Annotated in this window: 228 protein-coding genes, 4 tRNA genes and 1 riboswitch (2 of these 233 running past the window's edge); of the genes, 156 read left to right on the top strand and 76 right to left on the bottom strand. The window is 56.1% G+C overall.

The genetic code is table 11. From position 1 onward, the window contains the following. The 4 genes in view from glp to ACK4FF_RS05885 are tightly spaced (at most 28 nt apart) and all read left to right on the top strand, a layout consistent with a single transcriptional unit that may run on beyond the window. Positions 1–1,032: the 3' portion of a gephyrin-like molybdotransferase Glp gene (glp, locus tag ACK4FF_RS05900; protein ID WP_409705837.1), read on the top strand. Its footprint begins 198 nt before the window's first position; the window shows 1,032 of its 1,230 coding nt (coding positions 199–1,230); its start codon lies beyond the left edge, outside the window; it ends in the stop codon at positions 1,030–1,032. Further along, a complete protein-coding gene (gene moaD, locus ACK4FF_RS05895) occupies positions 1,023–1,280 on the top strand; it encodes a molybdopterin converting factor subunit 1 (protein ID WP_409705834.1) in 258 nt (85 codons plus the stop codon). Before glp ends, moaD begins: the two co-directional genes overlap by 10 nt. A gap of 28 nt (positions 1,281–1,308) precedes the next feature. Beyond that, a complete protein-coding gene (gene moaE, locus ACK4FF_RS05890; RefSeq protein ID WP_409705831.1) occupies positions 1,309–1,761 on the top strand; it encodes a molybdopterin synthase catalytic subunit MoaE in 453 nt (150 codons plus the stop codon). After that, positions 1,758–2,150: a fluoride efflux transporter FluC gene (locus ACK4FF_RS05885; protein WP_409705828.1), complete on the top strand. Its 393-nt coding sequence runs from the start codon at positions 1,758–1,760 to the stop codon at positions 2,148–2,150. The genes moaE and ACK4FF_RS05885 overlap by 4 nt, the downstream gene beginning before the upstream one ends. Here ACK4FF_RS05885 and ACK4FF_RS05880 read toward each other — a convergent pair. Then, positions 2,123–2,590, bottom strand: a complete 468-nt coding sequence (locus ACK4FF_RS05880; protein ID WP_409705825.1) for a rhodanese-like domain-containing protein — start codon at positions 2,588–2,590, stop codon at positions 2,123–2,125. The genes ACK4FF_RS05885 and ACK4FF_RS05880 overlap by 28 nt on opposite strands. A 336-nt stretch (positions 2,591–2,926) precedes the next feature. On the opposite strand from ACK4FF_RS05880, the gene glnA reads away from it, so the two are divergent. The 4 genes from glnA to ntrC all read left to right on the top strand — a co-directional run bounded on the left by glnA (position 2,927) and on the right by ntrC (position 7,760). Beyond that, positions 2,927–4,339, top strand: coding sequence for a type I glutamate--ammonia ligase (gene glnA, locus ACK4FF_RS05875; protein ID WP_409705822.1), 1,413 nt, complete (start codon positions 2,927–2,929; stop codon positions 4,337–4,339). Between the two features lie 180 nt (positions 4,340–4,519). Next, a complete protein-coding gene (locus ACK4FF_RS05870) occupies positions 4,520–5,035 on the top strand; it encodes a DUF4124 domain-containing protein (RefSeq protein WP_409705819.1) in 516 nt (171 codons plus the stop codon). Positions 5,036–5,070: 35 nt separating this feature from the next. Continuing rightward, positions 5,071–6,162, top strand: coding sequence for a nitrogen regulation protein NR(II) (glnL, locus tag ACK4FF_RS05865; RefSeq protein WP_409705816.1), 1,092 nt, complete (start codon positions 5,071–5,073; stop codon positions 6,160–6,162). Between the two features lie 35 nt (positions 6,163–6,197). Further along, positions 6,198–7,760 carry a nitrogen regulation protein NR(I) gene (gene ntrC, locus ACK4FF_RS05860; protein ID WP_409705813.1) on the top strand — a complete coding sequence of 521 codons (1,563 nt, stop codon included), beginning with the start codon at positions 6,198–6,200 and terminating at the stop codon, positions 7,758–7,760. Here ntrC and ACK4FF_RS05855 read toward each other — a convergent pair. The 6 genes from ACK4FF_RS05855 to ACK4FF_RS05830 form a co-directional block, all read right to left on the bottom strand. Next, positions 7,757–9,841 (bottom strand): methyl-accepting chemotaxis protein, encoded by a 2,085-nt coding sequence (locus tag ACK4FF_RS05855; protein ID WP_409705810.1) that lies wholly within the window; start codon positions 9,839–9,841, stop codon positions 7,757–7,759. The genes ntrC and ACK4FF_RS05855 overlap by 4 nt on opposite strands. A gap of 107 nt (positions 9,842–9,948) precedes the next feature. Next, a complete protein-coding gene (gene xth, locus ACK4FF_RS05850; protein WP_409706600.1) occupies positions 9,949–10,728 on the bottom strand; it encodes an exodeoxyribonuclease III in 780 nt (259 codons plus the stop codon). A 29-nt stretch (positions 10,729–10,757) separates the two neighbouring features. Continuing rightward, entirely contained in the window at positions 10,758–12,833 is a 2,076-nt protein-coding gene (locus ACK4FF_RS05845) for a M3 family metallopeptidase (RefSeq protein WP_409705807.1), read from the bottom strand. 22 nt (positions 12,834–12,855) lie between these two features. Then, the gene (gene folD, locus ACK4FF_RS05840; RefSeq protein WP_409705804.1) at positions 12,856–13,713 is read right to left on the bottom strand and encodes a bifunctional methylenetetrahydrofolate dehydrogenase/methenyltetrahydrofolate cyclohydrolase FolD; all 858 of its coding nucleotides are present in this window, start codon (positions 13,711–13,713) and stop codon (positions 12,856–12,858) included. Between the two features lie 105 nt (positions 13,714–13,818). Further along, the gene (locus ACK4FF_RS05835; RefSeq protein ID WP_409705801.1) at positions 13,819–14,436 is read right to left on the bottom strand and encodes a response regulator transcription factor; all 618 of its coding nucleotides are present in this window, start codon (positions 14,434–14,436) and stop codon (positions 13,819–13,821) included. Between the two features lie 63 nt (positions 14,437–14,499). Then, positions 14,500–16,806: a PAS domain S-box protein gene (locus ACK4FF_RS05830; protein ID WP_409705798.1), complete on the bottom strand. Its 2,307-nt coding sequence runs from the start codon at positions 16,804–16,806 to the stop codon at positions 14,500–14,502. 242 nt (positions 16,807–17,048) lie between these two features. Here ACK4FF_RS05830 and aceE point away from each other — a divergent pair, with 242 nt between their 5' ends. From aceE to ACK4FF_RS05795, 7 genes are all read left to right on the top strand, one after another. Then, entirely contained in the window at positions 17,049–19,748 is a 2,700-nt protein-coding gene (gene aceE, locus ACK4FF_RS05825) for a pyruvate dehydrogenase (acetyl-transferring), homodimeric type (protein ID WP_409705795.1), read from the top strand. Beyond that, positions 19,660–21,120: a dihydrolipoyllysine-residue acetyltransferase gene (aceF, locus tag ACK4FF_RS05820; RefSeq protein ID WP_409705793.1), complete on the top strand. Its 1,461-nt coding sequence runs from the start codon at positions 19,660–19,662 to the stop codon at positions 21,118–21,120. The genes aceE and aceF overlap by 89 nt, the downstream gene beginning before the upstream one ends. 10 nt (positions 21,121–21,130) lie before the next feature. Then, on the top strand, positions 21,131–22,897 hold the full coding sequence (gene lpdA / locus ACK4FF_RS05815) for a dihydrolipoyl dehydrogenase (RefSeq protein ID WP_409705790.1): 1,767 nt from the start codon (positions 21,131–21,133) through the stop codon (positions 22,895–22,897). Between the two features lie 101 nt (positions 22,898–22,998). Continuing rightward, positions 22,999–23,190 carry a YqaE/Pmp3 family membrane protein gene (locus ACK4FF_RS05810; RefSeq protein WP_409705787.1) on the top strand — a complete coding sequence of 64 codons (192 nt, stop codon included), beginning with the start codon at positions 22,999–23,001 and terminating at the stop codon, positions 23,188–23,190. 54 nt (positions 23,191–23,244) lie between these two features. After that, positions 23,245–23,901, top strand: coding sequence for a ribose-5-phosphate isomerase RpiA (gene rpiA, locus ACK4FF_RS05805; protein WP_409705784.1), 657 nt, complete (start codon positions 23,245–23,247; stop codon positions 23,899–23,901). Between the two features lie 155 nt (positions 23,902–24,056). Beyond that, the gene (gene phoU / locus ACK4FF_RS05800) at positions 24,057–24,758 is read left to right on the top strand and encodes a phosphate signaling complex protein PhoU (protein ID WP_409705781.1); all 702 of its coding nucleotides are present in this window, start codon (positions 24,057–24,059) and stop codon (positions 24,756–24,758) included. A gap of 19 nt (positions 24,759–24,777) precedes the next feature. Beyond that, positions 24,778–25,437, top strand: a complete 660-nt coding sequence (locus tag ACK4FF_RS05795; protein ID WP_409705778.1) for a hypothetical protein — start codon at positions 24,778–24,780, stop codon at positions 25,435–25,437. A gap of 405 nt (positions 25,438–25,842) precedes the next feature. Here ACK4FF_RS05795 and ACK4FF_RS05790 read toward each other — a convergent pair whose 3' ends face one another. After that, on the bottom strand, positions 25,843–26,955 hold the full coding sequence (locus ACK4FF_RS05790) for an IS1595 family transposase (RefSeq protein ID WP_409705775.1): 1,113 nt from the start codon (positions 26,953–26,955) through the stop codon (positions 25,843–25,845). 201 nt (positions 26,956–27,156) lie between these two features. Between ACK4FF_RS05790 and ACK4FF_RS05785 the strand changes: the two genes are divergently transcribed. Beyond that, positions 27,157–27,384: a DUF6471 domain-containing protein gene (locus ACK4FF_RS05785; protein WP_409705772.1), complete on the top strand. Its 228-nt coding sequence runs from the start codon at positions 27,157–27,159 to the stop codon at positions 27,382–27,384. A 57-nt stretch (positions 27,385–27,441) separates the two neighbouring features. Here the strand turns inward: ACK4FF_RS05785 and ACK4FF_RS05780 are convergent, their stop codons facing one another. Next, complete coding sequence (locus ACK4FF_RS05780; RefSeq protein WP_409705769.1) at positions 27,442–28,458, bottom strand: Abi family protein; 1,017 nt, start codon at positions 28,456–28,458, stop codon at positions 27,442–27,444. A gap of 636 nt (positions 28,459–29,094) precedes the next feature. On the opposite strand from ACK4FF_RS05780, the gene ACK4FF_RS05775 reads away from it, so the two are divergent. The 8 genes from ACK4FF_RS05775 (at position 29,095) to ACK4FF_RS05740 (ending at position 37,710) form a co-directional block, all read left to right on the top strand. After that, entirely contained in the window at positions 29,095–29,910 is an 816-nt protein-coding gene (locus tag ACK4FF_RS05775; RefSeq protein WP_409705766.1) for a TIGR04255 family protein, read from the top strand. Positions 29,911–30,441: 531 nt separating this feature from the next. Further along, the gene (locus ACK4FF_RS05770; protein ID WP_409705763.1) at positions 30,442–31,182 is read left to right on the top strand and encodes a hypothetical protein; all 741 of its coding nucleotides are present in this window, start codon (positions 30,442–30,444) and stop codon (positions 31,180–31,182) included. Between the two features lie 1,231 nt (positions 31,183–32,413). Beyond that, positions 32,414–33,826 (top strand): TolC family protein, encoded by a 1,413-nt coding sequence (locus ACK4FF_RS05765; RefSeq protein WP_331132281.1) that lies wholly within the window; start codon positions 32,414–32,416, stop codon positions 33,824–33,826. A gap of 17 nt (positions 33,827–33,843) precedes the next feature. After that, positions 33,844–35,259 carry a copper oxidase gene (locus ACK4FF_RS05760; protein ID WP_331132282.1) on the top strand — a complete coding sequence of 472 codons (1,416 nt, stop codon included), beginning with the start codon at positions 33,844–33,846 and terminating at the stop codon, positions 35,257–35,259. Positions 35,260–35,269: 10 nt separating this feature from the next. Continuing rightward, on the top strand, positions 35,270–35,794 hold the full coding sequence (locus ACK4FF_RS05755; RefSeq protein ID WP_409705759.1) for a plastocyanin/azurin family copper-binding protein: 525 nt from the start codon (positions 35,270–35,272) through the stop codon (positions 35,792–35,794). After that, positions 35,791–36,318, top strand: coding sequence for a DUF411 domain-containing protein (locus tag ACK4FF_RS05750; RefSeq protein ID WP_409705756.1), 528 nt, complete (start codon positions 35,791–35,793; stop codon positions 36,316–36,318). Before ACK4FF_RS05755 ends, ACK4FF_RS05750 begins: the two co-directional genes overlap by 4 nt. Positions 36,319–36,334: 16 nt before the next feature. Beyond that, the gene (locus tag ACK4FF_RS05745; protein ID WP_256763421.1) at positions 36,335–36,700 is read left to right on the top strand and encodes a copper-binding protein; all 366 of its coding nucleotides are present in this window, start codon (positions 36,335–36,337) and stop codon (positions 36,698–36,700) included. 770 nt (positions 36,701–37,470) lie between these two features. After that, complete coding sequence (locus ACK4FF_RS05740) at positions 37,471–37,710, top strand: sterol desaturase family protein (protein WP_349256618.1); 240 nt, start codon at positions 37,471–37,473, stop codon at positions 37,708–37,710. Positions 37,711–37,814: 104 nt separating this feature from the next. Here the strand turns inward: ACK4FF_RS05740 and ACK4FF_RS05735 are convergent, their stop codons facing one another. The 11 genes from ACK4FF_RS05735 to ACK4FF_RS05685 all read right to left on the bottom strand — a co-directional run bounded on the left by ACK4FF_RS05735 (position 37,815) and on the right by ACK4FF_RS05685 (position 49,148). Continuing rightward, on the bottom strand, positions 37,815–38,090 hold the full coding sequence (locus tag ACK4FF_RS05735; RefSeq protein ID WP_409705751.1) for an oxidative damage protection protein: 276 nt from the start codon (positions 38,088–38,090) through the stop codon (positions 37,815–37,817). A 2-nt stretch (positions 38,091–38,092) separates the two neighbouring features. Then, positions 38,093–38,665 carry a dihydrofolate reductase gene (locus ACK4FF_RS05730; RefSeq protein WP_409705748.1) on the bottom strand — a complete coding sequence of 191 codons (573 nt, stop codon included), beginning with the start codon at positions 38,663–38,665 and terminating at the stop codon, positions 38,093–38,095. Positions 38,666–38,667: 2 nt separating this feature from the next. Continuing rightward, positions 38,668–39,462: a thymidylate synthase gene (gene thyA / locus ACK4FF_RS05725; protein ID WP_409705745.1), complete on the bottom strand. Its 795-nt coding sequence runs from the start codon at positions 39,460–39,462 to the stop codon at positions 38,668–38,670. Between the two features lie 51 nt (positions 39,463–39,513). Beyond that, positions 39,514–41,364, bottom strand: a complete 1,851-nt coding sequence (locus ACK4FF_RS05720; protein WP_409705742.1) for an ABC transporter transmembrane domain-containing protein — start codon at positions 41,362–41,364, stop codon at positions 39,514–39,516. Positions 41,365–41,374: 10 nt separating this feature from the next. Beyond that, positions 41,375–42,493, bottom strand: coding sequence for a lipocalin-like domain-containing protein (locus tag ACK4FF_RS05715; protein WP_409705739.1), 1,119 nt, complete (start codon positions 42,491–42,493; stop codon positions 41,375–41,377). Continuing rightward, a complete protein-coding gene (locus ACK4FF_RS05710; protein ID WP_409705736.1) occupies positions 42,490–44,991 on the bottom strand; it encodes an FtsX-like permease family protein in 2,502 nt (833 codons plus the stop codon). The genes ACK4FF_RS05715 and ACK4FF_RS05710 overlap by 4 nt, the downstream gene beginning before the upstream one ends. A 51-nt stretch (positions 44,992–45,042) precedes the next feature. Next, positions 45,043–45,777: an ABC transporter ATP-binding protein gene (locus ACK4FF_RS05705; RefSeq protein ID WP_409705733.1), complete on the bottom strand. Its 735-nt coding sequence runs from the start codon at positions 45,775–45,777 to the stop codon at positions 45,043–45,045. Positions 45,778–45,807: 30 nt separating this feature from the next. After that, complete coding sequence (gene fabI / locus ACK4FF_RS05700; RefSeq protein WP_409705730.1) at positions 45,808–46,593, bottom strand: enoyl-ACP reductase FabI; 786 nt, start codon at positions 46,591–46,593, stop codon at positions 45,808–45,810. A 100-nt stretch (positions 46,594–46,693) separates the two neighbouring features. Further along, positions 46,694–47,824 (bottom strand): glycosyltransferase family 4 protein, encoded by a 1,131-nt coding sequence (locus ACK4FF_RS05695; protein WP_409705727.1) that lies wholly within the window; start codon positions 47,822–47,824, stop codon positions 46,694–46,696. A 2-nt stretch (positions 47,825–47,826) separates the two neighbouring features. Next, positions 47,827–48,720 carry a UDP-2,3-diacylglucosamine diphosphatase gene (locus ACK4FF_RS05690; RefSeq protein WP_409706597.1) on the bottom strand — a complete coding sequence of 298 codons (894 nt, stop codon included), beginning with the start codon at positions 48,718–48,720 and terminating at the stop codon, positions 47,827–47,829. Positions 48,721–48,878: 158 nt separating this feature from the next. After that, positions 48,879–49,148, bottom strand: coding sequence for a hypothetical protein (locus ACK4FF_RS05685; protein ID WP_409705724.1), 270 nt, complete (start codon positions 49,146–49,148; stop codon positions 48,879–48,881). A gap of 231 nt (positions 49,149–49,379) precedes the next feature. Between ACK4FF_RS05685 and ACK4FF_RS05680 the strand changes: the two genes are divergently transcribed. The 10 genes from ACK4FF_RS05680 to ACK4FF_RS05635 all read left to right on the top strand — a co-directional run bounded on the left by ACK4FF_RS05680 (position 49,380) and on the right by ACK4FF_RS05635 (position 57,337). Continuing rightward, a tRNA-Val gene (locus tag ACK4FF_RS05680) sits at positions 49,380–49,456 on the top strand. Positions 49,457–49,596: 140 nt separating this feature from the next. Continuing rightward, positions 49,597–51,504: a threonine--tRNA ligase gene (gene thrS, locus ACK4FF_RS05675; RefSeq protein ID WP_409706594.1), complete on the top strand. Its 1,908-nt coding sequence runs from the start codon at positions 49,597–49,599 to the stop codon at positions 51,502–51,504. A gap of 30 nt (positions 51,505–51,534) precedes the next feature. Continuing rightward, positions 51,535–52,053: a translation initiation factor IF-3 gene (infC, locus tag ACK4FF_RS05670; RefSeq protein ID WP_409706591.1), complete on the top strand. Its 519-nt coding sequence runs from the start codon at positions 51,535–51,537 to the stop codon at positions 52,051–52,053. Positions 52,054–52,230: 177 nt separating this feature from the next. After that, positions 52,231–52,428: a 50S ribosomal protein L35 gene (gene rpmI, locus ACK4FF_RS05665; RefSeq protein WP_409705721.1), complete on the top strand. Its 198-nt coding sequence runs from the start codon at positions 52,231–52,233 to the stop codon at positions 52,426–52,428. Positions 52,429–52,444: 16 nt separating this feature from the next. Next, positions 52,445–52,801, top strand: coding sequence for a 50S ribosomal protein L20 (rplT, locus tag ACK4FF_RS05660; RefSeq protein WP_409705718.1), 357 nt, complete (start codon positions 52,445–52,447; stop codon positions 52,799–52,801). Positions 52,802–52,950: 149 nt separating this feature from the next. After that, positions 52,951–53,952, top strand: coding sequence for a phenylalanine--tRNA ligase subunit alpha (gene pheS, locus ACK4FF_RS05655; RefSeq protein ID WP_409705715.1), 1,002 nt, complete (start codon positions 52,951–52,953; stop codon positions 53,950–53,952). A 20-nt stretch (positions 53,953–53,972) separates the two neighbouring features. Next, complete coding sequence (pheT, locus tag ACK4FF_RS05650) at positions 53,973–56,405, top strand: phenylalanine--tRNA ligase subunit beta (protein ID WP_409705712.1); 2,433 nt, start codon at positions 53,973–53,975, stop codon at positions 56,403–56,405. Between the two features lie 7 nt (positions 56,406–56,412). Further along, on the top strand, positions 56,413–56,811 hold the full coding sequence (locus tag ACK4FF_RS05645; RefSeq protein ID WP_409706588.1) for an integration host factor subunit alpha: 399 nt from the start codon (positions 56,413–56,415) through the stop codon (positions 56,809–56,811). 37 nt (positions 56,812–56,848) lie between these two features. Further along, positions 56,849–57,232 carry a MerR family transcriptional regulator gene (locus tag ACK4FF_RS05640; RefSeq protein WP_409705709.1) on the top strand — a complete coding sequence of 128 codons (384 nt, stop codon included), beginning with the start codon at positions 56,849–56,851 and terminating at the stop codon, positions 57,230–57,232. 28 nt (positions 57,233–57,260) lie between these two features. Next, positions 57,261–57,337 (top strand) — tRNA-Pro (locus ACK4FF_RS05635). 80 nt (positions 57,338–57,417) lie between these two features. Here ACK4FF_RS05635 and ACK4FF_RS05630 read toward each other — a convergent pair. The 9 genes from ACK4FF_RS05630 to ACK4FF_RS05590 all read right to left on the bottom strand — a co-directional run bounded on the left by ACK4FF_RS05630 (position 57,418) and on the right by ACK4FF_RS05590 (position 63,470). Next, positions 57,418–58,278, bottom strand: coding sequence for a tyrosine-type recombinase/integrase (locus tag ACK4FF_RS05630; RefSeq protein ID WP_409705706.1), 861 nt, complete (start codon positions 58,276–58,278; stop codon positions 57,418–57,420). Positions 58,279–58,532: 254 nt separating this feature from the next. Beyond that, positions 58,533–58,769 (bottom strand): DUF4224 domain-containing protein, encoded by a 237-nt coding sequence (locus ACK4FF_RS05625; protein WP_409705702.1) that lies wholly within the window; start codon positions 58,767–58,769, stop codon positions 58,533–58,535. Beyond that, on the bottom strand, positions 58,766–60,076 hold the full coding sequence (locus ACK4FF_RS05620) for an RNA-directed DNA polymerase (RefSeq protein ID WP_409705699.1): 1,311 nt from the start codon (positions 60,074–60,076) through the stop codon (positions 58,766–58,768). Before ACK4FF_RS05620 ends, ACK4FF_RS05625 begins: the two co-directional genes overlap by 4 nt. 85 nt (positions 60,077–60,161) lie before the next feature. Beyond that, a complete protein-coding gene (locus ACK4FF_RS05615; protein ID WP_409705696.1) occupies positions 60,162–60,503 on the bottom strand; it encodes a four helix bundle protein in 342 nt (113 codons plus the stop codon). A 25-nt stretch (positions 60,504–60,528) separates the two neighbouring features. Then, positions 60,529–61,116 (bottom strand): DUF1566 domain-containing protein, encoded by a 588-nt coding sequence (locus ACK4FF_RS05610; RefSeq protein WP_409705693.1) that lies wholly within the window; start codon positions 61,114–61,116, stop codon positions 60,529–60,531. A gap of 26 nt (positions 61,117–61,142) precedes the next feature. Next, the gene (locus ACK4FF_RS05605) at positions 61,143–61,754 is read right to left on the bottom strand and encodes a hypothetical protein (RefSeq protein WP_409705690.1); all 612 of its coding nucleotides are present in this window, start codon (positions 61,752–61,754) and stop codon (positions 61,143–61,145) included. 61 nt (positions 61,755–61,815) lie between these two features. Next, positions 61,816–62,553, bottom strand: a complete 738-nt coding sequence (locus ACK4FF_RS05600; protein WP_409705687.1) for a DNA translocase FtsK — start codon at positions 62,551–62,553, stop codon at positions 61,816–61,818. Beyond that, positions 62,550–62,843, bottom strand: a complete 294-nt coding sequence (locus tag ACK4FF_RS05595) for a hypothetical protein (RefSeq protein ID WP_409705684.1) — start codon at positions 62,841–62,843, stop codon at positions 62,550–62,552. The genes ACK4FF_RS05600 and ACK4FF_RS05595 overlap by 4 nt, the downstream gene beginning before the upstream one ends. Positions 62,844–63,128: 285 nt before the next feature. Continuing rightward, entirely contained in the window at positions 63,129–63,470 is a 342-nt protein-coding gene (locus ACK4FF_RS05590) for a hypothetical protein (RefSeq protein ID WP_409705681.1), read from the bottom strand. A gap of 130 nt (positions 63,471–63,600) precedes the next feature. On the opposite strand from ACK4FF_RS05590, the gene ACK4FF_RS05585 reads away from it, so the two are divergent. After that, positions 63,601–63,825: a hypothetical protein gene (locus tag ACK4FF_RS05585; protein WP_409705678.1), complete on the top strand. Its 225-nt coding sequence runs from the start codon at positions 63,601–63,603 to the stop codon at positions 63,823–63,825. Positions 63,826–63,834: 9 nt separating this feature from the next. Next, positions 63,835–64,374 carry a GNAT family N-acetyltransferase gene (locus ACK4FF_RS05580; protein WP_409705675.1) on the top strand — a complete coding sequence of 180 codons (540 nt, stop codon included), beginning with the start codon at positions 63,835–63,837 and terminating at the stop codon, positions 64,372–64,374. Here ACK4FF_RS05580 and ACK4FF_RS05575 read toward each other — a convergent pair. Genes ACK4FF_RS05575 through ACK4FF_RS05565 form a run of 3 tightly spaced genes read right to left on the bottom strand, consistent with a single transcriptional unit; the run spans position 64,371 to position 67,332 of the window. After that, a complete protein-coding gene (locus ACK4FF_RS05575; protein ID WP_409705672.1) occupies positions 64,371–65,246 on the bottom strand; it encodes a DNA adenine methylase in 876 nt (291 codons plus the stop codon). The two genes, ACK4FF_RS05580 and ACK4FF_RS05575, sit on opposite strands and share 4 nt — an antisense overlap. A gap of 38 nt (positions 65,247–65,284) precedes the next feature. Then, complete coding sequence (locus ACK4FF_RS05570) at positions 65,285–66,652, bottom strand: hypothetical protein (RefSeq protein ID WP_409705669.1); 1,368 nt, start codon at positions 66,650–66,652, stop codon at positions 65,285–65,287. Positions 66,653–66,699: 47 nt separating this feature from the next. Further along, a complete protein-coding gene (locus ACK4FF_RS05565; protein WP_409706625.1) occupies positions 66,700–67,332 on the bottom strand; it encodes a hypothetical protein in 633 nt (210 codons plus the stop codon). On the opposite strand from ACK4FF_RS05565, the gene ACK4FF_RS05560 reads away from it, so the two are divergent. Further along, positions 67,275–67,532 carry a transcriptional regulator gene (locus ACK4FF_RS05560; protein ID WP_409706585.1) on the top strand — a complete coding sequence of 86 codons (258 nt, stop codon included), beginning with the start codon at positions 67,275–67,277 and terminating at the stop codon, positions 67,530–67,532. The two genes, ACK4FF_RS05565 and ACK4FF_RS05560, sit on opposite strands and share 58 nt — an antisense overlap. A 5-nt stretch (positions 67,533–67,537) precedes the next feature. On the opposite strand, the gene ACK4FF_RS05555 is transcribed toward ACK4FF_RS05560, so the two are convergent. After that, positions 67,538–67,987: a hypothetical protein gene (locus ACK4FF_RS05555; RefSeq protein WP_409705666.1), complete on the bottom strand. Its 450-nt coding sequence runs from the start codon at positions 67,985–67,987 to the stop codon at positions 67,538–67,540. Between the two features lie 135 nt (positions 67,988–68,122). Here ACK4FF_RS05555 and ACK4FF_RS05550 point away from each other — a divergent pair, with 135 nt between their 5' ends. From ACK4FF_RS05550 to ACK4FF_RS05535, 4 genes are read left to right on the top strand one after another with little or no spacing between them, the layout of a single operon-like run. After that, the gene (locus ACK4FF_RS05550) at positions 68,123–68,656 is read left to right on the top strand and encodes a phage regulatory CII family protein (RefSeq protein ID WP_409705663.1); all 534 of its coding nucleotides are present in this window, start codon (positions 68,123–68,125) and stop codon (positions 68,654–68,656) included. Positions 68,657–68,658: 2 nt separating this feature from the next. Next, positions 68,659–68,904, top strand: coding sequence for a hypothetical protein (locus tag ACK4FF_RS05545; protein WP_409705660.1), 246 nt, complete (start codon positions 68,659–68,661; stop codon positions 68,902–68,904). Beyond that, entirely contained in the window at positions 68,901–69,164 is a 264-nt protein-coding gene (locus ACK4FF_RS05540) for a hypothetical protein (protein WP_409705657.1), read from the top strand. Before ACK4FF_RS05545 ends, ACK4FF_RS05540 begins: the two co-directional genes overlap by 4 nt. Further along, positions 69,137–69,487: a hypothetical protein gene (locus tag ACK4FF_RS05535; protein ID WP_409705655.1), complete on the top strand. Its 351-nt coding sequence runs from the start codon at positions 69,137–69,139 to the stop codon at positions 69,485–69,487. The genes ACK4FF_RS05540 and ACK4FF_RS05535 overlap by 28 nt, the downstream gene beginning before the upstream one ends. A 17-nt stretch (positions 69,488–69,504) precedes the next feature. Here the strand turns inward: ACK4FF_RS05535 and ACK4FF_RS05530 are convergent, their stop codons facing one another. Continuing rightward, positions 69,505–69,813: an addiction module antidote protein gene (locus tag ACK4FF_RS05530; protein WP_409705652.1), complete on the bottom strand. Its 309-nt coding sequence runs from the start codon at positions 69,811–69,813 to the stop codon at positions 69,505–69,507. Positions 69,814–69,825: 12 nt separating this feature from the next. Continuing rightward, complete coding sequence (locus ACK4FF_RS05525) at positions 69,826–70,116, bottom strand: type II toxin-antitoxin system RelE/ParE family toxin (RefSeq protein ID WP_409705649.1); 291 nt, start codon at positions 70,114–70,116, stop codon at positions 69,826–69,828. Between the two features lie 312 nt (positions 70,117–70,428). On the opposite strand from ACK4FF_RS05525, the gene ACK4FF_RS05520 reads away from it, so the two are divergent. The 36 genes from ACK4FF_RS05520 to ACK4FF_RS05345 all read left to right on the top strand — a co-directional run bounded on the left by ACK4FF_RS05520 (position 70,429) and on the right by ACK4FF_RS05345 (position 98,022). Next, positions 70,429–71,157: a Bro-N domain-containing protein gene (locus ACK4FF_RS05520; RefSeq protein WP_409705646.1), complete on the top strand. Its 729-nt coding sequence runs from the start codon at positions 70,429–70,431 to the stop codon at positions 71,155–71,157. Next, entirely contained in the window at positions 71,147–72,226 is a 1,080-nt protein-coding gene (locus tag ACK4FF_RS05515; protein WP_409705643.1) for a hypothetical protein, read from the top strand. Before ACK4FF_RS05520 ends, ACK4FF_RS05515 begins: the two co-directional genes overlap by 11 nt. A gap of 370 nt (positions 72,227–72,596) precedes the next feature. Then, a complete protein-coding gene (locus ACK4FF_RS05510; RefSeq protein WP_409705640.1) occupies positions 72,597–72,995 on the top strand; it encodes a hypothetical protein in 399 nt (132 codons plus the stop codon). 98 nt (positions 72,996–73,093) lie between these two features. Then, positions 73,094–73,687 carry a phage tail protein gene (locus ACK4FF_RS05505; RefSeq protein ID WP_409705637.1) on the top strand — a complete coding sequence of 198 codons (594 nt, stop codon included), beginning with the start codon at positions 73,094–73,096 and terminating at the stop codon, positions 73,685–73,687. 123 nt (positions 73,688–73,810) lie between these two features. Further along, on the top strand, positions 73,811–74,305 hold the full coding sequence (locus ACK4FF_RS05500) for a MarR family transcriptional regulator (RefSeq protein ID WP_409705634.1): 495 nt from the start codon (positions 73,811–73,813) through the stop codon (positions 74,303–74,305). Further along, positions 74,229–76,268 carry a phage terminase large subunit family protein gene (locus ACK4FF_RS05495; protein WP_409706583.1) on the top strand — a complete coding sequence of 680 codons (2,040 nt, stop codon included), beginning with the start codon at positions 74,229–74,231 and terminating at the stop codon, positions 76,266–76,268. The genes ACK4FF_RS05500 and ACK4FF_RS05495 overlap by 77 nt, the downstream gene beginning before the upstream one ends. Then, entirely contained in the window at positions 76,268–76,828 is a 561-nt protein-coding gene (locus ACK4FF_RS05490) for a hypothetical protein (protein ID WP_409705631.1), read from the top strand. Before ACK4FF_RS05495 ends, ACK4FF_RS05490 begins: the two co-directional genes overlap by 1 nt. Further along, the gene (locus tag ACK4FF_RS05485) at positions 76,828–78,435 is read left to right on the top strand and encodes a phage portal protein (protein WP_409705628.1); all 1,608 of its coding nucleotides are present in this window, start codon (positions 76,828–76,830) and stop codon (positions 78,433–78,435) included. The genes ACK4FF_RS05490 and ACK4FF_RS05485 overlap by 1 nt, the downstream gene beginning before the upstream one ends. Positions 78,436–78,503: 68 nt before the next feature. Continuing rightward, positions 78,504–80,468 (top strand): phage major capsid protein, encoded by a 1,965-nt coding sequence (locus ACK4FF_RS05480; protein WP_409705625.1) that lies wholly within the window; start codon positions 78,504–78,506, stop codon positions 80,466–80,468. Positions 80,469–80,540: 72 nt separating this feature from the next. Continuing rightward, the gene (locus ACK4FF_RS05475) at positions 80,541–80,714 is read left to right on the top strand and encodes a hypothetical protein (RefSeq protein WP_409705622.1); all 174 of its coding nucleotides are present in this window, start codon (positions 80,541–80,543) and stop codon (positions 80,712–80,714) included. Between the two features lie 15 nt (positions 80,715–80,729). Next, entirely contained in the window at positions 80,730–81,044 is a 315-nt protein-coding gene (locus ACK4FF_RS05470) for a hypothetical protein (protein WP_409705620.1), read from the top strand. Between the two features lies 1 nt (position 81,045). Beyond that, the gene (locus ACK4FF_RS05465; RefSeq protein ID WP_409705617.1) at positions 81,046–81,585 is read left to right on the top strand and encodes a hypothetical protein; all 540 of its coding nucleotides are present in this window, start codon (positions 81,046–81,048) and stop codon (positions 81,583–81,585) included. A gap of 10 nt (positions 81,586–81,595) precedes the next feature. After that, on the top strand, positions 81,596–81,769 hold the full coding sequence (locus ACK4FF_RS05460; protein WP_409705614.1) for a DUF2635 domain-containing protein: 174 nt from the start codon (positions 81,596–81,598) through the stop codon (positions 81,767–81,769). After that, complete coding sequence (locus ACK4FF_RS05455; protein ID WP_409705611.1) at positions 81,769–83,247, top strand: phage tail sheath C-terminal domain-containing protein; 1,479 nt, start codon at positions 81,769–81,771, stop codon at positions 83,245–83,247. The genes ACK4FF_RS05460 and ACK4FF_RS05455 overlap by 1 nt, the downstream gene beginning before the upstream one ends. A gap of 12 nt (positions 83,248–83,259) precedes the next feature. Next, complete coding sequence (locus ACK4FF_RS05450; RefSeq protein WP_409705608.1) at positions 83,260–83,625, top strand: phage tail tube protein; 366 nt, start codon at positions 83,260–83,262, stop codon at positions 83,623–83,625. A 1-nt stretch (position 83,626) separates the two neighbouring features. Further along, a complete protein-coding gene (locus ACK4FF_RS05445) occupies positions 83,627–83,896 on the top strand; it encodes a phage tail assembly protein (RefSeq protein WP_409705605.1) in 270 nt (89 codons plus the stop codon). A gap of 128 nt (positions 83,897–84,024) precedes the next feature. Continuing rightward, positions 84,025–84,189 (top strand): hypothetical protein, encoded by a 165-nt coding sequence (locus ACK4FF_RS05440; protein WP_409705602.1) that lies wholly within the window; start codon positions 84,025–84,027, stop codon positions 84,187–84,189. Positions 84,190–84,255: 66 nt separating this feature from the next. Beyond that, positions 84,256–85,857 carry a hypothetical protein gene (locus tag ACK4FF_RS05435; protein ID WP_409705599.1) on the top strand — a complete coding sequence of 534 codons (1,602 nt, stop codon included), beginning with the start codon at positions 84,256–84,258 and terminating at the stop codon, positions 85,855–85,857. A 1-nt stretch (position 85,858) separates the two neighbouring features. Further along, complete coding sequence (locus tag ACK4FF_RS05430; RefSeq protein WP_409705596.1) at positions 85,859–87,028, top strand: DNA circularization protein; 1,170 nt, start codon at positions 85,859–85,861, stop codon at positions 87,026–87,028. Beyond that, positions 87,028–88,155: a phage baseplate assembly protein gene (locus tag ACK4FF_RS05425; RefSeq protein WP_409705593.1), complete on the top strand. Its 1,128-nt coding sequence runs from the start codon at positions 87,028–87,030 to the stop codon at positions 88,153–88,155. The genes ACK4FF_RS05430 and ACK4FF_RS05425 overlap by 1 nt, the downstream gene beginning before the upstream one ends. Then, complete coding sequence (locus ACK4FF_RS05420; protein WP_409705590.1) at positions 88,152–88,736, top strand: phage baseplate assembly protein V; 585 nt, start codon at positions 88,152–88,154, stop codon at positions 88,734–88,736. The genes ACK4FF_RS05425 and ACK4FF_RS05420 overlap by 4 nt, the downstream gene beginning before the upstream one ends. A gap of 3 nt (positions 88,737–88,739) precedes the next feature. Further along, positions 88,740–89,186 (top strand): phage GP46 family protein, encoded by a 447-nt coding sequence (locus tag ACK4FF_RS05415; RefSeq protein ID WP_409705587.1) that lies wholly within the window; start codon positions 88,740–88,742, stop codon positions 89,184–89,186. Between the two features lies 1 nt (position 89,187). After that, a complete protein-coding gene (locus tag ACK4FF_RS05410) occupies positions 89,188–90,252 on the top strand; it encodes a baseplate J/gp47 family protein (protein ID WP_409705584.1) in 1,065 nt (354 codons plus the stop codon). Next, complete coding sequence (locus ACK4FF_RS05405; protein WP_409705581.1) at positions 90,243–90,836, top strand: YmfQ family protein; 594 nt, start codon at positions 90,243–90,245, stop codon at positions 90,834–90,836. Before ACK4FF_RS05410 ends, ACK4FF_RS05405 begins: the two co-directional genes overlap by 10 nt. Before the next feature lie 12 nt (positions 90,837–90,848). Beyond that, the gene (locus tag ACK4FF_RS05400) at positions 90,849–92,114 is read left to right on the top strand and encodes a gp53-like domain-containing protein (protein ID WP_409705578.1); all 1,266 of its coding nucleotides are present in this window, start codon (positions 90,849–90,851) and stop codon (positions 92,112–92,114) included. A 9-nt stretch (positions 92,115–92,123) separates the two neighbouring features. Beyond that, complete coding sequence (locus ACK4FF_RS05395; RefSeq protein WP_409705575.1) at positions 92,124–92,588, top strand: hypothetical protein; 465 nt, start codon at positions 92,124–92,126, stop codon at positions 92,586–92,588. Positions 92,589–92,613: 25 nt separating this feature from the next. Further along, positions 92,614–92,982, top strand: a complete 369-nt coding sequence (locus ACK4FF_RS05390; RefSeq protein WP_409705572.1) for a hypothetical protein — start codon at positions 92,614–92,616, stop codon at positions 92,980–92,982. 1 nt (position 92,983) lies between these two features. Then, complete coding sequence (locus ACK4FF_RS05385; protein WP_409705569.1) at positions 92,984–93,301, top strand: hypothetical protein; 318 nt, start codon at positions 92,984–92,986, stop codon at positions 93,299–93,301. After that, positions 93,283–93,636, top strand: a complete 354-nt coding sequence (locus ACK4FF_RS05380; RefSeq protein ID WP_409705566.1) for a hypothetical protein — start codon at positions 93,283–93,285, stop codon at positions 93,634–93,636. The genes ACK4FF_RS05385 and ACK4FF_RS05380 overlap by 19 nt, the downstream gene beginning before the upstream one ends. 9 nt (positions 93,637–93,645) lie before the next feature. Then, positions 93,646–93,996, top strand: a complete 351-nt coding sequence (locus tag ACK4FF_RS05375; protein WP_409705563.1) for a hypothetical protein — start codon at positions 93,646–93,648, stop codon at positions 93,994–93,996. A 9-nt stretch (positions 93,997–94,005) separates the two neighbouring features. Beyond that, complete coding sequence (locus ACK4FF_RS05370) at positions 94,006–94,341, top strand: hypothetical protein (protein WP_409705560.1); 336 nt, start codon at positions 94,006–94,008, stop codon at positions 94,339–94,341. A gap of 39 nt (positions 94,342–94,380) precedes the next feature. Further along, positions 94,381–94,554, top strand: a complete 174-nt coding sequence (locus ACK4FF_RS05365) for a hypothetical protein (protein WP_409705557.1) — start codon at positions 94,381–94,383, stop codon at positions 94,552–94,554. Between the two features lie 166 nt (positions 94,555–94,720). Continuing rightward, on the top strand, positions 94,721–95,185 hold the full coding sequence (locus ACK4FF_RS05360) for a D-Ala-D-Ala carboxypeptidase family metallohydrolase (RefSeq protein WP_409705555.1): 465 nt from the start codon (positions 94,721–94,723) through the stop codon (positions 95,183–95,185). Further along, the gene (locus ACK4FF_RS05355) at positions 95,182–95,574 is read left to right on the top strand and encodes a 3TM-type holin (RefSeq protein ID WP_409705553.1); all 393 of its coding nucleotides are present in this window, start codon (positions 95,182–95,184) and stop codon (positions 95,572–95,574) included. Before ACK4FF_RS05360 ends, ACK4FF_RS05355 begins: the two co-directional genes overlap by 4 nt. A 638-nt stretch (positions 95,575–96,212) precedes the next feature. Continuing rightward, positions 96,213–96,391: riboswitch (yybP-ykoY riboswitch) on the top strand. Between the two features lie 3 nt (positions 96,392–96,394). Continuing rightward, positions 96,395–96,973: a TMEM165/GDT1 family protein gene (locus ACK4FF_RS05350; RefSeq protein ID WP_409705550.1), complete on the top strand. Its 579-nt coding sequence runs from the start codon at positions 96,395–96,397 to the stop codon at positions 96,971–96,973. Positions 96,974–96,990: 17 nt separating this feature from the next. Continuing rightward, positions 96,991–98,022: a class I SAM-dependent methyltransferase gene (locus tag ACK4FF_RS05345; RefSeq protein ID WP_409705547.1), complete on the top strand. Its 1,032-nt coding sequence runs from the start codon at positions 96,991–96,993 to the stop codon at positions 98,020–98,022. Between the two features lie 11 nt (positions 98,023–98,033). On the opposite strand, the gene ACK4FF_RS05340 is transcribed toward ACK4FF_RS05345, so the two are convergent. Further along, entirely contained in the window at positions 98,034–98,672 is a 639-nt protein-coding gene (locus tag ACK4FF_RS05340; protein WP_409705543.1) for a hypothetical protein, read from the bottom strand. A 135-nt stretch (positions 98,673–98,807) separates the two neighbouring features. On the opposite strand from ACK4FF_RS05340, the gene ACK4FF_RS05335 reads away from it, so the two are divergent. Genes ACK4FF_RS05335 through ACK4FF_RS05325 form a run of 3 tightly spaced genes read left to right on the top strand, consistent with a single transcriptional unit; the run spans position 98,808 to position 102,168 of the window. Continuing rightward, positions 98,808–99,938, top strand: a complete 1,131-nt coding sequence (locus ACK4FF_RS05335) for a putative solute-binding protein (RefSeq protein ID WP_409705540.1) — start codon at positions 98,808–98,810, stop codon at positions 99,936–99,938. A gap of 2 nt (positions 99,939–99,940) precedes the next feature. After that, a complete protein-coding gene (locus ACK4FF_RS05330; protein ID WP_409705537.1) occupies positions 99,941–101,140 on the top strand; it encodes a putative solute-binding protein in 1,200 nt (399 codons plus the stop codon). A 5-nt stretch (positions 101,141–101,145) separates the two neighbouring features. Beyond that, entirely contained in the window at positions 101,146–102,168 is a 1,023-nt protein-coding gene (locus ACK4FF_RS05325; protein WP_409705534.1) for a 2-dehydropantoate 2-reductase, read from the top strand. On the opposite strand, the gene ACK4FF_RS05320 is transcribed toward ACK4FF_RS05325, so the two are convergent. Then, positions 102,137–103,054 carry a LysR family transcriptional regulator gene (locus ACK4FF_RS05320; protein WP_409705531.1) on the bottom strand — a complete coding sequence of 306 codons (918 nt, stop codon included), beginning with the start codon at positions 103,052–103,054 and terminating at the stop codon, positions 102,137–102,139. The two genes, ACK4FF_RS05325 and ACK4FF_RS05320, sit on opposite strands and share 32 nt — an antisense overlap. A gap of 95 nt (positions 103,055–103,149) precedes the next feature. Here ACK4FF_RS05320 and ACK4FF_RS05315 point away from each other — a divergent pair, with 95 nt between their 5' ends. Further along, the gene (locus ACK4FF_RS05315) at positions 103,150–104,088 is read left to right on the top strand and encodes a DMT family transporter (protein ID WP_409705528.1); all 939 of its coding nucleotides are present in this window, start codon (positions 103,150–103,152) and stop codon (positions 104,086–104,088) included. On the opposite strand, the gene ACK4FF_RS05310 is transcribed toward ACK4FF_RS05315, so the two are convergent. Continuing rightward, positions 104,005–104,439, bottom strand: a complete 435-nt coding sequence (locus ACK4FF_RS05310) for a DoxX family protein (RefSeq protein ID WP_409705525.1) — start codon at positions 104,437–104,439, stop codon at positions 104,005–104,007. The two genes, ACK4FF_RS05315 and ACK4FF_RS05310, sit on opposite strands and share 84 nt — an antisense overlap. Before the next feature lie 124 nt (positions 104,440–104,563). Between ACK4FF_RS05310 and ACK4FF_RS05305 the strand changes: the two genes are divergently transcribed. Both ACK4FF_RS05305 and ACK4FF_RS05300 read left to right on the top strand, forming a co-directional pair. Then, the gene (locus tag ACK4FF_RS05305; protein WP_409705522.1) at positions 104,564–105,466 is read left to right on the top strand and encodes an SDR family oxidoreductase; all 903 of its coding nucleotides are present in this window, start codon (positions 104,564–104,566) and stop codon (positions 105,464–105,466) included. A 28-nt stretch (positions 105,467–105,494) separates the two neighbouring features. Continuing rightward, on the top strand, positions 105,495–106,166 hold the full coding sequence (locus ACK4FF_RS05300) for a cation transporter (RefSeq protein ID WP_409705519.1): 672 nt from the start codon (positions 105,495–105,497) through the stop codon (positions 106,164–106,166). Positions 106,167–106,174: 8 nt separating this feature from the next. Here ACK4FF_RS05300 and ACK4FF_RS05295 read toward each other — a convergent pair whose 3' ends face one another. The 10 genes from ACK4FF_RS05295 to ACK4FF_RS05250 form a co-directional block, all read right to left on the bottom strand. Further along, a complete protein-coding gene (locus ACK4FF_RS05295; RefSeq protein WP_409705516.1) occupies positions 106,175–106,798 on the bottom strand; it encodes an LON peptidase substrate-binding domain-containing protein in 624 nt (207 codons plus the stop codon). An 18-nt stretch (positions 106,799–106,816) separates the two neighbouring features. After that, positions 106,817–107,548 carry a hypothetical protein gene (locus ACK4FF_RS05290; RefSeq protein WP_409705512.1) on the bottom strand — a complete coding sequence of 244 codons (732 nt, stop codon included), beginning with the start codon at positions 107,546–107,548 and terminating at the stop codon, positions 106,817–106,819. 13 nt (positions 107,549–107,561) lie between these two features. Beyond that, on the bottom strand, positions 107,562–108,470 hold the full coding sequence (locus tag ACK4FF_RS05285) for an esterase/lipase family protein (protein ID WP_409705509.1): 909 nt from the start codon (positions 108,468–108,470) through the stop codon (positions 107,562–107,564). Continuing rightward, a complete protein-coding gene (locus tag ACK4FF_RS05280; RefSeq protein WP_409705506.1) occupies positions 108,467–109,582 on the bottom strand; it encodes an SAM-dependent methyltransferase in 1,116 nt (371 codons plus the stop codon). The genes ACK4FF_RS05285 and ACK4FF_RS05280 overlap by 4 nt, the downstream gene beginning before the upstream one ends. 15 nt (positions 109,583–109,597) lie before the next feature. Beyond that, entirely contained in the window at positions 109,598–110,374 is a 777-nt protein-coding gene (locus ACK4FF_RS05275; RefSeq protein ID WP_409705503.1) for a DUF1295 domain-containing protein, read from the bottom strand. A 112-nt stretch (positions 110,375–110,486) separates the two neighbouring features. Continuing rightward, a complete protein-coding gene (locus tag ACK4FF_RS05270; protein WP_409705500.1) occupies positions 110,487–110,894 on the bottom strand; it encodes a PaaI family thioesterase in 408 nt (135 codons plus the stop codon). Then, complete coding sequence (locus ACK4FF_RS05265; RefSeq protein WP_409705497.1) at positions 110,891–111,352, bottom strand: PaaI family thioesterase; 462 nt, start codon at positions 111,350–111,352, stop codon at positions 110,891–110,893. Before ACK4FF_RS05265 ends, ACK4FF_RS05270 begins: the two co-directional genes overlap by 4 nt. A gap of 102 nt (positions 111,353–111,454) precedes the next feature. Continuing rightward, the gene (locus tag ACK4FF_RS05260; protein ID WP_409705495.1) at positions 111,455–112,930 is read right to left on the bottom strand and encodes a hypothetical protein; all 1,476 of its coding nucleotides are present in this window, start codon (positions 112,928–112,930) and stop codon (positions 111,455–111,457) included. Positions 112,931–112,976: 46 nt separating this feature from the next. Then, positions 112,977–115,052 carry a TonB-dependent receptor family protein gene (locus ACK4FF_RS05255; protein WP_409705492.1) on the bottom strand — a complete coding sequence of 692 codons (2,076 nt, stop codon included), beginning with the start codon at positions 115,050–115,052 and terminating at the stop codon, positions 112,977–112,979. Positions 115,053–115,234: 182 nt separating this feature from the next. After that, a complete protein-coding gene (locus ACK4FF_RS05250; protein WP_409705489.1) occupies positions 115,235–116,587 on the bottom strand; it encodes an MFS transporter in 1,353 nt (450 codons plus the stop codon). Between the two features lie 208 nt (positions 116,588–116,795). Between ACK4FF_RS05250 and cyoA the strand changes: the two genes are divergently transcribed. The 8 genes from cyoA to ACK4FF_RS05210 all read left to right on the top strand — a co-directional run bounded on the left by cyoA (position 116,796) and on the right by ACK4FF_RS05210 (position 124,353). Further along, positions 116,796–117,803, top strand: a complete 1,008-nt coding sequence (gene cyoA, locus ACK4FF_RS05245; protein WP_409706580.1) for a ubiquinol oxidase subunit II — start codon at positions 116,796–116,798, stop codon at positions 117,801–117,803. Then, the gene (gene cyoB / locus ACK4FF_RS05240; protein ID WP_409705486.1) at positions 117,784–119,790 is read left to right on the top strand and encodes a cytochrome o ubiquinol oxidase subunit I; all 2,007 of its coding nucleotides are present in this window, start codon (positions 117,784–117,786) and stop codon (positions 119,788–119,790) included. The genes cyoA and cyoB overlap by 20 nt, the downstream gene beginning before the upstream one ends. Then, on the top strand, positions 119,783–120,415 hold the full coding sequence (cyoC, locus tag ACK4FF_RS05235) for a cytochrome o ubiquinol oxidase subunit III (protein WP_409705483.1): 633 nt from the start codon (positions 119,783–119,785) through the stop codon (positions 120,413–120,415). The genes cyoB and cyoC overlap by 8 nt, the downstream gene beginning before the upstream one ends. Then, positions 120,412–120,813: a cytochrome o ubiquinol oxidase subunit IV gene (gene cyoD, locus ACK4FF_RS05230; RefSeq protein WP_409705480.1), complete on the top strand. Its 402-nt coding sequence runs from the start codon at positions 120,412–120,414 to the stop codon at positions 120,811–120,813. Before cyoC ends, cyoD begins: the two co-directional genes overlap by 4 nt. Before the next feature lie 66 nt (positions 120,814–120,879). After that, positions 120,880–121,668 carry an SURF1 family protein gene (locus ACK4FF_RS05225; protein ID WP_409705477.1) on the top strand — a complete coding sequence of 263 codons (789 nt, stop codon included), beginning with the start codon at positions 120,880–120,882 and terminating at the stop codon, positions 121,666–121,668. A 55-nt stretch (positions 121,669–121,723) separates the two neighbouring features. Then, positions 121,724–123,103, top strand: a complete 1,380-nt coding sequence (locus ACK4FF_RS05220; RefSeq protein WP_409705474.1) for an ATP-binding protein — start codon at positions 121,724–121,726, stop codon at positions 123,101–123,103. Next, on the top strand, positions 123,100–123,639 hold the full coding sequence (locus ACK4FF_RS05215; protein WP_409705472.1) for a response regulator transcription factor: 540 nt from the start codon (positions 123,100–123,102) through the stop codon (positions 123,637–123,639). The genes ACK4FF_RS05220 and ACK4FF_RS05215 overlap by 4 nt, the downstream gene beginning before the upstream one ends. Before the next feature lie 6 nt (positions 123,640–123,645). Continuing rightward, positions 123,646–124,353 carry a VIT1/CCC1 transporter family protein gene (locus ACK4FF_RS05210; protein WP_409706577.1) on the top strand — a complete coding sequence of 236 codons (708 nt, stop codon included), beginning with the start codon at positions 123,646–123,648 and terminating at the stop codon, positions 124,351–124,353. 4 nt (positions 124,354–124,357) lie between these two features. On the opposite strand, the gene ACK4FF_RS05205 is transcribed toward ACK4FF_RS05210, so the two are convergent. Further along, positions 124,358–124,837 carry a DUF1178 family protein gene (locus ACK4FF_RS05205; protein WP_409705469.1) on the bottom strand — a complete coding sequence of 160 codons (480 nt, stop codon included), beginning with the start codon at positions 124,835–124,837 and terminating at the stop codon, positions 124,358–124,360. Positions 124,838–124,965: 128 nt separating this feature from the next. On the opposite strand from ACK4FF_RS05205, the gene ACK4FF_RS05200 reads away from it, so the two are divergent. From ACK4FF_RS05200 to ACK4FF_RS05160, 9 genes are all read left to right on the top strand, one after another. Then, on the top strand, positions 124,966–125,328 hold the full coding sequence (locus tag ACK4FF_RS05200; RefSeq protein ID WP_409705466.1) for a hypothetical protein: 363 nt from the start codon (positions 124,966–124,968) through the stop codon (positions 125,326–125,328). Positions 125,329–125,424: 96 nt separating this feature from the next. Next, entirely contained in the window at positions 125,425–126,813 is a 1,389-nt protein-coding gene (soxC, locus tag ACK4FF_RS05195) for a sulfite dehydrogenase (RefSeq protein ID WP_409705463.1), read from the top strand. Beyond that, the gene (locus ACK4FF_RS05190) at positions 126,813–127,835 is read left to right on the top strand and encodes a c-type cytochrome (RefSeq protein WP_409706574.1); all 1,023 of its coding nucleotides are present in this window, start codon (positions 126,813–126,815) and stop codon (positions 127,833–127,835) included. Before soxC ends, ACK4FF_RS05190 begins: the two co-directional genes overlap by 1 nt. 70 nt (positions 127,836–127,905) lie before the next feature. Continuing rightward, positions 127,906–128,382, top strand: a complete 477-nt coding sequence (gene soxY, locus ACK4FF_RS05185) for a thiosulfate oxidation carrier protein SoxY (RefSeq protein ID WP_409705460.1) — start codon at positions 127,906–127,908, stop codon at positions 128,380–128,382. Positions 128,383–128,411: 29 nt separating this feature from the next. Further along, on the top strand, positions 128,412–128,723 hold the full coding sequence (gene soxZ / locus ACK4FF_RS05180; protein WP_409705457.1) for a thiosulfate oxidation carrier complex protein SoxZ: 312 nt from the start codon (positions 128,412–128,414) through the stop codon (positions 128,721–128,723). Between the two features lie 25 nt (positions 128,724–128,748). Next, positions 128,749–129,561, top strand: coding sequence for a sulfur oxidation c-type cytochrome SoxA (gene soxA / locus ACK4FF_RS05175; RefSeq protein WP_409705454.1), 813 nt, complete (start codon positions 128,749–128,751; stop codon positions 129,559–129,561). A 13-nt stretch (positions 129,562–129,574) separates the two neighbouring features. Further along, a complete protein-coding gene (soxX, locus tag ACK4FF_RS05170; RefSeq protein ID WP_409705451.1) occupies positions 129,575–130,207 on the top strand; it encodes a sulfur oxidation c-type cytochrome SoxX in 633 nt (210 codons plus the stop codon). 95 nt (positions 130,208–130,302) lie between these two features. Then, positions 130,303–132,030 (top strand): thiosulfohydrolase SoxB, encoded by a 1,728-nt coding sequence (soxB, locus tag ACK4FF_RS05165; RefSeq protein ID WP_409706571.1) that lies wholly within the window; start codon positions 130,303–130,305, stop codon positions 132,028–132,030. Then, complete coding sequence (locus ACK4FF_RS05160; protein ID WP_409705448.1) at positions 132,030–132,527, top strand: thioredoxin family protein; 498 nt, start codon at positions 132,030–132,032, stop codon at positions 132,525–132,527. Before soxB ends, ACK4FF_RS05160 begins: the two co-directional genes overlap by 1 nt. Before the next feature lie 10 nt (positions 132,528–132,537). Here ACK4FF_RS05160 and ACK4FF_RS05155 read toward each other — a convergent pair whose 3' ends face one another. After that, complete coding sequence (locus tag ACK4FF_RS05155; protein WP_409705445.1) at positions 132,538–133,926, bottom strand: tetratricopeptide repeat protein; 1,389 nt, start codon at positions 133,924–133,926, stop codon at positions 132,538–132,540. Between the two features lie 270 nt (positions 133,927–134,196). On the opposite strand from ACK4FF_RS05155, the gene ACK4FF_RS05150 reads away from it, so the two are divergent. From ACK4FF_RS05150 to ACK4FF_RS05140, 3 genes are all read left to right on the top strand, one after another. Continuing rightward, complete coding sequence (locus ACK4FF_RS05150; RefSeq protein ID WP_409705442.1) at positions 134,197–135,234, top strand: hypothetical protein; 1,038 nt, start codon at positions 134,197–134,199, stop codon at positions 135,232–135,234. Positions 135,235–135,313: 79 nt separating this feature from the next. Next, positions 135,314–136,357, top strand: coding sequence for a putative solute-binding protein (locus ACK4FF_RS05145; RefSeq protein ID WP_409705439.1), 1,044 nt, complete (start codon positions 135,314–135,316; stop codon positions 136,355–136,357). A 154-nt stretch (positions 136,358–136,511) separates the two neighbouring features. Continuing rightward, a complete protein-coding gene (locus ACK4FF_RS05140) occupies positions 136,512–139,184 on the top strand; it encodes a TRAP transporter large permease subunit (RefSeq protein WP_409705436.1) in 2,673 nt (890 codons plus the stop codon). Positions 139,185–139,259: 75 nt separating this feature from the next. On the opposite strand, the gene ACK4FF_RS05135 is transcribed toward ACK4FF_RS05140, so the two are convergent. Further along, a complete protein-coding gene (locus ACK4FF_RS05135; protein ID WP_409705433.1) occupies positions 139,260–140,519 on the bottom strand; it encodes a putative Na+/H+ antiporter in 1,260 nt (419 codons plus the stop codon). A gap of 707 nt (positions 140,520–141,226) precedes the next feature. Next, entirely contained in the window at positions 141,227–141,448 is a 222-nt protein-coding gene (locus tag ACK4FF_RS05130) for a hypothetical protein (protein WP_409705430.1), read from the bottom strand. Positions 141,449–141,495: 47 nt separating this feature from the next. Here ACK4FF_RS05130 and ACK4FF_RS05125 point away from each other — a divergent pair, with 47 nt between their 5' ends. From ACK4FF_RS05125 to ACK4FF_RS05115, 3 genes are all read left to right on the top strand, one after another. Then, positions 141,496–142,620, top strand: a complete 1,125-nt coding sequence (locus tag ACK4FF_RS05125; protein WP_409705427.1) for a hypothetical protein — start codon at positions 141,496–141,498, stop codon at positions 142,618–142,620. Between the two features lie 130 nt (positions 142,621–142,750). Further along, positions 142,751–143,167 (top strand): hypothetical protein, encoded by a 417-nt coding sequence (locus ACK4FF_RS05120; RefSeq protein ID WP_409705424.1) that lies wholly within the window; start codon positions 142,751–142,753, stop codon positions 143,165–143,167. Positions 143,168–144,347: 1,180 nt separating this feature from the next. Further along, positions 144,348–144,764: a type II toxin-antitoxin system HicB family antitoxin gene (locus tag ACK4FF_RS05115; RefSeq protein ID WP_409705421.1), complete on the top strand. Its 417-nt coding sequence runs from the start codon at positions 144,348–144,350 to the stop codon at positions 144,762–144,764. Positions 144,765–144,861: 97 nt separating this feature from the next. Here the strand turns inward: ACK4FF_RS05115 and ACK4FF_RS05110 are convergent, their stop codons facing one another. The 3 genes from ACK4FF_RS05110 to ACK4FF_RS05100 form a co-directional block, all read right to left on the bottom strand. Then, positions 144,862–145,299, bottom strand: coding sequence for an integrase core domain-containing protein (locus ACK4FF_RS05110; protein WP_409705418.1), 438 nt, complete (start codon positions 145,297–145,299; stop codon positions 144,862–144,864). 45 nt (positions 145,300–145,344) lie between these two features. Next, positions 145,345–145,878 carry a DUF1153 domain-containing protein gene (locus ACK4FF_RS05105; protein ID WP_409705415.1) on the bottom strand — a complete coding sequence of 178 codons (534 nt, stop codon included), beginning with the start codon at positions 145,876–145,878 and terminating at the stop codon, positions 145,345–145,347. A 393-nt stretch (positions 145,879–146,271) separates the two neighbouring features. Next, a tRNA-Arg gene (locus tag ACK4FF_RS05100) sits at positions 146,272–146,346 on the bottom strand. Positions 146,347–146,572: 226 nt separating this feature from the next. Here ACK4FF_RS05100 and ACK4FF_RS05095 point away from each other — a divergent pair. The 3 genes from ACK4FF_RS05095 (at position 146,573) to ACK4FF_RS05085 (ending at position 149,303) form a co-directional block, all read left to right on the top strand. Next, positions 146,573–147,184, top strand: a complete 612-nt coding sequence (locus ACK4FF_RS05095; RefSeq protein WP_409705413.1) for an RNA polymerase sigma factor — start codon at positions 146,573–146,575, stop codon at positions 147,182–147,184. Positions 147,185–147,297: 113 nt separating this feature from the next. Beyond that, positions 147,298–148,638, top strand: coding sequence for a sigma 54-interacting transcriptional regulator (locus ACK4FF_RS05090; protein WP_409705410.1), 1,341 nt, complete (start codon positions 147,298–147,300; stop codon positions 148,636–148,638). 326 nt (positions 148,639–148,964) lie between these two features. Continuing rightward, the gene (locus ACK4FF_RS05085) at positions 148,965–149,303 is read left to right on the top strand and encodes a hypothetical protein (RefSeq protein WP_409705407.1); all 339 of its coding nucleotides are present in this window, start codon (positions 148,965–148,967) and stop codon (positions 149,301–149,303) included. A gap of 3 nt (positions 149,304–149,306) precedes the next feature. On the opposite strand, the gene ACK4FF_RS05080 is transcribed toward ACK4FF_RS05085, so the two are convergent. Beyond that, a complete protein-coding gene (locus ACK4FF_RS05080) occupies positions 149,307–149,750 on the bottom strand; it encodes a hypothetical protein (protein ID WP_409705404.1) in 444 nt (147 codons plus the stop codon). Continuing rightward, on the bottom strand, positions 149,747–150,325 hold the full coding sequence (locus ACK4FF_RS05075; protein ID WP_409705401.1) for an RNA polymerase sigma factor: 579 nt from the start codon (positions 150,323–150,325) through the stop codon (positions 149,747–149,749). Before ACK4FF_RS05075 ends, ACK4FF_RS05080 begins: the two co-directional genes overlap by 4 nt. A 288-nt stretch (positions 150,326–150,613) precedes the next feature. On the opposite strand from ACK4FF_RS05075, the gene ACK4FF_RS05070 reads away from it, so the two are divergent. Continuing rightward, positions 150,614–152,575 (top strand): DNA topoisomerase IV subunit B, encoded by a 1,962-nt coding sequence (locus tag ACK4FF_RS05070; protein ID WP_409705398.1) that lies wholly within the window; start codon positions 150,614–150,616, stop codon positions 152,573–152,575. Between the two features lie 19 nt (positions 152,576–152,594). On the opposite strand, the gene ACK4FF_RS05065 is transcribed toward ACK4FF_RS05070, so the two are convergent. From ACK4FF_RS05065 to lexA, 4 genes are read right to left on the bottom strand one after another with little or no spacing between them, the layout of a single operon-like run. After that, complete coding sequence (locus tag ACK4FF_RS05065; RefSeq protein WP_409705395.1) at positions 152,595–155,762, bottom strand: error-prone DNA polymerase; 3,168 nt, start codon at positions 155,760–155,762, stop codon at positions 152,595–152,597. After that, the gene (locus ACK4FF_RS05060) at positions 155,759–157,186 is read right to left on the bottom strand and encodes a hypothetical protein (protein ID WP_409705392.1); all 1,428 of its coding nucleotides are present in this window, start codon (positions 157,184–157,186) and stop codon (positions 155,759–155,761) included. The genes ACK4FF_RS05065 and ACK4FF_RS05060 overlap by 4 nt, the downstream gene beginning before the upstream one ends. After that, a complete protein-coding gene (imuA, locus tag ACK4FF_RS05055; RefSeq protein ID WP_409705389.1) occupies positions 157,110–157,904 on the bottom strand; it encodes a translesion DNA synthesis-associated protein ImuA in 795 nt (264 codons plus the stop codon). The genes ACK4FF_RS05060 and imuA overlap by 77 nt, the downstream gene beginning before the upstream one ends. 22 nt (positions 157,905–157,926) lie before the next feature. Continuing rightward, positions 157,927–158,610: a transcriptional repressor LexA gene (lexA, locus tag ACK4FF_RS05050; RefSeq protein WP_409705386.1), complete on the bottom strand. Its 684-nt coding sequence runs from the start codon at positions 158,608–158,610 to the stop codon at positions 157,927–157,929. A 281-nt stretch (positions 158,611–158,891) separates the two neighbouring features. Here lexA and yaaA point away from each other — a divergent pair, with 281 nt between their 5' ends. Genes yaaA through rlmD form a run of 5 tightly spaced genes read left to right on the top strand, consistent with a single transcriptional unit; the run spans position 158,892 to position 163,462 of the window. Beyond that, on the top strand, positions 158,892–159,662 hold the full coding sequence (gene yaaA / locus ACK4FF_RS05045; RefSeq protein WP_409705383.1) for a peroxide stress protein YaaA: 771 nt from the start codon (positions 158,892–158,894) through the stop codon (positions 159,660–159,662). Beyond that, a complete protein-coding gene (surE, locus tag ACK4FF_RS05040; protein WP_409705380.1) occupies positions 159,659–160,423 on the top strand; it encodes a 5'/3'-nucleotidase SurE in 765 nt (254 codons plus the stop codon). The genes yaaA and surE overlap by 4 nt, the downstream gene beginning before the upstream one ends. Before the next feature lie 2 nt (positions 160,424–160,425). Next, entirely contained in the window at positions 160,426–161,166 is a 741-nt protein-coding gene (locus ACK4FF_RS05035; RefSeq protein WP_409705377.1) for a protein-L-isoaspartate(D-aspartate) O-methyltransferase, read from the top strand. A 28-nt stretch (positions 161,167–161,194) separates the two neighbouring features. Further along, positions 161,195–162,013 carry a peptidoglycan DD-metalloendopeptidase family protein gene (locus ACK4FF_RS05030; RefSeq protein ID WP_409705374.1) on the top strand — a complete coding sequence of 273 codons (819 nt, stop codon included), beginning with the start codon at positions 161,195–161,197 and terminating at the stop codon, positions 162,011–162,013. Positions 162,014–162,064: 51 nt separating this feature from the next. Then, complete coding sequence (gene rlmD, locus ACK4FF_RS05025) at positions 162,065–163,462, top strand: 23S rRNA (uracil(1939)-C(5))-methyltransferase RlmD (RefSeq protein ID WP_409705371.1); 1,398 nt, start codon at positions 162,065–162,067, stop codon at positions 163,460–163,462. 181 nt (positions 163,463–163,643) lie between these two features. Here rlmD and ACK4FF_RS05020 read toward each other — a convergent pair whose 3' ends face one another. Next, on the bottom strand, positions 163,644–164,348 hold the full coding sequence (locus tag ACK4FF_RS05020) for a Bax inhibitor-1 family protein (RefSeq protein ID WP_409705368.1): 705 nt from the start codon (positions 164,346–164,348) through the stop codon (positions 163,644–163,646). Between the two features lie 219 nt (positions 164,349–164,567). Here ACK4FF_RS05020 and ndk point away from each other — a divergent pair, with 219 nt between their 5' ends. From ndk to der, 8 genes are all read left to right on the top strand, one after another. After that, positions 164,568–164,993: a nucleoside-diphosphate kinase gene (gene ndk / locus ACK4FF_RS05015; protein ID WP_409705365.1), complete on the top strand. Its 426-nt coding sequence runs from the start codon at positions 164,568–164,570 to the stop codon at positions 164,991–164,993. Positions 164,994–165,102: 109 nt separating this feature from the next. Beyond that, positions 165,103–166,239, top strand: coding sequence for a 23S rRNA (adenine(2503)-C(2))-methyltransferase RlmN (rlmN, locus tag ACK4FF_RS05010; RefSeq protein WP_409705362.1), 1,137 nt, complete (start codon positions 165,103–165,105; stop codon positions 166,237–166,239). A 241-nt stretch (positions 166,240–166,480) separates the two neighbouring features. Beyond that, entirely contained in the window at positions 166,481–167,665 is a 1,185-nt protein-coding gene (locus ACK4FF_RS05005; RefSeq protein ID WP_409705359.1) for a helix-turn-helix domain-containing protein, read from the top strand. Between the two features lie 22 nt (positions 167,666–167,687). Continuing rightward, positions 167,688–168,947, top strand: a complete 1,260-nt coding sequence (gene ispG, locus ACK4FF_RS05000) for a flavodoxin-dependent (E)-4-hydroxy-3-methylbut-2-enyl-diphosphate synthase (protein ID WP_409705356.1) — start codon at positions 167,688–167,690, stop codon at positions 168,945–168,947. A 43-nt stretch (positions 168,948–168,990) separates the two neighbouring features. Then, positions 168,991–170,316, top strand: coding sequence for a histidine--tRNA ligase (gene hisS / locus ACK4FF_RS04995; RefSeq protein WP_409705353.1), 1,326 nt, complete (start codon positions 168,991–168,993; stop codon positions 170,314–170,316). Then, positions 170,313–170,972 (top strand): YfgM family protein, encoded by a 660-nt coding sequence (locus ACK4FF_RS04990; protein WP_409705350.1) that lies wholly within the window; start codon positions 170,313–170,315, stop codon positions 170,970–170,972. The genes hisS and ACK4FF_RS04990 overlap by 4 nt, the downstream gene beginning before the upstream one ends. Further along, entirely contained in the window at positions 170,969–172,123 is a 1,155-nt protein-coding gene (gene bamB / locus ACK4FF_RS04985) for an outer membrane protein assembly factor BamB (protein ID WP_409705347.1), read from the top strand. Before ACK4FF_RS04990 ends, bamB begins: the two co-directional genes overlap by 4 nt. 10 nt (positions 172,124–172,133) lie before the next feature. Continuing rightward, positions 172,134–173,459, top strand: coding sequence for a ribosome biogenesis GTPase Der (gene der, locus ACK4FF_RS04980; protein WP_409705344.1), 1,326 nt, complete (start codon positions 172,134–172,136; stop codon positions 173,457–173,459). Here the strand turns inward: der and ACK4FF_RS04975 are convergent, their stop codons facing one another. After that, positions 173,460–173,774 carry an Mpo1-like protein gene (locus ACK4FF_RS04975; RefSeq protein ID WP_409705342.1) on the bottom strand — a complete coding sequence of 105 codons (315 nt, stop codon included), beginning with the start codon at positions 173,772–173,774 and terminating at the stop codon, positions 173,460–173,462. Between the two features lie 170 nt (positions 173,775–173,944). On the opposite strand from ACK4FF_RS04975, the gene ACK4FF_RS04970 reads away from it, so the two are divergent. The 22 genes from ACK4FF_RS04970 (at position 173,945) to ACK4FF_RS04865 (ending at position 196,202) form a co-directional block, all read left to right on the top strand. Beyond that, complete coding sequence (locus ACK4FF_RS04970) at positions 173,945–174,418, top strand: CBS domain-containing protein (protein ID WP_409705339.1); 474 nt, start codon at positions 173,945–173,947, stop codon at positions 174,416–174,418. A 95-nt stretch (positions 174,419–174,513) separates the two neighbouring features. Further along, positions 174,514–175,536: an NAD(P)/FAD-dependent oxidoreductase gene (locus ACK4FF_RS04965; RefSeq protein ID WP_409705336.1), complete on the top strand. Its 1,023-nt coding sequence runs from the start codon at positions 174,514–174,516 to the stop codon at positions 175,534–175,536. 42 nt (positions 175,537–175,578) lie between these two features. Then, positions 175,579–176,685 (top strand): chorismate synthase, encoded by a 1,107-nt coding sequence (aroC, locus tag ACK4FF_RS04960; RefSeq protein WP_409705333.1) that lies wholly within the window; start codon positions 175,579–175,581, stop codon positions 176,683–176,685. 18 nt (positions 176,686–176,703) lie between these two features. Next, a complete protein-coding gene (locus tag ACK4FF_RS04955) occupies positions 176,704–177,903 on the top strand; it encodes an MFS transporter (protein ID WP_409705330.1) in 1,200 nt (399 codons plus the stop codon). 80 nt (positions 177,904–177,983) lie between these two features. After that, on the top strand, positions 177,984–178,835 hold the full coding sequence (locus tag ACK4FF_RS04950; protein WP_409705327.1) for a M48 family metallopeptidase: 852 nt from the start codon (positions 177,984–177,986) through the stop codon (positions 178,833–178,835). 148 nt (positions 178,836–178,983) lie between these two features. After that, complete coding sequence (leuC, locus tag ACK4FF_RS04945) at positions 178,984–180,384, top strand: 3-isopropylmalate dehydratase large subunit (protein ID WP_409705324.1); 1,401 nt, start codon at positions 178,984–178,986, stop codon at positions 180,382–180,384. A gap of 23 nt (positions 180,385–180,407) precedes the next feature. Then, complete coding sequence (locus tag ACK4FF_RS04940) at positions 180,408–180,542, top strand: entericidin A/B family lipoprotein (protein ID WP_409705321.1); 135 nt, start codon at positions 180,408–180,410, stop codon at positions 180,540–180,542. A gap of 70 nt (positions 180,543–180,612) precedes the next feature. After that, positions 180,613–181,254 carry a 3-isopropylmalate dehydratase small subunit gene (gene leuD, locus ACK4FF_RS04935; RefSeq protein ID WP_409705318.1) on the top strand — a complete coding sequence of 214 codons (642 nt, stop codon included), beginning with the start codon at positions 180,613–180,615 and terminating at the stop codon, positions 181,252–181,254. A 63-nt stretch (positions 181,255–181,317) separates the two neighbouring features. Further along, entirely contained in the window at positions 181,318–182,403 is a 1,086-nt protein-coding gene (gene leuB, locus ACK4FF_RS04930) for a 3-isopropylmalate dehydrogenase (RefSeq protein WP_409706569.1), read from the top strand. Positions 182,404–182,472: 69 nt separating this feature from the next. Then, positions 182,473–183,591 carry an aspartate-semialdehyde dehydrogenase gene (gene asd, locus ACK4FF_RS04925; protein ID WP_409706566.1) on the top strand — a complete coding sequence of 373 codons (1,119 nt, stop codon included), beginning with the start codon at positions 182,473–182,475 and terminating at the stop codon, positions 183,589–183,591. Positions 183,592–183,757: 166 nt separating this feature from the next. Next, positions 183,758–185,827 (top strand): FimV/HubP family polar landmark protein, encoded by a 2,070-nt coding sequence (locus tag ACK4FF_RS04920; RefSeq protein ID WP_409705315.1) that lies wholly within the window; start codon positions 183,758–183,760, stop codon positions 185,825–185,827. Continuing rightward, the gene (gene truA / locus ACK4FF_RS04915; protein WP_409705312.1) at positions 185,820–186,629 is read left to right on the top strand and encodes a tRNA pseudouridine(38-40) synthase TruA; all 810 of its coding nucleotides are present in this window, start codon (positions 185,820–185,822) and stop codon (positions 186,627–186,629) included. The genes ACK4FF_RS04920 and truA overlap by 8 nt, the downstream gene beginning before the upstream one ends. Next, the gene (locus tag ACK4FF_RS04910; protein ID WP_409705309.1) at positions 186,626–187,267 is read left to right on the top strand and encodes a phosphoribosylanthranilate isomerase; all 642 of its coding nucleotides are present in this window, start codon (positions 186,626–186,628) and stop codon (positions 187,265–187,267) included. Before truA ends, ACK4FF_RS04910 begins: the two co-directional genes overlap by 4 nt. Before the next feature lie 17 nt (positions 187,268–187,284). After that, positions 187,285–188,565: a tryptophan synthase subunit beta gene (gene trpB / locus ACK4FF_RS04905; protein WP_409705306.1), complete on the top strand. Its 1,281-nt coding sequence runs from the start codon at positions 187,285–187,287 to the stop codon at positions 188,563–188,565. An 8-nt stretch (positions 188,566–188,573) separates the two neighbouring features. Then, a complete protein-coding gene (gene trpA, locus ACK4FF_RS04900; protein WP_409705303.1) occupies positions 188,574–189,386 on the top strand; it encodes a tryptophan synthase subunit alpha in 813 nt (270 codons plus the stop codon). Positions 189,387–189,482: 96 nt separating this feature from the next. After that, complete coding sequence (accD, locus tag ACK4FF_RS04895) at positions 189,483–190,343, top strand: acetyl-CoA carboxylase, carboxyltransferase subunit beta (RefSeq protein ID WP_409705300.1); 861 nt, start codon at positions 189,483–189,485, stop codon at positions 190,341–190,343. Beyond that, positions 190,340–191,737: a bifunctional tetrahydrofolate synthase/dihydrofolate synthase gene (gene folC, locus ACK4FF_RS04890; RefSeq protein ID WP_409705297.1), complete on the top strand. Its 1,398-nt coding sequence runs from the start codon at positions 190,340–190,342 to the stop codon at positions 191,735–191,737. The genes accD and folC overlap by 4 nt, the downstream gene beginning before the upstream one ends. A gap of 20 nt (positions 191,738–191,757) precedes the next feature. Next, positions 191,758–192,585, top strand: a complete 828-nt coding sequence (locus tag ACK4FF_RS04885) for an SPOR domain-containing protein (protein WP_409705294.1) — start codon at positions 191,758–191,760, stop codon at positions 192,583–192,585. Beyond that, the gene (locus ACK4FF_RS04880) at positions 192,582–193,094 is read left to right on the top strand and encodes a CvpA family protein (protein ID WP_409705291.1); all 513 of its coding nucleotides are present in this window, start codon (positions 192,582–192,584) and stop codon (positions 193,092–193,094) included. The genes ACK4FF_RS04885 and ACK4FF_RS04880 overlap by 4 nt, the downstream gene beginning before the upstream one ends. 9 nt (positions 193,095–193,103) lie before the next feature. Next, complete coding sequence (gene purF / locus ACK4FF_RS04875) at positions 193,104–194,618, top strand: amidophosphoribosyltransferase (protein WP_409705288.1); 1,515 nt, start codon at positions 193,104–193,106, stop codon at positions 194,616–194,618. A 157-nt stretch (positions 194,619–194,775) separates the two neighbouring features. Beyond that, entirely contained in the window at positions 194,776–196,032 is a 1,257-nt protein-coding gene (locus tag ACK4FF_RS04870) for an aspartate kinase (RefSeq protein WP_409705285.1), read from the top strand. Positions 196,033–196,111: 79 nt separating this feature from the next. Continuing rightward, positions 196,112–196,202 (top strand) — tRNA-Ser (locus ACK4FF_RS04865). A 79-nt stretch (positions 196,203–196,281) separates the two neighbouring features. On the opposite strand, the gene ACK4FF_RS04860 is transcribed toward ACK4FF_RS04865, so the two are convergent. From ACK4FF_RS04860 to trxB, 3 genes are read right to left on the bottom strand one after another with little or no spacing between them, the layout of a single operon-like run. After that, positions 196,282–197,193 (bottom strand): alpha/beta fold hydrolase, encoded by a 912-nt coding sequence (locus ACK4FF_RS04860; RefSeq protein ID WP_409705282.1) that lies wholly within the window; start codon positions 197,191–197,193, stop codon positions 196,282–196,284. 28 nt (positions 197,194–197,221) lie between these two features. Further along, on the bottom strand, positions 197,222–197,884 hold the full coding sequence (locus ACK4FF_RS04855; protein WP_409705279.1) for a Smr/MutS family protein: 663 nt from the start codon (positions 197,882–197,884) through the stop codon (positions 197,222–197,224). 21 nt (positions 197,885–197,905) lie between these two features. Further along, positions 197,906–198,871: a thioredoxin-disulfide reductase gene (gene trxB, locus ACK4FF_RS04850; protein WP_409705276.1), complete on the bottom strand. Its 966-nt coding sequence runs from the start codon at positions 198,869–198,871 to the stop codon at positions 197,906–197,908. 107 nt (positions 198,872–198,978) lie between these two features. On the opposite strand from trxB, the gene ACK4FF_RS04845 reads away from it, so the two are divergent. The 4 genes from ACK4FF_RS04845 to serS all read left to right on the top strand — a co-directional run bounded on the left by ACK4FF_RS04845 (position 198,979) and on the right by serS (position 204,750). Then, entirely contained in the window at positions 198,979–201,300 is a 2,322-nt protein-coding gene (locus ACK4FF_RS04845) for a DNA translocase FtsK (RefSeq protein WP_409705273.1), read from the top strand. A 38-nt stretch (positions 201,301–201,338) separates the two neighbouring features. After that, a complete protein-coding gene (gene lolA, locus ACK4FF_RS04840; RefSeq protein WP_409705270.1) occupies positions 201,339–202,001 on the top strand; it encodes an outer membrane lipoprotein chaperone LolA in 663 nt (220 codons plus the stop codon). Continuing rightward, a complete protein-coding gene (locus tag ACK4FF_RS04835) occupies positions 201,998–203,344 on the top strand; it encodes a replication-associated recombination protein A (RefSeq protein ID WP_409705266.1) in 1,347 nt (448 codons plus the stop codon). Before lolA ends, ACK4FF_RS04835 begins: the two co-directional genes overlap by 4 nt. Positions 203,345–203,463: 119 nt before the next feature. Then, positions 203,464–204,750, top strand: a complete 1,287-nt coding sequence (serS, locus tag ACK4FF_RS04830) for a serine--tRNA ligase (protein WP_409705263.1) — start codon at positions 203,464–203,466, stop codon at positions 204,748–204,750. Positions 204,751–204,831: 81 nt separating this feature from the next. On the opposite strand, the gene ACK4FF_RS04825 is transcribed toward serS, so the two are convergent. Together ACK4FF_RS04825 and ACK4FF_RS04820 are read right to left on the bottom strand one after the other, a co-directional pair. Then, entirely contained in the window at positions 204,832–205,401 is a 570-nt protein-coding gene (locus ACK4FF_RS04825; protein WP_409705260.1) for a hypothetical protein, read from the bottom strand. Positions 205,402–205,602: 201 nt separating this feature from the next. Next, the gene (locus tag ACK4FF_RS04820; protein ID WP_409705257.1) at positions 205,603–205,998 is read right to left on the bottom strand and encodes a GIY-YIG nuclease family protein; all 396 of its coding nucleotides are present in this window, start codon (positions 205,996–205,998) and stop codon (positions 205,603–205,605) included. 260 nt (positions 205,999–206,258) lie between these two features. Between ACK4FF_RS04820 and ACK4FF_RS04815 the strand changes: the two genes are divergently transcribed. Then, positions 206,259–206,981: an NYN domain-containing protein gene (locus ACK4FF_RS04815; RefSeq protein WP_409705254.1), complete on the top strand. Its 723-nt coding sequence runs from the start codon at positions 206,259–206,261 to the stop codon at positions 206,979–206,981. 67 nt (positions 206,982–207,048) lie between these two features. On the opposite strand, the gene ACK4FF_RS04810 is transcribed toward ACK4FF_RS04815, so the two are convergent. Then, positions 207,049–208,728, bottom strand: coding sequence for an AMP-dependent synthetase/ligase (locus ACK4FF_RS04810; protein ID WP_409705251.1), 1,680 nt, complete (start codon positions 208,726–208,728; stop codon positions 207,049–207,051). Between the two features lie 188 nt (positions 208,729–208,916). On the opposite strand from ACK4FF_RS04810, the gene ACK4FF_RS04805 reads away from it, so the two are divergent. Beyond that, positions 208,917–210,623, top strand: coding sequence for a hypothetical protein (locus tag ACK4FF_RS04805; protein WP_409705248.1), 1,707 nt, complete (start codon positions 208,917–208,919; stop codon positions 210,621–210,623). Positions 210,624–210,636: 13 nt separating this feature from the next. Here ACK4FF_RS04805 and ACK4FF_RS04800 read toward each other — a convergent pair whose 3' ends face one another. Genes ACK4FF_RS04800 through queF form a run of 6 tightly spaced genes read right to left on the bottom strand, consistent with a single transcriptional unit; the run spans position 210,637 to position 216,303 of the window. Next, a complete protein-coding gene (locus ACK4FF_RS04800) occupies positions 210,637–212,550 on the bottom strand; it encodes an ATP-binding cassette domain-containing protein (RefSeq protein WP_409705245.1) in 1,914 nt (637 codons plus the stop codon). After that, positions 212,547–213,479 carry a 50S ribosomal protein L3 N(5)-glutamine methyltransferase gene (gene prmB, locus ACK4FF_RS04795; protein WP_409705242.1) on the bottom strand — a complete coding sequence of 311 codons (933 nt, stop codon included), beginning with the start codon at positions 213,477–213,479 and terminating at the stop codon, positions 212,547–212,549. Before prmB ends, ACK4FF_RS04800 begins: the two co-directional genes overlap by 4 nt. Continuing rightward, entirely contained in the window at positions 213,476–213,838 is a 363-nt protein-coding gene (locus tag ACK4FF_RS04790; protein ID WP_409705239.1) for an ArsC/Spx/MgsR family protein, read from the bottom strand. Before ACK4FF_RS04790 ends, prmB begins: the two co-directional genes overlap by 4 nt. Before the next feature lie 8 nt (positions 213,839–213,846). After that, complete coding sequence (gene dapD, locus ACK4FF_RS04785) at positions 213,847–214,677, bottom strand: 2,3,4,5-tetrahydropyridine-2,6-dicarboxylate N-succinyltransferase (RefSeq protein ID WP_409705236.1); 831 nt, start codon at positions 214,675–214,677, stop codon at positions 213,847–213,849. Next, on the bottom strand, positions 214,674–215,867 hold the full coding sequence (dapC, locus tag ACK4FF_RS04780) for a succinyldiaminopimelate transaminase (protein WP_409705233.1): 1,194 nt from the start codon (positions 215,865–215,867) through the stop codon (positions 214,674–214,676). The genes dapD and dapC overlap by 4 nt, the downstream gene beginning before the upstream one ends. A gap of 16 nt (positions 215,868–215,883) precedes the next feature. Next, entirely contained in the window at positions 215,884–216,303 is a 420-nt protein-coding gene (queF, locus tag ACK4FF_RS04775) for a preQ(1) synthase (RefSeq protein ID WP_409705230.1), read from the bottom strand. A 118-nt stretch (positions 216,304–216,421) separates the two neighbouring features. On the opposite strand from queF, the gene smc reads away from it, so the two are divergent. The 5 genes from smc to ACK4FF_RS04750 are packed head-to-tail and all read left to right on the top strand — an operon-like array spanning position 216,422 to position 224,772. Then, positions 216,422–219,946, top strand: a complete 3,525-nt coding sequence (gene smc, locus ACK4FF_RS04770) for a chromosome segregation protein SMC (protein ID WP_409705227.1) — start codon at positions 216,422–216,424, stop codon at positions 219,944–219,946. Next, positions 219,943–221,001 carry a hypothetical protein gene (locus ACK4FF_RS04765; protein WP_409705224.1) on the top strand — a complete coding sequence of 353 codons (1,059 nt, stop codon included), beginning with the start codon at positions 219,943–219,945 and terminating at the stop codon, positions 220,999–221,001. The genes smc and ACK4FF_RS04765 overlap by 4 nt, the downstream gene beginning before the upstream one ends. A gap of 20 nt (positions 221,002–221,021) precedes the next feature. After that, positions 221,022–223,103 carry an NAD-dependent DNA ligase LigA gene (gene ligA, locus ACK4FF_RS04760; RefSeq protein WP_409705221.1) on the top strand — a complete coding sequence of 694 codons (2,082 nt, stop codon included), beginning with the start codon at positions 221,022–221,024 and terminating at the stop codon, positions 223,101–223,103. A gap of 42 nt (positions 223,104–223,145) precedes the next feature. Then, the gene (gene galU / locus ACK4FF_RS04755) at positions 223,146–224,021 is read left to right on the top strand and encodes a UTP--glucose-1-phosphate uridylyltransferase GalU (protein ID WP_409705218.1); all 876 of its coding nucleotides are present in this window, start codon (positions 223,146–223,148) and stop codon (positions 224,019–224,021) included. Positions 224,022–224,025: 4 nt separating this feature from the next. Beyond that, positions 224,026–224,772, top strand: a complete 747-nt coding sequence (locus tag ACK4FF_RS04750) for an S-methyl-5'-thioinosine phosphorylase (protein ID WP_409705215.1) — start codon at positions 224,026–224,028, stop codon at positions 224,770–224,772. 19 nt (positions 224,773–224,791) lie between these two features. On the opposite strand, the gene ACK4FF_RS04745 is transcribed toward ACK4FF_RS04750, so the two are convergent. Beyond that, positions 224,792–226,206: the 3' portion of a [protein-PII] uridylyltransferase gene (locus tag ACK4FF_RS04745; RefSeq protein ID WP_409706563.1), read on the bottom strand. Its footprint extends 1,081 nt past the window's final position; only the last 1,415 of its 2,496 coding nucleotides appear in the window; the start codon falls outside the window, past its right edge — the gene reads right to left on this strand; the stop codon is at positions 224,792–224,794.

Below are 226,206 nucleotides of genomic sequence, written 5' to 3'. Positions count from 1 at the left end.
GCGCCGATGTCAGTGTCTCAACGCATTCCAGCCGGTGCTAACCCCGGGCCATTGGCTGTTGGAACTGTCGCCCGAATTTTCACCGGGGCGCAGGTGCCTGAAGGCGCTGATGCGGTGGTGATGCAAGAACAGGTTCAGGAACTGGACGATGGCCGTGTGGTGTTGGCCAATCAACCCAAGTTTGGGCAATCTATTCGACGCCGGGGGGAGGACATCGCTGAAGGCGCTACTGTGCTGCACGCGGGCACGGTTCTGGGGCCTTTGCAATTGGGTTTGTTGGCCTCGGTCGGCGTGGCCAGTGTGCAGGTGTATCGCCCCTTGAAAGTTGGTGTGATGGTCACCGGCAGCGAGCTGCAGGCGCCCGGCCAGGCCTTGGGGCCTGGGGAAATCTACAATTCCAACGAGTTCGTGTGGGTGGGGTTTCTTTCTGGCATGGCTGTTGAAGTTCATACCATCGGCATTGTTCCTGACGATTTGCAGGCCACCGTGGAGGCTATCCGGAATTTGTCCAATCAGGATGTCATCATCAGCTCTGGTGGCGTTTCTGTGGGTGAGGAAGACCATGTGAAGCCTGCACTGGAACAACTGGGTGCCTTGGAGAGTTGGAAAGTGGCCATGAAACCGGGCAAGCCAGTGGCGTTTGGGCATGTCAAACGGCCCGATGAAAGCCGCTGCTGGTTTTTCGGTCTGCCGGGTAACCCGGTGTCCAGCGCTTTGTCTTTCCTGCTGATTGTCAAACCGTTTCTGGGCTTATTGTCTGGCCGCCGCAGCGCCGATTGTGATTGGCGCCTGGCCCTGCGCCCGGTGCAAGCCGGTTTTGACTGGGCTCGACCAGACCCTCGCAGGGAAGAGTTTCTTCGGGTTCACCACGGGCCTGATGGGGCGGTCTCCCTGTTTCCCAACCAAGGGTCGGGTGTGTTGAGTTCGCTGCATCACAGTTCGGCTTTGGTGCGCTTGGCACCCGGGCAACAGGTGGAAGAAGGGCAAACGGTGATGTGTGTAACTTTGCGGGATTTGATGGCATGGCAGTGACAGTCAAGTTTTTTGCAGGCTTGAAAGAGAAAGCCGGTGTGGACCAGATGCGGTTGGATGCGCAGTTTGAACCGATGACCGTGGCCGGGCTGAGGGCACACCTGTTGAGTACGCAGCCGGGCCTTGCCCGGGCATTTGAGGATGAAAGGCGCTTGAATGTGGCAGTCAACCAGGAATTGGCCCAAGACGACACCGAGATTGACGATGGTGCTGAGGTGGCGTTTTTTCCTCCAGTAACAGGGGGCTGACATGCCTGGGCTGATGCAAAGGCGAACCATGCGCGTTCAGACTGACGATTTCGACTTGGGCGCGGAAGTTGCAGCTTTGCGGGCAGGTTTGGCACAGGTGGGGGCGGTGGCCAGTTTTGTGGGCACGGTTCGGGATGTGAACGAATCGCAGGCTGTGCAGGCCATGACCCTGGAGCACTACCCGGGCATGACCGAGAAAAGCCTTGACCGCATTCTGGATGAGGCGGACCAGCGTTTTGATGTGTTGGCCGCCACGTTGATACACCGGGTCGGGCCTCTGTTGCCCACGGATCAGATTGTGCTGGTGGCTTGCGCCAGCGCCCACCGCGAGCAGGCGTTTTTGGCCTGCCAGTTCATCATGGATTATCTGAAGACGGAAGCGCCGTTCTGGAAGAAGGAAGACACTTCTGAGGGTTCGCGTTGGGTGTCTGCACGCGACAGCGACGATTCCGCGCGTGCGCGCTGGAGGAGCAGCCCATGACAGCATTCAACGCTTTCCTTGTGTTCATAGGTGCAGGTCTTGGGGGCCTGCTGCGTTGGGTCAGTGGGCTTGTACTGGGGCAACCCGCTTGGTTGCCTTTTGCGGCACCCACCCTGTTTGTGAATGCAGTGGGCGGCCTGTTGGCTGGCGTGCTGTTCGGCCTGTTCGGGGCCACTTGGCTGAGGACAGAGGCCACAGGCCTGTTTCTGATGACCGGCGTGTTGGGTGGGTTGACCACATTCTCATCGTTCACTGCTGAGGGCGCGCAATTGATGTTTCAGCGCCCCTGGCTGGCATTGGCCCATGCGGTGTGCCACGTTGGCATTTGCCTTCTGCTGTTCGTCGTGGGCCTGAAAATCGTTCAGTGCTGCTCCCAGGGCAGCCCGTGAAAACGCCAGCCATTGACGCTGCTGCGTTGATGGTTGTCATCCTTGTCGCCCTCGAAGCCTTCCAGCACATTGATGGCGAAATCAAATCCGTGTTTGGCGGCCAATGTGGCTGCGTGGTGCGAGCGTGCGCCGCTTCGGCACAAGAACAGCACCGGTTGATGTGGTTGAACCCGAGCCGCCAATTCTTCAATAAAACGGGTGTTCCGCGTGCCTTCTGGGTAAGTGCTCCATTCCACATGGGCCAGTCGGTCTTCTGAAAAACTCACCGAGCCCACCCAGTCCATTTCCGCCTGGGTTCGAACATCGACCAACACAGCGTCTTGGTTGGTTTGCAGCAAGGCCCAGGCTTCTTGCGGTGTGAGAGCCCCCAGATAGGGCAGGTCAAGGTTCGCGGCGCGTTCGCGCGCTTGATCGAGCAGGGCGGTGGGTTGGCTGACCATGGTGGCGCATCGGATGAGTTAAGTGACTATCGGATTATATGCAAATGCGCCAATAAAGTCTTTTGTTGAAATGCACCAATAGTGTGCGAATGCTTGTGTATGCCCAATTGTGGTGCGGACTTGTTTGATTGCCCCCAATAGGTGGCCTTGATTCCACTGAGGTTTTGGGTTAACCCGTCTTGGCACATGGTTTGCTACATCCTGCAAGTCGCGGCGTGAATTCATTCCGGTACAGGCATCAGCATCACCCGAACGTGCTATCTTTTCGCCTGTTATGGAGAGCTCACTCCCCACAGCGTTTTTGATCACTATCCACCCTAGTACCAGGAGATTTCAATGGCGACCGCCCAAGACGTAATCAAGATGGTTGCGGAACACGAAGTCAAGTTTGTTGATTTCCGCTTCACCGACACCCGTGGTAAAGAACATCACGTGTCAGTGCCCGTCAAACAGTTTGACGAAGGCAAATTCGAAAATGGCCACGCGTTTGACGGTTCCTCGATTGCCGGCTGGAAGGGCATTGAAGCCTCCGACATGCTGCTGATGCCCGATGCTGACTCTGCCCGCATGGACCCGTTCCGCGAAGAGCCCACACTGATTCTGACCTGTGACGTGATTGAGCCTACAGATGGCAAGGGCTACGACCGTGACCCACGTTCCATCGCTCGCCGCGCTGAGTCTTACCTGAAAGCGTCTGGCCTGGGCGACACCGCCTACTTCGGTCCAGAACCCGAATTCTTCATTTTCGACTCCATCACCTGGGGCGACACAATGCAAGGTTCCTTCGTGAAGATCAATTCCGAAGAAGCCTCTTGGTCCACTGGCATCGACTATGAACACGGCAACCTGGGCCACCGCCCAACCGTCAAAGGCGGTTACTTCCCCGTGCCTCCAGTCGATTCTTTCCAGGACATCCGTTCCGAAATGTGTCTGTTGCTGGAACAGCAAGGCGTGCCCGTTGAAGTGCACCACCACGAAGTGGCTGGCGCTGGCCAGAACGAAATTGGTACCGTGTTCTCAACACTGACCAAGCGCGCTGACTGGACTCAAATCCTGAAGTACACCGTGTGGAACGTGGCTGCCTCTTATGGCAAGACCGCCACATTCATGCCCAAGCCCATGTGGGGCGACAACGGTTCTGGCATGCACGTGCACCAGTCCGTGTGGAAAGACGGTCAAAACCTGTTCGCCGGCAACGGCTATGCTGGCCTGTCCGATTTCGCCCTGTACTACATCGGCGGTATCATCAAGCACGCCCGCGCACTGAACGCGATCACCAACCCATCCACCAACTCCTACAAGCGTTTGGTGCCTGGTTACGAAGCGCCTGTGAAGCTGGCTTACTCTGCCAAGAACCGTTCTGCTTCCATCCGTATTCCTTACGTTGCGAACCCCAAAGGCCGCCGTATTGAAGCCCGTTTCCCGGACCCCATGGCCAACCCCTACCTGGCGTTCTCCGCCATGTTGATGGCTGGTCTGGACGGCGTTCAGAACAAGATTCACCCCGGTGAAGCCGCCACGAAGAACCTGTACGACCTGCCTCCCGAGGAAGACGCATTGGTTCCAACCGTGTGCCACAGCCTGGAGCAAGCTCTGGAAGCCCTGGAAAACGATCACGAGTTCCTGACTCGCGGTGGTGTGTTCAGCAAAGACATGATCGAAGCCTACATCGCCCTGAAGATGGACGAAGTTCAGCGCTATCGCATGACTCCTCACCCCATCGAATTCGACATGTACTACGCCCTGTAAATCAGGCGTTGTGCTGATCGAATGATCTGAAGGATGGCCCTCTCATGAGGGCCATTTTTCTTGGCAGGCTTTGGGTGATGAAATTCATCACTCTGGTTGTGTCACCTTCGCTCTGTCGAGGGAGTGGTTGACTCGGTGAGTTCGGTATCATGGTCCAGTGTTTAACGTTTTGTCTGGATCATGGCGACTCTTGTTGGTTTTGCCCGTGTTATAGCCCTTGGGGCTTGCTTGGTTGGCGTTGGGGCAGTGCATGCCCGTGGCACCGAGATGTTTGTGTGCACCGGCGCTGACGGGGTTCGGACCTATCAGAACTCGGACAACGGTGAAGGGTGTGTGCCTTTGAACCTGAACCCGATCACGGTGGTGCCCACGCCAAAGCCAGCCATGAACAAGGGTGGGGCGGACATTGGGGTGCCCAGAAGCGCCCGGCGCAGCGCAGCGAACGATGGCCGCACCTCGGCCGATTTCAATGCGCGCGATGACCGCATGAAGATTCTGCAGGAAGAGTTGAGGCTGGAAGAAAGTAAACTCAAGTCGCTGCAAGACGAATACAAAAGTGGCCAACCCGACCGGTTGGGCAATGAACGAAATTACCAGAAGTACCTGGACCGCACGTCCAGGCTGGAAAAGGACATCAAGCTGACCAGTGAGAATATCCAGATTCTCAAGTCGGAGTTGATCCGTTTGTCTGAATAAACCAGTGCCCGCGTGGCGGTGTTCTCACCGGTGCCATGAGAGGCACGCAGGGTGGGGAAGCCGTGAACAAGGAACGATTTTCTGGTCTCGAATTGTTGGCCACCGCAGTGGTGGTGACCAACGACCTCGGCGTGGTTCTTTACGCCAATACCGCCGCTGAAACACTGCTTGAAGTCTCCCGTCGTACGCTGGACGGCCAGGCCATGCCAGGCCTGTTCACCGACCCGCTCGCGTTTCAGGCCTTTGTGGACCGCTTTATGGTGGACCCGTTTGGTGTAAAGCGGCAGGTGTTTGAATTGCTGCGGCTGACAGGCGGCACTGAGCATGTGCACGTTACCTTGTCCCGGCCGGATGTGGCCAGCCCGGTGACGCTGATGGAGCTTCGTGAAATTGAGCAGCAGCTCAAGGTTGACCGCGAAGCGCGCATGCTTGACCAGTCGATTGCCAACAAGGAACTGATTCGCAACCTCGCCCATGAAATCAAAAACCCGCTGGGTGGGATTCGTGGGGCTGCGCAGTTGCTGGAAATTGAGCTGAAATCTGCGGACCTGAAGGAGTACACCCAGGTCATCATCAAAGAATCGGACCGGCTCCAAACCCTGGTCGACAGGCTGTTGGCCCCGCACCGCAAGCCCCACATTGCGGTGGTCATGAACATTCATGAAGTCTGTGAGCGGGTGCGTTCGGTGATTTTGGCCGAGCACCCCAGGGGCCTGCGTATTGTTCGGGACTACGACACCTCCATCCCTGAGTTTCTCGGTGACTTCGAGCAGCTCATTCAAACTGTGCTCAACATTGTGCGCAATGCAGCCCAAGCACTGGCCCCCAAAATTGCACAAGCCAGTGCGGAAATTCGTTTGTGCACCAGAGTGGTGCGCCGTGTTACCCTAAACCGGAAACAACACAGGCTGGCACTGGAATTGCAAGTGATCGACAACGGTCCGGGCATACCACCGGACATCGTTGACCGTATTTTTTACCCACTCGTGTCGGGTCGGGAAGGGGGAAGCGGTTTGGGTCTGACACTGGCTCAAACATTCGTGCAACAACACGAAGGCACCATTGAGTGCGCTTCCCAGCCCGGCAAGACCGTATTCAAAGTGATTTTGCCTCTGCAGTTCGAGTAATCCTCTGGCTGTAGGGGTGTGAGGATTCAGATTTCATGCGACCAATTTGGGTTGTCGATGACGATCATTCGATTCGTTGGGTGTTGCAAAAGGCGATTTCCCGCGAGGGCATTGCCTGCGAGATTTTCGCATCAGCGGCCGATGTCCTGGAACGGCTGGAAACAGAAACTCCTCAGGTGCTGGTGTCAGACATCCGCATGCCTGGCCAAAGTGGCCTGACCCTGCTGTCCAAGGTCCGCGAGTCGCACCCTGATTTGCCCGTCATCATCATGACGGCCTATTCAGACCTGGACAGTGCGGTGGCTGCATTCCAAGGCGGGGCCTTTGAGTACTTGCCCAAACCCTTCGACATTGAGAAGGCCGTAGAGCTCATTCTGCGCGCTGTTCGCGAGTCGCAATCGGAAACGGTCAGTGAAGAGGCTTTGGGCACTGCCCCTGAAATTCTGGGACAGGCGCCTGCCATGCAGGAGGTGTTTCGTGCAATTGGCCGCTTGTCTCAAAGCAATGTGACCGTACTGATTACGGGCGAATCGGGCTCCGGCAAGGAGTTGGTGGCCCGTGCGTTGCACCGCCACAGCCCACGCTCAACACAACCGTTCATTGCCTTGAACACAGCGGCAATCCCCAAGGATTTGCTGGAGTCTGAGTTGTTTGGTCACGAACGCGGATCGTTCACGGGCGCTGCGGCCCAGCGCCGCGGTCGTTTCGAGCAGGCAGAGGGGGGGACGCTGTTCCTCGATGAAATTGGCGACATGCCCGCTGAGTTGCAGACCCGTTTGTTGAGGGTGCTGTCGGATGGGCATTTTTACCGGGTGGGTGGGCAACAACCCATCAGAGCCAATGTGCGGGTGATTGCGGCCACCCACCAGGATTTGGATGAGCGGGTTAAACAGGGTTTGTTCCGCGAGGATTTGTATCACCGTTTGAACGTGATCCGTTTGCGTTTGCCGCCGCTGCGTGAACGCCCGGAGGATGTGCCTTTGTTGGCCCGGCATTTCCTCAGTGTGTCCGCCAAGGAATTGGGCACGGAGACTAAGCGTTTGTCCGACGGGGCGCTCCAGGTGCTTTCCGGGTTTCAGTTTCCGGGCAACGTCCGGCAGTTGGAGAATATTTGCCGGTGGATCACCGTGATGGCACCAGCCCAGTTGGTGGAGGGGCGCGATTTACCTCCAGAGGTACGCCAGTCCGCCATCGGAGGGGTATTGCCCATGGAGGAACCGAGCGCGCCGACCACCGTGCCGGTGTTTGTGCAGGCGCCAGCGTTCGAGCGGCGCGACGACTTCAGCGCGCCTGAGCAAGAGGCTCAGGCTGGCGGCTATGGCATGCTGGCGGCCCCACCGAGTGCGTTGCCCTCAACACCGGTGGCCTTGCCTGCATGGCCCGAGTTGTTGTTTGCGCAAGCCGAGCAGGCCTTGCTGGATGGCCTGCCCAATGTGATGGATACGCTGACTGCCCAGTTTGAAACTACCGTGATTCAGGCTGCCTTGAAGGTGACCCATGGCAAACGGATTGAAGCAGCGCAACGCCTGGGCATTGGCCGCAACACCATCACGCGCAAGATTCAAGACTTGAACATTGACGTGAGCGACCTGGATTAAGCCTCGGTTTGTTGGCGTGGGCCATTGACTTGAAAACGCTGCAAGATGCCGTTCAAGTCGGTGGCCACGCTTTGCAAGCCCTCGACCGCTTCTCGTGCTTTCTGGGCCATATGCAGGTTGTTGTCGGACAGGTGGGCCACAATGTCCACCTGTTTGCCAATATTGCCCGAGGCCTGGTTTTGTTCAATCAGCGCAGCGTGAATGTCTTCCACGGCCATCGCAACAGCGGAAGAGTCTTGGGTGATCTGAGTCATGGCGTTGCCCGCTTTGTCGACGAGATCAACCCCTTTCTGCACGCTGTTCACAGCCAGTTCCATGTTGTTGACCGCTACCTCAGAGCTGTTCTGAATGGCTTGGATCATGCCGTGAATGTCGTCCGTGGATTTGCGGGTGCGCTCGGCCAGTTTGCGAACCTCATCGGCCACCACTGAAAAGCCTCGGCCTTGTTCACCGGCTCGGGCGGCCTCAATGGCTGCATTCAAGGCCAGCAGGTTGGTTTGCTCTGCAATGCCTTTGATGATCTGCGCAATCGCAGAAATTTCTCGGGATTGTTCGCCCAACTGGGCAATCACCTGGGCCGTGTTTTGTACATGGTCCGAAATGTGGTGCATTTGCTGGGTCGCGCTGTGAATGGCACCCAAACCGTCATCGGCCAGGTGCCGTGCTTTTTGGCTGACTGCTTTGGCGTCAGTGGCTGAATCACCAACCCGTGCAATCGACGAACTCATTTCTTCCACCGCAGCGGCCATGCCGGAGGCTGCGTCGCTTTCACGCGCAGCACCCTGGCTCAGCTCGTGGCTGGTTTGCACCAAGTTTCCCGAGGCACTCTGCACCCGCTCTGTGTTGGTTTTGACGGCACTCAAGGCCTGTTCCATGCTGTCGGCCATGCGGTTCATGCCACGGGCCAGCAAAGTCAGCTCGTTGCGCGTAGGCAGCGTGCCGTTGGTGAGTTCGTCCGGTGCACGGGCTGTCATGTCGCCATTGCCCAGCCGAAGGGCGAGGCTGGTCAGTGTTTTGGTGGGGCTGGTGATTCGACGGCTGATCCACAGCAAAGCAAGGCTGGTGGCCAGACATGCGATGAGCCCAACAAGGATCAGCGCCATGCTCAACTTGAAGATATGACCAAACACCTCTGACTTGAGCGCAGGCGCGACCACCACTGCACCAGGCCACACTTTGCTTTTGTTGAAAGCCGCCACTTCATTGACTGGGTCAGTGGACACTGGGCTTTGCCAGTTGAGCGATACAAGGCCCGACGGTGATGCGCTCACAGTGCTCATCAGGGCCTGCAGGTCGGGGTTTTTGGCCACCAGTTCTTTAAACTCAGCAGCCTTCAATGACTTGTGAATCAGCACTTCGCCAGCCCGGCTGCCTTCGGTCAACACGACGTAGGGCACACCACTGGCGCCTACGCGTGTGGCCAGCACGGTGTCCTGAAGTTGTTGGAAGAGGTTGCTCATGTCAAAACCCACAAACAGGATCAGGTCGTGTTTGTTGTCACTGCTGCGTATGGGCAGGTATTTGGTCATGTAGCGCTTGCCAAACAACACAGCGTCGCCGATGTAGGTGCGGCCCTCACTGACTGCTGCGAAGCCCGGGTGTTTGCGGTCCAATGCGGTGCCTACAGCCCTGCTGCCATCGTCTTTTTTCAGGCTTGTGGAGGCGCGGATGTAGTCGTCACCAACCTTGATGAACACTGTGGCAACACCGCCAGTGCTGGCCGTGAAGGCATCAACCAAACTGTATTGGCCGGTGATGGGTTGATTGTTCAACAGAATTTGAGGCAGGTTTTTATCACCCAATGTTACGGTTTGGGCTTCATCCACCACCAAGTTGCCGCGAAATCTTGATTCGAACACATCAGCCAATTTGGTGGCCGATTCTGAGGACAGGGCGTAGGCAATGTCGATGGAGCGGCGAAGGCTTTCGGCTTGGGTTGCAATGGTGTGTTCGGCAGCCCGCATGGCTTCCCGGCTACCCAGCCAGGCCACGGTGCCCACAAGAATCAGGATGATTGCTGCGGTGAGCGATGCACCGGCTAAGCTAACCTGTTTGGACAAGGGCATGGACTTGAGGGGCATGGCAACACTCTCCTGAGGGACAATGCCATGATGCTCTCACCCATGGGGGAGGATTAATCCCTCAATTAAGGGGTGGGTTGCCCCACCTATTCAGGGTTAATTGCCTTTCAGAGGCCGAGTGTGGCGACCGCCGGTGCGTGGTCTGAAGGCTTTTCCCATTTGCGGGGTGCCCGGTCAATCACGCTGGCTGTGCAACTGTCCGCCAAAGGGGCAGACAACAGCACATGGTCAATGCGCAGCCCTTTGTTTTTCTGGAAGCCCAGCATCCTGTAATCCCACCAGGAGTAGGTTTTTTCTGGCTGGTCGAACAGCCGGAAGCTGTCGGTCAACCCAAGGTTGAGCAAGGCCTGCCAGCGGCTGCGCTCGGGTTCAGAACACAGCACCTGACCGGCCCAAGCGGCGGGGTCGTGCACATCGCGATCGTCGGGTGCTATGTTGTAGTCGCCCACCAAGGCCAGTTTGGGGTAGCGCGCCAACCAGCTTTCGGTGTCTTTCAACAGTGCATCCAGCCAGGCCAGCTTGTAGCTGTATTTGTCCGAGCCCACTTCAGACCCATTCACCACATAGGCACTGATGAACCGAAGGTCACCGAAACTGGCCCCGATTACTCGCTTCTGTTCATCGGGGAAAGAGGGCAGGTTGACCGTGACGTCGGTGGGCTCTGGCATGCTGGCTTTGCGGTAGAGAATCGCCACACCGTTGTAGGTTTTCTGACCTGCAAACACGGCACCGTAGCCTGCCGCCTCGATGGCTTCCAGCGGGAATACGTCATCGGTCATTTTCAATTCCTGCAGGCCCAACAGGTCCACAGGGTTCGTTTCCAGCCAGCGCAGCAGGTGGTCCAGCCGTGCTTTCAAGGAGTTGACGTTCCAGCTTGCCAGTTTCAATGTGCTCATGTTCTGTGTCGGAAAGTCAGTCAAGCGTCGGAATGTTCCACCATGCCCGTGTGGCGAAGCAAGGCTTCCAGGCTGGGCTCGCGGCCTCGGAAGGCTTTGAAGGATTCGGAAGCAGGGCGGCTGCCACCGACTGACAATATTTCTTCGAGGAAACGCCGACCAGTTTGCGGGTTGGTGACGCCAGTTTCTTCGAACATCGCGAAAGCGTCTGCCGACAGCACTTCGGCCCATTTGTAACTGTAGTAACCCGCCGCATACCCCCCAGCGAAAATGTGGGTGAATGTGTTGGGGAAACGGTTGTAGGCTGGTGGCACAAGCACAGCCACTTCCGCGCGCACTTTGGCCAGCAGGTCCAGCACATTCGATTCGGTGTGGGGGTCAAATTCGGTGTGCACCAGCATGTCGAACAGGGAGAACTCGATCTGCCGCAGCGTCATCAAGCCGCTTTGGAAGTTTTTGGCGGCCACCATTTTGTCGAACAGGGCTTTGGGCATGGGGGCGCCGGTGTCTTCATGCGCGGTCAGGCTTTCCACCACGCTCCATTCCCAGGCGAAGTTTTCCATGAACTGCGACGGCAGTTCAACCGCGTCCCATTCAACACCGTTGATGCCAGCAACATCCAATTCGTCCACGCGCGTCAGCATGTGGTGAATGCCATGCCCGAATTCATGGAACAGGGTTTGCACATCGTCATGCGACAGTTGGGCTTTTTTGCCACCCACAGGTTTGGTGGTGTTGCAGGTGAGGTAGGCCACGGGGGTTTGCACGCCTTGGCTGCTGAGTTTTCGGCCACGCGCATCGTCCATCCATGCACCGGAGCGCTTGCTGGCCCGTGCATACGAGTCGAGGTAGAAGTGGGCAATCGCCTTGTCATTCTGGCGCACTTCAAAGAACCGAACATCCGGGTGCCAGGTGGCTGCCTGTGCAGGAACAATCTGCACGCTGAACAGGCGTTCGGTCAACTTGAACAGGCCGTCCAGCACTCGGTCTTCCTGAAAGTACTTGCGCACTTCCAAATCATTGAATGCGTACTTTTTTTCCTTGAGCTTTTCCGAGGCGTAGCTGACGTCCCAACTGTGCAATTGCTCCAGGCCCAGCTCAGCCTTGGCAAAATCGCGCAGTTCCTGAAGGTCGCGCTGCGCAAAGGGTTTGGCTTTCGCAGCCAGGTCGCGCAGGAACTTCACCACGCTTTCAGGGCTGTCGGCCATTTTGGGCACCAGCGACAGGTCACCGAAGTGTCGGTAACCCAGCATGCGGGCTTCTTCTTGCCGCAACTGCAACAGCTCGGTGATCAACGCGGTGTTGTCCAATTCGGCAGGCCCGAATTCCGAGGCGCGCTTGGCGTAGGCTTCGTACAGTGTCTCCCGCAGGGTGCGGTTGTGGCAGTACTGCAGAACCGGAAAATAGGATGGAAATTGCAGGGTGAATTTGTAGCCTGTTTTGCCTTCTGCAGCTGCAGCTTCCTGTGCGCCTTTGAGGGCATAGTCAGGCAGGCCGTCCAGTTGGGCTTCGTCGGTCACCAGCAATTCGTAGGCATTGGTGGCGTCAAGCACGTTTTCCGAAAACTTGGCAGTGATGGCCGCTTGGCGTTCTTGAATCTCGGCAAAGCGAGGCTTAAGCTCGGCAGGCAATTCTGCACCGCCCAGTTTGAAGCCCCTCAGGGCATTTTCAAGCACCTTGGTGCGTGCCGGTGAAAAGCCTTGGGCTTGCGGGCTTTGAGCAATTGCTTTGGTGATTCCGTACAGCCGGTCGTCCTGGCCCAGTCGGGTCCAGAAGTCGGTGATTTTCGGCAAGCAGGCGTTGTAGGCGGCCCGCAATTCTTCGGTGTCGGCCACGCCGTGCAGGTGGCCCACAATGCCCCAGGCTCGGCTCAGGTGTTCACAGGCCAGGTCCAGAGGGGCCAGCGTGCCGTCCCATGTGGCTTGCTCGGGCGGTGTGCCTGCGGTGGTCTGCAACTGGGCATCCGCCACTTCTAGCAGGTGTTCAATGGCCGGAACCACGTGAGTGGTTTGAATGGCATCGAAGCGGGGCAGGCCGGAGAAGTCCAGCAATGGGTTGTTGGACAAGTCGTTGTTACTTGGGCTGACTGGGTTCATGCTGCGTCCTCGGGTCAAGCGTTCAATGGTTGGCGATGGTTCGTTCAACGGCTTCAATGGTGTTTTGAAGCAGCATGGTGATGGTCATGGGGCCTACACCGCCGGGCACTGGGGTAATCCAGCCAGCCACTTGGCTGGCGCTTTCAAAGTCCACATCGCCGCACAAGGTGCCATCGGGTAGCCGGTTAATGCCCACGTCGATGATGACTGCGCCCGGTTTGATCATGTCGCCTGTAATCATGTTGGGGCGGCCCACTGCCACCACCAGAATGTCGGCACGTTGGCAATGCGCTTTCAGGTCGCGCGTTTTGCTGTTGCACAAGGTCACCGTTGCACCTTCCTGAAGCAGCATCATGGCCTGGGGTTTGCCCACGATGTTGCTGGCCCCAATCACCACCGCTTCTGCACCACGCAAGGGTACACCGGTCAACTCCAGCATTTTCATCACACCGTAGGGGGTGCAGGGCCGAAAGAGCGGTTTGCCGGTCATCAGCAGCCCGGCGTTGCTGACATGAAAACCGTCCACGTCTTTGTCGGCTGCAATGGCTTCGATGACTGCATGCGAATCCATGTGCGCGGGCAGTGGCAACTGCACCAAAATACCGTGGATGGTGGTGTCGTTGTTCAACTGCTCAATCAAGGCCAACAAGGTGGCCTGTGTGGAATCGGCTGGCAGGCGGTGCATGTCTGACTTGAAACCAGCCTTCTGGCAGGCGGCCACTTTGTTCCTGACGTACACCTGAGACGCGGGGTCTTCACCGACAAGCACCACGGCCAACCCCGGTTGGTGCCCCAAGGCGGTCAGTTCAGCCGCGCGGCTGGCAATTTGTTCACGGATGGTGGCGGCCAATGAGTTGCCGCTGATCAGTTGAGCAGACATGAGAATGAATCAGAGAGGGTTTCAGGGGCGCAGTGCAGTGTTGCACAATCGCGATTCCCTGATTTTACAGGACGGGGCGCCCCATCGGGTGCCCCTAGGTGGGTCTCAGGGTTGTGCCAGTTCTGGCGATTTGCGCAAGGCAATTTTCAAGAGGTCGGCCACGGTGGTGACTTGTAGTTTGTCCATGATGTTGGCGCGGTGGGCTTCCACCGTTTTAATGCTGATGTTCAGGTCGTCTGCGATCTGTTTGTTCAATCGGCCCGAGACGATTCGTTCCAGCACCTGCAACTCCCGCGTGGTCAGCTTTGAATAGAGGCGGTTGATGTGTTCGTCCAGCTTGAAACTCAAGGCCAATTCACGCGCCAAAGCCATATGCTGGCCAATCAGGCTTTTGATTTTGGTGTCATCAAAGGGCTTTTCCAGAAAGTCCAAGGCACCTGCTTTCATGGTTTCCACGGCCAATGTGACATCACCATGCCCGGTGATGAATACTGTGGGGATAGGAATGCCACGGTCTTTCAGAATCTTCTGAACTTCAAGGCCAGACAGCCCAGGCATGCGAATGTCCAGCAGCAACACCGCCGCTTGTGGCCACTGGACCGCGGAAAGAAAATCCTCGGGGTCCGCAAAGCAGCGCACTTGGTAGCCTTCGGTTTCCAGGAGCCACTGGAGCGAGTCGCGCACCGCTTCATCGTCATCCACGATGAATACGGTTTCCGTCATCTGTTCCGGTCTTTGTGTGTGCAACATATCCCTAGTCCCCTGTGTGTGAGCCTTGATGCAGGTTTAGCCGGTGGCTTTGGGCAATGTGAAGGTGAACACACTGCCTTGGTCCGGGGCTGGATCAACCCACAACTTGCCTTGATGGTATTCAATGATAGTACGACAGATATTCAGCCCCATGCCCATGCCTTCTGGTTTGGTCGTGAAAAAGGATTCAAACAGGCGGGTGCGAATCGATTCGGGCACCCCGGTTCCCCGGTCGCGAACCTTCACGACAATCAGTTGCTCGCTGTGCTCATCCACTGTGATTTCCACGAGCTTTTGATCGTCAGGCAAGTGGCTCATTGATTCCAGTCCGTTTTTGATCAGATTCATCAGCACTTGTTCAATCAGAACCGAGTCTGCCATCACTTGAAGGTCCGGGCATAAAAGGCGTTGCTCAATACGGGCACCCCGGTGGCTTGCTTCAAGTTGTGAAAAACCCACTGCGTCGTCAATGATTCGCCCCAAATGGCACGCTGAACGTTTGGGCTCCTGTTGCTTCACAAACTCTCGAATACGCCGAATCACATCGCCCGCACGTTGAGCCTGGATATTCACTTTTTCAAGCACGGGCAGCAGTTCTTCAGGGGTGACCTTGCCTGACTTCAAGCGGTTGACGCTGCCCATGTTGTAGTTGCTGATGGCCGCCAAGGGTTGGTTGATCTCGTGGGCCAGGCTGGAGGCCAATTCCCCCAGCGTGATGAGGCGCGAGGTGAACTGCAGCTTTTCCTGTTGTTGGCGTGACATGTCCTCGGCCTCTTTGCGGCTGGTGATGTCAGTGGCCACCTGCATGATCACCGTGGTGCCATCCACCCAGGATATGGATCGTCGGCGCACTTCGTACCACCGTCTCGAGTTTTCGCACAGCCATTCAAAGGGTTGCATGCCCGCGTCTCTGGCAGGCCGCCCACGGCCAGTCTTGGTGAACTTGGGGGGGCTGTCCTTGGAAAACCATTCCCTGTGAAGGCGGTTCACAAAAATGAACTCGTTGTCTTTGCCATCGGGCACTCGAATGCTCACGGCTGCGTCCAATTCTTCGAGAATGCGTACAAAGCGGCGGTGTGCTGCGGCCAGTTCTTCCCGTACCCGCCTGGGCTCTGTGATGTCGGTCACCGAAGTCATCCAGCCTGTCTGTCGGCCTTCGCTGTCCACCAAGGGGGACACATACATGCGTGCATCAAACAGTGTGCCGTCCCGGCGTTTGACCTGCACTTCAATGCCCTTGGCGGGCGCTTTCCCGACAAGAATGAGGTCCAGCAAGTCCCGCTGTTCCCCGGAGTCTTCGGGCCAGTAAGGGAAGGGTGGGCCGAGTCCCACCAGTTCATCTTCAGCAAAGCCTGTCATCCGGCAAAAGGCCGGGTTCACGTAAGTAATGCGACCTTGAAGGTCAATGGCGCGCATCCCGGTAATCACCGAGTTTTCCATCGCCCGGCGAAACTTCGTTTCTTCCAGCAGGCGCCTCTCGGCCTGACTGCGCAGCTTGGCATGCCGAAACAGCAAGGCAAAACTCCAGATGACAATCAGCGACAGGCCAATCACCGTCCAGGCCAGCATGTTGGAGAACAGCTCGCTGGTGGTTCGGTAAAGCACTGCACGCAGCTTCAGCCCGTGGCCCGGGGGCTCAAGCGGCACTTCATGGCTGAGCTTTGCGTTCTCGACCGATCGGCTCACGTTGGAAGCAATCAGGTTCCCTCCGCCATCCACAATGCTGACCGAATACAGCTTGACGAAGGTGTCCGGAAAGGATCGGTTCAGCAAGTCACCCAGCGGCAAGGTGGCCGCCACAGAGCCCAGGTAGTCCCCATCTTGAATCACCGGGCTGTGAATCTCCATGTACACCTGGTCCCCTTGGCCCAGATAGGGGCGTGAAAACACGGGCAGGCGGGTTTCGCGGGCTGTGTTGTAGGCCCAGTAGCTTTCGGCGTCCTCAATGGTTTCGTACAGCGGGTGAACCGGGATGGCGCTGCGCAGGCGGGGCAGTGACAGTTCGACGACGCGCCGCTCCTGGTCGATCAGCACCACCGAATTGATTTCAGGAAACTCAGCCATCAAGGCCAAGGCCGGCACGGTGAAGCGCTCATGCCGGTTTTGACCCACCTCGAGGCTTCTGGCCAGTTGGGTGAGGCGTTCCTGTGCCGTCAACAGGCGCGTGCGGATATTGCTGCGGGCGTTTTCCACGTCCCGGGTGACCCGAATTTGCGCCTGGCTTTGGTCTTCGACGTACAGGTTATAGAAAAAGGCCCCCATGGCCACAATGAACAGAACCATGCCGACCAGCGGTGTGGCCCAGACCAGCGGGCTGGTGCGTGGTTGGTCTTTCAGTTGCACGGGCTCTCCGGAAGTCCTTGGGTGCGGGTTTCAGCAGTGTACAAAACTGCACGCCGAGGGGGAGGGTTGGCCGCGGCCCATGACTTGTGGATTACCCTAAAACGTTTCACCATATAAAAACACGAATCGTCATTTGAAACAAACGAATTTAGGCGTGCTACTCTAATTGAATAGGATGGCTGGAAAAGTCGCACTCATAAAAACCGGACCATCCGTGAATAACAACACCTCAGGAGGAAGGAATGTCCGCTCTGCCCAATTTTCCGCAGTCCAACGATCCCGATTTTCAAGAAACCCAGGAATGGCTTGATGCTTTGGAGGCCGTGCTTGAACGCGAAGGCCCGGAGCGCGCCCACTTCCTGCTGGAACAACTGATCGACAAAGCACGCCGCAGCGGTGCTTACATCCCTTTCTCGGCCAACACCGCCTACGTGAACACCATTCCTGTTCACCTTGAAGAGCGTTGCCCCGGCAACATGGAGTACGAAGAGCGCCTGCGCTCCTGGATGCGCTGGAACGCCATGGCCATGGTGGTTCGCGCCAACCGCAAAGATCCTCCCGATGGCGGTGACCTGGGTGGCCACATTGCTTCATTTGCCTCACTGGCCACCATGTTGGGTGTGGGTTTCAACCACTTCTGGCATGCTGAAGACGAAAGCCACGGCGGCGACCTGTTGTACCTTCAGGGCCACGTGTCCCCAGGTATCTACGCCCGCGCATTCCTGGAAGGCCGCCTCACTGAAGAGCAGTTGGACAACTTCCGTCAAGAGGTGGATGGCAAGGGCCTGTCCAGCTATCCCCACCCCAAGCTGATGCCAGATTTCTGGCAGTTCCCGACCGTGTCCATGGGCCTTGGCCCTTTGATGGGCATTTACCAGGCGCGTTTCCTGAAGTACCTGCACGCCCGTGGTATTGCGGACACCTCAAAGCGCAAAGTGTGGGTGTTCTGCGGCGACGGTGAAATGGATGAGCCCGAGTCCCTCGGCGCCATCGGCATGGCCGCCCGCGAAAAGCTGGACAACCTGGTGTTCGTTGTGAACTGTAACCTGCAGCGGCTGGATGGCCCGGTTCGTGGCAACGGCAAAATCATTCAGGAACTGGAAGGCGAATTCCGTGGCGCTGGCTGGAATGTGTTGAAAGTGATCTGGGGCGGTTATTGGGATTCCCTGTTTGCCCGTGACAAAGAAGGCTTGATGCGCAAAGTCATGGAAGAAATGGTCGACGGCGAGTACCAGAACTGCAAAGCCAACGATGGTGCCTATGTGCGCAAGAATTTCTTTGGCAAGCATCCCAAGTTGCTGGAGATGGTCGCCCGCATGACGGATGAGGACATCTGGCGCCTGAACCGTGGCGGCCACGACCCTCACAAAGTGTACGCCGCCTACAAGTCGGCCTCAGAGCATCAAGGGCAACCCACGGTCATTCTGGCCAAAACCGTTAAAGGTTTTGGTATGGGTAAAATCGGTGAAGGCAAGAACACCACTCACCAGCAGAAAAAACTGGATGATCAGTCCATCCGGGAATTCCGCGACCGTTTCAGCATTCCCATTCCCGACGACAAACTGCCCGAGGTGCCTTTCTTCAAGCCCGCTGATGATGCGCCGGAGATCAAGTACCTGCATGAACGCCGTCAGGCCTTGGGCGGCTACCTGCCCAAGCGCCGCCGCGAGGCCGACGAAAAATTGAAAGTGCCTGGCCTGGACGCATTCCAGGCTGTGTTGGAGCCCACCAAGGAAGGCCGTGAAATTTCCACGACACAAGCCTTTGTTCGGGTGCTGAATGCGCTGGTGCGCGACAAAGAACTGGGCCCGCGCATTGTGCCCATCGTTCCCGACGAGGCCCGCACCTTCGGTATGGAAGGCATGTTCCGCCAACTGGGTATTTTCAGCCAGGAAGGCCAAAAGTACGAGCCAGTGGACAAAGACCAGGTGATGTACTACCGCGAAGACAAAGCCGGTCAGATTCTGGAAGAGGGCATCAACGAAGCCGGTGCGATGAGCTCCTGGATTGCAGCGGCCACCTCTTACTCCACGAACAACCGCGTGATGGTTCCGTTCTACATCTATTACTCGATGTTCGGTTTCCAGCGTATTGGCGACCTGGCTTGGGCAGCGGGGGATATGCAAGCCCGTGGCTTCTTGCTGGGGGGTACTGCGGGGCGCACCACGCTCAACGGTGAAGGCTTGCAGCACGAGGATGGTCACAGCCACATTCTGTCGGCCACCATTCCCAACTGCGTCAGTTATGACCCCACCTTCGCCCATGAAATTGGCGTGATTATTCAACACGGTTTGAAGCGCATGGTCGAGGACCAGGAAAACGTTTTCTATTACCTGACTGTGATGAACGAAAACTACGCCCAGCCTGGTTTGAAGCCAGGTTCGGAAGAAGGCATCATCAAAGGCATGTATGTGTGCCGCGAGTCGGCGCTGAAGTCTGACAAGCGTGTTCAATTGTTGGGTTCCGGCACGATTCTTCGCGAGTCATTGGCTGCTGCGGAGCTGTTGGAACAAGACTGGGGTGTGGCTGCTGATGTGTGGTCCGTCACCAGCTTCACCGAATTGCGTCGTGATGGTCTGGATGTGGAGCGCCACAACCTGTTGAACCCAGAGCAGCCCGCAAAAACAAGCTATGTCACCCAGCAACTGGCTGCAAGCCAAGGGCCGATCATTGCTTCAACCGACTACATGAAACTGTTTGCTGACCAAATCCGCCCATTCATGCCCAAAGGGCGCGAATACAAGGTGCTGGGCACTGACGGCTTTGGCCGGTCTGACTTCCGATACAAACTGCGTGAGCATTTCGAGGTGAACAAGTATTTCGTAACTCTGGCTGCACTCAAGGCGCTTGCTGATGAGGGCAAAGTGCCCGCTACAGCGCCCGCTGAAGCCATCAAGAAATACGGTATCAACCCCAACAAAGCCAACCCGCATTACGCCTGAGCGTGCGGCGCAGAAGAGTGAGAGGAATGTCATGACCATTGAAATCAAAGTACCCGACATCGGCGACTTCGACGGGGTTGAAATCATCGAAGTGTTGGTGAAGGAAGGCGACACGGTTGCCACAGAGCAATCCATCATCACGGTGGAGTCCGACAAGGCCAGTATGGAAATCCCCTGTCCACAGGGCGGGGTAATCAAGCAGTTACTGGTCAAGCTGGGCGACAAAGTGTCCAAAGGCACGCCCATGCTGTTGCTTGAGGCTGCGGGCGATTCTGCACCTGCAGCAGCACCTGCAGCAGCGCCGGCTCCACAAGCCAGTGTGCCACAACCTGCACCTGCGGCACCTGCTGTTCAGGCGGTTTCAGCCCCTGTGGCTGCGCCGGTGGTGGCATCCATTGCGCCTGCTGCTGCAGTGGAAGCCCACGACCCGTCGGTGCCTGTTCTCAGTGCACCGCATGCCAGTCCTTCAGTGCGCAGTTTTGCCCGTGAACTGGGTGTTGACTTGCGCAAACTCACCGGCAGTGGCCCCAAAGGGCGCATCACCAGCGACGATGTTCGCAACTACGTGAAAGCTGCTGTGGCTGGTGTCGGATCACGCAGTGAGTCCAGTGCCCGCGCGGGTGGCGGTGGTGGGTTGGACCTGCTGCCCTGGCCCAAAGTGGACTTCTCAAAATTTGGTGCCACCGAAGAGTTGGAGTTGTCCCGCTTCAAGAAGCTGTCGGGCCCCAACCTGCACCGCAACTGGGTCATGATTCCTCATGTCACCCAATTCGATGAAGCGGACATCACCGATCTGGAAAAATTCCGGGTTGACACCAATGCGGCTTTGGCCAAACAGGGCGTCAAGCTGACCATGCTGGCGTTTGTCATGAAGGCCTGTGTGGCCGTACTCAAAAAGTACCCGGCGTTCAATGCGTCGCTGTCTGAGGGTGGCGACAAACTGATTCTGAAAAAATTCTGGAACATCGGGTTTGCAGCAGACACCCCACAAGGTTTGGTGGTACCTGTGGTCAAGAATGTGGATCAAAAAGGCTTTGCACAAATTGCAGGCGAGCTGGCTGAATTGTCCGCGCAGGCCCGCGATGGCAAGCTCAAAGGCGGCGACATGCAAGGGGCCACGTTCACCATCTCGTCATTGGGTGGTGTTGGGGGCACCAGTTTCACGCCCATCATCAACGCACCTGAAGTGGCGATTCTTGGTTTGTCCAAATCGGCCATGAAGCCGGTGTGGAATGGCAAAGAATTTGCACCCCGTTTGATGTTGCCACTCAGCCTGAGTTACGACCATCGCGTGATTGATGGTGCACAGGCCGCCCGATTCACCACTGAGCTGTCCGCCATCTTGGCTGACATGCGCAAAGTGCTGCTGTAAGGGGGCTGACATGACAACATTGTTGGTGCCAGACATCGGCGACTTCGCGGAAGTTGAAATCATTGAATTGCTGGTCAAGGAAGGCGACACCGTTGCGGTGGAGCAGTCATTGATTACGGTGGAGTCCGACAAGGCCAGCATGGAAATTCCAGCGTCGGCTGCCGGAAAAATCACTCGCCTGCTGGTCAAGCTTGGCGACAAAGTCAGCAAAGGCACCCCCTTGGCTGAAATTGAAGCGGCGTCGGGTGGGGGCACGCCTCCAGCCGCCGCTGCAGAACCGCAGCCCGCCAAGGTGGCAGAGCTTGCACCAGTTTCGGCGCCAGTGGCTGTACCTGGCGCGGCTGTGTATAACGGCGCCGTGGATGTTCAGTGCGACATGCTGGTGCTTGGCGCTGGCCCCGGTGGCTACTCAGCGGCCTTCCGCAGCGCTGACTTGGGGTTGAACACTGTGCTGGTTGAGCGCTACGCCACCTTGGGCGGCGTGTGTCTGAACGTGGGTTGCATTCCCTCCAAAGCCTTGCTGCACACCGCACAGGTGCTTGAAGAAGCCCAGCACATGGCTGATCACGGTGTGGCCTTTGCATCACCTTCCATCGACCTGGACAAGCTGCGTGCGCACAAGGCTGGTGTGGTGGGCAAGCTGACCGGTGGCCTGGCAGGCATGGCCAAAGGCCGCAAGGTTCAGGTGCTGCACGGTGTGGGCACATTCCTGAGCGCCAACCATCTTGAGGTGAAGGCGGCCGATGGCAGCGTGAAAGTGGTGCAGTTCAGTAAGGCCATTATTGCGGCGGGTTCACAGCCGGTTCATTTGCCGTTTATTCCGAAGGACCCACGGATTGTGGATTCCACAGGGGCCCTGGAATTGCCTTTTGTGCCCAAGCGCATGTTGATCATTGGCGGTGGCATTATCGGCCTTGAAATGGGCACGGTTTACTCTGCCTTGGGCGCTCGTCTGGATGTCGTAGAAATGCTCGATGGCTTGATGCAGGGCGCTGACCGCGATTTGGTCAAGGTGTGGCAAAAACGCAATGCTGGGCGCTTTGACAACATCATGCTGAAAACCCGCACTGTGGGTGTTGAGGCAAAACCAGAAGGTATTCTGGTGCGTTTTGAAGGCGAGCAAGCGCCTGCAGAGCCCCAGTTGTACGACCTTGTGCTGGTCAGCGTTGGGCGCACACCCAACGGCTTGAAGATTGGTGCAGACCGTGCAGGGGTGGCCGTCACAGAGCGCGGCTTTATTCCTGTGGACAAACAATTGCGCACCAACGTGCCGCACATTTTTGCAATCGGCGACGTAGTAGGCCAGCCCATGCTTGCGCACAAGGCGGTGCATGAGGCCCATGTGGCTGCTGAGGCAGCCATGGGTGAGAAAGCGTTCTTTGATGCGCGGGTCATTCCCAGTGTGGCCTACACCAATCCGGAAGTGGCTTGGGTCGGCTTGACTGAGGAGCAGGCCAAATCCCAAGGCGTGAAAGTGGGCAAAGCGGTGTTCCCTTGGGCGGCCTCTGGCCGAGCCATTGCCAACAACGCCGATGATGGGTTTACCAAACTGCTGTTTGATGAAGCCACCAATCGAATTGTGGGTGGCGGCATTGTCGGCATGAATGCCGGTGACCTGATTGGCGAAGTGTGTCTGGCTGTCGAGATGGGGGCAGACGCCACCGACATTGGCAAGACCATTCACCCGCACCCCACCTTGTGTGAAAGTGTGGGCATGGCTGCAGAGGTGTACAAGGGTGTGTGTACGGACTTGCCAGCAGTCAAAAAGCGGGGTTAATCGCCTCAGGCTTGTTCAAACGCGGTAACTGCTGCCAGGGCGTTAAAATGCCTGGGTGCGGGCAGGTACAATGGGGGCTTTCCGAACCACGGGAGGCCCCCATGCGTTTGTTGATCGCCATTTTCTTGCCACCCTTGCTGTTTTTTACCATTGGCAGGCCAATCGCCGGCTTGGTGTGTCTGGTGCTTCAGATCACCTTGGTGGGCTGGATTCCCGCCGCCCTGTGGGCGGTGTATGCACTCAGCCAATACAAAACGGACCAGCGCATTCAGGAAGCCTTGGGCAAACGCTGACCCCCTTTGTGTTCTGGTCATTCAATTTCAACGTCGTTTATTGGTAGTTACCTCATGGATGCATTGCAGCTTAAACAACTGGTGGCACAGGCCGCACTCAAGTACGTCGAACCCAATACGGTCCTCGGTGTAGGCACAGGTTCCACGGTGGATTGTTTTCTGGATGCGCTGGCTGCCGCCGGTATTCCCCTGAAGGGTGCCGTGTCGTCTTCGGTACGCTCCGAGAAGAAGCTGCGTGAGATGGGTGTACCCATCGTGGACATGAACGACGTTACTGAACTGTCGGTGTACATCGACGGTGCGGATGAAATTGACCCGGCCTTTCATTTGGTGAAGGGCGGTGGGGGTGCACTGACTCGAGAAAAAATTGTGGCCGACATTTCACGGCAATTTGTGTGTATTGCCGATGCGTCCAAGATGGTTGGCGTCCTGGGCAAGTTTCCTTTGCCGGTTGAGGTACTGCCCATGTCACGCGAGGCGGTGGCCCGCAAATTGACTGCGCTTGGCGGACAGGTGAAGGAAAGGGCTGGCTTTGTCACTGACAACGGCAACCTCATTCTGGATGTCAGCGGTTTGGCAATCACTGACCCGGTGGCCATGGAGCAGCAAATCAACCAGTGGCCCGGTGTGGTCACCAATGGTTTGTTTGCCTTGCGCAAGGCGGATGTGGTGCTTTTGGGCACCCCGAACGGGGTGGAAACACGCTCTTGAGCAACACGGGGGGCCTGACGGCCCCGCAGTGGTGGGAACATGGCACAATGCAATGACCATCATTGCTCAGGGTTGACAAATTCCTGTCACACAGTTGTGACAGAGTAGGGCGTTCAATCCGCCAGTACAGCGCTAGACCACTAAGGAATCAAGACATGACCGAACACACCTCCAAACAATATGACGCCGAGCTTGAGTCCCTGCGCTCGCAGGTGCTTCAGATGGGCGGCTTGGTGGAAAACCAGATTGTGTCGGCCATTGAAGGTTTGAACGCCTCTGATTCCAATATTTTTCAGGAAGTGATTCGCCGTGAGCAGGAAGTAAACCGCATCGAGATGGAAATCGATGAGCTTTGCAACCACATTCTCGCGCGCCGTCAGCCTGCCGCTGTTGACCTTCGCTCGGTGCTGGTGGCTATCAAAATGATTCGCGACCTTGAGCGCATCGGTGATGAGGCTGAGAAAGTGGCCCGCATGGGGATGATGATTGCCGAAGCCGGTAAAACATTCGTGCCCAAGATTGACCTGCACCGCATCTCCAACAACGCCATTGCCATGTTGCGCAAGGTGCTGGATGCGTATGCGCGTGTGAATGCGGTGTCTGCGGCTGAAGTAGTGAAAGCCGACCTTGAGGTGGACGATGAGTTCAAGGCGATTTTGCGCCAACTCATTACCTTCATGATGGAAGACCCACGCACCATTTCCCGATCCATCGAGATTCTGTTCATCGCCAAAGCGATTGAGCGCATTGGTGACCATTCCAAAAACATGTCCGAGCATGTGGTTTACATGATCAAAGGCCGCGATGTTCGTCACAAAGGCCCGGATGCCATTGCTCAGGAAGCTTCAGGCGACTGATACTTGCTGGAATTTCTGCATGAAAAAGGCCGCTGAAGAGCGGCCTTTTTGTTGGCTATTACGGCATTATGTAGCAGGTGAACAAATCAAGGGCCCCACTTCGGGGCCTTTTCAATCCCTCTTTTTCCCTACACTTAGAGCAAAGCCCAGTGCGGCTTTTACTCTGATTGAAGAAAGAAAAATGGCGGATAACCTCACAGTTTACGGACTCAAACATAAAAAAGCTCGGCTGCTTGGCCAACGGGTTCGGATAGTTCAACAGATGAAACCTCTTCTTGCGAAGATATCGGAATTGCAGGCTCAACTTTCCGCATTTGAGTCCGAGTGCCGAGTAATTGAGGAACAGGTAGCGGTCCTGACAAACACTCTGGAGGCTCTTGGCTCCTCTCAAACTGTTGAGGCGGTAAAAGACTGTGCCAAATGGGCTAACGGGCAGCGACGTGGTGCATTCAAGACGGAGCTTCTTAAAGCTTTACATCAAACAGATGTGCCACAGACCACGCGTGAAATAGCCATAACGATTGGCACGGCCCTTGGGCTTGATACTGACGACCCTTTCGTGTGGAACAAGCTTCGCCATCAGACGAAGAACTATCTAATCTTGCTAAAGGAGAAAGGCGACGCTGTTCTACTTGAAAGTAGCCGAACTATACGGGGGTCGCTGTGGCAAAGACCCTAGGCTTGCGAGAGGTCCGCCCGGCGCACTGCAACGCCCTTCTGAATAGGTACGCCACAGCACTGAGTGAATTGCACTATTGGTCGCAAGACCCTGAAACCTCCCCACAGGCAGAGGATGCGAGGAAGCGGGTCGAATTGTTGGCCAGCAGCTTGATTATTTTCGGGCTGTCGCCTGAAGGAGCAAAGGCCAAAAGGTACACGCCACCAAATACCCGACTAATCGGCGCGGCCTTAGACCGTGTTTTGCTCAAGCCGCTTAAGCGGGGCCAGACACTCACCCTAAGTGAAATGGTTGCCATATGCCTTGCTCACAATGGATTGGCCAACGCCAAAACTGAGCGCCAACTACGACAAGTCAAGCTGGATATTGCACAACGTCTTACACGCCATGTTACCCAGGGGTTGGTCATACAAATGGGTGAACATTACCAGTTCTCAAATCAGCAGCAGTCACGATAGCAGGGTTGCGCTTTTTGTTGCCCTGCCAATACTTGGCAAAGCTTCGAGACGGCTCATTTCTCATCAGCTTTTGCCCCAACAGGCGAAATTGGAATCCATTGCTTGTTCGCCGCCAGTCTTCCCGAAATACGATTTCATTGGCATAGAGGTCGATGTGCTTCTGAGCCAGCTTGTGAATTTGACCGTCCACCAGACGACGCATTCGTGAGAAGAATGACTCAGCCTGGTTTTGGTTGATACCGTCGTCACTCTGGTACTCCTCCTCGTGGTTAACCACCTCATGGATGTAATCCGGGTGCTTGGAAAGCGCCGAATAGGCATTGTGACCGTCTGTAAAGACATGGGAGCCTGGTCGCACATAGCGCTCCACGGCTGCCTGTACATCCTCAGGGTTCTCAGACTTCAGGATGACCGTGATGCTGCGGTCAGCGCCTCGGGCAAAATCCTTGGAACGCTGACGCATTGCCAGCACCACGCATTTCAGTGGGTTTTGGTTGGGTTCAAGCCGCAGGTCTTTGCGGTCGGTCTTCTTGTTTGCTTTGCGTACAGCCGTTTTGAGGTAACCCCCGTCAATCTCAACGACTCCTTCGAGAGGGTTTAAGATTCGCTCCTTGAACAAGGTGTCCCGCACCTTTTGAAGCAATACATAGGCGGTCTTGTAGGACACACCAATCTCGCGACACATCTGGAGGGCGGACAGTCCTTTGACGCTGTTGACGAAGAGCACGATGGCCGCCAGCAGGGTCCGCAGCGGCAGTTTGTGGGAGTTGAACACCGTGCCAGAAGTGAGAGAGAAGAAACCATGGCAGTGCTTACAGCGCCAGCGGCCTGGAACCGACTTACCATCCATACCAACCTTGGTCCCTTTGAAGAATTGGTGCGTGTCGAAAACGGCGCAGCGCGGGCACGCCTGTTTGGTTTTGCTGCCCCATCTGAATTCACAAAAAGTGCGAAACACCTTGTTCTCAGACCAGCTGAACACGTCACTCAGACTGATAGTGCGTGCCTCTGGCGACAGCAGGAAATGCTGCCCTTTCAATTTTGTGCCTCTGCGCCCCATGACGCGTTATCCTTGAAGTTGCTCTCAAGGGGTTTAGGCACTAAAAACTGACCAAACTCAGAAGTGAATCTATTGATTCGTAAATGAAGAATAAACCTCATATATGAGGAATAAAGAACAAAAAAATTTGACAGACTAAAGGTCTTCCTAATGTATTGGGCCTGAGTGCTTCGTTCGAGGCAGGATGAAGGCCGACCCCAAATGACGAAACATGAAAGACAAGCCCGAGTGGTGCTTCGTAGCATCATGGCCAGGCAGGATGTCACATACAAAGAGCTTGCGAGAAAGCTAGAGATGTACGGCTTAGAGCTTGACCACAAGGCCCTGAGCACAAAAATCAACCGAGGCAAATTCCAGTTTGCCTTCTTTATCCAGTGCCTTGATGCCTTGGACCAGATTGATAAGCTCGACAGACTCATGACCAATTAATATACTGATTAAATAAACAGTATAGTAGCCCTGTCTGATATCCGAAGCAACTGCGAATCAAATGTGTGGTGTTACTGTGACGAGCGTATTTTCCCCGTCTGTCACACTAAAAGACTTTTCTGGTTGAGGCGCGGCTAGGTGATTTCTCTTCGTTGAGCCTCTTACAATTTTTTTAAATCTCCTCACTGCCTTTCGCAAATCAACAGCTTCCAGTTGTTGGTTTCCTGCGTATGCAGTTATTACTGTTGGGTCTGTCAATCTGGCTATTCTTTCTAAAATTCCTGAGTTGACTAGAAATTTCGAAACATCTCCGCTTATTGCTTCGATAATCATCACAATCTCGCGTACCTGGATGTTCAATGCGGCGTGAACACCAGCGGGCGTTTGTGTGACTGCAATTTTCCAGGCTGGTTCATGATGAGAAATACGATTTCTCAAGTCTTTGATACCAGAAAGGGCGGCTTCCACTTGTGCCCGAGTGACGCTTGGGTTGTTACGGAATATCAAATTTAAACAGGTCGGCCAAAGCGCACTGGGGTCAGTCGCCGACTCGAAGGTGTGCTCAAACAGGTTTAGCCAAAATCCAAACATCGCGTGAGCTACAATTTGGTTGGGGGTATTAGGCTTACCGCTTTTTGTTAGACGTTGTTTTATTTCTTCTATCTTCCCCTCTGCTGGTGAGCGCCAGTGCATAAGATTTTTTTGTACAGAGCCTAATGTGATTTTCTTTTTGTTGTACGGGGGGCAGTTACTTCGGTAATACTTTTGGGTGATGCCCAGATTTTGCGCGACTTTTTGGTGCCACAGCAAATCACCTTGCCACTTGAGTAAATCTAAATACCAGTCTTGTTTGCCATAATAAGCAGATGCCGCGCCATGAATGCTATTCCTTAACACCACTTCAAACACGCTAAGGAGCGAGCTCAGCGCCCCGTTCAACTCTAAACCCCAGACGTATGAACCTATGGCATCCTCAAGTTTTGGCGAACCTATAAGCGTATGGTAGGAGCTCAGTCTTGCTGAAGAGACAAATTTTTCAATTTCAACTACGGAAATAGACTGACAAAAATACATTGCGTGCTATACTGTACGTGAGAAGTGCTTTTATAGCACGACGAAAGGCTAGATATACGAATATAGTAGTGTAGTTAGCCTACCCTTGCTAAAGAGGTTGCCATTTGGCAGCCTCTTTTTATTTTGGCTCGTATTGAGGTGGCCTTGAATGCCACCCCTCCGCGTAGATTCAACATGAGCCTCCCGTTAGAGAGGGGCGGGAGTCACCCCGAACATTGCTCAACGGAAGGGTTACAGAGGCTCTGACGTGAGTCATTGAGCAACGTCAAAAACTACTTGTTTTTGTGAAAACTGTAAAAATCCAGTGCAAGCAGTCCGCCCATGCATTCAGCCAGCACAAAAGGCATGGGGCTATCCTAGCAAAGGTATCGGAGGACATGCGACCAAATACGGCTGCAAGGTTCACAAAGGACGTGGGCGAGGTGAACCAGTAGGCTGCGCCGATGTATGCAGTTACCAGCGATGAAATCCGTTGCGAACTACCCAGCAGAATCGCCGTAAGCAAGCCAAAGGTGGCTTGAAGCTTGGTCGCCAAGAACTCAGCTGGCCAACCTTAACATGCAGCTCTATCGCAACTTATACGCCAGTTGAGCGGTATCGCTCTACCCTTGAATAAATCGGGTTACTATATTGGCTATGAAAATTCAACATGCAGAACGAGTACGGTATGCGGTAAATCCGCTGATTGAAGTTGTTGCACAGCTTCGCTTTTCGCCTATCTTCGCGCTTGAAAAAGATGTACTGCCAACGATTCAAAGCCAGCTACATGAAGCCGGTTTTTCGGTCTTGAGGTCTGAAAAATTAGCGTCTATCACGGTTACAGTGAACGCATCACCTGATGCTGTTACTGATGTGACGCACAACTCCCAGAGTTCTGACAGCACGCAGATATACCATTTCTCTACAGAAAATCAATTACACACATTTTCCATATGCAAAGATTTCGTAGCATTGACAACCCGTGCGTATTCTCAATGGACTGAATTCAATGCAAGGCTTACTTCGCTATGCAATATTTTCGAGGCTAGTTTTAAGCCAATTTCAATTTTTAGGGTAGGCCTTCGTTACAAGGACCTCATAGAACGTGAGCCGTTGAATTTACAAGACATGCTTTGGTCTGACTTGCTAAACCCTATTGTTGCGGGATTCTTGTCGACCACTGGCTTTGTTGACAAGGTAGACGAATCCTGTGTGTTGCAACAAACTTCACAAACCGTTCTTTGCTTAGATGACTGCGAACTTTTATTGCAGTCTGCCCTGTTGCGAGCGTCAGATAACCCCGAGAAACAGGCATTTTTGATTGACTCAGATTTTTACACTGTGCCTAAGCTGCCTATTGACATGAAGACGGCACTGAATTCTTTGGATTTGATTCACCGCAGCGCGAACGCTGTCTTTCAAAATTGTATTAAGGAGCCATTGAGTGCTGCACTGTGCCCCACTAGAGATTAACGGCTACAGCGGAGGATTTAACGCTGAGGAACTCGCAGAGGCGAGCTATGCACGCTCAGCAAGGTCCAGAACTACGTTCGTTTACAAGAGCCCCCACGCTACCGCATTTAACGCAGCGGAGTATCTAAATGAGCGCTTGAATGACTATGTAATCGGGGTTCCAAACCGTTTTTCGAATGTCAATTCGCTCTTCTTGCTGTTGTCTTATTGTGGAACTAAGGTAAGTTCGGCGAAGACACTTCCACTGTGGCTCACCATGGTAAACGATGAGTTCTCCGCAGTTGACATGGATGGCCTTGCTGTTACCATCCAGGCTATTTCCAAAGTAATTCACGAGGAAGGTCCCAGTGGAGTTGACCTAACGCGAGTAAGGCGTAGCACCCCTAGTCCACAGCACCTAGTTGCTATCCTGCGAACAACTTATCCATTTAGAAAAGAAATTAGAGGCTGGGGTGAACTGTGTAACTTTGCGAAAGAATATCTTCCGACGAAAGGTTACAGACCTGAATCCGTTATGAGGGGATTGCTAGTTTGACTGGTTTTTCTGCGCCACCTGTTGAAGATTTTTTCGGCAACCAAACCATCGGTATATGGGTCAGCCAAGTGGGGGCAAAACACGTTGGAATGACTTATATAATTAAAAGCAAAAATGGCAAGGCACTCGGGCTAGAAAATGATGCCCTTTGCTCAGAAAATCACAGTAACGAGAACGCATTTGACCTCCATTTTTTAGACGACAATTTTATCAAGAACGAGCCTGTTAATTGGAGCGTCTGTAACAAGCGCCGCCTGGCGGCAGTCGTAGAGTTGGATGAGTTCACCAAAGTCTCTTTTCCGGTTTACTTGCATAATACCGTTGCAAAATCAGATATTCGATACGGGATTGATTGGTTGGGTAACATTGGCTCCATAAATCAAAATGGTTCTTATAACCCTCCTCTGGACAGACCAGGTTTCACCTGTGCCACATACCTGTGTGAAGTATTTCGTAGTTATGGGCTAACAGTCGTCGACGTGAATAGTTGGCCTGTCGACTCCCCAGAAATTAAAAGCTGGGCTAGAAACCTAGTTGCGCGATTTCAAAATAAAAACCGCGAACAAACTATACGAGATATCGAATCAACCAAACCCCTGATAAGACTAGAACCGGCTGAGTTTGCAAGTGCGGCCTCGATGGGGATAGAGGCTTGGCCTGTTCAGAAATTGAATGCCAACGCGCTTGCATTAAGGATTATTCAGGACTTCAACGAGAGGTTTGCGTCAGCGAAGTAGGTTTCTCAGCTTTGGCCAAGTGTTGGCTTTAATATAGTTACAACTGACTATTTGACCTTAAAAATTCAAAGAATTGAGGGCTAGCTCTTGTTTTCCCCACAACACTGGAGAGGACCTTGTCCCCATCAAAGAGTTTGTTCAAACGCTTAGAGTGACTTCAACGGCCTTGAACAAACTATTGTGAGAAGACTCAGGCAGACTCCCGTTCCCGTATCAGCATATAGAGGCACCCCCCCTCCAAGAATCGAGGCGGGTTCCACTTGATTCAAGCCGTAGTCTGCGCTGTAGAGAGATTTTCAGCCCACAAGGACTCTAGCCGCAATCGTCAAGTCGATAGTTTTACACTTACGAAATTAGTCCCCAATCGATAAGTTAAGTTGCTATACTAGAAATATTGTTAGGTTGAGCAATGAGACGAACTTTCTTCCAAATCTTTTGCATGTGCTTAGTTGCCTGCTCTCTGTTGTTACAGGGTGTGGCTAGTGCTGCTATGGCTGGTTGTCATGAGTCGTCTTCTGATTCTTCCGCCCCCATGCACCAGATGCATGAACACGACGATGCGACTGGCGAGCATGCGAATGACCCGCATCTAAAACACTCACATGCGGGTGCCAAAGCGGACAAAGCTCAAAAAGACAAAGCAGGCGACTGCTGCGACTGCCACGCTGCCTGCAAGGCATCTTTCATTCTGCCTTTTTTGGTCAGCCCCTCAGTAAAGATTTCCTCTGTAGTAATAACTACACCCATTCTCGCGAATCAAAGTTCGGACCTCATTCCCCCCTACCGTCCCCCCATTTCTGCCTGAAATCAACTGATTTGCCATTTGATTTTTGAACACCAGAAATGGAGGTGCGTCCATGCGCGCTCAAATTTGCAATGCACTGATAGGCTTTTTGGGTCTACTCAGTGTGAACGGGGCTTTTGCTGAACCCCAGACAGACCTGACATACCAATCGGCCTTCGAACAATTTGATTCCTATCAGGCCACTCAAAGACGTGATTGGCGGACCGCCAACGACCATGTTGGAAAGCTGGGGGGATGGAAATACTACGCCAAAGAGGCGGCCTCTCGGGGGGAGGAAGGCTCTCGCGAGGAGCCTTCAGTGGCCCCTGAAACTTCGCAGGGAGTCAAAAACTCGCGCCCCTCAATGAAACACGACATGTCTCAGATGAAGGGCATGTCCATGGAACATGGGATGGGCGCAGGTGAATCTCCCCAGGGGAGGCAGCAATGAGCTACCTCCGTAAATCGATACTGGCCCTGGCTGTTGCCTCTTTGGCCGGTTGTGCCACAGTGGACATCAACCAATCCATCGACCAAACCAACCTGCGTACCCAGTCCCTAACAGCCGGAAAAGTCTCATTGGCTTTGAATGCCACGCAAAAACAGGTACTTGGCGAGACGACGGATAAGTTACTGGCGCAGCCGCTCACCATGGCAGGCAGTGTTCAACTGATGCTAGCCAATAGCCCGGATTTTCAGGCACTGCTTGCGCAGAACTGGGCCAACCAAGCATTGGCGGCTCAATCCGGACGAATTGCCAATCCTTTACTCACTTTCGAGCGAATTACCACCGGAGACCAATTGGAGATTGGCCGGCTTATCACATTTGGATTGCTGGACATCCTCTCTCTGCCATGGCGACAGCAATCTGCTTCCCTGCGGATTGAGCAAGCACAATTGCAAATGAGTTCCGATGTTATCGGGCAGTCGGTTGCGGTTCAACAAGCGTGGGTGGACGCGGTCGTCGCCAATCAGAAGGAAACCTATGCCAAGAAAGTGTTGAGTGCTGCCCAGGCGGGTGCCCAATTGGCCAAAAGGCTTGCGGAAGTTGGAAACTTTACAACCACCCAAAGAATTCGGCAGCAGATGTTTTACTCGGATGCGGTAGTGACCTATGCCCAAGCCAAGCAAACATCTATTGCAACGCGCGAAAAATTGGGTCGAATTCTGGGGCTGACAACAGAACAGATGGCGAAGCTGAAAATCCCCGACCACTTACCAGCCCTTCCAGACGCTCCGATGGACAGTGCCAAAGTTGCACAAATGGCAACTAACCGCCTGGACATTGAAATGGCCAGACTTGCTTACAATTCAGCGCTAAAAAGGGCTGGATTTGCAACTGTGGGCTCTTTTATTGATGTGGACCTTGGTATCCGTAGGAATTCAGTCTATGACCGAGCTTCTGGAAATTTGTCCAATCCCAGGGGTTATGAACTGGACATTCGACTTCCACTCTTTGACTGGGGAGAACTGAAAAGGGATGCTTTTGGTGCAGACCTGCTCAGTAAGGCAAATCTGCTGGAGGGGACCATCCGCAATGCAGAATCGTCTCTTCGGGAAAGCTATTCGGCCTACAGAACAGCCTACGACATCGCCAAACACTACAGGGATGATGTCATTCCGATGCAGGAAGCCTTGGCCGACGAGGGGGTCTCCCAATACAACGGTATGTTAATCAGCACGTTTGAGCTACTTGCGGAGAGTCGCAATCAAGTCCGCGCAGGTCAAGCTGCCATTGAATCCGTTGGAAATTTTATTAGGGCGCAATTGGCGCTTGAATCCACCCTGATGGGGAAACCACTGAATGCCAATCTGATGATGAGCAGCACCGGTGGCCAGGCCTCAGCCGGTGGGCATTAAGAGATTGGAGAACCATCATGAACTCAAGACGAGACTTTATTAAACTGGCTGGCATCGCCGGAGGTGCTGTTGCCGCCACTTCCGTGAGCAAAGTGGCCATGGCCGCTTTGCCAGAGCCAATTATTCAAACATCGCCGGACACCATGGCTCCACTGTTTCCCAAAACGGGTCGACCATACAACCCAGTGGTGACCTTAAATGGTTGGACCCTTCCCTGGCGCATGAATCAAGGAGTTAAAGAATTTCACCTCGTTGCTGAGCCAGTTGTTCGAGAAATGGCTCCAGGCATGAAGGCGCACCTGTGGGGCTATAACGGGCAAAGTCCAGGTCCCACGATTGAAGTGGTCGAGGGCGACCGAGTACGGATTTTCGTGACCAACAAATTGCCTGAGCAGACCAGTGTTCATTGGCACGGACAACGCCTGCCCAATGGCATGGACGGGGTGGCTGGGCTAAATCAACCTGCAATTCCATCCGGTAAAACTTTTGTTTATGAGTTTGAAGCCAAGCGGCCCGGTACGTTTATGTATCACCCGCATGCAGACGAAATGACACAAATGGCCATGGGCATGATGGGTTTTTGGGTGACACACCCCAAGAATAAAAACCCTTTGATTGAAGAAGCGGACCGAGATTACTGCTTCTTGCTCAACGCCTACGACATTGACCCTGGGGCATACACACCAAAAATTATGACCATGCTCAATTTCAACCTGTGGACATGGAACAGCCGGGTCTTTCCGGGAATTTCACCACTGGTGGCCCGCAAAGGTGACCGGGTACGGATTCGGGTGGGTAACCTGACCATGACCAATCACCCCATCCATATCCATGGGCATGAGTTTGAGGTGACAGGCACTGACGGTGGCCCTACCCCCAAAGGTGGTCGCTGGCCAGAAGTTACGGTGGATGTGGCTGTGGGTCAGATGCGGCAAATGGAGTTCATTGCCGACGCCGTGGGCGACTGGGCTTTTCATTGCCACAAAAGCCATCACACGATGAACGCAATGGGGCATGACTTGCCAACATTGATTGGGGTGGACCACACCGGGATTTCTAAAAAAGTGCACAGCCTGATACCTGATTACATGGCCATGGGGGAACGGGGTATGGCTGATATGACCGAGATGGACATGCCATTGCCTGACAATACCTTGCCCATGATGACCGGGGACGGCCCCTTTGGCTCTGTCGAAATGGGCGGGATGTTCAGCGTCCTGAAAGTTCGAGACAACCAAAAGCCTGGAGACTATACGGACCCGGGCTGGTACCAGCACCCCAAGGGGACTCAGGCGTATGAATACACAGGAGAAGGGTTGCCCCCTGCGCCCTCCAGTGCTCGCTCGGGACCTGCAGCCATGAAGGCTCAAAACATGCCTGCAACCAATATTGAAGTTCAGGTCAAAAAACCCGTTGGACATTCAAATCACTGAGGAAACCACGATGAAAATCCATCAATTCTTACTCAACCTAGGGGCTGTCCTGATGGCTGTAACCACATTCAATGGGGCACTAGCACATGGCAGTAACCCGCATGAGAAGGCGCCCGTCTTTTCGGAGAAGGATTTTGAACAAATGCCCTGGGGAATTGGCGCAATGCCCACCAAGGCCCAGCGTACAGTTCAGGTCACCATGTCGGACAACATGCGTTTTGACCCATCCAGTCTCAACGTCCGACTTGGCGAAACTATCCGCTTTGTGGTCACAAACAAAGGCGTATTGCTACACGAGTTCGTCATTGGAACCATTGAAGCAAACAAAGAGCATGCAGAGCTGATGAAACGCTTTCCGGGCATGCAGCACGAAGCACCTTACATGGCGCATATACCGCCTGGACAAACAGAGGAAATCGTCTGGACATTCAATCGACTGGGTGACTTTCAGTTTGCATGCCTCATTGCCGGACACTATGAAGCTGGCATGGTCGGCAGTATCCGTGTCGCAGATGCGAAAGGGGCTAAAAAATGAGGTCATTTCTTCACCACAGCTTGGTACTAGCCCTTGCTTATGGGGCCATGGGCGGGAATGCTTGGGGTACAGAGGCAACCGCACCAACAACTAACCCCAAAAGAATCATGTCCACACCTGTTAAGGTCGTTGGCTTACAGGTGTACAAATCTCCCACCTGCGGCTGCTGCGAGGACTGGATAAAGCATCTAGAACAATCCAAGTTGTCTGTTCGGTACGACAACGTGTCTGATATGCCAGCGCTGAAAAACAAACTTGGAATTGACTCTAGGTACCGTTCCTGTCACACGGCAGTTAGTGCCGAGGGATATGTCTTCGAAGGACATGTACCCGCGAAGTACATACGCCAATTTCTAAAAGAGAAGCCCCAGGACGCTATCGGGCTAGTTGTCCCCGGTATGCCTGCAGGCTCGCCTGGGATGGAGATTGGTGCTGATTTTTCCCCCTATCAAGTGCTCTTGCTCACTCGGGATGGTCAAAGCCGCGTTTACGCCACCGTCCAAACCTACGAATCACAGTTTTAACTTTTGGAGAAACACCATGAAAAACCTCAATTACTTACTCATCACCATAATTTCAGCGCTCACCCTTGGTCAAGCTCAGGCTCAGGACCCGCACGCAGGCCACTCCCCCTCTACGGAATCGTCGGTGAAAGCCTCTGACGGTTCAGACCGCATTGGCAACCTGTCCGACGCTGACATGACTGAAGGTGTCGTCAAAAAAATTGACCTCAATCAGGGCAAGGTAACACTGAAGCATGGTGAAATCAAAAGCCATCAAATGCCCGGTATGACGATGGTTTTTAAGGTCGGTTCAATGGAGATGCTCAAGGGCCTACAGGCCGGAGACGAAGTCAAGTTCGCATTGGACCCCAGCATGACAGTCACCCGTATCGAGAAAAAGTAAGGGCATGGCCATCTTCCGGTCAAAAATTGGTTTGGCTGATTGAACTTTTCAAAGTCCTTGTGTTCTATACTGAAGTGGGCAGATGGTCTGCCCACTTTTCAAAAGGAAAACTGTAATGAAAACTTTGATGTTGAAAGCAAGCGTTGTATTTACTGGTCTGCTGGCCACCACATATGCCTTCGCAGGCACATGCTGTGAAGCGGGAGCCGCCTGTTGTGCCCTGGGAATGTCCTGCTGCTAAATCAAGCACCATTATCCCTTTTGGCGTAATCGCATGACCCGAGTCCATCGGTTTTTGGCAATGATGTTGCTGTTATGCCTGAGTTTTCAGGTTGCGGCCTCAACATTGGCGGAACTCTGTCGATTCGAATGCGAGCAGGCAAATCAGTCTGAGCTGATAAAAACCAGGTCGGTCAGCCAAGACATTGTTGTATCTAAGCCCGAACAGGGAATTGGAGCCGTCAGATGGACCGCGCAACGGGATGACCTAGCTCTGTCAGGTATGACTTGCGAAGGCTGCATATCTTGTCAAGAATGCATGCCAAGCATTGCACTGATACCCTCATGCCTCGCTCAGCCTTCATCGTTCAAGAATCATCTTGAAATGTTTGTGTTGAAGCGAGTTTCCTCGGGTGAACCCGAACGACCTTTCAAACCGCCGCGTATTTTCTCCCTGCATGCCTAAGCCGAATTAATTGCTTCACTGGTGCCCATCCTATTTCTCTAGCTGTGTTAACAATTTGTGTTGATTACCGGCTAAGGCCGAGAGGGTGCTTAGATGGTTTGTGGTCACACCAGACATGCACCGTGTGCACCAGTCCATTCGTCCGGAGGAAACCAATTCAAACTACGGGTTTAGTTTCCCATGGTGGGACCGACTATTTGGAACTTACATGGCAAAACCGAAAGAAGACGCTCAAACGATGCCAATTGGCATTGAGCTATTCAGGCAAGAGGGCGACTCCAACCTCCCCAAAATGCTGATTCAGCCATTCATTTCGGGGCACTGATACCTGTTTTTTCTAATTCTAGAATCCTTCAAGAACCGCATAAACAAAGCAGGTGAGACCTACTGGTGTTCACCTGCTACATAATGCCGGGCTATTAACTAGCTTTACTGCCCGCTGGGTGGAACGTAGCCTGCAGCTTGGTCAGCCCCTTCACCGAAGAAGTGCTTTTCCAGTTGTTCCAGCAAGTACTTGCGAGCACGCGCATCAGCAAGGCTCAGGCGGTTTTCGTTCACCAGCATGGTCTGGATTTTCACCCATTCTTGCCAAGCCTGTTTGGACACATTCTCGAAAATCCGTTTGCCCAATTCACCGGGCACGGGCTGGAAGTCCAGCCCATCGGCTTCAACGCCCAGTTTGATGCATTTCACAGTGCGGGCCATGTTTACTCCTTGTTGTTCAATGTCGCGTATTGTACAAAATCGAAGCCCCATGGGCGTTCGGCAGTGGCTGGGTTGCTGATTCGGTGTGTTTCGCGGAACTGTTGCCGGTCCCAGACGGGGAAGTGGGCGTCGCCGTCAAAGTCGTGGTTAATCTCAGTGAGGACCAGCTCATCCACCAAGCCGTCGTCCAAGGCTTGTGTGTACACCTGGCTGCCGCCGATCAAAAACACGTGCTCAAAGCCGTCTAGCCAGTCCAGGGCCGCGTGCAATGATGGTGCAAGTGCAATCGCAGTGTCACCCCCCTCAGGCAAGGACGTGGGGTATTGAATCAGCGAACGGGCAGAACCATCCGGTTTGGGGGCAGGTTGCCAGTCGGCTTGCCTGCTGATCACCACATTCAAACGGCCGGGCAACGGCCGGTTGATGGATTCATAGGTGGTTCGCCCCATCAGCACCGGGCATCCCATGGTGGTCTGTTTGAAGAAGGCCAAGTCCTCGGGCAGGTGCCAAGGCAGGCGGTTGTCGATGCCAATCACACCGTTGCGCGCCACGGCGGCAATCAAGGATAACTTCATGGTCACACAGCCACTGGGGCTTTGATGTGGGGGTGGCTTTGGTATCCCACAATTTCGAAGTCGTCGAAGTGGTAGCCGAAAATGGATTCAGGCTTTCGGTGAATCTTCAACTGGGGCAGTGGCAACGGCGTGCGGCTCAATTGAAGTTCAACCTGCTCCATGTGGTTACTGTAAAGGTGGCAGTCACCGCCAGTCCAGACGAAATCGCCGACATCCAGTTCGCACTGCTGGGCCACCATGTGGGTGAGCAGGGCGTAGCTGGCGATGTTGAAGGGCACACCCAGAAATATGTCGGCACTGCGCTGGTACAACTGGCAGGACAGGCGACCGTCTGCCACGTAAAACTGAAACAGCGCGTGGCAAGGGGGCAACTTCATGTTGTTGATTTCAGCCACGTTCCAGGCGCTGACAATGTGGCGTCGGGAATCAGGGTTTCGTTTGAGCTGATCCATCAATTGGCTGATCTGGTCAATGTGGCGGCCATCGGCTGTGGGCCAACTGCGCCATTGCACGCCGTACACGGGCCCGAGGTTGCCTTGGTCATCAGCCCATTCGTCCCAAATACTGACGCCGTTTTCCTTCAGGTACGCGATGTTGCTGTCGCCCTTGAGAAACCACAGCAATTCATGAATGATGGAGCGCAGGTGCAGCTTTTTGGTGGTGACGAGCGGAAACCCGTCCTGCAGGTTGAAACGCATCTGGTGGCCGAACACTGAGCGTGTTCCGGTGCCGGTTCGGTCCATTTTGTCGGTGCCGGTGTCGCGCACATGGCGCATCAGGTCCAGATACTGTTGCATGGCGGCTGCAGCGGGTTCAATAACCTTGAAAGTGTACCATTGGGCAACCCGCTAGCCTTGGGCGTGGGGTGTAGTTGCTGAGTTACTGTTGAGCCAGTTGGTGTCCGCCTGTCCGTCGATGAATTGCAGGCTGGCCAGCTTGGCATACAGCCCCCCCAGCGCCACCAGTTCCCGGTGGGTGCCTGTCTCAACAATTCTTCCTTCATTCATCACCACAATGCGGTCTGCGGCCATCACGGTGGCCAGCCGGTGGGCAATCACCAAGGTGGTTCGGCCTTGCCGGGAGCGGTCGATGGCTTCTTGAACAAGGCGCTCGCTTTCCGCGTCCAGGCTGGCGGTTGCTTCGTCCAACAACAGCAGGCCGGCGTCCCTCAGTACTGCCCGTGCAATCGAAACCCGTTGGCGTTCCCCACCACTCAGGCGTACGCCTTTTTCGCCCACCGAGGTGTTCAAGCCCTCGGGCAAGCGCTGCACGAAGGCCGTGGCCGCAGCGTCGCGCAGGGCGGTTTGTACGGCAAGTTCATCTGCGTTCGGGTTGCCGTAACGCACGTTGTCGCCCAAGGTGCCGGAGAAAATGACGGGCTCCTGGGCCACATAGGCACAATGTCCTCGCCAGTCGTGGATGTCCATGTCACGAAGTGGAACGCCGTCAATCAAAATGGTGCCGCCAGTGGTGTCGTACCAGCGGAGCAACAAATTAAACAGGGTCGATTTACCGGCCCCTGAAGGGCCAACGACCGCAACCGTTTCCCCGCGCTCAATCGTCAGGTCAAAGCCTTTGAGCACTGCTTTGGTAGGCGACGAAGGGTAGGCAAATTCCACATGGTTGAATTGAATTCGGTAGCCGCCTTGCGCGCGGGGGGCTTTCACGCCACCATCGGGCACCACCACATTCAAATTCAATAACTCCACCAACCGCTCTGCGGCACCTGCGGCCCGCTGAAATTCGCCCAGCACCTCAGACAAGGCAGCAAAACCACCGCCAACAAAGGCGGCGTACATCACGAACTGCGCCAGTTCGCCGCCGCTCATGCTGCCTTCGGCCACAGCCCTTGCGCCCATCCACAACACACTGACCAAGCCTGAAAACGCCAACCCGATGGCCACAAACAGCAGGCCAGCGCGGTTTCGGATGCGCCGCTTTGCGGTGGCGTACATGCGGTGCGAGGATTCCTCGAAGCGGTTGGCCTCGCGTTGTTCCTGATTGAAGGCTTGCACTGTGGTGATCTGGTTCAGCACCTCTTGCGCCAAGGCACTGCTGTCGGCGAGTTTGTCTTGGCTGGCGCGGGAATACTTGCGCACTCGCCGGGCCAGAATGACAACCGGGATCATCACCAGAATCACCAAGGCCAGCACAGCGCCCGAAAGCATGGGGCTGGTGGCCACCAACATGACCAAGCCGCCCACTGTGGTCAGGCTGTGGCGCAACGCGAAAGACAGGCTGCTGCCCACCAAGGTTTGAATCAAGGTGGTGTCTGCGGTCAGGCGCGACAGCACTTCACCCACTTTCAGGGTTTCAAAAAACTCAGGGCGCTGTTTGAGAAGGTGTTTATAAACTCGGTCACGCAGGTCGGCTGACACGCGTTCGCCCAGCGAGGTGACCAAGTAAAAGCGGCTGGCCGACGCCAACGCCAACACCACCACCAACAGCAGAATCCAGCCAAAGGCCTGATTCAATCCTTCCGGGTGTTTGCCTTGAAGGAAACCGCTGTCAATGAGCCACCGAAACATCAGTGGCATGCTCAGCGACATGGCTGCACCCGTCAGCAGGGCCAGCAGTGCGGTCGCAGCCCAAGCCCAGTGGGGTGCCAACAGCAACTTCAAGGTGCCGCCCAAGGTACGCACGGCCGAGGCGGGCGCAGGCAAAGCTGAGTTGTTGGGTTGGCTGTTCAGTTCAGTCATGGCGTTGGCATCAAAGTTTCATGGGGCGATCATACCCGGTCATTTCAAGGTAACCGCGCCCCCACGGCTGTGAATGTTCGTCCATCACCCGCACAGCGCCTTCCCAGTACAAGGTGCCTGTGCTGCTTCTTGCGTCCAGTTCCTGATCATTCATCAGCGGTTCCAAGGCCCATTGGCGTGTACCCACCTTCAGCGTTTGCCGAACCGGGTATTGAACACCAGTGCGCGGTGAGGTCCAAAACCCTTGATTCTCGAATTGGATGGGGGCCAATGTGGACACTTGCCCTTCTGCCGATCGCAGTGCAGCGTGCGTCCAGATGGGGGGACGTGTGCTGTCTTTGTGGCGGATGCGGAAGGCCATCATTGATTCACCCTTGTTGCCATGCAGCCCAACCCAGTCCCACCCTTGGGCCTCGGGCGCCAGCACTGTGCTGGACCATTCATGATCCATCCAGAATGTCCCCTTAACCTGATGATTCTGCCCTTTGATGCGCACTTGGCCTTGGGCCTGCATGTGGGGCAGGGTGGCGTAATGGCTGCTTTGCTCGGGCAATGGGCCCTTTCTTGAGTAACCCTCATCGCCTTGCATCCAGAGGCGCTGTGTGGTGTTCATGCTCAGGCGCATGGACAGGTTGTTGTGCTCAATGCTGCAATGCCAAAGCTGACCATCCTTGGTCCTCAAGGCCCAGCCGGGTAGGGCGATGCTCAAAACTTCTTCAGGATTGGCTTGTAACTGGGCGCCACCGCTGCCCGCACGGCGAATGATGTCGGCGTGAATCAACTGACCTTCTTTGGGTGTCGCTAACGCGGCATGGGCAAACAACAACTGTGTGGGAGCAAAGCGGCTGTTGGTGTGTTGCGGCGTGTCGGGCGCTGACCTGAAAAAGGTGATTTGAACACCAAAGGGCCCGGGCAGCGTTGGGCTTTCAAACCAACCCGTGAAATACCACCATTCGGTTCGGAAGTCGGGGTGGGGGCCATGGTCCTGCGGCCATTGAAGGGTTCGTTTTGGCGTGGGCTGTGCAAAGGCACGGTGTTGAGCACTGCCCAAGGCCATGGACGGGTAGAGCGTCCATCCCACAAGCCCCAGGCTGCAGGCGGCCAAAAGGCGGCGTCTCGGAATGTTCATGCCCAGTCCTCCTTCAGGCTGCTCAGCGGGCCACGGCGAATGCGTGATCGCAAGGTCAAGGCCACTGTGGCGGTGCAGAAAAGCACCAAGCTGAGAATCATCACTGTCAGGTCCAGCCACGGCGTGTACCAATCCATGCTCCAGTGAAACGATTGTGGATTGATGACAAACACCAGCACAGCGGCGAACACCAAGCCCATGATCAGCCCCAAGGTTGCAGCCACAAGGGCTGACCAAGCGGCTTCCAGAGTCATCAGGCTCAGCATTTGAGCCTGGCTTGCGCCCAGCGCCGACAGCAAGGCAAATTCCCTTTGACGCTGAAGGGCAAACGCCGAGAACGTGGTGGCTACGCCAAACAGGCCAATCAGTACTGCCGCAATTTCAAGCAAGTAGGTGATGGCAAAGCTTCGGTCAAAGATGTCGAGGCTGGCCTGCCGTATTTCTCCGGGCTGGCCGAAGGTGTATTGCCCTGGGGCCAGTGATTCCGCCATTTCCTTCAGGTCATGTTGCAAGTCGCCCACCGAGGTGCCAGCCCGTGGCCAGAAGGCCCCCTGAGTGTCTCGAAGCGCGGGCAAGCCCCCATCAAGCCAGGCCGATTTGGGAACCACGATGGCGCCGTGTTGCCGGGTGTAGTCACGCCACACGCCCATCACTTCCAGTTGAACCTGTTGCCCTTCATCAAGCCGGATGGTGGGCGTGTCGCCAAGCCTCCAGCCATAGAGGTCTACCATGGGTTCGCTGATCCACACTGGCACGGCTGAGGTGGTGGGTTTGCTGTGCCATGGGCCGGTCAATGGCAAACGCCCCGAGGCTTGCGCCAGGTCCAAGGGGCGAACAATCAAATCCACCGGCGGCCTCAGTGGGTCAAGAATCAGCGCCAGGGTGCCCCAGTACTCGCTGTGGTCCAGGCCTTGTGTTTGGTTGAACAGCGCTTGAGTGGTTTCTTCAATGCCTTGGGTGGCCGGTTCATTGGCCTTCACATACAGCGGCGCTGGCAACACTTGTGTCAGCCATTGGTCCAGCGACACACGAAAGCTGGTGATCATCACATGCATGGCCACCACCAGTGAAAATGCGGCAATCACCCCGGAAAGGCCCACGGCCAACAAACGGGGAGTGCTGGCGACGCGGTGGCGTGCCAGTTGAGTCAAAGAATGAATGGCAACCAGACGCGGAAGCAGAAGCTGTACCGTCAACGCGGTCAGGCATAAGCCGCCGAAAAGCCCTAGTCCAACCGAGAGGTAGCCGCCGATGGGCACATGTCCACTGGCTGGCAGTAAAAGGGCCAAGGCTGCAAGGCCACAGAGCGCCAAGCCAAGGCGCGTCAGGCCCTGTGTGCCGCCTAAACTGTCCTCTTCCGAGCCTGTGCGCAGTTGCTTGGGCAGTGCGGATTTCCGAGCCATTCGAGCGGGCACAAGCCCACCCAGCACGGTGCTGATGACACCGAAACAGCAGTACATCACGCCTTCGTGGACACTGAGTTGAACCTGTGCTGTGCTGGCTTTGAGCATGCCGGCACCCAAGTCGGTCCCAAAGGTGGACAAAATGGCTTGGGCCAGCGCGTAACCCAGACCCACGCCCAGCAGCCCGCCCAACAAACCCATCAGCCCACTTTCGATGAGCAAATGGCCAAGCATTTGTCGCGGTGTTGATCCAATGGCCCCCAACAGTGCCCATTGCCGGTTGCGTTGGGCGACTGACAGCATCTGCGTTGAAAAACTGAGAAAGCCCCCGGTGAGCAAGGCCACCATGGCCAGAATCGACAGGTTGGCCCGGTATGCAGCCGATACTGTGGCCCCTCGGCTTGTTTGCTCAGCGGGGGTTTCCAGTCGGCCCCATTGTTCGATGAGGGCTGAATGTCGACGTTTGAATGCTTCAATGTCGGTGCCGGGTGCCAACTGAATGTCCACACGGCTCAGGCGGCCCTCAAGCCCAATGCGAGACTGCACCGCTGCAATGTCTGACATGGCCAACACTTGCCCGGCACCCGCCGCTGGCAGAGCACCTGCAACCACCCATGTTGTGATTTGCCCGTTGTATGTCAGTTCAAGTTGGCCAGCCCCGAGCTCATGGTTTGAGCCCAAGGCGTCTTGAATGGCCGGGCTGACAAACACGGTGTTGTGACCGATCACCGACAGACCGTCAGCCTGATTGGAATCGGCTTGCCCGACCAGATTGGGCGTGACCGAAGCGGCTGTGAACGCATCCAGCCCCAGCCATTGAACCGGCTGATTCACGCCTGCGATTCGAACCTGCAAGTCAAGCACCGGTGAGGCAGTGCGCACACCCTCCAGCACGGCCACCTTGTCGATGACCGTGTCGGAGAGCCACTGTGCATGGGGTTTGAGTTGCAGGTCGGCTTGCCCGGAGAACTGCCGGACGCCAGCCTCAAACTGGCCCAGCGCAGCATGGTGAATCAATTGAACCGCAAGGCCTAGGCCCACACCCAGTGCGATGGACAACACGGTTACCAGCCAACGAATTGGGTGGTCCTTCACGGCGCCTTGCATCAGCAAGACATGTAACCGAAAACGCGCTCGCATGGGTTGTCAGGTCCGCGCCAATTTAACCGTTTCCAGCCGTTTGTTTGCCAGCCGCAAACAGTGCTGCATGCGCGCAGCAGCAATGCTTGAATGCGTCACCATCACCAATGCCGCATTTTCCTGCTCGCAGGTTTCGACAAGCACGTCCAGCACCTGAGAAGCGTTGTGTTCATCCAGGTTGCCTGTGGGCTCATCGGCCAACACCAATGCCGGGTTCAATGCCAGCGCCCTGGCAATGGCCACCCGTTGTTGCTCGCCACCTGAAAGTTGACGCGGCAAGCGCTCCGCTTTGTCGGCCAGCCCCATGGCTTTGAGCAGGTGTTGACAACGCGCAAAGTCGGGGCGCTGATTGTCCAGCAGATACGGTAAAGACACGTTTTGGAGGGCTGACAGGTGCGGCATCAAATAATAGGCCTGAAACACCAAGCCCAAATGACGCCGCCGGGCCTGGGCCAAAGCGGCTGGTTTCAAGCCGCTGAGCGAGGTCAACCCAGCCGGAAGGCCCCACTGAACATCCCCTTGGTCGGCTGGTTCAAGCCCTGCCAAAACATGCAGCAACGAGGATTTGCCACAGCCCGATTCACCAATGATGGCCACCGATTGGCCTGCGTCAACACGCAGTGCCAACTGGTCAAACAAAAGTAGGTCGCCAGCACTGTGGCGCAGGTCAGATACAACAAGGGGCGCAGGCTTTGATGCCTTCGCCCCCATGGGTTGATTGCCGTGCAATTGGGTGTTCACCGAATACCGCCCTGGTGAATGAAGACCCCTTTATTCTGCCATGCCGGACACCACTGCACTGTAGCCTGCGTCCACGTAAGTGATTTCAGCAGTAATGCCGCGCGCCAAGTCCGACAGCATAAACGCGGCCACATTGCCCACATCGCCAATGGTCACATTGCGACGCAAGGGCGCAGCTTCTTCAACTGCATGCAGAATTTTGCTGAACCCCTTGATGCCGCTGGCTGCCAAGGTTTTGATGGGGCCAGCAGAAATGCCATTGACGCGGATGCCTTTGGGGCCGAGGCTTTCAGCCAGATAACGGACAGACGCTTCCAGCGAAGCTTTGGCCAAACCCATGGTGTTGTAGTTGGGCACCATGCGCACAGCGCCAAGGTAGCTCAAGGTGAGCAAAGCACCTTCGCGGCCTTGCATCATGGGGTAGGCGGCTTTGGCCAGGGCCGGAAAGCTGTAGGCCGAAATGTCGTGGGCGATGCGATAGGCTTCGCGAGACAACCCATCCAGAAAGTCACCTGCAATCGCTTCACGCGGGGCAAAACCAATGGCGTGAACCAAACCATCCAGACCATCCCACTGTTTGGCCAGGTCGGTAAACAGCGCTTCAATCTGAGCGTCTTCAGCCACATCCAGCGGGAAAATCAGGTTTGAGCCAAACTCGGCGGCCATGTCGCGCACGCGCTGCTCAAAACGCTCATTTTGGTAGGTAAAGGCCAATTCCGCGCCCTGAGCGTGGCAGGACTCGGCAATGCCGTAAGCGATGGACCGGTTGGACAGCAAACCGGTGATGAGAATTTTTTTACCTGCAAGGAATCCCACGTGTTTTGCTCCTGAGAGAGTACGGTTCTGTTGTTCTGAATGGCGCCTATTATAGGCAATTCAGGCACAGGCAAACCGCAGGGCCGTCCGGCGTGGGGGTTCAGTGTTCCTGAGCGGCGGTGCGCCCTTGCACCTTCTGCAAGCCTTTTCGTTTCTTGATCGGTGCCAAATGGCCCAGGAATTGGCTGGCGCAGTTGGACCAGCTAAAGCCGCTTGCGTGCTGCCGGGGCACCTCTCGGGGAATGTCCAGCGCGCACAGCGCCGCCATGCGCAGGTTGTCTGAAAGTACACCGGCGCCAGAGTCGCCCACCACGTCGATGGGGCCATGCACCGGGAAGGCAGCCACCGGGCATCCCGACGCCATGGCCTCCAGAAGCACTAGGCCGAAGGTGTCTGTTTTGCTGGGGAACACAAACACATCGGCCCGCTTGTAAATTTCGGCCAGAGCTGAATGCTTTTGCATTCCAAACCAGCGAACCTCGGGAAACTGACGTTCCAGCGCTTTGCGGGCGGGGCCATCACCAGCAATCCATTTTTCCCCTGGCAAGTCCAGCTCCAGAAACGCCTCAAGGTTCTTTTCTACAGCCACGCGGCCTGCATACAAAAACACAGGCCCCTGTTGGGGAAGCCCTTGCAGCGTGCGCAGTACGTTCACCACTTCGGGTTCGTCCTGGGCCAAAGCCTTGGGGTTGTAGCTCAGGTGTCTGTCCGTGTCGCTGGGCATGGGTGAGAAGCGTTGAAGGTCAACACCGCGTTGCCACAACACGCAATTGTTCAGTCCCCGGCTTTTCAGGGTGGCAATGACACTCAATGTGGGCACCATTACGCGCTGGGCAGGCCGGTGAAACCAGTTGAGCACAGCAGCGGTGAAGCGCACTGGAATACCCGAGCGGGCCTGCACATACTCTGGAAACTGGGTGTGGTACGCAGTGGTGAAAGGCAGGCGCCGGGCATGGGCAATCAGCCGCATCGCCAGGCCAATCGGGCCTTCAGTCACGATGTGCACGGCGTCCGGGGCAAAGTCCTTCAGGGTTTTGCTGACCACACCCCATGGCCACAGCGCCAAGCGAATTTCTGGATAGGTGGGGCAGGGCACTGTCTTGAACATGCCCGGGTGAATCACTTTCACCTCATGCCCCAGCGTTTGAAGTTGGTGGCACAACTGCGTCAGGGTTTGAACCACGCCGTTCACTTGTGGGTGCCAAGCATCAGTGGCAATCAGAATACGCATACTCAGCCCTCCAGGCGTGCGGTCGATTCGGCGGCAATCGCCTTGGTGGTTTGGGGTGTAGCGTCCCTGTGCGGCCAGTGCACGATTTCCAGTTGCCCGTGGCGGTGTTCCACCAAGGCAGTCAGGCTTTCGACCCAGTCACCGTCGTTGCAGTACAGCAGGCCGTCCACTTCCTTGATTTCCGCCTTGTGGATGTGGCCGCAGACGACACCATCGAAACCCCGGTGCCGTGCTTCGTGAATCAGGGCATGTTCAAACTCCAGAATGAAGTTCACGGCATTCTTCACCTGCTGCTTCAGGTACTGCGACAGCGACCAATACGGATAACCCAATTTAATGCGAACCTTGTTCAACACCCTGTTCAAGGCCAAGGCCGCGTTATATAGCGTGTCGCCCAAGTAGGCCAGCCACTTGGCGTAGCGCACCACTTGGTCGAATTCATCGCCGTGAACCACCCACAGGCGCTTGCCATCAGCCGTGGTGTGCACGGCATGGTCGAGAATCGGAATGTCACCAAAGGTCAGGCCACAGAACTGCCGAGCGGCCTCGTCGTGGTTGCCCGGTATGAAAATGACCCGAGTGCCCTTGCGCGCCTTGCGCAGCACCTTCTGTACAACATCGTTGTGGGACTGTGGCCAGTACCAGCCTTTGCGCAACTGCCAGCCATCGATGATGTCACCCACCAAGTAAAGGGTGTCGCATTCGTTGTGTCGCAGGAAGTGGAGCAGGGCATCAGCCTGGCAGCCCGGCGTTCCCAGGTGAATGTCGGACAGCCAGATGGTGCGGTAATGGTGCTTGGCGCCTTCGTCATCCCCTGTGGTGGCCGGCGTGTCGGTGGTGTCTGTCATCCCCGTGAAAGGGGCGAAGCCTGTCATCCAAGGTCCTGTTGCGCGCATAAGGTGTTCTTTGTTTTTGTTCATGCACGCATTACACCCCGGCACTTTGACCACTCTGTGACAGACGGATGAATGTTTTTTGACAGCGAGACCAAAAAAAAGACCGCCTCAGCGGTCTTTCTTTCGATCAGGATGCTGCCCCTGGTTCGGCGCGGGCCTCAGGCACGGCCTTCCATGCTTTTGGGCAGCCACCAGGTAAAGCCATACAGCAATGTTTTGGACACCACCTCAGTGGGTTTGACGTTCTGGCCTTTCAATCGCAAGAAGGCAATGGGCAGCTCCAGGGTGTGGGCCACCAACAGCAAGCCTGCCAGAATCAAAAAGACGGGCATGATCAGGCTCAGCAGCAAATAGGCTGGAACTACAATCCAGAAGCCGCCGATGAGCTTGCGCATGGTTTCAAACGATTGGGGGGTGACTTTCATCATGATGGTGTGTCCCTGAATGGTTGTTGACTGACACTCTTGGTTGCCAGTGTGCAGTGTGACAATATTTGTTGTCAGAAACTTTGTCAATTTGCCCGGCCTCATGAAACCGGACAAAACCAACGGGGTATCGCAAGAGGGGCTTTGCTGGCCATCGCAAATTCAACCACCCCTTGAGCATTTAGCCATTTGACAAACGCGGCCTATCCTGTAGAATCACGGGTCTTTCAGCGCAGGCGCGTAGCTCAGTTGGTTAGAGCACCACCTTGACATGGTGGGGGTCGTTGGTTCGAGTCCAATCGCGCCTACCACGCAACCCGGATTACCCGGCAGCGTGGTTGAATTGCTGAAGCTGAACAAGCGTGAAGAGTGCGGCGACCTGACACGCCGCACTTTTTTTTTGTCCATTGAACCGGGCCACTGTGCCGCCGTTGATTTCAAGGGAAAAGCTATGCCTGTTATCCGCCTGCCCGACGGATCTGAACGCGTCTTCGATCAGCCTGTGACTGTGGCCCAAGTGGCCGCCAGCATCGGCCCTGGCTTGGCCAAAGCGGCCCTGGCGGGTACGGTCAATGGCAAGCAGGTAGACACCTCCCACACCATCAGCGAAGACGCCAGCCTGGCCATCATCACCGAAAAAGATGTGGATGGTCTGGACCTGATCCGCCACTCCACAGCCCACTTGCTGGCCTACGCAGTAAAAACCCTGTTCCCTTCAGCCCAGGTGACCATTGGCCCCGTGATTGAAGACGGTTTTTACTACGACTTCGCATTTGAACGCCCCTTCACGCCAGAAGACCTGGAAGCCATCGAAAACAAGATGCGTGATTTGGCCAAGCTGGATGAAGTGGTCACCCGGGAAGAGTGGGACCGCGACGACGCTGTTCAGTTTTTCCGTGCTCAAGGCGAAGCTTACAAAGCGGAAATCATTGCCAGTATTCCCACCAATGAAAAAATTTCCCTGTACCGGGAAGGCCAGTTCATTGATCTGTGCCGTGGCCCACACGTGCCCAGCACTGGGAAGTTGAAGCATTTCAAGCTGATGAAGGTGGCCGGGGCTTACTGGCGCGGCGACTCCAACAATGAAATGCTGCAGCGGATTTACGGCACCGCTTGGGCCAAAAAAGAAGACCTGGCCGACTACCTGCACCGCCTGGAAGAAGCTGAAAAGCGCGACCACCGAAAGCTGGGCAAGCAATTGGACTTGTTCCACATGCAGGACGAAGCGCCTGGCCTCGTGTTTTGGCACCCCAAAGGCTGGACCATTTGGCAGCAAGTGGAGCAGTACATGCGCCGCGTGTACATCGACGGTGGTTATCAGGAAATTCGTTGTCCACAGATTCTGGACCGTCGCCTGTGGGAGAAATCCGGCCACTGGGAGAACTACAAAGACAACATGTTCACCACCGAGTCGGAAAAGCGCGACTACGCCCTTAAGCCGATGAACTGCCCGGGCCACATCGAGGTATTCAAGAGCGATTTGCGCTCTTACCGCGACTTGCCCCTGCGTTATGGTGAATTTGGTGCCTGCCACCGCAACGAAAGCTCAGGTGCTTTGCATGGCATCATGCGTGTACGCGGTTTCACTCAGGATGACGGCCACATCTTCTGCACCGAAGACCAAGTGCAAGAAGAAGTGACCCGCTTCAACCAGGTCGCCATGAAGGTGTATGCCGACTTCGGGTTTGCCGACATCGCGGTCAAGCTCGCCCTGCGCCCCGCAGCGCGCCTGGGCACTGACGACGTGTGGGACAAGGCTGAAAATGCCCTGCGCGAAGCGCTTCGTGCCTGCGGCGTGGAATGGACCGAATTGCCGGGTGAAGGGGCATTTTATGGCCCTAAAATTGAATACCACATGAAAGACAGCATTGGCCGGTCCTGGCAGTGCGGCACCATTCAGGTGGATTTCATGCTGCCCGGCCGCTTGGGCGCCGAGTACGTGACCGAAGACAATGGCCGCAAGGCCCCCGTCATGCTGCACCGGGCCATCGTCGGTTCCATGGAGCGTTTCATTGGTATTCTGATCGAAAACCACGCGGGTGCCATGCCGGTTTGGCTGTCACCGGTTCAGGTGGTGGTGGCCACCATCACCGATGCACACAATGAATACGCCAGAACTGTGGCGGAAACGCTGAAAAAACAAGGCATTCGCGTAGAGGCGGATTTGCGAAACGAAAAGATCAATCGTAAAATCCGGGAGCACACGCTTCAGAAGGTGCCCTTTATCGCCGTGATTGGCGATCAAGAGCGCGATTCCAACGCGGTGGCCGTGCGTTTGCGCGGCAATGAAAACCTGGGCACCTTGCCTGTCGATGAGTTCGCCAAACGCGTACTGGCTGACATTGAAGCAAGGGCCTGATTCGTCAACTCAGAGTAAAAGAGGCACAACATCGTCGCTGAAAAGAAACACCGCATCAACGGGGAAATCCGTATCCCCGAGGTGCGTCTCATCGGAATAGAAGGTGAGCAACTGGGCATCGTTCGCACATTGGAAGCCATCCGCATGGCCGAAGAGAATGATGTAGATCTGGTCGAAATTGCACCGCAGGCAGCGCCCCCGGTGGCCAAGCTCATGGATTACGGCAAGTTCCGTTACCAAGAGCAGAAGAAGGCCCAGGAAGCCAAGTCCAAGCAAAAGCAGGTGCAGATCAAGGAAATCAAGTTCCGTCCCGGTACCGACGATGGCGACTACCAGGTGAAACTGCGGGCCCTGACCCGCTTCCTGGAAGAAGGCGACAAGTGCAAGGTGACCCTGCGTTTCCGTGGGCGTGAAATGGCGCACCAGGAAATCGGCGCCCGTCTGCTGGAGCGTGTGCGGCAAGACCTGGATGAGTTGGGTCAAGTCGAGCAAATGCCCAAGCTTGAAGGGCGGCAAATGGTCATGATGATCGCGCCCAAGAAAAAGTAAGCCAATTCAAGGCTGTTTGCACAAATCGGCAAGTTTGCGTTATAATCGCGGGCTTGCCGATTTCATTTGGCAAGGCTGATTTGTGGCAACCCACTAACCAGCACATTTTGCGAATCAGGTCTTACAAGTATTCCATTTGACCGGAATCACCTGCACGCAGCATTCAGGAGCACCCAGATGCCCAAGATGAAGACCAAAAAGAGCGCTTCCAAGCGTTTCTTGGTCCGCTCAAGCGGATCGATCAAGCGTGGCCACGCGTTCAAGCGCCACATTCTGACCAAGAAGACCACCAAGAGCAAACGTCAGCTCCGTGGTATGCAAACCGTGCATGCTTCCGATATCGGACGCATTCGCGACATGATGCCCTACGCATAATTGGAAGGAGTGAAACATGCCTCGCGTTAAACGTGGTGTAACGGCCCGCGCCCGTCACAAAAAAGTCATCGACCAAGCCAAAGGCTTCCGTGGTCGCCGCAACAATGTATTCCGTATCGCCAAACAGGCGGTGATGCGTGCTGGTCAATATGCATACCGTGACCGCCGCAACAAGAAGCGCGTATTCCGCGCTCTGTGGATCACCCGTATCAACGCCGCAGTGCGTGAACACGGCATGACCTACAGCGTGTTCATCAACGGCCTGAAAAAGGCCGCCATCGGTCTGGACCGTAAGGTACTGGCTGACTTGGCCGTGACTGACAAGGCTGCTTTCGCTGCCATCGTGGGTCAGGTTCGCGCTGCTCAAGGCTGATTGGAACAGCCAAACTGCACCCGGCTGAATAAGCCGGTGTAAGTTGTTCAAAAACCAGATGAAAACGGGGCTTTCGGGCCCCGTTTTCTTTTCTGCGCCAGTACAATTCAGGGTTCTGTTTCAAGCCAACCTTCACGCTCAAATACACCATGGATGCATCGCTTACCGCGCTCCTCACTGAGGCGCAAACAGCCATGTCGGCGGCCACCGATTCCGCCAGCCTGGAAAACATCAAAGCTCAGTTCCTGGGCAAGCAAGGCAAGGTGACTGAGCTGCTCAAAGGCATGGCCGCGCTGACACCCGAAGAAAAGAAAACCCGTGGTGCGGAAATTAACCAGCTTAAGCAGCAGGTTGAGGCGGTGCTGAACGGCAAGCGCGAGGAACTGGCCAATGCTGCACTGAATGCAAAGCTGGCTGCTCAGGCCGTGGATGTGACCATGCCTGGCCGCCAGCGCGGCCCCGGTGGCCTGCACCCCGCCATGCGCACACTGGAACGCATCGAAACCATCTTCGCCTCTGTCGGGTTTGACTTGGCTGACGGCCCTGAAATCGAAACCGATTTTCACAACTTCACAGCCTTGAACACCCCGGACAACCACCCGGCGCGTTCCATGCACGACACCTTCTATGTGGAAGGCGGCAACCTGCTGCGCACACACACCTCGCCTATGCAGGTGCGCTACATGCAAACCAACAAACCGCCCATCCGCATCATTGCGCCGGGCCGGGTTTACCGTGTGGACAGCGACGCCACCCACTCGCCCATGTTCCATCAGGTGGAAGGCCTGTGGATCGACGAAGGGGTGAGTTTTGCTGACCTGAAAGCCGTGTTCATGGATTTCCTGAAAACGTTCTTTGAAACCGATGACCTCACCATCCGTTTCCGGCCCTCGTTCTTCCCGTTTACGGAACCCTCCGCTGAAATTGACATGGCCTTCACCAGCGGCCCCAACAAGGGCAAGTGGCTGGAAATTGCAGGGGCAGGCCAGGTGCACCCCAACGTGCTGCGCCATGTGGGCATTGACCCCGAGCAGTACACCGGCTTTGCGTTTGGCGTTGGCCCCGACCGGCTAACCATGCTGCGTTATGGCATCAATGACCTGCGCCTGTTCTACGAAAACGACATCCGTTTTCTGCAGCAATTCAATTAATTTTTGAGTAGATACCCACCATGCAATTCACGGAATCTTGGTTGAAATCCTTGGTGAATACTGACCTTCAAACCCATGACCTTGGTGAAAAGCTCACCATGGCTGGGTTGGAGGTTGAAGAACTTGAGCCGCTTGCACCCGAGTTTTCGGGTGTGGTGGTGGGCCGAGTCATCAAGAAGGACAAACACCCGAATGCGGACCGCTTGAGCGTGTGTCAGGTTGAGGTGGGCCCCGGCGATGTACGTCAAATCGTGTGTGGCGCACCCAATGTGGCTGAAGGTTTGAATGTGCCTTGTGCTTTGCCAGGCGCGGTATTGCCCGGTGACTTCAAGATCAAGCCCACCACCATGCGCGGCGTGGACAGTGGCGGGATGCTGTGTTCCGGCAAAGAGCTGGGTGTGCCCAGCGACGTCGATGGCCTGCTGGTGCTGAACGCGGAGTTTCCGGTGGGTGGCAATGTGCGGGAATTGTTGGGTTTGAATGAAATGAAGTTCACGCTCAAGATGACCCCGAACCGGGCTGATTGCTTGAGCGTGTGGGGCGTGGCGCGCGAGGTGGCCGCACTCACCGGTGCAAGCCTGAACCCACCGTCTTTTGAGGCGGTGCCTGCTGTGACCAGCAGCACCTTGCCGGTCACCATCGAAGCGCCCGACTTGTGTGGCCGTTTTGTGGGCCGTGTGATTGAGGGCGTCAACAACACCGCAAGTACTCCGCAGTGGATGGTTGAGCGGCTCGAGGCCGCAGGCCAGCGCAGCTTGAATGCACTGGTGGACATTTCCAACTACGTGATGCTCGAACTGGGGCGCCCCAGCCATGTGTTCGACTTGGACAAGGTTCAGGGTGGCCTGACAGTGCGTTGGGCCCGTGAGGGCGAAAGCCTGAAGTTGCTTAACGACACCACAGTGGCCTTGAAGCCCCACATGGGCGTGATTGCTGACGACGATGGCCCAGAGGCGCTGGCCGGCATCATGGGGGGCGACCACACGGCTGTGAATGAACAAACCAAACGCATTTTTGTGGAAGCGGCCTTTTGGCACCCCGATGCCATTGTGGGCCGGGCTCGCGAACTGAATTTTTCGTCGGAAGCGTCTCACCGCTTTGAGCGTGGCGTGGATTTCGACAACATCGAAGCCCACCTTGAACGCATTACCGCGCTGATTCTTGAGGTGTGCGGTGGCAAGCCCGGTCCGGTTCAGGCTCAAACCGTGAGCCTGCCAGAGCGCAAGCCGGTTACCCTGAGGCATGCACGCGCCGAACGTGTGATTGGTATGCCCTTTACCCAAGCCCAGGTGGAGACTGTGTTTCACCAGTTGGGTTTCAAGTTTGAGGTGCAGGGGCAGGGCGATGCACTGTCGTATGTGGTGAGCCCCCCTTCTTACCGTTTCGACATTGCCATTGAAGAAGATTTGATTGAAGAGGTGATACGCGTGGTGGGTTACGAAAGCCTGCCCCTGCGTCCGCCTGTGGGCAAAATCAAGATGTTGCCCGCGCCGGAAGCCAAGCGCACCCGCCATGCGGTTCGACGCCAGGTGGCCGCCTTGGGCTATCAGGAAGTGGTCAGCTACAGCTTCACGCCAGAGCAGTGGGAAGCCGATTTCAATGCGAATGCAAACCCTGTCAAGCTGATCAACCCGATTGCCAGCCACTTGAGTGTGATGCGCTCCACCCTGATTGGCAGCCTCACCGGCGTGCTCAAGCACAACCTTGGGCATCGGGTGGACCGTTTGCGGGTGTTCGAAGTGGCCCGAGTGTTTGAGCGCAATGCCAAGGTGGGCGATGGCCCGCAGACTGTTGCCGGTTTCATGCAAACCTGGAAGCTTGGCGGTTTGGCCTATGGCTTGGCGGACACCCTTCAGTGGGGCGCGCAAAACAACCGTCCTCTGGATTTCTTCGATGTGAAAGGCGACCTTGAACAACTGTTGGCTGGCAAAGCGGTGGACTTCAAGCCGTTTCCTGCTGACGCCCAACACATTGCCTTGCACCCTGGCCGCAGTGCGCAGGTGTGGGTGAACAACAAGGTGATTGGTTTTGTGGGGGAGTTACACCCCCGTCTGGCCCAGTCCAGTGAATTGCCTGAGGCACCCGTGGTGTTTGAGTTGGCCTTGGATGCCCTTTTGGGCAGCAAGTTGCCGGCTTATCGCGACATCTCCAAACAACCTGCCGTCATTCGCGACCTGGCGTTTGTGGTGGAGCAGGGCGTGGCAGCAGGCACCCTGAAAAAAGCACTAACGGATGCAAAGATCAGCAACCCCGAGTGGTTGAAATCGGTTATTCTGTTTGATGAATTTGTGCCCAAGGAAGAAGGTAAAGGGTTGAAAGCAAATGAAAAAAGTTTGGCTTTCAGGCTCACCTTGCAAGCCATGGACCGCAGCCTGACCGACGCTGATCTCGAACCCTGTCTGAAAGCGATGATTGAGCAAGCCGAGCAGCGTTGCGCGGCTCGTTTGCGTTGAACTGAGTATGGAAAGGAATTCTTCTGTGGAACAAGTTGTGTTGAATGATGACCGTAACAGCGAGTCCTTTGTTGTGAATAATGCGCGTGATGAACGTCAGGATCTGATCGAGGACGGACTGGCTTCCGGCTCCCTGACCAAGGCCGAACTGGCCGAAATGCTTTTCGACAGCCTTGGCCTGAACAAACGTGAGGCCAAAGACTTCGTGGACGCTTTCTTTGATGAAATCCGTACCACGCTCGAAGGCGGTGTGTCGGTCAAGTTGTCCGGCTTTGGCAATTTCCAATTGCGTGACAAACCCCAGCGGCCAGGTCGCAACCCTAAAACAGGGGAGGAAATTCCCATTGCTGCACGCAGAGTGGTAACCTTCCATCCCAGCCAAAAGTTGAAGGCTTTGGTTGAATAATCGTTCCGACTGCATTGAACCGCCGCACCATTTGCCCATGCAAAAACCCACTGATCACGCCAAGGTTGCCCCCACAGCCAGCTTGCCACCCATCCCGGCCAAGCGTTATTTCACCATTGGTGAGGTCAGTGATTTGTGTGGGGTGAAAACCCACGTGTTGCGGTACTGGGAACAGGAATTCACCCAGCTCAAGACGATCACTCGGCGCGGTAACCGTCGGTATTATCAGCACCATGAGGTGCTGTTCATCCGTCGCATTCGCGAACTGCTGTACGAGCACGGTTTTACCATCAACGGTGCCCGAAACCGCCTTGACCAAGAAAAGAACGGACCGGCCAACGACAAGCCTTTGCCCGTGCTGATCGACCGCGAGGTTTTGAAAGAACAATTGCTGAATTTGCGCGCCGCGCTTCAAGATTAAGCGAAACCTGTATATAATCTCGCTTCTTCGGAATGTAGCGCAGCCTGGTAGCGCACTTGCATGGGGTGCAAGGGGTCGGAGGTTCGAATCCTCTCATTCCGACCAATAAAATCAAGGGCTTAGGTGTAACAACCTAGGCCCTTTTTGCTTTGAAGTTAGCCGAACGGCTAATACTCTGCAAAAAATCACCTTTTTGGTAGCGCCAAATTCACCGCGCTGACCGGCACTTCACGGCTGCGAACATACCCTCTAGTGGTGCTTTGGTCGGTGTGGGCCAGCGCAACCTGAATCTCTTGCACCGAGTAGCCTTGGTCTTTGGCGTCGGTTGCCGCTTTAGCTCGCACATCCTTCAAAGTCACACCTGAAATCCCTGCACGCTCTTTGGCTCGATCAAACGCACTTCCGATGCCGTGGGCTGTGTATGGTTGACCATGCTCGGTGTGAATTACATACATGCTGCGCATTTTTCCAGCCGATTTTGCTCGATCCAAAACTTCTTGAAGCGCACTGGTCATGGGGATCATCACTTTAATACCACTGCTTTTTTCTGTTTTTGATGGCTTGAAGGTTATGCCTTCTGGTGTCACTTGGTCCCATCGAAGCAGTCTGACCTCGGTTCCGCGCTGGTAGAGCAGGTAAAGCAAGTCCATGTAGCATTGAACCATCGGGCCTGAGCGGGTGGGGCGCTTGTCTTTGCCCACGAGCAAAGCGTCCCGAATTTTGTGATATTGCTCATGAGTTATGTAAACATCGCGGTCCGCCGGTTTTTCAACGCTGACCTCGCGCGCGGGGTTGATGTTGCAAATACCCCGCCGATTTGCCCAAGCGTAGAACTTTGTGATGTGCCCCTTGTATGACTGAGCTGACCTTCTGCCTTCCCATTGATCCACAAATTCGGCGACGTCTGACGGCTGGACCTCATCAACGTCAAAGTCTGCAAATGCATCCTCAATTTTCTTGAGAACTGATGCTAGTCCTTTAGTGCCATCGTCCCAAATTTTCGCTCTGGCAGGGTCTTTGGGGGCATCGTTGGTGCGTTTGATCATGATTGTAGTGCGCCATTTGTCAAACCAGATCGGGAAGTTACCTCGACCGCCAGCGGGCTTGATGTGCCCAAGTAACTCAGCCAGTTTGTTTCGGGCTTGAAGTTCGCCTGCGCTTTCTGGGCAAAGTATTACCCACCGCGTCGTTCTGCCCGTTGCAGCGTTGAAAATCGGTTCTGGAGCGAAGTACTGATACTTCCCCCTACGCACATAAATCCGAGAGCCAGAAAGCGAACGGCCTTTTTCTCTTCGTCGGTTCATGATGATTTAGCCAACAACCTTACCTTTGGGTGCTCCCGGGCTGCGGGATTGGCGGGTAACTGTAGAACGCCCAAGCGCTTTTTGACAAGGTCTTCGTAAGCCGCCTCGGTTATGATTGGGCCCAGCCTGTCGCGGGGGACATCAACGCCCAAGTATTCTTTAAACCATCGTGCCTGAGCAGACTGACGGATGCGGCCCGTTGCTTCATAAAGTTTTTGCGGCGATAGTCTCATTTTGGCTTCCTCTCAAAAGCTTTGGTAAGTCCGCCATCAACAGCATGGCCATGCTTCAGTGCAACCTTGGCCAGCCTGCTGCGAACGTGATGGCTCTTGCTGGCTTGGCGCATCAGTCCAAAGTAACTGTTGACTGTTGCGCGCCGATCCTCAGGCGCAACCCTCTGTACTCGATCAAAAGCCACGTTCACAGTGCGCTTGCGGGTGGTCCGGTGCCATGGCCTTATCACTTGGCCAACAAAGTCGATACCGCGCTCTATGGGCTGCAAAATGGTTTTACTAGGGTTCAATCTGGCTTGCAGGCGTTCGGCCAAAAACCATTCAATCTTTGTCTTTGCGGCATTGAGCCACTGGGCGCTTTCATGCAACAGCACGAAGTCGTCCACGTACCGGGTGTAATGCTTGGCACCTATCTGGTGTTTCACGAACTGGTCCAGTTCGTTCAGGTACACATTGGCAAAAAACTGGCTGGATAGGTTGCCAATGGGCAGGCCGTGGATTTTGTCCTGGTTGCCCAGGCGTTTGTGCTTCGGTACCAGCCCCGCCGTCTTTGGGTTTGCGTGGTTGCGCGCATCGATGCGTGGGTCGTTCAGTAGCACTTCAATGGTCAGCCAGTGCCACCATAGGTCAGTCACTTTCGCTTCCAGCAGTTGCATCAGAATGGCTTTGTTGATCGTTACAAAGAAGTTGGCCAAGTCGCACTTGAGGTAGAACGCGGGCTTGCTCCAGTTCTCGGTGATTGATCGCACTTTGGCTTCAAGGCGCATTGCGCCATACAGTGTCCCCCTGCCTTTGATGCACGCGCATGAGTCGGCAACGAAGCTTCGCTCAAAGCGCGGACCAATGCGTCGGTACAGAAGGTGATGGACAATCCGGTCTTCAAATTCAGCGGCCCAAACCTCGCGCGGCTTGGGGCGGGTGATCACAAAACAAATCGAGCGACCTGGTGTGTACGTGCGGTTGATCAGCGACGCATGAAGTGCACACAGGTTGCGCTCAAGGTTGGCTTCAAAGGCCAGCGCAGTGTCGCTGTTGCGCTTGCCCTTTCTGCATTCAAAATACGCCTCGACCAATTCCCGGAACGAGGGCGGGTCTTCCGTTTGTTTTGAGCTGCGGACCGCACGGGCGCGGTTGTTGTTGTTCTTCCAGTTGTTGTTCTGGTTTCCATTGTTGAAGTTCTGGATCCAGGCATATGCCTCGCGTGCAGACTGGTTCCTGCTATCTACGTCGCCGCCTCGATCCGTGATCAAGGCGGAAACTGCACCAGACCTTCCCCGGTTGGTGTGGGCGGTTTCTGTGCTGTGCATGGCGGTGCCCTGGTGGGGCAGCGGCAAGACCAGATCAATCAAAGTCGCACTGTCAAAAGGGCCGTGACCCTCGAGCGTCTGGCGTTCAAACGGATGCTTTGCGCCAGCCATTGGCCTGCCTCCCGATTTGGTTGGTCAGGTCAATTGCCTTTGCATACTGGCCGGTTGAGATGAACCTCTTGTCTTTGGACACTCGGAGCAGCAGCTCAGTCACTTGCAAGCGTTCAATCAACTCGCCCAAGTATTGGGCTTTGTGAGTGGCCACGTTGGCCCGAAATATCAGCACCATCAATTCAACACACTCAAGCTGAATCTTGGCCCCAATCGAGGCCTTAAAGTCGCGCGGCATGTTTTTGACGATATCGGTGACCTCAACCAGTAGGTCGTAGGTCACCTTGTAAATCGGAAGGTTTGTGTGAAGTGCCATGGCCAGCTACAAAATGATTAAAGGGTTAAATGACTAACAATCTGCGGACCGCACGGGCGCGGTCGTTGCCGTTCTTCCAGGAGCTGCTCTGGACCCCACTGTAGAAGGTCTGGAGCCAGGCATATGCCTCGCTGTATTGAGTGCTAGACCAGTACCATTCTTTCTTTAACAGCTCAGGCACATTGGCGTACATCAGGCTTAGTTCGCGGCGCGCAGGCAAGTAAAAGTCGTTAAACTTGCCAATAGCCAACTCGTGCGCCCATTGCGCTGCTGGGTGCTCAACTTCGCTATCAACTGCCAAAGCCAGTGTGTTTGCCTTGCCATCGAACTCGCTGCATGCGTTTTCTTCGTTCTTGCCTTTGCCACCCCATTCGATGCTTTCAACTTCTGCTGCCGGGTCGATGGGTACAATTAGAAAATAGTCTGGCTTGCTGTTTTCGCCGCGCATAAGGCCTGCAAGCACGCCACCCTGTTCGGCCCAATATTCGCCAATTTGAACTGGTCGCGGCGTGGTTGGAATTGATGGTGCTGTCAGTGGCATCACCTTCGATTGAAGTGGCACCTCAAAACTGTGACCATCGATCACCACTTGAATTTTTGGAATTGCTGACATGAATTACCCCAAAAAAAGAAAAATGATTAAATGGTCAAATCACTGACGTTGATCGTGCGGACCGCACGGGCGCGGAGGTGGTAGCCCTTCCAGGCGTCGTTCTGGTAGCCACTGGTGAAGTACTGGATCCAGGCAGATGCAGCGCCAACCTGTGTTGATGTCCAATACCAGGTGGTGTCAAAAGCCTCTTCCCCGCCTTCTTTAAACTCAGCCAATTCGCACTGCTTTGGGCTCTCGTTCGTGTACAGGTTTTGCGGTGGTGCGCTGCTTATGTTCACGCCGGAGTAGGGCGAATTTGCATATTCCGTGGGTTTGAATGCGCGGTAGATGATTTCGAGTTGGTCGCGCGATGGAATATGCCAATCGGTGAAGCCACCAATGTTCAATGCTTTCGCCCAATTACCCAGGGCGCTACCAGCTGCAATCATGTCGAGCGTGTTTTTTTGACCATCCACCGGGCATGCTGCGCCTTCGATGCGCTCATCTGATTCAGCCGACTTGCCTTTGTATTCCCCGGTTGCTTTGGGTGCAACGATAATGCCCTTGGTTTGACTGTTGATGTTGACCAGGCCTGCAAAGAAGCCGCCAAGTACGGCTGTGCCAACTGCTGGAATTGTTTGTTCGGTGTGTGTGTTCATTGAAAATCCTTAGGTTAAATTTGTTGTTGGTTGGAAAATCGTCTTTCTTGATCGTTCAGTGTCATGCTGCCACCACGCTCACCAGCCTCCGGAAACCGCGCTCATCCGGGGCTGTAACAACACCGTTGATCTGCATGAAGTCCAGCAGAGCGCGAGCTTTGTCAGATCCGATCTGAAGGCTGCGCTGCAGAAAGCTGACGGATGGGCGGTTGTTGCTGGTCACCAGCTGGACCGCTTCTTCGTAGAGGTGGCTGATTTCTGGCTCGGTGGTGGTTGTTGTAATGGGCTCAGCCGTTGAGCTCGCTGTGGCATCTTGCGCGGGGCCTTCGCCGTTAACTGCCGGTGTTTCAGGCATACCCTCGCCATCACTGTTGGGCTTGTATTCATGGCCAAGCGCAAGGCCGCGTTGATCGTTCTCGCCCTCGATCTCGAAAATTCCTTTCAGTTCTTCACCGGGGTGCGCCACCACTAGTGCCACAGCTTCGCCCTGGCGTTCGAATATCTCTGCAAGGCCTGGGGCGTTCTTGCCTACGCGAATACTTGCCCGCACACCCTCTTTGATGGTGATTTGTTCCAGCGTACCAATTACGTGCATACGCTTCTTGGCGGCGATCAGTTCCACGGCTTGCTTAACTGCGTCCTGCACGCCGCAGCGGATGGCGTCGATTGTGCTGTCTTGCTGGTGCTTGCTCATCTGCTGCCAAGGCTTTTTCAAGTCCTGAGCGTGTTGTATAAACAGCTGCATGAGGGATACGCCAACCGAGTCGATGGTCATCTCTTTAAGTGTTTGGTCTTTCAAGTTTTGCTCCTGGTGGTGCGGGCTTGGCCCAGTCGAAAAATGAGGCGCTTGATGCGCTGGAAGAGAAGCATGCTCGTGACGATGCCGAAGGGTCCGCCCAGGATGTACGCGGCGATTTCAACGCCGCTGGCATCCGGTGCCAGCTTAAGTAAGACTAGGTTGCAGGTTCCGATTGCCAGTGAGTTTGCAAATGCCATGACGTGGTGTCCGTTGTTGACGAATTGACTCTGAAGGCCTAGGGCCATCACGAGTGCAAAGGTGGACAGAAATAGGGCGGCTGAGGTGTTCATGGCGCATGGCTCGCCAGTCGTTCGCCGCAGGCGCTTTTCACCGCCACCTGCCGCTTTTGATCTATCTCCTGTAATCGGTGGTTGACAAGAAGTAACACCTCGTTTTTGTTAAATGAGCACAGTTCCCTGGCTTGCAGAGCATCTCGGTATCGGAATAGCAGCGTTTGAACAGTGGCCAGGGAGGGGGTTCGCGAACTGCTGAATCGCCCGATATTGCTAACAAAAAAGAGTTCATCCCTTGTGGCCCATGCGGTGTTGTTATTGGCTGACTTTTGTGAGGGCATATCAATATCCTTGTTGTTGTTGCTCTGGGTGGTGGTCCTCGGCTTGCGAGGTATCTGCCTGATGGGCGGCTGCTGCGAGTTGATCTTCGTAGTCCATTTGTCCCAGTAGTCCATTGCCGACTACGATTGCCAGCAGGGTCAGAATCACCCTCAATCGTGTTGGTTGCTTGCAGTAGGAAGAGGGCTTAAGCCAGTTTTCCAAGCTTGTGGCGAGCTCAACCCGATGGGAGCAGTGATTGGGTTTCATGCTGCCTCCGCTTTCGAATCGGGCGAATTGATGATTGTTGAATTGATGGGGTGGCTTGAGGGGGCTTTGTTGGGGTGATGTGTTGTTTTGAATCATCTTTGCCTCGAACTAATTTCGAGGCAATGTAGCACGGTGCTTATATTAAATCAATGCACAGTGCTTATATTTATCGCCTCTATGGAGTAGCGATAAATAAAAATAAGCAAAATCTTAAAATTCTAGTATCATGAAATTCCTGAAGTTAACTATTCCGTTCCAATACATGGCTGTGTTTAAGGTGGCTTCCAAGCCTGTTAGTTCTGAATACAAAATGACGCCTCAGCTTGATGCTGCAGGGTCTGCTCAGATCATGGACATGGTCAGACACAACAGGCCTTCGGTCGCCAAAGCGAAACGCCTGCAGTCACTTGCGCTGAAGGCGCGAAAGGCGCTGGCCAAACCAATCGCCTAAGTCCCAGGAATGTCTTTTCCTGGGCTGGTTCTCAAGAGTATTTCTGAAGTTGCGCCCGAGTTGTATGCGGGGTTTGATTGCCCGCGCCCGGAATTAGTTGACTTTCTTGTCAGATCGGCGCTGGATTACGAATTGGACCGGTTATCCAATACCTACCTAGCTTTTCGGGAAGGCATGCAGGAAGTGGTGGGTTACTACAGCCTGGCATCTGATGCGATCACCCTCAGTGAGTTCGAGGAGTTTGAATCCAGTGGTGGCTTGATCTCCCTGCGAGCTTGGCCTGCTGTAAAACTGACAAAGCTGGCCGTTGCTTCATCGTATCAACGTCAGGGCGTGGGTAGTGAGTTGATCGAATTCGCCGTGGGTATGGTTTATGACGCTCCCATGGCTTGCCGATTTATAACCACCGATGCAGTGAATGAGAGTGATGTAATTGCGTTCTATGAGGCGCGGGGATTTGTGCGCAGCATGCACGCTGAAAACCAGAATAAATCGAAGGTGAAAAGGCCAACTATCCTGATGTTCAAGGACATCATGGCCGAGGATTAAGCTGCTCTTCTTCCTCGGTGTCCAATCAATGCCTGGATCTCTTGTGGCAGTTTCAGTTGATCGCAAAATACCATGAGCTCCGTTCCCTTGCGCTTGGTCTGTGCTGAATAATTCAGGTCTGCCGTGATCGAACGGTGGTTGCCGTACAGCTGCCGAATTTCGTCTGCGTTGTCGTAAGTCACCATCCAGGGGCGTTCAAGCTTGTTGATTTCCTCGGCCAGCAGCTGGTGATTGCTGTGCTGGTAAAAGCTGGTGTAAAGCTCTTTGCCTTTTTTGTAGTAGGGCGGGTCAATGTTGATCAAGGCCTTTGTGCTTGTTGTGGGCACCACCTGCCTCAGAAAATCTACTGCGTCGAGCCGTGATAGATGAATTTCATCCTTGAAGTAGGCAATTCTGCGCACCTTGTTCAGAAGGTCTTCCTTGTTGAAGCGGCAATCCAGCAAATAGCTCCCTGCCTGGCTTTTGCCGCCGATCACACCACCCTTGATTATTCCGGACCGATTGGTGCGGTTAAGGAAGAGGGTGGCAAAACCGATTCTCAGAAAATGCCGCTCGCTTTTGCTGAACGCGATTTCGCGCTGTTTATGCCATTCCTCGATGGTGACTGGCGTTTTTTCGATCAGCTCGCACAATTCTTCACTTCGATTGATCACGGAATGCCAGAAAGCGTAGATGCCGCGGTCAATGTCATTGATGTAGATGTTGCTGACCATTCGGTGAATCAGAAGCTCCATGGCAATCCCGCAGCCGCCAGCAAATGGCTCAACGTAGTCACCATACACGAGCTTGTTTTCCTTCATCAATTTCTTGACCAAGGGAATCATCTGGCTCTTGCCGCCGGGGTATCGAAGGGGGGTCTGAGTGGTAGGCATGCGCACATGCTACAAAAAAAGTTGCCACTTGGCCATAACTATTTTTTGTCCGTGAGCAGTATTGGAATGATGTCCTCGATTTGTGTCCAGCCTGAGTTGATGTAACGCTTATTGGGTCTACCCATCGCGCCATGAACAATCCTGCCCATTTGATATGCGGACATTGTCATTTGCCTGTTTTGCGCCATATTTTTCAAATTCTCAATCCCTGGAAGTTTGTGTCCCAGCCCTTCCATGATAGTTGCGGCCTCATTCATTTTGGCTGATAGGTCGTCTTTTACTTTACCCTCGTGGGCGTTAATGAATTTCTTCAGCGCGCACTCAAGAAAGCCGCGAAATAATGCCACGGCAGACAGAGGGCATTCCTCGACATCAATCGATCGCATTTCATCGTAGATCAGCTTCAAGGAATCCGGCTTTACTCGAATTCTAAAATCATTCGGAACAATGTGTTTTCTATCCAAAGGGTTGCGGTTGTTGCGTGCCTGTTTGGCTGTTTGAGCTGTTACCTGTGTGGATACATTCTCGCCAGGTGCCGAACTAGGTTGCTCGGTCGGCTCAGTCTGCTTTTGGTTTGGCTTGGCGGCCAGTGGCTTAGATGCTTGATTTCGAACTGTTGGTGCCACACCTGATTCAAGTAATTCATTTGCATATGCATCGATCTGCGCCTTTTTCGACCGGGAGTTGACCCTTGGGTCCTGACCAATTGAATCCAGCAGGAAGTGTTTCAATGCTGCTTTAAAAAGGTTCTCTGGAACGGTGATTTCAGGCGGCTTCGCGTTGGTAAGCCCAAGCGCATTGCGCATAATTGGGTTGCTCACGTACCTAGTGATGGTGGTGACGGGTACCTGGTCAAGTTGGTCGTCAGTCAACAGCTCGTTGGTTGTTGCATATTCAATCAGGTATTTTGCCAGCCGATCTGGGCTGTCACGGGTGCCAAGCTCTTCGAGGTACCTGGCTTTTTGAACCGTGTCCCAGGCCTTAAGGCCTTTCCCGTCTTGAGAGCCCAAGTGCCGAAGGGGGATCCAGACGTTTGCAGATTCGCGATCCGGGAAGATTCGAACCTCGATTTTGGAAATCCTGGTGACCATTGAGGTCTTTAGTGTCTGAAATTTTTTGACCTGCTCGGATGTGCCAGCCAGCTCTGGCTTGTCGAGAAGTTTGAGCGCGCACACTCTCCGATTGCCCTCAGCGACAACGTATTTTCCACTTGCTTCAGCGGGAAAAACCCCAATGAAATCCAATGGGTTGGTCATGCCTTTTTTAGCGATGTCCTTGGCAAGCGGAAGTATTTTTTCGTCTTTCAGCAGTGCTTCAATGACTGCCTGTTCGTTTTCAAATGTTCCGATTCTGGGGTTGCTGAGGTCTAGGTTTAGCTTTTTAAGATCTAATAATTTAATAGTCACAGCCACTTCCTTTTTTCTTCTTTCTGTATGCCACCAGCTGGAAAATTTCAGCCGACTTTCAATATTCGCTCCTGTAGCTCCCGGGGAAGTGCCTTGATCAGCATCAGGGTTGCACCGTACACGGCCCCCCTAGTTTCATCATCCATTGCTTCCATCAGCTCTATTACTTTGATTGTTGTATTGTTCAGTGGCTTAGAAAAACTGAAGGTAAAGGGGGTAGGTTTACCCAGCGAGTGCTCGTGATCCATCCATCCCGTTTCCAATCCTAGAGTAATTTCAATTTCTCGCGCCGCATCATCTCCGATTCCACGTGCTTTCCCAGTCCTAGAGTTAGGGCTTTTGTTTTTCAGTTGGCTGATTTGGCTGTGGGTTTTCCCAAGCCTATCCGCCAGCTTCTGGGTAGAGCCAATTTGATCAATCAGCTTCAGTAGGTTCTCGTGTCGGATTTCTTTGCATGTCTTCATTTCATAAGTATTTAGCAATGGGCTAATAATAGAAAGACGCACCGTGCTTGACAAACGATGGCACGGTGCTAATATCTTTCGCCATGAGGCTGAACAATTTCCTGAAATCCCAAAGAGGTCTCGCTGCGAAGGTAGCGAGCGCATTAAATTGCTCACCGGTGTTGATAAGCCAGTGGAGCAAAACCCGGCCAATTCCACTTGATCGGTGCGTGCCAATTGAGCGGGCCACTGATGGTCAGGTCATGCGCTGGGATCTACGGCCGGATGACTGGTGGGAAATCTGGCCTGAGCTCGTGTGCCATCCCAACGCCCCAGAAGTTCCAACAGGTTATGTCTCCTCCATCTCTGTCGATGATGGACTTGTCCCCAGCCCGCAAGGGCCGGGGAGTTTTTCCGGTGAGGTGAAGTGTGAGTGAGCTCATCAGAAAATCTTGGTTGCACCGTATATACACAGCGATATGGTCGCTATACAGAACGTTGAAACGGTGGTTCGTGCGGCGAATCGATGATAGTGGTTGGGACTCACCGAGGCTCTTATCGCTTTATTTAGACCCGCTACGTCCTGGCGAAATATTAGTTTGTCTAGATTGTCCGCTTGCTTCAGCGGACCCCGGTATTGCCAAGTGCACGCAAACACACCAGCCAGTACCGCAATTGACAGGCACACCCAAGTCAACAGAAGAGCAACGCGGGCCTCATCAGGTGTGTTGCCCTCAATGTCCACTAGGGAAAGGAGCACTGTCAGCTCAAGAGAGGACAGTGTGACCAATTGTTTCAACCAGTCGAAGTACACGGGAAAAGCCTGGGCGACGAGTCGCCTTGAAATGTCTTCGGCTGTAACAAGTTTTCGTTCATGGGTTTCTTGCTCCAAGGGCAACTCCAATGTGTGTCTGCTGCAGGTTGGGGAATTTGCAGCATGTCACGGGGTTGCCCGCCTTTCAATCAGGTCGTGTGAAGGATTGTCACGCGGCTCTTGCTTTCTGTCTGCATCAATGGAGTCTGCCAATTGACTATCGATCAAGCTGATCAAGTACTGTCCGTCCGCGACGCTGCATACCACACAGTGCATGATTATCCCGGTGGTGCAATGGCCTTGGCCCCACGGCTGGGTGTGAATGGCATGACGCTGTCCCACCAGGTGAACCCGAACAACACCAACCGCAACAGCCTTTCGCTCGAGCGGTCGGTTGAAATCCAGACCTTCACGCAGGATTTCCGCATTCTGTACGCCATGGCCCGCGCGCTTGGTCACGTATGTATCCAAGTGGATGAGGTCGAAGAGCAGAATGTGCTGGCCAGCATTGCCGAGACGGTCAAAGAGTTTTCTGGATACCTGACATCAGTCACTGAATCGGTGGCTGACAACCGGGTGACTGACAATGAAATGCGCGAGATCGACAACCACCTGTGCACTCTGGTGACCCAGGCTAACAACCTGCGGGCCATTGTGGCCTCGCTGAATCAGAGGTCCAAGCCTGTTTCCCTGGTTACCCAGGGGCTGGTTGTCCGTGCAAAGGTTCGTTCAAGCAAGAGGGACTGACCATGGGCCGCCCACTTTCTGACCACGCCAAGAAGTTGATTGATTACCTGGATGCAACTCCCGCCACCCTGGCCACTGCCTCGCGTGAGCTGGGCATTGAATACAGCAGCGCGAACAAGCTGATCAATCGCCTGCGGTATGCCAACCGTGTGCTGGTTCTGAGGAAGGAGCCCATGCGCCACTGTAAGAAGCGGGTGGCGTTGTATGCGGGCTCCGAGTGGGTCAAGCGTAACCAGGAGGCGGCATGACAGACGTGAAAAGCAGACTTCCCGCAAGTTACAAACCCGCTGAGTGGCGTTGCACAATGCCATTTGATGCGGCGAGCGGCAGAGTTGGAATTGGTTTTAATCTGCAAGAAGGCCAGACCGTCAGGCTTGCGCTTTCGGTGCAAGCCATTCGAGATGTTATTGAGACCTTACAGCCTTATTTGCATCTTTGCCATTCGGATATTTCGTCAGAGATTCCGAGTTCGGACGTGTCATGCCCACCGCTGAGCGAAAACGTATGACCTCCGGTCAAGTCATCCAGGGCCTGCTGAATGCTTGTATAGCTACCCAGGTCCTCGCCATCAAAGACCGGGTGGAATCGGCCATCTGCCGACTGGGCGATGTAGAACGTGCCCACCCGGGTTTTCCAGTAGTAAAGCGGTTTCATAAGTCTCCTTGTGTTTTTGGTTTGAATGCACAAGGTATGGCCACTGCTGCTGACCGTCAATCTGTTGCTGTAAGCAGGGGCTGCATGTCCGCAGAAACCTACAGCGCTGGGGTGAAGGGGCCGTACACGATTGTGAGCACGCCCGCCTGGCTAGCCAAAGAAGAGGTGGGGCTATGAGCGCCGGTACGAACCTATCAAGCCCCGTGCGCCACGTGCAGTTTCAGGCCAAGGGCGTGGGTCACTTTCAAGATGGTGGCAAAGCTCGGGTTGCCTTCACCCGACAGCGCCTTGTAAAGGCTTTCCCTGCCAATTCCAGTGGATCTGGCCAGTTCGGTCATGCCCCGCGCACGCGCAACGGTGCCCAGCGCCTTGGCAACAAAGGCCGCATCGTCTCCTGCTTCCTCCAGGCACGCATCCAGAAAGAGAGCGATGTCTTCCTCGGTTTTCAGGTGCTCAGCAGTGTCCCATTTGCGAAGGCTTGCTGTGGCTTTGGTTTTGCTCATGATGGTTACTCCTCAGTGTTTCTCGGCGATTTTAAGCGCCGCTTTGATGTCTTTGCTTTGGGTGGATTTGTCGCCCCCGGCCAGCAAAATCACGATTTCAAGTCCACGCTGCACGAAGTACACCCGATAGCCTGGGCCAAAGTGAATACGCATTTCCGAAACGCCGTTACCTACCGGTTCAGCATCGCCGAAGTTGCCTTGCTCGGCTCGTTCGATTCGAGCCAAGATCCGGGCCTTTCCGGCTTTGTCCTTCAGGGCATCAAACCAGGCATCGAACTCGGGGGTGGTGTGGATTGTTTTCATGTTTCTATTGTAGAAAATAGGATACACCCAGTCAAGTCACTTGAATTCTTCGCTCCTTCGAGCTATCCTCACCCCGTCACATCAAAAAAAGGTGTGATCGGGAATAGCAGCCCGGAATATACAGGAGCGAAGGAAAGCCGCTCCACGTTTGTGCGCGGCTTTTTTCTTGCTCGCAGTGCGTCCAATGGGCGGGCTGTGTGGGAGGGCGCAAGCCCTGCCGGTTCCTGTATCCGGTCTGCTACCTGCACAGTTCCGCCCACCCTTTTAGCAGAGGGGTTGGCGGTGACTCAACCGCAAATACAGGACAGCACCATGAGCAAGCCAGCCCCCGGCGTACCCGCCACCATTCCGTTCAATTTCAATTCCACCGAAGTGCGCATTGTGATGCGCGATGGCCAGCCCTGGTTTGTGGCGCAGGATGTGTGCAAGGCGCTGGGCTACGTTAACACCAGCGATGCAGTAACAACCCATCTCGATACAGATGAGCGGTATAGCCAATCGCTAGAGCGCGGTGGCAATCAAGTTCTAATCAACGAATCCGGGCTGTACGCTCTGGTGTTGAGAAGCCGCAAACCTGAGGCCCGCAAGTTTGCCAAGTGGGTCACCTCCGAAGTGCTGCCCAGTATTCGCACCAGCGGGCAATACCAAAAACCAAAACCCCAAAAAACCATCGATGTGAAGGCGCTGCTGCTTGGCGACTACAGCGAGCCACGCGTGAAGCTGCCCGCTCAGGTGAAGGCTGCCGTGGACAAGAAAGCGTTTGACCTCGCCCATGAAGCCTTTGAGTTGGCCAAGGAGCACCTGGTGGGCCGGATTGGTCACCAGGCGGTATATGGCAATCCGCCTCAATTGGATGTGCAAGAGGCGCTCGATGCAGTCGACAGCACCACGCCGGGCAATGCACTGTGCAACACCTTCCAAAGCAAGATCGGCAGGATACAGATGCTGGCCGAGGCGCTGAAAAATCTGTCCTGCCAGTACAGCGAAGAAGTTTCCCAAGTCATATCCAGCACCTGTGCAAGTGGAGGCGATGATGTCTGAGGACATGGATTCCCAGTCATGGGCTCAACTGGTGGAGCAGATCAAGGCGCTTGAGGGCGTTGATCGCAAGGAGGCTTTGGCCGATTTTGAGGATATTTACGGTCGTACTAAGGCGGACCGCATGCGTAGGGAGGTTGAAACCCAACTGGCCCTGGCTGCCGGCACGATTGTAGGCTGGGAAGAGGGCGCATTCACCAACATCACCGAGCAGAAAATTGCTCTGTGGTGCAAGGCCTACCCAATGGTGAACGTCAAATCGGAGTTGGCCAAGGCCCAGGCCTACCTGGTGGCCCACCCCGGGCACATCAAGTCGAAGTATGAGCGCTACCTCACCAACTGGTTTTCCAAGGAAATGTCGCGTGCCGTCAAAACCCGGCGAGCCACTGGCCGTGTCACTGCCACGCAGTTACACCAGGCCTTTCAGCAGCAACATGAGGCAACCCGAATATGCCCTGCAAGCGAGTTGATTGAACACTTGGGAAGAAAGCCCCTTGGTGCCAAGTATGTGGTTGATTGGCTGTTTGATGAGCAATTCCGCCTGTATGGCAACCAGTTCAGCAGCAAGTGGGTGGGCTGTGATGTGCAACAGCTAAAAAATGAATGGGCAGCAGACATCGGCAAGTTGACACCGGATCAACTGCGCATTGGCATTCGCCGCATGAAAACCGAATGCACCATTTACCCGCCATCAAGGCCGGAATTCATCCAACTGTGCAAGCCAACAGCCAGCCTTGAAACGCTTTTCATGACCGCAGCTACGCTGTCTGCCCGGCACCTGCACGACCATGCCACGCCGTGGCCCGATGCGGTGTTGTATTGGACCGCTCAGCGCTTTGGTATGGGTGAACTCGCCCGGGTCAATTGGCTGGCTGGCAAAGCAAAATTCACGCAGATTTACCACGACGTATTGACCCAGCAGGAAGACGGCACCTTGCCCCCATTGCCTGCTGCGGTGCCGCGATTGAACGCGCCTGCAGGCAAGATACGTAGCGAAGCCGGTTCCAGAGCGCTTTCCGAGGCTCTTGCCATGCTGAAGCGTACCCCGCACAGGCCGGAGGCAGCCATGTAGCTGCTCACCAGACCGCCTGCTGGCTTTACGGGCTCGACACATTTTTCCAGCGGGTGTACGCACTAAAAAGAGCGCAAGGTGCAAGCGTGGGGGCGAACGTCCAGAGCGCGCGCAGGGGAGACTGTTTTCTCTAAAAGTCTGGACAAGTCATGTGGCAAACAGGCCTGCATGGCGCCGTAATCGACCGACCAACTGACGGGTCAGATTTTTTTTGGCAACGCCCGGGCAAGGCTCAATCTGTGAGCGTTGCTTGGGGGAGCTATGCCGATTTCCTCCCTCCCTTCCTTCTGGGTCACTGGTGTTCTTGGGGTGTAGTGGTGTTAGTCGAAGAAATGAATTCAAAAGAAGTCACTTAGGAGCGGGCGGGTTGATGAAATCACATTTCGATGAAAAGCTGAAAAACTGGGGCGACTGGATGCGCAGGCGCGATGAAGGTGGAACTGGTTGGGGAAACAGTGTGCTGGCCGGCATGATGGCCAAGACCACCAGGAGCGAATACACCGCAGTGATTCCAGTCGATGAGATCGATGCCAGCAAAACAGATTCGGCTGTCAACAGCCTGTTGCCTGAGCTGCGCAAGGTCGCATTGCTGTGGTACGTGAAGGGCCTGAGCATTCGCCAGATGGCCAGGGAAATCGGGTGTAGCACCACCACCGTGCCGGTCAGGGTGGAGCAGGTAAGGCATGGAGTAGCGATCTGGTTTCGCGAGCAGGAGGAGGCCAGAAGGCGCCTTATTGCACATCGGGAAAGAAATCATTTCGTCCATTAATACACTTTGTAGTTAAATTCGCTATGCTCTGCGGCTGCTTTGACTGGTGGACAACTGGTTGATGTGATGCAGGGCATTTTTCATTCTGGAGATGTGCCTTGCTGAAGATCGACATCAGGACTGATCTGAAGAAAGAGGCAGCCCGGCTGAAAAGACTGTCCGCCAAGATGAATGAACAGGTGGTGGTGCGGGCGCTGAACAAAACAGCCCGACAGGCTAAGACTCAAGCGAGCAGGGAAATCAAGGACTATTACAAAATCGGTACGCGGGTGGTTAATCGCCACATTACTGTCAAGACCGCTGGCCGGGGAAAGCTTGAGGCTTTCGTCAAGGCTGAGGGCAAGCCAATACCAATGCTGGCATTCAAGGCAAGGCAGACAGCCCAAGGGGTAAGCGTGTCCATCAAGGGCAGACGCATCCTGATTCCTGGTGCATTCATCGGGAGAATGAAGTCAGGCCATGTGGGTGTGTTTCGCCGGGGTGGATACAAGGGCAACTTCGAGCAGACAGGTGAAAGCTTTGGTAGGTTCAAGTTTGGGCGAAAGCGATTGACGATCAATGAGCTGTTCAGCTTCAACATCCCTCAGGGTTTTTCCAACAAGGTGGTGATGGACAAGGTGATCAGCCGAATCAACCAGCAGTTCCCCAAGGTCTTGTCCCAAGAGCTTCGGTTTGCCCTCTCCAAAATATAACGGGTCCTTTTTCCAGACTCCCTTTACGGGCGAATGCAGCGCGATTTCTCGCTAGTTCCCAAGTTCCTAAGGGGGGTATAAACCAACATGCCAACACAGCAGGAAGTAGCAGATCACCTGGACATGACTCAGAAGTCAGCCAGCGAGGCCCTGAAAAAACTGTCCATTGACTGGACCAAATCCACACTCGATGAAATCCGCGTTGCCTACATCAGGCACCTGCGCTCGGTCGCCTCTGGCCACAAGAGCGAGGAGGGTTACGACCTGATCATGGAGAAGGTGCTGAGCGAGCGAGTGGACCGTGAATACAAATCCCTCCTGGTTGCCGAGAAGCGCGGCCAGCTGGTGAATGTGGAGCAACTGAAGCCTGAGCTGGTGCAGATGGTGTCGGCGTTCCGCATTGAACTGTTGTCCCGGGATGACAAATTGAAGGCGGACCTGGACGCCCAATACGGCATCGATGTGGACGTGAAGTTACTCAATGAATACACACACAACGCGATGGCTCAACTCGCCCGATACGACCCAGACCGTGAAGGCGATGGTGTTGGAGCTGGTGAGGATGTTGACGCCTCCGATCCAGATCACGACCACGGACTGGGCGACCCAACACCGTAGGATGTCGTCCAAGGCTTCGGCGCGGCCGGGCCAGTATCGATGTGAAGTGACGCCCTGGGTGCGGGGCATGCATGAGGCAATTGACGACCCGAGGGTCACCAAGATTGTGACCATGAAGTCCGCCCAGGTGGCCTGGACGGATGGCGTGCTGCTCAATGCGATTGGCAAGCGGATCGATACCGACCCTTGCCCCATGATCATCATGTTCGCCAAGGAAGGCGCGGCCAAGGAATTCAACGACGAAAAGTTTGTGCCAATGGTGGAGGTGACGCCTCGCCTGGCTGAAAAAATACCGGTGCACCGGCGCCGGGACCGGGAAAACCGGTGGCAGTTCAAAACCTTCCCTGGTGGCTTCCTGAAGTTCGTGGGCTCGAATTCGCCCAGCTCAGTGAAGTCCACCCCAGCCCCGTTCGTGGCCGTGGAAGAGCCGGACGACTGTAATGACAACGTGAACGACCAGGGCGACACGATCACCCTGCTGGAAGAGCGGACCAAGTCCTTCCCCAGGCGCAAGGTGATCTTTGGTGGAACGCCCACCATTGGTGGTGTGTCACGGGTGGAGAGTGGCTACAAGGGCAGCGACCAGCGCAAGTTTTATGTGCCCTGCCACCACTGCGATGAAGCGCATGTGCTGGACTGGGAGAACGTGCGCTGGGACAGCGATGCCCAGGTGTCGCATGAGGTTTTCGGCAATGCCCGCCCTGACACTGCGTTCTATGTCTGCCCGCACTGTGGCGGCATCTGGAATGATGCGGACAAAAACCGCAATGTGCGCCGGGCCGAGCGTGATGGCCACGGCTGGAAAGCCAGTGCGCCGTTTTTCGGTGTGGCCGGGTTTTACGTCAATGAGCTGTACAGCCCCTTTCCCGGATCGGTGCTTGAGCAGCTGGTGACCAAGTACCTGACTGCCCAGCACCAGCTGGATCAGGGCGATGACACCAAGATGCGCTCCTTTGTGAACAACACACTGGGCAAGGCGTATGAGTACAAGAGTGACCTGCCGGAAATTCAGGACCTGATTGACCGGGCCGAGAGCTATTCCGAGAAAACCGTCCCCTGGGGCGGCTTGATCCTGACTGCTGGCGTGGACGTGCAGCACGACCGACTGGCCGTAATCATCCGGGCATGGGGCAAGGGTGAGGAAAGCTGGCTGGTGTTTTGGGGTGAGATTCATGGCGCGACCATGGTGCCCGAGCAGGGTGCCTGGGTTGACCTGGATGCGCTGCTGAGCCAGGCGGTTCGGCATGAGTCTGGCGCCATGCTGCGTGTGCGCGCAGTCAGCATTGACTCATCGGATGGCCAGACCTCGGATGCGGTGTACAGCTATGTGCGCAGGCGGATTGCCCGCGGTTACATGGCCGTGAAGGGTTCATCCCTGGATGATGGCCGGGAGATTTTCAGCCCGCCCAAGATGTCGGTTGACACTGACCGAAAGCAGAAGGCCCACAAGTATGGCCTGCGGCCGTTCATTGTTGGTACCCAGCGTGCCAAGGATTTGCTGCTGGGTGTGGATGCAAGCGCCGGCCGCATCAAGTTGATTGGCAATGGGCCGGGTCGCCTGCACTGGTATTCAGGCGTTCGGCCTGACTATTACGAGCAGATGACCTCGGAAGTGAAGGCACCTCACCGCACCATCCGGAACAAGAAGGTGTGGCAGAAAAAGGCGGGTGTCAGGAACGAGGCGCTGGACTGCGAGGTGTACGCCTTGCACGCAGCTCGAAGCCTGAAGATCAACCTGTGGAAAGACGAACGCTGGGATGATGAGGACCGAAAGCTGAGGCAGGCGGACCTGCTCTCGGAAGTCGTGGAGGATCTTCCTCCACTGGCTCCAGATCCAAACGGTGATTCAGACAAGGCAGCCGACAGACCCAAGGCTGAGAAAAACAAGCAACCCGCTGTGGCCCCGCCCAGCGGGTTTTTTAATGGCCAGGGTTCTGGCGGATTCAAGGCAAGCAGCTGGTAATGAACATTCCTTCACAACTCATCGCTGGTGACTCGGCCTCCTGGGCGGATCGTCCTTTTCAGGATGCCCAGGGCAGGATCTTCGGTTCAACTGAATTTGCGCTGAAGTATGTGCTGCGTGGACCGGCTGTGCTGGATTTGCCAGCAGTGTCCAGCGGTGATGGCTGGACCACCAGCCTGACTGCCACACAGTCTGCTGACTTGGAAGCGGGTGTCTATTCCGCCTTTGCCGTGGTGAGCTCTGCTACCGAGCGATTTACATTCGGGCCGGTGCGGCTGACCGTTAAGCCTGACCCGCTGACTGCGGGGCTTGGGTTTGATGGCCGCTCGATGGCAAGGAAGGCGCTCGAAGATGCTGAGCTTGCCCTGTCCAAGTTCAAGGCCTCTGGCGGCCGGATGCGCAAGTACAAGATCGGCACTCGGGAAATGGAGTTCGAGTCGAGCACTGAGATATTGAGCCTGATCAGCTACTGGCGATCCCGGGTATTGACCGAAGAAAAAGCGGAGGCTGCAGCCAAGGGCCTGGGTGATCCCACCAATTTATACGTGAGGTTTAAGTGATGGCCACCTGGTACGACGAAAAGCGGGTGGCCTACAAAGGTTCGGTGGTGTTGCGGGACTGGAATTACACACGCAACCAGGAGCGACTGAGGAAAGAGCGGTCGGAATCTTCCCGGGCCTATGCCGGTGCGGCCGTGAACCGCCTGACCTCTGACTGGAATTCGCTGAGTACCTCGGCTGACTCCGAGATCCTGACCAGCCTGACTGCCCTGCGCGCACGCTCCAGGCAGATGGTGCGGGACAATGCCCACGCCCGAAATGCGGTTCGCATTGTGCAGAACAATGTGGTGGGTACCGGCATCGGTGTGCAGGCCCAGGTGAGCAACGCCCGCGGCAAATTGATTGATGCGGTCAATTCCCTGATTGAAGAGAAGTGGGCTGAATGGTGCGACAAAGGCACCTGTCACACGGCTGGCCTGCTGGGTTTCCCCGAGATGATGCGCCTGATCATGGCGCAGCTGGTGGAAGCCGGAGAAGTGCTGGTGCGAAAAGTGCGCCGGCCTTTTGGTGGTGGCCGTGTGTCACTTGCGCTGGAAATACTTGAGGCTGATCGCCTGATGGACCAGTGGCAAACCGCCAAGGCACCCAACGGCAACTCCATCCGCATGGGTGTGGAGGTGGATGAATGGGGCAGGCCCCAGGCGTACTGGTTTCACCCAACCCACCCAGGGGACTACCAGTTCAGCAGCTTCGTGCCAAGCAAGTTCATCCGCGTGCCAGCTGATGAAGTGATCCACCTGTACATCGTTGAGCGTTGGCCACAAACCCGGGGAGTGCCCTGGTTCCATGCGGTGCTTAGACGCATCAATGACATGAAGGGTTACAGCGACGCTGAAATTGTGGCGGCGCGGGCCTCGGCCAATATCGTGGGCTTCATCAAGGCACCTGAGCCTTCACCTGGTGATGACGTTTCCTTTGGTCAGCGGGTCATTGATTCCGAGCCTGGAACATTCCGGCAGCTGATGCCTGGTGAAGATTTTGTGGGGTTCAACCCCAGCAGGCCCAATGCAGCGCTGGAGCCGTTCATGCGGTTCATGTTGCGTGAAATGGCAGCCGGTGTGGGTGTGAGTTATGAGGCCTTGTCCCGGGATTACTCCCAGTCGAATTACTCCTCCAGCAGGCTTTCGCTTCTGGATGACCGCGACTTGTGGCGGGTGCTGCAGGGCTGGTTGATCCGCAACTTTGTGTCGCAGGTTTACCGGGAATGGCTGAACCAGGCAGTGATCAGCGGTGAGTTGAACATTCCTGACTTCTTCAGCAACCGGGCCAAGTACGAGAAGGTGCGCTTCAAGCCACGTGGCTGGAGCTGGATTGACCCGACCAAGGAAGTGTCTGCATTCCGAAGTGCAGTGCGGGCGGGCTTCATGACGGTCTCTGACGTGATCGCCCAGACCTCGGGTGGACAGGATGCGGAAGACGTGTTCAAGAGCCGCCGTCAGGAACTGGACATGATGGATGAGCTTGACCTGACTTTCGATACCGACCCGGCCAGTGTGGACAGCACCGGAAAAGACCAGCCTGCAGTTGCGGCTGCAATCTCGGCTGGTGTACCTGAGGACGGCGAAGAGAACGAAGAGGGAGAGCCTGCTGAAGAGCAGGACGAATAAGCGTTCAGGAAGCAATTGATTGAAAGCCTGCTGGTGAAAACCGGTGGGCTTTTTTATTGGAGAAGAGCATGTCAATCAGAGAGCGCCCAAAGGCACTGGCACCGCAAGTGCGCCAGCTGTCGCTGCGGGCCGATGAAGCACCAGTCATTGACCTGGAAGCGAGAACCCTGCGCTTCTCGTTCAGCTCCGAGCAGCCCTGCGAGATGTGGTACGGCACCGAGGTGTTGAGCCACGCGCCTGGGTGCATGCGGATGGGGCAGCGCCAGCAAACCTTGCCACTGCTCTACAACCACAACCGGGATGACCTCCTTGGCGTGGTGGTTGGCCTGGAGATGGGTGCAGACCGGCGCGGTTACTGCACGGTGCGCTTCGGAAAGGATGAGCGTGGCCAGTGGGCCATGGACCAGGCCAGCGATGGCGTGCTGGTCAATGTGTCTTTCATGTACCGGGTTTTCAAATTCATTGAAGACACCGAGAAAGAACTGTTTACGGCAATCGATTGGGAGCCGTACGAAATCTCGCTGGTCACTGTGCCAGCAGATCCATCCGTGGGTCTGCAGCGCAATGAAGGCGACCAACTAGCTGATGTCGAAATTGTCACCAGCCAACATCAACCGGCATCTGCCGATCATGAGGAGCAATCCATGTTTAAGTCACGTCATATCGTGCAAAACCATGCGAGTGACGGCACAGCCGGTCATTCTGCTGGTGGCGCTGCAGTAGTCATCAATGAAGCCGAAGTGCGCGCCCAGGGTGCCGAGGCCGAGCGTCGCCGCATCAACGAAATCGACAGTATGTGCCGTGCACACAATGTGCCAGCCGATGTGCGGGAAAAGATGATCAAGGAAAACACCACCGTCGAGTCAGCTCGCGGTGTAGTGCTTGATCTGCAGCTCAAGCGCTCTGCCGAGCCCACTGCAAATCTGGGTGACGGCTATGCGCCAGACATGAGCACCAAGGAAAAGGCTCAGTACTCCATGGTTCGTGCCGTGAATGCGGTGTTGAACGGTTCCTGGAAAGAGGCAGGCTTTGAGCTGGAAGTGTCCAATGATATCGGCAAGCGCATGGGCAAGAGCACCGGTGGCTTCTTCATGCCCACCAACATTCCGTTTGCCTCTCGTGCGCAGTATGCAGCGGGTGCCCAGGCAACCGGTGGTGCCCTGGTTCAGACTGAATTGCTGGCCGGTAGCTTCATTGAGATTCTGCGCCGCAAGGCCCGCGTGATGCAGTTGGGCGCGACCATGCTGTCTGGCCTGGTCGGTAACGTGGACATTCCACGCCAGACCAACGCAACAGCCACTGCCTGGGTGGTGGAAGGTGGTGATCTGCCCCAGAGTGAAGCGACCTTCGATAAGGTCAGCCTGTCCTTGAAGAGCATTGGTGCCTACAGTGCCATGACTCGCCAGATGCTGCTGCAGTCCACGCCTGACATTGAAATGCTGGCCCGTGCGGACCTGATCGCTCAAATTGCCCTGGGCATCGACCTGGCTGCATTGTCGGGCACTGGTTCTGCTGGCCAGCCACTGGGTATCGCAAACCAGGCTGGTGTGGGTTCAGTGATTGGTGGTGCCAACGGTGCGGCCATCACGATTGATCACATCATTGATCTGGAAACCCGCGTGGCCGATGCCAACGCGGATGCTGAATCCATGGCTTACCTTGCCAACGCCAAGACAGTGGGCGCGCTTAAAAAGCTGAAGTCCACAACAGGCCAATACCTGTGGACCAACACGCCAAACGGCAACCGCTCGGGTACCCCAGGTGAAATCAACGGTTACGCCGTGGCACGTTCCAACCAGGCCCGCAGCAACCTGACCAAGGGCACATCGGTTGGTGTGGCTTCCGAAGTGTTCTTCGGCAACTGGGCAGACCTGCTGATCGGTGAGTGGGGTGTGCTGGAAATCATGCCAAACCCATACGATGCAGCCCTGTTCAAGCAGGGTGGTGTGCTGTTGCGCGCCATGCAGTCTGTGGATGTGGCAGTGCGCCGCGGTGCCAGCTTCTCAGTGATGTCTGATGCGCTGACTGCCTGATTTTCAGGTGGTGACCAGGGGGCCATGAGCCCCCTTTTTTGATTCATGTAAACCGGATTCCAGGAGTGCCAGATGGCTACCAAGACTTATGTTGTGCGCGAAGGCTTTGTGTTCAAGATTCGCGATGAGAAAGGCAATGAAAAAACATACACCGAGGGCGACACCGTGAAGCTTGACGTGTCAATTGGTGATGAAGCCCACCAGCTGGAGCTGGCTGGCAAAGCTGCTGCTTCTGACGCTGCCTAATTTGCTGGTGCACTGATGATCGATATTGGACTGGATACCGAAATGATGTTTGAGGATTTCGGTGACAAGGCAACGTGGGTACCGTCTGCGGGCGGGCCTGCAAAGCCCGGGCTTGTGATTCTTGATGAGCCGGATGCGCTTTTCTTCAATGACATGTTGCACAGTCCTGACCCGGTCATTCATTACCCGGCAAGCCAGTGGGCAGGCCTTGATGAGGGCGAGGTCCTGATGGTCGAGGTTTGCCGTTCGATCCGCAGATACCGCTTGACCAAGCCTCCTGAGGCAATTGATGACGGCGCGGTGATGAAAGCCTCGGTCAGGAAGTTGTGACATGCATTCAAGAATTCAGATCAGACAAGCAGTCAAGACTGCGCTGCAGGGTACACCTGGCCTTGTGAATATCTACACCGGCAGGGTACAGCCCAGCCGTGCAGCCAGGATGCCCTTTGCCAGGATTGAAACCGGCACTGAGGTTTCAGAGAAACATACTGACCAGTGGACGGAGATCCGCACGGTGCAGGTGTTTGTGCATGTGTATGCGCAAGCCGATGAGCAGCTCGATGATGTGCTTGATGCAGTGGCCGAACAGGTCGAGCAGCGCTTGGCAGTGGATCAGACCTTGGGCGGGGTCTGTGAGTCATTCATATACAAGGGGGCTGAATCTGATGAGGAGTCTGCTGCACGCGTTGAAGATGGCCTGCTGAGCCTGCAGTTCGAGTGCGTGTATGTATGGCAGCCAAGCCTGGTGCTTGATTCATTCACTGTGGCCAGTGTCCAGATCGATATGGCCAGCCCGAGAAATGATCCCCCAATTCCAACTGAGCCGGACGGGCAGATAGATGCCTCGGTCCGGATCAATTTGCCGTCTTGATAGGAGACCGATGATGAAGATTTACCCAGTAGAAGGCCGACTCGTTCGCGATCCGGTAACTGGTCGTGATGTGACAGGGCCCACTGAAGTTCCTGAGGATGACTCTTTCTGGATTCGTCGGCTCGCAGATGGCGATGTAACAGATGTCGCCCCGAAAACAAAAGCCAGTGACGGAGGCAAGTGATGAGCATTTCTTTCAATCAGATTCCTGTGAACCTGCTGACCCCTGGTCAGTACGTGGAATTCGACAACAGCCGTGCAGTTACTGGCCTGGTGAACATCGAGCAGCGCATCCTGGTGATTGCGCCTCAGCTGGCCACTGGTACAGCCCCTGTAAACGTGCCATTCCAATTGGATAACCTGGCAAACGGCACCACCAAGTTGGGTCGTGGTTCGATCGGTGCAGACATGATCGAATCCATCCTGAAGGTGACTGACACCATTGAAACCTGGGTGCTGCCGATTGCTGATCTGCCTGCGGGCGTTCAGGCCACTGGCACCATCGTGGTGAGTGGTGCGCCCACCGAGGCTGGCACAATCAATCTGTATGTCGCTGGTACCCGAGTTCAGGTGCCTGTGTCCACGACCGACACAGCCACCACCATTGCCACGGCCATTGCCGCAGCAATCAATGCCAACGGCGACCTGCCAGTTACTGCCGGCAGTTCTGCTGGCACCGTGACTGTGACATCACGTCACAAGGGCACACTGGGTAACGATATCGACATGCGGGTGAACTACTACCCACTGTCCGAGAAAACACCCGCTGGTGTAAACCTGACTGTTGCTGCCAACCTGACTGGCGGTACCGGTGACCCATCAATTGCCACCGGCCTGGCTGCAATTGGCCAGACCCAATACAACACCATTGTGATGGCATTCAATGATGACACCAACCTGGCTGCCATCGAGCTCGAGCTGGACAACCGCTGGGGCCCGCTGTTCCAGAATGATGGTCACTGCCACATTGGCTTCCGCGGCACCGTTGGCCAGATCAACACCAAGCTGTCGACCCGCAACAACTCACACCTGACCATGTGGACGGTTGAGTCTGGTGGCGAGCCCCAGCCGATTTGGGAAAAGGCTGCCCTGGGTGGTGCAATTGCATCGTTCTACCTGGGCATTGATCCAGCCCGGCCGCTGCAGACCCTGGCCATGCCCGGTCGCCTGCCAGCCTCAATGGAAAAGCGATTCACTCGTGCCGAGCGAAACAACATCCTGTCTTTCGGCGGTGCCACTACCGTGGTCAATGCCGGCGGAAATGTGGTGGTTGAGCGTGCTGTAACTACTTACACACAGAATGCGGGTGGGTTTGTGGACCCAAGCTATCGCGACATTGAGACCATGTACACCCTGTCGCTGCTGCGCTACCAGGTTCGTGCCCGGATTTCCCAGAAGTTCCCGCGCTACAAGCTGGCCAATGACGGCACGCAGTTTGCACCAGGGCAGGCCGTGGTGACACCCAAGATCATCAAGGCCGAGCTGATCGCCCTGTTCCGTGACTGGGAAGAGGTTGGCCTGGTTGAGGATGTCGAGCAGTTCAAGGCAGACCTACTGGTTAACCGGAACAATGCTGATGCCAACCGCGTGGATGTTTTGCTGCCACCGAACATCATCAACCAGTTCCGCGTATTCGCGTCACAGATTCAGTTCCGCCTGTAAGGAGATATCTAAATGGCTGGCAAGCAGATTTTTGGACGCGCCTTTATTCGCGTCAACGGCATGACCATCGCAAGTTTGCCCGGTACCGGCAAACTCAATCCTGGTGGCATGGAGCGTAGCCCGGTCATGGGCGACTATGGCTTTCTGGGGTTTACCGAGAAGCCTGTGAACGGCGAGATCGAGTGTGAAATCGCCGTCAGTGCTGACACTGACATCGTGGCGCTGAACCGCACTACCGGTGCTTCAGTCACTTTCGAGGCTGACACCGGCCAGGTGTACATCATGCGCAATGCTTCACTGGCCATGCCAGTGAGCCTGCAGTCTGGTGATGGCAAGGCTTCAGTGAAGTTTATCGGCAGCGAAGTCGAGGAGGCCTAAAGTGGGCACAGCAAAAACTATCGATTTGTCCTCACCCATCAAGCTGGGTGGGGATGACCTTCACCAGGTTACCCTGCGGGCACCCAAGGCCAAAGATCTTCGGGAAATGCCGATCAAGCAAGGTCTGACCATGGGGGATCTTTTCCCCATTGCGGCGTCTTGTGCTGATCTGCCTGTGTCCTGTATTGACCAGCTGGAAGCGGCTGACATGATGAAGGTCATGGAGGTCGTCAGCGGTTTTTTGGGCGTTGGCACTGGCGTGACGCAGTAACCCTCATCGCCTTCACCTTCCATTTTTCCTCGCGGGAAATCTGGGAGATGGAGTCGTGGGAGTTGGACTTCTGGTCTGATGAAGCCCAGAAGATTGCTGAAGCCAGGCGTGCGGAATAAGATGTGGGCATGAAAGAAAATCTGCCCACATCATCAAAGATTATCGTTGGCTCAGTGCTTGGGTTGCAGCTGTTTGTAGTTGTGCCTCTCTTTGCGCTGATGCTCTACGTGACCTGGAGCTTGTCCAAGGTTCTGTTCTACATGCTCAGGCCCTTGATTAATTTGCTGTTTTAAGCAGCAGAGTTTTCATTCATAAAGACCCGCCCAAGTGGCGGGTTTTGTTTTTTGGGTAGGCGGCAAATGAGCACCAGCAAAACCGAGATTGTCATTGCCGCGGTCGACAAGGCCACCTCCACGCTGAATCAGATCGGCGGAAAGATGGAGTCGATGCTCAAGCCTGCCAGTGATCTGAGCAAGGCATTTGGTCGCCTGTACCAGGCAACTGGTGTGGGTGGTGTGGCTTCAGCCCTGGGTGGCTTGGCCCAGTCAGCCGGTGGTGCAGCCGTGGCGATTGTGGGCCTTGGCGGTGCCTACTCCGGTGCCCTGGGTTCGCTGCTGATGTTTGCCAACAGTTCCGCCAATGCGGTGGATGAAATCGGTGACCTGGCATCCCGCTACCAGGTGGCTGCCCGGGATATTCAGGTATTTGGTTCCCTGGTGCAGGAAGCTGGTGGCACTACCGAGGATGCAGCCGTGGGTATCGGCAAGCTGAAGAAAGCCATGAACGAGGCCTTGAATGGCGGCAAGGAACAAGCCCAGGCGTTTGCCGGCGTGGGTATCAGCATTGCCTCGCTGAAGAGCATGAGCGCTGACCAGGTGATGCTGAAGATTGCTGATGCCTTCAAGGGTTCAGAAAATGACCTGGCCAAGCAGGCAGTGCTGCTGCAACTGATGGGCAAGAATGGCACCGTGTTCATGGATGTGATGAACAAGGGAAGCCAGGCCTATCGGGATCGGCTTGCCGAGATGGCAGCAGACAATGCGCTCTTTACTGAGGAGCAACTGGCCCAGGCTGATGACTATGACAAGTCCTGGAGCCGGATGATGCGCACGCTCGATGCCGTGCGAATTTCTGTTGGCGTCAGGCTGGCCAGTGCAATCGAACCCACGGTGAAGGCACTGCAGCAGTGGGTGTCAACCAATCGTGAGTTGATTGACCAAAAGCTGGACAGTTTTTTTCAGGCGCTGCCTGGTCTGATTACTGACGCTAAGGAAATGGTGGTCGGAATTTACAACGCCATGGTGTCGCTGGGCAAGGTTCTGGGTGCAATAAGTTCTGTGCTGGGCTCCACGGGTACCGCCTTTGCTGTGCTGGCTGTGGTGCTTTCGCCCGTGATCCTGGCTTCCGGCCAACTGATCCTTGCCATGGGCAAGGTGCTGTTTGTGGTCGGTGAAGTGACCAGGGTGATACCTCTGCTTACGACATCCTTCAGGTTCCTGTGGGCGTTGATGGCGGCCAATCCGATTGGCCTGGTGGTTGCCGCCGTGGCGGGTCTGGCTGTGGCCATGTACAAGAACTGGGACAAGATTGTCGCCTATGTGGATAACGCATGGGAACGCATCAAGTCAGCCTTCGATGTGGGTTTCTTTGACGGCATGATCCAGATCTGGCTGGAGCAGTGGCAGGGGCTGGCCAATGGGATTCTGGGGCTGATCAAGAGCATCACGCCTGATTTCCTGATGCCCGAAGCTATGAAGAATTTCGAGTTTACTTTTGCGACTGACCGGGCCAAGGGCCTTGGTTCTGCAGCTGCAGCAGCCCAAGCTCAGAAGCAGGAAATCAAGAACACCATCAAGCTTGAGATCGATGCCCAGGGCAGACCCAAGGTGGTGGACATGAAAAACGGATCAGACCAGACCACGCTTGATGTGTCGGCTGGTCTGTACATGACGGGAGCCTGATGTGGCCTGGCGCGATAACCTGAGGTCGGCTTCCTTTCGGGGCGTTTCATTCGAGGTTGATTCATCAACATTGACTGCTGGCCGCAGGCTGGCCCGGCATGAATACCCGCAGCGTGATGAACCCTTCCTGGAAGACATGGGCAAAAAAGCTCGTGAATACCGGATCGAGGCTTTCATCATTGGCCCTGAATACATGTCTGGGCGTGACCAGTTGCTGGAGGCCTTGGAGAAACCCGGGCCCGGCCAGTTGGTGCACCCATACCTGGGCACGCTGAAGGTGATTGTCTCTGGCCAGTGCCAGATGACCGAGTCCACCAGCTTTGGTGGCATGGCCAAGATCAGCATCGAGATGGTGGAGGCGGGCACCCAGCAGGAGCCCCGAGCCACTGATGACACACTGGCGGTGCTTGACGCACAGATCGCAGCCGCCGAAGAAATTGCAGCGCTGGAGTTTTCTGAATCCTTCAGCGTGGATGGTGCAGCAGACTTCGTGGTGGAGGATGCACTGAAATCAGTCAATGGATTGCTTTCGGTGCCTGGCATGGTGTTGGACAACCTGGCTTCGATCAGGGCCAATCCATTGTCAGCATTGCAGGCCTTGTTGCCCGAAAGGTTGCTTGGGTCCTTGTCCTCTCCGCTGGGGTTGGCCAAGGGGATCGTGCAACTGGTGCGCAATATGCCCGATGTGCTGCAGTTGTTTGGGTATGGCTTGCCCAGCCCGATTCAGACTGTGCAGACCCCAGCCAGGCAGCAGCTGAATTCAAACCGTGATGCCTTGATGGGCCTGGTGTCATTCCTGGCTGTGGTCAAGCGCACGCGCGACCTGGTCTCGGCCGAGCCTGACACGCTCGACCTGGTAAGGGCGCACCGCACCGAGATTGTTGATCGGGTGGATGATCTGATCTTCTCCGAGCTGATCGGCCAGGATGCGATTGATGCGATCGTGCAGATCCGCACGGATGCGGTCAAGCACTTCACAGCCATCACGCCTGACTTGCCAAGGATTGTGGCAAGAGAATTCGCGGTGGCTTTGCCTGCCTTGGTGGTGGCCCATGATTTCTACGGGGATCAGTGGCTTGACCAGGAGCGGGAGGCTGAATTGATTAAACGCAACCTGGTGAAGCATCCCGGGTTTGTCCCGGCTGGAAAGCCCGTGTTGCTGGTGAGCTGATGACTGATGCCTCAACCAAGTTGACCCTGAAGGTCAATGGCCAGATCTATTCGGGCTGGAAGTCCGTGTCGATTCGCCAGGGCATCGAGCAGATTGCAGGCACATTCGAATTGTCGATCACTGATCGATGGCCAGACCAGACCCTGCAGTGGAGTATTTCTCCGGGCGAGTTCTGCGAGGTGTTGATCGGTGAGGACCCGGTAATTACGGGGTATGTGGACAAGGTGTCCACTTCATACGATGCAGGCTCGCACACCATCTCGGTGGTGGGTAGGGACAAGACAGGCGACCTGGTGGATTGTTCTGCACCGTCAGTGTCGTTTTCAAGCTTGAGCTTTCTGCAGATTGCTTCAAAGTTGGCTGAGCCTTTCGACATCAAGGTGATTGACCAGACTATTGAAGGCGGGAAGGGTAAGTCGCCCAGGCGGGTTTCCAACCTGGCCAAGTGGTCAACCCAGAATGGCGAAAGCGTGCACCGCACCCTTGAGCGCATTGCCCGCAGTGAAGGCGTGATGCTGGTTTCTGATTCCAAGGGAAGCCTGCTAATAACCCGCTCGGGCCTCGGTGGCAAGTGCATCGATTCGCTCGAGCTGGGCAAGAACATCCTGAAGGCAAGTTCTGAGCAGAACCATTCAGCCCTTTACAGTGAAATCACGGTGAAGGGGCAGTCTTCGGCTGCCGGTGCTTCCCAGTTTGACCTGTCCAGGGCCCAGCCCAAGGCCAGCGTGAAGCGGGAAGTGAATGCCACAAGTGGCAGCAAAGTAGGGCGGTACCGCCCATTGGTGGTGGTAGCTGAATCCCAGGCGGATGCCGCTCGATGCCAGACCCGTGCTCGCTGGGAAGTGTCCAACCGTGAAGCCAAGGCCAGGCGCATCAGCGTGACTGTGCAGGGTTGGCGCCAGAGTGATGGCAGCCTGTGGGGAGTAAACAAACTGGTGAAGCTGGTCTGCCCCTGGATGCGGGTGGATGGCCAGTTTCTGATTGCATCGATCTCGATGCGGCTGGATGAGTCTGGCACGACCAGCGATCTGGAGCTGGTTGACCCGCGGGCTTTTGATGAGCTGGCAGAAATTCCGCAGCCTGCTGCAGGCCCTTCTTCCGGAAAATTCAATGTGGTGGGTAAATGATTGACGCGTTCACCAAGCTGACAGAGAGCATGCGCGGCAAGATCCAGTTGATGATCGGTCGGGCAATCCTGTCGGTGGTCAACGATGCTGGCCCGGTGCAAACAGTCCAGGCCCAGATGCTTGCTGATGAGGTCCAGGATGATGTCGAGCGGATCCAGCAGTATGGATTCAGTTCTGCCCCGCTGCCTGGTGCAGAGGGCGTGGTGGTGTTTGTCGGTGGCAACCGTGACCATGGCCTGCTGATTGCCTGTGATGACAGGCGGTACCGCAAGCGTGGGCTTCAGCCTGGTGAAGTGGCGCTTTACACCGATGAGGGTGATCAGATCGTGCTCTCCCGGGGGCGTGTAATAAAAGTCACAGCAGGTGCTGCACTTCAAGTCAATGCGCCGGTGGTGACATTGACTGCTTCCAGCAAGGTGCGGCTTGAAACCCCGATTCTGGAAGTGACCGGCAACATCAAGGACAACTGCGACGCAGGCGGCAAGACCATGCTTCAGATGCGCCAGGCATACAACACGCACACCCACACTGAAAACAATGTGGCCGGTGGCCAGACCTCGACTACAGCCCAACAGGTTTAACCCATGGATATCGCAACAGTGTTTGATCCCCTCGCGGTGCGGGGGGATTTTGTCGTGTCCGCTGGGGCGCTGGCCAGTGATCAGGATTTGAAGACCGCAGTCATGATCAGCCTGTTTACCAACCGGCGTGCTGAGGATGATGACCAGCTGCCCGAGGCATCAATGTCACGGCAGGGTTGGTGGGCTGATGTATTTCAGCCGTCCCGTATTGGCTCAAGGCTTTGGCTTCTGGCCCGAGAAAAGCAGGCCCGGCAGGTGGTTGTCAGGGCGAGGGAATATGCGCGCGAGGCCCTTCAGTGGCTGATTGATGACGGGGTGGCCAGCCAGGTGCTGGTGACCACGGAGGTGGTGACACAAGGCGTGCTGGGTTTGCAGGTGGAAGTGATACGCAACCAGGCGCAACCGGCCCGATTTAAATTTGATCTTGCCTGGCAACAGGTACGGAGTTGAAATGCCGTTTTCCAAACCATCGCTGAGAACCCTGGTTGACCGGGCAGTTGCAGAGATCAATGCCCGCCTGCCTGGTGCAGATGCAAGGCTTCGATTCTCCAACCTGAATGTGCTGTCCAGCGTGATTGCCGGCGCGGTGCATGGCCTGTACGGCTACCTGGACTGGATTTCCCGGCAGGTGTTTCCCGACACTGCCGAGACCGAGAACCTGGAGCGTTGGTCCAGCATCTGGGGTATACAGAGAAAGGCTGCTTCAGCAGCCACCGGCTTGATCACCTTCACCGGTGTGTCCGGTTCAGTTCTGCCTGCAGGCACTCTGTTTCAGCGGCCAGACGGTGCCCAGTTTCAGACCAGCAGTGAAGTCAGCCTGGTGACCGGCAGCGGCAGTGTTTCCGTGGTTGCAGTGTCTACGGGTGCTGCAGGCAATACCCAGGCGGGAGTTTCACTGTTCCTGGTGTCGCCAGTGCTGGGTGTTGACTCGACCGGGCTGGTGTCCGCGCCGGGCATTTCTGGTGGCTCTGACATCGAAAGTGATGATTCACTGCGGGCCCGTCTGCTTAATCGCATCAAGCAGCCACCTCATGGGGGCGCTGCCTCTGATTACATTGGCTGGGCCCTTGAAATTGCAGGCGTCACCCGCGCTTGGGTTTACACCGCTGAGCTGGGTGTGGGCACCTTGACCGTGCGCTTTGTTCGCGACAATGACGGGCAGGGCGCTGCAATCATTCCCGATGCATCCGAAGTGGCTTCGGTGCAGGCTTATCTGGATGCCAGGCGGCCAGTCACTGCAATTGTCTACGTGGTGGCACCGGTGGCCGTGCCACTGAACTTCAGCATTCAGAACCTGACCCCCAACACCCAGGCAGTGCGAGACGCTATTGAAGCTGAGCTGCGGGACCTGATTGCCCGGGAGTCCGAGCCAGGTGGAACAATCCTCCTGTCACATATTCGAGCTGCCATCTCATCAGCCCTGGGCGAAAACGACTTCACCCTGGTTTCTCCAGCAGCCAACGTGGTTAACCCCACTGGCAGCATGAGCGTGATGGGGGCTGTGACATGGCTGTAACTGTCGAGGATTACAAGGCGCTTTTGCAGTCATTGCTGCCGCAGGGCCTGGTGTGGAACCGAGATGAGGATTCGAACCTGGGCAGGCTTTTGCAGGCCATGGCCAAGAACCTGTTTGAGCTTGATGACCGGGCCATTGACCTGGTGGCCGAAGCCGACCCAAGAACAGCGGTTGAGCTGCTGCCGGAATGGGAAGCCATGGCGGGCCTGCCCGATGCATGCGTCATCGATGCCGGGATTGTTCAAAGCACCCAGCAGCGGCGCTCAGCCTTGCTGACCAAGCTGACCACTGTCGGCCGGCAGTCCAAGGATTACTTTATTGCCTTGGCTGCGGGGCTTGGATTTCAGGTGACCATCACCGAATTCAAAAGCTTTCGGGCAGGGCAGTCAGTTGCATCTGACCGGGTCGGCGAGCAGTTTGCCCTGGCCTGGCAGGTGAATTCCGCCCTGAACACTGTCATTCCATTTCGTGCCGGCGCCTCTGTCGCTGGTGATCCACTGGGTTCATGGAGCAACAAGCCACTTGAGTGCCTGTTGAGTCGATTGAAGCCAGCCCACACAACCGTGATTTTTGCCTACTCCTGATGAGGTACAACTATGCATCGTATTGATGCCGCTGGCTTTGCGCCAGGCAACCTGTTCACCGATGGCAACCCAGCCACTGGTACACCCGCCACCGTGGTGGATGCTGTCTGGCTGAATGACATTCAAGAAAACCTGATTAGGTTCATCGAGAACCTGGGCGTTACTCCAGTCAGTGGTAACTTCGACCAGTTGATTGAAGCGATCTCGACTCGCGCAATTCAGCGAAATGCGCCTGCAGTTGCAGTGGCGGGCGGTACGGCCAACGCCTTGACTGCCAGCTTTACACCCGCAGTGGCGACTTTGACTGCAGGCATGACTTTCACGGTCAGGGCTACAGCAGCTAACACGGTCACCACCCCGACATTCACGCCCAACAGTGGCGTGATTCCAGCCAAGACCATCGTAAAGGCAAACAACCAGGCCCTGAACGCCGGTGATATTGCGGGTGCTGGCCACTGGATTGCGCTGACTTATGACCTGACACTTGATCGCTGGGTTCTTGAAAACCCCGCAGCCACTGGTGCTTCTGCCCAGATTCAGCCAATTACAGCATCAGTGGCAGCCAACGCGCTGACCCTGACCCTGAACCCAACCAGGCTGGATTTCCGCAATGCCACGTTGACCAACGGCGCGGTAAGCAGCCGGACTGTTGCCACTGCATTGAGCTTGACTGTGCCGCAGGGTGCAACCTTGGGTGCAACCAACGGTCAGCCTGCAAGGCTTGTGCTGCTTGCAATTGACAATGCTGGAACGGTTGAGCTGGCCGTGGTGAATATCGCTGGCGGTAATGCGCTTGATGAATCTGGAGTTATCAGCACCACAGCAATTAGTGCGGCGGCCACAGCGGCAAACGTTTTCTACAGCACCACTGGAAGGACAAACGTACCTTACAGGGTGGTTGGTTTCATCGATTCAACGCAGGCCACTGCGGGCACCTATGCATCAGCGCCTACTCTTGTTCAAGGTGCTGGTGGATTGGTTTTGTCAGCTTTGGCTGGCGCCTCATTGTCCGCAAATGGCTATCAGCGCCTGCCCAGCGGCCTGATTGTGCAGTGGGGAACTAGCGCCGCCGTAGCAGCAGACGCAACTGTTACCGTGACATTCCCAATCGCATTTCCTACGGCATGTCATTCTGTTGTCGCTAACGCAGTTTCACCAGTTACGTCAGGAGCCGTTTGGCCAACATTCAACGTCAATAACAAGACGACAACTAATTTCCAGTTAATTAACGATGGCGGTAACACCGCGCCAGGCAATTGGATCGCGATAGGTAACTGAGGAAAAACCATGCTCTATTCACCAGGCACAAAAGGCTTTTACAGCGAAGAAATTCACGGCGACAACATCCCTGCTGATGCTGTTGAAATCACTACCGAGGAACACTCAGCACTGCTGGCTGCACAGTCAGAAGGCAAGGTAATCAAGTGGGACAGCAAGAAGAAAAAGCCTGTGGCTGTGGACCCACCACCCCCAACGCGAGAGCAGGTTGTCCAGACCTACAAAGCACACATCCAGCATCGCCTGGATGACTTTTGCCGCACACGCGAGTATGACGGCGTGTTGTCCTGTTGCACCTATGTGACCAGCAAAGTGACCAAGTTCAGGACGGAAGCGCTGTACATGCTCGAGAAACGCGATGAGACGTGGGACATTGGAACCCAAATCCTGGCTGATGTAGAAGCGGGAACCCGCCCGATTCCAACCCTCGAAGAGCTCGATGCGGAGCTTCCAGCACTGGCTTGGCCAGCCTGAAGTACAAACAACGTAAAGGGATGAAATGCAAGAACCGGCAACAACCAGCGCGGCAGTGACCGCCTCCATCACTGGCGGGATGATCGTGATTTTTGGGCCGGTTTTTGGAGTCTGGATCACGATTTTGTTCTCGGCAATTGTAGGGGCAATGTGGACTTTGGGCAGGGTAGAAACACCATCCCGCACTGTGGCTTTTCTCCTATTGTTCAGGATCGTTTCAACTGCTGTACTGCTTACAGGTGGTATTGCAATGGTGATTTCCGAGCAGTTCGGATGGGCCCAAGAACATGTGCTTCCGGCAGTGGCTTTTTTGCTGGGCACCTTGGGTGACAAGTTCGACATTCTCAGAAACGCAGCTGCAAACCGAATCAAAACCCTGATAGGTGGTGCGTGATATGAAAACGATCCTTGTTCTTGCAGTGTATTTCCTGATGTCCTGCAGCCTGTTCTACATGGCCTTCTGCAGGCTGAGCCTGACCAGTGAGTCAACCAAACTTGAAGTCCGGGCTCTGCTCTGGCTGCTGTCCACGATAGGCGCATTTTCTGTGGCTGCCACGGTGGTGTATGGCTACCTGCCTTCAGCCTGGCACATCAGTCTGCTGGCAGTGCTGACGATCTGGCAAGCCTCGACCAAGCACAAGTGGGCACATGGAGCGCCCGATGAGTTCCAGAAAAAAAGCAAGGACGATTATCCATGTCAGTTAACGCCCTAGATTGCAGTTCCCAGGTCATCGCTCACAAGAGAGGTGACACCTTTGAAGTACAGGCCACTTATTCAGATTCTTCAGATGGCTCGCCCATCAACCTGACTGGTTACACAATAGCCAGTCAGATCAGGCACCCAGGCGGTGCCTTGGTTGCCACCCTGGCAGTCACCATCCCTGATCAATCCGTCCCTGCCAACCTTGGCAAATTCACGATGCGGGTCAACAACACTGCCAGCTGGCCAGTGACAGACCTGCTTTGGGATATCCAGTACTCATTCGATAACTCGGTGATCAGCACCGAGACGGTCGTTGTGCGAGTTCAACCAGACGTAACCCAGTGATGATGATCCATGGCCCGAACAACTGTTGTAGTGAGCAAAGGCACCAGCACGGTGCTGGCGCAAAAGGGTGCTCGCCTTGAGCTAAAGCCCGCCCAGAGATCAACCCAACTTGTTTTGCAAAGTGCAGTGACCGGACCCAGGGGATTGCCCGGGCCATCTGGTGGGCTGAATGCGTATGAGCATTCCCAGCCATCTGCATCAGCCAGCTGGCTGATCAATCACAACCTGGGGCGACGCCCCATCGTCAGCGTGTATTCGATAGGCGGCATGGAAGTCAATGCCGAAGTGGTGCACCTAAATACCAATCAAACCCAAATCCTGTTTGCGGCACCGCAGACAGGTTTCGCTCGTTTAATTTAAGGAATAAGCATGGCACGTCAGCAGCTCAGTGATCTGGACTTCAATAACCAGGCAAGGCCTATTAACCTGCCTGACCCAACTGCACCCCAGCATGCAGCCACCAAGGCTTATGTTGACAGTGCTGTGGAAGGCCTGGCATGGAAGGACTCCGTTCGGGCATCGACCACAGCAAACGTCACCTTGAGCAACCCTGGCACAGCCGTTTTTGATGGTGTCACCCTAGTGGCCAATGATCGTTTGCTGGTGCGCAACCAGACTGCGCCTGCAGAAAACGGCATTTACATTTTCAATGGAAGCGCTGTACCCCTTAAACATCACCTACACAACTTGGTCGAATTGGCGTGATTTAGACAGTCTGCCTGTCGTGGACATTGTGGGGTAATCATGGCTGAAATAACCCACACAGTTTCAATCAAAAGCAAAAGCCACGCCGAGTATGAAAAAGCAGTGGCAAGGCTTGAATCGGAGCAAGCAAAAAGCACGGGCTGGACGCTGAACAAAGAACCGCTTTTGTTGCGCGTTACAGCCACAAAAGTTCAAGAAATGAATGATCTATAGTTTGATTAACTAGATTGAAGGCTGAATTCGCGCTGAACGGCCTTAGTAGAGCAAGCCCACTTCGGTGGGCTTTTTTTATGGATGCGGATCATGAGAGATGTTCTTGCGGTAGGGATTGTAACCCTCGCCTTTGCTGGAGTGATGGTTTTGCAATTTGGAGGCTGAGATGAGATTGTCGAAGAATTTCACTCTGGCTGAGGTCATTGAAAGCCAGACTGGGGAGCGCAATGGGATTGACAACACGCCTGATGCCTCGTCCTTGGCCAACCTGCAATTTCTTTTCGAGAACCTGGTGCAACCCATCCGCGACAAGTTCGGGCCCACGATCATTTCGAGCGGCTACCGATGCCCCAAGCTGAACCGAGCAATCGGTGGGGCTCTGAACAGCCAGCATGTGCTTGGCCAGGCTGCCGACTTGAAGTTCGTCAATGTGGACAAGCTCGAAGTGGCAAGGTGGATCTTGTCCAGCGGGCTGAAGTTTGACCAGGTCATCCTTGAAGCCTATGACCCAGCAGACATTCGCAAGGGATGGCTTCATGTGTCCCTGACCCGCGGAATCAACCGGATGCAGGTGCTGACAGCCAACTTCGTGCTTGGCAAGGCTCAATATTCAAAAGGACTGCCACAATGATCGCTGCTCTGCTACCAATCCTGGCGCCCATCATCGGCCAGGTCGTCAAGTCAAAGTTTCCGGACCCTGCTGAAGCCGCTCAGGCTCAATCCGAGGTCACCATGGCGCTACTGGCCCAAAGCCAGCAGATCGAGGCAGCAGCTTCCCAGATCATCCTGGCTGAGGCAAAGTCTGAGCATTTCCTGGCTGCAACCTGGCGGCCTGTGCTGATGCTGGTTTTTGGGGGTCTGATTGTCGCCAGGTGGTTCGGCTGGGCAGCGCCTGAACTGTCCGAGGCTGAATACCTCAAGCTGTGGGATATCGTGGAATTCGGCCTGGGTGGCTACGTGGTCGGCCGGTCGGTCGAAAAGATCACGCCTGACCTGGCCAAGGCTTTAAGAAAAGGGTAGGGTGGGGGCCACTTCGGCATGGGTCCATGGCCCCCTGATCATCTGACGGGTGATCGTCTGTCTGTGTTCAACCGACAATACAAAGTTCCTACCCCTCAACCCCAGGCTCTCGTTCGAAATCTCCACAGCCGTGGTTAATGGTCATGTACTTGTGCAGATCACACCACCAGTCATTGGCCAGCTGCTGCCCGCCGTACTTGATCGAGTTGAACTGAGGTCGGGCATGCGTGCAGAACTCGCAATTGGTTGGCCTGTCGTTCCAGTAACCAGGGGTGATGATGGGGTAAGTGGCGTTCATAAAATACTGTTCAGATAAACAGTATTTGATCATAGCTCAGACCAGAAAAAGCCTCCAGAAAAACCGCTAAAACTCAAAAACGCACCCAGCATTCATGCGGGTTTCCAGCCGGTACCAAAGGGCTGTTTTGTTAGCGCCTCTACCCCATGAATCCTTTTTAATTCAGTTGCTTACGTCATCAATGAAAACTTGAATGGGGTGCAAGGGGTCGGAGGTTCGAATCCTCTCATTCCGACCAATACTGAAAGGCCCGGTTTCTACCGGGCCTTTTTCTTTGCCTATCCGTCGTGCTGTGCTGTTGAAGTTTTTCTTGATTCAACACGCGGGCCCAATTACACTACGCGTACTTATTGGGGAGTAGCCTCTTTTCCTCCACGGAAAAGGCCTGCATCAACACACTTGGAACACATTCCATGGTGCAGGCGGTTCTCTGAACTTGGCAAGACCTTTGACCATTCAGCTTCCGGTTGGCCTGGAGATGCTGGGTTGATCATTTGGTTTTGTCCGGGCCCGGAAATCACTATGTCAGCGCTACTCGTCTCTACCGGGGTGATCGCCCTTGCTGAAATCGGCGATAAAACCCAGCTTCTGGCCTTTTTGCTGGCCACCCGTTTCAAGAAACCGATTCCGATTGTGTTGGGCATCACCGCCGCAACCTTGATCAATCATGGTTTGGCAGGTGCGGTGGGTGGCTGGATCACCAGCAACGTCGGGCCTGAAATTCTGCGTTGGGTTTTGGGCCTTGGATTTTTGGCCATGGCGATATGGACATTGATTCCCGATCAGATTGACGATGAAGAGGCTGGTTTTGCCAGCCGGTTCGGCGTGTTTGGTACAACCTTTGTGGCCTTCTTTTTGGCGGAGATGGGTGACAAAACTCAAATTGCCACAGTGGCCATGTCGGCTCACTATGCGGATGTGCTGTCGGTGGTGGCTGGCACGACCTTGGGCATGTTAATTGCTGATGTACCTGCAGTGTTTGCAGGCGATAAACTGGCACAAAAGATTCCGATGAAGTTGGTTCATGGTTTGGCGGCTGCGCTGTTTGCCGGCTTAGGGGTGGCCACTTTGTTGGGTGCAGGTTCAGGGTTTGGGTTTTGAGAAGTAAGGAGAAAGAGATGTCAGACAACGACACAAAAGCTAAGGGTTTGGAATGTGCGGTTTGCCACGGCGGTTTTTTAAAGCACTGGGAAAGTCGCGATGCAAAGTCGGGCGATGGTTTACCCTTGGGGTTTTGCAGCCAATGTGGCTTGGTTCAGCAGCTTGAATTGCCCAGTGATGAGGCATTGAGGGTGTACTACTCGCACCATTATCGACAGGATTACAAAAGTACCTATGCCCCCAAAGCCAAGTATGTGTGGCGTGCTGGGGTTACCGCGCGGGACCGCTTGGCTTTCATGCAGCGGGCGGGCTTGAACCCCAGTGGCTTGCGGCTGCTGGATGTGGGCGCGGGTGGTGGCGAGTTCTGTTACGTGGCGGCACAGGCGGGTTTTGCGTCGCAAGGTATTGAGCCCAATGAAGGGTACTCAGACTTTGCGCGTAAGGCGTATGACGTGGATATTCGGACCTGCAACCTGGACGATGTTGGTGGCGACCGGTTTGACGTGATTACGCTGTTCCACGTGTTTGAACATTTGGCCCACCCAGAGCGTTCGCTGGAGAAGTTATGGACGATGTTGGCTGACGGTGGGCGTTTGGTCATCGAGGTGCCCAATATCGAACAAGCCGATGCCAGCCCTCACAACATCTACTTTAAGGCGCACCTGTTTTACTACTCCCGGCACAGCTTGATTGCTGCGGCAAGCCGTTTCTTCGAGGTGGCTTATGTGGAAGACACGGGGAATCTCTCGGTGTGTTTCACCAAGCGCGTAGCCCCCTTGCCTTGCAAAGAGATGCCCTCCGAGGCCGATGTTCAGGCCACGCTCAAGCGCCTGACGGACAAGGGTTGGTTGGAGTATCTGTTTGTTGGGGGTGGGGTGTACAAGCCCTTCAAGCGGGTGGCCAAGGCGGTGAGGGAGGCCCGGATGAAGCGGATGGCACCACGCGAGATTTTGGACAACGCCATTGACAAGGTGGACCGGAATGACCGACTGGTGGCTAACGTTGTGATGGGTGCTTTGGCCATTGCAGCCCTTGAGGCGTGCACTTAACTGGTGAACCCTTAAGCCTTGGGGGGCAGCAAGCTCTCCAAGGCCATGGCGCCCAGGAATTGGCGGCGTATGCTGTTGACCAGTGCTTGGGCGATGCTTTGTTTCTTGGCTGGTGCGCGCAACAGGGGCACTGCTGCGTTGAACATTTGAACCGTGATGTCGCGGGCCACTTCAAGAAGCACGGAATCATCCTTCACAGCCACCAGTTGACCATGCCTAATCTGCTCGACACTTTGCTGGGCAATCTTGTCAATCACTTTGAGCAGCATGGGCCGTAGCGGGCTGGACACGGTGTTCAACTCCCGAACGCCTACAGCAAATGCATCGGGGTTTTTCAGCACCAGTTCGAGAAAGAAGTTGACCACACCTTCTGTGGCGTCTGCGGTCGTGCGCGCTTGCGTGCGGATGTGACGCATCTCTTCAATGATGGTTTGCGCAATCAGCTCGATGGTGCTGCGGGCCAGGTCGTCCAGGTCTTCAAAGTGCCGGTAGAAGGTGTTGTGGTTCAGGTCCGCTTCACGGGCAAGTTCACGCAAACCGAGCGAGTTCAAGGGGGTACCGTCCCTTGCCGCAATCTTCAAGGCTGCAACCACCAGTTTGCGTTTGCCTTCTGGCATGTTGGCCAATTCGTCTTCAACCATGGCGGACATGAGGTTTTCCTGAGAGTGAGTGCGCTTATTTTACGGGGCTTTGACTCAAAGGTATACATGTGTATACTGACGCAAACCTAGACACAATAATTAATATTCAGTTGCCGTGAAGAGCAACACCCGGAGACAGCCCCCATGCCTTTGTTCAGTCATTTGCGTGCCACATTGGCGCGCCTTTCCCTTGTTGCGTCCTGTTCTGTGACTGCTGTTGCGTCGCCAGCGTTGGCGCAGGACATCCCCAAAATGCCAGCAGGCATGATCGGCAGTGTGTCCGACCAGCTCATGAAAGAAATGAAGCCGCTGGACAAGCCTTTGCATGTCAAGATTTGTATCTTCGACATCATGGGTAAAGCGGGGCCGGTGTACGGCATCGCTCAGGATGTGGCCATCGAAGCCCGCAAATGGAACCTGTTTGTTGAACTGGTGCCATTCACGAACGAAAGTGTAGCGGCGGAGTCATTCCGCACTGGCCAGTGCGAGGCGGTTGGCATTACGACTCTTCGTGCCCGCATGTTCAACCCGTTCATGGGCAGTTTTGATGCGGTGGGTGCTTTGCCCAGTTATGAGCACGTGAAGACTGCGCTTCAGTTGCTGATGGGCAGCGACAAAACCTACCCGCTCTCGATCAATGGGAAATACCAAATTGTGGGCATGGCCCCGCTGGGTGCCGCGTATGTGATGGTGAATGATCGTGCCATCAATTCAATCGAAAAGGCGGCTGGGAAAAAAGTCGCGGTGATGGATTGGGACAAAAGCCAGGCCAAAATGATTCAGCAGCTGGGTGCACAGCCTGTTCCCAGCGACATCACCAACTTCGCGCAGAAGTTCAACAACGGTGTGGTGGACATTGTGGCGGCCCCGGCCTTGGCCTTTGCCCCGCTGGAGCTGTATCGCGGTTTGGGCACCAAAGGCGGTGTTTACAGAATGCCGTTGATCAACGTGACTGGGTCGGCGGTGATCAACCGAACACGGCTTGAGAAAGAAGTGCCTGACCTGGACGATCGCCTGATGAAAATGCGCAAGTTCGGCTTGACCTATGTGGACCAGGCCATCGGCACCATTCGCCAAATTGAGAAGCAGGTGCCATCGCGGTACTGGATGGACATTCCTCAGGCCGACCAAGACAAGTATCACGTCATGATGCAGCAGGCGCGCATTCAACTCACCAACGACGGCGTGTATGACCCCAAGATGATGGCACTGCTTAAGCGTGTGCGCTGTCACCACAACGCCAAGGCCGCTGAATGTTCCACCAAGGATGAATGACCATGCCTGCCTTCCAGCGATGTGCAGTGCTTCGGGTGTTGCTTCTCGGTGGGTTGGCGTTGGCGTTAGGGGTAGCCGGGGCGGCTGAGGAGCCCTCGAAAGCAGGGTCTCGGCAAATCATTCAGTCGGGTATCGAAGCCATGCCCAAGGGCGCTCAGCCGGCCTTGCCTGGTCGCGGTTTGGTGCAGTCCACCATTTCTGCTGTGGCGTCGGAACTGATGAAGGAAGTCCCCCCGCTGGACAAGCCTTTTCACCTGAAGATTTGCATTTTCGACCTGATGGGCCGCAATGGCCCGGTGTTTTCCATTGCTCAGGATGTGGCCCTGGAGGCCAAGCGCTGGAACGTGCATGCGGAGCTGATTCCATTCACCAATGAATCGGTGGCGGCCAACTCGTTCAAAGTAGGCGCGTGTGACGCTGTGGGTATGTCCACCCTGAGGGCCAGAAACTTCAATTTCTTCATGGGCAGTTTTGATGCGGTGGGTGCATTGATGACCTATGAGGAAGTGAAAACTGCGATTGCTGCCTTGATGGGCAGTGACCGCATGTATGAGAAGTCCATCAACCATCCTTATCAGATTGTCGGAATGGCCCCCTTGGGCGCTGCCTATGTGATGGTGAACGACCGCGCCATCAATTCCATTGAAAAGGCGGCTGGCAAGAAGGTGGCGGTGCTGGAATGGGACACGAGCCAGGCCAAGATGGTGCAGCAGATTGGGGCTCAGCCAGTGGCCAGCGATATCTCTAATTTTGCACAGAAGTTCAATAACGGGGTGGTGGATATTATTGCTGCGCCGGCCTTGGCGTATGGGCCGTTCGAGCTTTATCGCGGGCTGGGCACCAAAGGGGCCGTGTTTGATTTGCCACTGGCCATGGTGACTGGTTCAGCGGTCATTAATCGCACCAAGTTTGAGAAGGAAATTCCGGACCTGGACGAGAAAATCAAGAAACTGCGCAAGTTTGGTTTGCGTTTCCTCGACCAGGGTATCGAGGTGATTCGCAAACTGGAAAAAGTCGTGCCGGAAAAATATTGGATGACCTTGGGGTCGGAGGAGAAAATCAAGTACATGCGAATGATGGACCAGGCACGCGCGCAGTTGACCGCTGAAGGGGTGTACAGTCCGGAGATGATGAAGTTTCTGCTGCGGGTGAGGTGCAAGCACACCCCAACCCTTGCGGAATGTTCAAACCGGAGCGAGTAAGGCAAATGCGGATCGGTGTGTACGGAGCAGGCAGCATCGGCTGCTATGTTGGGGGTTGCCTGGCTGCAGCCGGTGTGGATGTGGTGCTGGTGGGGCGCGCCCGGGTGTTGACTTCAATCAGCAGCCACGGTTTGCGGCTGACGGATTACCTTGGCCGTGATGTTCTGGCCCAGGCTCAGCATTTGAGCCTGTCGGAATCCCCTGAGGCTTTGGCCGATGTTGACTTGGTGTTGCTCACCATGAAATCGGCAGGCACAGCAGACGCTGCATCAACCTTGGCGGGCCTGTTGCCCCAGCATGTGCCGGTGGTCAGTTTTCAGAACGGTGTGCGCAATGTGCCGGTGCTGCGCGAGCAGTTGCCCAATCACGCCGTGCTGGCGGGCATGGTGCCATTCAATGTGATTGATCGGGGTGAGGGGCGTTTTCACCAAGGGTCTGAAGGGCAGTTGGACATTGAGGTGGGGCCATTGCCTGCTGGGGCGGAAGCTGCATTTGCTTCAGCCGGCTTGCCATTGCTTCGTTCGGCGGATATGCAGGCCGTGCAGTGGGGCAAGCTGTTGATGAACCTGAACAATTCAGTCAATGCCTTGTCGGGTTTACCGCTAAAGGAAGAGCTTTCCCTGCGGGGCTACCGAAGGGTGCTGGCCCTGGCAATTGCCGAGGCGCTGGGCGTGCTGCGCAAGGCTGGTGTACCTGTGGCCAAAGTGACTGCGGTGCCCCCGCGCCTCTTGCCTTGGGTGCTGAGCATTCCTGACTGGTTATTCGCCTTGGCCGCCCGAAAAATTTTGGCGATTGACCCTCTGGCGCGTTCGTCCATGTGGGAAGACCTGCAACTGGGGCGACGCACTGAGATTGATTGGATTAATGGTGAAGTGGTGCGCTTGGCTTTGCGCAATGGTTTGCATACCCCTGTGAATGCGGCCCTGATCACCTTGATTCGTCAAGCCGAGGAAGGGGGCGGACAACGATGGTTGCCTGCCGATCTCTTGGCGCACGTCAAACAGCGTCGTTTAAAACTCCCTGGCTAAGGGCCTGCACCAAGGCGGCTGTGGATTTGTTCAGTTCGCGGTCGGCCCGAATGCAAATCTTCAGGTGGCGAGGGGCCCAGGCCTCGTCCAGTTTCAGCGCCACCACGCGGTGAGTGAGGTCTTGTTCGCTCAAGGCGCTGTGGGGCAGTAACCCCACCCCAGCGCCTGCGCTCACCATTCGAATGACTGCCTCAAAACTGCGCACTTGAATGCGCACGTCCAGATGCGCCCCAAGGGCTGCAGCGGCATTCATGGTGAAGGTGTGAATGGCGGATCCGGAATTCAGCAAGACGAAGGGGTACTCCAGTACAGATTCGAAGCGAATTCTTTTTCGCCGTGCCAGCGGGTGCTGGCGCGCAACCACCAAGACGAGGTGGTCTTCTCGATAGGGCAGTTGGATGACATTCGGGCTCTCCGGCATGCCGGCCACAATCCCGATGTCCACATCCCCTTGCGCGACTGCGCGCAAAATGTCAGCGCTGGGGTGTTCTTCCAGGCTCACCCTCACTTGTTCATGCTGTTTGAGAAACTGAGCCAAGTCATCAGGCAAGTAGGTGTGGGTGGCGTGGGTATTGGCCCACAAGCGAATGTGGCTGCGTATGCCCAGTGCATAAGGGGACAGGTCTGCGTGTAACTGCTCCAATTGTGCAAACACTCGCCGTGCGTGGCGCAAAAGGGCTTCACCGGCCGCTGTGGCCCTAACCCCGCGTGGCAGGCGCTCAAGCAGTGGGGTGCCAATGGCCGCTTCCAGGTTTTGAATGCGATGGGAGGCCGAGGAGGGCGCAAGGTTGACGACACGTGCTGCGTGGGTGAGGTTACCCAGCGAGGCCACCGTGGCAAACACACGGAGGTCTTCCAGGTCATACTTCAAAGCGTTCGTTTTCATCGAATGGTTTGTTCCGAATTCAGCGATTTTCAGGGCGTGTATTGCTTGTCATCATTGCATGAAAGCGAATGATAAGGAATATGCAGATATTGACCATGAAGTTGAACCGCTGGGCCGTGGCCAGTGACGAGCAACGGGGCGTATGGTTGGCGGTGTTGGCGGCCGCTGGCTTTTCGATGAAGGCGGTGTTCGTGAAGTTGGCCTATGGTTACGGCACAGTAAGCCCCATCACGCTGTTGACCTTGCGCATGCTGTTGGCCATGCCATTGTTTATGTGGTTGTGTCGCAGTGCCTTGCGTAACGCCCCGCCGTTAAGCCCAGGGCAGTGGCTTGGCTTGGTGATTTTGGGTTTGCTGGGGTACTACGGTTCCAGCATTCTCGACTTTATGGGGCTGCAGACCATTTCAGCGGCGCTGGAACGCCTGATTCTGTTCACTTACCCGACGATGACCTTGGTGATCAATGTGGTGGTGATGAGGCATGCATCCACCCCCAGACAATGGGGGGCAGTCGCTTTGACTTACGCCGGTATCGCTTTGGTGTTTGTGCATGACTTGGGCGCAATCGACAACACGTCAGGCTTGTGGCTGGGGGCGTCATTGGTGCTGGCGTCGGCTTTGAGTTATGCGCTCTACAACGTGGGCGCGGAGCGGATGCTCCACCACGTGGGTGCACTTCGGTTCGCGGTGCTGGCCAGTGGCGTGTCCACCATCGCTTGTTTGCTGCATTTTTCAGCCACGGAACCGTTGCAGGCACTGAACCAGCCATGGCCTGTGTGGGCCTGTTGCGCAGCCATGGCTTTGGTGTCGACGGCTTTGCCGGTGGTGTGGCAGTCGTCGGCCATTCAGTTGATTGGGTCCAGCCGGGCGGTGCTCATCGGCACCTTGGGGCCGATGCTGACTTTGGGCTTGTCCTGGCTGGTGTTGGGCGAGGCGGTGTCTGTGCTGCAGTTATTGGGGGCCAGTGCTGTGCTGGCTGGTGTGTGGCTGGTCAGCTTTACCCAGAAACGCAGGGCGCCACCAGCCAGAACCTAACAGAATACAGCCGAGTAAAAACACTTGAAGGGCCATGCGCAGGTGAAGCAACACCGGCGGGAATTCGGGAAACAGGTGCGGGTTCAGCGACATGTTGACGTTGGCCCCTGACACCGCAATGGTCAGCATGAACAACCCCAGGCCCGCTGCCTTCCGCCAGGCCGGTAGGGCCATACCAATGGCCCCTGCCAGCTCAAACAGGCCGCTGACCCACACCACCTCCAGAGGGTAAGGTACCCAGGGTGGCGTAATACGGACAAAGAAGTCGGTGGCCACAAAATGGCCCAGGCCGCCGATGATGAACCAAATCATGACAAACAGGCGGGCGAAGTAGGGCAATCGGTCTTTCATGGCAACAGCTCTTTTCAAATGGTTGAGGCTTCCCAATTCTAGACGCGCTGAGCAAGCACCGCTGCAACCATTTTGCCTTCACTGCCCGATACACTAGTGGGGATGATCTAATCGGGAGTGACACATGGGGCATGCAGCCAATCAAGACTTGTCGGCCCAAGGCAAAGTGGCCTTGGTCACCGGGGCCAACACGGGTATTGGCCGGGTGACGGCAGTGCAACTGGCTTTGTCTGGCTTTCACGTGTTTTTGGCCTGTCGGGACGCCGCCAAAACAGCGGAGGTGCTGGCGGAGATCAATGAACGCTCCAACGGCCAGGCCAAGGCGGAGTTCCTGCCGCTGGACCTCGGTGATTTTGAGTCTGTGCGGACCTGTGCGAATCAGTTTTTGGCGCGCAACCTGGGGCTGGACCTGCTCATCAACAATGCAGGCTTGGCGGGTGCCAAGGGATTGACCCGTTCCGGGTTCGAGTTGACCTTTGGTGTGTGCCACATGGGGCATTTCCTGTTGACCCAATTGCTGATGCCAGCACTTCAGAAGCCCACACAGGCGCGTGTGGTGGTGGTGGCCAGCCGTGCGCATCGGCATGCGCGGGGCATTGATTTTGACAGCCTGAGACAGGCAACCCAAGGGGCTGGGGGCATCAAAGAGTATGCGCAGGCCAAGTTGGCCAATATTCTGTTTGTGAAAGCGTTGGCCCAGCGTTTGAAGGGAAGCTCAATCACCACGTATGCCTTGCACCCTGGGGTGGTGGCGACTGAAGTGTGGCGCAAGCTGCCGGGCTTTATTCAGCCGCTGATCAAGTTGTTCATGATTTCGCCAGAGGACGGGGCGAAAACCACGCTGTATTGCGCGCTCAGCCCGGATGTTCAGCATCACAGTGGCCTGTATTACTCGGACTGCCGGGAGGGTCGGCATACGGCCGTAGCCGGTGATGCGAATCTTGCTGAAGCCCTGTGGTCATACAGTGAGCGTTGCGTGGCTGAATGGCAGGCAGGCAGCGCGAGCACCAGTTCGCTCTCCGCATGACATTCAACCATTGAGCCAAGGGGGGGCCATGCCAGGCTGTCATCACGATCACCATCATGCACCTGCTGTTGAGGCGTCACCCACCTATCGCAGGGTTCTTTGGCTGGCTTTGTTGGCCAACGCCGCCATGTTTCTGGTGGAGGTTGCCAGTGGTCTGAAGGCGGGCTCTGTGTCTTTGCTGGCGGATTCGCTCGATTTTCTGGGCGATTCGGCCAATTATGGGATCAGTCTGTTTGTGCTGGGTATGGCGGTGACTGCCCGTGCACGCGCCTCCTTGCTGAAGGCGGGCAGCATGTTTCTGTTTGGGGTGGTAATTCTAGGTATTGCGGCCTATCGATTTTTGAATGGGGAGCCACCTGAGGCGTACACCATGGGCATCATCGGTTTTGTGGCAATGCTGGTGAATGTGGGCGTGGCCTTGATGCTGTTCCGCTGGCGCGATGGTGATTCCAACATGCAGTCAGTGTGGTTGTGCAGCCGCAATGACGCCATTGGTAATGTGGCGGTGATGCTTGCCGCGGCTGCCGTGGCTTACACCGCGCAGCCTTGGCCCGACCTGCTGGTGGCTGTGTTTATGGCGGTGTTGGCGGTGACCGCGTCATACCAAGTGATGAAGGTTGCCCGTCTGGAGCTGAAAACGGGTGTTGTGGCGCAGCCCACCCAGGGTTGCGGCCATGGCCACTCGGGCCATCATCATTGAGTCGTTGTTCACAGCCCTGTGCGGGAGCTCATCAGGTCGTTGACCAGTTCGAGGCGCATCAGTGGGTTGTCGACGCCCAGTAGTTGCTCCCGCATGTCGGAAGTCATCGGCAGTAACTCGCACAAGCGGTTGGCCACCCATGCACAGTCTTCATAACTGGCCGTGTTGCCGTCAAAGGGCCACTGCTCCATCGGAATGCTGCGGTTCCTCAGCTCTGCGATGATGCGTTCCAAGTCGCGCGCACAATGTGTCAGGTGTTCTGGCACTTGAATGGCTGGGTCTTCCTCACGCAAATCGACATCGCCCAGCCACAAGCCACTGGAATCCTGTTGGGCTGACTTCAGGCGAAAGCGGTGTGTACCTGTGCATTTGATTTTGAACAGGGCCGGTTGAATGGCCTGAAATTCAACAATCTGGGCCAATGTACCTGCCCCGGCCAGGGCAATCTGTTCGCCGGGCCGCCTCACCTCTTGCCCTTGTTTAAGGTGAATCACCCCAAATGGCGTCTGGCTGTCAACACATTCACGAATCAGCTTGAGGTAACGCACTTCGAAAATGTGGAGGTGGAGCAAGCCACCCGGAAACAGGACTGAGCCAAGTGGGAACAAAGGCAGGGCTACGGTGGCATTCATACTGCGAAAGGCTTGTTTTTAATAACTGTACTCAATACGAACCTGGGGTACTTTCCGGGTTTTTGCGTTGGGAATGTTGGATGGCCCCACATACTCAATCAGGTTTTTGGTGTCCAGGTCGTAGGTCAGCGTGAGTGGGTCAGCCAGCAAACGAAGCAAGGAGTTGGGCTCGGCTTTCAGTTCAATCAGGTTCTTGCCGTCTTTCTGGCTGTTGCCGGTTTTTCGAATTCTGAACTGGTATTGATCCTTTCGGGCCACCACGCCAAAACTCAAGGGAATGGTTTTGCCATCCTGAAGGGCTTTGAGGTTGGCTTGCACAAACGAATGAAACCCCGAGTCGGCAGCGACTGGCCGTTTCACCGTAATTTCGCCACTGTCCGTTTTGCCGTTCTCAGTGGTTTCCATCTGAACCACATCGCCTTTCACACTGCGGATTGCTTCGCTGTATTGCTGGCTTGGGATACTCATCTGCGTCAGTGGAATATAAGGGTCTGCCGAGAAATCCAGTTTCTTGTCGGCGATCACTTCACCGCTTGGGCTGACGTATTTGATGGTGCCGCTGACCCAACGGCCATCCTTGAACACCTGAGTGTGTTGCTCGGTATAAATCCATTGGTTGTTGGACAGGTCGTAGGCCTTGCCTGAGAAGCGCATTTCCTGAGCTTGAAGGGGCAGGGCGCTGAACAGCAGGCCTGCGAAAAGGCCGATGCTGGCTGTCTTGCTCACATGAGAAGCGATGTGTCGATTCATGGCAATGTCTTCCTCAAGGTTTGGACAGGGTTTGTTCAACCAGTCGCCAAACGTCCTGGTTGTAAAGCATGTTGGTGTGGGTAAACCACCGTTCAGGAAAAACGTCGTCCAACACGATGTTGTTGACGCCCGGTTCTTTCACCAGTTGGTTGTCCACGGGAACCACGACCTTGTCCTGCCGGGTGGCGATGATGTTGTGACGCACATTGGGCTGGGCAATCGGGCCTTTCAGGAATGCGGTAATGACTGGGGAGTCGGTGCGTTGGTCTGAACAGGCGGGGCAATTCCAAAAGGAGCCCCCCTGGCTTTTTGACGCTGCATAGCGTTCGTCTGGGGTGCTGCCTTCGGCCACTTTCGGGGTGCTTTGGTCGGCTTTGGTGGTGCCGCGGGTGCTGGGGGCCATGGCAATCAGGGTGTGTACCTTGTCGGCACCGCCCATCATTTTGGTGTAGTACTGAATCAGCAAGCCGCCTTGGGAATGACCAATGAGGTCCACTTTCGGCGCGCCGGTTTGTTGGCGAACCTGTTCGACAAAAGCAGCCAATTGCCGCGCTGATTCTTCAACCGGGGCCATGCCTTTGAACACGTCTTTGTCATCCCGCGCACCGTAATTGAGCGCATACACGCACCGCCCCTGTTGCGCCAGGTAGGGGCCCAAACCACCCCATGCAATCAGTTTGTTGGCGAATGTGCCATGCACAAGGACCACGGGTGGCTTATCCGCAGTGGGAATGCAACTGGCAGGGTTGACGCCGGGTGGGTCCTTCTCGGGATTGCCCATCGAAGCGACCACGGCTGCCGTGCGCCAGGTGTACGGCTCAGGTTTTTGCCCAGTGGTGCTGCAGCCTGCAGCGAACAAAGCGGACAGACTCAGCAGTAAGGCAAGGTTGCGGTATTTTTTTGAAGCGTGTCTGGGGCTCATGGTCGTTTTTCAAAGAGGGTGTGAACCACACCCCATTGTCGACCCTGTTCATACCCAAAAAGTTCAGCCACGGCCATGTAAAACATGCGCCAGCGCTGAAACCAGAGCGCCGCGTCGGCTTTGCCGTAGCCTGTCTCAAACACGGGCATGATGCGGTCGCGTGCAGCGTCCATGTTCTCAAGCCAGTGATTGGCGGTTTTCTCGTAGTGCTGACCGTTGATCCACCATTGCTTTTTGACACTCAGGTGGTCCTGAAAATGCAGAAACAAGTCGGCGCTGGGCATGATGCCGCCTGTGAAGAAATACTTGCTCATCCAGTCCGAACTGTCTTTGACTTCGAAATGGTAAGCCAGGGTTTGGTGGGCAAACACATGCACAAACAGCTTGGCGCCTGTGTTCATCCAACTGGCCACTTTGGCGAACAGTTGCTGGTAGTTCTTCATGTGCTCGAACATTTCAATCGAGATGACCCGGTCGAACCCCGCCTCAACGCCAGCGTGTGGAAAATCAAACTCAGTGATGTTGGCGGTGATGATCGTCAGGTTGGTCAGTCCGCGCTCGCGGGCGCGCGCTTCGATGTACTCGCGCTGGCCGTTGGAATTGGAGACTCCCACCACCTGTGATTGGGGGAAGCGCTGGGCCATCCACAGGGACAGTGACCCCCATCCGCACCCCAGTTCCAGAATGCGCTGCCCATCGGTAAGCCCGGCACGTTCGGCATACACCTCCAGCATGGCCAGCTCGGCCTGCGCCAGTGTTTCCGCCCCAGTGGGGTACAAGGCACACGAGTATTTCTTGCATGGCCCCAAATGCAGGTGAAAAAACTCGGCGGGCACTTCGTAGTGCTGTTCATTCGCGGCGTCAGTGTCAATTGCAATTGGGGCTTGGCGCAGTTCTTCGACCAAGGCCTGCAAGCGTTGACGTGCCTGTTCAGCATCATTGAGGGATTCATCCTCGAGGCGTTGGGCCATCAGGCCCCGCATGGCAGCCCGCAAGGCGGCATCGGGCACCAGCCCGCGCTCACAGGCGTCGATGCCCAACTGAAGAGCTTTGTCCTTGATCCGGTCAAACAGGGAGGCGCCGGGCAGGGTGGTGGAGGTGCTGATGCTCATGGTGAATGCGTTCGGTCAGGATTTCGGAAACCAGGGGATCAAAGGCGACGTGGTGCGGATGTATTCAGCGTACTCGGGGCGTGTGCGGGCAGCCTGTGCTTCGGTGGCGGGAATGCCCGACATTTTCATCAGCAGGAAGGCCATCACCAACGGCGGCAGCAAGGCCAGCACGCCCCACGGGGCGCCCAAGGCCAAGGGCAGGTAAGCCACCCAGTGCAGGCACTCGAAAAAGTAATTGGGGTGCCGCGAGTATTTCCACAGCCCTTGACGACACACACGCCCTTTGTTGGCTGGGTTGGCCTTGAACTTCGCCAGTTGTTGGTCAGCCAGGTATTCACCGGCGATGGAGACGACCCACAACGCCACCGCCAGCAGCACAGCCCACTGGGCAGGTTCGTCAATGCGTTGGGAAATGACCAGCATACCCAGGGAAATCAGCATGGAAAACACGACCTGAACCTGGAAAAAGCTGAACATGCGGGTGTTGGCGCTGGCACCCCATTCCACCCGCAACTGTTTGTAACGCCCGTCTTCGGGTTTTCCGTGATTGCGGAACCACAGGTAGGTGCCCAAGCGCAGCCCCCACACCAGCGGCATGATGGCGAGCAGCCACTTCAGCGTGTCAGGCGCTGGTGAGTTGAGGGCAAACCAAGGGCCCAGAGCACCCAGAGTCCACGCCCACACGGCGTCCACGATGCCCGCGTTTCGGGTTTTCAGTTGAACTGCCCAAACCAGGGTAAAGATGCTGGCCAAACCAAGCCAGCCCCACAGAAATACAGCCAAAGCACTCATGACTCAGCCCATGGATGTGAAACAACATCAACCATAACCAAGAAGCAGCCCGTTTGGATGCACAAGGCTGCGAATTGTTTTGGGGAATGTCCGAGCAGGGGTGCTTTTGGGTTTAGTCGAGCAGCAAATGGGCGCGGGCGATGGCCACAGGCTTGTCAGGGCTTTCTTGCCAGGCGGTCACCTGAACATTGGCCACCTGCTTGCCATGTTTGGTGACACTGCAGGCTGCGTACAAGTCGCGGGCAAAACCGGGGCGCAGGTAATCGATGGAAAAGTCGACGGTTTTGGGGGTTTTGGCGTCGTCTTGAATACACACCATGTGCATGATGGCGGCCATTTCCATAAAACCACCGATCAAGCCACCATGCAGCGCGGGCATTTGGTCATTGCCAATGTTGTGTGGGGCAAAGGGCAGGTAAAACTCCAATTGCCCGTCCGTCAACTGGATTTTCATGCCGATGGTGCGCGCGTAGGGTGATTGGTCCAACAGGTGCTCAAAGGCCTCAGGCGTGTTGATCATGCGGCTTCTCCTTTGGATGGGTGGCGGCGCATGAAGGTGCCCACGCTGTAGGCCACGGGCTGTGGATTGCCTTCCTGATAAGCGGTGGCACGTGTGAATGCGATCGTGCGCGCCAGCCGGTAACATTCCGCCACGCAGTACACCGCTTGCCCAGGTGTGGCCGGGCGCAGGTAATCAATGCGCAGGTCCAGTGTTGGGGTGGCCTCTACCGATTCAAGGATGGAAAAGATGCTGAGCGCGCTGGTGGTGTCGATGAGTGCGGTAATCACACCGCCATGCATGACACCGGCGGCTTTGTCGCCAACCAAGCGCTCTTGGTAAGGAAGCCTCATGGTGACGCGGCCACGCTCGCCTTGAACAAATTCAAGTTTCAAGACATCGCAATGGGGAATGCGGCACAGCCATTGGGCCACGCCATCGAACAGCGCTTGGTTTTTAACTGGTAAAGGCAGGCTCATCCGGGCGGAGAATTGGAACAACACAAGGCCTGAAGTTTACCACTGCATGCTTTCCCGGCTTTGAGGCTGGGTTCTAGTCCCCAGCCTTAAGGCCGATCAGGTTCAGCGCGCCCGTTTAAGCCGGAACCCCAGCGCTGCGAAAAAGATCAGCATGCCAAGTACCGCAACACTGACCACGATGTTTTGGGTGTTGCGCCCGAAAGCCTGAAGGAAATTCCATTTGTGCAGGACCGAAAAGCTCCAGCGTTCCAGCTTGGCGGAGTCGGCGGTGATGTCCACCAGTGCGCCCGAGTTGGTGTCGATGAACACACTGCCGTTCACCGGTGCGCCCAAGTCGATGCGCCACACAGGCAAACGCTTGTTGCGGAAGTCATAAAGGCCTCCAAACCTGGTCACCAGTTCCGTATCCAGAATGGCTTCTTTCGGGGCGCCTGTGTGCTTCAAGGCCAGCCCGATGGCCAGTTCCCGGTCGCCTTCGGCCCACACTTGGCCGCTGTCAGCCTTCAGATACACCGCAGGCCCGGTGGGTGTAATGCCATCGAAACGGGCATTGCGCAGCGCATTGGCCGACAGGGGTTCTGGGGTGTTGGTGTTGGCCAAACCCAAACGAATCACCAACTCTCCCTGAGGGCTTTGTACCAAAGAAAGCCCATTGACTGGCAGGCCTTGTGTGATGCTTTTCCATTCGGGGGGCAGCTTGAATTTCAACTGGTCCAGCGCAATGGGTTGTTGTAAAGCCAGAACCGGTGGGGATTGCGTGCCTGCGTACTGAAACAGGTGATACACACCGCTGCCCGCCAGGGCAATCAAAGGGACGGACAACACCCAGCCCCCCGCGCGGTGCCAGCTTTTGGCACGTTTGGGTTCAACACGCCGACGTATGGCAAGCAGCATGAACAGCCCACCCAGCCCAGTGCCAGCCAACAAGCCCACCCATGCGCCGATGACGGCTACTCTGGGCCATTCCAATGAAGTGGGCATGAAGCTCCAGGTGTGTACCCATTGAAAAAGGGTCTGCATGGCCGCCTTGCGGGAATCCGACACTGCAGCCAAGGAGTTGGTTTCGGTGTACACCCAAGCGGTGAGTTGGTCTGGTCGGTTGAAAGACACTTTGTACACTGGCAGCAAGCGGTTAACTGAGGGGTACTCGTTGGAAAACTGGTCGATCCATTCAACCTTGCTCACCTTGTTTTCTGGACTCAGCAAGCCCAGGTAGTGGCGCGCCACAAATTCGGCGTGTGCGGCGTCGTGTTCAACAATTTCATGGCCGTCATCCAGCGCGAAATAACGCCGAGGCGCGTGTTGCGTGGTGGTGACCTGCAACAGGTTGGCGGGCGTGCTGACCACCACACGCACGGCCTGCGCTTGCGCGATACCCGCTTGTCGAAGGATGTCTTGCAAGGGCAGGGACTGGCTCATGTCCAGTGCGCGCCGAGGCGGTGCGAACACCGCCTGCTGCACACCAAAGGCGCTCATCAACGGGTGCAGCAGGCCCGACAGGCCCCACAACAGCAACGCTGAAAATGCCAGCCACGCCAGCGATTTGTGGGTCTTGTAGACCAATGCCCTGATGTTCATGAGCCCTTTGTCCTTGCTCGTTTTGAAGTGTGCTGGATTGTACCGGTTACTTCATGCGGTAGTTCACGCCCACGAACACCGACCGGCCATCACCCGGCAAAAACTGGGCGCTGCCTGCTGCAAACTGGCGAACAACCCCTGTGGTGGCAATGTAGGGTTTGTCGTCGAGGTTGCGTGCATCCACAAACCAGTCAGTTTGTGGGTTCAACGGGCCAGACAGCTTCGCATTCACAATGCCGTAGCCTGGCGCGGTGGCGGTATTTTTGTGGTCTACCCATGTTGAAGTGGCTGCTTCAACGGCCACAGTTGCCTTGATGCCGTAATCCAGTTTGCGGTCCAATGCAATGCGGGTGGCTGCAGAAGGTGCGCCTGCAATGCGGTTGTTGCCAAAGTCGGGGTCGGAGTCAAAGCGGAAGTGGTTGATCAGCGTACTGTTGCGCACTGTCCAAGGCCCGGTGGTATAGCTCCAGCCCAGTTCAAGGCCAGCACGGGTGGTGTTGGGCGCGTTGAAGGTGGAGGACAAAGCGGTGCCAGGAATCACGGTGGCCATCAACTCGTCTTGGATCTGGGCGTAGTACACGGTGGTGTCCCAAACCCAGTTGCTGTTGCGGCCACGGTAGCCCAATTCCACACTTTGCGCTTCCTGGGCGCGGTTGTTGGTGGTGAAGGCTGCTGTGCCCCCGGACACACCCAATTCGCCAAATGACGGCGGTTCAAAGCTGCCGGAGTAGTTGCCGTAAATTTGGCTGTTGTCGGCGAAGGTCTTGATCAGCCCCAACCTTGGGGACAGTTGATCGTAATCCTTGCGGAAGAAAAACTGTTGCGGTGTTGCACCCACGTTGAAACCACTGTACTGGCGCATGGCCTGTTGCAGTTGCAAGCCGGCCACAGTTTGCAGGCCGGGCAATACGGTGGTGCGGTTCTCCAGGAAATAGTCTTGGTTGTCAGCCGTTTGGCGGCTTTTGTCGCGGGCTGCGCCAACGGGTTGGCCGCCCACGTTCTGCCGGTTCAGGTTGTCGGTGATGCCTTTGGAATAGCCCACACCGACGGTGGTTTCTGAGGGCAGGCCTGCCAGCGTGTGGTCAACTGACCATTGCACCTGTGCACCCCAGTCGCGGTTGTCTTGTTCAATCACTTCGAAAATCGGGTGGAACAAGTGCTTGGCGCTTACATAAGTGTTCACGGTCACTGCGCCTGTGCCGGTTTTGATGACGGTGCGGTTGGAGAGCCTGTCCAGGTTCAGGTCGCGGCGCTGGTGGGCTGCAAAGTTGGCCGGGTTGGCTTGCTCCGGGTAGCTCAAGGCCTGGGCCAAGGTCAGGCTGCCGGGCAATTCAGAATTGCTGCGCACACTGGCCACGAAAAAGCGGGTGGCCACATCGGGGTTGATGGTGATGCCGACGTTGCCAATGAACTTGTCGCCTTCCTGCTTGGAATGGTCCCGAAAGCCATCCTGACGGAATTGGGACAGCAGTGCATAGGCATCCCAGTTTTCTTGTTTGGTGGCGACCTGAACCGCTGAACGCAAATAGCCAAACGAACCCATTTCCACCCGGGCGCCGAAGCGGGGGGCTGTTGCCCCTGTTTCGGACACATAGTTGATGGCACCACCCAAGGTGGCAGACCCCAGCCCGAAGGCATTGGCACCCCGGAACACATCAATGTGCTGGGTCGAGAGGGCTTCCAGCGCCTGGAAGTCGAAGCTGCCGTCGGCCAGGTTCACGGGAATGCCGTCCTGAGTGACCCGCACGCCACGGCCATGGAAGGTGCGTTGCAACCCTGACCCACGAATGGACAAACGGGCTTCTTCTGCGCCGAATCGGGGTTGAATAAACACGCCCGTGGTGTACCCCAGCGCATCGCTCAATGTTGACACTCGGCCATCCCTGAACGATTCGCTGTCTACCACGCTGGCACCACCCGGGGTTTGCCGCACGGTTTGCTGGGCCTGCTCAATATTGGGTTGGGTTAATTCAGCAGCGGGTGTGCTGGTGGCCTGTACCTTCACTTCGGGCAGTGATTCGGCTTGGGCCTGTAAACAAGTCAACAGTGCTGCACTTGCAAGCGCGGACAGCAGAAAGCGGGGGCGGTGTTGGGCAGTAGTCGAGGTCGATTGAGTGGTCATGTTAAGCCGGAAGGTTAATTTTTTAGCGCCCCCATTATCCGGTTCTTAAGATGGCTGACCATGCGACACTTTGTCGCACATATTCTGGTGTCTGCCGCCACCCAAACAAAAACCCCCGCCTTTACGGGGCGGGGGGTTGTCGAGTGCAGGCCGCAACGGGCTTTAGCCCATCACATCATCACTCAGTCTCTCAGTTCGAGTGCACGGTTCAGGCTGAGTGCTGCCACAGAACCCAAAGCGCCAGACAGCAGGTAGAGGCTGACGTATTCCAGGCCGAAGTTGGCAGACAAGCCCAAGGCGACCAGTGGTGCGAAGGCGGCACCCACCAACCAAGCCAGGTCGGATGTCAACGCCGCACCGGTGTAGCGGTATTTGGCGTGGAAGTTGGCCGTCACCGCCCCAGCCGCTTGGCCGTAAGACAAGCCCAACAGCAGGAAACCAATCAGGATGAAAATGGTTTGGCCGGAGTCACCGCCATTGAGCAGCATGGGCACAAACCCGCTGAAAATAGCGATCAAAATGGCCAGCGTACCCAGTGTGGTTCGGCGGCCAAAACGGTCGGCAATCAAGCCTGATGTAAATACGCCGAATGCAGCCAACGCCCCGCCCAGCATTTGCACCGCCAGAAACTCATCCAGGGCACGGTCGGAGTACAGGGAAATCCAGGACAGCGGGAATACAGTCACCACGTGGAAGAGGGCGTAGCTGGCCAATGCGGCCAAAGCACCCACCACAATGTTGTAACCCTGAGACTGCATCATTTCAGTCACTTTCACCGGCTGCAGCACCTGCTCTTCAAGCATGCGTGAGTAGTCGTTGGTGGCCACCATGCGCAGACGGGCAAACAGCGCCACCACGTTAATGGCAAAGGCCACGTAGAACGGGTAACGCCAGCCCCAGGCCAGGAAGTCTTTTTGGTCCAGCGCTGTCAGCAGATAAGCAAACAGGCCAGCAGCGATGATGAAGCCCAGTGGGGCGCCCAACTGGCCCATCATGGCGTACCAGCCGCGCTTGTTCTCAGGCGCGATCAAGGCCAGCAGGGAGGGCAAGCCATCCCACGAGCCGCCCAAGGCGATACCTTGGCCGATGCGAAGCAGGGCGAGCAGTACCACGGCCGCAATGCCGATTTTTTCATAGGTGGGCAAAAAGGCGATGCCCGCTGTGGAGATGCCCATGGCGAACAGCGCGATGGTCAGCTTGGCCTCGCGGCCGAACCATTGCTGCAGTTTCATCATCAACACTGTGCCGATGGGCCGGGCGATGAATGCGAACGAAAACAGCACAAATGAGTACAGGGTAGCCTGCAGCTTGGGTTCAAAAGGGAAAAACACACTGGGGAACACCAGAACCGAGGCGATGGCGTACACAAAGAAGTCGAAGTACTCCGACGTGCGCCCAATGACCACGCCCACAGCGATGTCGCCCGGGTCGACCTGGCTGGTGCCGTGGTGGTTGGCTGAAATGTTGTTGGCTTTGGGTTCTGGGCCGCCCTGGCTAAGGACAGCGGAATCGCCGGCAATCGTTTGACCGCTCATTTAGAGTCACTCCTCACATCGTGCTTTGCTTGATTTTTTGTTGTTATTCAAAGTGTTACTTGGGGTTGCTGGGGGGTAGGACAAAATGTCCAATCCCTCACCTTGGCCCGTCTCAGTAAATTAGCATGGATTTCAATTCTGGCATTCGTGTATTCGCATGATTTCGCAACTCAAACAAAGCATTTTCAAGGGCGCCTCAACGGCCTCCATGGCTGCTTTGCTCCTGCTTCTGGCAGGGTGCAACACAGTGGTCATGAACCCGTCGGGGGACATTGCCTCACAACAGGCTGACCTGATCCTGATTTCCACGGCACTGATGCTGCTGATCATTGTTCCAGTGATTGCGCTGACCCTGTTTTTCGCCTGGAAATACCGCCAAAGCAACACCGAGGCGGCGTACGACCCCGACTGGGACCACTCCACCAAGCTGGAGCTGGTGATTTGGGGTGCTCCTCTGCTGATCATCATCGTGCTGGGCCTGATTACCTGGGTGAGCACTCACAAGCTGGACCCCTATCGCCCCTTGGACCGAATCGACCATGCCCGCCCGCTGGACAGCGACCACAAGCCCCTCGTTGTGCAGGTGGTGGCGCTGGACTGGAAATGGCTGTTCATCTACCCCGAGCAGGGCATCGCTTCCGTGAATGAGCTGGTGACCCCCGTGGACGTGCCAGTGCGCTTCAAAATCACTTCCAGCACCGTGATGAACTCCTTTTACATTCCTGCGTTGGCCGGTCAGATCTACGCCATGCCCGGAATGGAGACCACACTGAACGCGGTCATCAACAAAGCAGGCACCTACGATGGCTTCTCAGCCAACTACAGCGGTGAAGGCTTCTCGCACATGCGTTTCAAATACAAGGGTGTGAACGAGTCTGAGTTCGCTTCTTGGGTTGAAGAGACTCGCAAGGCCGCTGCAACGCTGGACCGCAAGGCTTACCTGCAATTGGAAAAACCCTCCATCAAGGAACCTGTGCAGAAGTTCAGCAGCGTCGCCAATGACTTGTTCCATGCCGTCACCAACCGCTGTGTTGAAGAAGGTTCTGTGTGCATGGACGCACAGATGATGGCTGACAGCCTGCGCAACCGCACCAACATGTCTGCCGAAGAGCTGGCCATTCTCATCAACGAGTTGATGTGTACCGTGGCCCCCAACGCCGACAAGCTTCCCGTATATCAATCTTCGAAGAACGATCATGACGCAATATCCAACTGAACCGGGCCTGATCTTCGGTCGGCTGAGCACAGGCGCGATCCCGACTGACCCCATCATTCTGGCCACCTTCGCCGGCACCGTAGTCGGTGGCTTGGCGGTGCTGGGCTTGATCACCAAATACCGCCTGTGGGGCACTTTGTGGAAAGACTGGTTCACCAGCATTGACCACAAAAAAATCGGGATCATGTACATGGTTCTGGGCATGGTGATGCTGCTGCGCGGCTTTGCCGACGCCATCATGATGCGGGCTCAACAAGCCGTGGCCTTCAATGGCTCCGAGGGCTTTTTGCCCCCTCACCACTACGACCAGGTGTTCACTGCCCACGGCGTGATCATGATTTTCTTCGTGGCCATGCCCATGATCACCGGCTTGATGAACTACATCGTGCCCTTGCAGATTGGTGCGCGTGACGTGTCATTCCCGTTCCTGAACAATTTCAGCTTCTGGATGACTGCGTTCGGTGCGGCATTGATCATGGCCTCCCTGTTTGTGGGTGAATTCGCCACCACCGGTTGGTTGGCCTACCCACCGCTGTCCGGCATTTTGGCCAGCCCGGGTGTGGGTGTGGATTATTACATCTGGGCCTTGCAGATTGCCGGGGTAGGTACTTTGCTGTCGGGTGTGAACCTGCTGGTGACCATCATCAAGATGCGTGCCCCCGGCATGTCCATGATGAAAATGCCCGTATTCACCTGGACGGCCCTCTGTACCAACGTGCTGATTGTGGCTGCATTCCCCGTGTTGACCGCCGTATTGGCCATGTTGTCCATGGACCGTTTGTTCGGCACCAACTTCTTCACGACTGAAATGGGCGGCAACGCCATGATGTACGTGAACCTGATCTGGATCTGGGGCCACCCCGAGGTGTACATCCTCGTGCTGCCCGTGTTCGGTATCTTTTCTGAAGTGGTGTCCACATTCAGCCGCAAGCGTCTGTTTGGTTATACCTCCATGGTGTACGCGACTGTGGTAATTACCATCCTGTCCTACCTGGTGTGGCTGCATCACTTCTTCACCATGGGCAGTGGCGCCAGCGTCAACTCGTTCTTTGGTATTACCACCATGATCATCTCCATCCCGACCGGGGCGAAGATTTTCAACTGGCTGTTCACCATGTACAAAGGCCGCATCAAGTTTGAGCTGCCCATGATGTGGACAGTGGCCTTCATGGTGACCTTTGTGATTGGCGGTATGACCGGCGTGTTGCTGGCCGTGCCCCCAGCCGACTTCGTGTTGCACAACAGCCTGTTCCTGATTGCCCACTTCCACAACGTGATCATTGGTGGCGTGTTGTTTGGCTTGTTCGCGGGCATCAACTACTGGTTCCCCAAGGCCTTTGGCTTCAAGCTGGACCCATTCTGGGGCAAGATCAGCTTCTGGTTCTGGGTGATCGGTTTCTACTTCGCCTTCATGCCGCTGTATGTACTGGGCCTGATGGGTGTTACCCGACGCATGAGCCAGTTTGACGATCCTTCCCTGCAGATCTGGTTCCAGATTGCCGCTTTGGGCGCTGCCATGATTGCTGTCGGTATCGGTGCGATGTTGATTCAGTACTACGTGAGCTTCCGCAACCGCAAAGCCCTGCGCGACGTGACTGGCGACCCATGGGATGGCCGCACCCTGGAATGGGCCACATCCAGCCCACCCCCAGAGTACAACTTTGCGTTCACCCCCAAGGTGTATGACAACGACGCCTGGGCTGACATGAAAGCCAATGGCTACAAGCGCCCACTCAAAGGTTTCGTGGACATTCACATGCCCAAGAACACTGCAGCCGGTTTCATCATCTCTGCATTGAGCGCGGTGGTCGGTTTCGCCTTGATCTGGCACATGTGGCTGGTGGCTGGCGTGTTCTTCGTCGGCATGGTGGCTGCAACCATCATTCACACCTTCAATTACAAGCGTGACTACTACATCAAGAGCGATGTGGTGCAGCGCACTGAAGACCAATTCACCCAAACACTGATGGAGGCCAAGCATGTCTAATGCAGCAGCCATGACTGCCGATGCCGCTCAGGACCCGAGCGCACGCTTTTACGTGAAAGAGCATCACCCCCAGAACGGCTCACTGTTGGGCTTCTGGATTTACCTGATGAGCGACTGCCTGATTTTTGCGGTGCTGTTCGCGGCCTACGCCGTGTTGGGCCGCAATTACGCGGGTGGCCCCACGGGTGCTGAACTGTTCGATCTGAAGCTGGTGGCCATCAACACGGCCTTCCTGTTGTTCAGTTCGATCACCTACGGCTTTGCGATGATTTCCGCGCAGGCCAAAAACAAAAGCGCAACCCTGATGTGGCTGGGCATCACCGGCGTGTTTGGTGCAGCGTTTTTGGGCCTGGAAATCTACGAATTTCTGCACCTGATTCATGAAGGTGCAGGCCCGCAGCGCAGTGGCTTTTTGACCTCTTTCTTTGCGCTGGTGGGTACCCACGGCTTGCACGTGTTCTTTGGTTCGGTCTGGTTGATCGTCCTGATGCTGCAAGTGGGCAAGCATGGCCTGATTCCTGAAAACCAGCGCCGCCTGATGTGCCTGTCCCTGTTCTGGCACTTCTTGGACGTGATCTGGATTGGCGTTTTCACCTTTGTTTACTTGATGGGAGTGCTGCCATGAGCGACCACCACAATGACCACCATGATGGCCACCACCATGACCATGACGACCACGCCCATGGCACCGTCAAAAGCTACACCATTGGTTTTGTGCTGTCCGTCATCCTGACCGCCATTCCCTTTTGGCTGGTGATGAACAACGTGATCGCCAGTTCTCTCACAGCCGGTTTGGTGCTGATGGGTTTTGCCGTGGTGCAGATTGTTGTGCACATGATTTACTTCTTGCACATGAACACCAAGAGTGAAGGGGGCTGGAACATGCTCAGTTTCATTTTCACCCTGGTGCTGTTGGTGATCATGCTGGCTGGTTCGATTTGGGTGATGCATCACCTGAACACCAACATGATGCCTGCCATGAATCACGAAGTACTGGACGGCATCAACAAGCGGGCTCAATAATCGGGGCCATTGGGTGCACAACCCTTATCAAGGCTTTGTTACGTTATGCCTCGTTTGTCTGTTTCGTTGAAAAAAACCGCGCTCGTGTTGGGCGCGGTTTTTTTGTTTCTCACCTTTGCATCCCTGTGTGCCTGGCAACTGGCACGGCTGCAGTGGAAACTGGACCTGATTGAGCGGGTTGAGGCCAAGGCCTATGGGCCCGCCACTCATCTGCCGCCAGCATCAAGTTGGCCGCTGCTGGACGCCGCCACGGTGGAGTACCAGCGGGTTTACCTTCAAGGCGAGTTCATGCCCAGGTACACGGTGCTGACTCAAGCGGTCACTAAATATGGCCTGGGTTACTGGGTGATGACACCGATGCAGGTCGACAACCTGGGCCTGGTGTGGGTCAACCGGGGTTTCGTGACCGGTGGCTCCCCGGAGCAATGGTCCAGTCTGTTGTCATCAATGCCTCAGGAATTGATCGGCCTGATGCGTTGGACCGAACCCGAGGGCGGTTACCTGAGAAAAAACAATGTGCATGACGGGCGCTGGTATTCCAGAGATGTACAAGCCCTCAGTGCAGCCATGTCACTGGGCGACATCGGCTTACCTGTGGCGCCGTTCTTTGTGGACGCCAGTGTGCAGCCTTCACCGGTGGGCGGACTCAACCCGGCAACGCCGGCAGTTCGGCCCAGTTTCTCGGGCGATGACACGGGTGAAATCAAACCGCTGCGGCATGCGCCCGACGACCCCATTCCCGGCTTGACCGTGCTTCAGTTCAAGAACAACCACCTGCAATACGCCATCACTTGGGCCATTCTGGCGCTGATGGTACTGGCCGCGGCACTCTGGCTTCGCCGTTCCGAAGCGTGAGCGGGTTTTCGGGCACAATAGTCGTGTTGCATCAGGTTTTGTTCATGAATTAACCATGCCTTTGTCCACGCCTGTGCCCAATGCTGTGTCCACCCCCCGCGAGAGTTTTCTTGAGCGCTGGGTGTTGAACCAGACTGGCCACAAGAACATGCTTCATCTGATTCATCTTCGGTGGCTGGCTGTTGCAGGGCAAATCATCACCGTGGTGGTGGCCACCACCTTGCTGGGCATTCGTTTGCCTATGCCACAAATGCTGGCGGTCTTGGTGTGTTTGATTGCCTTCAACATTGCCAGCCATTTGCGGTGGCATGAAGAGGATGTGGCCAGCAACCGAGCCGTGTTTTTGGCCCTGCTGGTTGACGTTACTGCCTTGTCGCTCTTGCTGTATTTCAGCGGTGGCACCAACAACCCGTTTGCATTTCTGTTCCTGCTGCAAGTCATTCTTGGAGCGGTGTTGCTGCGTTCGAGCAGCGCCTGGTTCCTGATGTTGGTCACCACCTGGTGCATGGCTGCGCTGTCTGTGGTGCATCACCCGCTGGAGCTTCCACCCGCCCGTTTGCACATGATGCCAAGCCTCTACCTGCAAGGTTTGCTCATCTGTTTTGTGTTGATTGCCGTGTTGCTGGTGTTTTTCATTTCCAGAATCAGCGCCAACCTTCGCGCGGGCGATTTGTACCTGGCCGACCTGCGTCAACGCGCCGCTGAGGAAGACCACATCGTGCGCATGGGCTTGCTGGCCTCCGGGGCGGCCCATGAGTTGGGAACGCCGCTGGCGACCATGGCGGTGATTGTGAATGATTGGGCTTCTTTGCCCGCGTTGCAGGCCGATGCCACTTTGCGTGAAGACATGGCCGAGCTGCAATCGCAGATTCTTCGCTGCAAGTCGATTGTCAGCGGTATCTTGATGTCGGCCGGGGAAACACGGGGTGAGTCATCCTCGCGGACCACACTTCGGCGCTTTGTGGACGACCTCGCCCAGGATTGGCAAATTCGCCGTTCACCCATGCACTTCGAAGTGAACAATGAGCTTGATGATTCGGTTCAGGTGGTCTCCGACTCAGCCCTGCGGCAAAGTTTGAGCAACCTGCTGGACAATGCCCAAGAGGCGTGCCCGCATTGGGTGGGCCTGACTGCCCGGGTACGCGACAGTCAAGTGGTGTTGACCATCGAAGACCGCGGACCTGGTTTTCCGCAGGAAGTGATTGCCCAGTTTGGCCGCCCCTACAATTCCACCAAGGGCAAGCCAGGCGGCGGCCTGGGTTTGTTTCTGGTGTTGAATGTGGTTCGTACCTTGGGTGGCCAAGTGTTGGCGGGCAACCGCAGCGAGGGTGGTGCCCGTGTTGAGTTGGTGCTGCCGCTGTCGGCCATCGCTTTGGGTGAACCGTTGCACGACGAATTTGAGAGTACCGTGCAGTCAGTAGGGCAGAAGGCATGAGTGAGAATGGTCGTCAGTTGTTGATTGTGGAAGACGATGCGTCGTTTGCGAAAGCCCTGAGCCGCTCATTCGAGCGTCGCGGGTATTCAGTGATCCACGCCGCCAACCACGATGCCATGGTGGCTTTGCTGGACATGCATCAACCCACACACGCGGTGATCGACATGAAGCTGGATGGCAAGGCCAGTGGGCTGACCTGTGTGCAAACTTTGCACCAACGTTACCCTGACACCTTGATTGTGGTGCTCACAGGTTTTGCCAGCATCAATACCGCTGTCGAGGCTGTAAAGCTGGGGGCTTGCCAATACCTCGCCAAGCCATCGAACACCGATGACATCGAGGCTGCCTTCAACCACGTGGCGGGCGCCGCAGAACCCGAAATTACCGCACGGCCCACATCCATTAAAAACCTGGAGTGGGAACGCATCCATGAAATGCTGGTGCAAACCGATTTCAACATCTCAGAGACGGCGCGCCGTTTGGGTATGCATCGCCGAACCTTGGCGCGAAAACTGGAAAAACAACGGATCAAGTGAATGAACCTGCCGCACTACAACCATGAGCATTTGATACACCGTATCGGTTGGTTGCGTGCGGCCACCTTGGGGGCCAACGACGGCATCATTTCCATCGCCAGTTTGATGATGGGCATGAGCACCGCCGGGGCCAGTTCAACGGTGGTGCTGACAACCGGTGTGGCCGGCTTGGTGGCTGGGGCCGCGTCCATGGCGGCTGGCGAATGGGTGTCCGTGATGTCGCAGTCCGATGCGGAGCAGGCCGAGCTGGCTCTGGAACAGGCGCACATCGAGCGTAACCCGGAAGCCGAGCTTCGGGAGCTGGCCGCCATCTACGAGGGTAGGGGGTTGAAACCGGCCTTGGCGCTGGAAGTGGCCCACGCATTGACTGAGCATGATGCGATGCAAAGCCACGCCCGCGATGAACTGGGCATTACGGAGCACAGCCAAGCCAAGCCCTTGCAGGCAGCCTTGGCGTCAGCGCTCAGTTTTGTCAGCGGTGGGGTGGTGCCGGTGTTGTTGGTGTTGCTGGGCTTGAATACTGGCTTGGCCGGGCAGGGTGGTGTGTGGCTGGTGGCTGCTGGCAGTGTAGCCACCTTGTTTGCGACGGGTGTTCTGTCAGCCCGGGCTGCCAATGCCCCCGCTTTGAAAGCAGGGGTGCGGGTGGCCTTGTGGGGCACGTTGTCAATGGCCTTGAGTGCTGCCGTGGGGGCCTTGCTGGGTGTGAAGGTATAAGCCCTCAGTTCAGCTCGTCTTCCATCGGCAGGTTGGGCAGCGCAATGATGTCGATGCCCTCATCACGCAGCTCTTCGAATTCCTCGGGGCTGGCCTGCCCGCGAATGGCCCGCACCGGGGCCTCTTCATAGTGAATTTTTCGCGCTTCCTCGGCAAAGCGGTCGCCCACATCTTCTGAATGATGAATCAGCGCCTGAATGGCCTGCTTGGCCATCACAAAGGCAGTGGCCACATCCACGGTGTTGGGCCGGGCCACAGGCTGCGAAGCTGGGGGTGAAGCCGTGCTGGCTGCTGAGACGCTTTCTTCAGACCTTGACTGGCCAATGTTGATGCGGGAAGGCACTTTGCGAATGGCCGCTGTGCCGCATTGCGGGCAAGTCAGCAATTGTTGTTCGCGCTGTTGGTCGAAGTCGTCGGCGGAGCGGAACCAGCCTTCGAAACGGTGGGCATATTCGCACTCAAGGTCGTAAATGATTGTGGCCACTGCAATTGAATCTCTTTTGGAATTTCGATATTTTACAGTGGAATGGTTTGCCTACACGGACGCAAGGGAGTTCTCTAGAATTCAACACCCTGAGAAATTCTCCTAAAGCCCGCTTTCAAGAGGTGTGTATGTCGAAAAAAAGGTCGATTGAGCCGCATGTGCGCGGTCTGGTGGACTTGGTGTCGGCCACATTCGATGAAGGAACCCGACAGGTCGAGACGGTTCACCGCAAAATTGCCGACATTCCTTTTTCGGTGCTCAAGAAGATCAAGCCGATTGCGCCTGTCAGCAGCTTGGCCCACGGTATAGAAAAGAAGATCACCCATTCAGTGTACGACACGGTGCGTTTGGTGGCCAAGGTGGGTGCCCAGGCCGTGCACAACGTATTGCCCACAGACCCAGGCAGCCAGGGCATTTCCAAGCCAGACTACCGTTTGGATTCTGATGCTATTGCCCGCCAAAAACGCCTCCACAAACGCCACAAGCCCTGATTATTGAGGCTGGACATTTCAGGTCAGTTCCTTGTAAGCTTAATAAATGAGCATATGCGCATATAAATAAAGAAAAGCGCATTCGAGGAGGCAACTGTGACTCAAGAATTCCCATTGGATGGCCAAGGCGGCGTTCCGCTCGGGCGCATCCAGCGCGCACCCGAGAATTTTCTTACCCGCAACGACATTGCGTTTGTCAATCGGGCCCCTGAAGAAGACCGTCGAAGTTTTTTCCGGAAAACCTTTGCTTTGGCGGCTGCAACCGGTGTTGCGGCTGTGGCTGCAAAGCCCATTCAAGCATTGGCCGCCGAAGGCGACCCTGCGATTCTTACCCTGCCAGCCCACACCACCGGCTTGGGGCTGCCAGTGGCGGCAAGGCCTTACGGAATACCGTCCAAATACGAGGAAAACCTTCAACGCCGTGAATCGCCAGGCTTGACCCGGGTGTCCGCTGCCTCGGTGTCTTTTTGCCCCTTGCAAGGGTTGTTCGGGATTATTACTCCCTCCGGCCTGCATTTTGAGCGCCACCATCAAGGCTGGTGGGACATCGACCCCACCCAGCACCGCTTGATGATCAATGGGTTGGTTAAAAACCCCATGGTGTTTACCGTCGATGAATTGATGCGCCTTGAGCCTGTGACACGCACCCACTTCATTGAATGTGGGGCCAACACCGCGATGGAATGGGGCAACGTGGCGGTTCCCACCGTGCAGTACACCCACGGCATGTTGAGCTGCTCCGAATTCACCGGCGTGCCGTTGATCAAAGTGCTGGAGCATTGCGGAGCCGATTTCAAGAAAGGCCGGTTTGTGCTGGCCGAAGGGGCTGATGGCTCATCCATGACCCGAACCATTCCGATGGAATTGATTGAGAGTGGCGAGGTGTTGCTGGCTTACGGCCAAAACGGTGAAATGCTTCGGCCTGAGAATGGCTACCCATTGCGCTTGGTGGTGCCGGGCGTTCAGGGCGTGAGTTGGGTGAAATACCTGCGGCGCATTGAAGTGGGCGATCAGCCCTATGCGGCCAAAGACGAAGCGGTTCACTATGTGGACTTGATGCCGGATGGCACTCACCGCCAATACACCTCGATTCAAGAGTGCAAGTCCGTGATTACTTCACCGTCGGGCGGCCAGCAGTTGCTGTCCAAAGGGTTCTATACCATCACGGGGTTGGCGTGGAGTGGGCGCGGCAAAATCAAGGCTGTTGATGTGTCTGTCGATGGCGGAAAAACCTGGAAAGAGGCTCGCATTCAAGGCACGGTGCACGACAAAGCGTTGACACGATTCACCTTGCCCTGGGTGTGGAACGGGCAAGAAGCCATTCTTCAAAGCCGTGCCATCGACAGCACTGGCTATGTGCAACCCTCTACTCGTACCTTGCGTGCCAAGCGGGGCCATCAAAGCGTGTATCACAACAACGCGATTCAAAGCTGGCAAGTCCGGCCCAATGGTCAGGTCGAAAACGTTCAGGTGGAGCAATCATGATGACGCGCAAACTGACAGCGATTGCTTTGAGCGGATTGGCTGCTGTGTCCTTTTGGCATGCGCAAGCCCACGCCTTTGAGGGTTTGGGGCGTTCTGCAACCACTGCAGAAGTCAAAGCCTGGGACATTGATGTACGGCCCGACTTCAAAGGCTTACCCAAGGGGCAGGGCAGTGTGGCCCGTGGCACCGAAGTGTGGGAAAGCAAGTGTGCGTCCTGTCACGGTGTGTTCGGCGAAAGCAATGAGGTGTTTACGCCTATCGTCGGCGGCGTGACTGCGAAAGACATTGAAACGGGGCGTGTAGAAGCCCTACGCACAGGTAGCAACCCTCAACGCACCACCTTGATGAAAGTGCCGACGCTTTCAACACTGTGGGACTACATCAACCGTGCAATGCCTTGGAACGCACCGAAAAGCCTTAGCACAGACGATGTGTATGCAGTAACGGCTTACATTTTGAGCTTGGCTGCTGTGGTACCCGATGACTTTGTACTGTCTGACCAAAATATTGCACAGGTTCAGCAACGTATGCCCAATCGCAATGGCATGTCTGCGGCCCATGGAATGTGGTTGCCCTCAGGAAAACCCGATGTTTCTGAAAAACGGTGCATGAGCAACTGCGCAAAAAAGGTGTCGGTAGTATCATCAATTCCGGATTTCGCGCGTGATGCCCACGGAAACATTGCTGATCAGAACCGGATGTTTGGCCCAGTGCGCGGCCAAGTGACAGTGGCCAACGCCAGCGTAGCCAAAACTGCGACAGTGGCCAGTAAAGGCGCTGATTTGTTCAATGCCCAAGGTTGTGTGGCCTGTCATGCAGCCAAGGACGCCCGTGTGGGCCCCGCGTTGAGTGCGATTGCCAGGAAGTACAAAGACCAAACTGGCGCGGTGGCGCAGTTGGCTGGCAAAATCAGGGGCGGCAGCCAAGGCGTGTGGGGTTCGATGCCGATGCCGCCTCAAGCACAACTGTCCGAACAAGAGGCCCAGACATTGGCCCAATGGGTGCTGGAAACAAGCCACTAATTGCCCACTTTAGCCCTCGTGTCTACGGGGCTTGAGTTGAAGACGTTCAACAACAAGGAGGACACTGTCCATGAATGAAAATCGACGCGCCGTGTTGAAGGCCTCGTCCAGCCTAACCGTGTTGGGCCTGGCCGTGAGTGCCGGACTCATTAACCCCCGTGATGTGTTTGCTGCCGCACCGGGTTACAACGAAAAGGCCTTTCAGGCCAAAAACCTGGATGAGCTGATGAAGGCTCTGGGTGGTAAAGCACCTAAAGAAAGCAATGCGATCACTGTGGTTGCGCCTGACATTGCGGAGAACGGTGCGGTAGTGCCTGTTGGTGCCACCAGCACATTGCCCAATACCACCGAGGTGGCTTTGTTGGTGTCCAACAATCCTTCGATGTTGAGTGCCCATTTTGTATTGCCTGCAGGTACTGAAGCCAAGGTCAACACCCGTGTGAAGATGGGTCGCACCAGCGACGTTTATGCCCTGGTGAAGGCTGACGGCCAGTACTACTTCGCTAAAAAAGAAGTGAAAGTGACCCTTGGCGGTTGTGGCGGTTAATCAGGCTTGAATCAACAGGAGAACATGACATGCCAGATCCAATGAAAATCCGCGCCAAGCTGACTGGCGATGAAGTTGAAGTGAAAGTATTGATGGCCCACGAAATGGAAACAGGCCAGCGCAAAGCAGCCGACGGAAGCACTGTGCCCGCTTGGTTCATTCAGACGGTGTCAGCCAAATGCAATGACAAACAGGTGTTGCAGGCCTCTTGGGGCCCTTCCGTGTCCAAAAACCCTTTCTTGTCCTTCCAGTTCAAGGGGGGCAGTGTGGGCGACACGGTTGAAGTGACCTGGACCGACAACAAAGGCGAAAGCAGAACAGACAAAACAAAGATTGCCTGATTCCACAACAATGCAGGAGGCAAGGATGGTGAAACGTTCGTTCGCATGGATGGCAGCAACGGGGGCGCTGGTGTGCGCCATGCCCGTGGCTGCGCAAAAGTCCACGGAGCAGGGTATTCAGGAATACCGGGACATGTTGGCTGATGGCAACCCGGCCGAGTTGGTTGAGCTGCGCGGTGAGGACCTCTGGACCACGCCCCAGGGACCGAAAAAAGCCACCTTGGAATCCTGTGACTTGGGTCTTGGCCCCGGTGTTGTGAAGAATGCAGTCGCCAAGCTGCCCAAGTATTTCCCAGATGCCGGCAAGGTGATGGACATTGAGTCGCGCCTTGTTTATTGCATGATGACTTTGCAAGGCCGTGACCGTGCGGAGATCACCAAGAAGCCGTATTCGGGGGCTGGCGACAAGCCCACTGAGTTGGAATCGTTGGTGGCTTACGTGTATGCCCAAGGCCGTGGCGCTACCATTGCAGTGCCGCAAACCCATCCCGAGGAAAAGCTTGCCCGGGCTCGCGGTGAAAAGATTTTCTATTTCCGTGGTGGCCCTTACGATTTTTCCTGTGCCAGTTGCCATGCCACAGACGACCAGCGCATCCGCTTGCAAGGCCTACCCAACTTAACCAAGCAGGGCCCAGCCCAATCGGCCTTTGGTTCCTGGCCAGCCTACCGGGTGTCGCAAGGTGCGGTTCGTACCATGCAATGGCGTATGTTTGACTGCTTCAGGCAACAGCGTTTCCCCGAACTTCAGTACGGCTCTCAAGCCTCTGTGGATTTGATCACCTTTCTGGGTGTCAATGCCAACGGCGGCACCATGCAGGCCACTTCACTGAAGCGTTGATGGAGAACAACCCATGAAATTGATCAAAATTGCCGCACTGGGATTGTCCGTTGCCGTGGTGTCGGCCTGTGCCGTGATGAGCACCAGCGAACCCACCGTCAGCGCTGACGATGTGCAAGCTGTTTTGGCATCGTCGTTCAAAGAGAAGGGCCAAGCCAAATTGGACCGCATTCAGCAGACGGCGCTTCAAAAGTCCTGCTCTGATGCCGAGGCGAACCGAAGCCCTGTTTCAGGTTCCGCCCGTGATCAACTTGAGAAAGCCGCCTTGAATGCCATCAAATACCCCAGCGATGGTGTCTGGCTGGGTGACTGGAAAAAGGGCGAATCCGTGGCGCAAACGGGTACTGGTCTTCAGTTTTCGGATGACCCCAAAAACCCCGCTGGGGGCAATTGCTACGCTTGCCACCAACTGGACCCCAAAGAACTGAGCTACGGCAATATCGGCCCCTCGCTTTACCAGTACGGCAAAATGAGGGGGCAGTCCGAGGACATTCTGCGCTACACCTGGGGGAAAATCTGGAACTCCCACGCCTACAACGCGTGTTCCAACATGCCACGGTTTGGCGCTGAAGGTATTTTGTCCGAGGCGCAAATCAGGGACGTGATGGCGCTGTTGCTGTCGCCTGAATCACCGGTCAACAAATAAGCGTGACCTGACTGTCCAGCCCCGAGCCGCAGGCCAATTCGCCTGTGTCGGCTCGGTGTGCTGCACCCAATTCCACTGAGGCAAATACCATGCAAATGAATCGTCGCGAATTCATGGGGATGCTTGCGGCCGCAAGCGCCGCAGGATTAACCCTGAACAGCCCCTCCGTTCTCGCGGGCAACCACGCTGAAAGGCTCTATGACATTCCGAAATTCGGCAATGCCAGCCTGTTGCACATGACGGATTGTCATGCTCAATTGCAGCCCATCTACTTTCGCGAACCGAACGTCAACATCGGGGTGTCGGGTGCCCGAGGGCAAGTGCCTCACCTCGTGGGTGAGGCCCTGCTAAAAGCCTTCAAAGTAAAGCCGGGCACGGCTATGGCCCACGCATTCACCTACTTGAATTTTGTGGATGCGGCCAAAATGTATGGCAAGGTCGGTGGTTTCGCCCACTTGTCCACTCTGGTCAAGCGCATGAGGGCCGAGCGGCCCGGGGCCTTGCTGCTGGATGGTGGCGACACTTGGCAGGGTTCAGCCACCAGCCTCTGGACGAACGCGCAGGACATGGTGGACGCCACCAAGTTGCTGGGTGTTGATGTGATGACCCTGCACTGGGAATGCACCTATGGTGCCGAGCGGGTGTTGGAGATTGCAGAGAAAGACTTGAAAGGCCGCATGGACATTGTGGCCCAGAACATCAAAACGGCGGATTTTGGCGACGCGGTGTATCCATCCCATGTGATGAAAAACATCAATGGCGTGAAGGTGGCCATCATCGGGCAGGCTTTCCCGTACACCCCGATTGCCAACCCGCGGTACATGGTCGCAGACTGGTCTTTCGGCATTCAGGAAGAGTCCATGCAGAACACCGTGAACGAGGCCCGTGGAAACGGTGCGCAGGTCGTGGTGGTGTTGTCACACAACGGCATGGACGTGGATTTGAAGATGGCTAGCCGTGTGTCGGGCATTGATTTCATTCTCGGTGGCCACACGCATGATGGTGTGCCCTATGCCATTCCTGTCAAAAACCCCGGTGGCCTTACCCAAGTCACCAACGCCGGCAGTAACGGCAAATTCCTGGGCGTGCTGGACATGGATGTACAAGGCGGCAAACTGCGCGATTTCCGCTACCGCCTGTTGCCCGTGTTTTCCAATGCGTTGCCTGCCGATGCCGAAATGCAGGCCTTCATTGACCGTGTGCGCAAGCCCTACTTGGCCAAACTTGAGGAGCCTCTGGCCGTGTCCGAAGGGTTGTTGTACCGCCGAGGCAACTTCAATGGCAGTTGGGACCAACTGATTGTGGATGCCTTGATGGACGTGAAAGGCGCTGAGATTGCCTTTTCCCCGGGCTTCCGTTGGGGCACCACGGTGTTGCCCGGCCAAACAATCACCCGTGAACACCTGATGGATCAAACGGCCATCACCTATCCAAACACCACCTTGAGCAACATGACGGGTGCAACCATCAAGACCATTCTTGAAGATGTGTGCGACAACCTGTTCAATGCCGACCCGTATTACCAGCAGGGCGGGGACATGGTGCGCGTGGGGGGCCTAACCTACACCTGTCGGCCTTCAGCCGTGGCGGGCCAGCGTATCAGCGACATGCGCTTGAACGGCAAGTTGATTGACGCCAGCAAAACCTACAAAGTGGCTGGTTGGGCACCGGTCGCTGAAGAAGCCCGAAGCAACGGAGAACCACCCATTTGGGATGTGGTGGAGAGTTATTTGCGCAAAACCCCGACAGTCCGTATGAAGGCACCCAATACGCCCAAGTTGGTGGGTGTGGATGGCAATCCCGGTAGGGTCAGCAAGGTGTGATGTTGAGCAGGGTAGCCCGCTTGCTGGTGTTTGCGGTACTGGGCTTGAGCGCCTGGGTTTGGCCGTGGGCAGTTCTGGCTGTTGGTCAGCCTATGCGGGCCATCGTGTCATTTGAAGCCCAGCACCCGGGCTACCAGTTGCAAGGGGTTTCGGCGGTTGTGGTGCTGTTCTCGATGCCGGAATGCCGCTATTGCGAAATTGTGCGTAAGCAGGCTCTCAGGCACATCGAAAACGATTCAGCCTATCGCGGCAAGGTGAAAGTGTTTGAGGTGGACCAAGCTGATACATCCCGCAGCTTGGTGTGGTTCGATGGCCAGCGCGTCACCGGAAAAATGTTGGCTGAAAAGTTGAATGTGCGTTTTTCGCCCACCGTGATGGTGTTCACCGCAAAGGGTCAACCTGTCGGCCAGCCCCTGCTGGGCATCAGCATTCCAGACTTCTACAGTCAATACCTGAACGCCCTTGTGGACGATGCATTATTTCAACAAAAACAATAGGGTAGGGCGTTTATTTCGATTCTTTGTTGAGCTTCTCGATGGCCAAACGGATTCGGTCAAGGATGGCTTTGCCCGGTTTGCGTTTGGAGAGCGTACGCGCCAGTTCATACCCATGGCGTGAATCTTTCGTCGAAAAACACATTTCCAGCAGGCTGGCCTGCAGCTCGGTGTCCAGGGTGTCGATCAGCTCGCCGTTTTCCGCGTAGAACGTCCCAATCCGTTGTTGGGCTTTCATGATGTTGCCTTCGGCAATTTCCCGCTGAATGCCCATCACAGACCTTGCCAGGTCCAAATCGCTGGATTGCAAAGCCCCTCGAAGCTTGGCGGTCAGGCGCTCAGCCTCGTCGGGGCGGCCTTCCTGTACGAAAATTCGAGACAACTGCAGGTAATCACCCAGTTGGGACAAACTGGTGTTGCGGGACCGGTCAATGACCTTGCTCAGGTAATTTTTGGAACGCGCGTTGTCCCCCAGCCGAATGGACAGGTCCGCCAGTTTTCTGAGTCGGCTGGTGGAACTTTGGGCTTTTGCACCCATGCGCTCCAGCACCTCAAGCGCCTCGTCAGGCCGGTTCAATTCCCACAGCACGTCGGCGTGCAAGTCGCTGGCGGCCAGGTACTCAGGGTTGGTGCGCACCACGGTGCCCAACAGGCTGGAGGCCTCGTCAAAGCGCTTTTTCTCCACATGCACCTTGGCCAACAGCAACTGCATCCAGGGTTTCAATTCCATGGCCAGGCCGTTTTGCAGAATTTTCTCGGCTTCCTCGTACTGCTGATTGCGCATATAGGCTTCAACCCGAAGGCGCTCAAGGGGCTGGCGGTACACCGGGTACTGGGTCCAAAGCTCCTCACACAAGGCCGGCACATCGCTGTAACGTTCCTCAAACATCGCCTTGTAGGCTTTTTCCAGCCGGTTCTTCCGGTTGAAAATCCGAACAACCCGTTCGGCCATGATGGACGCCGTAAACGGCTTGATCAGGTAATCGTCCGGCTCGAACTCAGCCACAGCGATCACATTGCTGTAACTGCGTTCGCCGGTCACCATCATGAAGGCAGTGCTGTAGGGCAGTTGCTTGCGCACCCGCAATTCTTCCAGCAGTTGCTGGCCGTTTCGGTCGCCTTCCAACTGGTATTCACAGACGATCAGCGCAAATTCACGGGTCTGAAAATGTTGCTCGACTTCGCCCACAGAACCGGCAAAGACCACGGCACGGGCACCGAGTTGGGACAGTTGGTCCTGCAAAGCACGGCGAGTCGCCAGTGCATTGTCCACCACCAAGGCATTTTTGCCTTTCAAGGGGGTCATGTCTTTGACCGCTTGTTGGGCCGTGTTGACCGCGGGGGCAACGCGCTGATCCAGCAGAGTAGCGAGTTCCTCATTTCCCTGCGCAAACTGTGACATCGGCCCGCTCCTGTCGGTTCTTTCAAATACTGGAATTCTCAGCCTTTTTTGGCCAGAGGCAGACCCCGAAAAAGGGGGATATTCCGATCGAACTCATGTGATGCCCAAAATTGGCGGCTTTTGCCTGACCCCTCAATAACCGAGCGCGTGACCGTAGAATGTGACAGCGATTCATGGTTTAATACGAACCATGAAACTTTGTTACTCAAAGGTCAAATCCAAATGACCTTAAACAAAGTAAAAAAGAAAAACACAGACGGAGACAAATTCATGTTCAACGCGGGCGTATGGCGTGCTGCCGCCATCACTGGTCTATTTGCTGCTACAGCATTCGTATCGGGTTGTGCCAGAGTCGAAGGCGCTGCCACTAACTTGGCCATCAACATTGTTGAGCGCCGGGTTCTGCCTCCCCAATTGGAACTGGCTGACGTGGACATGGGGTGCAACTTTGCCCAGTCCAACTTCCCCCTTTTAAATTCAGCTTTGCGCGCCTTCCATGGCGATCCATCCCTGGTTGAGTCACTGCTCTACGTCTCTGCGGCTGCCTGTTCTGAAAGCCGGGCTGTGGAAGAAGAACTGCGTTACCTTCGTGCGTCCCGTCAAAACCGCATTGAAGAAGCGCAGGACGCACGGATCAACCAGAAGCGCCTGTTGGAGCTGACTGCTCGCCGCCAATTGTCCAGTTTTGAAACCATGCGGAACAAGCTGGAAGACAAGTACAACTTCACTTACGGTGAAAAGTGCCCTGAATTCCGCCGTGACTTCGACGAGTTGGTGTACCTGCTGGGCACTGTGGCTGGTTTGCAGGCTGTGGTGAACGACATTGCCTCCCAACAAATGGTAGGTGTGCCCACCGACATCGCCCCCAAGGCTGAGCGTGCTTTGGCCTGTCTACAGAACGCGAAATGGTGGGGTGCCCCCAACGCTGCCCGCGCCGTGGTATGGAGTATTCTGCCCGGCGCCTCTGAAGGTAAAGACATTTGGGGAACCTTCCGCTTGTCCATGACCATCGGTGAACGCCATGGTGTGCGCCTGTCCCACGTGATGTACGGTTTGTCTGCCCTGGCTGTGGGCGACACTGCACGCTTCCGTGACGCTACAAAGCGCTTTGCCAATGTCAAAGACTACAAAGGCAGCGTGCAGTACCGTCTGGTTGAAGGCCTGGCCAATGCGACGATGCTCAACCTGTCCGACCGTTACTGGACCGAAAACACTGGCACACGCACCCCTGTGGGCGCGATGGGCAAATACTGGGATGAAGAAGCCGCGATGCCCGAAGGCATGAACGTGGACGATCTGTTGAAGTAAACCGCACCTGTGTTGCAACGGTTGGGCCCTTACTCGTGGGCCTTTCCGGGTGTGGACCTATCATTTTTGGAGATTTGAGATGACTTTGCGTTTGAAAGCGATTGCAGCTGGCTTGGGCGTGGCCATGCTGACGGCAGCCACACCCGCCTTGGCTGACAAGCAGAAGGTGTGCGTGTTCGACATTCTGGGTGCCGGTGGCGATGTGTTCAACATGGCCAAGGACTACACCCTGTTTGCCAAAGGCTTGGGGTCAGACCTGCAACTGGAACCATTCACCGACGAGAAAATCGCTTCTGAAAACTTCAAGACCGGCCAGTGCGACATGCTGGTGGCCACGTCTTTCCGTACACGTGCTTACAACTCGATCGCTGGTTCTATCGACGCACTGGGTGCCGCTTCCGTGGTGAAAGACGGCAAAGTGGACATGCCCCTGAGCTATGAAGTGGTCAAGCGTACCATTCAATTGTTCGCTGGCGAAAAAGCCAACGACCTGATGACCCAAGGCAACTACCAAGTGGCCGGTATCATTCCCTTCGGCGCTGCCTACCTCTACACCCGCGACCGCAGCATCAACTCGGTTGAAAAACTGGCTGGCAAGAAAATCGCCTCGTTTGACTATGATTCAGCGCAGAAACAGATGATTTCCAAGGTGGGTGCATCCCCCGTGTCAGCGGACATCTCCAACTTCGGTGCCAAGTTCAACAACGGCTCTGTTGACATCATCGCCGCGCCAGCAGCAGCCTACAAGCCGTTGGAACTGTACAAAGGTGTGGGCACCAAAGGCGCCATTGCTCGCTTTCCCGTGGCTGTGTTGACCTATCAAATCGTATTGAACAAAGGCAAATTCCCCGATGGTTTTGCGCAGAAGTCCCGCGATTACTGGGCCAAGCGTTTTGCCGATGGCATGAAGATTGTGGACAACGCCGAAAAAGCCATTCCAGCCAGCGCATGGATGGAAATTGCGCCGGCCGACTCAGTCAAGTACACCGTTCTGTTGCGCGAGTCTCGTATTGACTTGGCCAAGGGCGGCGCCTACGATCCAAAAACACTGAACATCATGAAAAACATCCGCTGTGGTGTGAACCGTGGTGATTCTGAGTGCGCCACCAAGAACGAGCTGTAATGTAGAGCCGGTGGGCCTGCCGCTTAGGCCCACTTCAGCCATGGCAGTGCGATATGTCGGGGGTTTTAATGTCAGTTAAAACCCCCGAAATTTATAAAATCTAATCCCTGAAATACAGAGCCGGCGCTATTGCCGCCTCACAAAAGGACCCGTCATGCAGACTTCCTCCGGCAAGAAGTGGATCGGTCGGTCACCCTCAGAGTGGTTGTCCAGCCTTCCAATTTTCTCCTTGTTGTTGCTCACGCTGATTATCGGCACGGGCGAAATGGTTCACGGCCAACTGCTTCGCCTTGGCGAGCGCATGTTCGGCGACTCCGAAAAACAGGTTCAGTACTTCCTGCTGCGTGCCGACCCTGAAAAGCCCACCTGCGACCCCAACCCGGACATCGATGCACTGGTGGCCAAGGAAGTGGAGTCCGCCTCGTCTGCTGGCGCTTCCGATCTGGATGCGCTGTTTGGTGCCACTGCTGTTAACCCCGATGAAATTCGCCAGTCGCTGGAAGCGGCGCGCGGCCTGTGTCAGGAGCGTTTCTCGGTGTACGAGCGGGTCAATTCCGCCATCACCCCGGAACTGAAAGTCTTCCGCGAAATTGAAACAGGCTTCTTCGGTATTTTCCGGTTTGGTACAGAAAACCGCCCCTTGATTTTGTTGGTGATGGTGGCCATTGCAGCCATCACAACCACGCTGGGTTACCATCACATTAACCTGCGCCCACCCCGCACACGGACTGACTTCAAGGTCTACAACGTGGCCATGGTGGTGGCCAACCTGTTGATGTTCATCTCGACCAGTTATTACCTGAAGTTGCAGTACGACTCGGGCGTACCGGTTGAGCATCCGCTGATCAACTTCATTTCAATCGCCTTGTTTGGTGGCTTGACGCTCATCAGCCTGCGCGACCTGCTGAAGATTCCTGCGCAGGCCACACCCGGCGGCAACATTGGGGCGGCGCTGCTGTCCATCCCGCTGTATGCCTTCATGGCCATGAATGCGGGCCTGAACTTTTTCATCGACGACTATGTGGCTGGCTTGGCCATTTACTTTGGGCAGATCACCGAACTCGCGTCGATCTTCCTGAACCTGGCCTTGTACCTGTGGGCCGGTATGTTGCTCAAGCAAACCCGTGTGGTGCAATTGTTCATGGACATTCTGCGCCCGTGGAAGCTGCCACCAGAAGTGTTCACCTGGATTGTGTTGCTGGCTGCGGCCATTCCCACAGCCTACACTGGCGCTTCAGGCGTGTTCGTGATTGCTGCCGGTGCCATCGTGTACCGTGAAGTGCTGGCCGCAGGTGCTCGTCGCCATTTCGCGCTTGCCGCTGCCGCCATGTCCGGTTCGCTGGGTGTGGTGTTGCGCCCCTGCTTGCTGATCGTGGTAATTGCCGCGTTGAACAAAGAAGTGACCACCAGCGAGTTGTACGGCTGGGGTCTGTTCGTGTTCATCATGACTTCCACATTGTTTGTGGTCATCGCGTTGCTCACTTCCGAAACCCGCGCTACCGAGCGTGCCAAAGTTAGCGAAGCCTTGCCCAAGTCCCTGCGGGCATTGGTGCCCGTGTCCCCGTACATCGTCATCATGATGGCCGTGGTGTTTGGCTATGAATACCTGCTGGACACCAAGCTGGATGAATTCACTGCGCCTGTGATGTTGCCTGTGATCATGTTGTTCGTGATCATTTTCGACAAACTGCGCGGTGGCCCCACCAAGCTGGGCGGCGACACACCCGCCGAGAAAAAGCAGAACCAGGGCCTGGAATTCGCCGTGCGTGCGGCCACCACCGAGACCATTGGCCACATTGGTGCGCTGATCATGTTGATGGCCTTGTCCGTCAGCGTGGGTGGCATGATTGAACGCTCTGGCGTGATGGACATTGTGCCTGCCGACATGGGCAGCGTTTGGGTTGCACTGGTGCTGCTGATGGTGCTCATGATTTTCGTGGGCATGGTCATGGACCCGTTCGGTGCGGTGATTCTCGTGTCCGCCACAGTGGCCCCAGTGGCGTACTCCAACGGTATTCACCCAGTGCACTTCTGGATGATCGTGATCACTTCCTTCGAGTTGGGTTACCTGTCGCCACCTGTGGCCTTGAACCAACTATTGGCGCGTTCAGTGGTGGGTGAAGAGGAAATGGACAAGGCGGCCGAGGAAACCAAGCACCGTTCGTTCTACTACAAGTACGAGCGCTGGAACCTGCCGGTCATCACCTTGTTCACGGGCTTGCTCATCGTGACTTTCGGTGGTCAGGTCATGATCAACAATGCCGATTCGCTCAAGCCGGTTGCCCATTTCCTGGGCCTGGACAAGTTGCGTCCAACTGAGTTGCTGGGTGAAACCCCAGCGGCACCAGCGGCCGCCCCAGAAGCACCCGCCGATGCGGCCCCGGCCCCAGCAGCCGAGCAACCCGCTGCGCCTGCAGCCGAGCCAGCAGCACCTGCTGCACCGGCACCTGCAGCGCCTGCCGCACCGAACGTTGATGCACTGAAAGGTGAAGTCAAAGAGGTGGTTAGCAACTGGGCTGCTGCATGGAGCGCACGCGACGTGGACGGTTATCTCAGCTTCTATTCCTCGAAGTTTGAGGTGCCTGGTGCGCTGTCCCGCGACAAGTGGGAGAGCCAGCGTCGCCAACGCATCACGAACAAGAAGAGCATTGAAGTGGTGGTGAACAACCTGAACATTGAAGTCAGTGCCGATGGCAACACAGCCACCGCCACTGCCAGCTTTGATCAGGAATACAAGTCCGACAACTTCAAAGAGCAGACCAAGAAGACACTGCGCATGGCCAAAGAAGATGGCCGCTGGAAAATTACCAGCGAACAAGCCAACTGACCTGCTGACCTGCGCTGATCAAAAACCCCGCCAGTTGGCGGGGTTTTTTTATGCTGCGGTTTGCATAACCCGTATTCAGAACAGCAAGAACAGGCTACCTGCAACCGCAGTGGGGGCCAGCGCTGCCAGAAACAGACCGCCTGCACCCACCGAGCCATCCTTGAACGAATCCTTCAAAATCGCCAGGCCCGCAGGGTTGGGGGCATTGGCAATGACAGTCAAGCCGCCGCCTGTCACTGCCCCAGCCACAATCGCGTACTTGAATTCCGCACTGGTGCCTTCCACCAACGAAGCCAAGTAGGTGAGTGCGGCATTGTCGGTAATCGCTGTCAGGCCCGTGGCCAGGAAGAAAAGGGCTGTGTCATCCACGCCAGTCAGCGTGGGTTGCAGCCACCAGCGTTGCAGGCCACCCAACACAACCAGCCCGGCCAGGAAAAAGGCCACCAGCAAACCTTCGCGAAGAATCAAACGGTCTTGGTGGGCTTTGTACGCTTCGGTGTAACCCAGGAAAAACAGCAGCAAACCCAGGAACATCGGCGGATGGTGTGCAAACACAATCACACCCACCAAGAAGGCGAGGTGCACCCCGGCAACCACCGAGGGCACTTGGGTTGTGGAGGTTTCTGCCACCTTCAAGGCCGTCAATTCCCGACGGAACAGCCAGGTGATGGCTGTGGCATTAATCAACACCGCCACAGCAGCCTTCCAGCCAAAGTTGCTGAGCATGAAGGGCGTGTCCCATTGCCATACCCCGGCCACCATCAGCACAGGCGGGGCCGCAAAATGCGTCAGCGTGCCGCCAATTGAAATGTTCACCAGCAGCACACCCAGCGTGGCGTACTTCAGCCGGTTGCTCAGCGCCTGGTCAAAGTATCGGTCCCGCAGCAACAGGGCAGCCAGCGTCATGGCTGCAGGCTCGGTCACAAACGAGCCCAACAGGGGAATCAGGCTAAGACACAGAAAGTACACACCCACGCTGCTGGATACGGGCAAAAGGCTTGCCACTCGCAGGGTAAGGTTCTGTACCGTTACCAAAATAGGGCGGCTGGCTGCCACCACCATGATGGCAAACACAAACAAGGGTTCCGTGAAATTGCGGCTTTCCAGGTACTCAATCGCCTCGCTGGGGCTGCTCAGCAAAAACAGGCTGGCAATCAACACAAAAGCCCACAAACCAAACACCACCTCCACCTCGGCCAACAAGTGCCAAAAGCCCGAATGGTGTTTGCTGTGGTGGGCCAAGTTTGCAAAAAGTTGGGTTGAGAAGGTGTGGACCAGCGCTAGGCCAAACAACAGCGCCGCCACCCACTCTGCATGGGATGCGTCTGTGAACATGGTTGTTATCGGTTTAGAAGGGTTCAGACCCATGCTGTTAACCCGCGGAGTAGCGGGGCAGCACACGTGGGCAACTGTCAGCAGACATCGACAGCGCACTGGTTGACAGACTGTGCAGGGGGGTGAAAGTTCCGGGGGGCAAATCACGTCGCTGCCGGGCCACGCGATTCAATCATTTAATGCTTCTTGAGCGTTGAGAGGGAGCTACAAGACTCAGCAAAAACAAAGCCTCCGCTTGGGCTACGATCGGCGGGGTCCAATTCCCCTGGATGGTTCAGCGTCAGCAAAGGCTCGCTGCTAATGTAATTGGGCCTGATTCGGTTGTCAACACATCACTCAGCCGTGGTTTGGGCTAAAGCGGTTGGTTGACGCAGCAAACATCACGCTGAAGGAGACGAAAGGGCGGAAGGAGCCAACCCCTATTTACTCCGTGGAGTCGATAAAAATAGGAGACCCGCCATCGGTGCTTTCGCGTGAGAACCCGGGCGTGACCGGTATTCCCCCCCAAGCGGGACTCTGTGCGAGCCTATTGGATGCATTGAACAGTGTCAAGACCACCTGCAAGTTGGTGGACGCCTAGGGTGGTTTTTGGTGGCCACGGTGATGAAGGTGGTGATGGCCTCGTGTTCCTCGAGTGCCTTGAGCCAGCGCGATTTCCTGTCTTGTCCATGGATGGCACTTTTTCTCTGAGGGGGGCGACCCAGCCCTCACGCAATGAGGTCGTCGATCATGGCCAGAACGTCGGTGGGGCCATTGAGATCGGGCACGTCAAGGCGATCAAGCAGGACGAAGCGGATTCCGCTGTTTGCAGCGATGGCGTAGGGCATTAGGGTGTCGATGCCCCACTGGTAGCTTTCAATGTTCAGCGAGTACGCGAAGCCGTTGAACGTGATGCTCACGTCGTGGTTGATCTGTATATGGTCAACCAAGCGGGTTTGTTCGCCACACGGCAGGCAGCGGACAGGACGTTGGAGGCATGATGTTCGACATTGGCACGTTGTCTCCACAAGGTGCGCGTCGTATTGAAGCGGCTTTGATGCAGGCCGCGTACTCGGATTCCGATTTGGTGGCCGAGATGGTTGACAGCCTGGATGCGAACATTCGGGCCATCGGTGAAGCGTTAAAGACCGTGGCCGGTGAATGGGCAAGTATGCGGGATTCGGCCCGCTTGGGCGCGATATCTGTCGATGTGGATATCACTGGCAACCTGATTCAGGCTGTGAGCATGATTCGCAAGGCGCGCCGTGACGGGGGGTCGCTGTATGACTTGAGCCGACAGGTAGACCTGACGGTGGGGGATACCCCGGACCCTTTGACACTGGATCTGCTCCAAGTCTTTTACACTGGGAATTACTTCACCCGTGCGGTGGGCAAAGAGCGGCTGGTTGCACAGTTGCGAGACTACGTGAACCGGGCGATGGCCACCAGCAATGGTGCCGATATGTTTGGTGAATCGGTCGGGCCCTCCGACATTATTTCAGCGTTGACGCAAACAGGAGGTTCGGATGGAACCCAAACCACGGCCACTGAAGGCCAAGGACAACCCACTGGCAGCGGCGCTGCTGGGAACAACCCTGCTCAAGGCGGGGCAGCAAGAGAAGGATCAGAGCAAGATCGATACGGCGGTGGACCTGATCAAAGAGGCGCAGAGGGCCCCGAGGCTACCGGACAGCCCGATAGACAAGGCGATCAAGCTGGCGGTCAAGGAGTTGGAGAAGTCCAAGCTGTCATAAGGCCGGACAAAAGCGAAGGCGCAGAGGATTTTTGGGCTACGCTAACCCCTGCGCCGAAGTGGCACAAGCGGTGCGTTGAGGCGTTGATTGAGCGCTTTAAGCTGGCTTTGAGTTGGAAGGCCAGACCCCGGCGCAGCTGGCAGAACAGGACCGTGCGCAGCGTGAGCACGCCCAAGACGACAAGCTTCGCCGGGTTCAAAAGTGGTCGTGACAAATTGTTGGCGCAACGGCAACCCAGTGGTAACCGCTGTTTGACCAAACTACAAATTGTTGCGTATGGAGGTGAACCTGCTGGCCAGTGCCTAGGGCAAAGATCGGGTGGAGCAGTTGGGGCGTTGGTACGAGGCGGGTTTGCTGAGGTACTTTGATAAAGACAAAGCCTCTGCGTGGGCTACGATCGTCCGGGTCCAATTCCCATGGATGGTTCAGCTTCAGCAAAGGCTCCCAAGTAAGGTAATCGGGCCAGATTCGGTTGTCAACTCATCGCTCAGCCGTGGTATGGGTGAGGGGGTGCCGTTCAAGGCGCTGGAGGATTTGGTGGCGCGGGTTCGGGACCGGTTGCCGAATTTGCCCGATGTGGTGGTGCTGGAAGCGCCATGGCAGGCCCCCAAGGCGCTGCGTGAGTACATCGTGGAGCAGGGGGCTGTGTCGGACGTGGAGGGTGCTTCCCACAACGGCAAGCTCTATTTGTTTGCCTCTGGCTTGTCAGACATGACCCGCGCTGAGTTTGTGCTGGCTGAACACGAAGCGACCCACTATGGTTTGGCGGCTGTGTTTGGCCCTAAGCTGCCCGCCTTGATGAACAAGGTGTACAACACGAACGGGGCGGTTCGTTGGGCAGCTACGGCATTACAGGTCCGTGGCCGCTTTGGGGAAAACCTTGGCAGTCTCTCTGACGGATACCCCCATTTCTAGGGGGTGCGCCACATCAGCCAATACCGAGATTTCTTCTGCAAGACGTCAAGAATTGGCTCTAATAAATTCTGAATCCTTGTCTAAGGTGGTGGATGACGAAGGTAACGCTATTTTGGTGAAGTCTGGAGGGAATAGAGCACCCGGCAGGAACCATGCAGGAGCGATGTCCCACCCGATCCGTACGTCCGACACCACTGCCGGGATTGAGGAGAGCTTGAATTCGGACGGCCTCATTGTCAAGCAGTTGGATGTGTCTGCGGTCGTGGATGCCGAGGGTAAGCCGTTGGTGGTTATCACGGGACAAAGAACGACGATAATAGATTTGATGCAATCCGGGGGCTGAACGCCTGGATCGCAGTTTACCGCCGATCAAGAAGTAGCGGGGAGCTCTGGTGAACTGCGTCAGTTCTATCTTGCTTTCAAAAATCCTTGCACGACAAGCGACTTGGATGCGGCAAAGCGTGAAGCAGCACGGCAGTGTTGTAATGACTCAGCGAAATTAGCACAGATTAGGCCGCTAATTGGTACTGATCAGCGGGTGTTCTCATACCTAGGGCTTGGTGGTGAGGTCTTTTGGTGTTGAAAAGAGAATCTCTTCTGCAATCACTCGGTTGGCTTCTGAGACGGTGGTCTTGCCCTGAATAATGCCCTTCAACCGGGGATACCTTGCGCTTGGCTATCCAGCGCTTGATGTCGTTGTTCATTTCTGTGCTCATCGGTGAATTCCTCTTCATTGTCACCTAAGCAGATTTTCACTGGGTCATTACAAGGGTACTTTGGAGTGGCCATCGCCCCTTGGGCTTTGACTGTATGGCGAGCCAACCAGAACCGAGTAAGGGTGGTAGAACATAAACAAAAACGATGATGGCATAAGCAAAAACGTTTAATGTTTCTCTGTAATTAAAGACATGAAGATCAGATGAAGCAAAGCAAAGCGAAGCTGTCCGATGGCTGCTAGCTAAAGGTGTCGAAATCAAATAAGGTACCAAGCACCTGAAGCTGTACGTGGGTGGCAAAAGTAGCCTTTTACCCCGACACCCCAGCAAGGAACTTAAAACGGGATTTGTTCAAGGTGTAAGTAGGAAGTTAGGACTAAAGTGAAGGACGGGGGGCGTAAGGGCTCTGTCTGACACAGTGGCGTGCTTCATGGTTGATTCCGCATTATCCAAGGGGAAGTTGTATGCGTTATCCAGCACGGTTTGAGCCAGCCGAGAATGGCGGTTTTGTGGTTTCGTTTCGGGATATTCCTGAGTCTATTACTCAGGCCGACAGTCTGGAAGGGGCTGTCGAAATGGCACGAGATGCACTTTTGACTGCCATGGAGTTTTATTTTGAGGATGAAAAGCAGGTGCCTAGTCCGTCTGCAGTTCTTGATGGTGAGGAGTTGGTCTCGCTACCGGTTTCTGTTTGGGTGAAAGTGCTTCTCTTGAATCAGATGATTGCTGATCGAGTTAAGCGGGCCGACCTCGCACGTCGGCTTTCAATTAAGCCCCAGCAGGTGACCCGGCTCGTGGATTTGGAACATACAACCAAGATTGATGAGCTGGAAAGGGCTTTCCATGCCTTGGGCAAGACGTTGGTGGTGAGCGTTAGATAAGGCCAAGTGGGGTTTGGGAATCAATCGAGTTGCTGGAGCGGTGCTCTTGCGTAATGCCAGCTATTTCTGCAGAGTTGAGACCGCTAATTGGTACTGCTCAGCGGGTGTTCTCGTGCCCAGTGCCTGGCGAGGTCTCTGGGTTTGTAAACTGGATCCAGTCTGCAATGACTTGACTTACATGCTGTATGCTCTCATCCCGATGGCAGGGCACACTTGGCTCTTTGAGGGTTAGTATCACGCGTTCTACAACCCCATTTTGCTCAGGGCTGTAAGGCATGATGAATTCCTGCTGCAAACAGTAGCTGCACACCAGTGCCGTGTAGCTGCGAGAGCAGAATACCAAGCCATTGTCGGAGCGCGGCAAGGAGGGCGTTTCAACTTTGCCGAGCGCACCAAAGCGGCTGATCAACGCCTGTTCTAGGTCTGATTTCGCAGTGGCGGATTTGCCACTTCGGCTTAGATGCCAACCCAACAATTCTCGTGTGTGGCAGTCAAACATCAAGTCCAAGCTGATCCGGCAATCTTGGCCACACAAAATCCTGCACAGGTCGGTAACCCAGCGCTCATGGGGGGCAACGGCTTACAATACCTGCATCAGTGAACGAAATACCACAGGTCGTTTGCGCACCTGCCAGTTCATGAGTTGGAATACGACTTGCACGGTGTTCTTATTAATGCCCGTCAAGTAAGCAACGGTGCGATAGCCAAAGGATGGGTTGTCTTCAATAGTGGCCTTGATGGGTTTGACATAAGTATCATTGGCCTTGGGTGCGGCTTTGGTGGGGCTGTAATAGAACGTTCGGCGTGGCACCTCGAACCATCGGCACAGTTTCTCGATGCTGACTCTGATTCCCTGCATGGCTTTCCCGTAGGCATCCTGAAGGTCTTTGATATGCTTCTCGCACAGTTTTTTGATTTCAAAGGACTTGGCCTTAAGGGCGTTCTCCATGCCCCGCTTGGCTTCATCGACCCAGTTCTCAATCTCCGAGGGTGACAAATCAAATGTTTGGCCAGCCTTTGAAACCGTGGTCTTGCCCTGAATAATGTCCATGACCAGGGCTAATTTGCGCGTGACCGTCCAACGCTTAACGTTGTCGTTCATTTCTTTGCTCATCAGTGGATTCTCCTTAGTTATCACCTGAGCAGAATTCCACTGGGTCATTGCAACATTAGCTGAGTTCCAGGTCAGCTACATAGTGCTTTCCTGATCGGCTGCCCAGGTCTTAGCCCGGTTTTGTTAAGAAAGGATTTGGACTTGCGTTTGCCATCCACCCACACCTGTGCCCGAATCTTCTTGCTTCTTGCCTTCCTGAACGAATGTTGCCATGTCATGTGCGCGTGAATAGGCGCGTGAATAGGCGCGTGAATTGCGCGTGATTCATAGCGTCAAACTGCGAAAACTAAAGACGTGGCGAGACTTCAGGGAAGTCAATGGGTGAGGTACGACAAGCTCTGGTGAGCTTTGGGAAGAATTGCGACGGATCGGGAAATTGAGGGACATTCGAGGTGGCGCCCCGAACAGGAATCGAACCTGTATTTGACCCTTAGGAGGGGCCTGTATTATCCATTATACGATCGGGACACGGTCACCACGGGGCGTATTCTACACCGCCCTCAGCAAGCCGCCACAGCCCATCCGGGTTTTTCGAAAAATCCGCGCCTTCACATTCGGCCAGTTCAGAAAATTCAAACTGGCTGGCTGAGCTAATCAAAAAATAGCTCGACAAAACAATGGTCTACGAATTTCGTGTTGCTGGCACGGCCCCTGCAAATCCAGTGGCACAGGCACTAGATTCACGAGGCAGACCATGACAACCGACACACAAATCGACACCATCACCATCCAACTGTCCACCGACGAGCCCACCAGCGGACCATCGCTGAGCCGCGAGCAACTGCAGGCGCTGGAGCATTTGATTGTCAGTCAACAAACCCGTTTGAAGAACTTTGTTCGCAAACACCTGCGCCAAGACGACTTCGTCGAAGACGTGATTCAGCAAACCCACATGGCCGCCTTCCGCAACTGGGAGCGTTTCCGTGGCGACTCCAAACCAGAAACCTGGTTGTTTGGCATTGCCCTGAACTTGGTGCGTAACTTCCGCTACCGCGATGACAGCTACCGCTACTACGCCGACGACATGGAGCAGGAACTGGAGCAATTGCCAGCTGATCCCTGCCAAGAACCTGAAGAGGCGCTGATGCGGGTAGAGCGCATTGAGAAACTGCGCGCTGCCATCAACGACTTGCCCGTGAAAATGCAAAGCGTCGTTCAACTGGTGTTGTTGGAAGGGCTGAGCTACCAAGACGCCGCCTTGGAACTGGACCTGCCCATCGGCACAGTGCGCTCAAGGCTCTCCCGTGCGCGTGACATGTTGCGTGTGGACATGGACGGTTGGGTTAGCCACCAGATTGCCGCCTGATTGCGGGTTGAGCGCCAACAGGAACAACCAATGAGAGTCCGCCCAAGCTGGTGATTGGGCGATCCCTCGGCAGTGCGCACAATGGGCCAATACACCGGCCCCTATGTTGCGTCATGACCAATCTCACCCTGTGCATCGAGTCCCCCGAACTGAAAAGCCGCCTGCGCGCCGCAGCCTTGCTGATGCAGGCCAATCTGTTCGAGGTTTCACTGCCGCAACTCTTGAAAACCAGAAAGTTGCCCGATCACTGGATACTGGTGGACCACGGTTTGCATGAACTCACCGAGCTGATCCAACTGTTTCGGTTTCTGGGCAAAGACCCCTGCGCCCAAATCATCCGCTTCATCGATGAGCCTTGGCAAACCTACGTGTATCACGACATTCCGATTTTCGCGTCCATCGTGATTCCCAAGGACCCACTGTCCACCGTGCAGGTTCTAGAGCGGCTTCGCAAAACCAAGCCGCTCTCACTGGAGCCCGCAAGCACGGCCAACAATTCAAATAATCAACCCGCCCTGAACCCATACGGCAGTGAGCTAACCCGCTCACCCGGCATGCAAGTGGCTGTCAAGCAGCTTGAACGTCTGCGGCACCTGAACGTAGACACGGTTTTATTGGGGCCAACCGGCGCGGGTAAAGACACGGCTGCGCACTGGCTACACACCCAATCGGGCGCCAAAGGCCAATTGGTTCACATCAACTGCGCGGCCTTGCCGGAACAGTTGTTTGAAGCGGAGTTGTTTGGCGTCACCGCCGGGGCTTACACGGGTGCGCTCAAAGACCGCCCGGGTAAGCTGGAGCTGGCCGACCAAGGAACCCTTTATCTGGATGAGATTGATAGCCTTGCCTTGCCTTGCCAGGCCAAGTTGCTGGGTGCGTTGCAGTACCGTGGCGCGACCCGGCTGGGTGGTCAACATTTCTATGCGTCCGATTGTCGGGTCATCGCATCCACCAAAGTGGATTTCCGCACGCTCATCGAAAAGGGGCAGTTTCGGGAAGACCTGTATTTCAGGTTGAATGTGTCTCAGGTCAACTTGCCGCCATTGGCGGATCGTCTTGAGGACATTATTCCCCTGTACAAGGCCTTGTTGGCCCAGCACGCCCAGCGTTATCAGGTGTCGGTGCCCCATGTGGATGATGAATTGCTGGATACCCTCATGAGCCATGCGTGGCCGGGCAATGTGCGTGAATTGAGTGCCTGTGCGCAGCGCCATGTGATCGGCTTGGACATTGGCTTGGCCCCGTCTGATTCTACGGTTGGCCGAACCTTGAAAGAACGGGTGGCCGCCTTTGAGAAAGCCGTGATTGATCAGGCCTTGGCCAACCACAATGGCTGTGCAAGGTCCGCAGCCAAAGAACTGGGCCTGGCGCCCAACGCGTTGTATTACCGAATCCGCCGCCTTGAGCCCGAGGCCACCGTGGAACCTTTTCCGCTGGCGGCCCACTCAAAATAAAGCGTTGCGTCCTTGGTGTCTTTTTCGGGCATCCAGTCGAACCAACAACCCGGCTGCAAGGCCTTATTGGCCCTGTTGCCCCAAACTTACACTTGAGCTTAGCTATGCAACTAATAGGCAATGTAGTCAATGGTGCCTCACCCGGTAAAGTACAAAATGCTGAGGATGGCATGTCGCCCATCGCGCAGGTGTTTAACACCTTTTTTGCGGTACAACTGCAGGTTTTGGCCCCCAGTTGGCAGCGCGCCAACGACAATCCGACACTTGAACAACAAGCCTTTCAGGATTGTCCGCACCCTTAAGTTTCACCGCACAGCCGCCGAAGCATGGTCGCCAGCCCCGCCGTTGACAGTTGCACCGTCGAGGTGAATGCCCTGGCCCATCCAGGGCTGGGTCGGTTCGAGCTTCGCCGTTCCGTTTCAGTGTCTAACCAGTATGTCTGGTTATTTGTGTTGGATGCCTATCAGGCCAATTGTCACAGGCAATGGCTGGAGTATCGGTGGACGTTCAATGCTTTGGCGGGTGCCAGTCTAACCAGCAATCCGCAGCGCCTTCAGCAGTTCGCGCTACATCGCCAGTTCCCTTCTGACACCGAAGCCAAGGATGCATTCACCCGTTGGGTCGATGAATTCCTGAACGAGCTTGAGCAAGCCAAGGCGGCCTGAGATTTAGCGCTGGTTCAGGGCCAAGTAAGTGCGTTTGAATGCGTAAGCAAACTGCACAAAGTGGTCAAAGTCCCGCAGGGTGTCTTCGCGTGTTTTTTGGCGTGTAGGGGTGAGGTCGATCACTTGGCGCAAACAGTTGTCATGCAGGCTGATGGCCAAGCTGGAATGGCTGGGTGCTTTGTCCATCACCTCGGCGTAAATTTCCAACGCTTTGATGACTTGAATGTCTTGGGTGTGCAGCGAACTGGCCAACCGGCTAAGGCGGGCGCTAATTCGGCAGTGTCCGTTGGACTGCTGGTCCAGCTCAACTGTGAAATTGTTCTCGAACTGAATACGCACCCCGCTGGAGCCAGCGCAAGGCTCCAGGTCCTCAGGTTTCAGCCCAAGATTGTTCAGAATCTGAGTCAGGGGGCTGTCATCGGTGGGGGCGTGATCGGTGCTCATCATTCCATGTATTGGTCGTAAATAACCTTCAACTGATTGCGCGACCGTGAAATGCGTGACCGCACCGTGCCAATCGGTATGCCCAGAATGTCGGCGGTTTCCTGATAAGAGTTTCCGTTCTGGACCACCAGCACCAGTGTTTCGCGCAGGTCGGGTGGCAGTTTGTCGATGGCACTTTCCAGCTTGTTGCTGAACTCATTTTTCATGCAGTGAGAAAGTGGGTCGCTGCCCTCGGCCTGCTCGTTCTCCAGCTCTTCGTCTGTGGTGAAGTTGAAGCGGTACTGCGGCGAGCGCCGCGCGGTGTTGCGAATGATGTTCAGGGCAATACCAAAGAGCCAGGTGGCCCGTTTGGCGTCGCCCCGAAAGCTGTCCCAGCAACAGTAGGCTTCAATCAGGGTTTGCTGGAAGACGTCTTCCACCGCATTTTCATCCCTGAAGTGTTTGATGATGAAGTTGCGTAGTCGCTTTTCCTGCTTGGCAACAAGGCTTTCAAATTCGGTGCGGTGGGGCACGGACGGGCTGACACGATCAATCTGCTTGATGGCGGTGATCTTGAGTGTGGGGGCTAGTGGCTTCATGGCCGATCTCCGGACTGGGCTTGCGCTGACTTGCATGATTGATCGTTCGTGTGGGAACCGATGACCAACCTAGAGTAGCAACCTGTGTTTCGCAGGGCCGAATAGGTAATCCGGGGGAGGGAGAGGGCGGGGGCTGTGTTTCTCAACCCGTGTGACTTGTGGTACGCAATTCGAGGGCGCTTTTTCACGTAACTGAGTGTTTTTCTGTGTGCCATTGGTTCCACACAGGCTCCAATCTGCCGGTCTTTTGTTGCTATCATCCATTTGACCTCCATTACTCAGTTGGCCATGTCCGCGTATCAAGAATCGTCCATCCGAGTCCTCAAGGGCCTCGAACCTGTCAAGCAACGTCCCGGCATGTACACCCGGACCGACTGCCCCCTGCACATCATTCAGGAGGTGATCGACAACGCCGCCGATGAAGCCTTGGGCGGTTTCGGAAACCGAATCACGGTGACCTTGCATGCCGATTCCAGCGTGTCCGTTCAAGATGAAGGCCGTGGTATACCCATAGGTCTTCACCCTGAGGAAAAGGTTCCAGTCATTGAATTGGTGTTCACCCGTTTGCACGCAGGTGGCAAATTCAACAAGACCGATGGGGGGGCGTACCGTTTTTCGGGGGGCTTGCACGGTGTGGGTGTGTCAGTCACCAATGCGCTGGCAACCCGGCTGGAAGTGACTGCGGTGAGGGACAAACAAGTCGGCTCAATGGCCTTTTCGGGCGGTGATGTGGTGAACACCCTGAAGGTACGCCCGCAAACCAGTGCAGACCCAAAAAAAGGCACGGTGGTTCGTGTCTGGCCCGACCCCCAGTATTTCGATTCTCCAACCTTGCCCCTGGCCGAGTTGGAACGCCTTCTGCGCAGCAAGGCTGTGCTGCTCAGCGGTGTCGAGGTGGTGCTTCATGTTGAAAAAACGGGCGAAACCCGGCGCTGGAAATTTGAGCAAGGGTTAACCGGCTTTTTGAATGAAGAGCTGTCCGGCCGTGAATTGGTGGCCCCGGTGTTCAATGGTGAGCTGACCATCGACCCCAAGCGTGACGAAGGATTTGCCGAGGGCGAGGGCGCTGCATGGGCGTTGGCCTTTGTGGCTGAAGGTGCGCCGGTGCGCGAAAGCTATGTGAACCTGATTCCCACACCCGCCGGTGGTACGCATGAGTCTGGTCTGCGTGACGCGGTGTTCCAGGCCGTCAAGCAGTTCTGTGAATTGCATTCCTTGTTGCCCAAGGGCATCAAGCTGATGCCCGATGACATTTTCGCCAAAGCCAACTTTGTGTTGTCTGCCAAAGTGTTGGACCCTCAGTTCCAAGGGCAAATCAAGGAGCGCTTGAACAGCCGCGATGCGGTGCGTTTGGTGTCCTCCCTGGTGCGCCCTGCGTTGGAGCTGTGGTTGAACCAGCACGTGGACGATGCCAAGAAGATTGCGGACTTGGCCATCAAGCAGGCGCAGGCGCGGTCGCGTGCTGCCCAAAAAGTGGAAAAAAAGAAGGGCTCTTCGGTGGCTGTGTTGCCGGGCAAGCTGACTGACTGCGAAAGTTCGGACATCACACTGAACGAGCTTTTCCTGGTCGAAGGTGACTCGGCGGGTGGCTCTGCAAAGATGGGTCGGGAAAAGGAGTTTCAGGCGGTGCTTCCTTTGCGGGGCAAGGTACTCAATGCTTGGGAGACTGACAAAGACCGCTTGTTCGCCAACCAAGAAATTCACGACATATCAGTGGCGATTGGTGTGGACCCACACGGTGCCAGCGATGAACCCGATTTGAGTGGGCTTCGCTACGGCAAAATTTGCATTCTGTCTGACGCTGACGTGGATGGCTCACACATTCAGGTCCTCCTGTTGACCCTGTTTTACAAGCATTTCCCCGCCTTGATTCGCCACCAGCATGTGTATGTGGCCCGTCCGCCGCTGTTTCGCGTGGATGTGCCCGCCATGGGCAAAAAGCCCGCACGCAAGTTGTATTGTTTGGACGATGGCGAACTTCGGGCGCTGCAGGACAAGTTGTTCAAAGAAGGCGTGAAAGAAACGTCGCTCAAAATTTCCCGCTTCAAAGGCTTGGGTGAAATGAACGCCGAGCAGCTTTGGGAAACCACCTTGAACCCGGACACGCGCCGTTTGTTGCCCGTGGTGCTGGGCCAGTTGGATGGCGACCAAACCGACCAGATGATGCACATGCTGATGGGCCGCACCGAGAGTGGTGCGCGGCGCACTTGGCTGGAAGAAAAGGGCAATCTGGTTGAGGTGGACATTTAAAGCCGGGCCAATGCCAGGTTTAGCGGAAGTCCCGTGAACTGTGCTGCAGGGCGTCGAGGCTTGGGGTGAAGTCCACCAGGGTTTTGGCCAGCAGGCTGACCACTTCACCCTGCCGTTGCCAAATGCCGTAGACGCCCATGATGCGCGCGTTGCGCAGCACGGTGCGTTGTTGCTCAGCCAAGTCGTTCCAGACGATCACATTCAGTTGCCCGGTTTCGTCCTCCAGGTTCAGAAACACAGTGCCTTTGGCGGTGGCGGGCCGTTGTCGGTGTGTGACTACTCCGCAAGCGCGGGCCAGCCGCCCGTCCGGAAACTCCCGCAACTGGGCAATCGGGAAAATTCGTTTCTTGAGTAGTTCACCCCGCAAAAACGCGATGGGGTGGTGCTCAAGGCTTAGCCCCGTGGCCCGGTAGTCGGCCAGCATCTCTTGCAGGGCGGTGGGTGCTGGCAGCACGCTCATGGTTTCTGCACGAAGGCTGTTTCCCAGCAAGTCGGTTTGCAGGTCGACCCCGGCAGCCTGCCAGACCGCTTGTCTGCGGTGCCCCGCCAGTTGGCTTAAGGCATTGGCATCGGCCAATGCAGCCAATTCCTGACGGTTTAGGCGTGCCCGTTTGCCCAAGTCTTCCACCGACATGAAACGCCCGCTGTGGCGGCTTTCAACAATGCGTTGCGCTGCCTCTGCGCCAAGGCCAGTGACGCAGTTCAACCCCAGTCGCACTGGGTACAGCACGGTGCCGGTTTGGGTCTGTGTGCCTGCGCGGTGATGGCGCAGCACAGGGGGCTCCAATGTGCAGGTGTGTTGGCTGTCATGAATGTCCACCGGCAACACGGTGACCCCATGTCGCTGGGCGTCCTGTATCAGTTGCGATGGGGCATAAAAACCCATGGGCTGGGCATTGAGCAAACCGCACAAGAATGCGTCGGGGTGGTGGCACTTCAACCAGGCGGACACATACACCAGTTGGGCAAAACTGGCGGCGTGGCTTTCAGGAAAGCCGTACTCTCCAAACCCTTCCATTTGTTTGAAAATGCTTTCAGCAAACTCACGGGTGTAGCCCCCGTTCAACATGCCTCCAATAAAGCGCTCATGAAAATGGTGCAGGCCGCCCCGGCGTTTCCATGCGGCCATGCCACGGCGTAACTGGTCTGCTTCACCCGCACTGAACCCGGCTGCAAGAATGGCAATCTGCATCACCTGTTCCTGAAAGATGGGCACGCCTTTGGTTCGGGACAAAGCGCTGCGCAGCGCCTCAGAGGGGTAGTCCTCAGGCTCCAGGCCCTGACGCCTTTTTAGGTAGGGGTGCACCATGCCGCCTTGAATAGGCCCTGGCCTCACAATCGCCACCTGAATCACCAGGTCGTAGAAGGTGCGTGGTTTCAGGCGAGGCAGCATGCCCATTTGCGCACGGCTTTCGATCTGGAACACGCCGATGGTGTCTGCGCGGCTGATCATGTCGTAGGTCGCACCGTCTTCGCGCGGAATGTCTTGCATCCTCTGCGGGGCACCGTGTTTGCAACGCAGTGTTTGCAAGGCGATTCGGATGGCACTGAGCATGCCTAAGGCCAGCACATCGACTTTCAGCAGGCCCATGGCGTCCAGGTCGTCTTTGTCCCACTGAATCACGGTTCTGTCGGCCATGCTGGCGTTTTCTACAGGCACCAGTTCGTCCAGATTGTCTCGGGCAATGACAAACCCGCCGGTGTGTTGGGACAAATGCCTGGGAAACCCCAGCAACTCCTCGGCCAGGGTGAGGCAGCGTTGCAGGGCTGGGTCTGCCGTGTCAAGACCAGCCTGCTGGGCATGTTCCACGTTCAATTGCCGGTTGTAGCCCCCGTCTTGAGACTTGCTCAGTGCATCAATCAGGTGGGTTGGTAAACCCAGGGCTTTGCCCACGTCGCGAATGGCGGAACGGGGCCTGTACACGACCACGCTAGCGGCCAGCGCTGCACGGTGTCGCCCGTAGCGGCGGTAGATGTATTGGATGACTTCTTCGCGCCGGCTGTGCTCGAAGTCCACATCGATGTCGGGCGGCTCGTTGCGCTCCCGGCTGATGAAGCGCTCAAACAGCACCGCCATTTCTGCCGGGTTGACTTCCGTGATGTGCAGGCAGTAACACACCACTGAATTGGCCGCTGAGCCACGGCCTTGGCAAAGAATGCCAACGCTGCGTGCAAACTGCACAATGTCATGCACGGTCAGAAAATACGCTTCGTATTCCAGGTGGGCAATGAGCGCCAGTTCATGGTCGATCTGACTGAGAACGCTGTCGGGCACACCATTCGGATAACGCAGCGTTGCACCTGCCATGACCAAACTGCGCAGGTGGCTGATGGGTGTGGTGCCTTCCGGGCAAATTTCGCGAGGGTATTGGTAACGAAGCTCGCGCATGCTGAACTGGCATTGCTGGGCAACGAACAGTGTTTGCGCCAGCAAAGCACTGGGGTATTGCTGGGCCAGTTCCCGCCGGCTGTGCAGCCGACGCTCCGCGTTGCTCAGCAGGTGGGGCCGCGCGTCGGCAAGGCTGCAGTTGTGCTTGATGGCGCACAGCACGTCATGCAGCGGCTTGCGGTCCGCTGCGTGCATCACCGCATCGTTGCTGCCCATCAAGGGCACACCATACAGTGTGGACAAGGTTTGCAGGTGTTGAAGCCAGGCCCTGTCGTACCCATGGTGGCCCAGATGAACGGCCACACCCAAGCGGCCGTTGTAGCGGCTGGCGCACCAACCCAGCCAGGCTGGGAATGCAGCGTGGTTGTGTTCCTGGGGAATCAGCACAACAAACAGACCGGGTGGCAAATCGGCGATGTCTTGCCGATGAAATTCATACTGCCCCTTTGGGCTGCGGCTGCGTGCTTTGGTGATGAGGCGGCACAGTTGGGTGTACCCCGTCTTGTTTTTGACCAGCAAGGCCATGCGTTGCCCAGCGTGTTCGTCGGGTGCTGACAGCACGAACTGCGCCCCTACAATCAAGTGCAGGCCATGTTGTTCTGCCGCTTGGTGGGCGCGCACAATGCCCGCCAGTGAACACTCGTCAGTCAGGGCCAGTGCGGAATACCCCAAGCGTGAAGCCTGCATCACCAGCTCTTCAGGGTGCGAGGCCCCCTGCAGAAAGCTGAAGTTACTCATGCACAGCAACTCGGCAAATTCAGGCTCAGGGCGTGGGCCTTGGGCGTATTGCCCGCTCATGCAAACACGCCATGCAGGAACCAGGGCTGACCGGGTTCCTGCAAGTCCTGAAAGATCCACACCTGCTGGGCCCGTTGTCGGTGAACCGCCCAGTAATAGTCACGCCGGCAAGGCGCTTGGTCCCACCAACCGAAATCGATGCGTTCGGGCCCGCTCAACAATTGCCAGCCTTGCCGCGCTTGTGGTTCATGTGACCAGCCTGGGCTGGGGCCTTCCAGTGGTTTGGGGGCTGGCAACAGCCACAGTGGGCGCGGGGTGCTGGTTGCAGGGTGGGGCGCTGGCAGGTCGTCAGGCTGCCGTTTGTTGGCAGGTGCAGGGCCCCACAGCGTGCTTTGCTCGGGCCTGGGGTCTGGGGCCCGTTGGGGATAAAGCACCGCCTCATCACCCAAGCGGGCTTTCAACAAGTCGCAGGTGCTTGCCCAACGTGTGGGTTCCGCGTGGGCCTCAGCACTGCCGTGCAACAAGCTGTGGTTGAGCATGGGCCGTGGTTCGGTGTCGGCGCATTCAAGCACAGTGCTGCGCACTTCGTCACAGAACGGTACGCGGCTGAGTCGGTGGTGCAGCAAGCTTGCCCACACTTTGGCTTCATGCCGGGGTTGGGCGCTGCGCAAAATCAGCGGCAGCGTGTCGTGCCGCGTCCGAAATAACCACTGCACGCTGCGGGCGCTGCGCTGGTGCTGATCAAGCCACTGCTGCAGTTTTTCAAGTGCGCGCAGTGCGTGGCGTTCAATGGCCTCCTGTTGCTGCGTGTGAAAAGGCAGTTCCGAGGCGTATTTGAATTCAAGCGTCTGGCGAACTTGCACTTCGGGTGGATGCAACAGCACTGGGGCACCCAATGCAGCATCCATTTCACCCACCAAGGCAGCACCGAACCGCTGAAGCAGGTTGTCTCGGGGTAACTGTTGAAGGTCCCTGATCCGCAACAGGCCGCATTGCTCCATCAGGCGTAATGCCTGTGGCTTGCAATCAAGCACTTGCACAGGCAAGTCCGCGAGCACGCTTAGTTCGAGGTGTTGCCCGCCGTGGTTGAGCTCGTCAAGGTGTTGTTGAAGATGATCAACCGTTTGTATCGGTCGTGTTTTCAGCAGCCACCAAGCCCCCGTGCCTGTGCAGCAAGTGGCCAGTGCGGGTGTGCTCATGGGGGCAATGTGCAAGGTCTCGAGGCGTTCCAGCAAATGCATCAACAGATTGGCCAAGCCACCAAACAGGCGCAGGCAGGTGCTCACCTCAATCAAGGCGGCGCGCATTGGGCTGAATTGGTCCTGCCGAAAAAATACGTCCGGGCTGAACAGCCCCAATGTTTGAAACAGTGCTTCAGGGGTGGTTCTCACCCCTTCTTTGGAACGGTCAGAACAATGGGTGTTGCCCGGCGCTGTGGTTGTGTGTGTGGGGCTGGGCAGTTTCACCGCGATCCAACGCATCATCAAGCTCCTGTCTGCGTGGGGCCATGGCGGCCTTCAAATCATCTTCAAACATCAAGCCGGGCAGGGCGCTGGCCGGGGTTGGCAAGGCAATGTCCAGCGGGGTTTCCAGCACAGGGCCACGCCGTTTGATCAGGTGCACCCTCAAGCTGTTGGGGCTTAAGGCGGTCAGGCACAGGCGCAAAGGCGCCGGGGAGGGCTGTGTTTGTGCGCGCACAGGCCGAAACAGCACACTCAGGCCTCGGCTGCGCTGCGCCTGGTAATGAAGACGGCGCAGAACAACATTGCCCAGCAGTTGCCGCTCTTCGGGCAGCCACACCAGCAAAGCTCCAAAGCTGTCACTGCGCAGCACCTGCTCAACCGCCCAGAGCCTGTCGTGAGGGTTGGGGGTTTGAATCAGGGTAATGTGCTGCCCCTGAATGCCAAACTGTTCGAACGTAGGCAACAGTGGCAGGTGGGGTGGGCTGAGCAACACCAACTGGCGGCCTTCTCGGGACAAGCGCCGCAGCACGGGCATCAGGAAGCGCAATTCACCAATGCCTTGATGTTTGAGCAGTATTTCCACAAGTGTGTTGCTGGGCCATCCTCCGCCGGGCAACTGTTGGTCCAGCTCTGGAAAGCCGCTGGGTATGCGAAGCCCGTTGGAGCTGGCCAGTTGATTGCCCGTCCAAAGGGCGGGGTGTATGGCTTGGGCCGGGGGCATTTTGGGTGTGGATGACACAATAACCCCCGCAGACCAATGGTCAGTGCAACTGCCCTTGGCGAATCAGGCCCACAGCCAGGCCTTCAATGGCAAAGCTGTCCTGCTCCAAGTCAACGACAATGGGCGCGAAATCTGCGTTTTCGGCAATCAACTCCACGCGTCGACCTTTTTGGTAAAACCGTTTGACGGTGACTTCATCGTTGACACGCGCCACCACCACCTGCCCAGCCCGGGCAGTGGCTGTGCGCTTCACGGCCAGCAGGTCGCCTTCCAGAATACCGATGTCTTTCATGGACATGCCGCGCACTTTCAACAGGTAATCGGGTTTGTCGGGGAACAGCGCCGTATCAACCGGAATGTGTTTTTCAACATGTTCCTGGGCCAGAATGGGGCTACCCGCTGCCACGCGCCCCACGAGCGGCAACTGCATCAGGCTTTCCAGGGTTTGGGCCATCTGCTGTGTCAGGCTGGCTTGGGCTTTGCCTGCCAGCTCCTCAAGGCCCTCGGCGTATTCGCCCAGCAGGCGTATGCCTCGGGATGTGCTGGCGTCCAGCGCAATCACATTTTTTTTCGCCAGTGCCTGCAGGTGGTCTTCTGCCGCATTGGCCGACCGAAACCCCAATGTTTTTGCGATTTCAGCGCGTGTGGGTGGGCGCCCGAACTGGGCGATCTGCTCCCGGATCAAATCCAGAATTTCTTGCTGACGGTTGGTCAAACCTTTCATGGCGCACACCTGAGTTTATGGTGCTGTAATTATATCCAGTAAAAAATGGATTGCCAAGCCGTTTCACCTGCCCGGGGTGAATCTGTTTTGTTGCACGCTCAAGTACAAAAAGCATCTTCGGGAGAGACAGCCCCGGGAGAACAGGCCCATGCAGGGCGATGAGATTCGCCCTGCGGCCTACCTGCCGACAACACCGCCAGTTGCGTGCCGTTGAACGGAATCTTTCCGGAGTTCCTGCGATAATGAATGCTTGATTGCCTTCGGTTCAGCACGAGTTGTCCATGCTTGTAGTTCTTTCACCCGCCAAATCGCTCGATTACGAATCCCCTGTGACCGCCAAGTCCAGCACCAAACCCCAGTTTGTCAATCAAGCTGCGGAGTTGGTGGATATCCTGCGCCCCATGAGCCCCGTGCAATTGGCCGGCTTGATGTCCATTTCCGACAAGTTGGCCGTGCTCAACGCCACGCGTTACGGCGACTGGTCCACCACCTTTACGAAGGCCAATTCACGGCAGGCTGTGCTGGCTTTTGACGGCGATGTGTACGACGGTTTGCAGGCACGAACACTGGACGAAGAGGGCCTGAAGTTTGCCCAAAAACACCTGCGTATCCTGTCCGGTTTGTACGGCATTTTGCGTCCGCTGGACCTGATGCAACCCTACCGACTGGAAATGGGCACCAAACTGCCCAACCCGGCAGGCAAGGACTTGTACGCCTACTGGAAAAGCACGGTAGCGCCAGCCCTGAACAAAGAGCTGGGCCCGCAAGGGGTGTTGGTTAACTTGGCTTCTGATGAGTACTTCAAATCAGTGGATCTGAATGCCTTGAACGCCCGCGTGGTGCAGCCTGTGTTTCAGGACGAAAAAAACGGGCAGTACAAAGTCATTAGTTTCTTCGCCAAAAAAGCCCGCGGCTTGATGGCGCGGTACATCATCGATCAACGCATCACCGATGTTGAACAATTGAAACAGTTCAAAGTGGACGGCTACCGTTTCGATGCCAAGGCTTCCAGCGCCGATGTCTGGGTTTTCCGGCGCAAGGAGTCAGCATGAAGCCTGTCACCCGTATCTTGATCAGCAATGACGACGGTTACAGCGCCCCCGGCATCATTGCCCTGCACGACGCTTTGCTGGCCCGTTTCGGCGACCGAGTACAACTGGACGTGATTGCACCTGAGCAAGACCGCTCTGGGGCCTCCAATTCGCTGACGCTGGACCGACCTTTGACTGTAAGAACAGCCGCCAATGGTTTTCGTTACGTGAATGGCACCCCCACCGATTGCGTACATTTTGCAGTCACCGGCATTCTTGAACACCGTCCAGACTTGGTGCTTTCCGGCATCAACAACGGCACCAACATGGGCGACGACACCATTTACTCCGGCACCGTGGCCGCCGCCATGGAAGGGTACCAATGTGGTGTGCCCGCCATTGCTTTTTCACTGGCTGGCAAAGGCTATGAGAACTTGGACAGTGCCGCCCGGGTGGCAGCCGACCTTGTTGAGCGCTACCTCAACAACCCCAAAGGGCTGGAGTTTTGCCTGCTGAATGTGAATATTCCACCGCTGCCCTACGACGAGATCAAGGGGCACGAGTGCACCCGCTTGGGCAAACGCCACCACGCCGAACCCGTCATTCCGACCACCAACCCCAAGGGCGAACGTGTGTACTGGATTGGCCCACCCGGCAGCGCGAAAGACGCTGGCCCCGGTACTGACTTTCACGCCGTGGCCCAAGGCTATGTCTCCATCAGCCCGCTCAAGGCGGACCTGACCCAGTTCGACCTCATGCACACCGTGGCCGGGTGGCTTTGAACATGAACGACAAACCCCGTTACAAACCGGCACCGGTGCTCATGCCCCAGTCCGCCCGCAAGGTGGACAAGGTGCCGGAACGTATCGGGGGTTTAAGCCTCACCTCTGAGCGCGCCCGCGCCAACCTCGTCAACAAACTCAAAACCTTGGGTATTGCCACCCAGCGTGTGTTGGACGTGATCGGTGATGTGCCACGCCACCTGTTTGTCGATGAGGCTTTTGCTTCCAGGGCTTATGAAGACGCAGCCTTGCCCATCGGTCATCAACAAACCATCTCCCGCCCCTTCACCGTGGCCCGGTTCGCTGAGTACGCGCTTCAAGGGCGCAAGGGCCTGGACAACGTTCTGGAGGTTGGGGCAGGGTGCGGCTACCAAGCCGCTGTATTTGCGCGGCTGTCCAAGCGCGTGGTCAGCATAGAGCGCATCGAAGCCCTGTACCAGAAGGCCGTGCGTAACCTCAAAACTGCGGGGGTGCCTCATGTGGATGTGCAGCATGGCGACGGTCTCCTGGGTTGTCCTGCCAAGGCCCCGTTTGATGTCATTGTGGTGGCTGCGGCAGGCTTGGAAATTCCGCAGGCACTGCTGGGTCAACTCAAGGTGGGTGGGCGCCTCATCGTGCCCGTGGCGGACCAAAACAAGCAGGTTCTTGTCGTTGTAGACCGCCTTGCCCCAGACAAATGGCACCGAGAGAACAAGGATTTGGTAAAATTCGTGCCCCTGCTGAAAGGCACCCGGGACGTTTGACCGACACATCGCTATGGAGAACAGGACATTGAACACAGCCCGCATGTATGCGTTGGCCTCGGCCACCGTGCTGATGTTGTTGAGCGCTTGCAGTTCAACCTTCAACCAAGCCCCGGTGATCGACCGTTTGCCCTCCCGCAACCTTGAAGGCGGCATGACGGCCAGCACCGATGGTTTTTATACCGTCAAGGCTGGCGACACCCTGTATGCCATCGCTCTGGAGTTCGGTCACGACTGGCGCGAACTGGCGCGAGCCAACAACCTCACCGACCCCAACAAAATTTTCGTGGGTCAAAAGCTCAAAGTGGAAGGCTTCGGTGGCAACACGCCAGCGGCCGCTGCACCTGCTGTGGGCACTGGTGGCAGCGATGCCGTTGTTGAAGTGAACCCTGTTGCCCCCGCTGGTTCAGTCAAACCTGTAGAACCCCCCAAGCCGATCGCCGACACCCCGGTTGAGCCACCCAAGCCCTTTGCGGCCACCGCAGGGTTTGTCTGGCCGCATCCGGGCGAGGTCATTCAGCCCTACAAGGCCGGTGTGAACAAAGGCATCGACTTGGCCGCCAAAGTGGGCGACCCAGTGGTGGCCGCCCAGGCTGGCAAGGTGGTGTACTCCGGCAACGCGCTGCGCGGGTACGGCAACCTCATCATTCTGAAGCACGACAACAATCTGCTGACCGCTTACGCCCACAACAAAACCCTCTTGGTCAAAGAGGGCGAACCTGTTACCAAAGGCCAGAAAATTGCTGAAGCAGGGCAGTCCGATTCCGACCGCCCCAAACTCCATTTTGAGGTGCGCAAGCAAGGCAAGCCGGTTGACCCCATGGAATACCTGCCGGCCAAGCGTTAAGCCGCAAGCGACTACCAAACACCGATTAACCTTTGCTCTGAACACACACTGATGGGACGTCGCCGAAACCGGGCTCCAGCCGAGCCCCGCATTGTTGAACTGGACATTGAGTCCATCGACCTCGAGGGCAACGGCGTCGGCCACGTCGATGGCAAAGTCTTGTTTGTTGATGGGGCCATCACCGGCGAACGCGTACGCGCCGCCGTCGTCAAAGAGCGGCCTTCCTATGCCCGCGCCGTCACCAAAGAAGTGTTGCGGGCCTCCTCGCTGAGGGTAGCGCCGCGTTGCCCAAGTTTTGGGGTGTGTGGCGGTTGCGCCATGCAGCACATTGACCTGGACGCTCAGGTGGCCATCAAAAACCGCGCCTTGGAAGACCTCCTCCTGCGCATCGGGCGTCAGCGCCCAGAGCAGATGATGCGGCCCATGTACGGGCCTTCCTGGGGGTATCGCCACCGGGCTCGCCTCACCGCACGGCATGTGGATAAAAAAGGCGGCATGTTGCTCGGTTTTCATGAGAAAGCCTCAAGCTACGTGGCCCTCATGAAAGAGTGCCATGTGTTGCCGCCCCATGTCTCTGACCTTCTAAAGCCCCTAACAGCACTGCTCGCCAGCCTGTCCATCTACACCCGCGTGCCTCAAGTTGAGTTGGCTGTGGGGGAGGGCGTGACTGCACTGGTGCTTCGACATCTGGAACCCTTGGCTGAAAGTGATCTTCAGTTGCTCCGGGAATTCGGCCAAGCCCATTCGGTGCAGTGGTGGCTACAGCCCGAAGGGCCCGGCACTGTGCACCTGCTGGACGACATGGGTGAGCACAGCTTGCATTACCGCATCGAATCCTTCGGGATACACATGCGTTTCAAGCCGACCGACTTTACCCAAGTCAACCACATGATCAACGACGCCATGGTGGCCCGTGCAGTGTCACTGCTGGATCTCAAGCAGGATGACAGGGTGTTGGACCTGTTCTGTGGTTTGGGCAACTTTTCCTTGCCACTGGCCACCCGCAGCCGTTTCGTCAAAGGGTTCGAGGGTTCTGAAGATTTGGTGACCCGGGCCGCAGAGAATGCCCTCCTCAACGGCCTTGAGGACAAAACCGAATTCCACCTGCGCAATCTGTTTGAAGTTGAAAGCCCGGAATGGAGCAGTTGGGGCCAATTCGACAAAGTGTTGATCGACCCACCCAGGGACGGTGCCTTGCAAATTTGCAAAGCCATTGTGGGTGCTTCAACCGAATTTCAGCCTCAGCGCATTGTCTACGTCAGTTGCAACCCAGCCACCTTGGCCCGCGATGTGGCCGTGCTTTGCAACGTGGGCCCATACAGGCTGGTGCAGGCCGGGGTGGTCAACATGTTCCCGCACACCGCCCATGTTGAGTCCATCGCCGTGTTTGAGAAGGACCCAGGCCGCAAGCCCAGTCAAACCCTGGAATCGATTGAAGCGCTTGTTTAGGTAACGCCAGCATTTCAGCGGCAGAATAACAAACGGGGCCCTAGGGCCCCGTTTTCGTTGGAGACTGGCCTCTCCAACCTGGCGGCCGGTAGGTATACCGGCCTTTGAGCTTTTAATGTGCGCCTGTTCTGTTCGGTTTGCAAGCCTTTTTCATGTTGCACCGTGTCAAACCGGCGTTTGTTTACTCCCGGTCGCCGCCTGCGAAAGCCATCAGCAGTTGCAGAAGGTTCACAAACAGGTTGTACAGGTCCAGGTAAATTGCCAAGGCTGCAGCAATGTAATTGGTTTCACCCCCGCGCATCACCCGCTGAAGGTCGTACAGCAGGAACATCGAGAACAGGCCCACGCACAGAGTGGACAGTGTCAGTGACAGGGCGGGCATTTTCAGGAAAATGTTGGCCACCGAGGCCACCATCACCATGATCAACACAATGAACAATGTTTTGCCCATGGTGGTGAAATCACGTTTGGTGACTGCGGCGTAACTGGCCAAGCCAAAGAACAGGACGCCGGTGCCCAAAGCAGCCATGCCGATGATGGCACCGCCGTTGGAGAAGCTCAGCGCCACAGACAGGATGCGTGACAGCATCAGGCCCATGAAGAAGGTGAAGCCCAGCATCAGCACCACACCAAAACCATTGTTTTGGTTACGCTGAATACCCCAGATGAAGCCAAACATGGCTGCAAGCATCACCACGAACGACAAAATGGGGCTGCCGGCAAACAGGGTGAAGAACCCGAACTGAATGCCCAGCATGGCGCCAAGCGCTGTCGGAACCATGGACAGGGCCAGCAGGAAGTAGGTGTTGCGCAAAACACGGTTGGTGTCGGCAGTAACCACACCGCCAGCGGTACGGCCAAAAGGTGCAGTGTTCAACTCGGACATGGTTTAAGTCTCCTAAAAATGAACGGAAGGCCATTAAGCCAACCGGTTCTGTGGCTTTGAGTATAAATGGTGACAAAAAGTTTCGCCCTGTGATGAATGGTTCACCAGCAGTGGAGGGCGTACTCCATCACCCGCAAAGCAATATTCACGTAAACAGTCTATAATAGCGGGTTAAGTTTTTCACTTTCCCTTTTTCGAACACATTCTGGAGTTGTTCTCATGGCGAACGAACGCACACTGTCCATCATCAAACCCGACGCAGTGGCCAAAAACGTGATTGGTCAAATCTACAGCCGTTTTGAAGCCGCTGGCCTGAAGGTTGTGGCCTCTCGCATGGCCCACCTGTCCCGCGCTGAAGCTGAAGGCTTCTACGCTGTGCACAAAGCACGTCCATTCTTCAACGACCTGGTGAACTTCATGATCTCCGGCCCCGTGATGATTCAAGTGCTGGAAGGTGAAGGCGCCATTGCCAAAAACCGCGAACTGATGGGCGCCACCAACCCCAAGGACGCTGCTCCCGGTACTATCCGTGCCGACTTCGCTGACAGCATCGACGCCAACGCTGTGCACGGTTCCGACGCTGCTGAAACAGCGGCTGTTGAAATCGCTTACTTCTTCCCATCCTCACAAGTATTCAGCCGCTAATTGCAGGCTGAGGGCCTTGCTGCTTGCAAGGTCCGGTCAGGAATGGTAATTGTTGCAGCGGGGGCGTACCCACTTGGGCGTCCCCGCTCTGTTTTGAACCGAGGCGGTCATGACGCAGGACTTGGACAATTTGCTGGAATATTCGGTGCCTGAGCTTGTGCAATGGTGCACCACGCTGGGCGAAAAACCGTTTCGAGCCAAGCAACTGTCCAAATGGATCCACCAGTCCGGTGTGGCTGACTTCGAGGCCATGACCGATCTGGCCAAATCGTTTCGCCAGAATCTCCAAGGCAAAGCCTGTGTCAAGGCACCCCCAATCATCAGTGATCACGTGTCCAAAGATGGCACACGCAAATGGCTGTTCGATGTGGGGCAGGGCAATGCAGTAGAAACGGTGTTTATTCCCGAAGAGCGCCGGGGCACCCTGTGTGTCAGCTCGCAGGCCGGTTGTGCAGTCAACTGCCGTTTTTGCTCCACAGGCAAGCAGGGCTTTTCCAGAAACCTCACCACCGCCGAAATTGTGGCCCAGCTTTGGCAGGCCAATGTGCTGCTCAAGGCCGATGGCCGGGAATATCCTCAAGAACGCCCAGTCACGAATGTGGTCATGATGGGCATGGGCGAGCCGCTGCTGAATTACAGCGCGTTGGTGCCGGCCCTGCAATTGATGCTGGATGATCAGGCCTATGGCCTGTCGCGCCGGCGGGTGACTGTGTCCACCTCGGGAGTGGTTCCGTTTATGGACCGTTTGTCTCAGGATTGCCCGGTGGCGCTGGCCGTGTCCCTTCATGCGCCCAATGACGCCCTGCGTGACCACCTCGTTCCGCTGAACAAGAAGTACCCCTTACGCGAATTGTTGGACGCCTGCCTGCGCTACCTGAACCACGCCCCCCGCGATTTCATCACCTTTGAATACGTGATGCTGGATGGCGTGAATGATTCGGTCGAGCACGCCCATCAGTTGGCGGATATTGCACGCCATGTGCCGTGCAAATTCAACCTGATCCCGTTCAACCCGTTTCCTGAGTCGGGTTTGCACAAGTCCAAGGCCCCGGCCATCAAAGCGTTTGTTGATGTGCTGACCCAGGCTGGCGTGGTGACCACCGTGCGAAAAACCCGTGGGGACGACATTGATGCAGCCTGCGGGCAGTTGGCAGGGGAGGTGATGGACCGAACCCGCGTGAAAGAACGGATTGAAACCGCTGTTCCGGTTGAAGTGCTCAAGCGCAGCGCCAAATTTAGGAATTAAGTTGCAGTGCAGCGTTGGCTTTGAATTACAATCATTCTCAGCGATGCGAATTGAAGAATTGTTAAGTGCGGGCCTTCAGGCCGAAGTGTGAAACTTGTCACAACAGCATGAATTTTCATGGAAATTTTGCTTGTTAACAGGCGTACGCTTCACGTATTCTTAACGAATGCTTAATTGAAAATTTTACAGTCCAGTACAGTGAGAGGCCAAGCCACTGGTCATGGCCTCCGGAAACCCCAAAATGATCGAACAACGTGCAATGAGCCAAGATGACCAAGGCGCCAACAATGGCGCCAGCGAAGACATTCAGGACAATTCGCCACTTGCTGAGCGGCAACCCAATTTGACCCTGCTGGCGGCCGGGCAAAACCCGGGTGCCATGCTGCGCGCAGCCCGTGAAAAGCTGGGCATGAGCCTGTCCGATGTGTCTGCGCTGACCAAAATCAATGAGCGTCAGCTTCAGGCTCTGGAAAGTGGCGATCCGGCCCGCCTGCCGTCCGAAACTTTTGCACGGGCCTTCATCAAGAGTTATTGCAAGGCGGTCAAGCTGGACCCGGTCGCCGTCATTGCCGGCTACGGCTTTTCCGAGGCTGCTCCTGCCCACGTGAATGCCTCGGCCCGTGCGGCGCAAATTACACGCAAAGACACCCTTCAGGCGTCCATGCCCCAGTCATCCCGGCGGCTTACTGGTTTGAATTTTGATCGCAAGCCCGGTAAATCCATAGGCTATGGCATCGTGTTGGCTGCCTTGGTGCTGATGGCTGTGTTTTATTTGCCTGTATTTATGTCTGGCGAGGATGCCCCAGCCGATGTGGCACAAGCATTGCCGCCGATGCAGGAGCCTCAGGAAGCCACGCCATCGGCCAATGATGCGCCTTCAGTGCCCATCGGCGCTGCCGGGCAGTCTGCTGCTACACCCAGCGCGGTGTTTCCTGCATTGAACCCAGCCCCCACAGAGCCCACCCCGGCTGCGCCTGCTGCAACCCCTGCACCCACCGCGGCGGCACCGTCTGCACCCGCAGCGCCTCAAGCGGCAGCACCTGCGGCTAATTCTGCGACTGTGGCTGCCCCAGCACCATCAACAGCCGCAGCAGTGGTTCCACCCGCCCCGGGCAAGCCTGCGGCTACTCAGTCCACAGTTCAGGCAGCCACACCCGCAACTGCCGCCGCACCAGCAGTGGCTGCAGCGCCCGGCGCCTTGCGGTTTGCTTTTGCGGAACAGTCTTGGGTCACAGTGCGTGACGCGGACGATCAGGTCCTGGTGTCCCAACTCAATGAGGCCGGAAGCGCACTGGACGTGAAGGGCAAAGCGCCGTTCAAGCTCATCGTGGGCAATGCCAAGGCCGTCAAAGTCACCAACAACGGCAAGCCGGTGGACCTCTCAACATCCGTGAAGGGTGAAGTGGCTCGCCTGACTGTTCAATAATCAATTTCTGCAGTCGAACACCGTGATTCCCAATACCCCTCTAGCCCGGCGTGCAACCCACGCCGTGCAAGTGCGCTGGAAAGAGCATGTGGTCCACGTCGGTGGAGGCGCACCTGTGGTGGTTCAGTCAATGACCAACACAGACACCGCCGATGCGTTGAACACCGCCTTGCAGATCAAGGCGCTTTACCTGGCTGGGTCCGAGGTGGTTCGCATCACCGTCAACAATGACGAAGCAGCCAAGGCGGTTCCGTACATTCGTGAACAATTGGACAAGATGCGCATTCCCGTGCCCATCGTCGGCGACTTTCATTACAACGGACACTTGTTGCTGCAGAAGTACCCCGAGTGCGCCAAGGCACTGTCCAAGTATCGAATTAACCCGGGTAATGTGGGCTCAGCCCGCTCGCGGGATGACAATTTCGCGGCCATGGTGGCCATTGCCATCCAGTACGACAAACCGATTCGTATTGGAGTCAACTGGGGCAGTCTGGACCAGTCCTTGCTGGCGCGAATGATGGATGAGAACGGTCAGCGTGAGACCCCCTGGCCCGCTGAACAGTTGATGTATGAAGCGCTGATAGAGTCCGCGCTGTCCAGCGCCCACAAGGCGGTTGAATTGGGCCTGCCGGCCAACAAAATCGTCTTGTCCTGCAAAGTGAGCCAGGTGCAAGACCTGATTGCCGTGTATCGCGAATTGTCCCGTCGAAGCGAGTTTCCTCTGCACTTGGGCCTGACCGAGGCTGGCATGGGTGTCAAGGGTATGGTCGCTTCCACCGCAGCCCTGTCGGTATTGCTTCAGGAAGGCATAGGCGACACCATTCGTGTGTCACTGACGCCCGAGCCCGGTGGTGACCGCACCCGCGAAGTGCTGGTTGCTCAAGAAATTCTCCAGTCCCTAGGCTTGCGTGCGTTTACACCGCAAGTCATTGCTTGCCCCGGCTGTGGCCGAACCACCAGCACTGTGTTTCAGGAACTGGCTGACCGCATTCAGACTTTCCTTCGCGATCAGATGCCCATCTGGAAGAACACCTACCCCGGTGTTGAAGAGCTGAAAGTGGCGGTCATGGGGTGCGTGGTAAACGGGCCCGGCGAAAGCAAGCATGCCGACATCGGTATTTCCCTGCCGGGTACTGGCGAGGCACCAGCAGCCCCCGTGTTTTTGGATGGCCAGCGTTCGGTGACTCTCAAAGGCGACAATATTGCCGGTGAGTTCCAGCAGATTGTTCAGCGATATGTGGAGCAAAGGTACGGCCAAGGGTCAAAAGCGCCCGCAGAATAGGCGACAATAGCAGGTTGAATCAATACGTCTGTTTGCGCATTTCATGAGCCAGCCTGAATCCACGGATCAGTCCAAAACCAAAAAGCCGGTCAAATTGCAGTCAGTCAAGGGCATGAACGATGTTCTGCCCATGGAAGGTATCCATTGGGAAAACCTGGAAACCATGCTGCGTGAATGGCTGACCTCCTATGGTTACCGTCTCATCAAGACGCCCGTGCTTGAGCCAACAGCCCTGTTTCGGCGTGGAATCGGTGAGGTTACCGACATCGTTGAAAAAGAGATGTTCAGTTTCGTTGATCGTTTAAACGGCGATGAACTGACCCTGCGCCCCGAATTCACCGCGGGCATCGCGCGGGCCACCATTCAGCACAACCTGACTTACGCTGCGCCCCAGCGTGTGTATTCCATGGGGCCAGTGTTTCGCCACGAGCGGCCTCAGCGTGGCCGCTACCGGCAATTCCACCAACTGGATGTGGAAGCCCTTGGCTTTGAAGGGCCTGACATCGATGCAGAACTGATTGTGATGCTGTCGCGCCTCTGGCGTGACATGGGGCTGGAAGGTGTGCGCCTGGAAATCAACTGCCTTGGTGAGGCTGAAGAACGTCTGGCCCACCGGCAGGCGCTGATCACGTATTTCGAACAGCACCGCGAGCTGCTGGATGAAGACGCCCAGCGCCGCCTGTATTCCAACCCGCTGCGGATTCTGGACACCAAAAACCCAACCATGCAGGACATGGTGAACCAGGCGCCACGGCTTTCGCAGTACTTGGGCGAAGCTTCACTGGCGCATTACAACGGCGTGAAGCGGCTGTTGTCGGATGCGGGTGTGGAGTTTGTGGAAAATCCGCGGCTGGTGCGAGGCCTGGACTATTACAACCTCACGGTGTTTGAGTGGATCACAGAGGCTCTGGGCTCACAGGGCACCATCTGCGGTGGTGGCCGTTATGACGGCCTTATCGAAGTATTGGGTGGCAAACCCACCCCAGCCATCGGGTTTGCCATTGGCTTGGAGCGTTTGCTGGAGTTGTATCTGGAAAGCAATCAACCCGATGACACGCCCGACCTCGACATTTACGTGGTTCACCAGGGTGAGGGCACTGCACGCCGCGCATTTACACTCGCTGAAGAGCTTCGGGATGCTGGCTTTGCCGTGGTTCTGCATGCCGGCAGTGGCGGCTTCAAGTCGCAGATGAAGCGTGCTGATGTCAGTGGTGCCTCTGTAGCAGTCATCCTCGGCGAGAACGAACTGGCCAAAGGCACCGCTGCCGTGAAAATGCTGCGCGGGGAAGGTGAGCAGAAAGAATTCAATCAAGAGACACTGGCCGAGTCACTGTTTGGCCTGCTGTACAAAGAAGGAGAAGGATCGTGAGTCGCTACACCCTTGAGGAAGAAGAGCAAATCGCCAGCCTGAAGGCGTTCTGGGCCAAGTATGGCAACTTCATCCTGACTGTCCTTATTATTGTTTTCGGTGCCTTTGCCGCCAACAACGGCTGGAAGTGGTGGCAAGCACGCAGTGCAACCCAGGCTGTGGTGCCCTACGAGAAGCTGGAAAAGGCGCTGGACAAAGGCGACCTCACCTTGGCTCAGCAAATTCAGAATTCAATTGCTGATGAGCACAAGCGCTCCCCTTATGCGCCCCGAGGGGCCATGATGCTGTCCAAGGCTTTGTTCGATCAAGGCAAAGTGACAGAAGCCAAAACACAGTTGCAGTGGGTGGTTGACCATTCAAGCCTGGATGAGTACACCGCAGGTGCCTCGCTCATGTTGTCGGCCATTCTGTTGGATGAAAAGCAGTACGATCAGGCGCTGGCGCTGTTGTCCAAAGATTACCCAGGCTTTGCGGGTTTGTTTCACGACCGCAAGGGCGACATCGCGCTGGCCCGCAACGACACAAGTACAGCCCGAACAGAGTATGGCGAGGCTTTGAAGAAAATTCAGGCTGACAGCCCTTGGAAAACCGTGATTGAACGCAAATTGGCTGCTTTGCCAGCCGCTCAGCCCGCTACAGGAGAACAAAGCAAATGAAGCCGATCGTACGCGTGAGCGCGCTGGTGTTGGTGACCTTGGCCATGGCTGGCTGTTCAACGCTGGAGAAGTGGAACCCGTTCTCTTCCAGCAAAGTCAAGCCTGCAGAGCTGGTCAACTTCAACGCCGACCTGAAAACCAGCACCCGCTGGTCCTTGGATGTTGGTAACTCCGAGCAGGGTTACTTTCAGCCAGTCGTTTATGACGGCGTGGTGTATGCCGCATCAGAATCCGGTCGCGTGGTTGCCTTGGACAAGTCAACCGGTCGAATCAAATGGCAAGCCAAAACCGACAACAAGCTGCGCGCCGGTGTGGCAGTCACGGCTGACACGGTTGCCGTTGTTGACAGTGCCAACCAGTTGGTGGCCTTCGACTTCCAGGGCAAAGCCAAATGGAAGACCGCGATGGATGTGGATGTAACCAGCGTTCCGACTGGTTCAATCAATTCAATCATTGTGCGGGGTATCGACTTTTCGGTGATCAGCATCGCCAGCGATTCCGGCCAGCAGCGCTGGAAACACAGCCGCCAGTTGCCACCCCTGACCCTTCGAATCAATTCCACGGTGGACATCAACAACGCGCGTGTGTATGCCGGTTTTCCGGGTGGTCGGTTGGTGGGTCTGGACCTGAACACAGGCAACGTGGTTTGGGAAGCCATTTTGGCATCGCCCACAGGCACCACAGAAATTGAGCGTATCGCCGATGTAACGGGTAACCCTGTCTACAACTTCCGCGAAGTGTGTGCTGCAGCGTTCCAGGGCAAGGTAGGTTGTTTGGACTCCACCAGCGGTAAAACACTGTGGAACTCGGAATTGTCATCGCCCAACGGCGCGTCGGTGGATGACCGCTATGTGATTGCCGCCAATGAACTCGGCGACCTGTTTGCGTACTCCCGCAATGGTGGCAAGCAAGTCTGGCGTATTGCCAACTTCCAGCGGCGTTTGCCCACAACCCCTCTGTCAGTCGGACGTTCTGTGGTCATCGGTGATTTTGAAGGCTATGTCCATTTCATCGACCGGGACACCGGCAAGACGATTGCCCGCACCCGTGTAGGGTCCTCCGCCTTCACCGGCGCAGCCCAAGCCGCAGGCACCAACGAATTTTTGATCCAGAGTCGCAAGGGTGAACTTGCGCTGATCGCAGTCCAGTAAAGAACCCAGCATGAAACCCGTCATCGCCCTGGTGGGCCGGCCCAATGTCGGCAAGTCCACACTGTTTAACCGGTTGACCCGCACTCGGGACGCCTTGGTGGCCAACCAGCCGGGCTTGACGCGTGATCGTCACTATGGTCTTGGGCGCATCGGCCCACGCAGCTATTTGGTGGTGGACACAGGCGGCCTCGAGCCTGTGGCCAAGGACGGTATCTACGCCGAAATGGCCAAGCAAAGCCGCCAGGCGATTGTCGAAAGTGACGTGGTCTTGTTCATTGTCGATGGTCGTGCCGGCATCACTGCGCATGACCATGTGATTGCCGATGAGCTGCGAAAGGCTCGCCGTGAAGTTATTTTGGTGGTCAACAAAACCGAAGGGTATTCCCACGCGGTTGCCGCCGCTGACTTCTACGAGCTAGGGTTGGGCGAACCCGAAACCATCTCTGCAAGCCACGGCGATGGTGTTCGCCAATTGATGGAATTGGCGTGTAGCAAACTGCCTGAAATGCCCGAAGACGACGAGGGCGGGCGGCGAATCAAGGTGGCCATCGCAGGCCGTCCGAATGTGGGCAAGTCCACCATGGTCAACACCTTGCTGGGTGAGGAACGTGTGATTGCATTCGACATGCCGGGCACCACGCGCGACAGCATCTACATCGACTTCGAACGCAACGACAAGCCGTACACCCTCATTGACACCGCTGGGTTGCGTAAGCGCGGCAAGGTATTTGAATCGATTGAAAAGTTTTCAGTCATCAAGACCCTGCAGGCCATTGAAGACGCCAACGTGGTGATTCTGATGCTGGATGCGCAGCAAGACATCTCTGATCAGGACGCCTCCATTGCGGGCTTTATCGTGGAAGCAGGGCGCTCTTTGGTGCTGGCTGTGAACAAATGGGACAGCCTGGACGAGTACAAAAAAGACCGGGTCAAAGCCGAGGTCAACCGCAGGCTTGCTTTCCTGGGTTACGCCAACCTGCATTTCGTGTCGGCCACCAAACCGTTTGGTATTGGGGCCATGATGAAGTCAGTCGATGAAGCCCATGCTGCCGCATTTGCCAAGTTGCCAACCCCGAAACTGACCCGTCTGATTCAGGAATGCGTGGAGCATCAACAGCCCCCGCGCAAGGGTATTTTCAGGCCGAAGATGCGCTACGCCCACCAGGGTGGCCAAAACCCGCCCATTGTTGTGGTTCATGGCACCGCCTTGGATGCCATTCCCGACAGCTACAAACGTTATCTTGAAACCAAGATTCGCGAACGATTCAAGTTGACGGGTACTCCGCTGCGTGTGGAATTCCGAAGCACCGCCAACCCGTTCGACAAGAAAGACTGATCAAAACGGAATTTTCCGGGTCAGGATGTCCTTGTACATCACCCAGTCACCCATAAAGCTCCACAGGGGGTATTTGAAAGTGGCTGGCTTGTTCTTCTCGAAAAAGAAGTGACCCACCCATGCAAAGGCGTAACCGGTGACCAAGCCGGTCAACAGCCACGACACCTGCCCAGTTGTGAACAGCTTGAAAAAGCAAATCAACGCCAGTGTTGACCCCACAAAATGAAGCCTGCGGCAGGTCAAATTGCTGTGCTCAGCCAAGTAGAACGGGTAGAAATCCGCAAAAGTCTGGAATCGGCTGCCTGTTTTGGGCATGTTCTTGTCTCCTTGATTTAATTGAAATTGTTACACGCTGTCGCTTGTATTTCGCTAGCTTAACCGCGCTGAGTCTCAATCTCAACGGATTCCAGTCGTTTGACACCTGATCTTTTTCGGGTACGATGAATCAAAACGCATAATCAGAACTATCCCTCAGGAGGTGTGAGATGAAAGTCAAAGAAGTACTGCGCGTCAAGGGCAATACCTTGTTCACAGTGACGCCCGAAACATCGTTGTCCGATTGCGTGGTCACGATGGCTGACCATGATGTGGGTTCCCTGGTGGTGATGGATAAAGGCCGCTTGGCGGGCATTGTGACCTTCCGCGAGGTGATCGCCATTCTGGCCAAACGGCAGAAAGAACACCGCACAGGCCCTACACCCCCTGTGTCTGAAATTGTGGTTCATGAAGTGATGAACGCCCACCCTACGGTGGCCTCTTTGGACATGGAAGTGGATGCCTTGCGCAAGTTGATGCTGGAAAACCATCAGCGTTACTTGCCCGTGATGGACAACAACACCCTGTGCGGCGTGATTTCCTTTCACGACGTGGCCAAGGCCGTGCTTGAAGAACAAAGTTTCGAGAACAAAATGCTGAAAGGCTACATTCGCGATTGGCCGGTGGAAGAGGGCAGCAATTAAGTCAACAGGCCCGCGCTTTTTGCGCTGGCCTGGGTATTACCTGCCAGTTCTTGTGAATTCGGCAGCGGGGATCGCAGTTTCAGGAGGGTCCAGACATGGCCAAAAAGGTTGCAGTGGTAGGCGCCGGCATGGCAGGTCTCGCGTGTGCACGCGTGTTGCACGAAGCCGGGCACGATGTTCAGGTGTTTGAAAAGAGCAGGGGCCCCGGGGGGCGAATGTCCACCCGTTGGTTGGACATGACCTCCAGCCCCCCTGTGGGGTTTGATCATGGTGCCCAGTACTTTCAGGCCAATCACCCCGAGTTTCAGAAAATCCTGATGGCAGCCGCTGCTGCTGGTGCTGTCGCGCAGTGGGATGGGGAAGTTGTGGATTTGGGCTACGCCCGGCACACGCCTCACGCCCAGGGTGCGAAGCGTTGGGTGGGTACACCAGGGATGTCCAGCCTGGGCCGTTATTTGGCAGAGGGCTTGACGGTGCGCACCCAACTGCGCGTGGCCGGCATTGCCAGCAACTCGGAAGGGTACCAACTGACCTTACACGCCACGGATGGCACGGTGAAGGTTGAATCGGGTTATGACGCGGTCCTCAGTGCGATTCCCGCCGAGCAAAGCAAAGAGTTGTGGCAAGGCGTTTGCCCTGAACTGGTTGATCGTGCCGCCTCGGTGCAGTCCACGGTGACGTGGAGTGTGATGGTCGAGCTGGCAGAGCCCCTGAAGGTGCCCTATGACGGTGCTTTTGTGGTGGACAGCCCGCTGGGCTGGCTTGCGCGCGATTGCTCCAAACCCGGACGTGCGGCAGGTGAGCGCTGGGTGCTTCAGGCCACGGCGCCGTGGTCGGCCTCGCACAAAGACGCGGCTGCCTCAGAGGTGCTGGACCAACTGCTGGATGTTTTCCAAAGTGCAGTGGGTGTGCATCTGCCTGAACACAAGGCCACAGCGCATCGCTGGTTGTATTCATTGCCGCTGAACCCGACAGGCGAGGTGTGTTATCTCGATGAGCAGCGAATGTTGGGGGCCTGTGGTGACTGGATGTCTGAAGCGCGTGTCGAAGATGCATTCCTCAGCGGTCATGCCCTTGGCGGGCGGCTGCTTCTGGCTTGGAATGAAGCCTTGGTTTGAATATTCCGATAAAATGGCGTTTTACGTTTAAACGCCATCATCATGTCCGGAAGCAGCCTGGGTCACCTCTTTGTCGTCAGCAATTTTGGGGAAAGCCATGGGCCAGCCATCGGATGTGTGGTTGATGGGTGCCCCCCGGGCTTGCCACTCAGCGAGGCAGACATCCAGTTCGATCTGGACCGCCGCAAGCCCGGCACGTCCCGCCATGTGACGCAGCGCCAAGAAGAGGACCGTGTTGAGATTCTCTCCGGCGTGTTTGAGGGCGTGACCACCGGTGCGCCCATTGGCTTGCTGATTCGCAATCAGGACCAACGCAGCAAAGACTACGGCAACATCTCTGAAACCTTCCGCCCCGGGCATGCTGACTACACCTACTGGCATAAGTACGGCATTCGGGATTATCGCGGTGGTGGCCGATCCTCAGCCCGCATGACCGCACCCATGGTGGCTGCTGGTGCAGTGGCCAAAAAATGGCTTAAAACCCACCTGGGCATTCAAATTCGTGGGTGCATGACCCAGATCGGTGACGTAGAAATTCCATTTGCAAGCTGGGATGATGTGCCCGGCAACCCATTCTTTGCACCCAATGCCGGAAAAGTCAGCGAGTTGGAGGCTTACATGGACGCCCTGCGCAAGTCGGGTGACTCCTGTGGGGCGGCGCTGCGTGTGCAGGCCACCGGGGTGCCAGTCGGGCTGGGCGCACCGCTTTACAACAAGCTGGACGCTGACATCGCCTATGCCATGATGGGCATCAATGCGGTGAAGGGCGTGGAGATTGGTGCAGGTTTTGGATGTGTCACTCAGAAGGGTTCCGAACACGGTGACGAACTCACCCTCGAGGGGTTTGAATCCAACCACGCAGGTGGCGTTTTGGGAGGCATTTCCACCGGGCAGGACATTGAAGTGCGCATCGCGATCAAACCCACTTCCAGTATCCGTTTGCCACGCCGCTCCATTGACAAGGCCGGGCAGGCAGTTGAGGTTGAAACCTTTGGCCGTCATGACCCGTGTGTAGGTATCCGCGCCACGCCAATCGCTGAAGCCATGCTGGCCTTGGTTTTGATGGACCATGTTTTGCTGCACCGGGCGCAGTGTGGGGATGTACAGGTGGACACCCCCCGCATTCCCGCTGGCAAACCCTCGATCTGACCGAGCCAATTTCTTCCCATGCAGGCCCGTTGGCTGGCGTTGTTTTACGCCGCGTATTTTGGTTTTGTCGGGCTGTATTCCCCATTTCTTGGGCCTTACCTCACAACCCTTGGCCATAGCTTGGACGTGGTGGCCTTGGCCTTGGGCATGATGCAGTTGATGCGGATTGTCGGGCCTTTTGCGTGGGGGTGGTTATCCGACCGGACCGCCAACCGCATCCGCTGGATTCAGGTGGCCTCGCTGGGCGGGGCCTGCGTGGCTGTGGCGGTATTCACCTTTGAGCGCTCTGCCTTTGCCCTGGTGATGCTGGTTCTGCTGATGAACCTGTTCATCTCCGGTTTGGTGCCCATGTCCGATGCGCATTGCATGGAAATGTGCAAGAACGACCCTGGGCGTTACGGGCGGATCCGCCTGTTCGGTTCTGTCGGCTTTGTCATTGCTGTGTTGGTGTTCGGTGCCATGGCCAGCAAATTCGGCTATGCCAGTTACCCGGTGTGGGCCTGTGCCTGCCTGTTTTTGGCCTATTGGGCCTCCAGACAATTTCAGCCTGCTGGCCTGCCGCCCTCAACATCCAGCTCAATTCGCCACGGCTTGGAAGCCGCCCCGGGTTGGCGGGTGGCGGCGCGTGAATTGTTGTGGTCGCGAGGGCTGGCGCGCCTGTGGCTGGCTTCTTATTTCATGGTGCTGGCGCACGGTGTGTTCTATGGCTACTTTTCGCTTTATTTGATTGAGCATGGTTATGCAGAAGCCTCAATCGGGCTGCTTTGGGCGTTTGGGGTGGTCTGTGAGGTGCTGTTTTTCTGGTTTCAATCCGCATTTTTTCACCGTTTGTCCCTGAAGCAATGGATGTGTTGGGGCTATGGCGTCTGTGCGGTTCGGTTTGCAGTCACGGCGCTGTTCCCCCAGTATTGGCCCATCATGGCCTTGGCCCAAAGCGCCCACGCCATCACCTTCGCAGCCCACCACACTGCAACCATCGCCTGGTTGAAAGCGGCGCTGCCTTTTCCCTTGCAGGTGCGTGGGCAGGCCATGTACGCGACCATTGCGTATGGCTTGGGTGGTACCTCGGGCACTTTGCTGGGGCGCTGGGCTTGGGGGGCGTTTGGCCCATCCAGCGCATTTGGGTTGGCCGCATTGGCTGGCCTGCTGGCTTTGTGGCTGGGTGTGCATCTTCGAGAGAATGTGATGCCGGCGTCTGCTCACCCAAGTGCTGCATAGGCTTGGTACACTGCGCACATTGTCAACACAGGCCAATGGCCCTGCGTTGAGCGGTTAGTCTTTCAAAGGGTTGTTCAAACATGAATACTTGGTCCACCGTGGTTCGCTCCTCCAAGTTCAAAGCTGTGCTGGTTTCTGCGGGGTGTTCGCTGGCTTTGCTGTCAGCCTGTTTAACCACACAAACCACCTCGGGTGGGGCTGTGGGGGTGGACCGTCAGCAGTTTGTGGGCATGGTGTCTTCAGAAGACATGGTGGCAAGTTCGGCCAAAGCGTACAGCCAGGAGTTGGCCAAGGCCCAGCAGGCTGGCAAGCTCAACAACGATCCACAGTTGGTGGCCAGGGTTCGTAACATCGCCAAGCGGCTTATTCCGCAAACTGCGGTGTTTCGGCCCGACGCGCCAAGCTGGAAGTGGGAAGTCAATGTCATCACTTCGGACCAAGTGAATGCATGGTGTATGGCTGGCGGTAAGATTGCGTTTTACACGGGCCTGATTACCAAGTTGAACCTCACTGACGATGAAATTGCCGCGGTGATGGGGCATGAAATTGCCCATGCGTTGCGTGAGCACGCCCGTGAACGGGTGTCCCAGCAAATGGCGACTAGTTTGGGGGTCAACTTGATTTCAGCCGGATTGGGCTTGGGCACCATTGGACGGGACCTCACCGGCATGGTGGCCAATGTGACAATTTCCCTGCCTTATGGCCGAAAGCACGAGACGGAATCAGACCGTATCGGTGTTGAACTGGCTGCCCGTGCAGGCTATGACCCACGCGCAGCGATTACCCTTTGGGAGAAGATGGCTTCCAAAGCAGGTGGCTCGGCCCCCGAGCTACTTTCAACTCACCCGGCACCCGAGACTCGAATGCGGGATCTTGAGGACTATTCAGCCCGCGTGGCACCCCTGTACCAACAAGCACGGCGGGCCGGGTAAGTGGCTGTCCACCGTCCCGGCTTATCAAGGCCCACGGCCTTTGTTTGAGGGTTGCCCCTTGCCCGTAGGGGCTGCCGGGGGCGACTGCCCTGTGGCATAATTGAAGGCTATCGACAACAACCGTTGGCCAACGCGAAGGGCCACTGCCATGGCAAAGACCTTATACGACAAACTGTGGGAAAGCCACGTCGTCCGCACTGAGGCGGACGGAACCTGTCTGATCTACATCGACCGTCAATTGCTGCACGAAGTGACCAGCCCTCAAGCCTTTGAAGGCCTTGAGCTGGCGGGCCGTCCGCTGTGGCGCAACAGTGCCAACCTGGCCGTTGTGGACCACAATGTGCCCACGACCGACCGCTCCAAAGGCATTGAAGACAGCACTTCGCGCTTGCAGGTTGAAACGCTGGACAAAAACGCCCGCGCCCACAAGTTGGCTTATTTCGACATCAAAGACCGCCGCCAAGGCATTGTTCATGTGATTGGCCCTGAGCAGGGGGCGACTTTGCCGGGCATGACCATTGTGTGTGGCGACAGCCACACCTCCACGCACGGAGCGCTGGGCGCCTTGGCCTTCGGGATCGGCACTTCTGAGGTGGAGCATGTGATGGCCACCCAGACCCTGATCATGAAAAAAGCCAAAAACATGCTCATCCGTGTTGAAGGCACACTTGGGGCAGGCGTTTCGGCCAAAGACATCATTCTTGCGGTGATCGGCAAAATTGGCACCGCTGGTGGGACTGGTTATGCCATGGAGTTTGCTGGCTCAGCCATTCGAGGCCTGTCCGTCGAAGGCCGCATGACTTTGTGCAACATGGCCATTGAAGGCGGCGCCCGTTCCGGCATGGTCGCGGTGGATGACAAAACCATCGAGTATGTCAAAGGCCGCCCCTTCAGCCCGGTGGGTGAACACTGGGAGAAGGCTGTGGCTTACTGGCGCACCCTTCACAGCGATGAAGGCGCCCATTTCGACGCAGTGGTCGAGCTGAACGCCGCTGACATTCACCCCCAAGTGACTTGGGGTACTTCGCCGGAGATGGTGACCGATGTGAATGGTGCTGTGCCTGACCCTGCCCAAGAAGCAGACCCAGTTCGCCGCCAAAGCTACCAGCGCGCTCTGCAATACATGGGCTTGGCCCCAAAGCAGAAGATTCAGGACATCGCGATTGATAAGGTCTTCATTGGCTCTTGCACCAATTCCCGCATTGAAGACTTGCGGGAAGCCGCGTCAGTCATCAAAGGCCGCAAGAAGGCTGCCAATGTCAAATTGGCGCTGGTGGTGCCTGGTTCAGGCTTGGTGAAAGCACAAGCTGAACAGGAAGGCCTGGACAAGGTGTTTGTTGAGGCCGGCTTTGAATGGCGCGAGCCCGGGTGCTCCATGTGCCTGGCCATGAATGCTGACCGTCTGGGTTCTGGCGAACGCTGTGCCTCTACCAGCAACCGCAACTTTGAAGGGCGCCAAGGTGCGGGTGGCCGTACTCATTTGGTAAGCCCAGCCATGGCCGCAGCCGCTGCCATCGCGGGTCATTTCACCGACTCACGTTCCTTTTAACCGTTTTTTTGAGGGAGACCACCATGAAGAAAGCAACTGTACTGATGATTGTTCTGGGAAGTTGGGTTCTGGCTGCATGCAACACCTTCGAAGGTGTTGGCAAAGACATCCAGAAGGGCGGTGAGGCCATTGAACGGGCTGCTGACCGTAGCAAGTAACTCTTGATTTGGGCATGATGGCCCGCTGTGCCTTGTTGGGGCAGTGGGCCAGCCTTGTAATGGGAAAACCATGGATAAATTTGTCACCCACACCGGTATCGCCGTGGCCATGAACCGGGCCAATGTGGACACCGACGCCATTATTCCGAAACAGTTTCTGAAATCCATCAAACGCACGGGCTTTGGTGAGTACCTGTTTGACGGTTGGCGTTATCTGGATGAAGGGCAACCCGGCATGGATTGCAGCCAGCGCCCACTGAATCCTGAATTTGAACTGAATCAACCAGCCTTTCAGGGCGGCACCATTTTGTTGGCCGGGCCCAATTTCGGCTGTGGTTCTTCCCGTGAGCATGCCCCCTGGGCTTTGCAACAGTATGGTTTCAAGGCCATTGTGTCTTCAAGCTATGCAGATATTTTCTTCAATAATTGCTTCAAGAATGGGCTGTTACCCATTGTTTTGAAAGAAGAAGAAATGCAGAAGCTTTTTGACGCTGTGGCTGCACAACCCGGAATCAAGGCCACTGTGAACCTGGAGCAGCAGACTGTCAGTTTGGGTAGTTTGAGTTTTGGTTTTCAGGTCGACCCATTCCGCCGCCATTGCTTGATGAATGGTTTGGATGATATTGGCCTGACCCTCGAACACAGCGAGTTGATCAAAACCTACGAGGCCAAGCGTTTGGCTGAGCAGCCTTGGCTGGCCAATACTATTTAAAGCCGTTTGTAGAAAAATCACTTAAGTCTTTGAATAAAGACAATCAATGAGTTAACCATGACTTTGAAAATTGCCGTAATGCCTGGCGATGGCATTGGCCCTGAAATTACCGCACAGGCCGTCAAGGTGCTGGAAGCCCTGAAAACCGATGGCTTGAATGTGGAATTCGAGCATGCATTGATCGGCGGTGCTGCCTACCGCGCCACGGGCATTCCCTTGCCTGAGTCCACTGTGGCATTGGCCAAAGCTTCCGACGCGGTATTGTTCGGCGCTGTGGGTGATTTTTCTCTGGACACTTTGCCTCGCCACTTGCGGCCTGAACAGGCCATTTTGGGCATTCGCAAGGCATTGAACCTCTTTGCCAATTTCAGGCCCGCCATGGTTTACCCAGAGTTGGCCGACGCTTCCACGCTGCGCCCCGAAGTGGTGGCTGGTTTGGACATCCTGATCGTGCGTGAATTGACTGGCGACATCTACTTCGGAACGCCACGTGGCCACCGAATTGCGGAAGATGGCCCTTTCAAAGGTGAGCGGGAAGCGTTTGACACCATGCGTTACGCTGAGACCGAGATTTGCCGTATTGCCCATGTGGCTTTTCAGGCTGCTCGCAAGCGTCAAGGCAAACTGTGTTCTGTGGACAAGGCCAACGTGTTGGAAACCACCCAGTTCTGGCGTGACGTAGTGACTGAAGTGGCCAAAGAGTACCCGGACGTTGAGTTGAGCCACATGTACGTGGACAACTGTGCCATGCAACTGCTCAAAAATCCCAAGCAGTTTGACGTCATCGTGACCGGTAACCTGTTTGGTGACATTTTGTCGGATGAGGCATCCATGCTGACAGGCTCCATTGGAATGCTGCCTTCAGCGTCGCTGAATGAGTCAAATTTTGGGCTGTACGAGCCCATTCACGGCTCAGCGCCCGACATCGCCGGCAAAGACCTGGCCAACCCCATGGCCACTGTGTTGTCTGCAGCCATGATGCTGCGCTACACCTTTGGGCTGGAAGAATATGCCGCCCGCATTGAACAGGCGGTGCAAACCGTGTTGGCGACAGGGCCGCGCACTGGCGACATTTGGCGCGACGGGAAAGAGCGAACGGGCACCAGCGGAATGGGTGACGCCATTGTCGCGGCCTTGGCCCGTCAGTGAGGTGCAAGCCCCCCAAGCCATAGTGGGGGCCAGTAGGGACAGAACACAGACTATTCGGAGTTTTTTATGTTGAAAGTAGGTTTGGTTGGCTGGCGCGGCATGGTGGGTTCGGTCCTCATGCAACGCATGCAGGAAGAGGGCGATTTTGCCCATTTTGAACCCGTGTTCTTTTCCACGTCCAATGCGGGCGGCAAAGCGCCAGCGTTCGCGTCAGGTGCAGGGCCCCTGCAAGACGCCAGCAACATCGACGCCTTGCGTCAGATGGATGTGGTGTTGACCTGCCAGGGCGGCGACTACACCAATGATGTGTTTCCCAAGCTGCGCCAAGCCGGCTGGAATGGTTACTGGATTGACGCGGCGTCCAGCCTGCGTATGCAGGACGATGCCATCATCATCCTCGACCCGGTGAACATGAACGTGATCAAGGACGGTCTGACCAAGGGCGTGAAAAATTACGTCGGTGGTAACTGCACGGTGTCTTTGATGCTGATGGCACTGGGTGGTTTGTTCCAGAACAACCTGGTTGACTGGCTTACCTCCATGACTTATCAGGCTGCGTCTGGTGCGGGTGCCCAGAACATGCGCGAACTCATCTCCCAGATGGGCAGCATTCATGGCAAGGTTCAAGGTCTGTTGGCTGACCCAGCGTCAGCCATTCTGGAAATCGACCGTCAAGTGGCGGCTCACATCAATTCGCCCGAGTATCCAACTGACCACTTCGGTGTTCCGCTGGGTGGCAGCTTGATTCCTTGGATCGACAAGGACTTGGGCAATGGCCAGTCCAAAGAAGAGTGGAAAGGCGCTGCTGAAACCAACAAGATTTTGGGCAAAGTGGCAGGCCAACCCGGTTCCATTCCCGTCGATGGCCTGTGCGTGCGCATTGGTGCGATGCGTTGCCACTCCCAAGCCTTGACCATCAAGCTCAAGAAAGACGTGCCATTGGACGAAATCAACGACATGCTGGCCAAAGCCAACGACTGGGTTCAGGTTGTGCCCAATCAGCGTGACGCGTCCATGCGCGACCTGACACCCGCAGCAGTCACTGGCCGCATGCACGTGCCCGTGGGGCGTTTGCGCAAAATGTCTATGGGTGGCGAATACCTGAGCGCGTTCACAGTGGGCGATCAATTGCTGTGGGGGGCGGCTGAGCCCCTGCGTCGGATGCTGCGTATTCTGATTGAGCGCTGAGGCTTTTGAAGCCATTTGAAGGGCTGAAATGACCTTTCAGGGGTTCGCGGTGGGTGATTCCACGCGGACCCCTTTGCTTTTGAAGTACGATAAGCCAATGGCGCTGTGTTGCGGCTTTGTGTCGCGGCGGTGCGAACTTGAACCTTTTCACACACGGAGCATGCGGGTGAGGCAACACACAGTGACGACTTGGTCAGTTTTGTTCGGTACTGGCTTGCTGGTGGCAGGCCATGCGCACGCGGCTCAATTGGGTAAGCTCAATGTCCTGTCCAATTCCGCTGAGCCGTTTCAGGCTCAAATTCAGATTGAGGCCATACGCCCCGAGGAACGCAAGGGTTTGACAGCCAAGTTGGCCTCACCGGAGGCATTCAAAGCCGCTCGCCTAGAGCTCAACCCACTGTTGTCCAACCTCAAGTTTGAAGTTCAGGATGCAGGACAAGCCGACAAAGCGCTGTTGAAGATTTCCTCAGACAAGCCCTTGCCCGCTGGCTTTCTGGATGCGTTGATTGAATTGAGTTGGGCCGGTGGCCGTGTCGCCCGCGAATACACGATTCAAGTGGCTGAAGGCAAAATCAAAGTACCCGAGATACGCCCCGACCAGTCTTTGCCCACCTTGAGTGCCAACAAGGCCGCTGCTTCATCCGCTGCACCTAACGAGAAATCCGCCGACAAGCCCTCACCAGCCAAGCCGCAAACAAGCACCGAGCTTGCGGGGACTCGCCGCGTGCAACGTGGCGAAACCCTGTCGGGTATTGCTTCCGAGTTGGCGGGCAAAGGCGTCACGCTGAACCAGGCCATGGCGGCCCTGTACGAAGCCAACCCGGATGCCTTCATCAAAGGCAGCGTGCATTTGCTGCGTGAAGGTGTCCAGTTGCGCATTCCCAGCCGCTCGGTGATGAGGTCCAAATCCGCTCAAGAAGCCTTGATTGTTTTGGCTGATCACGATGACCGGAATGTATATGCCGCCTCTGCACGCCGCGCAGGCCTTTCTACGGTAGGCAAACAAACTGCGGGGCAAACCGCACAGGGGCAGGTGGAAGCACCCCCGGTGAAGGGCGGCGAAGCAACATCAGCCCAAGACCGCCTGAAAATTGCCCCTGGCGGGGTATCGGCCCGCAACGATGCCATGGCCGAAGAGTTGACGGCCAAAAACAAGGCGCTGAATGAAGCCAATGAGCGCATTGCGCTTCTGGAAAAGAATGTATCCGACTTGCAAAAGTTGCTGGAAATGCAAAAGGATGTTGCGCCCGCAGCCACTGAGTCCGCGGCGACTGAAAAAACCTCTGCCGAGTCAACTGCTGCCACTTCCGCTGAAGGGGCGCCCAAAGTCGAAGTGCCTGTTGTCACGGCAGAACCCCCGAAAGCCGAGCCTCCCGCCGTTGAAGAACCCAAAAAACCAGAGCCCGTCGACCAAAGCGCGCTGACGTGGCTTCTGGGCGGGGCAGGGGCCTTGGTTGTGGCTGTGTTGGCAGGTTTGATATGGCGCTCACGCCGCAAGGCAACCCCCGAAGCCTTGGCGGTGACTGATTTCGAATCGGTTCAGCCCGATGACGAGGTGGATGTCGCTGCATTGAAGGCGCGTGCGCAAGAGGCCAGTACCGTAGAGGCGGTATCCAATGATGAATTGGACCTTGATGAGCTGCTGAATCAGCAAGACCCGCAGCCTTCAGCGCCGCCCGTGCCCGAGTTCCGCATTCCCGATGAGCCAGCGCAACCCTTCGAGCCTGAGCCTGAGCCCGGGACGCCCCCGATGACCGCTGAGCCGGCCCCAGCCGCTCCCGAACCCCAGGTTGAAGTTCGCACAACACCAGTTGATCTGGAGTTCCCGGAAGACAGTCTGGAGACATCGCCTGCGCAAGGTACTTCGATTTTGGACGACCTGGACTCGCTGGAGTCCGGGGCGCGCTCAGCCCAGGTCGAGTTGGAGGCGCTGAGGCAAACCCAACCGCCCACAACAGAGCCTGAGCCAGAGTTGGAGCCTGAGACACCCGCGTCAACTCAGCAAAGCGCCGCCGATGCGTTTGACCAAGCCATGGCCGACCTCGACCTGGACCTGCCCGGCACCGAAACTGACCCGGCCGTTTGGCAAGAAGTGGCCACCAAGTTGGACTTGGCGGGTGCGTATGTCGAGATTGGCGACGCCGACGGTGCCCGTGAATTGTTGCAAGAGATTGTTCAGAAAGGCGATGCTGAGCAAGTGAAGAAAGCCCAGGCCCTGCTGGCAACCCTTGGATAATGGCAGTGCGATGAACCGTGTGGTGTTGGGCCTGCGCTATGACGGCCAAGCCTATGAAGGATGGCAAACCCAGCCACATGGCCGCACGGTTCAGGACAAACTGGCCAAGGCAATCGGCAGCATTGCGGGCCATCCGCCCCAGTTGCATTGCGCTGGCCGCACAGACACTGGCGTGCACGCTCGCCAGCAGGTCGTCCATTTCGACACGCCCTCGGTTCGGCCGGCCTCAGCGTGGGTGAAAGGGGTCAATAATTTTTTGCCCAATGACATTGTGGTCACCGGGGTGACGTGTGTCGAAGACGACTTCCACGCCCGGTTTTCAGCCGTGTCGCGCACGTATCGGTATCACTTTTACACCTCGCCGGTGTTGGACCCCTTCAAGCCCTTCATGACTTGGGTGCATTACCCACTGAACCTGCCTGCCATGCAGGAGGCAGGGCAGGCATTGGTGGGTCAGCATGACTTCACCGCCTTCAGGGCATCGCAATGTCAGGCCAAAAGCCCGGTCAAAACGCTGTACAGCCTTCAATGGTTGCTTGAAAATGACCATGTCGCCGTACAGATTCACGGCAACGCCTTCCTTCACCACATGGTGCGCAACATCATGGGCGCCTTGTTTGAAGTGGGGCTGGGGCGCAAGCCCGTGGACTGGGTGGCAGGCCTGCTGGCGGGCAGGGACCGCAGCCAAGGCGCAAAAACAGCCCCTGCGCAGGGGTTGACCCTGTGGGAGGTCGAATACCCCGAGCACTATGGCATCGCCAGGCTGTTCAATCCCACCCATTTTCTGGAAAGCCGTTCATGAGAACTCGTATCAAGCTGTGTGGGATGCGCACCGAGGAGGCCGTGCTGGCCTGCGTTCAGGCTGGGGCCGATGCAGTGGGCTTTGTGCACTTTGAGCCGTCGCCACGGCATGTTGATTTGGCCACCGCTGCCACTCTGGCCAACCGCCTGAGTGCCTTTCAGACGCCGGTGGTTTTGTTTGTGAACCCAGAGCCAGACACGGTTGCCGAGGCGGCCCGCCGAATCCCCAACGTACTGTTTCAGTTCCATGGCGATGAGCCCCCCGAGTTTTGCAGGCAATTTGGCCGGCCATACATCAAGGCTGTTCGTATGAAGCCCGGCGTTGACTTGAAAGTGATTGCCCGCAGCTTCCTCGATGCGCAAGCCCTGTTGGTGGACTCATGGTCTGAGGGTTATGGCGGCAGCGGCCACAGTTTTGACTGGTCTTTGCTGCCCCAGCCAAGTGAACTTGGACAGGCTTTGGTATTATCCGGAGGGTTGGATGAATCCAATGTCGGGCAGGCTATTGAGCGCCTCAAGCCCTACGGCGTGGATGTGTCCAGTGGCATAGAATCCTCCAAGGGTGTTAAGGACACCGGGAAGATTCTGCGGTTCTGCAGGGCTGTCCAGGCGGCCGACTGCCACCTGCACAACGATTGAGTTACACCGAGCATCACATGAACAAACCCTACGATTTTCCAGATGCCACAGGCCACTTTGGCCCGTATGGCGGCACCTTCGTGTCTGAAACACTGGTCCATGCACTGGAAGAGCTGAAAACAACCTATGCGCATTATCAGAACGACCCCGAGTTTTTGGCGGAGTTCGAGAATGAGCTGAAATACTTCGTTGGCCGTCCAAGCCCCGTTTACCACGCCAAGCGCTGGTCAGAGTTGGTGGGTGGTGCGCAAATCTACTTCAAGCGGGAAGACCTGAACCACACGGGTGCCCACAAGGTGAATAACTGCATTGGCCAAGCGCTGCTGGCCAAACGCATGGGCAAGCCTCGCGTGATCGCCGAAACCGGTGCCGGTCAACACGGCGTGGCCACGGCCACTGTGGCTGCGCGGTACGGCATGAAATGTGTAGTGTACATGGGTCAGGAAGACGTGGCGCGTCAAGCGCAAAACGTGTTCCGGATGAAGTTGCTGGGTGCCGAAGTGGTGCCCGTTACTTCCGGTTCAAAAACCCTGAAAGACGCGCTCAATGAAGCCATGCGCGACTGGGTCACCAACGTGGAAGACACCTTCTACATCATCGGTACCGTGGCTGGGCCGCACCCTTATCCAATGCTGGTCCGCGACTTTCAAAGCGTGATTGGCAAGGAGTGTTTGGTTCAAATGCCGCAGATGGCCGGTCGGCAACCCGACTACGTCGTGGCCTGTGTGGGTGGTGGCTCCAACGCCATGGGTATTTTCCACCCTTACATCGGCGTGGATGGCGTCAAACTGGTGGGTGTTGAGGCGGCTGGCGAGGGCATAGACACAGGCCGACACGCAGCGTCCCTGTCTGCAGGCACACCGGGCGTGTTGCACGGCAACCGCACCTATTTGCTGCAAAGTGACGACGGGCAAATCATTGAAACCCATTCCGTGTCCGCCGGTTTGGACTACCCGGGTGTAGGCCCTGAACACGCCTGGCTGAAAGATTCAGGCCGCGCTGAGTACGTGGGCATCACTGACGATGAGGCATTGCAGGCTTTCCACAACTGCTGCCGCATTGAGGGCATTATTCCAGCGCTGGAAAGCAGCCACGCCTTGGCGTACGCAGCGAAACTGGCTGCGCAATTGCCCAAGGACAAAATTATTCTGGTCAACCTGTCGGGCCGTGGTGACAAAGACATGCACACCGTGGCACGCATGAGTGGTGCAGAGTTTTACTGTCACCCCGACTGCAAGACCGGGCATTCCAACTCCTGCAACGCCCCGGCCAATGCCGGGTGTGCAGCCAAGAACTGAATCTGATCATGTCGCGTATTCACGCTGTATTTCAGGCCTTGAACGCTCAAGGCCGCAAAGGGCTGGTTCCATTCGTCACTGCGGGTGACCCTTCGCCTGAGTTGACGGTTGATGTGTTGCATGCCTTGGCCAATGCGGGTGCCGATGTCATTGAACTCGGCGTTCCGTTTTCGGACCCGATGGCAGATGGCCCCGTGATCCAGCGGTCCAGCGAGCGCGCCTTGGCCAAAGGGGTCAGCACCCTCAAAATTCTGGATTATGTCCGGGAGTTTCGTCGCAACAACGACCACACGCCCATCGTTTTGATGGGCTACGCGAACCCCATCGAACGCATGGGGCAGGCCCGCTTTGTACAGGCTTGTAAAGAAGCCGGGGTTGATGGCGTGCTGGTGGTGGATTATCCACCCGAGGAATCGATTGAATTCGCCGGTTTTCTGCGTCAAGCCCAGCTCGATCCAATTTTTCTGCTGGCACCCACCTCGTCTGACGAGCGCATTGAAAAAGTCGCCAAGGCGGCCAGCGGTTATGTGTATTACGTGTCTCTGAAGGGTGTGACTGGGGCTCAACACTTGAATACTCAGGAGGTGGGTTCCAAGCTGCCGACCATCCGCAAACACACCAATGTGCCGGTGGGTGTTGGCTTTGGCATTCGCGACGCTGAATCCGCGTGCCGTGTGGCCGAGTCTGCCGATGCGGTCGTGATCGGATCGGCCTTGATTCAATGCCTGGAAGCTGGCCAACCCGAGCAAGCGCCAGAATTGGCCGCTGGTTTTTTGGCACCAATCCGCAAAGCGCTGGACGAGCGGTACAATCGCGCCTGACAACACAACCATGTCGATGGGTTCAGCAGGGCCCGTCGCATCACTTACTCAGAATGAACCGTGGCAGAAGCTGTCGGGTTCGCAAGGACAACAGTCATGAGCTGGTTAGACAAAATCATTCCACCGCGCATTGCGACCAAAGCGGACAATCGCCCCAAGAAAACCGTGCCCGAAGGCGTTTGGGCCAAATGCGATGCCTGCGACGCGGTGATCTACCACACCGACTTGCAAAGCAACCAGATGGTTTGCCCATCCTGCAGCCACCACATGCGCATTGGGGCCCGTGAGCGGCTGGACATGCTGCTGGACGAGGGCGAGCGTTATGAAATTGGCCAGGAAGTGGTGCCCATGGATTCCTTGCGTTTCAAGGATTCCAAACCTTACCCGACGCGCCTGAAAGACGCCCATGAGGCCACGGGTGAAACCGACGCCATGGTGGTTCAGATGGGCTACATGAACGGCGTCAAAGTGGTCATTGCCTGCTTTGAATTTGAATTCATGGGTGGGTCCATGGGTGCGGTTGTCGGCGAGCGTTTCTCGCGCGGTGTGCAGGCTGCACTGGACAACAAGGTGCCCTTCATCAGTATTTCCGCCTCCGGCGGGGCGCGCATGCAAGAGGGCTTGGGCTCTTTGATGCAGATGGCGAAAACATCAGCCATGCTGGCCAAGCTGTCACAGGCCCGTTTGCCTTACCTCTCCGTGTTGACCGATCCAACCATGGGTGGCGTGTCGGCCAGCTTCGCATTCCTCGGGGATGTGGTCATTGCTGAACCCAAAGCCCTGATTGGCTTTGCCGGCCCCCGGGTGATTGAACAGACTGTGCGCCAGACTTTGCCTGAAGGCTTCCAGCGGGCCGAATTCCTGATTGAAAAAGGCGCAGTGGACTGCATCGTTGACCGCCGCGACATGAAAAACAAACTGACAGCCTTGTTGAAACTGCTGTTGAGGACCCAGTGAACGCAGTACGCCCATCGCCACAGGCCAGTCTGGCCGAATGGCTGAATTACCTCGAACAGATTCACGAAAAGCCCATCGACATGGGTTTGGAGCGACTGCAACTGGTGCGCCAGCGCATGGGGCTGAACCTGACTGCATTGGTGTTCACTATTGCTGGCACCAACGGCAAAGGGTCCACCTGCGCCATGCTGGAAAGCATTCTTGTGCAAGCCGGCTACCAGGTGGGCATGTACACCTCGCCCCATCTGTTGCGCTTCACCGAACGTGCACGCATCAACGGCGAGGAAGTCAGCGAAAGCGACATGGTTCAAGCCTTCATGGCTGTGGAGAAGGCACGCTGCCCGGCCGATTTTGGCCTGCCTGGCGACCCTGTGTCGTTGACTTATTTCGAATTGTCCACCTTGGCCATTGTGTGGTTGTTTGCCCAAAAGCCGTTGGATGCGGTGGTGCTCGAGGTGGGGATGGGTGGTCGTCTGGATGCGGTGAACGCCTTTGACACCGACTGCGCCATTTGCACCAGTGTGGATTTGGACCACATGGCCTTCCTTGGGCCAGACCGTGAATCGATTGGTCGCGAAAAAGCCGGCATTTTCCGGGCTGGCAAGCCCGCGATTGTGGGTGACCCCAAGCCGCCACAGAGTGTTTTGGACACCGCACAAGCAGTGGGGGCCGACCTGTGGCTGTTTGGCAGGGACTACAACTACAGCGGCGACAAGCAGCAGTGGGCCTATGGTGGCCGAGCCATGCGGCGTGGGGCTTTGGCCTACCCAGCATTGCGTGGGGCCAATCAGTTGCTCAATGCAGCGGCCGTTTTGGCTGCGCTGGAAGCTGTTCGGGACCGATTGCCGGTGCCTGCACAGTCGATACGCCAGGGTTTCCTGCTGGTGGAGTGGCCGGGGCGCTTTCAGGTGTTGCCCGGCCAGCCCGCTGTGGTACTCGACGTGGGGCACAACCCGCATGCGGCTGCCCACCTGCGCGAAAGCTTGGACAACATGGGTTTCTTCCCTTACACCCATTGCATTTTGGGCATGTTGGCCGACAAAGACGCCGCCGATGTGGTTCGGGCGCTTAAAGACCGGGTTGATCATTGGCACTTGGTGACTCTCGAGGGCGAGCGTGGCCGCACAGCCGACAACTTGAAAGCCGCCCTGGCGGACGCCGGGGTTGATTACCCGAGTTTCGATTGGGCTGCGAATGCTGCTGCGTTGGCCAAAGGCGGTATTGCCAAACAGACACCTGAGAAAACAGTCCAAACATACGACAACGTGGCGCAAGCCTACACTGCGCTGATTTCCGCAGTGCCGCAGAATGATAGAATTGTGGTCTTCGGTTCTTTCCTCACTGTGGCGCAGGCCATGCAAGCGAGGCAAAACAGCCGTAAACGTCCGGTCTGATTTACTTCATCGAGGTGCAGGTGGCTTCATCCCCCCGTTCGTCTGCCAGGAACAAAGTCAACAATGACCCAGGCGATGAATTGAAACGCCGAGCACGGCGCCGTCTGGTTGGTGCCATCGCGCTGTTTCTCGCCGCAGTCATTGTGGTGCCTGCGCTGGTTGAAACCGAGGCTCCACAAACGCCGTCTAAAATTCAGTTGGTGGTACCGGAGAGGCCCTCCGTGGACATTCCTGCCGTGAAGGAATCCGCCAAGCCGCAGCCGGAAGCAAAGCCCGAGCCCAAGTCGGATGCCAAGCCTGTCGCTGCGCCTGCCGACCCTGAGCCGGTCGTGCTGCCTCCGATTGCGCCACCGGAAGTGCCCAAAGCCAGCATTGCCAAGGAACCCACACCTGCGGCCAAGCCAGCCAACAAACAGGACACCAAACCGGATACCAAACCGGATACCAAACCGGATACCAAACCAGACACCAAGCCTGCGCCCAAAGCAGAGGCCAAAGCGGAGCCTAAACCAGAGCCCAAGCCTGTGCCTAAAGCTGAGGTTGCCAAACCTGCGCAGGAAAAAACCGGTGCCGACCCGATTGCTGACTTTGCCAAGGCCGCGCTAAGCGATGCCGGGAAAAATGACCAGTTCTGGGTGCAAGTGGCTGCAGTTGGAGACCAAACACGCGCTGAAACCTTGAAGAAGGAATTGGCCACTAAGGGCTTCACTGCGCGCATTGAATCAGCCAGTGGGCCAAACGGCACCGTCTATCGTGTGCGTGTGGGTCCGTTCAAGGGCCAAGAGAAGGCCAACGCGTCCAAAGAGCAATTGGGTTCAGCCGGATACAGCGGGCGGGTTGTGCAGTGACCGAGTTACTCGATAGCCTGACCCTGTTTGACTACATCGTACTGGCCGTTGTACTGCTGTCTGTGGTGCTTGGCCTGATGCGGGGCATGGTCAAGGAAGTGCTGTCCTTGTCCAACTGGGTGATCGCCTTCTGGGTTGCGAATCGGTTTGGCGCGCAGTTGAGTGTGCACATGGACTGGGCTGATGGCTTGAGCGAACCGATGCGCGCTTTGCTGGGCTGCGCAGCGGCTTTCGTAGCCTCCATGGTGGTTGGCGCAGTGCTAATTGCCTTGATCGGTCGAATTGTGTCTGCGGCCGGGCTGGGGTTCGCCGACCGTGGTTTGGGGGCTGTGTTTGGAGCAGTCCGAGGTTTCTTTATTGTGATGGTGCTGCTGACCGGCGCAGGGTTTACCAACCTGCCCAAGCAGCCGTTTTGGCGGGAAGCCCGTTTGGCTCCACACGCAGAGGATGCAATGCGGGCAGTCAAGCCGCATCTGCCTGAAGCGGTGGCCAAGTGGGTGCGCTACTAGGAGCGTTCAATGTGCGGGATAGTCGGGGTAGCCGGTTTCTCTCCAGTCAACCAACTGCTGTATGACAGCCTGTTGCTGCTGCAACACCGCGGTCAGGATGCAGCAGGCATCGCCACTGCCCATGGCAGCGCGTTTTCCATGTTCAAAGGCAACGGGCTGGTGCGCGACGTGTTTCGCACCCGTAACATGCGTTCTTTGCCCGGCAACATGGGCATTGGTCACGTCCGTTACCCCACCGCAGGTTCTGCTGCCAGCAGCGAAGAGGCTCAGCCTTTCTACGTGAACGCACCGTATGGTTTGGTGCTGGCCCACAACGGCAACTTGACCAACAGCGAGCGACTCAAGGCAGAGTTGTTCAAGAATGACCGTCGACACATCAACACCAGTTCAGACTCTGAAGTGCTGCTGAACGTGCTGGCCCATGAGCTTCAAAGCAGTGCTTCTGGCTACAACCTCGACCCGGTGACCATATTCCGGGCAGTAGCGGGCATGCATGAGCGCGTGCGGGGTGCCTACGCCTGTGTGGCGTTGATCGCCGGTTACGGCTTGCTCGCATTCCGTGACCCCTATGGTATTCGCCCACTGGTGCTGGGCAAATGTGAATCCGAGAAGGGCACAGAGTATATGCTGGCCTCGGAATCCGTTGCGCTGGCCGGGATGGGGTTTGAGTTCGTGCGTGACATTGAACCGGGTGAAGCCGTGTTCATTGATGTTGAAGGCAACCTGAGTGCGCAGCAGTGTGCACAGAAATCCTCTCTGAACCCCTGTATTTTTGAGTACGTGTACCTGGCACGCCCCGATTCAGTCATCGATGGGGTGTCGGTGTACGAGGCACGGGTCAAGATGGGCGAGTACCTCGCTGACCAAATCATCGAGTCCATGAGCGCATCGGACATTGATGTGGTCATGCCTATCCCCGATTCCAGTCGCCCAGCCGCGCTGGAACTCGCCAAACGCCTGGGCGTGCCGTACCGCGAGGGTTTTGTGAAGAACCGCTACATTGGCCGCACCTTCATCATGCCGGGGCAAGCTGTTCGCCGCAAAAGTGTTCGCCAAAAGCTGAACGCCATTCCCGTTGAGTTCAAGGACAAAACCGTGTTGCTGGTTGACGATTCGATTGTGCGTGGTACCACCAGCCGCGAAATTGTACAGATGGCCCGCGAAAGCGGCGCGCGCAAGGTGATTTTCGCCTCGGCTGCGCCCCCGGTACGTTTCCCGAACGTGTATGGCATTGACATGCCAACCCGCGACGAACTGATTGCCTCAAACCGCAGTGATGAGGAAATTTGCCGTGAGATTGGCGCAGATGCCTTGTTCTACCAAGACATCAACGACATGAAGCGCGCGGTGCAAACCTTGAATGACAATATCAAGGCCTTTGATTCCAGCTGCTTTGATGGCCACTACATCACCTGCGACATCACGGCTGAATATCTCGATCACCTTGAGTACGCACGCAAGCACCCAGAGGCTCAGGAATCCAGTGGTCTGCAAATGAACCTGGGCTACTCTGCCAACCAGTGATTGGGTTCAACCAAGGATTGATGGAACTTTTTTGCACCGCTGACGCGTTTTTCAAAAGCGTGTCAGCTTCGTGTCAAAGCTTCAGGTAAAATACTCAACTTCTTGAATTCAAAGCGCGAAATGGTTCGCGCTTTTTATTTGTGCAGGATGCACGGACATGGCATTGATCGTACACAAGTACGGCGGCACCTCAATGGGGTCCACCGAGCGAATTAAAAATGTGGCCAAGCGCGTGGCCAAATGGCACAGGGCAGGGCACCAGATGATTGTGGTTCCGTCGGCCATGTCAGGCGAGACGAACCGTCTGATTGCGCTGGCCAAAGACATTCAGGCCGAACCCGACCCACGCGAGCTTGACATGCTCTGTTGCACGGGCGAGCAAGCCTCCGTGGCCTTGCTGGCCATGGCACTGAAGGCTGAAGGGCTGGACGCCATTAGTTTCTCCGGCTGGCAAGTGCCAATCAAGACGGACAGCGCATACACCAAGGCGCGTATTGAATCGATCGATGACACGCGGGTTCGCGCCGAGCTGGCCCAAGGCAAAGTGGTGGTCATCACCGGCTTTCAGGGCATTGACAGTGTGGGTAACCAAACCACTCTGGGCCGTGGCGGCTCGGACACCTCAGCAGTGGCGGTGGCAGCCGCTTTGAAGGCTGAGGAATGCCTGATCTACACCGACGTGGATGGGGTGTACACCACCGACCCACGTGTGGTGCCTGAAGCGCGCCGCATGAAAGTGGTGAGCTTTGAAGAGATGCTGGAAATGGCCTCTCTGGGTTCGAAGGTGTTGCAGATCCGCTCTGTGGAGTTCGCCGGTAAGTACCGAGTGCCCACCCGCGTGCTGTCCAGCCTGACAGACCCCAACATGTCGCTGGCTGAGGAAATGGCCTCCGGCACATTGATTACTTTTGAGGAAGACGAAGATATGGAACAAGCGGTCGTTTCCGGCATTGCCTTCAATCGTGACGAAGCCAAAATCACCATCCGTGGCGTGCCCGACAAGCCCGGCGTGGCCTATCAAATTCTGGGTCAAGTCGCCGATGCCAACATCGACGTGGACATGATCATCCAGAACCAGGGCGTTGACGGCACAACCGACTTCACCTTCACCGTTCATCGCAACGAGTTGAACAAAACCATGGATCTGTTGAAGAACAAGATTCAAGGGGCTGTGGGCGCTCGCGAAGTCAGTGGCGACAACAATGTGTGCAAAGTGTCCATCGTGGGCATTGGCATGCGCTCGCACGTGGGTGTGGCCAGCCTGATGTTCAAAACCCTATCGGAAGAGGGCATCAACATTCAGATGATTTCCACCTCTGAAATCAAGGTGTCTGTGCTGATCGAAGACAAGTACATGGAACTGGCTGTGCGTGCTTTGCACAAGGCTTTTGGCCTGGACAAAGAAGCGGCCTGAGGTGGTTTGTTCGAACACCGCCTGAATTGGTGTTCGCACTGGTAATTCGCTTCAAACCGTGTATAATCCACGCTCTTACGGAGACGTGGCCGAGTGGTCGAAGGCACTCCCCTGCTAAGGGAGCATACCCCAAAAGGGTATCGGAAGTTCGAATCTTCTCGTCTCCGCCAAAATGAAAAACCCCCGATTGCCAGTGGCATCGGGGGTTTTGTTTTTTACGCTTCGGTTGGCTTGTTCGCTGTTGAGTGCTTACTGGTAATGCGCGTGAACAATCTCAGCAAATGTGGGCGCCAAGGCTGCGGGAAGGTCATGGCCCAGGCCTTTGATGAGGTGCAGCCGGGCATCGGGAACCAGTTTGGCGATGCGCTCTGAGCAGGCCTTTTTCAGCAGCGGGTCATCCAAGCCATGAATGACGCAGGTCGGCACTTTGATCTGTCGTGTGTAGTGCTCAATTGATCCGGTGGCAATCACGCCATGGGTTTGCCTCAAGGCCCCGGCAGGGCGGTAGCTGCGGGCGTATGCGGCCCTGGCACGTTGCCGAATCTCATTGCGGTCAGGCGGATAACCGGGGCTGCCGATGGTGGTAAACAAGCGTTCAACATGCTCCACCACATCGTCTACTGCTTTGCTTTTCGGCCTTCTCAAGAACATGTTCAACATGACCTTGGGTGAGGGTGGGGGCAGATTCGGGTTGTTGGTGCTGGACATAAGCGTGACCAATTTGCCGATCAACTCAGGCCGCTTGGCCGCCATAATCTGTGCAATCATCCCGCCCATCGAAATGCCCAACAGGTGGGGGCGAGTCAATTGCAGGGCTTGAATCAAACCCAGCGCATCGTCGGCCAATACATCAAGGGTGTAATGGGTGGGGGTCTTCAAGCCCAAGCGTGTGCGCAGAATGGTGAGCGGTACATTCATCGGCAGGGTTTGGGGGTGTTCCTCGGTCAGGCCCATGTCGCGGTTGTCAAAGCGCAGCAGGCGGTAGCCCTTGTCCAGCAACGGCTGACAAAATGCATCGTTCCACATCGTCAACTGGCAGGCCAACCCGGCCACCAGCACGATGGTGGGCGCATTGTCGGGCCCGGCCATTTCCCAAGCCATATTCAAGCCTGTTGTGGTGGATCGGCTTGTGCCTTGTTGCCATTGAATTGGGGTGTTCATCGGGGGTGTCCTTGTTCTTGTTGTGGCGTTAGTTTGATTTGGCCTTCAGGATGACCAGCAAAGCGCCGGCCCCGCCGTCGCGCGGCGGTGCTTGGCAAAAAGCGAGCACTTCATCTTTCTGTACCAACCATCGCTTGACTTTGTCTTTCAGGACCGGCTCTTTCCCAACCGAGCCCAAGCCCTTGCCATGAATAATGCGCACGCAACGGTGGTCCTGCTTCACGCTGTCGCGAAGAAATTCCGCCACTGCGGTGCGCGCTTCGTCGGTGCGCAAACCATGCAGGTCAATTTGTGATTTGATCACCCACTTGCCGCTTCGCAGGCGTTTCAAGGCATCAAGGCCAATGCCACTGCGCCGGTAACTGAGCTTGTCGTCTGTTTCCAGAAAACGCTCAACATCCATGTGGTCGGAAATGCTTTCTTCAAGCACGCGCTCATCGTCCAATTCGCGCTGGCGGGCAATGGGGGGTGGCTTAGGGCTGTCCAGGCTGGCCCGGTTGGCTTGGGGCAGGGGTTTGACGTCCTGCACATGCCGCTGGAAGATTTGGGCCTCTTCCAGCCGCTTTTTTTCAGCTTCGGCCCGCAAGCGGGCCTGGCGTTCTTCTTCAAGGCGCTGGTCTTTCAGTGCCTTGCCGAAGTTGGCCAAGTCCTCAAGCGAACCTAGCCGGGTCATGGAACGACTGCCTGGCATGACCGGTACTCCTTGAGGTGTTTAGCCTTCCTGAGCTTCCAGCCAACGCTGGGCGTCCAGCGCGGCCATACAACCCGTGCCTGCACTGGTGATGGCTTGGCGGTACACATGGTCCTGAACGTCACCGGCGGCAAACACACCCTCGGTGCTGGTCATGGTGGCCAAGCCATTCAAACCGCTGCGGGTGACAATGTAACCACCCTTCATCTCAATCTGGCCTTCAAAAATGTCGGTGTTGGGCTTGTGGCCAATGGCCACGAACACGCCTTGAACCGGCACGTCTTGGGTGGATTGGTCAGCGGTGGACTTGATCCGAATGCCCGTGACTCCGGAGTCGTCACCCAGCACCTCATCCAGCACATGGTTCCACTTGACCTCGATCTTGCCTTCCTTGACCTTCTCCATCAATTTGTCGATCAGGATCGCTTCGGCCTTGAACTTGTCTCGGCGGTGAATCACGGTGACCTTGCTGGCGATATTGCTCAGGTACAAAGCTTCCTCTACGGCGGTATTGCCACCACCAATAACCGACACCGCTTGGTTGCGGTAAAAGAAACCGTCACAGGTGGCGCAGGCTGAAACGCCTCGGCCCATGAAGGCTTCTTCCGAGGGCAGGCCCAAATACTGCGCGCTTGCGCCGGTGGCGATGATCAGCGCATCACAGGTGTAAGTACCGCTGTCGCCTTCCAGAACGAAAGGACGCTGGGCCAGTTTCACGGTGTGAATGTGGTCGAACACGATTTCCGTGTTGAACCGCTCCGCGTGTTCCAGAAAACGCTGCATCAATTCCGGGCCTTGCACGCCATGCACGTCCGCAGGCCAATTGTCGACTTCAGTGGTGGTCATCAACTGGCCGCCTTGGGCAAGGCCGGTGATCAGCACGGGGTTCAGGTTCGCACGCGCTGCGTACACCGCCGCGGTGTAGCCTGCGGGGCCCGAACCCAGAATCATGACTTTGGCGTGGCGGGTTTGACTGGAACTGCTCATGGGATCCTCTTTTGCGCTTCAATTGGGTTGGGGGCTCACAATCGTCCCCGTTCTTTGTCAGAATACAGGCTTCAATTATATGCCGCATTGCGGTCGAACCTCATCCTGTGAATTCTCGCACCTCACAAAACAATGGCACCCTTCGCGCCAGCAAATTGCTGCTGGAAGTTCGCTGGCTGGCCATGCTGGTTCTGTCGATCTACCTGTTCCTGATTCTGGTGTCGCACAACCCCGCCGATGACAGCTGGTCACACGCCTCTGGCAGTGGTGGTTACAGCAATTTTGGTGGTGCCATCGGGGCACACCTGTCCGATGTCCTGTTTTTTCTGGCTGGTTACAGTGCCTACACGCTGTTGGCTGTGTCGATGCTGCACCTGTGGCGCATCCGCAAACAGGTGGAAACCATTGAGCTTCCGGGTTTCGATGAGCCTCTGCCCAAGTGGCTGCCCTGGGTTCAACCGGTTGGCTTTGCCTTGATGTGGCTTGGTTTGATGGGGCTTGAATCCCTGTCCATTTTTTCAGCCAATTCACTGCCCGCCGGTGCTGGGGGGGTGATCGGCCAAAGCCTGAGCAAAACATTGGTGCAACTCACCGGTCTGTCTGGCGGTGTCATGCTGCTGCTGTTGATGTTTGCTGCGGGGGTTAGTGGCTTTCTGGGCATGAGTTGGGCCGCCATGGCCGAGCGCGTGGGCTACTGGATTGAACTGCTGTTCGGTTCTGGTCGCTCAGCGGTGGATGCTTATTTCGACCGCAAAGAAGGCAAAAAGGTGGCGCAAGCCCGTGTGGAAATCGTGGAGAAAAAACGCGAGGAATTCCAGGAACACAAGCCCATTCGGATTGAACCTGCCGCCAAGCCTGTAGAGCCTTCCGTGCAGGCTATCAAGGAGAAACAGCAGCCCCTGTTTGCAGACTTGGCCGATTCAGAGTTGCCGCCGCTGGGCTTGTTGGACGACGCCCCTGCCAAGCAGGAAACCGTGTCGGCTGACACCCTGGAGTACACCTCACGCCTGATCGAGAAAAAGCTGGGCGATTTTGGGGTTCAGGTTCAGGTGATGGCAGCCCAGCCCGGCCCTGTGATCACGCGCTTCGAGGTGGAGCCAGCGGCCGGTGTGAAAGGCTCTCAGGTTGTGAACCTGGCCAAAGACCTGGCGCGTGCACTAAGCTTGAACTCGGTGCGGGTGGTGGAAACCATTTCCGGCAAAAACCTGATGGGACTGGAGTTGCCCAACCCGCGCCGCCAAGTGGTGAAACTCACCGAAATCTTGAGTTCGCAAGTGTGGAGCAACTCAAAATCGACCTTGACCATGGCCTTGGGTAAGGACATTTCCGGCACGCCCATCGTTGCAGACTTGGCAAAAATGCCCCACCTGCTGGTGGCCGGTACCACCGGCTCAGGTAAATCAGTGGGGATCAACGCGATGATCCTGTCGCTGCTGTACAAAAGCAGCCCGGAAGAGGTTCGCTTGATCCTGATCGACCCCAAGATGCTGGAAATGAGCGTCTACGAAGGCATTCCCCACCTGTTGTGCCCCGTGGTCACCGACATGCGGCAAGCCGCCAATGCCTTGAATTGGGCTGTTGGCGAAATGGAAAAACGCTACCGCCTGATGAGTAAACTGGGCGTTCGGAACTTGGCGGGCTACAACACCAAACTGAATGAAGCGAAAAAGAACGGGCAGAGCATTCCAAACCCGTTCAGCCTAACCCCTGATGCGCCAGAGCCTTTGGACGTGCTGCCCACGGTCGTGATTGTGATCGACGAGCTGGCCGACCTCATGATGGTGGTGGGCAAAAAAATTGAAGAATTGATTGCCCGCTTGGCCCAGAAGGCCCGGGCGGCGGGCATTCACCTGATTCTGGCCACCCAGCGCCCATCGGTGGATGTCATTACTGGCCTCATCAAGGCCAACATTCCCACCCGAATTGCATTTCAGGTGTCATCCAAAGTCGATTCCCGCACGATTCTTGACCAAATGGGTGCAGAAGCCCTGCTGGGGCAAGGCGATATGTTGTATCTGCCACCGGGCAGCGGTATGCCACAACGGGTGCATGGCGCGTTTGTAACAGATGACGAGGTGCACCGAGTTGTCGAGCACCTGAAAGAGAAGGGCGGGGAGCCGAACTACATTGAAGGTATTCTCGAAGGCGGCACGGCTGAAGAGGGCGGCAACGCCAGCATGGACGCCACCGCAGGCAGCTTTGATGGCGAGAAAGACGCCCTTTACGACCAAGCCGTGGCTGTCGTTCTCAAGCACCGGCGGGCCAGTATTTCCTTTGTTCAACGACACCTTCGGATTGGCTACAACCGCGCCGCGCGCCTGCTGGAAAGCATGGAATCAGCGGGCTTGGTGTCGGCAATGCAGTCCAACGGGAACCGGGACATTCTGGTGAGGTCTGAAGCAGGACAGGACGAAGATTCCCCGTTCTAACCGCAGCCACGGATCAACCATTCACAGGTAAAGCAGCTTTGAATTCACTCAGACAGTTTTGCGACCACACTGCCAAGGCCTCTAAATCGGTGTATTTGGCCTTGGGCCTCAGCCTTGTATCCACGCTTGCCGTAGCAGCAGGGCCGGCTGAGCAGGCCCTGCAGGCCTTCAGCAAAAACCGTGCGTACGCGCAAGGCCAGTTCAGCCAAGTGGTGGTGTCGGCCAGTGGTGCCGTCAAACAAAAAGGCACTGGTGAATTCGCATTCTCGCGACCGGGCAAGTTCCGCTGGGAAATTCAGAAACCCTATCCACAGCTTATCGTGGCCGATGGGCAGAATGTGGTGTCTTATGACCCCGACATGATGCACGCCACCCGCAAACCGATTGGCAATGCGCTGGACTCAACACCCGCAGCCTTGTTGTTCGGCACCCAAGACATCAATACCCTGTTTGTGGTCAAAGACGAAGGCATTAAAGAGGGCAAAGCGTGGTTGAGTGCCAAGCCCAAAGACAAGGAAAATCTCTTCGACACGGTGCGGCTGGGTTTTCAGGATGGTTTGCCGGTTCAACTGGACATTGTTGACGCACTGGGCCAAACCACCAAGCTTGAGTTGAAAAACTGGAAGTTTGATGTGAAAAGGCCCGCCTCGGACTTTGCATTCAAGGCCCCGCCCGGCGTGGACCTGATTGAAACCAAATGACAGGCGACTTGTTCGGCGACTCAAGCCCTGAAGGCAACAGCAACGCCTCGCCCAAGCTTGCCGCTGAACACGCCCCATTGGCCGAGCGGCTGCGCCCCAAAAGCCTCGATGAAGTGGTGGGGCAGCGCCACCTGATTGGCCCCGGCAAACCGCTGTCGGCCATGATGCAACAAGGCCAGCTTCATTCCCTGATTCTCTGGGGGCCACCCGGCGTTGGAAAAACCACTTTGGCAAGGCTGTTGGCCCAAGGGGCAAAGGCCCGCTTCATTGCCTTGTCCGCAGTGCTGTCTGGGGTGAAAGAAATTCGCCAAGCCATTGAAGAAGCGCAATTGAACCAGCGGCAAGGCCAAAAAACCACGCTCTTCATCGATGAAATTCACCGCTTCAACAAATCCCAACAAGATGCCTTGTTGCCATTTGTTGAGTCTGGTTTGGTCACCTTTCTTGGCGCAACCACAGAAAATCCGTCATTCGAAGTGAATTCGGCCTTGTTGTCCCGCTCGCAGGTTTATGTGCTGGAATCGCTGAAGGCGGACGATTTTCAGGCGCTGGCCGACAAAGCCTTGGCCCACCATCAGCGTCGGTTGTCTTTGGCTGAAGACGCCTTGGCCGCTCTGTGTACTTATGCCGATGGTGATGCGCGGCGTTTCCTCAACCTGTTGGACCTCCTCATCGTTCAGGCCAGCCACTTGGGGCATGACACCCTGACCTTGGCGCTGATGACCGAACTGGCCCCAGCGCAGATTCGCCGGTTCGACAAGGGGGGCGATGCGTTTTACGACCAGATCTCGGCCTTGCACAAAAGCGTCCGGGGTTCAGACCCAGATGCAGCCCTGTATTGGTTTTGCCGCATGCTGGACGGTGGCGCCGACCCCAGATACCTCGCACGTCGAATTGTGCGAATGGCCTGGGAGGACATCGGTTTGGCAGACCCGCGCGCCATGACCCTGTGCAACGAGGCCGCTCAAACCTACGAGCGCCTGGGTAGCCCTGAAGGCGAGCTTGCTCTTGGGCAGGCCGTGATTTACCTGGCCATCGCCGCCAAAAGCAACGCAGGCTACAACGCCTACAACCAGGCTAAGGTACTGGTGAAGAACACGGGCAGCCTTCCCGTGCCCATGCACCTGCGCAACGCGCCCACCCAACTGATGAAGCAATTGGGCCATGGGCAAGGTTACCGTTATGCGCACGACGAACAGGATGGCTTTGCCGCCGGTGAGGTTTACTGGCCCGACGGGATGGCACCTGCGCCACTGTACCAACCCACAGACCGTGGCCTCGAAGCAAAAATTGCAGAAAAGATGGCGTGGCTGGCCCAGCGCAACCGCAACGCCAAGCCCTGACAGGGGTTTGTCCACTTATCTAAGGCCTGTTTGCTGAATTTAAGCAGGCACACCGCTGCATACAAGGCGCAATTCGGTAACATCACGGTTTTGGTTTCGGTGTACCGAACAGGCAACCCATGATTGACATTCAGCTTCTCCGCAAAGACCTCGATGCCGTGTCCAGCCGCTTGGCTGCCCGTGGCTATGTGCTTGATACCGAGCAATTTCTCGCGCTTGAAGGGCAGCGCAAACAGTTGCAGACCCGAACTGAAGAACTTCAGGCCCGCCGCAACAGCCTGTCCAAGCAAATCGGGCAACTGAAGTCCAAAGGCGAGGATGTGTCCGGGGTCATGGCTGAAGTCGCAGGCTTGGGCGATGAACTGAAAAACAATGAAACTGCGCTGGCCCAGTTGCAAGACACGCTCAACGCCTTTTTGCTGACTGTTCCCAACATTCCTCACGAGTCCGTGCCTGTCGGCAAGTCAGAGGCTGACAATGTGGAATTGCGGCGCTGGGGGCAACCTCGCCAATTCGATTTTGAGGTGAAAGACCATGTGGATGTGGGCACGCCTTTGGGCCTGGACTTTGAACGAGCTGCCAATTTGTCCGGTTCCCGGTTTGCGGTGCTGAAAGGCCATGTCGCGCGTTTGCATCGTGCCTTGGCCCAGTTCATGCTCGACACCCACACCCAAGAACACGGCTACACCGAGCATTACACACCGTATATTGTTCGTGCTCAAACGCTGCAGGGCACGGGGCAATTGCCCAAGTTTGCCGACGACTTGTTTTCGGTCAAAAAAGGCGGTCAAACCGAGGAATCTGAGCCTTTGTACCTCATTCCCACAGCCGAGGTGACCTTGACCAACCTGGTGGCTGATCAAATCCTGAAGCACGACGAATTGCCCGTCAAAATGACCGCCCATTCGCCCTGTTTTCGCAGCGAGGCGGGCAGTTACGGGCGAGATGTTCGCGGCCTGATTCGCCAGCACCAGTTCGACAAAGTGGAGATGGTGCGAATCGAGCACCCTGACCAGTCCTACGCGGCACTGGATGAAATGACCCAACACGCTGAGCGTATTCTGCAGAAACTGGAATTGCCCTACCGAGTGATTGTGCTGTGCACCGGCGACATGGGTTTTGGTGCCACTCGCACCCACGACATTGAGGTGTGGTTGCCCGCCCAGAACACCTACCGTGAAATTTCCTCGTGCTCCAACTGCGAGGGTTTTCAGGCACGCCGCATGAAAGCGCGTTTCAAGAACGAGGCTGGCAAAACCGAGTGGGTTCACACCTTGAATGGTTCCGGTCTGGCGGTTGGGCGCACCTTGGTAGCTTTGCTGGAGAATCACCAGCAACAAGACGGCTCCCTTCGCATTCCGGAAGCCCTTAGGCCTTATCTAGGCGGTGCCAGCCAGTTGGGCTAAGCACCCATCCATGAAAAAACCCAGGCGGTCGGCCTGGGTTTCCGGAGCATAAAAGCGACAGTGCTGGGCTTGTGCCTGCGCTTAAGCACCCACCGTGGCCTTGATGGCTGCCAAAAAGCGTTCACTCTGTGTCACGTTGTGCACGGTTGCCTCAATGCCATGACGGGCGCTGGCCAAGCGGACGAAACGTTCCATTCGGCGTTGCTCATGTTTATTCCAGCGGATGGTGAAGGACACGATGCGGTTGTCGTCGATCCAGACATTGCTGGGTTTCAGGAACATGAAATCACCCAATGCTGCCTTGGGCAGCCCAGGATACCCACTGGCGTCTGTGCCCTTGAACTGCACCAGCAGGGGGGTACCAGAAATGAGCCAAGTGCCGTTGTCGATGGCATCGCAGAAAATGGAACAGGTGGACCATGTCAGGCCGCTGTAGCGCACCATGAACGCCAAACGGGACTCTTCAAAATTGTCAGTGAGGTCAGAGCCAACTGCTGCCAAGTCTTCAGGCCGCACTTTGAGGGAAAGAAGCTCTTGTTCCAGGGTGCTGAACGCCACTGTGTTGCGAACAGCGTCAGGAATAGGTTTGACCTGTAGCCAATGAAACAGGCAGTAGGACCTGGTCAAACGTTCTGCAATCGATGAGGTCATGGGATGCTCCAATCCGCTAAATAGCCTGCCCAATTGTGTTACTGCACCGTTGCTATAACGGATTCAACTCAATTGTAGGCTACTACTTGGTGTGTCATCCCGGCGAAAAGGTTTCAAAGTCTGCTGAGCAAGTTCGCTTCTGTAGAGGCTTATGAAACGCAGAAGCCCGGGCCTGGACCCGAGCTGTTGAAGCGGAACGCCTTACGCGGCGCGTTCCTGAAGGTTTCCACTATTTTCCACGCCACTTTTCTCGGCTTGTTCATGGAGGAATTGGGGCAGCAGATCCTCCCAATCCGGGTTAAGCGACTCGATAAGGAGCAGACGCATGTCACGGGGCCAGTTGCGAACACGTCGCAAACGGGCCACGAATTTCTCATGGTCATGCCACACCTCAAAATACACAAGGCGGTCAAGCCTGTGATAGTGGGCGTAATCTCGGCGCAGGCCCTGCTTGTGTTCATCCATGCGCAATTGAAGGCAATCGGTGTCGCCCAGGTACAGCGGCCCGTTGGGCTTGCTGTTGGACAGAATATACAGCCAGTAACTTGGGGCTTGACCCACGCTCTGGGTTACAGCCATTAGCTGGTCGGTGCTCAATTCATCCTCCAATTCAAGAAATCAGACAACCACGCCACTACAGCAATACGAAGGTGATTCACAGGGCAAAAACAGTAAGTATTGTGCGGTGCATTGTAAGTCGTTTACTGACACCGGGTGATTTTGCATACCTCTTCGGAGTAGCAGCCCTAGCTACATTTGACGGACCATTGGTGTTAGGATATAAGAGCCGGTATAATTATCAATTACCCAGAATTTTTTATTTAACAATTTATATCTTTTTATATCAAGGACTTACAATGCTTACTGCCATTCTGGTTGATGGTCCGTTCTTTATTCGACGCATTCGCCAAATTTTCCCAGCTTCGGTGCATTACGACGCCAAAATGATGGCGGACTTGGTTTGGCGGCTGTCTGCGGCGCATTTGTTCGAGCGCAACCAACCCAAACGGCACCTGTTTCGCATTTTTTTCTACGACACGCCAGTGTCCAGCCAACGGGTGACTTTGCCGGTTTCCCGCCAAAGCATTGATTTGTCTAAATCCAAGGAGGGTCAGTTCCGTAATGCCTTCCAGCGCCAGTTGCAACGCAAGCGGAAATTGGCTGTTCGGTTGGGTGAACCGGTGGACGTAGACAGCTGGAAACTCAATGAGGACGCGATGGCGGACCTTTTGGGCAAGAAGATTTCAGTGGACGACTTGGCGGATGAAGATTTCTCCCCTGACAGCCACGCCAAGGGCATTGAGCTGCGCATGGGTGTTGATTTGGCCACGCTGGCCTACAAACGCCAGGTGCAACAGGTGGTTCTGCTCACGGGCGACGGGGCTTTTTCAAGTGCGGCTGAGTTGTTGCGTCATGAGGGCATTGACGTGGTGCTCGATCCGATGTGGCAGAACATTTCCGAAGACTTGTTCTCCTTCATTGATGGCTTGCGCTCGACCTGTCCGCCACCAGACAGGGCCGTGGATTTCCTGGCCCGAATCAACAGCGACAGTTTCGATCACGAAGAAGTCAGCCCTTGAATGTTTCTCAAGTGACAAAAAACCCGCCAACCGGCGGGTTTTTTTATGGCTGCTGATCCAAAAAGGCTCAGTCTGTCAGTCCTTCTGCATAGAGGTCGTCAATACGGTCCTTGAAAGCTTCCACCACTTTCTGGCGTTTCACCTTCAGGGTGGGCGTCAACAGCCCATTGTCCACCGTCCAGGGTTCTTTGGTGGTAATGATGCGGCGCACACGAATGTAGCGGGGCAGGTGTTGGAGTCGTTCGTTGGCGCGCTTGATCAGTTCTTTTTCATTGGAATTGGCGGTGACGGCGATCAGCCCGATGAATGGGCGGCCTTCGCCAACCAAGACGATTTGTTCGAAAACATCGTCACCAATGATGGCAGTCTCGGCGTCCTGTGGTGAAAATTTCTCGCCGTTGGACAGCACCATGATGTCTTTGATGCGGCCACGAATAAAGATTCGACCGTCTTTGAGTTCAGCCACATCACCCGTGTGCAGCCAGCCATCCGCGTCGATCGCCTTCTGGGTGGCCTCTTCGTTTTCCCAGTAACCCATCATGATGTTGGGGCCACGGGCCAGCAATTCATCTTGTTCGCCCAGCCGCACTTCAACGTTGGGCAGCGGCGCACCCACGGATTCCGGCACATTGCCCTCGGGGCGGTTGACTGAAATCACGGGGCAGGCTTCAGTCATGCCATAGCCGTGCAGAATGGGTAGCCCCATGGCGATAAAGCATTTGGCGATGGTGCTGTCCAGCGCGGCGCCGCCGACCACAGCGAGGCGAAGGCGCCCGCCCAAACGCTCCAAAATGGGCTGGGCCACCTTGGCACGAAGCAGGGGAAGCTGGAAGTGGTCCATGATGCCGCCTTGCCCTTGTTCCATGCGCCAACCCACCTCTACAAGCTTCTCGAAGGCGCGCTTTTTCAGGCGAGAGTCTTTCACCGACGATTGAATGCGCCCATAGAATTTCTCGAAAATTCGGGGCACAGCAAACAGCACGGTGGGTGCTTGGGTGGCCAAATCTTCGGGCAATTGGTTGATGCCTCGGGCGTACACCACCTTGGCACCCACTCTGAGGGGAAGGTAGTAACCGCCGGTGCGCTCGAACATGTGGGACATTGGCAGGAACGACAGAAACACATCATCAGGCTTGGCGATGTCGAGCTTGAAGCAACTTTCAACGTTGGCCATCATGTTGTTGTGGGACAGCATGACGCCCTTGGGGCGGCCACTGGTGCCCGAGGTATAGCAGATGGTGGCCAGTGTGTTGTCGGGCAAGTCCACCAGCTCCATGGGCTCCAGGTTGCGTTCAAGGTTGCTCAGCAGAGCCAGGGCGTTGTCGATGCCCCCTTCGGCGGTTTCGATATCCGACTTGATGGAGAGAATGCGAACGTCAGCTAACCCTTCTTTCAGCAGGTTGCGGCCAATTCGGTCATTCTCGACCACCACGGCCCGCGCGCCTGAATTCTGGATGCAGTAGGTGATGTTGCTGGCGTTGTCGTCGACGTACAAAGGCACAGACACCAAGCCCATGGCCAATGCGGCCAGGTCATACGCAACCCAGTGAACGCTGTTTTTCAGGCAGATGGCCACACGGTCACCGGGCTGCAAGCCCATTGAGCGGAAGAAACTCTGCCAGTTGCGGGCCAAATCGATCATTTCGATGGCCTTGAACTCCACCCATTCATTGTCGATGAACTGGCGGTAGAGCACGCGATTGGGGGTGGATTCGTGTTGCGTCAGAAACGTGGCGACGTTCGCCATGGTGGTCTCCCTTTTTTGTCGTTCTAATCGTTGCGGGTGCTAGTTTACTTAACAGTAATATCGATTTGAAGAACGCCCGTTCTAGTTTTGATCTAACCAATTCGTACTAGGTCAATGCAAGGATACCTGAGCCCAAGGGGCAGTGGGTATGCTGGACGCACGATCAAACTCGACCGGACTGCATTTCCATGTTGCCTCTTCGATTGCACCGCCGTACTGGCACTGCTCGGCACTTGTGGGCCTTTGTGCTCCTTGGATTGTGTGTCCAAGGGGCTCAGGCGTTCCAGTTCGATCCGCTCTACGGTCAAAGCCGCATGGGCGAGCCTCTGCGGCTAAGGGCGGCCATGAATTGGCAAGGGGAGGATGCAAAGGGCCTACAAGCCAGTTGTATGCGTGCTTCGCTCAGCGCCGTGGGGGTTAATGCGGCGGACGTGGAGCCACTGACGCTGAGTGTTGAGTTGGAAAACAGGACTGCAACCAAAGCCACGGTCAGCCTTCGGTCGGCAAGGGGTGTAGATTGGCCTTCAGGGCGAATTGTGCTCCGTTCAGAGTGCCCTTTGCAGGTGTTTGAGGTCAGTTGGACCATCATGCTGGACGAACCAAAGCCAGTAACGCCGCCAGCCGCCGTTGGCCAACAGCGGCAGGTTTTGGCTGATTTTTCGTGGGCCCAATCGCGTTTGTTGAACCAAAGCCCTGCGCAGTCCAAGTCGGTCACTGTACAGGGAGGCTTGAAACAGGCGAGGGCTCGCCCCACTGAACCAGCGCATGACAATCAATACAAGGCTGTCAGCCCGGGTGGGGCGGCCATGCCTGCATCGCCCGTGCAAGGAAAAAGCAAAGAGTTACAAGCAAAAACCAGCGAGGACAGCCCTCAAGGTGGCGTGCAAGTGGTGGCTGCGCCGATGTCTCCCATGACCATGAGCCGGCCAGTGCAGCCACCGAACGACTTGGCTCAGTTAGACCCGCCCACACCAGCGTCCGGGCAATCACTGACCGGGCTGGTTGACAGTCTGCTGCCCTTGATACTGACCGCTTTGGCTGGCGGTGCAATGTTGTTGTTGGGCGCGTGGTTGTGGAGCAAAAGGACCCAACTGAGTTTCAAGAAGGCCAGTGTTGCTGAACCTGTGGTGATGCGGCGCAGCAATAATGAGCCTGCTTTGTATGAAGAGATTCTGCAGCAACGCGAGCAGGCCATGAGCAGCCTGAGCGACGCTTCGGCTGAACAGGCTGTGGACGACGGATTTGATGGTGATGACATTGTGTTGTCGTCCAGGCCCAGCGCCGATGTCGCAGGCGCGCCCACCCCATTGATGGTGAGCACTTTGATTGGCGACGAGGCCCATCTGAGTGGCGAGCAGGCACAAACCAACAATGCTCCCACGTTTGACTTGAATTTGAACACGCGCAACCCATCACTGGTGTATTGCCTGTCGCTGGTTCAGCGGGCCGGTGCGTCACCCTGGGCTTTGCCACCCGGCTATCAAGAGTTGATTCAGGACCGTAATTTGAGTTTGACGCAATCCACTGGGGTGGATTCATGGCGCTTGCGGATTGCATTGGGCCTGACGGAGTTGGCGTTCCAGGAAGCCCGGCGTATGCGTCAACTGGAGTATCTGATTGTCGAAGAGTTCCTCACCGAGGTGGCCCCCAAAGACACCAGCTTGGCCAGCCTGATGGCCCAGTCCCCGGTGTTGACGCCCGATTTGATCGTCAGCCACCTGAGGTCCAAGGTGCTTGAGGATTCGAACCCCAGCGTTCAGCAGGTGTTCCGCACAAACCTGGAAGCGTTGCCTGAGTTGTGCGACCAGGCCCGTACGGTGTTGATGTTCACCGATTGGGCAGAAGTGATTGGGCAGGTGTGTGTGGGTAGTGCAGGCAGCTTGGCCGCCCATTGAGCGCGCGCTTAATTCAGGCGCTCAAACCCAGCACGGATTCCAGTTCTTCAATGCTCACCATGGACTCGATCAACTGGTTTTCGCAATCATCAAGTTCGGCCTGACTGGCTTGGCGTTGTTGCTCCAGCGCCTGACCCTGACGAGCGCCCTCGGAGGTGGCGTAATCGATTGCTTCAAGCTGTTGATGCAGTTGCGCCAACTTCGCCTCCAGTTCGACTTGGGATTTCTCCAGTTTCTTGATCTGGTTTTTCAACAACTTGAGGCGTTGATGTTGGTCGGCGCGTTCCGCTTTGCTAACTGCCACCGCTTGGGCAGCCGGCGGTTTACTGGCTGACGCGGCTTGATTGTTGCTGGCCGCTTCTTTGCGCAGCATGAGGGCGTAATCATCCAGATCACCATCAAACTCGGTGACGGCACCGTCATGGACCCGCCAATAGGTGTCAGTGATGGATTCCAGCAAATGCCGGTCGTGAGACACCATGACCAAGGCACCGCCGTATTCCAGCAGGCTATGCACCAAGGCTTGGCGAGTGGCCATGTCCAAGTGGTTGGTTGGCTCGTCCAACAGCAGCAGGTTAGGGCGCTGATAGGCCAACAGCGCAAGGGCCAAGCGGGACTTTTCTCCGCCGGAAAAATGACCCGTGTTCTGGTTGACTTGGTCGTCCCGGAAATCAAATCGGGCCAGGTAGTCACGCAAGTTCTGTTCGCTGGCCTGTCGGTCCAAACGAATCATGTGGGTCAGTGGGCTGGCATCGGGGTCCAGGGACTCAATTTGGTCTTGGGCAAAATAGCCATACACCAAGCCCTTGCCTTCAACACGATCGCCTTCAACCAAGGGCAATTCGCCCAGAATACTGCGCACCAGGGTTGTTTTTCCGTTGCCGTTGGCCCCCAGTAAACCAATTCGATCGCCTGGGCGAATCTCAAGCCGCACCCGTTTGAGAATAGGGGTGCCTCCCGGGTAGCCGCAGTCAGCGCCATTCAACACCACCAAGGGGTCGGGGCTTTTTTGTGGCTCAAGGAACGGAATCGACACCATGCGCTCCATCTGCATGCTGTCCATGATCTGAATCTTTTCAAGTCGCTTGGCCTTGCTTTGGGCTTGTTTGGCCTTGCTGGCTTTGGCTTTGAAGCGGTCAACAAATTGCTGAAGCTTTTGGCGCTCGGCCTGCGCCTTTCGGTTTTGCTGGTCGATCTGCTCGGCCCGCATGGCGAAGGTGCGTTCAAAGGTCGAGTAGTTGCCGGTGTATTTGGTGAGCTTAGCTTGATTCAGGTGAACAATGTGCGTGCAGACTTGGTCCAGAAATTCCCGATCGTGGGAAATGACCAGCACAGTCGTGTCCGCGTCACGAATCCACTGCGCCAGCCAAATCACCGCCTCAATGTCAAGGTGGTTGGTGGGTTCGTCAAGCATCACCAAATCAGCCCGCGAACCCAACACTTTGGCCAGGTTCATCCGCATTTTCCAGCCGCCAGAAAACTCACCCACCTTGCGTTGAAGGTCGGCAGGCTTGAAACCCAAGCCATGCAGAATACTGGCCACTCGGCTTTCGGCTGTGTAACCGTCCAAGGTATCCAGGCGTTCGTAAAGGTGGGCAATCCGTTCCTGCTCGCCGGTGGCTTGGGCCTGCGCAATGGCTTGCCGAACTTCAAACAGTGCGCGGTCGCCTTGAAGGGCGTAGTCCAGCACGGTCAATTCCGTGGCGGTGACTTCTTGGTCAATCCATGACACAGACCAGGTTTTTGGCAGGTCCAGTGAGCCGGCTTCCAGTGGAAGATGACCCAGCAGGGCGGAGAAACAGGTGGATTTTCCGGCGCCGTTGTGACCAATCAACCCCACTTTTTCCTTGGGAAACAGCGTGAGATCAGCACCATCCAGGATGGTTTTGGCCCCACGGGCCAAGCTGACGCCTGAAAACTGGATCATTCCTGAAAGCCTTCGATCAATTCATCCCGAGAGATCATGAACACCTGTTCCTCGCCCGCTGACACACTCAGCCAAGTCACGGGCAGGTTGGGGTAGGCTTCTTCAAAGTAAGGGCGCTCGTTGCCCAGTTCCAGCACCAACATGCCTTGCTCGGTCAGGTGGTCGGGGGCCTGTCGCAAAATGCGATCAATCAAGTCCATGCCTGTTTCACCCCCGGCAAGGGCCATGCGCGGCTCATGCAGGTACTCGGGCGGCAAGGCCTTCATGGATGATTCGTTCACGTAAGGCGGGTTGGAAATGATGAGGTCGAACTGGCGGCCATCCAGGCTGTCGTAAAGGTCACTTTGCACCACGCTGACCTGGTCGTTCAGTTGATGCAACTCGATGTTTTTACGCGCAATGGCCAGGGCATCTGTGGACAGGTCAACGCCCACCACTTCACTGAATTCGAACGCTTGCGCGGCAAGTATGGCCAGGCAACCCGAGCCCGTACACATGTCCAGAACCGTTCCAATTTCATCAGGGTTTTGGACCCAGGGAGTCAATTGGTCAGCCAGCAGTTCAGCAATGAACGATCGGGGAATAATGACGCGACTGTCGACCACGAAGCGCTGGCCCTGAAGCCATGATTCGCCGGTGATGTAACTGGCTGGCTTGCGGTCATGGATCCGTTGTCGCAACCAGTTGGCGAGCAAATGATGCTCGGCCTCGGTCAGCCGCGCATCCCAAAACGGCTCCATGGTTTCAATCGGCAAGTGCAGCGCGCTTTGAACCATATAAATGGCTTCGTCCAAGGCATTGGTTGAGCCGTGGCCGAAAAACACGCCACCCTTGTTCATTTCCGTGACGAACAGGCGGACCCAGTCACGAACGGTTTTAAGGTTGCGGGCATCGGGCACCCAGGCGTGTGACGATTCACCAGCCATCATGACTCTCCATCAAAACGGGTTTGGCCGATCGTCCACTGGCCTTGGAAAAACACCACAGGCCGCTTGATGACTGACGGCTTCTCAAGGGCCAGCGCGATGGCTCCAGCTGGGCTGTCAGCAGCGGCTTTCGCAGCGTCATCCAACTGCCGCCAGGTGGTCCCTTTGCGGTTGATTACGCGTTCAGCGCCAAAGACTTCAATCCATTGGGCCAGCAAGTCGCTTGTAACCCCCTGTTTTTTGAAGTCATGAAACTCAATACGCGCTCCCACCGACTGCAAACTGACCAAAGCCTTTTTGACACTGTCACAGTTGGGAATGCCGAACACCTGCGCGTCGGCTGTTCCGGTCGTTTTGGACATGGTCGAACTTATTCTGCGCTGCGCAGCAGTTCGTTGATGCCGGTTTTTGCGCGGGTTTTGGCATCCACCTGCTTCACGATCACGGCGCAATACAGGCTGTATTTGCCGCAGGCGGAGGGCAGAGAACCACTCACCACCACAGAACCGGCGGGAATGCGGCCGTAAGTGACTTCACCGGTTTCACGGTTGTAAATCTTGGTGCTTTGGCCGATGTACACGCCCATGGAAATCACAGAATTTTCTTCGACGATCACACCTTCCACCACTTCGGAACGCGCGCCAATAAAGCAGTTGTCCTCAATGATAGTGGGGTTGGCTTGAAGGGGTTCCAACACCCCGCCAATGCCCACACCGCCTGAAAGGTGCACGTTTTTGCCAATCTGCGCGCACGAACCTACGGTGGCCCAAGTGTCGACCATGGTGCCTTCATCCACATACGCACCAATGTTCACATAGCTGGGCATCAGCACCACATTCTTGCCAATGAAGCTGCCACGGCGGGCGACAGCGGGCGGCACCACGCGGAAGCCACCTGCCTTGAAGTCTTCTTCGGTGTAGTTGGCGAATTTGCTGGGTACTTTGTCGTAAAACTGGGTGAAACCACCTGCGGGCATGGGTTTGTTGTCTTCAAGGCGGAAAGACAGGAGCACTGCCTTTTTGATCCACTGGTGGGTGACCCATTCGCCATTTTCCTTGGAGGCCACACGCAGGCTGCCCTGGTTCAATGCCTCCAGTGTGGATTGAACAGCAGCGCGTACGTCAGCCGGCGCCTTGGAAGGGGTAATCTCGGCACGGTTTTCCCAGGCTTGTTCAATCAGAAGTTGGGTGGCGTTGCTCATTGTTGATGTCCTTTGTTCAGAAAGTGTTTAATGCGGTGGGCTGCCTCGTCGCATTCCTGCTTTGAAGCAACCAGTGCAATTCGAATGTGACCGTCGCCCGGGTTAATGCCGTCCTGGGTGCGGCCCAGGAAACTGCCGGGCAACACGGTAATGTGCGCCTCTTGAAACAAACGCTTTGCAAAATCGGTGTCGGAACCGGGCACTTTAACCCAGAAGTAAAAACCGGCTTTGGGGATGCTTAGGGGAAGTGACTCCCCCAATATGTGCTGGAATGATTCGAACTTGGCCCGGTACTGGGCTCGGTTGTCAGCCACGTGGGCTTCGTCTTTCCAGGCTGCCACACTGGCTGCCTGAACCGTGGTGGACATGGCGGACCCATGGTAAGTGCGATATCGCAAAAATCGGCCGATCAAGTCGCTGTCGCCGGCCACAAAGCCCGAGCGCAAACCTGGCGCATTGGAGCGTTTGGACAGACTGGAAAACACCACGATATTCTTGAATTCGGAACGGCCCAAGCGGGCTGCGGCCTCAAGCGCACCAATGGGTGGCTCATCTTCATTCAGGTAGATTTCGGAATAACATTCGTCCGAAGCCAGCACAATGTCGAATTCATCAATCAAATCAAACAGCTTTTCCCAGTCCGCCAAGGTGTACACCGCGCCGGTGGGGTTGTTGGGCGAACACACATACAGCAGCTTGGTTTGTGACCAAGTGTTTGGGCTGACTGTCGAGAAATCGGGCAGGCCTGTGTCTGGGTGAATGTTGACGAAGACCGGTTCGGCCCCCCCTAAAAACGTGGCGCCTTCGTAAATCTGGTAAAAAGGGTTTGGAAATAGAACCTTGGAGCCAGCTTCCGCTCCATCAAGCACCACCTGTGCAAATGCAAACAGGGCCTCGCGAGAGCCCAGAATCGGCAACACTTGGGTGTCGGGGTTCACAGTGGCGCCAAAGCGGCGGTCAATCCACTGGGCCAGGGTCTGTCTGATTTCAAGCAATCCTTGAGTCCCCGGGTACACGGCCAAACCATCGAGGTTGTCAACCAGGGCTTGTTTCAGCAACGCCGGGGTTGGGTGCTTGGGCTCACCAATAGACAGGTTGATGTGGGCCAAGCCCCCATCATGCACAGCCCCGGCGAACAAGGCCCTGAGCCGCTCAAAAGGGTAGGGCTGTAATTTGTCGATGTTTTTCATGGTGCCCGTACCGGGGTTAACCCCGCGTGGGGTTCATGGTGGAAATCTGATCCAGGTCAACGCGCGGTGCAGGAACCCAGCCCGCCTGGCGGTGTTCAGCAACCACAGTGGTGTAGACACCACCACGAACGTACCACTTGGCCGTCAGTTTCATGTAACGGGGGTCGGTTGCGGCCACCAAATCGTCCAGAATCTTGTTGGTGACGGCTTCGTGAAAGGCACCTTCATCCCGATAGGACCACATATAGAGCTTCAGGCTCTTGAGTTCCACGTTCTTTTGGTCCGGCAGGTAATCAATCACCAGGGTGGCGAAGTCCGGCTGGCCGGTCAACGGGCACAGACAGGTGAATTCCGGTACCTCAATATGGACGTGATACGGCCGGTCCGGGTTGGGGTTAGGGAAGGTTAGAAGTTCTCGACTGGGCTTGGTGCTCATGATTCGGGTGAGTGTGAGGCTTAATGGGCAAAGGCTTTGCTATTATAAGGCGGCAGGCTTGGTGGCATTGGCGCCGGGCCGTTTTTTATTCGTTCTATCCACCACATTTCCAAGCATCGTGCGCCTAACCCACATTCGACTTGCCGGTTTCAAATCTTTTGTGGAGCCCACGTCCTTCGCCGTGCCCAGCAATCTGGTGGGCGTTGTAGGCCCCAACGGTTGTGGCAAATCGAACATCATCGATGCTGTTCGTTGGGTGCTGGGCGAATCCAAGGCTTCTGAACTGCGTGGCGAATCCATGCAGGACGTGATCTTCAACGGCTCCACCAACCGCAAGCCCGCATCACGGGCCAGTGTGGAGTTGGTGTTTGACAATACAGAGGGCCGGGCTGGCGGTAGCTGGAACCAGTACGCAGAGATTTCCGTTAAGCGGGTGTTGACCCGAGATGGCCAATCCACTTACTACATCAACCAGCAAGCTGTTCGGCGGCGCGATGTTCAGGACATCTTTCTGGGCACCGGTCTTGGCCCCAGGGCCTACGCCATCATCGGGCAGGGCATGATCGCCCGCCTGATCGAGGCGCGCCCTGAAGAACTGCGGGTGTTTCTGGAAGAAGCCGCAGGGGTGTCCAAATACAAGGAACGACGACGCGAGACCAGCAACCGCCTGCAAGACACGCACGACAACCTGACACGGGTTGAGGATATTCGCCGCGAATTGGGCTCGCAAATTGAACGGCTTGAACAGCAGGCGACTGTCGCCCGCCAATACAAAGAACTGGAAGAAAACCGCAATCTCAAACAGCGATACCTGTGGACGATGCGCCTGAACGAGGCGCGTGAACAACAGAACAATGGCCGCGCCCGAATGGAGCGCGCCAAAGCTGACCTGGAACAGATTCAAGCCAAATCCGTCAGCACACAAACTGAGTTGTTCACCTTGCGCAGCCAACAGATTGACGCGCAGCAGCAGTTGGAGAATGACCAGTCCCAGTGGATTGAGTCTAATCGCGAAGTCAGTCGCCTTGAGGCGGATATCCGGGTGATGGCAGAAAGCCGCAGCCGCTTGTCGGCCCGTTTGGCTGAACTGGCTTTGGAAGTCACGTCCTGGAAGGACCGGGAGGAAGAGGCGCTCATGCGCTTGGAGTCTCTGTCTGCCGGGGTCGAAGACCAAAAAGCACTGCTCGAAGAACTGACCATTGCGATGGAAGAGGCCGAAATGGCCGTGCTGCCGGCCGAAGAACTGTTGGGGCAGGCCCGCGAACGTGTTGATCAGCAGCGTGGTGTTGTTCAAAACATCCAGCGCGAACTGAGCTTGGTGTCGTCGCAACAGGAATCCGCCAGCCGGGCGGAGGCGGGCATACAAACCAAACTGGAGCGCCTTGACACTGAGAAAAAGCAGATTTCAGCCCCCTCCAGCGCCGAATTGCAGGACTTGACCAGCCGTGTCGATGGCTTGAAGCTCGACCTTGAAGAGGCCCAAGGCCACCTGGCGGTTCAAGAAGACAACTTGGGCGATGTCCAAGCCCAGCTTGAGCAGGTTCAAACCGCCTTCAACACTGAACGCGACAAACACGCCAATGCGCAAGCACAGCTCAACGCGCTGGAGCAGTTGAACCAGCAAGTGATGGAAAGCCAGGAGCTCAAACCCTGGGTCGAGGCCAGTGGGCTTCAAGGCACGCCCAGGCTGCTGGACCGCATTCAAGTGGAGCGTGGTTGGGAGAGGGCACTCGAGTCTGCTTTAAGGGAAGCGTTGGACAGCTTTCAGGTCAGGTCACTGGACATGGTGACCGGTTTCGCCAACCGTCCGCCCCCCAGCCGCGTGTCATTTCTTGAATCGGGCCACGATACCGGGCCAGATCTTCCCGTGGGGCCAGATGACCTGTCCAGTGTGGTCAAGTCCCCGGACAAAGCCAGCCATCAGGCGGTCTGTCGTTTGTTGGCCGGCGCATTGATGGCGCCCGACCTGCAAACAGCCATCGGCAAGCGGCGCAGTCTTCAACCAGGGCAAAAGCTGTTCACCCCCCAAGGGCACTGCGTGACGGCAACTTCAGTCAGCTTCTATGCAGCAGAAAATGCGCAAGCTGGCCGGCTGGAGCGCCAACAGCAAATCGACGCACTGCGAACAGAGCTGCGCGCCTTGGACATGCTGAAGAATGAATCTCAGGGCAAGAGGGACCACCTTCAGTTGAAGGTTAATGAGCTGAAAGCAGCGGTCACCCAAGCCCGCCAGCAGGTTGAAAGCCTGACGCGCCGCCAGCACGAAGCGCAGGTTCAGTTGATCCGCCTGCAGGAGCTTGAAAGCCGCGCCAACAGTCGGCGCGAGCAGATTGAACTGGACTATGCAGTGCTTCAATCGGAACTGGAAGAGCAGCGCGCCATTCTTTTGGAATCAGAAGACCGATACGCCGCGCTGGACGAACAACTGGCCACGGCCAGCGATGCGCTGGAGGCCCTGAAAGACAAAGTAACCGATGCTGAACAAGGGCTCAGGGACCGTCAGCTTCAGGTGCAGGCGGCCTTGCGCAAAAAACAGGATGCCGAATTCGACATTCGCAACCAAGCGTCCCGCACCCAAGAGTGCGAACGTGACATTGCCTTCGCCAAAAGCCAGTTGAGTGCACTGATGCAACGGCAAGCGGCCGCGACGCAGGAAATGGCAACCCTGTCCGAACAGGAAGCCCAAGACGCTTTGCAACTGGCCCTGGAAGACCGGGTGATTGCTGAGGAGAAAGTGGCGGTGTCCCGCGATGCCCTCGAGCAAATCATGGGCAAAGTGTCTGCACTGGAGCGTCAGGAAAAAGAGAGCGATCAGCAAGCCGAACCCCTGCGCGCCCAGATTCAGGAATGGGCCCTGAAGGTGCAGGCTGCAGAAATGACCATCGAGCAATACCAGACTCAACTGGACGAGGTTCAGGCCGATGTTGAAGCGGTCACCCGGGAGCTCCAGGCCATGGAAATTCCGTTCAAGGTGTCTGTGCTTCAGGCCGAAGTCACCCGCTTGAACAACAGCATGCAAGACTTGGGCGCTGTTAACCTGGCCGCGCTGGAGGAACTGTCTGCGGCCACCGAGCGAAAAACCTTCCTTGACCAGCAGGCTGACGACCTGATTGAAGCCATGACCACGCTGGAAGATGCCATCCGCCGCATCGACAAGGAAACCCGCGACCTGTTGCAAGAAACCTTCAATGTGGTGAATAGCCATTTCAGCCGATTGTTCCCCAAATTGTTTGGGGGCGGCGAGGCCCGCTTGGTGATGACCGGCGATGAAATTCTTGACGCTGGCGTTCAGGTGTTTGCCCAACCACCCGGCAAGAAAAACGGCACCATCCACCTGCTGTCGGGTGGCGAAAAAGCGTTGACTGCCACCGCATTGGTGTTTGCGATTTTTGAATTGAACCCGGCCCCGTTCTGCTTGCTGGACGAGGTTGACGCACCGCTGGACGACGCCAACACGGAACGATTCTCCAACCTCGTGCGTCAAATGTCTGAACAGACCCAGTTTCTGTTCATTTCCCACAACAAAATCGCCATGGAAATGGCGGAGCAGTTGATTGGTGTCACCATGCAGGAGAAAGGCGTTTCCCGCATTGTGGCCGTTGACTTGGCTGCTGCTGAAAAAATGGCATCTGAAACCGTATGAATGACCTTCAAATGACCCTGTTGTTGGTGGGTGGCGGCGGCATCATCGCCATGATTGCGTACAACTGGTGGCAAGACCATCGCCTGCGCAAGCAAGCCAGCGAACGATTTGGCGACAACATCGAAGACCCGCTGCTGGGCGGCGGTGTTCAAAAATCACGGTCCGAACCGATTCTTGTCTCAGGCTCACTGGATGAGCCTGCAACCGACGAAGACCCACGGCAGGGCGATGCAGCAGACCCTACGCTGGCCAACGAGATGGCGCCAGCGCTGGACCGCCGGCTCTTCGTTGATTTCATCATTCGGTTTGACGAGCCTCAAGATGAAAACTGCTGGCATGCGCTGTGTGCCAGCTTCAATCAAATCAACAAAAAGCGAATTGTGTACAGTGCTGGAATCGTCCCCAACGACTCCGAGCAGGATGCCCTTTGGTTCAAACATTCGCCCTTCAAGGGCATGGCCAACGCACTCCGCGTCAGCGTTCAACTGGCCAACCGCAAAGGCCCTTTGACAACCATTGAGTTTTCAGAGGTGCTGAGCAAACTTCGCCGCTTCGCCGAAGACCGGGGAGGCGAAGTCGAGTTTCCAGAGATGAAAGACATCGTCTCGAAAGCTGAGACGCTGGACCAAGCCGCCGCAGCTTTGGACACCCTGCTGGGCTTGCATTGCTTGGTGGCAGACGACATTCCTGAAGCCGATTTGCAACAAGCGCTCAGCAAAGCAGGTTGGGTACAGGCTGGTCACCATTGGGAATTGACCGACGAAAGCGGCCCGCTGGCCACCATGGTGGTTCACAATGCCCCGGGCAAACGCCTGCTGAGTTTTAACATTGATGTGCCTGCCAGTGCCGACCCTGTGAAATCACTCAGTGAAGTCGTGACGGTGTGCCACGGTTTCAATACCGATTACGGCGCCCCGTTGATGGACGACTCCGGCCGCACCCTCAACACCCAGGCCATTGAGGGTATTTACACCCAGCTGATTGATCGTGTGAGGAACCTGACGGACTCAGGCTTCAAGCCGGGCGAAGAGGTTGCCCGCACCCTGTTTTCCTGACCGGCTGGCCCGCGTCCACCATGCAAATCGATTTGTTCGGCAGTGGCGAGCCTCAACCCCAAGCCCCCAATGGAGCGGGTGGGGTTGAACTGCAACCTTCTGCGCGTGTTCGGGAACTGGTCGACCAGTTAAACGTGTGGGCCCACGCTTACTACGTGCTCGATGAGCCCACCGTGCCTGATTCCGAGTATGACCGTTGGTACCGGGAACTGTTGACCCTGGAAGCGGCGCACCCTGAACTCGTCTTCCCTGATTCACCAACCCAGCGGGTTGGTGACAAACCCGTTGAGGGTTTTGATCAAGTGGCTCACCGAGCCCCCATGCTGTCGCTGAATAACGCATTCGATGAGGCCGATGTACAAGCCTTCGACCGGCGTGTGCATGAGCTTGCCGAACTGCCGATGGGCACCTCAATCAATTACTCGATTGACCCCAAATTTGATGGGCTTGCCATCAGTTTGCTGTACACCAACGGTCAGTTTACTCAAGCAGTTACACGCGGCGACGGCAGTGTTGGGGAGGATGTCACCGCCAATGTGCGGACCATCCGTAACCTGCCCATGAAGCTGCGCGGTGATTCAGTGCCCGACACGCTTGAGGTGCGCGGTGAAATCCTCATGTACAAAAGCGATTTCGCGGCCATGAATCAAAGGCAGGCGGAGCAGGGCCTCAAAGTGTTCGCCAACCCGCGAAATGCCTCTGCGGGTACTGTGCGGCAATTAGACCCGCGCATTGCTGCCGCACGGCCATTGCGTTTTTTCTGTTACGGGGCCGTGCTCAATCGAGAGCAACAGGCTCGGTTGAAGTCGCATTCAGCCCTGATAGCTTGGCTTAAATCGTTGGGCTTGCCAGTCAGTGATCATGCTGTCACCGTGACTGGCGTGGACGGCCTGCTCGACTACTACCGCAGCATCGGTCAGCAACGCCAATCATTGCCCTTCGAAATCGACGGCGTTGTTTACAAGGTTGATGAGTTCTCCATTCAGGACCAGCTTGGCTTTGTGGCCAAAGCGCCCCGGTTTGCAATTGCGCACAAATTCCCGCCCGATGAGGTACTCAGTCGCCTGATTGGCATCGACATTCAAGTGGGCCGAACAGGGTCCTTAACACCTGTGGCGAAACTGGAACCGGTGAAGGTTGGCGGCGTTGTGGTGTCATCAGCCACCTTGCATAACCTCGACGAAATTCGCCGCAAAGGTTTGCAGATTGGTGACCAGGTACTGGTTCGCCGCGCAGGCGATGTGATTCCCGAAGTACTGCCCTTTAGCGGCAATGTACGCACCACCGAAGTGCCTTTTGACATGCCCCAGCACTGCCCGGTGTGCTCGTCCCCAGTGGTGAAGGAAGAAGGGGAAGCCATACACCGTTGCACGGGCGGGCTGATTTGCCGCGCGCAACTGACCCAATCCTTGATTCATTTTGCCTCCCGCAAAGCCATGGATGTTGAAGGCTTGGGGACCAAACTGATTGAAACATTGGTGGACAAAGGCATGGTGAGTACGCCGGCCGACTTGTACCGTTTAAACGCCGACATGCTGTTGGGCCTGGAGCGTTTGGGCGACAAGTCAGTGTCTAACTTGTTGAGCAGCATTGAAAAATCAAAGCAAACCAGTTTGGGGCGTTTTCTGTTTGCACTGGGCATACGGCATGTTGGTGAATCAACCGCCCGCGACTTGGCGCAGCATTTCGGCGGTATCCAGGCACTCATGGATGCCACGGTAGAGCAATTGCTGGAAGTCAACGACGTGGGCCCTGTGGTGGCGCAGTCCATCTGGGAGTTTTTTCAAGTGTCGGCCAACCGGCAAGTGGTACAACACTTGCTAGAGTTGGGCGTAGCCTGGTCTGAAGAAAAGCCTGTCTTTGAGCTGGATGCCTCACACCCATTTTTCGGGCGTACCTTTGTGCTGACCGGCACCCTCAGCGGGCTGGGTCGCGACGAAGCCAGTCAATTGATTCTCGAGCGCGGAGGCAAAGTATCGGGGTCAGTGTCCAAAAAGACCGACTTCGTCCTGGCCGGTGCTGCCGCAGGCAGCAAGCTGGAGAAAGCGCAAAGCCTCGGCGTGCGTATTCTGGACGAAGACGAATTCAACCAATTGCTGTAAATCAAACCATTTCAATTAACGAAGATACTGGAGCGCATCAACATGGCCAAAGTACGTAAAGCGGTGTTCCCTGTGGCGGGTATGGGCACCCGGTTCCTGCCGGCAACCAAAGCCAGCCCCAAGGAAATGATGCCCGTGGTGGACAAGCCACTGATTCAATACGCGGTGGAAGAAGCCCTTGAAGCGGGCATCACTGAACTGGTGTTCATCACAGGCCGAAGCAAACGCTCAATCGAAGACCATTTCGACAAAGCGTACGAGCTTGAGGCTGAACTGCAAGCACGCGGCAAAAAGGCATTGCTGGAAGTGGTCAAGAACATCGTGCCCAGCCATGTGAACTGCATTTACATTCGCCAAATGGAACCCCTGGGCTTGGGCCACGCGGTGTTGTGCGCCGAACCTGTGGTGGGTCCGGAGCCTTTTGCAGTGCTGCTGGCGGACGACTTGATGGATGTGAACGCAGGTACCGCCTCAGTCACCCACCAAATGGTGAAGATTTTCGAACGTGAACATGCGAGCATTCTGGCAGTACAGGAAGTGCCCCTTGAAGACACCAAGTCCTACGGTATCGTCTCAAGCACACCCTGGAATGCGAAATCCGAGCGGGTCAATGCCATTGTCGAAAAACCCGATCCGAAAGATGCGCCCACAAACCTCGCCGTGGTTGGCCGGTATGTGCTGACATCCCAGATTTTCACGGAGATTCGCAAAACCGGCCGTGGTGCTGGCGGTGAAATTCAATTGACCGACGGCATTGCGTCTTTGTTGCAAGAACAACCTGTGCTGGCATATCGCTTTGACGGACAACGTTTTGATTGCGGTTCCAAGCTGGGCTACCTGAAAGCCACGGTGGAACTGGGCTTGAAACACCCGGAAGTCAGTGCGGAATTTGCCGAGTACCTGAGCAAGCGAGGCTGATGCGATGTATGCAGTCATAGGCGGCAGCGGTTTAAGCCAGTTGCCAGAGTTCGAAATTCTGCGCAGACAGGTCCAACGCACCCCCTATGGCGAGCCATCCGGTGCCTTGTTGATTGGCCGTCTGGCCGGCCAGGAAGTGGTTTTTCTGGCTCGCCATGGATACGGCCACACCTTGGCGCCTCACGAGATCAACTACAGGGCCAATTTATGGGCGCTCAATGAACTGGGCATTGACGGCATCGTGTCTGTTGCCTCGGTCGGTGGCATCCGCGCCGACCTTGGGCCCGGCACCTTGGTCATTCCGGATCAGATCATTGACTACACCCACGGCCGTGCCCTCACTTTCTTTGAAGGCGATGAGGTTGCGGTTCAACACATCGATTTCACCTGGCCTTACGACGATGGTTTGCGCAAGCAACTGATTCAGGCGGCCGACGCGGTGGGCGAATCGGTGGTGCAGGGTGGCTGTTATGCGTGCACCCAAGGCCCGCGCTTGGAAACAGCGGCTGAAGTCAAACGGCTGGCCCGAGACGGATCAGACATCGTCGGCATGACAGGCATGCCCGAAGCGGTGTTGGCGCGCGAACTTGAATTGCCTTACGCCCATCTGGCACTTGTGGTGAACCACGCCGCAGGGACAGGAGACAGCCAGCAAGCCATCTCCCACGCACAGATTGCCAAAACCGTGCAAGACGGTATGGGCAGGGTGATGGCGATTGTGAAGTCGCTGGTTCAACTGGACCAACAGTGAGCTTGGCCCGACTCCTGGTTTAAATCGACAGCAGTTCCAGCAAATCGCTTTCGAGCTGAATCTGCAGCTTTTGCGAGTTAAGGGACTGCCCGTTGACCAGAAACGTGTCTTCAGCCCGCCCGCCCAGGGTCATGATTTTCGCCGTCTGAACGTTCACCTTGTACTTGGCCAGCAATTTGGTGACCGAATACAGCAGGCCGGTGCGGTCTGTGGCTGAAACGCTCAGCAAGTATTGGTTGCCCTTTTCATCGGGCATCAGGCTGACCGCTGGGCGAATGGGGAAATGTTTCGATTGGCGCGAAATTCTGCCTAAAACTGGCTCTTCCAGCGGTGCTCGCGCCAACAGGCGCTCTTGCAACTCAGCTTCAATGATGGAAAACATGTCCCGAAAAAACGGGTCACCGTTGTCGTGCTGAATGAGAAATGAGTCCAAGGCATAGCCGTGGGCTGTGGTGTGAATCTTGGCATCCAGAATGCTCAAGCTTTTCTGGTCAAAATAACCACAAATGCGCGCAAACAGGTCAGCCTCATCCGGCGTGTAAACCAGCACTTCAAGCCCTTCACCCAAGTGCGAGGCACGCACCTTCACCACAGGGTGTTCCGAATTCACACGCCAGTACAGGTGACGCGTGTGCCAGGCAATGTCGCTGGGGCCTTGCCTGAGGAAGTAAGAGACATCCAGTTGTTTCCACAACGGGTCTTGTACATCGTCAGCCAGTGCATACAAGCGAAGCAGCCGCCGCGCCTCGGCCTGTTGGTCCAGCAACATCTGGTTGCGGTTCGGGGTTTCACCGCCCAGCAGCTTCATGGTGTAGCGGTACAGGTCCTCAAGCAGCTTGCCTTTCCACGCATTCCACACCTTGGGGCTGGTGCCGCGGATGTCGGCCACCGTCAGCAGATACAGGGCAGTCAGGCGCCGTGGGGTCTGAACCACCTCGGCAAACTCCTTGAGCACATCAATGTCGGACAGGTCCTTTTTCTGCGCTGTGTTGGACATCGTGAGGTGTTGACGCACCAGAAAAGCCACCAAGTCAGTGCTTTCATCATCCAAACCATGGTCTACACAGAACCGACGTGCATCCACTTCGCCCAGGCTGCTGTGGTCGCCACCGCGGCCCTTGGCGATGTCATGGAAGAGGGCGGCAATGTACAACAGCCAATGGTTGTCAAAGCCCGCCATCAATTGGCTGCAGAAAGGGTATTCATGCGCATGCTCCGGCATGGTGAAGCGCCGAATATTCCGCACCACCTGCATGGTGTGCTGGTCCACGGTGTAGACATGAAACAGATCATGCTGCATTTGGCCAACCACTTTGCGAAACACCGGCAAGTAACGGCCAAGCACACTGGTCTCATTCATGCGCCTGAGTTCATGAACGATGCCTTGTGGTTGCTTGAAAATCTCCAGAAACAGGGCCTTGTTGGCCGGGTTCT

Origin of the sequence: Limnobacter sp. (assembly GCF_046297615.1) — a bacterium.
GTDB lineage: Bacteria > Pseudomonadota > Gammaproteobacteria > Burkholderiales > Burkholderiaceae_B > Limnobacter.
Note: the sequence above shows the minus strand (reverse complement) of the source record. Positions and strands in the feature narration are given on the sequence as shown.

Coding starts and splice junctions, on each gene's coding strand:
- ntrC (WP_409705813.1), top strand. CDS start 6,198: ATGCGACCAATTTGGGTTGTCGATGACGATCATTCGATTCGTTGGGTG.
- dapD (WP_409705236.1), bottom strand. CDS start 214,677: ATGAGCAACGCCACCCAACTTCTGATTGAACAAGCCTGGGAAAACCGT.
- ACK4FF_RS05080 (WP_409705404.1), bottom strand. CDS start 149,750: ATGATGAGCACCGATCACGCCCCCACCGATGACAGCCCCCTGACTCAG.
- ACK4FF_RS05685 (WP_409705724.1), bottom strand. CDS start 49,148: ATGATGAAAGTCACCCCCCAATCGTTTGAAACCATGCGCAAGCTCATC.
- ACK4FF_RS05810 (WP_409705787.1), top strand. CDS start 22,999: ATGCGTTTGTTGATCGCCATTTTCTTGCCACCCTTGCTGTTTTTTACC.
- ACK4FF_RS05135 (WP_409705433.1), bottom strand. CDS start 140,519: ATGTTCACAGACGCATCCCATGCAGAGTGGGTGGCGGCGCTGTTGTTT.
- ACK4FF_RS05535 (WP_409705655.1), top strand. CDS start 69,137: ATGCCCACCGCTGAGCGAAAACGTATGACCTCCGGTCAAGTCATCCAG.
- ACK4FF_RS05270 (WP_409705500.1), bottom strand. CDS start 110,894: ATGATCAACACGCCTGAGGCCTTTGAGCACCTGTTGGACCAATCACCC.
- thyA (WP_409705745.1), bottom strand. CDS start 39,462: ATGCAACAGTATCTGGACCTGATGCGCCATGTGCGCGACACCGGCACC.
- ACK4FF_RS05620 (WP_409705699.1), bottom strand. CDS start 60,076: ATGCACAGCACAGAAACCGCCCACACCAACCGGGGAAGGTCTGGTGCA.
- ACK4FF_RS05450 (WP_409705608.1), top strand. CDS start 83,260: ATGGCTGGCAAGCAGATTTTTGGACGCGCCTTTATTCGCGTCAACGGC.
- ACK4FF_RS05745 (WP_256763421.1), top strand. CDS start 36,335: ATGAAAAACCTCAATTACTTACTCATCACCATAATTTCAGCGCTCACC.
- rlmN (WP_409705362.1), top strand. CDS start 165,103: ATGACGCAGGACTTGGACAATTTGCTGGAATATTCGGTGCCTGAGCTT.
- aroC (WP_409705333.1), top strand. CDS start 175,579: ATGTCCGGAAGCAGCCTGGGTCACCTCTTTGTCGTCAGCAATTTTGGG.
- ACK4FF_RS05105 (WP_409705415.1), bottom strand. CDS start 145,878: ATGAGCAAAGAAATGAACGACAACGTTAAGCGTTGGACGGTCACGCGC.
- ACK4FF_RS05510 (WP_409705640.1), top strand. CDS start 72,597: ATGAAATCACATTTCGATGAAAAGCTGAAAAACTGGGGCGACTGGATG.
- ACK4FF_RS04815 (WP_409705254.1), top strand. CDS start 206,259: ATGCTTACTGCCATTCTGGTTGATGGTCCGTTCTTTATTCGACGCATT.
- ACK4FF_RS05315 (WP_409705528.1), top strand. CDS start 103,150: ATGAAGTTGAACCGCTGGGCCGTGGCCAGTGACGAGCAACGGGGCGTA.
- rlmD (WP_409705371.1), top strand. CDS start 162,065: ATGGGACGTCGCCGAAACCGGGCTCCAGCCGAGCCCCGCATTGTTGAA.
- ACK4FF_RS05285 (WP_409705509.1), bottom strand. CDS start 108,470: ATGAGCCCCAGACACGCTTCAAAAAAATACCGCAACCTTGCCTTACTG.
- ACK4FF_RS04805 (WP_409705248.1), top strand. CDS start 208,917: ATGTTGCCTCTTCGATTGCACCGCCGTACTGGCACTGCTCGGCACTTG.
- ACK4FF_RS05075 (WP_409705401.1), bottom strand. CDS start 150,325: ATGAAGCCACTAGCCCCCACACTCAAGATCACCGCCATCAAGCAGATT.
- ACK4FF_RS05880 (WP_409705825.1), bottom strand. CDS start 2,590: ATGGTCAGCCAACCCACCGCCCTGCTCGATCAAGCGCGCGAACGCGCC.
- ACK4FF_RS05730 (WP_409705748.1), bottom strand. CDS start 38,665: ATGAAGTTATCCTTGATTGCCGCCGTGGCGCGCAACGGTGTGATTGGC.
- ACK4FF_RS05320 (WP_409705531.1), bottom strand. CDS start 103,054: ATGAAAACGAACGCTTTGAAGTATGACCTGGAAGACCTCCGTGTGTTT.
- ACK4FF_RS05380 (WP_409705566.1), top strand. CDS start 93,283: ATGTCAGTTAACGCCCTAGATTGCAGTTCCCAGGTCATCGCTCACAAG.
- soxY (WP_409705460.1), top strand. CDS start 127,906: ATGAATGAAAATCGACGCGCCGTGTTGAAGGCCTCGTCCAGCCTAACC.
- ACK4FF_RS04870 (WP_409705285.1), top strand. CDS start 194,776: ATGGCATTGATCGTACACAAGTACGGCGGCACCTCAATGGGGTCCACC.
- ACK4FF_RS05795 (WP_409705778.1), top strand. CDS start 24,778: ATGAAAAAGGCCGCTGAAGAGCGGCCTTTTTGTTGGCTATTACGGCAT.
- ACK4FF_RS05755 (WP_409705759.1), top strand. CDS start 35,270: ATGAAAATCCATCAATTCTTACTCAACCTAGGGGCTGTCCTGATGGCT.
- ACK4FF_RS05765 (WP_331132281.1), top strand. CDS start 32,414: ATGAGCTACCTCCGTAAATCGATACTGGCCCTGGCTGTTGCCTCTTTG.
- ACK4FF_RS04825 (WP_409705260.1), bottom strand. CDS start 205,401: ATGACCTCATCGATTGCAGAACGTTTGACCAGGTCCTACTGCCTGTTT.
- queF (WP_409705230.1), bottom strand. CDS start 216,303: ATGAGCACCAAGCCCAGTCGAGAACTTCTAACCTTCCCTAACCCCAAC.
- ACK4FF_RS05520 (WP_409705646.1), top strand. CDS start 70,429: ATGAGCAAGCCAGCCCCCGGCGTACCCGCCACCATTCCGTTCAATTTC.
- ACK4FF_RS05310 (WP_409705525.1), bottom strand. CDS start 104,439: ATGAAAGACCGATTGCCCTACTTCGCCCGCCTGTTTGTCATGATTTGG.
- ACK4FF_RS05500 (WP_409705634.1), top strand. CDS start 73,811: ATGACTCAGAAGTCAGCCAGCGAGGCCCTGAAAAAACTGTCCATTGAC.
- trpA (WP_409705303.1), top strand. CDS start 188,574: ATGTCGCGTATTCACGCTGTATTTCAGGCCTTGAACGCTCAAGGCCGC.
- ACK4FF_RS05220 (WP_409705474.1), top strand. CDS start 121,724: ATGCCTTTGTCCACGCCTGTGCCCAATGCTGTGTCCACCCCCCGCGAG.
- ACK4FF_RS05060 (WP_409705392.1), bottom strand. CDS start 157,186: ATGATGCGTTGGATCGCGGTGAAACTGCCCAGCCCCACACACACAACC.
- ACK4FF_RS05610 (WP_409705693.1), bottom strand. CDS start 61,116: ATGTCAGCAATTCCAAAAATTCAAGTGGTGATCGATGGTCACAGTTTT.
- moaD (WP_409705834.1), top strand. CDS start 1,023: ATGGCAGTGACAGTCAAGTTTTTTGCAGGCTTGAAAGAGAAAGCCGGT.
- hisS (WP_409705353.1), top strand. CDS start 168,991: ATGAGCCAGCCTGAATCCACGGATCAGTCCAAAACCAAAAAGCCGGTC.
- ACK4FF_RS05870 (WP_409705819.1), top strand. CDS start 4,520: ATGGCGACTCTTGTTGGTTTTGCCCGTGTTATAGCCCTTGGGGCTTGC.
- ACK4FF_RS04855 (WP_409705279.1), bottom strand. CDS start 197,884: ATGCCAGGCAGTCGTTCCATGACCCGGCTAGGTTCGCTTGAGGACTTG.
- rpiA (WP_409705784.1), top strand. CDS start 23,245: ATGGATGCATTGCAGCTTAAACAACTGGTGGCACAGGCCGCACTCAAG.
- trxB (WP_409705276.1), bottom strand. CDS start 198,871: ATGAGCAGTTCCAGTCAAACCCGCCACGCCAAAGTCATGATTCTGGGT.
- leuC (WP_409705324.1), top strand. CDS start 178,984: ATGGCAAAGACCTTATACGACAAACTGTGGGAAAGCCACGTCGTCCGC.
- ACK4FF_RS05455 (WP_409705611.1), top strand. CDS start 81,769: ATGAGCATTTCTTTCAATCAGATTCCTGTGAACCTGCTGACCCCTGGT.
- cyoB (WP_409705486.1), top strand. CDS start 117,784: ATGACGCAATATCCAACTGAACCGGGCCTGATCTTCGGTCGGCTGAGC.
- ACK4FF_RS05325 (WP_409705534.1), top strand. CDS start 101,146: ATGCGGATCGGTGTGTACGGAGCAGGCAGCATCGGCTGCTATGTTGGG.
- ACK4FF_RS05275 (WP_409705503.1), bottom strand. CDS start 110,374: ATGAGTGCTTTGGCTGTATTTCTGTGGGGCTGGCTTGGTTTGGCCAGC.
- ACK4FF_RS04940 (WP_409705321.1), top strand. CDS start 180,408: ATGAAGAAAGCAACTGTACTGATGATTGTTCTGGGAAGTTGGGTTCTG.
- ACK4FF_RS04750 (WP_409705215.1), top strand. CDS start 224,026: ATGTATGCAGTCATAGGCGGCAGCGGTTTAAGCCAGTTGCCAGAGTTC.
- ligA (WP_409705221.1), top strand. CDS start 221,022: ATGCAAATCGATTTGTTCGGCAGTGGCGAGCCTCAACCCCAAGCCCCC.
- ACK4FF_RS05460 (WP_409705614.1), top strand. CDS start 81,596: ATGATGAAGATTTACCCAGTAGAAGGCCGACTCGTTCGCGATCCGGTA.
- phoU (WP_409705781.1), top strand. CDS start 24,057: ATGACCGAACACACCTCCAAACAATATGACGCCGAGCTTGAGTCCCTG.
- ACK4FF_RS04965 (WP_409705336.1), top strand. CDS start 174,514: ATGGCCAAAAAGGTTGCAGTGGTAGGCGCCGGCATGGCAGGTCTCGCG.
- ACK4FF_RS05435 (WP_409705599.1), top strand. CDS start 84,256: ATGAGCACCAGCAAAACCGAGATTGTCATTGCCGCGGTCGACAAGGCC.
- ACK4FF_RS05340 (WP_409705543.1), bottom strand. CDS start 98,672: ATGTCCGCCATGGTTGAAGACGAATTGGCCAACATGCCAGAAGGCAAA.
- ACK4FF_RS05470 (WP_409705620.1), top strand. CDS start 80,730: ATGATCGATATTGGACTGGATACCGAAATGATGTTTGAGGATTTCGGT.
- ACK4FF_RS05750 (WP_409705756.1), top strand. CDS start 35,791: ATGAGGTCATTTCTTCACCACAGCTTGGTACTAGCCCTTGCTTATGGG.
- bamB (WP_409705347.1), top strand. CDS start 170,969: ATGAAGCCGATCGTACGCGTGAGCGCGCTGGTGTTGGTGACCTTGGCC.
- cyoC (WP_409705483.1), top strand. CDS start 119,783: ATGTCTAATGCAGCAGCCATGACTGCCGATGCCGCTCAGGACCCGAGC.
- ACK4FF_RS05780 (WP_409705769.1), bottom strand. CDS start 28,458: ATGTATTTTTGTCAGTCTATTTCCGTAGTTGAAATTGAAAAATTTGTC.
- ACK4FF_RS05490 (WP_409705631.1), top strand. CDS start 76,268: ATGAACATTCCTTCACAACTCATCGCTGGTGACTCGGCCTCCTGGGCG.
- aceF (WP_409705793.1), top strand. CDS start 19,660: ATGAGGGCAAAGTGCCCGCTACAGCGCCCGCTGAAGCCATCAAGAAAT.
- ACK4FF_RS05775 (WP_409705766.1), top strand. CDS start 29,095: ATGAAAATTCAACATGCAGAACGAGTACGGTATGCGGTAAATCCGCTG.
- ACK4FF_RS05695 (WP_409705727.1), bottom strand. CDS start 47,824: ATGCGTATTCTGATTGCCACTGATGCTTGGCACCCACAAGTGAACGGC.
- ACK4FF_RS04765 (WP_409705224.1), top strand. CDS start 219,943: ATGAATGACCTTCAAATGACCCTGTTGTTGGTGGGTGGCGGCGGCATC.
- moaE (WP_409705831.1), top strand. CDS start 1,309: ATGCGCGTTCAGACTGACGATTTCGACTTGGGCGCGGAAGTTGCAGCT.
- ACK4FF_RS05200 (WP_409705466.1), top strand. CDS start 124,966: ATGTCGAAAAAAAGGTCGATTGAGCCGCATGTGCGCGGTCTGGTGGAC.
- ACK4FF_RS05885 (WP_409705828.1), top strand. CDS start 1,758: ATGACAGCATTCAACGCTTTCCTTGTGTTCATAGGTGCAGGTCTTGGG.
- ACK4FF_RS05835 (WP_409705801.1), bottom strand. CDS start 14,436: ATGACGGAAACCGTATTCATCGTGGATGACGATGAAGCGGTGCGCGAC.
- dapC (WP_409705233.1), bottom strand. CDS start 215,867: ATGAAAAACATCGACAAATTACAGCCCTACCCTTTTGAGCGGCTCAGG.
- prmB (WP_409705242.1), bottom strand. CDS start 213,479: ATGATGGCTGGTGAATCGTCACACGCCTGGGTGCCCGATGCCCGCAAC.
- ACK4FF_RS04835 (WP_409705266.1), top strand. CDS start 201,998: ATGACAGGCGACTTGTTCGGCGACTCAAGCCCTGAAGGCAACAGCAAC.
- ACK4FF_RS05090 (WP_409705410.1), top strand. CDS start 147,298: ATGACCAATCTCACCCTGTGCATCGAGTCCCCCGAACTGAAAAGCCGC.
- ACK4FF_RS05145 (WP_409705439.1), top strand. CDS start 135,314: ATGACTTTGCGTTTGAAAGCGATTGCAGCTGGCTTGGGCGTGGCCATG.
- ACK4FF_RS05335 (WP_409705540.1), top strand. CDS start 98,808: ATGCCTTTGTTCAGTCATTTGCGTGCCACATTGGCGCGCCTTTCCCTT.
- ACK4FF_RS04910 (WP_409705309.1), top strand. CDS start 186,626: ATGAGAACTCGTATCAAGCTGTGTGGGATGCGCACCGAGGAGGCCGTG.
- ACK4FF_RS05485 (WP_409705628.1), top strand. CDS start 76,828: ATGGCCACCTGGTACGACGAAAAGCGGGTGGCCTACAAAGGTTCGGTG.
- rpmI (WP_409705721.1), top strand. CDS start 52,231: ATGCCCAAGATGAAGACCAAAAAGAGCGCTTCCAAGCGTTTCTTGGTC.
- ACK4FF_RS05410 (WP_409705584.1), top strand. CDS start 89,188: ATGCCGTTTTCCAAACCATCGCTGAGAACCCTGGTTGACCGGGCAGTT.
- yaaA (WP_409705383.1), top strand. CDS start 158,892: ATGCTTGTAGTTCTTTCACCCGCCAAATCGCTCGATTACGAATCCCCT.
- ACK4FF_RS05400 (WP_409705578.1), top strand. CDS start 90,849: ATGCATCGTATTGATGCCGCTGGCTTTGCGCCAGGCAACCTGTTCACC.
- ACK4FF_RS05580 (WP_409705675.1), top strand. CDS start 63,835: ATGTCTTTTCCTGGGCTGGTTCTCAAGAGTATTTCTGAAGTTGCGCCC.
- ACK4FF_RS05735 (WP_409705751.1), bottom strand. CDS start 38,090: ATGGCCCGCACTGTGAAATGCATCAAACTGGGCGTTGAAGCCGATGGG.
- ACK4FF_RS04860 (WP_409705282.1), bottom strand. CDS start 197,193: ATGAACACCCCAATTCAATGGCAACAAGGCACAAGCCGATCCACCACA.
- folD (WP_409705804.1), bottom strand. CDS start 13,713: ATGTCTGCTCAACTGATCAGCGGCAACTCATTGGCCGCCACCATCCGT.
- cyoD (WP_409705480.1), top strand. CDS start 120,412: ATGAGCGACCACCACAATGACCACCATGATGGCCACCACCATGACCAT.
- der (WP_409705344.1), top strand. CDS start 172,134: ATGAAACCCGTCATCGCCCTGGTGGGCCGGCCCAATGTCGGCAAGTCC.
- soxA (WP_409705454.1), top strand. CDS start 128,749: ATGGTGAAACGTTCGTTCGCATGGATGGCAGCAACGGGGGCGCTGGTG.
- ACK4FF_RS05845 (WP_409705807.1), bottom strand. CDS start 12,833: ATGAACCCAGTCAGCCCAAGTAACAACGACTTGTCCAACAACCCATTG.
- ACK4FF_RS05475 (WP_409705622.1), top strand. CDS start 80,541: ATGGCTACCAAGACTTATGTTGTGCGCGAAGGCTTTGTGTTCAAGATT.
- ACK4FF_RS05785 (WP_409705772.1), top strand. CDS start 27,157: ATGACGAAACATGAAAGACAAGCCCGAGTGGTGCTTCGTAGCATCATG.
- ndk (WP_409705365.1), top strand. CDS start 164,568: ATGGCGAACGAACGCACACTGTCCATCATCAAACCCGACGCAGTGGCC.
- cyoA (WP_409706580.1), top strand. CDS start 116,796: ATGGCTGCTTTGCTCCTGCTTCTGGCAGGGTGCAACACAGTGGTCATG.
- ACK4FF_RS05375 (WP_409705563.1), top strand. CDS start 93,646: ATGGCCCGAACAACTGTTGTAGTGAGCAAAGGCACCAGCACGGTGCTG.
- ACK4FF_RS05425 (WP_409705593.1), top strand. CDS start 87,028: ATGACTGATGCCTCAACCAAGTTGACCCTGAAGGTCAATGGCCAGATC.
- ACK4FF_RS05515 (WP_409705643.1), top strand. CDS start 71,147: ATGATGTCTGAGGACATGGATTCCCAGTCATGGGCTCAACTGGTGGAG.
- surE (WP_409705380.1), top strand. CDS start 159,659: ATGAAGCCTGTCACCCGTATCTTGATCAGCAATGACGACGGTTACAGC.
- ACK4FF_RS05405 (WP_409705581.1), top strand. CDS start 90,243: ATGGCTGTAACTGTCGAGGATTACAAGGCGCTTTTGCAGTCATTGCTG.
- ACK4FF_RS05280 (WP_409705506.1), bottom strand. CDS start 109,582: ATGAGCATCAGCACCTCCACCACCCTGCCCGGCGCCTCCCTGTTTGAC.
- ACK4FF_RS05005 (WP_409705359.1), top strand. CDS start 166,481: ATGATCGAACAACGTGCAATGAGCCAAGATGACCAAGGCGCCAACAAT.
- pheS (WP_409705715.1), top strand. CDS start 52,951: ATGGATGCATCGCTTACCGCGCTCCTCACTGAGGCGCAAACAGCCATG.
- purF (WP_409705288.1), top strand. CDS start 193,104: ATGTGCGGGATAGTCGGGGTAGCCGGTTTCTCTCCAGTCAACCAACTG.
- ACK4FF_RS05215 (WP_409705472.1), top strand. CDS start 123,100: ATGAGTGAGAATGGTCGTCAGTTGTTGATTGTGGAAGACGATGCGTCG.
- glnL (WP_409705816.1), top strand. CDS start 5,071: ATGAGAGGCACGCAGGGTGGGGAAGCCGTGAACAAGGAACGATTTTCT.
- serS (WP_409705263.1), top strand. CDS start 203,464: ATGATTGACATTCAGCTTCTCCGCAAAGACCTCGATGCCGTGTCCAGC.
- ACK4FF_RS05155 (WP_409705445.1), bottom strand. CDS start 133,926: ATGTCACAGTTTGCGCAGGGAAATGAGGAACTCGCTACTCTGCTGGAT.
- ACK4FF_RS05615 (WP_409705696.1), bottom strand. CDS start 60,503: ATGGCACTTCACACAAACCTTCCGATTTACAAGGTGACCTACGACCTA.
- soxB (WP_409706571.1), top strand. CDS start 130,303: ATGAATCGTCGCGAATTCATGGGGATGCTTGCGGCCGCAAGCGCCGCA.
- ACK4FF_RS05605 (WP_409705690.1), bottom strand. CDS start 61,754: ATGAACACACACACCGAACAAACAATTCCAGCAGTTGGCACAGCCGTA.
- ACK4FF_RS05760 (WP_331132282.1), top strand. CDS start 33,844: ATGAACTCAAGACGAGACTTTATTAAACTGGCTGGCATCGCCGGAGGT.
- ACK4FF_RS05115 (WP_409705421.1), top strand. CDS start 144,348: ATGCGTTATCCAGCACGGTTTGAGCCAGCCGAGAATGGCGGTTTTGTG.
- ACK4FF_RS05065 (WP_409705395.1), bottom strand. CDS start 155,762: ATGAGCGGGCAATACGCCCAAGGCCCACGCCCTGAGCCTGAATTTGCC.
- ACK4FF_RS05465 (WP_409705617.1), top strand. CDS start 81,046: ATGCATTCAAGAATTCAGATCAGACAAGCAGTCAAGACTGCGCTGCAG.
- ACK4FF_RS04800 (WP_409705245.1), bottom strand. CDS start 212,550: ATGATCCAGTTTTCAGGCGTCAGCTTGGCCCGTGGGGCCAAAACCATC.
- ACK4FF_RS05035 (WP_409705377.1), top strand. CDS start 160,426: ATGAACGACAAACCCCGTTACAAACCGGCACCGGTGCTCATGCCCCAG.
- ACK4FF_RS05190 (WP_409706574.1), top strand. CDS start 126,813: ATGACGCGCAAACTGACAGCGATTGCTTTGAGCGGATTGGCTGCTGTG.
- ACK4FF_RS04975 (WP_409705342.1), bottom strand. CDS start 173,774: ATGCCCAAAACAGGCAGCCGATTCCAGACTTTTGCGGATTTCTACCCG.
- thrS (WP_409706594.1), top strand. CDS start 49,597: ATGCCTGTTATCCGCCTGCCCGACGGATCTGAACGCGTCTTCGATCAG.
- ACK4FF_RS05720 (WP_409705742.1), bottom strand. CDS start 41,364: ATGACTGAACTGAACAGCCAACCCAACAACTCAGCTTTGCCTGCGCCC.
- ACK4FF_RS05415 (WP_409705587.1), top strand. CDS start 88,740: ATGGATATCGCAACAGTGTTTGATCCCCTCGCGGTGCGGGGGGATTTT.
- rplT (WP_409705718.1), top strand. CDS start 52,445: ATGCCTCGCGTTAAACGTGGTGTAACGGCCCGCGCCCGTCACAAAAAA.
- ACK4FF_RS05545 (WP_409705660.1), top strand. CDS start 68,659: ATGGGCCGCCCACTTTCTGACCACGCCAAGAAGTTGATTGATTACCTG.
- ACK4FF_RS05125 (WP_409705427.1), top strand. CDS start 141,496: ATGATGTTCGACATTGGCACGTTGTCTCCACAAGGTGCGCGTCGTATT.
- ACK4FF_RS05630 (WP_409705706.1), bottom strand. CDS start 58,278: ATGATCAAACGCACCAACGATGCCCCCAAAGACCCTGCCAGAGCGAAA.
- soxZ (WP_409705457.1), top strand. CDS start 128,412: ATGCCAGATCCAATGAAAATCCGCGCCAAGCTGACTGGCGATGAAGTT.
- ACK4FF_RS05300 (WP_409705519.1), top strand. CDS start 105,495: ATGCCAGGCTGTCATCACGATCACCATCATGCACCTGCTGTTGAGGCG.
- ACK4FF_RS05385 (WP_409705569.1), top strand. CDS start 92,984: ATGAAAACGATCCTTGTTCTTGCAGTGTATTTCCTGATGTCCTGCAGC.
- ACK4FF_RS05540 (WP_409705657.1), top strand. CDS start 68,901: ATGACAGACGTGAAAAGCAGACTTCCCGCAAGTTACAAACCCGCTGAG.
- ACK4FF_RS05260 (WP_409705495.1), bottom strand. CDS start 112,930: ATGAACATCAGGGCATTGGTCTACAAGACCCACAAATCGCTGGCGTGG.
- trpB (WP_409705306.1), top strand. CDS start 187,285: ATGAACAAACCCTACGATTTTCCAGATGCCACAGGCCACTTTGGCCCG.
- soxX (WP_409705451.1), top strand. CDS start 129,575: ATGAAATTGATCAAAATTGCCGCACTGGGATTGTCCGTTGCCGTGGTG.
- ACK4FF_RS05530 (WP_409705652.1), bottom strand. CDS start 69,813: ATGAGCAAAACCAAAGCCACAGCAAGCCTTCGCAAATGGGACACTGCT.
- ACK4FF_RS05480 (WP_409705625.1), top strand. CDS start 78,504: ATGTCAATCAGAGAGCGCCCAAAGGCACTGGCACCGCAAGTGCGCCAG.
- galU (WP_409705218.1), top strand. CDS start 223,146: ATGGCCAAAGTACGTAAAGCGGTGTTCCCTGTGGCGGGTATGGGCACC.
- ACK4FF_RS04810 (WP_409705251.1), bottom strand. CDS start 208,728: ATGGCGAACGTCGCCACGTTTCTGACGCAACACGAATCCACCCCCAAT.
- accD (WP_409705300.1), top strand. CDS start 189,483: ATGAGCTGGTTAGACAAAATCATTCCACCGCGCATTGCGACCAAAGCG.
- ACK4FF_RS05625 (WP_409705702.1), bottom strand. CDS start 58,769: ATGAGACTATCGCCGCAAAAACTTTATGAAGCAACGGGCCGCATCCGT.
- leuD (WP_409705318.1), top strand. CDS start 180,613: ATGGATAAATTTGTCACCCACACCGGTATCGCCGTGGCCATGAACCGG.
- ACK4FF_RS05790 (WP_409705775.1), bottom strand. CDS start 26,955: ATGGGGCGCAGAGGCACAAAATTGAAAGGGCAGCATTTCCTGCTGTCG.
- ACK4FF_RS05295 (WP_409705516.1), bottom strand. CDS start 106,798: ATGAATGCCACCGTAGCCCTGCCTTTGTTCCCACTTGGCTCAGTCCTG.
- ACK4FF_RS05290 (WP_409705512.1), bottom strand. CDS start 107,548: ATGAATCGACACATCGCTTCTCATGTGAGCAAGACAGCCAGCATCGGC.
- ACK4FF_RS05070 (WP_409705398.1), top strand. CDS start 150,614: ATGTCCGCGTATCAAGAATCGTCCATCCGAGTCCTCAAGGGCCTCGAA.
- ACK4FF_RS05395 (WP_409705575.1), top strand. CDS start 92,124: ATGCTCTATTCACCAGGCACAAAAGGCTTTTACAGCGAAGAAATTCAC.
- ACK4FF_RS04790 (WP_409705239.1), bottom strand. CDS start 213,838: ATGTCCAAAACGACCGGAACAGCCGACGCGCAGGTGTTCGGCATTCCC.
- lexA (WP_409705386.1), bottom strand. CDS start 158,610: ATGAAAGGTTTGACCAACCGTCAGCAAGAAATTCTGGATTTGATCCGG.
- ACK4FF_RS05365 (WP_409705557.1), top strand. CDS start 94,381: ATGGCTGAAATAACCCACACAGTTTCAATCAAAAGCAAAAGCCACGCC.
- ACK4FF_RS04970 (WP_409705339.1), top strand. CDS start 173,945: ATGAAAGTCAAAGAAGTACTGCGCGTCAAGGGCAATACCTTGTTCACA.
- ACK4FF_RS05645 (WP_409706588.1), top strand. CDS start 56,413: ATGGAAAGGAATTCTTCTGTGGAACAAGTTGTGTTGAATGATGACCGT.
- ACK4FF_RS05150 (WP_409705442.1), top strand. CDS start 134,197: ATGTTCAACGCGGGCGTATGGCGTGCTGCCGCCATCACTGGTCTATTT.
- ACK4FF_RS05345 (WP_409705547.1), top strand. CDS start 96,991: ATGTCAGACAACGACACAAAAGCTAAGGGTTTGGAATGTGCGGTTTGC.
- ACK4FF_RS05265 (WP_409705497.1), bottom strand. CDS start 111,352: ATGAGCCTGCCTTTACCAGTTAAAAACCAAGCGCTGTTCGATGGCGTG.
- ACK4FF_RS05595 (WP_409705684.1), bottom strand. CDS start 62,843: ATGAACACCTCAGCCGCCCTATTTCTGTCCACCTTTGCACTCGTGATG.
- ACK4FF_RS05715 (WP_409705739.1), bottom strand. CDS start 42,493: ATGAACATTCCGAGACGCCGCCTTTTGGCCGCCTGCAGCCTGGGGCTT.
- ACK4FF_RS05495 (WP_409706583.1), top strand. CDS start 74,229: ATGGTGTTGGAGCTGGTGAGGATGTTGACGCCTCCGATCCAGATCACG.
- ACK4FF_RS05525 (WP_409705649.1), bottom strand. CDS start 70,116: ATGAAAACAATCCACACCACCCCCGAGTTCGATGCCTGGTTTGATGCC.
- ACK4FF_RS05585 (WP_409705678.1), top strand. CDS start 63,601: ATGAAATTCCTGAAGTTAACTATTCCGTTCCAATACATGGCTGTGTTT.
- ACK4FF_RS05350 (WP_409705550.1), top strand. CDS start 96,395: ATGTCAGCGCTACTCGTCTCTACCGGGGTGATCGCCCTTGCTGAAATC.
- ACK4FF_RS05095 (WP_409705413.1), top strand. CDS start 146,573: ATGACAACCGACACACAAATCGACACCATCACCATCCAACTGTCCACC.
- ACK4FF_RS05360 (WP_409705555.1), top strand. CDS start 94,721: ATGAGATTGTCGAAGAATTTCACTCTGGCTGAGGTCATTGAAAGCCAG.
- ACK4FF_RS05140 (WP_409705436.1), top strand. CDS start 136,512: ATGCAGACTTCCTCCGGCAAGAAGTGGATCGGTCGGTCACCCTCAGAG.
- ACK4FF_RS05855 (WP_409705810.1), bottom strand. CDS start 9,841: ATGCCCCTCAAGTCCATGCCCTTGTCCAAACAGGTTAGCTTAGCCGGT.
- pheT (WP_409705712.1), top strand. CDS start 53,973: ATGCAATTCACGGAATCTTGGTTGAAATCCTTGGTGAATACTGACCTT.
- ACK4FF_RS05160 (WP_409705448.1), top strand. CDS start 132,030: ATGTTGAGCAGGGTAGCCCGCTTGCTGGTGTTTGCGGTACTGGGCTTG.
- ACK4FF_RS04955 (WP_409705330.1), top strand. CDS start 176,704: ATGCAGGCCCGTTGGCTGGCGTTGTTTTACGCCGCGTATTTTGGTTTT.
- ACK4FF_RS05120 (WP_409705424.1), top strand. CDS start 142,751: ATGGGTGAGGGGGTGCCGTTCAAGGCGCTGGAGGATTTGGTGGCGCGG.
- ACK4FF_RS05330 (WP_409705537.1), top strand. CDS start 99,941: ATGCCTGCCTTCCAGCGATGTGCAGTGCTTCGGGTGTTGCTTCTCGGT.
- ACK4FF_RS05390 (WP_409705572.1), top strand. CDS start 92,614: ATGCAAGAACCGGCAACAACCAGCGCGGCAGTGACCGCCTCCATCACT.
- ACK4FF_RS05690 (WP_409706597.1), bottom strand. CDS start 48,720: ATGCGCGCAACAGGACCTTGGATGACAGGCTTCGCCCCTTTCACGGGG.
- ACK4FF_RS05020 (WP_409705368.1), bottom strand. CDS start 164,348: ATGTCCGAGTTGAACACTGCACCTTTTGGCCGTACCGCTGGCGGTGTG.
- ACK4FF_RS05420 (WP_409705590.1), top strand. CDS start 88,152: ATGATTGACGCGTTCACCAAGCTGACAGAGAGCATGCGCGGCAAGATC.
- ACK4FF_RS05575 (WP_409705672.1), bottom strand. CDS start 65,246: ATGCCTACCACTCAGACCCCCCTTCGATACCCCGGCGGCAAGAGCCAG.
- ACK4FF_RS05640 (WP_409705709.1), top strand. CDS start 56,849: ATGCAAAAACCCACTGATCACGCCAAGGTTGCCCCCACAGCCAGCTTG.
- lpdA (WP_409705790.1), top strand. CDS start 21,131: ATGACAACATTGTTGGTGCCAGACATCGGCGACTTCGCGGAAGTTGAA.
- ACK4FF_RS05255 (WP_409705492.1), bottom strand. CDS start 115,052: ATGACCACTCAATCGACCTCGACTACTGCCCAACACCGCCCCCGCTTT.
- glnA (WP_409705822.1), top strand. CDS start 2,927: ATGGCGACCGCCCAAGACGTAATCAAGATGGTTGCGGAACACGAAGTC.
- ACK4FF_RS04950 (WP_409705327.1), top strand. CDS start 177,984: ATGAATACTTGGTCCACCGTGGTTCGCTCCTCCAAGTTCAAAGCTGTG.
- ACK4FF_RS05370 (WP_409705560.1), top strand. CDS start 94,006: ATGGCACGTCAGCAGCTCAGTGATCTGGACTTCAATAACCAGGCAAGG.
- ACK4FF_RS05085 (WP_409705407.1), top strand. CDS start 148,965: ATGGTCGCCAGCCCCGCCGTTGACAGTTGCACCGTCGAGGTGAATGCC.
- ACK4FF_RS05355 (WP_409705553.1), top strand. CDS start 95,182: ATGATCGCTGCTCTGCTACCAATCCTGGCGCCCATCATCGGCCAGGTC.
- ACK4FF_RS05440 (WP_409705602.1), top strand. CDS start 84,025: ATGAAAGAAAATCTGCCCACATCATCAAAGATTATCGTTGGCTCAGTG.
- ACK4FF_RS05590 (WP_409705681.1), bottom strand. CDS start 63,470: ATGATTCAAAACAACACATCACCCCAACAAAGCCCCCTCAAGCCACCC.
- ACK4FF_RS05250 (WP_409705489.1), bottom strand. CDS start 116,587: ATGAGCGGTCAAACGATTGCCGGCGATTCCGCTGTCCTTAGCCAGGGC.
- ACK4FF_RS05305 (WP_409705522.1), top strand. CDS start 104,564: ATGGGGCATGCAGCCAATCAAGACTTGTCGGCCCAAGGCAAAGTGGCC.
- aceE (WP_409705795.1), top strand. CDS start 17,049: ATGTCCGCTCTGCCCAATTTTCCGCAGTCCAACGATCCCGATTTTCAA.